The sequence below is a fragment of the Ornatilinea apprima genome (assembly GCF_001306115.1).
Lineage (GTDB): Bacteria > Chloroflexota > Anaerolineae > Anaerolineales > Anaerolineaceae > Ornatilinea > Ornatilinea apprima.
In genome coordinates, this window is the sequence record NZ_LGCL01000040.1 from 1 (window position 1) to 228,460 (window position 228,460).

Here is a 228,460-nt window from a genome sequence, read left to right on the forward strand (position 1 = left end):
GGTTCCTCCTGGCTTCGTTTCCGTATGCCAGTAGGTTAATCGATTTTGACCATGTCTGAAAGTGGCGTAGTGTTGCTGAAGATCTCTGGTACATCGTTGCTGAATATCTGTGGCGTAGTGTTGGTGAATATCGCTGGTACATCTTTGCTGAATGTCACTGGTACATTATAGGGCGTTCAATGACACTTGTACTGGTACCGCTCCCGTTGGTTCGACGGCGAGCTGGCCCATTTTGTTCAAGCGGATAGCTTAATTCCTGACCCGGGAGATCCGCTGGCATGGGATCGGTATGCTTACTCTTTGAATAACCCGATTAGATATAACGATCCATCGGGGCATTGCGCAATATCCGCATCGTCCATAGTGTCTCCATTTGGAATATTTGGATTATATGGAAGTTGTGTCCAAAATGTCGTTGATGCATACAACGCATATCAGTCAGGAGAGACAAGGCCTGGTGTTCTATATTTGGAGGCAACAGGGATAAAGGATGCAATCGTTTCCCTAGCAGAAGATGTTCACCAGATGAATAGTGACGCAAGTACAGTCTTTTCTTATGCCCCTTTGGAAGAGAGAATCCTTCCATCTATTCGAGTAGGCACATTTGCTGTAGGTACAGCCGCAAATATTGTTGGAGGAGTTCAAGCAGCGAGAGGGATCCTAGCATTTTCTCGAAGTGGTACAGGTAGTTCCCAATATTATGTGGAAGGCACAACAAGGATGGAAACATTTGGTCCAGGCGATGAACTTTACAGGGTATATGGAGGGAAATCACCACAGCAGGGACAATTCGCTTTTACCAAAAATCCTGGTAACCAGATAACAGCAATCAGAAATGGGGCATTGCCCCCAACAAATACAACAACTTCGATAACTCGTATTTCATTTTCTGGCCCAGTTGATGCAGAAGTAAGTAAAGTGGCATCAATGTTTGGTCAACCAGGTGGATTTACGCAGGTCAAATTGCCTAGATCACCCTTCACAACCTTTTCCGCCGGTAGGCCATTACCACTTGGATTTATGCCGTTCGTACCGACTAGTTATGATGCTCAGTGAGAATTGGAGTGACTTTGACATGACCCCGACAAATACATACGAAATAGTAAATGGTGAATTACGGATCAGTTCGCAAGTGACCGGAAAAGTTTTGTGGGAAGGAAAACCTAAAGGGTATGATGTAACAGCGGTATTACCCATAGAGGGTCTGAATGATTATATAGTTCTGTTGGAATGGTTAAAATCGGGCTTGGAAAACCAGAAAAACCTAGTAAGACTTGATCCATATGGAAATATCGTTTGGGAAGTAGGAGATCCCCCGAGAGATGTATTTGTTGGACTGGAACGGGGACAAGAGCCAGAGTCATACACGCAAATTATGATTGAAAATTCCCAATTGATAGCCTCCTCTTATTCTGGATTTGCAGATTATATTAATATTGAAACAGGTTTTATTTTTAAAACGGAATTTGTAAAGTAGAACTGGTTATGGACTGTTAAAAGAGGCAATATAAACCTAACGCCAGGAGGCAAACGTTCCTACGTTGGAAAAGATCTTCGGTTTTCCCGTACCTTACCTTACTTCGGTTTCAACCTGCTGGGCGGCAGCCTAAAAGTCTTCGTGCCCAAGGGGAGCTTTTCGAGATCGGCCCCGATCCCAAAGCGGTCCAATTAGTTCCTCGTAAACTGCAAAACGCTCTGCTTGCCCGGCAGGTTTCGCACCTTAACAGCATAGACCAGCTTGAACAGGCTGCAGGCCACGTCGCGCGGGTCGTTGTGCTTGTCGACCACTTCCCGTTGTAGTACGTGCCAGATGATGATCAAGAGCTTTCTAGAAATTGCTCCGCAGGCCACCCCGACGCTGACCACCACCACCACCCCGGAGACCGGGCAAGCCAGCTACCTCTACGACGGCGACGGCAACCTGGCGCGCGGCATCGTCAACGGCGTGGTGACCTTCTACCCCGGACGGCACTACAACCGTGAAGTGGACGACGCAAATGGTACGGTCAAGAAGTTTTACACCCTGGGCCGCGCCACCGTCGCCGTGCGTTAGTAGGTTCGCTCCTGCTGAAAAGCGGTGCGGCATGCTCCGATCAGCCGAAACAACTCCTGCTATAAGGCTGGATTCCCCGAATTTTTTATGTTACGATCGTGTAGAAGAGAGGCCTTTCTTCCTGGAGCTTGTTTTTGCAAACTTACTCCAGGCTAAAAGATCTCTCTTTTCGTTTTGCCTTTTTAAAAGGAGTGAACTTCAGTATCGTAGTCTTTTCCGTTTAGAACGCAACCCCCGCGACCAGGATAACATTGGCATATGGTTTGCATTCACCGGTGCGCACCACGGCCCGCGCGTCAGCAGACCGGCGTTTGAGCTCCTCGTGCGAGACGTATTCCACCTTCACACCGGGGAGCAGCGCGCGAACGTCCTGTTCAAACTGCGGGTTATTCTGGGTGGTTTCGCTTGCCAGAATCACATACTCCACTTGCAGTTCAGAGAGGACGGCTCGCAGGGTTTCGATGGCGCCGGGCACCCCGCGCACCAAAGCCAGGTCAATGCGCTCGGTGCTGGCAGGGATGGGCAGCCCCGCGTCGCCAATCACCAGTGTATCGAAGTGACCCATGGTGGAAATGAGGTAGGAAAGGTCTGAGTTCAGCAAGGTGGTTTTTTTCATGCGTTTTGCTCCTTTAAGAATTTTTCAACTTCGGAACGAATGGGCAGGGATGGCTGCGCCCCCGGACGCGTAACGGAGATGGCGGCAGCGGCACTGGCAAAGCGGGCAGCCTGCGGCAGCGGTTGGCCCTGGGTGAGCGCCACGGCCAGCGCGCCAACAAAGGAGTCGCCGGCGGCTGTGGTATCCACAGGGGTTACTTTGAAGGCGGGGATATGCTGGCGCTCTCGGGCGGAAACCAGCAGCGCGCCGTCTTCACCGAGGGTAACGACCAGTTGTTTGACGCCCAGACCCAACAAGGCTTGAATGGCGGATTCCATATCGGGTTGATTGCTGATGAGCAGCAGTTCGTGCTGGTTGGGAATGAGAATGTCCACCTGGCGCAGAATCTCTATCGGGATCTGCTGGGCGGGGGCCGGATTCAAGAGCACAGGAATATTTTTCTGATGGGCGAGTTCAACGGCGCGCTGGTTGACCGGCATGGGGACTTCCAATTGCAGCACCAGGGCGGCGGCTTCATCAAAGGCGGATTCAGCGGCGTCCAGGTCAGATGTGGTCAGGCAGGTATTCGCGCCGGATATGACCACAATCGTGTTTTGACCGTCATCACTCACGGTGATCAGGGCGAGGCCGGTTGGCTGCCCGCTGACCGCCTCAATCCACTGGGCGTCGATGCCTTCCTGCGCGGCAATCTCCAGCAGCTGCTGGCCGAAACCATCCGCTCCAACCCTTCCGATCATGGTAACGGGCGCGCCGATCCGCGCGGCGGCGACGGCCTGATTGGCCCCTTTTCCGCCGGGGAAGGTGTGGAATTGACTGCCAAAAATCGTTTCGCCTACTTTGGGGTGGCGCGGCGCCTGCACAACCAGGTCCATATTCAAACTGCCAACAACCAGGATCTTCTTCATGGTTTCTCCTCATGAGTGGTTTTTCGAATGATCAAAGTGGTGGGTAAGATTTCGCGGCGCGCCGGCAGCCAACCATCGGCAATGCGTTCCAGCAGCAACCGCACAGCGGTCTCTCCGATTTGTGCTTTGGGTTGGGCAACCGTGGTCAGCGGGGGGTGCGTATAGGATGCCAGCTCGATATCATCAAAGCCGATCACTTCCAGTTCTTGGGGAACCATTACGCCCAACTCCGCCGCCGCGCGCAGAACGCCGATGGCCATCATGTCGTTACAGCAGAAGATGGCATTCGGGCGTTGGGCGGCTTTGAGCCAGTGGAGTGCAGCCTGGTACCCTGAGTGGGGATGGAAATCGCCGCGCAAGACCCATTCTTCGCGAAGCTCGATACCGGCTTCGTGCAGCGCTTGCTGGAACCCGACGAGCCGTTGGGCGCTGGGCGTGAGGTTGGACGGCCCAGTGATGCAGGCCGCCCGCAGATTGGGGATTTGCGCCAGATGGCTGCCCGCTTGTCTGCCCCCCGAAAGGTTATCCGTGATCACCGTATCCAGCTCGAGCTGGCTGCAATCGCGGTCAATGACCACCACCGGAAGGCCGCGCGTGGCGATCTCTTGCAGCGCGTCCGGCTGGTCTCCGGCGGCAACGAAGATCAGGCCGTCTACCTGCTTGTTCTGCAGCACTTCGGTGTAGACGCGTTCTTTGGCCTGATCGCCTTCGGTGTTGCACAGGATAACGCTGTATTGGCTGCGAAAGGCGGCATTTTCAATTGCCCGGCCTACTTCGGCGAAGAAGGGGTTGGCGCTGTCTGGCAAAATCAGGCCAATCGTTTTGGTTTCTCCGCTCCGCAGCGAGCGCGCCAGGGCGTTGGGCCGGTAGCCCAACTCTTGCATGGCTGCCAGCACGCGCTCGCGCACCGGGGTGGAGACGCGGCGGGTGTTGTTGATGACGTGCGAAACGGTGGTATAAGAAACGCCAGCTTTTTGGGCAACTTCACGAATGGTGGGCATGGGATGGGCACCTTCGGTTGAAAACATATCGCGCAAACGGTTGCGCAAACGTTTGCTTAACCATAGCAATTTTTAATGGCAGAGTCAATAGAATCATCCTTTCTCTTCGCGTAATTCAGATACAGGGATGCGCATCTATGCTGGTATTTTCGCGTTGGAAAAATAGCGGCTTTATTCCTTAATGCCGAATATAATAGACCAATTGGAATACAAACATGGACTAGTTTCAGCGATCAACAGATTGTGAACCGCCCATGTCATTTTATAGGAGGAAGCAATGAAGCCTTTGTATCGCTGGATCCTCAGCCTGACGTTATTGGTAGCCATGATAGGGGGATTGACAGCCTGTGATGAGAATCTGGACTATGAAGAGTGGGAATACGAACCAGCCGCCGGGGAAGTTCAGGATGAAGAAGACTACAGTCAAGACGAGCAGGCGGAAGCAGATCAGCGGGTTGGTGCTGCTCTGGAACCCGCCGGTGACGGTTCCTGGCTGGTCATGCTGTATCAGGACGCTGATGATGAAACCCTGGAAGAAGATATCTTTACTGACCTGAATGAGGCGGAACGGGTGGGGTCGAGTGACATGGTGCAGATTGTAGCCCAGATCGACCGGTATGAGGATGGCTTCGATGGCGATGGAGACTGGAGCGAAACGCGCCGGTATTACCTGACCGCCGATGAAGACCTGAGTTCGATCCAGTCGGAAGAAGTGGAGAATCTGGGCGAAGTGAACATGGCAGATGGTGAGGTGCTCAAAGATTTTGTGTTGTGGGCGATGAGTGAGTACCCGGCGGACCATTACGCTCTGATCCTTTCCGACCACGGCACGGGCTGGCCGGGCGGGTGGAGTGACCCGGAGCCGGCGAACGATCCTGACGCCATGCTGGTCGATGGGTTTGACGACATGCTCTACCTGAACGAGATCACCGCCGTGCTTGCGGAGGTTCAGGCGCAAACGGGTTTAGAAAAATTTGACCTGATCGGCATGGATGCCTGTTTAATGGGCAGCCTGGAGGTGTTCAGCGCGCTGGCCCCTTACGCGGAGTATGCCGTGGCTTCTCAAGAGACGGAGCCGGCCATGGGCTGGGCGTATACGGCCGTGTTGGAAGGTCTGAATGAGAACCCGGCAATGGGCGGCAGCGGGCTGGCCGAATTGATTGTGGACACCTACATTGACAGCGACTCGATGATCATTGACCCGGACATGCGCGCCATTTACCTGGAGCGCGCCTACGATACCGATGAAGATATATCGCCTGCTGCGCTGGCGCGCGAAGAGAAAAAGTCCGTCACCCTGACGGCGGTAGACCTGGCGCGTGTGGCAGATTTGAACGCGTCTGTCGATGAGATGGCGCGCATTTTGAGTGACGGCATTAACCAAAAAGTAGTGGCGCGGGCGCGCTCGCACGCCCAGTCATTTGAATCGGTCTTCGGGGATGATGAGCCATCTCCTTATATTGACCTGGGCCACTTTGTGAAGTTATTAAAGAAGGAAAGCACTTCCGAGCGCGTGGCGGCCGCGGCAGATGCCATTCGGGCGGCAATTGATGATGCCGTGCTGGCCGAAAAACATGGGGATGAAAAGAAAGGCGCGACAGGAATTTCGATTTACTTCCCCAATTCCGGATTGTTTGAGATGGAAGGCTCAGACTATCAGACCTATGTGCATGTCGCCGGGGATTTTACCAACGCATCTCTGTGGGATGAATTTTTGGTTTACCACTACACCGGCGAGCCGCTCAGCGAGAGCGCTGCACCGGAAAAGCAAGTCACCGCGCCGGGCGCTGAAGTCGTGGAAATGACGGAAATGGAAGTCTCCGGCGATACGGCCAGCGTTGGCGAGCCGGTCACGATCAGCACGACAGTGATGGGCGAGCGGGTGGGCTATCTATATGTGTTCACCGGCATTCTGGGTGATGAAACGGGCAATGTCTACATTCTGGATATTGATTACCTGGATTCAGACACGACCAAGGAAGAAGACGGTGTGATCTACCCTGATTGGGGTGATGAAGGCGAAATAGAAATTGAGTTTGATTGGGAGCCGGTTCAATTTGCCATCACCGATGGAGAGACGTATATCCCCGCTCTGCTTGAGCCCGATGCCTACGGCGCTTCCCTGGAAGAGACTTCGTACACGGTGGATGGGTATTACACTTTCAATGGCGGCGACACGCGCTATGCCCGCCTGTATTTCAGCGGTGAAGGCTTTTTGTATCAGGTGATGGTCTTCAGCGGAATGGAGGATCGCGGCGCGATGGCCGAAGTGATCCCGGATGAGGGCGACACCTTCACTGTGTTTGAGCAGTGGATTGAATCGGGTGAAGACGGAGAAGTAACCTACTGGTACGCCGAGTCCGACTCGCTGACCTTTGGGGAAGAGCCCATTACCTGGGACTTTATCGAAGCGCCCGTCGGGGACTATGTGGTTGGGCTGCTGGTGGAGGACCTGGACGGCAACCAGTATGAACAATATGTAACCGTATCGGTGGAGTAAAAAGCTGCCGAAGATGAACTGAAGAAAAACCGCCGGATCAGAAAGAGAATGATCCGGTGGTTTCATGAATTTTATAGGGATTAAGCGTGTGCGGGCAGGGTCAGCGTAAACACGGCCCCGCCAGCGGGTGCATTGGCGGCGGTCAGGCTGCCGCCGTGCATCTGGGCTAATTGGCGGGCAATCGCCAGGCCCAGGCCGGTTCCGCCTTCCTGGCGGCTGCGCGATTTATCGGCGCGATAAAACCGCTCGAAAATATAAGGAAGGCTTTCCTCAGGAATGCCCGCCCCGCTGTCTGCGATGGTGATCACCGCCGCGGACTGCCCCTGAGTGCCAAGCTCAATGCGAATGGCTCCATTTTCGGGGGTGTAGCGCAGGGCATTCGAGACCAGATTATTGAGAATCTGGTTGATGCGGTCTGGGTCAACCTGAAATATCGCTTCTTCCTGAGGCAGACGGGTTTGGATGGTAATGTTGAGTGATTCGGCGCGGCTCTGGAAGCGGGCTGCCAGACGCTGAATCAGGTCTTTCAGGTCTGTTGGGCGGATTTGCATGCGCAGCTCGCCGGCATCGGCCAGGGCCAGGGTGCGCAGGTCTTCCACCAGATGGGCCAGCGTGTGGTTTTGTTCCATCACCGGGGCCAGGTTTTCCAGCGTGAGTGGGTAAATGCCGTCTTGAATGGCTTCCAGGTGGGCGCGTTGGATGGCCAGAGGGGTGCGCAGCTCATGCGCGATGTCAGCGGTCATGGCGCGGCGGTTGTCTTCAGAGCGTTCCAGCGACTCAGCCATCTGGTTAAAGGCGGAGCCGAGCCGTGAAAGTTCGTCCCGGCCGCGCACATCCACCCGCTGGTTCAAATCTCCACTGGAGAGGAACGACACGGCTTTGGTTAACTGTTGCACCGGGCGGCTGACGGCGTAGGCCAGCCCGACCGATAAGACCAGCGCGACCACACCGGAAATCAGCGCGGCAGTCAGCAATCCACGGTTGAGGCTTTCGATCAGAGCGGTTTCTCCCAATTCACTCGGAAACGCCATTCCTGCCTGCGGCAACAAATACCCAATCACTTTCCCCTCCAGTTGCAAGGTATAAGCGTCCTTTGATAGATCGGCGGGATTGAGAGAGACTTGGGAATTTTGATTCAATGTGTCAACAACGATTACGCCATTTTCATCGGCGATGCGCAGCGCGTCGGAAGGACGGTTTCCCTGCCCCATGCCCCTGCGGCCTCTTTCCATCATGCCAGACATCAAGATTTGATGGCCTAAAATCTCTTCAGCGCCGCTCCAGGAACGATTGGTTGCATAATAATCCTCTAGCTGTGTAATCAACTCACTGGGCGCGATTCTTCCTCCGCGCAGCACATACGATTTTACTTCCTGCTCCAGGTTATGGCGCACGAAGAGCGCGATTGTGGCTGCCGTGATGAGGATAATGATGCAGAATGCCAGGAAGAGTCGCCAACGCATGGACATGCTAACCGCTCCGTGAAAAACGATATCCCACGCCAAACACGGTCTCAACGTATTGAGGTTCTTTGGGGTTGATTTCTAACTTGGCGCGCAAGTTTTTAATATGCGCGTCAACCGTGCGCTCATATCCCTCATACGCAGTTCCCTGTGTGGCTTCCAGCAATTGCAGGCGGCTGAACACGCGGCCTGGATAACCCGCCAGGGTAACCAGCAGGTTAAATTCAGTGGGGGTAAGGTCAATGATTTCGCCGTTGCGCGAGACCAGATGCGCATCCAGGTCAATGGAAAGATCACCGGTCTGCAGGAAATTGGCTCTCTTTTGTATGGAAGAGGCGCGTCGCAAAACGGCCTTGACACGGGCAACTACCTCACGCGGGGAGTAAGGTTTGGTGATGTAATCGTCTGCGCCTAACTCCAGGCCAATCAGGCGGTCAATTTCTTCCACACGGGCCGTAACCATGATGATCGGCGTGTTGGCCTGCTTGCGAATTTCTCTGGCCACGTCAAGTCCATCCATGCCAGGCAGGTTCAAATCGAGCAGAACCAGATCGGGTTGGATGGCGCGCCACATGTCCAGGCCGGTGTCGCCGCGCCCGGCAGTTTCTACCTGGAAGGCGGCCTGCTCCAGATAGGAGCGTAAAATCCGCACCAGGGCGGGTTCATCTTCAATCATCAAAATCGTTGTCATGAATCGATTATAACGGCTTTTATATCTCGCCGAGGCTTTCTTCATCAAAGAATGAGAAATTCTTCACGCCCTCTTCATATCTACAAATTAAGATCAACTTGAAATTGAATGTTGAGAGGAGCTTGTATGAAAAGTTTGCAGGTATCTGAAAAAACGCGTAAATTTTGGACGGTTGACGCGCTTTTGGGCATCAGCGCAATCGTTGCCACGGTAAGCGGAGTGTACTTCCTGTTCTTTCCGCTGGGATACCGGGGCGGGCGCAATCCGTTGTATTCAACCATTGTTCTTTTTGACCGCACCACCTGGGACCTTTTGCATACCTGGTTTGGTTTGCTGATGGTGGTAATTGCCGCCATCCACTTGATTCTTCATTGGGATTGGGTGGCGAAGATGACCCAAAAAATGCTGATCTTAATCCGGGGAAAAGCGTGCGGCTTAACCGCTTACGGCCAGTTTAACATGTGGCTGGATTTTGTGTTGGCGTTTAGTTTCATGCTGACGGCGGTTTCGGGGGTGGCTCTGCTGGCAATTACCGGCATCCCTGTTCCTGAGATTGCTTCCGGGATTCTGTTGAGTCAAACGGCCTGGGATATGATCCACACCTGGGCGGGAATTGTGATGGTGATCACCACCATTGTGCACCTGGCTATTCACTGGCGCTGGGTAGTCAATGTGAGCCGGAAGATTTTTTTCAGGAGTGGGTCAATGCGCCAGGCCGAGGCCCAGACCTGTTCTGAGAAAAACAGCCGTGAAGCAGTTGCATAAGTGAGGTGGAGGAACCATGATTAAAAAAGGTATCTTGATTGGATTGTTGGTGTTGGTGAGCGGTTTTCTGGTTTTGGGCGGGATTAACCGCACACTGGCAAAAACGCGGGGAATTACCCTGTTCCATTTTATTCCGGGCATGGCCGTGGCGGATGAACCTTCACAGGGAAATGGCGTCCGACTCAACTTGAGCGAAAGCAGGGAAGGATCATCCAGTTCAGATTGGGTAACACTGGAAGGCCTTGTTACTTCGGTCAACGAATTGGCCATTCAAGTGAAGATGCCTGACGGCAGTTCAATTGTCCTGGAAGACCGCGCCTGGGAATACGCGCAGTTGCAGGGTTTTGGGGCGAATGCGGGTGATACGCTGGAGCTAACCGGATTCTATGAAGATGACGATTTTGAGACCGCAATCCTTTCCAATTTGAGCAGCGGAGAGAAGCTTTGGCTGCGAAACAATTCGGGGCGGCCCATGTGGGCAGGCAAAGGCAAATAATGCCATCAAAGAAAAGAAGCCGCTGGAACCTCCGGCGGCTTCTTTGATAATCCCTTTGAAATCTCAATTTCTCGTTTTTTCAACCAGCGAATAGCTTTTTGGCATCGCCATCACAAGCGGACACGCGCCTTTTGATGAGCAAAAAGCGCAGCCGCCCGGATTCTCTCCGGGATGACAAGATGCGGCGTCATTTTGCAGCTTTCCCATGCTCACCAACGTTTCCAACATTCCTTCCAGGGCAGAAGGCGAAATTTCCATGCTCCGGCTCAATTGCGCCAGGCTGATGGAACCGTTATGATCTTGAATTTCTTTAAGAATTTGACTGAGCATAGTTTTTCTTTACCCCAATCCCAATAATATTCCGCCCTGAAATACCAGGAAACTGGCAAGCCAGGCCAGGCCGGCCTGCCCAAGGGTGGTGAACCACATCCATTTGCTGCCCAGTTCCTGTTTTTCGGCTGCCAGGGCTACCACGCAGGGTGTGTAGAGCAGTACAAAGATTAAGAAGGAGAACGCAGCCAGTTTACCGTGCCCGTTGCTGGATCGATCAAAACTGTTTTCAATCGTATTCATTAAACTGGTCGACTCTTGCGTTGCCTCTCCTTGCCCAATCTGGATGCCAAAGATGCCAGGAATGGCGCGCAGCGTATCGCCGGTGGCTTCCACGAAAGAGACAAGGATGCCGCCAATATCTCTGCCGATGTACAATTGGGCGGTTTCTTCCTCCCCTGCTGCTGTCTGACTTTCGCCGTATGCCTGCGCCAGCGTGGTGATAATCACTTCTTTACCCGTCAGGCCAGAAACCAGAGCGCCGCTGATTTGCCATTCTCCAAACCCCAAGGGCTTTAAGATCGGAGCGATCAAACTGCTCATTTTTCCAAACGCGCTATTTTCGGGCGTAACCCTGGCAAAGTTTTCACTTCCACTCACCGGGATGGATAGCAAGAGCCAGATGACCACACTGGCAACCATGATGACGGTGGACGCCTTTTTAAGGAAAGAAGAAGTGCGCTCCCAGGTGTGAATCCAGATGGCTTTGAGGGTTGGCATACGGTAAGAGGGAAGTTCCATCACGAATGGAGAGGGCTCTTTGCCCTGGAAAATGAATTTCCGCAGCAAGATACCCGCCAGGATCGCCAGCAATACACCGATGAGATACAGCCAGAAGACAACGACCCCCGGATTTTCTGGGAAGAAGATGGTCGCGAATAAAACATACACGGGCAGACGCGCGCCGCAGCTCATAAAGGGGACAAGCAGTCCGGTCAGTATGCGGTCTTTGCGGCTTTCGAGGGTGCGGGTGGCATACATGGCGGGCACGGTGCAGCCGAACCCAATCACCAGAGGCACAAAACTTTTCCCGTGCAGGCCAAAGACGTGCATCAAGTTGTCCATCACAAAAGCCCCGCGCGCCATATAGCCGGAGTCTTCCAGAACGGCCAGCGCCAGATAAAGTGCGATGAGAACCGGCACAAAGGTGAGAATTCCACCCACACCGGCGATAATGCCATCCACCAGCAAAGATTCCACCCAGGTGCCGCCAGCGCCGGCCGCTCCCAGCAGAGCCACCATCCAGCGCGTCAGTGGGCCATTAATAGCGCCGTCAATCCAATCAATATAAGGGGTGGATACATTTGTGGTGAACATGAACACTACCCACATCATCAGCAGGAAGAGCGGCACTCCAATGTACTGGTTGGTGACAAATTGATCGACACGGTCGGAAAAAGTGATTTTGTCTGGGCGGGTGTACTTCACCGATTCTCGCACCAGTCCATTGATCCACCCGTAACGCCGGTCAGCCATAATGGTGTCGGCGTCGTCACCGAAGACAATGTGCAAATGGCCGTGAGACTTTTGCGCCTCATTAAAAATCTCCATTCCGCCTTCCAGCTTTTGCAGTTTCTTGTAAACGTCTTCATCCTGCTCCAGCAGTTTAATCGCCAGCCAGCGGGTAGGATAGCGCTCGCTCACAGTGGGGTAGTCTTCGATGATTTGCTGTAAGCGTACAATTTCTTCTTCAACTTCGCGTCCATAATCGATGGAAAAGCCGGTGCGCCGGGTATAAGCAAGAGAGTGTTCGCTTCTCATTGTGCTTTGCTCCTCGCCGCGCAAACGGCTGCTTCGATCAATTCTTTAACGCCCTTCCCATCCCGGGCGATGGTGCGAATAACCGGACATTGTAAGGCTTGACCGATTTTCTCCTCGTCGATGCGGATCCCGGCAGCTTCGGTAACATCCACCATGTTTAATGCCAAAACAATGGGGAAGCCCAGCTCCAGAACCTGAACGGTGAGATATAAATTGCGTTCCAGGTTGGCCGCGTCGACCACGCAAATAACCACGTCTGGCTTTTCATCCAGCAAAAAATCTCTGGCGATAACTTCTTCCAGAGAATAGGCGGCCAGGCTGTAGGTGCCTGGCAGGTCGATCAATTCCACCTCACCGTTGCCATAAATGCAATCCGCCCGGGAAACTTCCACCGTTTTTCCGGGCCAATTACCCACATGCTGTCGCGATCCGGTGAGTGAATTAAATATGGATGACTTTCCACAATTAGGGTTGCCCATCAGAGCAACACGAACCTTGTTTGCCATGCAAGCTCCAAAACTAAAAAAATACCTGTAACGATTATGCCGAAAGCGGCTCGACCAGGATGCGGTTGGCCATTCCCCAGCCCAGGGCCAGGCGTGATTCCTTGACCGCAATGATCATTGGTCCGCCGCTGGCTTTCTTCAAAACCCGAATGCTCATACCGATATTCAGCCCTAAATCGGCCAGACGCTGTTTCATTTTAAGCCCACCCTGGATCGCTACTAATTTCACTTCTTGATTTTGATTTACCATGCTGAGTGGCATCATGCAATCTCCCATAAAGCAATTGATCTGTCGAGCGGGTTATTTTGTCTCGCTGACTTTGACCAGGATAGAATCGGCAATGGATCGTTCAAGTTTGACCACTTTCTCATTGGTGTCTTTAACCACGATATTTTGGGGTCCCACCGCCGCCACCTGCAATTTTGATCCAGGCCCCACGCCTTCACTGACAAGAAAAGAGCGCATAGCCGGTTCCGTGCGGATTTGAATGATGGAAATCGTTTCTCCGGGATCAATCGCAGAGAGGGTGACCCAGTTTTCACCCAGATTGATTTCATTCACTTCTGGGACGGGGTTGCCAAAAGAATCAAAACGTGGGTGGCCGAGAAATTCGGAAAGCTGGGATGAAATGTGATCGGGCGTGATATGTTCCATGCGGCAGGCCAGTGCTTCAGCTTCTGAGAAGGGCAGCCCAAGTTTTTCCACCAGGAAAATCTCCCACAAGCGGCGGTGCCGGAGGATTCTGCGAACGGTTGTTTTCCCAGAATGAGTCAGCTCAACCCCTTTGTAGGGAATATATTCAACCAGGCCTTCATCGGCCATTTTGCGGATCATCTGATTTGCCGAAACTGGCAGGATTTCCATTTCCCGCGCCAGAGTGGAAAGCGGGATAGGCGAAGAGGTCCCATCCTCGATGAGCCGCGCAATGGTCACCAGGTACATCTCTTCGCTTTCACTCATGACCTCGGAATTGATATCCATCCAACAAATCCTTATTAATTTCTTATGTTCTACCTTAAAATTTACCACCTAATTCTTTATTTCACAATAACAAAATCGTAATGATTAACGCGTGACATAAATCATGATCAGCTTGTCAGAATTAAACTTTAGAAAAAAACAGCCGATAATCAATTTGAGGATATAATACTTTTGACCAAGTAAGATCGGTTATGAGTATTTTTCAGAAGTCTCGTTTTTTGGCCAGACAATCCTTTTCCTTGCCCAGGCATTCTTAATGACACTACGCCCACAAGCGAAAATTCCGGCGATATCAATGTTGCTTTACGCAGTCTATTGTGCCGCCTGGGTATTCCTCTTTTCTCAAATTCCGTTTTATATGGAAAGCGCAATACTATTGCTGGCACTGCCGGTCGTTCTGTTGATTGCCTGGCAGCCGTTGAAGGTTGTGGCCGCGGGTATCGGGTTGTTCTTCGCCAGCCTGGCAATTACCTTTGTATGGGTGGTTCCGATTTCCATGCAGGCGGTGGGAAGAATCGGCCTGGTCGTCTTTTCGGTGTGTCTGCTTTGGGCGGTTCAGTATTTACGGATGGCGCGAAAAGGCCCTCTCTTCTTTCAGGAGAGCAAGGTTACTACTCTGAAACAAATCGCCCAGCATGAAACGATCTTGGGCATGATCGAAAATTTGGTGCAGTGGTTGCTGAAATCGGGGGATTGGCATACCGGCATTGAAGAAGTTCTATCCACCGTAGGTCAGGTGACCCACGCAGGGCGGGTTTATGTTTTTGAAAACTACCTGGACCCAAACCGCGGACTTTTGGCGCGCTGGAAGTATGAGTGGACAGCGCCGGCAGGTTCTGCGCGGATCGATGAGCCGCTGTTGCAGAATTACTCATTCCAAGAAAATGAGCTTTCCCATTGGGCGACTCTGCTCAGCCAGAATCATCTGGTCAATACTCAGACACGCGATCTGGCGGAATTGCCGCGCAAGCGTTTTGCTAAACATAGCATTTCCTCAGTCCTCATTGTTCCCATTTTTGTTAATGGTCAATGGTGGGGAGGGATTGGGCTGGATGAATGTGAGAACGAACGAACCTGGAATGCCTCTGAGGTGCATATTCTGCGGATTGCTGCCAATTTGCTGGGCGCGGTGATTGAACGGCAGGAAAGCGAGCGGCTGGTAAAAAACTTGCTCCAGCAAGAGCGGCACTTGCGCGAAGTATTTCAAACGTTAAGCGAAGTGGGGGCATCCATTCTGGCGACACATGAATTGGAGCCTTTACTGGATATGCTGCTGGAGCAAATGCGGCGCGTCATTGAATATGACTCGGCCAGCATCATGCTGCGCTACGGCGATAAGGTGAGAATCTCACGTTCTGCAGGCCGCCCGGGAAAGAAATTCTGTCCTGTTTCCATGAAGACCGAACTGGAATTTGATATCACGTCCACGCGCAATCTGCGTGAGATGTTTGAATCGAAAAAACCGTTGATTATTCCCGATACGCAAGAGTACGATTGGCTGTTTGTGGAAGGCGTTGAGTACATTCGTTCCTTCGCGGGCGCCCCCATCCTCGTTCAGGGTGAGGTAGTGGCGTTTCTCACCCTGGATAAAGCTGAACCGAATTATTACCAGCCAGAATACCTTGAGCTGCTGTCCATCTTTTCCAGTTACGCGGGGCTGGCGCTGCAAAACGCCCGATACCTCGAATCCGCGTCCCGGCGGGTGGAAGAAGCGGAGACCTTGCGCAAGGCCTCCTCATTGGTGGCCTCTGAATTGGATTTGGAACAGGTTCTGAAGGAAATCCTGATTCAGCTTGAGAAGGTTGTGCCGTATGACAGCGCTTCGGTCTTCTTGGCAACGCATGAGGGATTGAAAATTATGGCCGGACGCTACCTGCCGAATGATAATGCGATCATCGGCCAGACCTTGCCCATCGAAGATAAACTGTTCCAGGAAATCTCCAGTACCCATTCAGCGCTGATCCTTGAAGACGCACAGCAAGATAACCGTTTCTTGAAATTTGGGGATACGGATTATATCCGCGGCTGGATGGGGCTGCCCATGTTCCTGCGAGGGCAGATTATTGGCTATCTTTCGATTGATAATAAAACCCCTGGGGCCTATTCGCTGGAGTCGGCCAATCTGGTGCAGGCATTTGCCAATGAAGCGGCTGTCGCAATTGAGAACGCGCGCCTTTTCCAGCAAGTGCAGCTGCTGGCAATCACTGATCCCCTGACCGGTATTTTCAACCGCAGATACTTTTTTGAGATCGGTGGGAGAGAGTTTCGGCGCTCGGTGCGGCATCATCACTCTCTGGCCCTGGTGCTGATCGATATCGATCATTTCAAGCAGTTTAATGATCTGTACGGACATCTGGCTGGAGATATGGTGCTGCGCGAAATCGGCAAGGAATCGCAAAAACACCTGCGCGAGTCAGACATCTTCGCGCGATTTGGCGGAGAAGAGTTTGTGCTTCTGCTGCCAGAGACGACCGCCCAGGACGCGTTTCCCATTGCGGAACGCCTGCGCACCATCATTAATGAGCTGCGGGTGGATGTGGGCGGCGAAAAGGTATTTGTCTCTGTCAGTATGGGGGTGGCAGAACGCAGTTCCGACACAAACAACCTCAATGATCTGTTTGAAAACGCAGACCGGGCATTGTACGCCGCGAAAGAGCAGGGCCGGGGCCGCGTAACGATTTGGGATTCAAAAAATCCAATCCATTTCTCCTCTAAATAAAGAGAAGAAAAATCCCTCTTTTATCCTGCCAGCGTACGTGATATAATTATTTACAGCGCTGTATACAGCGCTGTAAAGAGAGTGCCCAAATGCCTTCTAAAACCAATAAAGTTACACTTCAAGATGTGGCTGATCTGGCCGGGGTCTCATTAAAAACAGCCTCCAATGTAAAAAATGAATGGCCCTATGTCAGCGATCAGGTGCGCGCCAGGGTGAAGTCGGCTATGGAAACGCTGGGATACCGTCCTTCCCACATCGCGCGCAGCCTGGCCACCGGCAAATCCGACACCATTGGGGTGATTGTTCCTGATATTTCCAATCCTTTCTTCAGCTCGGCCTTTCGGGGTTGTGAGGACACCTTATCGGCGCAGGGTTACAGCGCGTATTTGTGTAACATTGATGAAGATGTTGAAAAAGAAAAATATTACATCAACCTGTTGGTGGAACAGGGTGTTGATGGATTATTGTTGTGGGGTTCGCAGTTAGAGGCAGAGGAGATCGAAAAGGTGTTGACCAACGCGGTTCCCACCGTTTCGATCGACGGTGTTGCTGAAAGCGGACCAGCCAACTTAAGCCTGATCCAGGTTGAAAACTATCAAGGCGCCCGCCAGGCGGTTGCCCACCTGATTGAAAAAGGCTATCGCACCGTCGCGCACATCGCCGGAACGCGGCAGCGACTGCCTGCCCGCCAGCGGCTCGCGGCCTACCGCGATGTATTGGCTGAGAATGCAATTGATTATCGCCCCGAGCTGGTGGTCGAAGCATGGCCATCCATCGGCGGCGGCTATTTCGCTGGCCTGGAACTTTTGGAAAATCAGAAGCCCGATGCAGTTTTCTGTTATAACGATCTGACGGCAATTGGCTTGCTGACTGTGGCTGAGGAGAGGGGGCTGGTAGTCCCTGATGATCTGGCGATTGTGGGATTCGATGATATTTTACCGGCCGCGCTGGTCTCTCCCATGCTGACCACCGTTTCCATCAATCAATACGAACTTGGATGTTTCGCGGCCAACCAGGTGTTAAGCCAAATTGCCAGTCCTTCTCAGGCATCGAGGCAGCTCGCTTTTCCAGCAGAGCTGGTTATTCGTGAATCCAGCCAAAAGCAGCGCTTTTCCATAGAAGAGCGCCGCGCGCTGCTGAAGAAGATCGCCTCATCACCCAGTGCCAACCTGACAGCACGCAAAAAATCGTGAACAAATTGCGCATCATCTTGAACGAGAGGAGTTATCGAACATTTTGAATCCCTCCATACCCGAACCATTCAATCCCAGCGAACACCCTCACCGACGCTTTAATCCCCTGACGGGGAATTATGTTCTGGTATCTCCGCATCGCATGAAGCGGCCGTGGTTGGGGCAGGTAGAATCGCCGGCGCGAGTCCAATTACCCGAACACGACCCTGCTTGTTATTTATGCCCGGGAAACGCGCGGGCGAATGGCGAAAGCATGCCGGAGTACACATCTACGCACGTTTTCACCAATGATTTTTCGGCGCTGCTGCCTGGACCGGTTTCCTTGGCTGACTCGGACTCGGAATTAATGGTTACCCAACCAGTTAAGGGCACCTGCCGGGTGATTTGTTTTTCTCCGCGCCACGATCTGACCCTGCCAGAGATGGGATTGCAAGAGATCGGAAATGTGATCCAAACCTGGGCGGAGCAGTACACCGATTTAGGGAAAGAGTACGCCTGGGTGCAGGTTTTTGAAAACAAGGGAGCGATCATGGGCTGCTCCAACCCTCACCCGCACGGGCAAGTCTGGGCGCAAGATACGCTGCCTACGGAAGTGGCCAAAGAAGACCAGAACCAGGTGGATTACTTCCGCCGCCGCCAGTCTGTGATGCTGATGGATTACCTGCGCATGGAGGAAGAAAGCGGCGAGCGGCTGGTTGCCAGCAACCGCTCGTGGGTTGGTTTGGTGCCTTTTTGGGCTGTTTGGCCTTTTGAACTGCTGCTGCTTCCCCGCCGGCATGTTCTCCGCTTTACCGACCTGACCCCCACGGAAAAAGAAGATCTGGCGGATATTCTCAAACGCCTGCTGACGCGTTACGACAATTTATTCCAGACATCGTTTCCATATTCAATGGGCTGGCACGGCGCGCCGTTCCTGCCGGGTGATTTCACTCACTGGCAGCTGCACGCCCATTTTTACCCACCGTTATTGAGGTCCGCGGCCGTGAAGAAATTCATGGTCGGTTATGAGATGATGGCTGAGCCGCAGCGAGACCTGACCGCCGAACAGGCGGCAGAATGGCTGCGCAGGGTATCGGAAGTGCACTACAAACAGGTGAATGCTACACCCCAATACTAAGGATATGAATAACCGCGATGCAAAATCAATCTCCCTTTGAATCGGTAAAAACGGCATTTGAACGGATATATGTTGAGAAACCAGCTTTTGTTGTGCGGGCCCCTGGCCGTGTGAATTTAGTCGGTGAGCACACAGATTATAACGATGGATTTGTGTTTCCGATGGCAATTGACAGTGGTGTGTGGATCGCCCTGCGGCCGCGCGTGGATCGCAAGGTGGTTATTCAATCGTTGGATTTTAATGAAACCATTGCATTTGATCTGCTTCAACTCGAAGCCGAAAAGCCGGTTAAGCCAGCGGAGTATATGAAAGGGGTTGCCTGGGCTTTGACGCAGGCGGGGTATGACTTGACTGGTTTTGAAGGCTGCATGCAGGGGAATGTGCCCATCGGCGCGGGGCTTTCATCTTCCGCCGCGCTGGAAGTGGCAACCGCGCGCGCTTTCGCTGTGGTTTCAGGATTTTCCTGGGATGCCGCGCGCATGGCTCAACTCAGCCAGAAAGCTGAAAACGAATGGGTGGGTATGAACTGCGGCATTATGGATCAGATGATTTCCGCCGCGGGCAAGGCTGGCAGCGCGTTATTAATCGACTGCCGAACTTTGGAATTTGAAGTGGCCCCAATTCCTTCCAACGCTGTTGTGGTTGTGCTGGATACCAGCACTCGGCGCGGACTGGTCGATTCGGCCTACAACGAGCGGCGCGCGCAATGTGAGGCCGCGGCGCGTTACTTTGACGTAAAGGCTTTGAGAGACGTCAGCGTTGAGCGCCTGCTGGCTGAAGGCTCCGGGCTGGACCAGGTAACCTTTCGCCGGGCGCGGCACATTGTTACCGAAAACGCGCGCACGCTGGAAGCCAAGCAGGCCATGCAAGCGGATGACGCGGCCTGGCTGGGGCGTTTAATGAAAGCCAGCCATGCCAGTTTGCGCGATGATTTTGAAGTTTCCAGCCCGGCTCTGGATACCATGGTTGACCTTGCGAATGATTTCAGGGGCTGCTTTGGCGCGCGGATGACGGGTGCGGGCTTTGGAGGTTGCGCGGTGGCATTGGTGGATCGCAATAAGGCTGAGCGGTTTGTCAATTACATCTCCCCGGCGTACCGGCACGCCACTGGAAACAGCCCACAAATCTATGTCACCCAGCCCGCTGAAGGGGCTTCGGTGGTCGAGGAGCGCGGATAATCCGCCTAATGACAGGGATCTAATTAACAATCCCGCCCAGCCGGACAGATGAGGTTCAGGCTGGGCGGGAAAAAAATTACAGAAAACCGGAAATTATTCGATGTCACCGGCCATAAAGGCCAGGCTGATAGTGCCGGGGCCAACGTGCGCGCCCACGACCGGGCTGACGAAGGTAAGAATGCTCTCAACAGGATTGAAGTGTTTGTCCACGCGTTTTTTGAAATTGCTGGCGATTTCGGGGATGCCAGCGTGAAAAACCGATAGGCGGACCGGCTTCCGGCCGCCGATTCTGGATTCAACCAGCTGCACCAGACGGTCCATGGCTTTGCGCTGCGAAATTACGCTGCCCACCGCTTCAATTTTTCCGTCTCGAATTTCCAGAATGGGTTTAAGATTGAGAGCGGTGCCCATCAGGCGTTTGGCGGTGTTAATGCGCCCACCGCGATGCAAGAATTCCAGCGTGTCGACTGAAAAATAAACTCCAATGTGGTCGTAAGCCTTCTTCGCGATGGTTTTGCATTCGGCCAGACTGGCTCCAGCCTGAGCGGCGCGCGCCACGGTGAGCACCTGGAATCCCAACGCCATCGAGACCAGACGGGTTTCCATCACCTCTACCCGATCGGTTTTCAGGTTGATCTTCGCCTGCCGGGCAGATTCAACACTGGCCGAAAGACCGCCGGAGATGGGCAAAACCAGAACGTCCTGACCGGCATCCAGCAGGCGGCGGTAGGCTTCTTCATATTCGTGGACGGATGTCTGGCTGGTTGATGGTAGCGTGTCGGAATGAGCCAGTTTCTCATAGAAGGTGTCGGCTTTGATGTCGACTCCGTCGCGGTAGACGGCGTCGCCCCACAAGAGCGTCAGGGGGATGACGTCGATGGGGTGTTGGTCGACAAGTTCCTGGGGAAGGTAGGCACTGCTATCGGTTAAGATGGTTACATTGGATGACATAAAATAACTCCTGATAGGATTTTACCAACAAGCGTTCATCATGAAGATGATGAAAGATAGCAAAAGGTTATACAGATTGGTCATCGGGTCTGAAGCCCCTTATAAACCCGTGAAAAAGGGTAAAACGTTGCAGAAGGTCAGCTGCGTTTCTTGGGGGGCAGCCGTTTAATGCTACCGGCGTCCATTTCAACAGGAAGGCCCTGGTATGAGCTGAGCATTTTCAATAAGATTTTGACGCGCTGTGTGCCGGGAATGCGCGTGTCAAAAATTGCCTCGTAGCCTTTGAATGGCCCGCTCTCCACGCGGACGGGATCCCCGGAGGATAAGCCGTCAAACAACTCGCCGCCCGCCGCTTCGATTTCGCTCACACGCTGGCGAATGGCCGCGATCAGGTTATCGGGAATGACGGCTGGTTCGCCCCCAAATGAAACCAAACCGCTGCCGTAGGGCATGAAGTTTAATTCTGAAAGGCCGGTTTCTTCAATGTCCGCGCAGATAAACAAATACCCAGGGAAATAAGGGCGAATCTTGCGGGCGCGTGGGTTTACCGGTTGAACGCGAATTCGGGGGTAAAATGCTTCGTGCTCTTTTCGGAGCAGTTGTTGATAAAGCGCGTCTTCCTTATGCGGGTGACTGCGCATAGCATACCAATGTTTCATAAGCCTTGATTACCTGATGTCTCTGTCTCGTGTGAGGTTATCATTCTAACATAATTGAAGAAAAACAATCGACATGAATCATGGGTGAAAATTACCCACTTCAAGATGAAAATCCGCTGCTCATTTTCCAATTATAATTGGAAGATACATTGGCAATCCGGTTAAAAACGACCATGACAGTTCAGAAAGCAAAGCAACCCATTCTAACCCCTCCATGCCTGGCAGGCTTCTTCTTTTTGTCTGCTATTGAAAGCCTGGTTTGTGGGTGGGCGCTGCTTCAAATTCCAGGGGACTCGGACAACGCGGTCTTCGCGGGCTTATCTCTGCCGCGCTTGCTGGTCTTGCTGGTGTTGGCTGCCGGTTTTCTCATCACCCTCTGGCTGGCTTTTCTTTCCGTGAAGCGCGGGTCGTTTTCGAACGCCTTTTTCCAATTTCTGCAAAACAACAACCGCTCCTTGTGGGCCTTTTTAGGGCTTTTCACCCTGCTGATGTGGCTGGCGGTGTTCATGCCGGGTTATCGAGCAGGAGATTACTTTGCTTATTTTGAACGCTTGAAACCTTTGTTCACCTGGCTCTTTCTGGTATCGCTGCAGTTTCTGTTGATCTTGAGTTTGCAGAGCCTTCGCGCCACAGGCGCGGATCGTCTGCCCATTGGCGCGGGCAGGTTTTTTCGATTATCTCTGGTGTTTATTTCCGGCTTTTTGGCTGTCTATATTCTGATCGCGGTAACGCGCTGGGGGATTTCGCCGATTGTGCAGTTTTGGGAGAAAGCCGGGGTTCCCATTTTGCCCGGGCAGGTCTGGTTTGCCTGGCTGGCCGCGATTGGATTCTTATGGCTGGCGAATATCAGCGAGATGAAGGGATGGAAGTTTGCGGCAAAGAATCCGTGGGTAGATCTGACCCTCTTCCTTTTGATTTGGGCAGCAAGCGCGTTTCTTTGGGTCAGCGAGCCGATGCAGTTCAATCACTTCAACCCGGGGCCTTTCCCGCCCAACAACCAATACTATCCCAACTCGGATGCCGAGACCTATGACCTGGCCGCTCAAAAAGCCTTGATTGGAGTCAATCCCGGCTATGTGGATAAGCCGCTGTATTCCACTCTGCTGTTGGGGCTGCACCTGATCGCCGATCAGGATGCCAAACTCATTCTGGATCTTCAAACCGCGCTGCTGGCGGTTTTCCCGGCGGTTTTGTATTTGATTGGGACCCGTTTTCATAACCGATCGGCCGGCTTGCTGGCCGCGCTGCTGGCCAATTTCAAAGAGATCAACGCCATTCAGGCGCAAATGCTTATCTGGAAAACTGCCACGCCCAAACTGATGATGAGTGAGTTTACCAACACGGTTCTGCTGGCTTTGCTGGTTCTATTCTTGTGGCAGTGGTTCACTGGGAAACAGAAGGTGAGTCTCTCCGCGCTGGCAGTTGGCGGAGTGCTGGGATTGGCCGTGCTCATCCGGCATAACAACTGGCTGTTTTTACCACTGGTGATTGTTTTTTCTCTGGTTGTTTTTTGGAAACAGAAGAAGAGATGGCTGGTCAACGCGGCCTTGTTTACGGCCATGTTGTTTGGCACGGTGGCACCCTGGATGGTCTACTCTTACCAGAACTATGGACAGGCGCTGCCGTTTATGACCGCGCTGCGCGGGGCTGTATTGGAGGAACGCATCAATCCGCTGCTTGATCAGGCCACGCCCACGCCTGCACCAGAGCCGACCTCTCTGAACAGTGCAGATGTACATGGAAAACTGGCCGCGCTGGTGCCCGCGCAAGACACTACCGGAGACGCGAATGAAAACCCAACGGCTGTGATTCTTCACCCGGTGATTGACGCAATTGTGCGACACTTTTTCCATAACTTGATCAGCACCGCCTTCACTCTGCCGGTAACACCGGTGATGGATGATCTTGAAACCACATTCCGCTCCAGCGCGGTTGCTTCCTTATGGGATGTGGAATGGTCCGGCCGGCTGACGATGGTTCAAGTTGGGCTGTTGATGGCCAATCTGGTAATTGTCTGCGCGGGCATCGCGTGGTCTTTCCAGCGCTGGCGATGGGCGGGCTTGATTCCGCTGGTGATCAATCTGGCGTATAACTTTGCCACGGCGTTCGCGACCACATCGGGGGGGCGTTACCTTGTGCCGGTGGACTGGGTGTTTTACCTCTACTTCGCCTTTGGGATGGTTGTTTTGCTGGCCTTCCTGTTTGATGCATTGCTGGGCGCGAAAATGGTGCAGTTGGAGGCGGAAACCCCAACCCAGACCAGCGCCCCGGCTCGTCGCGGGTATTGGGCGCATGGTTTGCTGGCGCTGCTGTTCTTGCTGGTGGGGGCAACCCCGGCCCTGGGAATGTCTGGATTTTCCCAACGCTACCCGGTTCTGACGCAAGCTGAGATTGTGGACCGCATTCTCCTCGCGAACTCCAGCCTCAACATGCAGCCACTGCAGCCTTTTGTCTCTGCGCTTGAGCAGGGAGAATTAGAGGTCCGTTATGGGCGGCTGTTGTACCCAAAATACCTGGATTATCAGGATGACCACTCGAACGAACCGGATATTGCGGGCTGGAAAGAAAACAAGCCGTCGCTGGTTTTCAATCTCATCGGCAGCCAGGAAGATTTTCGCTGGGGGCGGCTGGTGCTGCCGCAGCCCCCGGAACCCATTCCCGGCGGGCCAGACGCCGTGATTTTTACCTGCCCGAATCTGGAGGTCCACGCCCTGGTCATCCTGGATGAACAGCCTCCGAGAGTGATTGTTAGGCCGGACTGGCCGGACATTGATTGTGATTCATAATCATGATGAAGCTGATTAGCCAGATCAAAATCTTCTTTCGAGACCATCCTCGCTTGTTGAACGGGTTGGTGGTTTTGGCTTTTCTTCTTTACGGCATCCAGTCAGTTTACTTCGCATACACGCTCGACGTAACCATGGATGAAGGCACCTACCTGATGAAAGGGGTGTTGTTCTGGCGGGGCGATTACACTCCCTTCCAGGATTATGGTCCCTGGATGAATAAGATGCCGCTGGCGTTTCTTGTACCTGGGGCGGCTCAGATGATCTTTCACCCGGGGCTGCTAACCGGCCGGCTGTTTTCTGTCTGTTTGAACGTGTGGATGCTGCTGGGTTTATGGCTGGTTACGCGCCGGCTGGCCGGAAAGGGCTGGGCGGCGCTTATGGTTTGGGCGTTGGCGCTCAATTCTGGCGGAATCGCGGTCTATTCCACGGCTACCTCTCAGGTGCAGGTGGCGGCTTTGCTGGCCTGGTCTTTGGCGGCCGGGCTGGGAAAAGACCGCAAGTTGTGGCAAATTCTGGCTGGCGCGGCGCTTGCCTGTCTGGTAGTTTTGATTCGCCAGAATATGCTGCCGCTGATCCCCATTTTCATTCTGTATGCTTTTTGGCAGCAAGGCAAAAAGCCAGGTTGGCTTTCGCTGCTGGTCTCTATTGTGATCTTTGGCGGGGTTCATCTGTATTACTGGCCGAACATTATGCGGATTTGGGCCCCGTGGATGCCGGCTGGGTTGACCCGCTTGATTCTGGGAGAAGAATTTTTAATTGGCGCGGTCTCGCAAAACGTGCACCCGGTGGATTTTGGATTTTGGACGCGGGCTTACGCGTTTTTTGAGAGCTACCGTATCCATGCCTTTTTGCTGGTTGGGCTGCTGATCGCGGCGGTGTATTGGCCGAAACGCAGCCAATGGAAGGATGACGTGCGGTATAAAGACGCTGTCTTTCTGGGCGTTTTCTTTGGGATAACATGGGCCGCTCACCTGTGGGCTTCTGTGCTGCAAGATGCCTGTGTTTTTTGTTATTCTGGTTACATCTCGTTTTTTAGCCCGGCCGGGTTGCTATTCGTTGCGCTGGTATTCGATTCCGCGCCGCGCAAAGCTCCGCGTTGGAAAGAAGCCCTGGGCTGGTTGGCAATGGCGTTTGTGTTCGCCGGTTTTGGTTACGCAGGATACCGCGATTTATTCCATTGGGTGCCCCATCTTCAGGTACCAAGGATGCGCGATTTACGCTTTTTACCCGGTACGCTGGAGCTGTGGCGGCTGCTCTCCAATAAGTATAATTGGAGTTTCGACCTGCTGGAACGGCTTCTTCCGGCGCTATGGATGTTAGGGATTGGCCTGATTGTGTTGGGACTGTCAGCAGTGATCTACCATGTGTATCGAAAGAAGACTGGTGAATCTTCGCTAACCTGGCTGTTCAGCGTGTTGAGCCTGATTTTGCTGGTGATCCTGTCTATTTTTCCCATCCCTGGCGGTGGCAGAAATCAGGTCGTGTGTGGCGAGAATGTCATTGCCAGTCATGAACAGGTTGGGCGCTATCTGGCTGAGCGGGTGGAACCGGGGTCGCTGGTCTATTGGGAAAACGATGTCTCTCCACTGCCACTGCTATCCATACCAGGGGTGAGGATTTTCCCGGCGCAGCTCGACCACGACTTTAACCGCCTGAAAGGCGGGAATACTGACCTGCTGCACCGGTATGGGTACTGGAATGATGAGCTGGCCTGGCAATGGAGCCAGCAGGCCGATTACCTGCTGGTGGCTGACCGGATGCTGGGCGCGCTGGAGGACAATGGGCAAATTACCGCGGAGTTTCGTCAAATTGGAATCACACCAAAGGTGGCAAACTGCCGCCCCAATTCCTCTATTCACATCTTTGCCAGGGTAGACCAGCCTTAGCGCAATTCAACTAACCACCATTTGGAAGCCATGTACTTATGAGCAAAAAAACTGACCTTCGCACTTTCGTTGAACAGCGCCCGTGGATATCCACACTGGCTGCCACATTGGGCATGGTTGTCTTTCTGGTTCAGGCGCTGTATTACGCTCATTTTTTTGACGTTACCATGGATGAAGGCACTTACTTAATCAAGGGCCTGTTATTCTTGCGCGGCGATTACCGACCGTTCGAGGATTATGGACCCTGGACGAATAAAATGCCGCTGGCTTTTCTGATCCCCGGTGCGGCGCAGATGATTTTTGGCGCGGGTTTACGAACAGGCCGGTATTTTTCGATCTTCTTAAGCATGCTCATGCTGGTTGGCACCTGGCTGGCCGCGCGCCGGCTGGCGGGGCGCGGGTGGGCGGCGCTGGTGGTGGGAGTGATGGCGGTCAGCTCGGGCGCGATTGTCTATTACTCTCAGGCGATCAGCCAGGTGATTTCGGCCTGCCTGCTGGCGTGGATGATGGTGCTGGTCTTGGGAGGCGACCGGCCTTTGTGGCAGGTTCTCCTGGGCGCGGCTCTGGGCACGCTGACGGTGATGACCCGCCAGAATCTATTGCCGGTGGTGCCTATTTTACTTCTGTACATATTCTGGCAGTATGGCAGGCGAACAGGCTGGCTGGCTGTGGGCGTCTCTGCTGTGTTGCTGGGCGGGTTTCACGCTCTGTACTGGCCGGACATTATCAAAATCTGGCTGCCCTGGACACCGAAATTCATTGTTGAATGGTTTAATCTAAGCCGTTTTTCGATTGGCGGTTTGAAGAGCATCGCGGCGGTCAATTTGAGTTTCTGGACGCGCTTTCAGGTGTTCTGGGAAGGCTTTCGCATTTATTTTGCCATGCTGACCGGTGTGGTGATTGGGCTGTTGAATTGGCCGCGCCGCCAGGATTGGAAAAGCCCGGCCGCGTTTAAGTCTGCATTGCTGCTGCTGGTTCTGTTTGCCGTGCTGTTTGCTTCGCACCTGTGGGCCGCCTTGATGAATGACTACTGTGTTTATTGTTACAGTGGCTATATCGCTTTCTTCGCGCCCATTGGCCTGATCCTGGTGATTCTGCTGGCCAGCCAGCCGCGCCAGCGGCGGCCGGGGTGGATGGCTCACCTGCTTACGCTCGGCTCTCTGGTGATCATCGCGGGCGGGACGGGATTGAACGCTTACAAGATGTTCGGTGATTGGCTGATGAAGATGCAGGTTCCGCGCGTTCGCGGTTTGACCATCCAGGCGGGCACAATCGAGTTATGGAAATTGTTTGAGAATAAATTCGGCTGGAGCTATGAGTTTCTGGAACGGCTGCTGCCCGGTTTGTTTGTCGGCGGGGCGACGCTGATCTTCATCATTCTGTTTGCCCTGGTATATTTTTCCTGGCTCCGGCGCAAAACCAACGCCGCTTTCGCGACCCTGGTTTCCGTCGTGTTGATCGCGGCGGGCAGTCTCTTTTCACTGTTCCCCATGCCGGGCGGCGCGAAAAGCGAGCTAAACTGCCAGGAGGACGTGATCGCGGCGCATGAGAAAGTGGGCGCTTATCTGCGCGAGGCCATCCCGCAGGGCGCGCTGGTTTATTGGGAAAATGATGTCTCTCCGCTGCCGTTGTTGTATATGGGCAAGGTGCGCCTTTTCCCGGCGCAGTTGAATCACGAGCACAACCGCCGCAATGGAGGAGACCCCGACAAGCTGGCGCGCCTGGGCTATTGGAACGACGAATTGGCCCTCGAATGGTCAGGGCAGGCGGAATATTTGTTGATTGCTGACTTAATGGTGGAAGACCTGCGCCAAAAAGGGATCATCCAGGCGGGGATGGATGAACAACAACCCACTCCGCAACTGATGCGGTGCCGCCGACAGTCGATTATCCACATTTTTCAGAATCCCCGGCCTTGAGCCAGGCGGAGAAGGACGTGGGATGATACTTATTGGTGCCCGCAATTGGAGGCAAGGCAAGTCCGGACGCTGGCTGCGGCTGGTCGTGATTGGGGCTGCAGTTCTGATCTTTTTTGCACAGGCCTTTTTCATGGCGCGCTATTTTGATGTAACCATGGATGAAGGCACTTATTTGTTAAAGGGATTTCTCTTTCTCAAGGGAGATTACCAGCCTTTTGAAGATTACGGTTTGTGGACCAATAAAATGCCGCTGGCGTTTTATATTCCTGGTCTGGCCCAGTATCTTTTTATGCCCGGCCTTCAAACGGGGCGGTATTTTTCCATTTTTCTCAGTGCGTTGATGCTGATAGGGTTGTGGCTCACGGTGAGGCGCAACGCTGGCAAGAACTGGGCAGCAGTGGCGCTGCTCGTTTTCGCTTTGAATACCGGGACGGCTTACTATTACATGCAGGCGATTACCCAGGTGATCACGGCTGCGCTATTGGCCTGGGCGTTGTATTTCTTGCTGGGTGAGGGGAGAACCCGCCTGGAACTGGGCTTGGGAGCGCTGCTGATGGTGATGGTGGTTTTCACTCGCCAAAATCTGCTGCCGGTGCTGCCATTAGCGTGTTTGTTTGTTTTCTGGCAGCATGGCTGGCGGCGCGGATGGCCGGCGATAATCGGAGCGGTGGTTGTCTTTGCCGGTCTGCATTTGCCATACTGGCCTAATATCGCTCGCACCTGGTTGGAGTGGCTGCCCGGTTCTGTGAAAAGATGGATTGGTTACTCAACCCTCTTTCCTTCCGCGGGGTTAACACCGATCGCCCGGCAGAAAATGTCCTTCTGGAGCCGGTTCTTTGTGTTCTGGGAAACTTACCGCATCTTTTTCGCGCTGCAGGCTGGCGCTCTTTTAGCGGTTTTGGCCTGGCCACGGAAAGGGCACTGGAAAAGCAGCGCTGATTTCAAGTCGGCGGTCTTTTGCGGAGTTAACTTCCTGGTTTTACTGGTCATCCATTTTTGGGCGTCGCTGTTGCGAGATGAGTGCGTGTATTGTTACCCCGGCTATCTCGCCTTCTTTTTGCCGTTTGGAATCATATTTGTGGTACTGTGCCTGAAGTCCGCGCGCCGGCGGCTTTTGCCTGTTGCCCAGGGCGCGGGCGCCCTTTTGCTGCTGGTTTCGGTGGCGGGGCTGGGGTACAGCGCCTATAAACCGCTCCAATGGGTCGTCGATTTGCAAGTGCCGCGTGTTCGAGACTTGCGGATTCAACCCGGAACAATTGAACTCTGGCGGCTGCTCTCCAATAAATTTGGCTGGGCTTATGACGTGCTGGAACGGATGCTGCCGGCGGTTTTCGGATTGGCTTGCGGTGGGCTGATTTTGCTTGCGGTCTGGGCGATCTCACGCTGGGGGCGCCGGAAATATGAATGGAAGCACACTGCATGGTACGCGGCGCTGGCCATTCTCTTCGCGGGGAATGTTATTTTATCCATCCCTTATCCGGGTGGCGCGAAGAGTGAATTGAACTGCGAATCCGATATCCTGGCCAGCCACGAGCAGGTTGGGCAGTATCTGAAAAGCGTGGTGCCGGCCGGGTCGCTGGTCTATTGGGAGAATGATGTTACCCCGCTGCCACTGATCTATATTCCAGACGTGCGCGTTTTCCCTGGCCAGCTCAACCATCAATTCAGCAAGGTGGTTGGCGGCGATCTGGATATTGTGGCGCGCAAAGGATTTTGGAACGACGAGTTGGCCGCCCGCTGGGCGCTGGAAGCCGATTACCTGTTGATTGCCGATTCACAGGTGGAACGCCTGATGGATCAAGGGATCTTGACCAGGGAAATGGATGAAATTGGTGAAAGCCCCATCACTACCGGCTGCCGGGAAAAGTCGACCATTCATGTTTATAAAGCCAGGTAATACCCGCACCGGGTGCTATTTAACCGTGAACAATCCCCACAAATCGGATTCCGCGATTTTTTCCAGATAAGCCGCGTCCTGGGGCGGGTACGTGTCCGATAAATACACCAGCATATAGTCGATCTGCTGCGCCTTAACCCAGCCCCGGTCACTGATCTTCTCTGGGGGATACACTGGTATCAGCGTCCGCTCAAAGCGCGGACCAAAGAAGACGTAATCCGGGTAGTAATCTTTTTGGCTGGCAATCCCCAGTGTCGCGTCAGAGGGCACTTTTTTCTCCACCATCTTAAGCGTATCGATGAAATAGTAATTTTGCAGGGTCATCATCCCGCCGCGATCCAGGCGCCAGATCGAGCGGTGACCTTCCAGGGGTTTGGCCGGGTTGAGCAGGACGCAGCTGATCAGGGTGGAGACAGCCACCGCGCTGACCAGCCAGCCCACCCATACAGAGGCGCGTTTGTGCCCTAACCAGTCCGCGGCGAGGGGGGCAGCCAGAGCTGCTGCGGGCATGAAGTAACGCCCCTGGTAAGGGTCCCAGCCTGGGCGGAAAAGAATATCAAAAATGAGAAATGAAGCAAAAAACAGGAAAGCGCTGATGCGGTAAAGGTTTTTTTGCCGCAGGCCGTGAATGAATTCCACCAGCAGCCAGGGGACAAGCAGTAGAAAGCCCAAAGGACCATACCAGGCTTCATCTTCTTGCAGCAAGTAACGTCGGAGCAGCTCAAAGTGATGGCCCGGGTAGGAACTCTTTTCTGATTCCACGTCGATATTCAAAGCCGAAAACACCGGTTTCATCAGGGCGGCTTTGGCCTTAATCCCATATCCCCACAGCGGATCGGGCAGCCCGGCGAGGTCGGCCATTTGATACAGCAGGCGCGAACCGTTAATCAGGCTGCTTTCGACCAGACTGTCCGAACGTAAGATGCCGGTGGACTGCTCCACGGCGGCTTTTGAACCCAGGGGGTTGCCAAAGTGAATCTGGTTGCTGATAAAGATTTGTGATCCAATCAGCCCGAAGGCTGTCAGTGAGGCGGCGGCCCACACCAGCAGGTGTTTGAATGGGATTTGTTTGAAAACCAGCCAGGCCAGCAGCGCGGCGAGCGCCAGTGCGGGCAGCAAGAAGAAAATGGTCTGTTTGGTGCCCACTCCCAAACCCAGGGCCAACCCAGAGAGCAGCACGGATGAAAGGGTTTTCTCTTGCAGGGCGAGAAAAAAGAAATAGATCGCAACGCTGAAAAGGGCGCAAATCACCAGATCATTCTGGGTGGTGGTGGATTGCAGCATAATGGCCGGCAGAGACAGGAAAACCAGCCCGGAAAAGACGGCCTGAGAGATGGTGGCTTTATTCAAGCGCGCCAACCCGACAACAGCCAGGGCAGCGGCTAGGGCGGCAAACCATTGGGTGAATCCAACCAGCCGGTCAGAGCGGGTGAAGAGCACACTCCAAAACATTTGCAGTTGAGCGTTGACCGGGTAGGTGATTTGCCAGATGCGCGGTGTAGACCAAGGGAAGTAACTGCCGCGCTGCAGCCAAAAACCAACCCGCGACAGGTGGGTGGAGAGGCTGTCTACCGTATTGGGGGGGACGTATAAGTTCAGAAAGGCATTGAAGAGATAACCCAGCCCGGCTGTCAGCGCCAGCAACGGGAGAAAGGCGTTTTGGAAAGTGATCTTCTGCGATCGGATTTGCCGCGCCCACCAAAGGATGCAGCGCCAAAGCGCGAATGGATCTGGCCGGCCCTTCTTGACCCAGAAGGCCAGCACCACCATCAAGAAGAGGGTGTGCAGGCCGAGGAGGATGATAGGTTGGTTCATTACACCCAACAGATTGGCGATGTGCAGGCTTAAGGCGATGTTGGTGAAGCAAAGCAGGTAAACAGCCAGAATTTGCGATACCAGCCCGCGCAGTGGCAGCAGAGAAACCAGCCATAAGGCCGTGAATAAAACCAGGGCAAAGGCCAGTGCGATCATGAACAATGCTCACCTGAGAACTTGAGTGGATAGGATCAGACCTCAGGATTATACCATTACCCGTCTTGTACCCACTTCAGTCCACAGACAGGAGGCAACCCCCTGCAAAGGTTTCTTCTCGAAGTTGCTATTTGAAAAAAAGAAGTAAATCCGTCATAATTTAAGTAGTTGCGCAAGTCGAATAAATGGTTGTATGATGTGATATACCTGCCTGTGCCAGAGGCAGCCGCACAGCAATGCTGGGCAAAGACATCCAGTTTTCATTGCTCCCCCTTTGCGCTGGAACCATTCTGATCAGAACCAATGAATGGATTTTTAGCCGCACTAATCCAAACCGGCCATTAAAGCTCATCAAAACCGCATCGAAGATCATCGCATCCTTCACTCATTGACCAAAGTGGAGATGTTTTGTGTTTCGATACCTGGCCCGCAGAGCTTTAGCGCTCCTTCCTGTTTTCTTTTTAATGACCATCATTGTATTTCTATTAATCCGCCTGGTCCCTGGCGATCCAGTGGATGTGATGTACGGCGGCGAAGGACTGAGTGAGGAGCAGCGCGCCGCGCTCGAGACTCAGTTGGGAATTGACCAACCGCTGGCGCTTCAATACTTGCGCTGGTTGGGGCGCGCGTTGACAGGCGACCTGGGGCGCTCTTACAAGGCGCAAATGCCGGTACTTGATCTGATCTTACAGCGTCTACCGGCGACCCTTTACCTATCGGTGGCAGCGCTGCTCTTTTCTGTAATTATCGCCATTCCCCTGGGCATTCTCTCGGCGGTTAAACGCAATACCTGGATTGACCTTTCCGCAATGATTTTCGCCATTTTTGGAATCTCCCTGCCGCAATTCTGGTCAGGGATATTGCTGGTATTAATCTTTGCCGTAGGGCTGCGCTGGCTGCCTTCGATCAATTATGTGCCGCCCACGGATAATTTTGGACTGTTTCTCCGTCACCTGCTGCTGCCCGCTGTTACTTTGGGATGGTCGCTGGCTGGAACCACCACGCGGCTCACACGCTCCAGCATTCTGGAAGAGTTAGGCAAAGATTATGTTCGCACAGCGCGTAGCAAGGGCATGCGCGAGCACGCGGTTCTGTGGGGGCATGTCTTACGCAATGCCCTCATCCCAACCGTCACCATGATTGGGCTACAGATGGCGTTTTTAATTGGCGGAGCGGTGGTAGTGGAATCGGTGTTTGCCTGGCCGGGAATTGGCTTGCTGGTGGTGGATAGCATTTTCGGTAGAGATTACCCTGTTGTGCAGGGTGTTATTCTGACCGTCGCGGTTTTGGTGGTGGTAGTCTCCTTGATTGTTGATGTCATCTATACGGTTCTCGATCCACGCATACGGTTTGATTAGTTGTTTGTGGTTAAAGGGCGGCATTGAAATCTCTCCGGCGCTGGAGAGGGCCCCTTAAGAGAAAGTCTGTTCACAATTACTGGAGGGTAAGATGAAGAAAAGAACGTTTGTTTGGCCGATAATGCTGGCGCTCATGGTTGCCGTTATTGTTCTGGCGGCGTGTGCCCCGGCCCCCGCGGAGACGGCCGTGCCCGCAGAGCAGCCGACTCAACCACCTGCGGCGGAACCCGCTCAACCCACACAGCCTGAGGCTGCTACCGAAGCCCCACCCGCAGAAGAAATGGGACCCAAAAGGGGAGGGACGCTGACCTTCGCGATGAAGGAAGATGTTACCTCAATGGATCCGTTGAAAGCCATCCAGTATGGCGATATCCGCCTGAATGTTTTAGTTGCGCAGCAATTGGTGGCACCCGACCGGGATGGCAAGTTTGTGGGTGTTCTGGCAGAGAGCTGGACCGCTTCAGAAGATGGCAAGGAATGGATTTTCAATTTGCGCAAGGGCGTCAAATTCCACAACGGCGCTGAGATGAAGGCTGATGATGTGAAATGGGTCTTCGACCGCATTATGGCCGAGGACTCGGGCGCGGCGATGCGCGGCACTTTCACTGGAATTGGCCTGGTGGTGGAAGTGGTGGATGACTACACGGTAAAGATGACGATTGAAAGCGGCCAGGGACCATTCTTGAGTTACCTGGCGCTGCTTAACCGGTCGGCAATTGTGCATAAGGATACCTATGCGGAAGATGGTACCGTTCCGGCGATCATCGGCACCGGCCCATTCAAAATGGTTGAATCAAAACCGGGCGAGCTGTACCGGCTGGCTAAATTCGAGGATTACTGGAAGGAAGGTGAGCCTTACCTGGATGAAGTGGTGCTGCGAGTGATCACGGATCCCAGTGTGCGCTTGAACGCCATGCGCACCGGCGAAGTGGATATGGCCGAAGAGCTGCCCATCGCGGATGTGAAAGCTCTGGTGGATAACCCTGACCCCAATTTCACCGTGCAGGTGTATTACTTTAACTCGGGCGCCCGTTTTGTCTTGAATCACACACGCCCGCCGTTCAACAATCTGGAAGCCCGCAAAGCGGTGCAGTATGCCTTTGACCGCGAAGCGTATAACGAGGCGGTGTATTTCGGATTGGGGCAGGTTCACAACCAGCCCTTTGTGCCCAATGACGGCTGGTATCTGGATGTGCCGATGGTGATGCCCGACCTGACCAAAGCCCAGGAGGCTTTTGCTGCCAGCGGCCTGCCGCAGGGAACAGAAATCACCATGCTGTTGATGGCCAACCAGAAAGACGCGGCTGAGATCATTGACGCGATGCTTTCTCAGGTGGGATTCAAGGTTAAATTTGAAATTGTCGACTCGGCGGCCTGGACGGCGCGTGGGCAGAAGCTGGACTACGATCTGCTGATGGGCACGATGACCGGCATCTTTGACCCCGACCGGCCATACGGCTATCTGCAGAGCACATCGGGTGGCAACTGGCTGGTGGGCGGCTATAACAACCCAGACATGGATGCCCTGGTGATTGCCGGTCGCGGCGAGTCCGACATTGAAAAACGCAAAGAGATCTACAGGCAGGTGTTGACGCTTAACCAGGAAGATGTGGCTACCATGTATGTGGTCGGCCTGCCGTGGGTGGAAGCCTGGCAAAATTATGTCAAAGGTTACCAACCGGGAACGTCACCGGTGTTGATGATGATGGATGCTTCGGATGGTTTGAACACAACCTGGTTGGACAAGTAATTCGGTTGATTCCCTTCCCCAGCCCTCAGAAAGAGGGCTGGGGATCAAAACCAACGCAAACAGGATTCACATGGCTCAATTTGATAAAAGTGTTACCGCGCAATTTGACCGGGCAGTGCAAGGAAGCCGGAAGAAGGACACCCTGTTCGCCCGCCTGTTGAGAAACCGTCTGGCATTGATCGGGATGATCATCACCTTCATTGTGGTGATAACGGCCATCTTTGCGCCGCTGATTGCCCCCTATGACCCGTTAAAGATTACGCTGGCTGACCGTCTGCAGCCGCCCAGTGAAAAATATTGGCTGGGTACTGATCATCTGGGGCGCGACGTTTTCTCGCGGGTGGTTTATGGCGCGCGTATATCGCTGCAGGTCGGGATCGTCTCTGTGTTTTTGGGGACCATTGTGGGGCTGATCGCCGGAGCGGCCGCCGGGTACATTGGCAACGGCGTGGATACGGTGATTATGAGCATTATGGACGCCATCTATGCCTTCCCTGCCATTCTGCTGGCCCTGGCTCTGGTGGCGGCTTTTGAGCCGGGGCTGGTAACGGTGATGACGGCTATCGCGATTGTGCGTATCCCCATTTTTGCGCGCACGGTGCGCTCTTCGGTGCTGGCTGAAAGGGAAAAGGAATACATCGAAGCGGCGCGCTGCATTGGGTTGAACGGCTTTGGCATTCTGACCCGGCATATCCTGCCGAATATCACCGCGCCGCTGATTGTGGTTACCACCACCTACTTTGCCGCGGCGATTGTAGTGGAAGCTTCGCTGAGCTTTTTAGGCCTGGGCGTGCCTCCTCCGCAGGCCAGTTGGGGGGTGATGTTGAATGATGGCCGGAAATACATGGAAGCCATGCCGCATGTTGTCCTTTACCCCGGTATTGCGATATCATTAACCGTGCTGGGTTTTAACCTGTTAGGAGATGGGCTGCGGGATGTGCTTGATCCGCGGTTGAGGAATATTTCATGAGCATCGAAAAACTGCAAGGCGCGGCGGCTGAAGAATTCATTCAATTTTGCCAGACCTTGGTGAAGATCCCCGGATGTACAGGGGAAGAACGGGCGGTGGCAGAAGCAGTCACCGCTCAGTGTTTAAGCATGCCGTTTGACCGCGTGCAGACAGACGCGTTGGGTAATGTAATCGCGGTGCGAAAAGGCGCAGCAGACGGACCGCTTGTTCTATTTGACGGGCACATGGACGTTGTGCCGGTGGAAAGCGCGGAAGAATGGCAGCATGATCCGCATGGAGCGGAGATCGCGGAGGGGAAACTGTGGGGGCGCGGGGCAGCCGACACGCGCGCCTCGCTGGCGGGGATGATCTGGGCGGCTGGCAGCCTGTCAAAGTCGGATTTTCGCGGCACGCTGGTAATGGCGGCCACGGTATGCGAAGAGAATGTAACTGGGGCGGCGCTTTCTGCGGTGCTAGATACCGTGCAGCCGGATGTGGTGGTTACCGGCGAGCCGACAGCCTTGCGGCTGGGGGTGGCGCAGAAAGGGCGCATGACCCTTTTTCTGGATGCACAGGGACGCAGCGCGCATACTTCCACGCCCGAGGCGGGGGAGAACGCGGTTGACAAAATGCTGGATGCTCTGCAGCGCCTGCGCCAGATGGAATTACCCTCGGACGCGGATTTGGGCCGCTCGCTGCTGGTGCTGACAGAAATCATTTCTGACCCCTACCCCAATGGTTTCAGTGTGCCGCACGGCTGCCACGCGCGCCTGATTGGCCGCACGCTGCCGGGTGAGAGCCGGGATCAGGTGCTGGGGCGCGTTCAAGCCGCGTTGCAGGGAATGAATGGCGTCCATTTCCACATGGGCCAATTGGAGCAGCGGACGTACACCGGGCATGTTTTGCGTGTGGAAGATTTTTTGCCGGGCTGGCGCAATCCACCCGGTGATGCCTGGCAGACGAAAATCCGGGCAGCCCTGCAGGCTGCCGGCCTGCCTGGCGATCTCTACCACGCTCCATGCGGAACCAACGCGTCCGCCAGCGCACGGCGCGGGGTCAGTAGCTTCATTTTTGGTCCGGGGGAGTTAAGTCAGGCGCATACCGTCGATGAAGGGGTGCTGGTCGAGGATGTTCTTCTCGGTGAACTGGGTTTTCGCGCTATCCTGGCGGCCTGCTTGGGGTTTTAATTTTTCTGAAAAGCTCAATCCATTTGATCCGCGAGGCATTCCAGACGCCTCAGCAGTTTTTGAACATATCCCTTTTCAATCATGGCGCCCCAATGTCCGTCGCAAAACCGCTCGCCGCGCGCGCAGTAGGTGAGCATGGTTTTCACCTGGTCGATGGATGCGGATTGGATACTCGTGTCATCCTGCAGCATTTCCCAGGCCTGGGCAGGCTGGTAGTCGTAGTCGCACCACCAGACCTGTGAAGCGACCTGGTAGAACTGCGCAACCGCCGGGTTGTAGACCGGCCAGGCGGCGGTGACGGGATGGGGCGAATCACAGGGTGACTGCGCCCAGTGTTCAACGGGGCTGAATCCCTCGGCTTCAAATACGGGGAGAAAAGCCAGCAATTCTTCAATTTCCTGCGGGGTGGGGTTCCTGGTCTGCAAGTTGGCCTCCAAAGCGTTGACACCATTTCCCATTATGCCACAACATAAGGCAAGCGCGGTAAAGACGCGCCGCTTATCTCGAAACGCGGGGCGCATTTTTGGGTTAAACACAACAGTACAGCCGCCTCAAATGGCATCCCTTTCTGCGAGGAAGAATTATGAATACTGTTATCCATCCGCAAAACCACCTCTCATCGCTTTTTACGGATACCGGCCTGAGCTGGCAGGGACCGGTGCAAACTGCCGCGACCCAGCCAGATGAAATGCGGGCAGCGCTGCGCCGGGCAGATCAGATTGTTTTTGTGTTTTCTGATCAGGGCAGGCTAGCCATGAGTGACCAGGGGGGGGGCGTGAGCGGCTCCGATTATCCCTTGCTGGCTGTGCTGCCACCCATACCGGCGCAGTCCCTGGGCAGCCAGCGCTTCAAAGAGACCTACGGAACGCGATACGCGCTGTACGGCGGGGCGATGGCCAACGCGATTTCGTCCGAAGACATGGTGATCGAGATGGGGCGCGCCGGGATGATGGCGTCGTTTGGCGCGGGTGGATTGCTGCCCGCGCGCATTGAAGAGGCCATTATCAAGATCAAAAGCGCGCTGCCCAACGGCCCTTATCTGTTCAACATGTTGAACAGCCCCTTTGAACCCCTGATGGAGCAGCGCGCTGTGGACCTGTACCTGCAGCACGGCATTCGAGCGATCGAAGCCTCAGCTTACCTGGGAATGACGCGCGGGTTGGTGCGCTACCGCGCCAGCGGATTGTCTCTTGACCAGCAGGGTGGGGTGGTGATTGGCAACCGCATCATCGCGAAAGTATCCCGCAAAGAGGTGGCGCGCCATTTTCTCTCACCCGCCCCGGAAGACATGCTGCGCAAGCTGGTGGAAGATGGGGAAATCTCAGAACAGCAAGCGCAGCTGGCGCGCCGGGTGCCGGTGGCGGATGACATCACCGTGGAAGCGGATTCAGGAGGGCACACCGATAACCGCCCGCTGGTTGCGCTGCTGCCGGTGATGCTGGCCTACCGCGCCAGCCTGCAAGAAAAATATCACTACGCCGAACCCGTGCGCATTGGCGCGGGTGGGGGCATCAGCACGCCCGCTGCGGCGCTGGCCGCCTTTATGATGGGGGCGGATTATCTGGTTACGGGGTCCATTAACCAGGCTTGCGTGGAATCGGGCGCGTCAGATGAGGTGCGGGCTATGCTGGCCCAGGCTGAGATGACGGATGTAATCATGGCGCCGGCCTCAGACATGTTCGAGATGGGCGTTAAAGTGCAGGTGTTGAAACGCGGCACGCTGTTCCCTATGCGGGCGGGCAAGCTGTATGAACTCTATAGCCGGTATAACTCAATTGAAGAACTGCCGGCCAGCGAGCGCGAAAATCTGGAATCGGAAATTTTCCAGCGCAGTCTGGAAGAGGTGTGGGTAGAAACGGTGGCCTTCTTCAAAGAGCGCGACCCGCGCCAGATTGAGAAAGCCGCGCAAGACGCACATTACAAGATGGCGCTGATTTTCCGTTGGTATTTGGGTTTATCCTCACGCTGGGCGGCCCGCGCCGAAGCCAGCCGCAAGATGGATTATCAGGTGTGGTGCGGCCCATCGATGGGGGCGTTCAATGATTGGGCGCGCGGCACGCGCTTTGAAGCAATTGAAAACCGTAAAGTGGTGGACGTCAACCGGACGCTGCTGGAGGAATGTGCCTATCTATCGCGGGTACAAATGCTGCGCATGCAAGGAATTGAATTACCGTTTTCATAGATTTTGTGAAAAACTTTAACCACTCCTCCAGGTTGGCAAAACTTTGGGTTCCGAATACGCATAAAACCATCGGTTACACCTATACGCGATACACGAAATATCTTATCCCCAACCAGGACCCCTTGACGATTGGGGCGACACTGTCCGGATCAACCGTCAAGTTTCCCTTCAAGGGTGTGATGACCAATATTCAATACTTTAATAAAGAAATCAATATGGACGATATTGGAAAAATGGAGAATTATGGGATTTGCGTCCCAGCCATTGAACCCTGAGGCGCGGGCAGCAGGATTGAATACATGGGAAGGAGGATATGCATACAAGCCATTCGCTCATCTCTTTCCCTTCCACCCTTGATCAAACACCCTGGTTCTCCGCGCTGCTAAGCTTGCTGCCTTTCGTCGCGGCCGGTTCGCTGCGGATCATGGTGAGTTTTCAACCGGGTTGGTCGCCAAAAGAAGGATCGCTGTTGTATTCGGTGTACCTTCTACTCTGTACGCTTGCGCTCACCAGCGGGTTGGTGCTGGGCGCGGTTAAGAAATCTCCACGCTGGTTATACCCCTACCCGGTTTTATTGGCTTTCTCATCGTATATCCTAAGGCTGTATCTGGGGTATCTTTTGCCGGTGAAGATCAACCTGCAAAGCAGTTTCTTTTTGTCTCTGTTAATCATTCTGATCTTCTTGTGGCTGCCGCCATTCCACGCGTTCTATCAAAACATTCGCCAGGATTGGACGCTGGCTTCCTATGGCCTTTATGGACTGGTCCTGTATTTGTTTTCGGCGGTCGATTTTGACCAAACGCCAAAGCTGAACTGGTTGGTGCTGCTGCCCTCCATTCTTGCCATCTGCGCTGCGCTGGCGCATTTGCGCATTCGTTCCGCGCATGGCAGGATCGCCGCATTACTGATGGGGACGTATACCGGTTTATTCTTCTGGTTGATTCCATCTTATGTGAGCATGGTTTCGGTTTGGATCAGTGTTGTGATGGGGGTGTTCTTGCTGCTGGTGTATGGAATTACTCTGACGGTGATTTTGTTGTCACCGGGGCTGGTGGTACTGGCGCGCCAAGCCAGGAAAGGGTTACGGGACAACCCAAAACAGGACCACCGACCGCGATAGTGATCACGAAATTGTCCAATATGCGCCAATGTCCCTGCCAATGCCAGCCCATCGGGGCGGAGATTCCAAACCCGCGCAATCCATCTATGACTGGAGAGTCATCAGCCAGAATCTCAATCTCGCGTGTGTCCACACGCAGGCCGGTCTGCAGCGCTTTCAGGACGGCCTCTTTGGCGCTCCAGATGAGCGTGCTGACCAGAGCCCGATCTTTTTCCTTTGCAGATGATACCCATTTCAATTCTGATGGTGTGAAATAGGTCTCCAAAAAACTTGGCGCGCGCGGGGTGATGGCTTCCAGGTCAATGCCGATGCGTATGGATGAATCAGAAGTGTAAACGGCCGCGGCTGCATCCCCGGAATGGCTGATAGACAGCACCCCCGGCAGTTCCCGGTCGTTGACCAGCGCGTAGGGCGCGCCGCTTTCGTGGTTATCAATGCTCATCTGTGCTGTGGAGCATCCACGCAATTCTGGCACACAATCCATCAATACGTGTTTGGCCACGCGCCGGCCGGCGATGAAGGACTTTCGCCGCAGTTCGAATTTCATGGCTTCGAAGCGGCAGGCTTCGCTGCTACTGAAAAGACCTTCCAGGCCGGAAGGGTCACTCCCGGCTTGGGGATCAACATACCAATAGATCGGCGCCGGAGTATTGCTCAAGCCGCTTCTCCGTTCAACACCTTCAACGGCTGCACCAGTTCCTCTTCGGCCGAATAGGGCAGGGGCGCGGTGCGGTAATCGCGGATTTCCAGGTAGCGGTTACCATTGACATCGATCACGCTGGCGTCGAAGCAGTACTGCCCATCGACGGTTTTATGCGGGCGCACTTCGGCATATAATTCGGCCGATTCCAGCGGTTTTTGGTAAAGGGTCAGGCTGCCGATGGCGCTGGGTAAGGCCAGCACACCGGTCTCGCCCACCTCGTACACACCGGCGGTCTGCAGGCACAGTTCCACCAGTTGCGGCAGGCTGAGAAATTCCTGTTTCTCGGCGGTGATCTGCGGCAGCCCGCTGTGCATTTTTCCGAGCACGTGCTCCCCGTCGCGGCTGACGCCTTCCAACACCTGGAAAGCCGGACCGTGGAAGTAGAGTTTGTAAATGTCCTCTCTGGATACCACCAGTTGGTCCTGCCATTGAGGAACCGTTGAATGATCTGGCTGCAGCGCGTCCTGGCTGGCCGCCAGATAGACCTTGCCGCTGAAGTGCTGGATTTTTTCTTCTTCAGCCTGGCCGCGCCGCGCGCGCTGCGACTCCAGCCGCACCTGAGCCACCACCCCGCGCTCTTTGCGGAACACGTTGGCCTTCCAGGTGACGCGGCGTGGTTCGTTGCGGTAGAACTTGAAGGGAGCCAGGAAGTGAATATCTTCGATGCGTGCCACCTGATAACTGCCTTCTTTGGCGGCCAGAATGGAGGCGATATGCCGGGCGGCCACCGAGAAGCCCTCAATGCCCATCACCCCGGGCAAAACCGGAATCCCGTTGAGGGCATGATCATATAAGAAGGGCTGCTCTTGTGGGTCCAGGTCGGCTTCCAGGATGATGCCTTCTTCCAGGCTTAACCCGGTGATCCGGCTCAACATCACATGGATGGGTTTCCCGGAAGTGAGCGCCTGATTGGCTTTCTCCACCATCAAGCTGGCTTGCAGATCGGGGCTTTGTGCCAGCACACCCAGCGACCCGGCCAAAATGACTTCTCCACGGCTGCCGGCGCTCATCTCCTTGAAGACCTGTGGAGCGGCTTCCTGCGGGGAGAGCATATCAATGCCGGCCATCTTCATGATTCTGGGGATCGAGCCGCGGCTGGCCATGCCTACTTCCGCCCAGGCGCTCCAATCTAGGGTCAGGGTACGGACTTCGGGGTGCAGGGTTTGAATGGCGTTGAGCGATTTGGCCAGCAGATCGTTGGCGGCGGCGTAGTCGGTCTGCCCGGCGTTGCCGAAGCGCCCCGCCACAGAAGAGAACCCAACGATGGCTTTGGGGAATCTACCCAGCGCTTTGAAACTCTGGTAGAAGTGGAGCAGCCCGCCGGCTTTCACCGCGATGGTTTGCAGAAATTCCTCTCTCGATTTGCTCTCAATGCGGCGGCTGATTTCCACCCCGGCAGCGTGGATCAGCACATCCACCTGTCCCTGGTCGTCAAAAATCTTTTGCACGGCGGCGCGAACTGAATCAGGGTCGGTTACATCACAAACCAGATAGTGGGCTTCAGCACCGAGTTTTTGCAGCTTGTGAAGCGTGCGCCAGGTAGCCGCGCTTCTTTCCAGGTGAGATATTTCTTTTTCCACCATGGCGGGGGTGGCTTTTTGGTGGATTTCTTTCAATTTTGTCATCAGATGTTTTTGCAGCGCCCCGCGATCTTGAGCAAGTAAGGTCAATTCCGTGGACGTCTCTTCCGGAAGTTCGCTGCGCGCCAGCAGATAGTACTTCCCGCCAAGGCGTGTGGCCAGGTCGAGCAGCACCGGGGAAACGACCCCCGCCGTGCCGCCGCTGACCACGAACACGCTGTTCTGCTCAAAAGTAATTGCATTCGCCTGGGCTACAAGTGGTTCTTCTACAGCGGCGATGGCAAAACGCTGCGCCTGCTCAATGCCAATTTCCACAATGCTCGGATCAGACAGGGTTTCATTTAGCAGTGTCGCGGCGATCTGGCTTTTGGATGCCTGAATTTCAAAATCGACCACTTTGACCAGCATGGATGGGCGTTCTTTGGCGAGGGCTTTGGCAAACCCGCTCACCAGCCCGCCCAACGGAGCGCCATGCGCGCTGCCGGAGAAGCCGTGCAGCCCGCCCAGGCGCGTGGCGCAGACCAAAAACTTGAGATCAGGCAGGGCGCGCACCAGGGAAAAGAGCGGCATTCCCCGGCGCTCGCTTTCTGACTGCCATTCTTCCAAGGAGATTTGATCATAATCGGTTTCCAGGTCCAGCGCCGGCAGGTAGTAAATCCCGTCGATGCTTCCGCTTTCGGCAGCTTGCTTTATTTTCTCCAGGTCACTGCCATCCACCACCTGCACGGCAGTCTTTTTTGCGCGCAGCAATTTGCTCAGGCTTGCATGCGTGCCGCCGCGGTCTTTGACAATCAAAATTTTTGTGTGGCTGTTGATGTCAACGCCGGTCAGGTTGCACAGGTCAAGGCGCGGGCGCAGCACCGGTACCGGGACGCGCCGTTTCAAGACAGGCTCAAAGGTAGTCCCTTCCTCGGTTTGCTCATCCACTTGCACGGAAGTCTGCGCGGGTTCTGACACCTCCACCTGTTGAGAAGCCAAAGACTCTTCGATGAATCCAACCACCTTGGCGAGGGTGTTGTAATCGGCCAGGATCAGGTCTTCGCGGCGCGGGATGCCGTAGTGCTCGCGCATGGTGGCGAATAATTCCGCCTGTTTGACGGTGTCGATGCCCAGATCGGCTTCCAAATCAAGCTCCATATTCAGCAATTCTACGGGATAGCCGGTTTTATCGCTGACCAGTCCCAGTAACACTGCTTGGATCTGCTTGGGTTGGGGTTGACCTTCACTTTTCCCGGCGATAGCGATGGGTTTCTCCGGCTCGACAACAGGTATTTCATCTTGGGCTGCGACAGGCGTGGGCGGTGCTTCCACAGCGATGGGCGCGCTGCCTGGCTGCCAGGCGGGCTGCGCGGGGTCGTACTGCGGGGGGGTGCTGTGGGTGAAGCGCAGGGTGCGCTGCACCACTTCCACGCTGGCTTCGGGCTGCCCGGAGACGGAAGCCAGCCAGTTCTGGTACTCAGCTGGATGGACGCGCTTCTCGCCCACTTTCGCCACCTGGCGCAGCAGGGTCATGGCAATTTGCGAACCAAATCCGGCGCCCAGGCGCAGCGCGTAGCGAACGGGGTACTGCCCGCCGCGTGAGAGATTCAGATCACCCAGGTCGGGATCGGCTTCGAAGGCTTCATCGAAATGCGCAATTGGAGGAACTACCCCCGTTTCCAGGGCTTTGACCGCGATCACGTCCTCGATGCCCACGCCCATGGTGTGGCCGGTAAAGCCTTTGGTGTTGGCGATAATCACCTGGTTGGCCTTTTCGCCAAAAGTGTCGCGCAGGGCGCGGATCTCGGCGCTGGCGCTGCCGCCGCGCGCCGGGGTGTACGTTTCGTGCGAGACGAACATGGTCTGATGGGCAATTTCTTCACGCTTAAGACTAAAGCGCTGCTCAGCCTGGGCAACCAGGCGCTGCATGATCCGGCTGACGTGCTCCACATCCAGGCGGGTGCCGTGGAAGGCGCTGTTGGCAAACTGGCTGGCCACGATTTCGCAAATGGGTGTCATTCCTCGCTCTTTCACCGCGTCGGGACTTTCCACCACCAGCGCGGCTGCGCCCATGCCAGGAATCATGCCATTGCGGCGGCGGTCGAAGGGCAAAGCAGCCTGTCGCAGATCGCCTTCAACGGTTGTCGCGCCGGTAGCCAGCAAGCCGGTGACCACCCAGTTTGCCAGGCTGCCATCGGTAACATCATCACCGGCGATCACTACCACACGGCGGCAGCGCCCGGCGCGGATCCAGTCATCCGCCAGACATACCGCCTGGGTGGTACTGGCGCAAGCCGCGTTGATTTGGGTGTTGGGTCCTTTGGCGCCGATGTATTCGGCAAATTGAGAATGGCCCATGGCCAGAATGCGGAAGATAAAGCGCCGGTCAAAATGGTAGGTGTTTTCTTCCAGCCGCGCTGTCAGCTCAGCCAGTTTCTTTTCCACAGAAGGGATGGGGGTTGAACCCGCCTCCGTTTTAATTTGCTGCAGAAGGTCAACCTCGGCGCGCAGCTGCTGGTACTCATAAAAGCGCTCCATTTCACCGGTCAGTTGCTCCAGACCAGGGAAGGCTGAGGCAAAAATCACACCGGTTTCATCCGCCAGGGCGGGGGGAAGCATCCAGCGGTTGGGCAGCAGGGTGCCTTTGCTGGTCTGTTTGAAGTGCATCATCAAGGGGATGCCAGCGTCACGCAGGGCTTCCATGCCCGCGCCGATTGCCAGCTGGGTGGCTATATCGAAAGCGTCCACGCGTTCAGGTGGCACGCCAAAATCCGCGGTCAGGTCAAAGCTGCCGCGCTGACCGGCCAGTTTCAGGGTTTGCTCCAGGCTGTCAATCTCCTGCATCACCGCTCCCGATTCGCTTTTCACCACGCGGGTCAGGCGTTTTTCGAGCATGCGCTTGCGCGATGATTCTGGCAGCGGCTCAATGGAATTTTCACCTTTCAACAGGCGATGGATGTTTTCATCGTCAAAAACGGAGTGCTCACGGCCCGGAAGGCCCAGCCCCGCGCCGGAAATCACAGTCGCGCTCGCTGGGACAGGTTGGTGATTCACCAATACTGCTTCTTGAACGGGAGAAATTTCCAGGGGACGGATCTCAACGGGCTGCTCCCCATCGGTTTCTGGATAAATACCGGCGGCGAACAGCGCGCATAAGGCTTCATTGATGGAGACGGGGCCTCCTTTGCGGGGGTGATTGGTGGCGGCTATGGTTAGGTGGCTGGCCTGCCCGGAGAGAATATCGGTCACCAGCGAGCTGAGCACCCGTTTGGGGCCAGCTTCGATAAATACGCGCGCGCCAGACGCATACAGGTTCTGAACGCCCTGAATAAACCGCACCGGGGAAGATACCTGCTGCGCCAGCATATCCAGAATTTGTTCGCGGTCTTTTGGGTAAACTTCGCCGGTCACGTTGGCCATGATGGGCAGGCGCGGGGATTGAACATTCATGCGCGCGATGACGCTGCGCAGCGGGCCGCTGGCGGGGGCGACAATTTGGGTATGAAAGGCGTGCGATACCGGGATTTTGACTGCCTGGAAACCGGCTTGATTGAAGGCCGCCAGGGCATTGTCAATGCCGGCGGTGGAACCGCCGATCACGGATTGGATAGGGCTGTTGTAATTGGCCAGCACTACATACCCTTCCACCTGCCGCAGAATGCGCTCCACTTCAGCGATGGGCGCGGATACAGCCGCCATACAGCCATTGTCATCCATACTGACTTTACTCATCTCCCGTCCGCGAGCGCTGACCACTTCCAGGGCTTCGCGGAAAGTCAGCACGCTGGAGGCGACCAGCGCGCCGTACTCGCCCAGGCTGTGGCCGATGACCATGTCGGGCGAGAAGCCGTAATGCTGCAGCAAGCGAAGCAGGGCAACATTGACGGTCAACACGGCGGGTTGGGTAATGGTGGTGTCTTTCAAGGCCGCTTCCGTTTTTGCCAGTTCTTCCTCACTGCCTTCGCAGAAGATATATGCGGTTAGCGGTTTGCCTAATAAGGGCGTCATCACCTTGTCTGCTTCACGGAAGGTTTCGGCGATCACCGGCTCATGATCGAGCAGGTCTTTGAGCATATTGGCATACTGCGATCCCTGCCCGGGGAAGAGAAAGGCCACTTTGCCAGCCGCGCCGCTGCCGCGGTAAACCCCCTGGCCGGATAAGGCTTTCCAGGCATTGTCGCCGCTGCTGTCGAAGGCTTTTAACGCGCGTTCGATGCGTTTGAGCAGGTCTTCGCGGTTGTCGTAATCAATTGCGATGCGGTCCGCCAGCGCGCAGCCCTGCGGGGTGGGCAGCGTCTCTTGAAGATTTAGACCGGCTTTGATTTGCTGTGAAAGAGAAACCAGCCTGGCCTTAAGCTGTTCGGCTGTGTCCGCGCTGGCGAAGAACAGTCCGCGGTAAGCCGGCAGGTGAAGCGAAGATTGTGTCTCCCTTTGCTTGGTTTGAACAACTGGATATGCTGGTTCTGTCACCTTACCCTGAGGCGCGCCGCTGTCCTGAGCCGTCAGCACGAACTGCACCACTTTTTCAAGGGTGTTATAGTCGGCCAGGATCAGGTCTTCGCGGCGCGGAATGCCGTACTGCTCGCGCACGGCGGCGAAAAGTTCCGCCTGCTTGACGGTGTCTACACCCAGGTCGGCTTCCAGGTCCAGCTCCAGGTCCAACATTTCCACCGGGTAGCCGGTCTTTTCACTGACCAGGCCGAGCAGAAAAGGAACGACCTCCTCACGCGAAGGTCCCGAAGCCGGGTTGGCAGGCAGAACTTCCGGGTTGGATGCCGCGGCTGGGTTGGCGTTTTGGTCTGCCTTGGCGCTGGAGGCGGGCTGTGAGTCTTGAATAAACTGCACCACTTTGGCGATGGTATTGTAATCGGCCAGCACCAGGTCCTCTTTGCGCGGGATGCCGTACTGCTCGCGGATTTCGGCAAACAGTTCGGCCTGCTTGACCGTGTCCACTCCCAGGTCGGCTTCCAGGTCCAGTTCGGGGTCGAGCATTTCTTGCGGGTAACCAGTCTTTTCGCTGATTTTGGTCAGCACCATCTGCAGGATTTCCGTGGAATTAAACACGGATTGAGGGGCGGCGCATTCGGCAGGGGAGGTAGCCGCAGTTGGGCTGGCGGCTGCGGGTTGCACGGAAGAAAATACCGCTTTCTCCGTAACGCCCATGCCGGGCACGTATTCATCCACAACCAGGTGGAAGTTGGTGCCGCCAAAACCAAAGGCGCTGACCCCGGCGCGGCGAATTTCTCCGGCCTGGCGCGGCCATTCCTTGAGTTCTGTGTTGACATAAAAAGGGATGGATGCGAAATCGATCTTGGGATTGGGGCGGTCGAAATTGGCGGTGGGGGGCAGCACTTTCTCGTCCAGGGCCAGCACCGTTTTCAACAGACCCAGTGCGCCGGCCGCGCTTTTCAGGTGGCCGATATTCGATTTAACCGAGCCGATAGCGATCTGTCCAGCTTTTAGTCCATACCCGGCAAACACTTTAACCAGGCTGTCCACTTCCACCACGTCCCCAACACGGGTAGAGGTGCCATGCCCTTCAATCAACCCGGCTGTGGTGGGGTTGACCCCGGCATTCTGCCATGCACGTTCCACTGCTTGAATCTGCCCGGTCGGATTGGGCGCGGTGATGCCTTTTCCCTTGCCGTCGCTGGAGCTGCCGATCCCGCGAATGACGGCATAAATGCGGTCTCCATCCCGCTCCGCGTCTTCCAAACGTTTCAGCAAAAAGACCGCTCCGCCTTCGCCCATCACAAATCCGTTGGCGTCTGCCGTATAAGGGCGCGATCCGTCCGCGCTGAGCGCGCCGATTTTGGAAAACTTGACAAACGATTCCACGCCCATGTTGCGGTCCACACCGCCGGTCAGGGCGGCATCGAACTGGTAGCTGCATAATCCGTCTACCGCGGTCTGAATGGCCGCCAGCGAAGAGGCGCAGGCCGCATCGGTGGTGAAATTGGGACCCCGGAGGTTAAACACATTGGCCACCCGCCCGGCGATGATGTTGGATAATTCGCCCGGCATGGTGTCTTCGGTGATTTCAGGGATGGCTTGCCAGATGCCGGCCTGAACGCCGCTGAGCAAGCTATTTTGCACTTCTGCCGGGAGTTGTTGGAAACTGGGCAGCGAAGCGAGAATTTTCGTGTACTCTGGCAGGTGAATACGCAGGCTGCTCTTGTAGTGTTTTTCGCCAGCCATGGCATTGCCCAAAATGACCGCCACGCGTTCGGTGGGCAGGCTGCGCTGTGGATAGCCGTAATCGGCCAGCGCCTGGCGCGCGGCTTCAATGGCCCACTGCTGGGTCTCGTCCATAATTTCCAACACCTTCGGCGGGATGGGAATGCCCCATTGCATGGGGTTGAAGGTGAAATCCTTCACCCATCCGCCGATTTTCGTGTACGTCCGGTCAATGGCCCGCGGGTCAGAGTCGTAATACAGGTTCGCGTCCCAGCGGTTGGCTGGAACTTCTGAGATGGAATACACAGAATTCTTGATGTTTTCCCAAAATTGTTTCACATTGATGGCGTCGGGAGCGATGGCTCCCATGCCCACAATTGCTACGGGTTGTTTTTTCATGTTTTTGTCACCTGGTTAAGGATTTTTTTCGGTTGTGTCTATTGGGCGCCAGCGGGTGAGTCGAATTTCACCAGTAGATCGCCTTTTTCCACGCGCTGACCAACCTGAACAGGAATGGATGTCACAGCCGCCGGAATAGGAGAGCGCAGCTGCATTTGCATTTTCATGGATTCCAAAATCACCAGCACCTGGCCTTTCTCGACCTGGTCGCCCGGCTGGCATTGGATTTCAATCACCAGACCTGGCATGGGAGCCAGAACCGCATTTTCTTCCGCGCGAGCCTTTTGGCTTTTGTGCCGGTTGGAAGGGTTGATCACCTGAGCAATGAGACGCTGCCCTTTCAGCGACACCTCCAACTGGTCATCGCTTTGTTCATTGAGCACCAGTTCGATATTTTCCTGGCCTTGCAGCAGCAAATGCAGCCCGGATTCATTGAGCTGCTTTAGCGCGGCCTGGGCGGGTTTGCCATTGATCAGGATGTTTTCCCCATTGACCGAGATGGTGAAATCCTGGCCTTCGATGGTTACAAGATAATCTGGCATGCTCAGCCGCTCCTAGCCGATTCCTCGCATTTGGTCTCTCCATGCGGCCTGCTGCCACTTGTTGTTGTAGGCAGGCAGCGGAATGTGAGTTTTGGGCGCGTTCAAACGCTGGTGTTTGTATAGAGCCGCCGCGATGGCCAATGCTTCGCGCATGCCATCGGCAAATGAAGCTGGGGTAGGGGCGAAGCTGTCCAGATAGGTGGTGGTTACTTTGGCTTTTTGGAAGGAATCGCTCTGGATGATTTGTAGGATGAACTCCACATCGGTGGCAATGCCGCTGACAGCGAATTCGGTCAGCGCGCGCTGCAAGCGGGCAAGGGCAGAGGCGCGGTCTTCGCCCGAGGCGATTACTTTGGCAATCAGCGAGTCGTAATTCGCGCTGACTTCCATGCCCTGATACAGGGCGCTGTCCACGCGGATGCCCGGCCCGCCCGGTTCTCTGACGTAGCTGATCACGCCCGTGGAAGGCATAAAATTCTGGGCGCTGTCTTCGGCCAGGATGCGCGCCTCAATGGCGGCGCCTTTCACCACAATGTCTTTCTGGGTAAGAGTCAAAGGATGGCCTGCCGCCAGCAGCAGTTGTTGTTTGACCAGATCCAACCCCAGAACGGCTTCACTGACCGGGTGTTCCACCTGAATGCGAGGATTGACTTCGATAAAAAAGAATTCTTCTTCTTGCGTGACCAGGAATTCCACGGTGCCCAGGGAGCGGTAATGCAGCAAACTGCCCAGGCGCACCGCGGCTTCGCACAAATCTTTGCGAAGCCGTTTGCTTAACCCGGGGGCGGGGGCTTCTTCAATTAGTTTCTGGCGGCGGCGTTGGATGGAACACTCGCGGTCTCCCAGGCAGAGCACTTTTCCCTGACCATCACCCAGAATTTGTACTTCAATGTGACGCGCGTCCTGTACCAGCGATTCAAGGTAAACGGTATCATCCCCAAAGGCGGCTTTGGCTTCTTTGCGCGCGGCGGCGATGACGTCGGGCAGCTCCTCACGCGAAGTGGCCAGGCGGATGCCCCGCCCGCCGCCGCCGGCGGTGGCTTTCACCAGCACCGGGAAGGTTACGTTGTCCATCATCTCCAGAGGAATTTCGCGTGGCAGGGGACCATTGCTGCCGGGAAGGACAGGCAGGCTGGCCTGTTCTGCCGCTTTGCGCGAGGATAATTTGTCGCCCAGCAGGGCGATGGTTTCTGATCGGGGTCCGATGAACACCAGCCCAGCCTCTTCCACTTTTTGGGCAAAGGCGGCGTTTTCGGACAGGAATCCGTATCCGGGATGGATGGCGTCCGCGCCGCTTTGGATGGCAGCTTGAATGACCGCGTCCGCGTCCAGATAGGCTTGCGCAGGTCCAATACAAACCGCTTCGTCAGCCAGCCAGACGTGCATGCTTTCTTGATCTGGTTCGGTGTAGACCGCCACAGTTCTCAGTCCCATTTCTTGGCAGGTGCGAATAATCCGCACGGCAATCTCATTTCGATTGGCAACCAGCACTTTCATGGAATACCTCCATTCAACGTTTTCAAGCAGGGTGATCATAGCCAGATAGGATTAGAGTGGAATATTGCCGTGTTTGCGGCTGGGAGCGCTGCGGCGTTTGTCACGCAGGGCTTCTAATCCTTGAATCAATCTCAAGCGCGTCTCAGCAGGGTCAATGACGTCATCAATGTACCCATGTGAAGCGGCGATGTAGGGATTGGAAAATTCTTCACGATAAGCGCGGGTGAGTTCTTCGCGGGTTTGGGCTGGGTTGTCGCTGTTGGTGATCTCTTTGCGGTAAATGATGTTGACTGCGCCTTCAGGCCCCATCACGGCAATTTCAGCGTTGGGCCAGGCCAGGTTCAGGTCTCCTTCCAGGTGCTTGGAACTCATCACGATATACGCGCCGCCGTAGGCTTTGCGCAGAATGAGCGATAATTTGGGCACGGTGGCTTCCGCGTAGGCGTAGATCAGTTTGGCCCCATGGCGGATGACTCCGCCGTACTCCTGATCTTTTCCGGGTAAAAAGCCGGGGGTGTCAATGAATGTAATCAGGGGAATGTGAAAGGCGTCGCAAAAGCGGATGAAGCGCGCGCCTTTGTCGGAGGCGTTGATATCCAGCACACCGGCCAGGTAATCAGCCTGGTTGGCTACAATCCCCACGGTAGCTTTGTTGAGCCGCGCAAATCCAACGACCAGGTTGGGGGCGTATTCCGCCTGAACTTCCAGAAACTCACCGTTATCCACGATGGCTTCGATGACCTGATGCACATCATACGGCACCTGTGGGTTGAAGGGCACAATGGTTTCCAGTTCATGGGTGAGGCGAGTCGGTTCATCGAGCGATGGCGGTTCAGGAGCGGGGGAGAGGTTGTTGGCGGGGATGAAAGATAACAGCCAACGCACTTGCTCGAAAATAGTTTTCTCATCGGGTGCGCTGAAATGCGCCACCCCGGATCGCTTGCCGTGCACGCCCGTTCCGCCCAATTCTTCGGCAGAAATCTTTTCGTGAGTGACGGCTTCGATCACGTCGGGGCCGGTAATGAACATGTGTGTAATATTTTCCACCATGAAGACAAAATCGGTAATGGCCGGAGAATATACCGCGCCGCCCGCGCAGGGGCCGAGAATGATCGTGATCTGCGGTATGACGCCAGAATTGCGTACGTTTCTCAGGAAAATATCGCCGTAGCCAGCCAGCGCGTCAACGCCTTCCTGAATCCGGGCGCCGCCGGAATCATTGATGCCGATTAACGGCGCGCCGGATTGGTAAGCCATGTCCATAATGCGCGCGATCTTTTTCCCGTGGGCTTCTCCCACCGAACCGCCCATCACGGTGAAATCCTGCGCGTAGAGGTACACCAGGCGATCATTGATCTTTCCCCAGCCGGTGATCACCCCGTCGCCGAGCGGGTGGCTGGCATCCATCCCCAGGCTGGCGGCACGGTGTGTGATGAACATGCCGGTTTCCACGAAGGTGCCGGGGTCGAGGAGCTGTTCAATTCGCTCGCGGGCGGTCAGTTTTCCCTTTGCGTGCTGGGCAGAAACTCGCTGTTCTCCTCCCATTGCGAGGGCTTCTCGACGTTTCTGATCCAGTTTTTTTTGCAGCGTCTTTTCATTCATGTCGATCTCTATACATGGATTATGGAATGCGGCAACACGAATCCATCACCTCTGCAAAGAGGCGCGGTTGGAAATGGATATTGTGATTTCAGGAAAGAATGGAGTAAGGACGAACCAGCCTGTGCCGGTTCTGACTGCGAGGTTGCCGGGTTCCTTTTTGTTTTACGCGATCAATACAAAAAACACCGCGTTCTAAAAAAGGTTACACTTCACCTGAAAAAAACAAGCAAAAATCCTTATTATTAATCGAAAAATGGGTTGGGCAAGAATATTTCAGACCAACTTGACTTTTCGCTTTCTGTACTATACAATTTGTATCGTGAAAATAATCACGATACACGATTGGAAACGATTCGGTCATGAATAATATGGGGATCCCTATTCCAAGTTTACGGCGGCTGCTGGCATATTACCGGCACTTGAAGAGCGCCTCGCAAAAGGGGCTTGAATTTCTCTCTTCCGGTGATCTGGCTCTTGCCGCTGGCACCACGCCTGAACAGGTGCGGAAAGATTTCAGCTTTTTGCCCAGCCAGGGGCGCAGCCGGGTGGGATATCCAACGCAAAAATTTGCTGAGATTATTGAAGATTATCTGGGACTGATGAATGACAAAGAAGCCGTGCTGGTAGGCGCAGGCAACCTGGGGCGCGCGCTGGCGCTCTACCCCGGCTTTGAGCAGGTCGGTTTACGTATTGTGGTGCTGTTCGACAATGACCCGGAAAAAATTGGCAATAAGGTGGGAGATTTGCAGGTGCTGCCCGTGGACGCACTGCCAAGCCTGGTAGAGCGCATGCTGATCCGGATTGGAATCATCACCACCACTGCCGATGCGGCCCAGGCTGTGGCCGACGCGATGGTGGCGGGCGGGATTAAGGCGATCTGGAATTTCTCCACGCTGCGCCCGAAGGTTCCGGATGATGTGATGGTGCGAAATATGGACCTGTCATCCGAGCTGATTGTCCTGTCACATTACATCCGCAGCCTGGGGGCACAAGAGCCTCCCAAGTCTTTGGATGATGACCTGGATCGTCTTGAACAGGCCAGCTAGAAAACAGACGAGCAGCGGTGCAGTTTCCCCGCACGCCTTACAATATCGATCAGATCAGCCTGCAGGAGAGTTGAAGCATACTCTCCTGGTTTTCAATTTTGATATTTTTTTTAACCCCGCCAGGGGTGTTTTTTTTCAGTTTTGGGGATACAATTTTCTTACCCCTATATCCACAATCCTCAAGGAGAGCTAGAACGGTGAGCGACTCGATCCAATTCACACGCAACTATCAGGATAAAAGCACCAACCAGGGATTTCAATTTGAATTTTTCTGCGATCGCTGCGGAAATGGTTACCGCACGCGCTTCCGCCCGTTCGCGGCGGGGATGGTGTCTGACGCGTTGGATACCGCCAGCGGCCTGTTGGGCGGTCTCTTCAGCCGCGCGGCTAATGTGGGAAACAGCGTCAGCTCGTCCGCTTATGAAAGGGCGCATGACGCAGCCTTCCAAGAGGCAGCGCAAGAGCTGAAACCGCAATTTGTGCAGTGCCCGCGCTGTTCTTCGTGGGTGTGTAAAGACCGCTGCTGGAATGAAAAACGCGGTTTGTGCAAAGACTGCAGCCCCGATTTGGGCGTGGAGATGAGCGCGGCGCAAAGCTCGCGGTCAGTGGAAGAAGTGTGGGCACACGCTAAGATGGCCGAAGAGGACAAGAAACTGGCCGAGGGCAACTGGCGCGAGACAATCCGCGCTTCCTGCCCAGAATGCGGCGCGCCGCAAGCTGTCAATGCCAAATTCTGCCCGGAATGCGGCGCTAAGCTAAAAGCAAACGCGCACTGCCCGGAATGCGGCGCGAAACTGCAGCCGGGCGCGAAGTTCTGCACAGAGTGTGGAAAGAAAGTAGATTAAGGTTTGCGCTGCTGGCTGACCATTTGAAGAATGACGGGCAGACCCTGATGGAGGGTCTGTTCGATTTCATTGGCTGTTTGGCGAAAGACTTCGATCGGTTGTCCCACCGGGTCGGCGATCGGGGTCTTTTGATTCACGAGTTCTTTCAGCATCAATACACGCTCGCGGGTTTCGGGGAACTCCACACGGATGGCTTCTTTATGCCCAGATTCCATGGTAAGAATGAGATCAAATTCGGACAGATCCACGTCTTCGATAGATTGTGAAGTGTGATTTGAAATGTCGATGCCGCGCTCGGCCATCACCTGAACACTGAAAGGAGCCGCCAGCAGACCGGGACGCGTCCAGGTGCCGGCGGATTCGATCCGCCAGAAGTACCCACCTTCAACCTGGCGCGCTACAAGGGCTTTGAGCAGGCCTTCCGCGATGGGCGAGCGGCAGATATTGGCCGTACAGACCAGCAGAACTGCGGGGGGGTGATTTTCCATCAGGTAGATTATAGCGGATTCAAGTAGGAAATGGAAAACCAGGCGGGGGGAATCGCCGCCTGGTTGTTAACTGTGCGTCTTATGACTGGTGGTTGGTTATGGTGTGAATGGACTGGTAAAGCGGGTAAAGGCGGCTGTACATCTTCAGATACACCGATTTGTATAGATCATCATACACCGCGTGAGTTTTGGGGCTGGGCTCAAAGGTCTTCCCGGTGCGCGTCATTTCCTTGACCGCCGTTTCGAAATTGGGGTGAATGCCGCTGCCCACAGCCGCGTCAATGGCCGCGCCCAGGCCGGACGCTTCGTAGGTGTGAGGCCGGGCGGCAGGCAGGTTGAAAATGTCAGCGGTGAGCTGCATGGCCGCGTCGCTCTGGCTGCCCCCGCCGGAGACGCGCAGCTCGGTGATGGGCACGCCGCTGCGTCTGGTGGTGCGCTCGCTGCCCTCTCGCAGCGCGTAGGCCAGGCCTTCCAAAATGGCGCGGTAGAGATGGGCGCGGGTGTGCACGTCGCTAAAGCCGATGATGGCTCCGCGCGCTTCGGGGCCTGGGTACTTCAGGCCGGGCGACCAGAAAGGCTGCAAAACCAGGCCGTTCGAGCCGGGGGCTACCGAATTGACTAACCCGTCGAATAGGTCTTCGGGCTGCACGCCGCGCTCTTCTGAGAGAATGCGCTCGACCAATCCAAATTCCTGCTTAAACCATTTGACCATCCAATACCCCCGGTAGATTTGAATCTCCAGGCTGTAATAACCAGGCACGGCGGCAGGGTAGGGTGGAATAAGCGGGATGACCTCAATATAGCGTTTGTGGGTGGTGTTAATGGTAGCAGTGGTGCCGAAACTCAGGCTGGCAATCGAGGGATCCAGGCAGCCAGAGCCGATCACTTCACAGGCTTTGTCGGCGGCCGCGGCGATGAGCGGCGTACCGGCCGGGATACCGGTGGCTTGTGCCGCCGCCTGGCTGATCTCTCCCAGCGGGCTGGCAACGGGGATCAGGCGCGGCAGGTATTCCTGGGGCACGGGCACGGCTTCCCATTTCCAATCGTACCAGCGCGCCCATTGCTGGCGTTTGTAATCAAAGGGCAAGTAACTTACCTGGCTGCCGACCGAATCGACAAATTCACCGACCAGTTTGTAGGTGAGATACCCGGACAGCAACAGATATTTATGCGTTTTCTTCCAAATTTCAGGTTCATGGGTGCGCAGCCAGTTCGCCTCCGCTTCGGCTTGCAGATATTTCACCGTTTCTGTCGCCCCGGCTAACCAGAACCCCAGGCCCCATAAACCGCCCACCGGCTTTAGCCCTTCTGTGCGGCGCTGGTCGAGCCAGACGATGGCCGGACGCAGGGGATTGCCCTGTTCGTCAACGTTGACCAGTGTGGAGCGCTGGGTGGTCAGCGAAACGGCTGCGATGGATTCTTTATCCACGCCGGGTTCGTTCCATAAGCCCTGGCATGCTTCGCATAAGGCGCGCCAGAAAAGATCCGGGTCCTGTTCCGCCAGGCCGGGGGCTTTGGAGTAATACGGCTCAATGGGAATCTGTGATTTGGCAATCAGGTTTCCGGCCGGGTCGAACAAAATGGCTCTTACGCTTTGGGTTCCGTTATCAATCGCCAGCAAATTTTCTGCTGCCATCCTCACTCCTTGTTTAGCGGCGTAGTAACCATTTTAATCCCAATGAGTAAATTACGGGTTCGATTCAACGCATTCCCCAGCGTTTGGCTTTCTGTTCTTCCGATAAATCCAGGCCCAGGGTGCCGCCCGGGTTGAGTATGTAGTCGGGATCAAAATGATTTTTCAGGCAGCGGATGACATCCATACAGGCGGTGCCAATCTGGGCTTCGAGCCAGGGCGAAGTCTGTTTGCCCACACCGTGGTGGTGGCTCATCGCAGCCCCATTTTGTTGGATGGCTTCGAGGATGGCATATTGCAGGTTCAAATATTCATTAATCGCTTCGATGCGGGCGATGAAGATGAAGTACAGGTTGGCTCCCTGAGGATACATGTGCGAAATGTGGGTCATGCAAATCGTATTCGGACGCTGCTTGACTACATCGCGCACTTTTTGATGCACCTGTTTTAGCTGCGACCAGGTAACACTGCATTCCAGGGTATCGATCAAAATTCCAAAATCTTGCAAGTCTTCGCGCAGATAGGGATCGCGGAAGCGGCTTTTTTCCCAGGCCTGGGTAACATGGAATGGCGTGAGGGTGAACGCCCCGAAGCGCTTGCAGACGGCGTGGATTTTCTTTTGGAGCGTTCTGGTAAATTCAGCGCTGCCGTCCACAGTGCCCAATAAGAGGCATTTTTGCATGGGCTGGTAACCAAAAGCTTTCAGCAGCGTATCGGCGGGGGTGCCCTCCACGCCGTACAGGCGCATGGCTACATCTGTTTCTTCTGGATCGGAGAGGCGAAAGACAGACGGATAGCCGGTCTCTGACTGCATGATCTCTCTCACCGCGCAGACGGCGTCATCCCAGTTTTTGAACATATAGCTGTACCGCCGGGTGTTCTTGGGCATGTGGCGGAATACGCGCAGGGTTACTTCGGTCAGGATGCCAAATGTGCCCTCACTGCCCATCATCACCTGGTCAAAGTCGGGGCCGGTGGCTTCACGGGCGTAGTAGGGCGTTTTCAAAATACCGCGCGGGGTGTTATATTCCTGCGAAACAACCATGTCCTCGATTTTGCCGTAATACGTAGAGTTCTGGCCGGCACCACGGGTGACGACCCAGCCGCCCACGCTGGAGTATTCAAAGGATTGGGGGAAATGCCCGCAGGTGTAGCCCCGCTGCGCGTTGAACCGCTGCGGCGCTTCATTCAGTATTTTTTCCAGCATGGGGCCCGACATACCAGCCTCAACGGTAATGGTCTGGTCGACTTCGTTGAAGGCGATCACGTTGTTGTAGTGTACGCTCAGGTCAATGGAGACCCCGCCATTAACCGCCTCCATCCCGCGAGTGACGGTGGATCCGCCGCCAAAAATGTAGAGAGGAATGCGCTCGCGCAGGCAGAAGGCCAAAATTTGCTGAATCTCCTGCTTGTTGCGCGGGGCCAGCACCACGTCTGCCAGGTTTTCAACGATCTTGTCCCGCAGGCGCAGCGCGTCTAACATGCCCTTGCCGTAGCTGGCGCGGATGCGCGTGTACGTGTCCGTTTTCAGGTTTTCACGCCCTACGATGCGCTCCAGTTCCTGCACCAGTTCCGGGCGCATGTGAATGGGAAAATCAATGTCCACGTCTTGCAGCCCAAGGTCTTTGGGCTGGGTAAAATCGGCGTCGCTGAGATGAAAAACCTGCTTCATCAGCCGATACAGGCCGTGATTGGGATGTTTGAAACCCTGTGGATCGCCCCATTTGAACAGGGAGCGATAAGATCGCTTCGGCGTTTCGCCTTCAAACCAGGCCGGGGTGAACGTTTTCTCTTTACCAGACATTGCAGTTCTCCTGTGAATGGGATTATCCCAAAGGGTGAGGGCTGTAACTGCGCTCCCAGATGGCGCGATAGGCGTTGACTTCACTTTGCCATCGCGCTTCATTCCATTCCAGTTCAGGCTGGATGATCTTCTTGATCGTATCCATCATATCCAGCGCGCCGTTGGGCAGGAGCATTCCAATGCGGACGCGGCGCAGCAGCAGGTCATCCAGATGGATAATCCCATCAGAGCGGGCCGCCCAGCGCAGCTCTGCCCAGCGATTGGGCAAAAGGCCAATATGATCCAATTCTCCGGGTTGGGCGCAGACGCAAATTTCCAGGGTCTCAAAGCCATATCTGCCCGCAAGGTAAGCCCACGATTCAATATCAAGCCCGCAATCAACGGAGTCGGGGATTTCGCCAATCAACCGCTTGCGAGTGGGGAAGGGTTTCGCGTTGGGCAGGAAGGGCCGGGCGTGGTTGAGCACTTCGGCGGCCATGATGCGGAAGGTGGTGTATTTTCCGCCTGCGATGGTCAACAATCCTTCCTCTTCCCAGACGGCATGCCCGCGGCTCTCGTCCGAGGGGTTGGCTTTGCCGGTGCTGATGATGGGGCGCAGCCCGGCAAAAGAGGAGATCATGTCATCTGCGGATATCTCGAGGCCGGGGAAGGTGGTGTGCAGGGCTTCGATGATATATTCTATTTCCTCGGGACTGGCGCAGGGTTCGTCCTGGCTCTTTTCCAGATAGGCGGGATGATCCAGGTCGGTGGTGCCAATCAGGGTGGTTCCTTCCCAGGGGATGGCGAACATGGCGCGATTGTCTTTGGGGTGGGCCAGGGTGATGGCATAAGAAAGAGGAAATTTGGAAAACGGAAAGATCAGATGGCTACCCCGCGCTTTGCGTAAATGAGGCGGTTTCTGGATAAAGGAGCGAATATCGTCACTCCAGGGACCGGCGGCGTTGATCACTACTTTTGCCCGGGCGGAGATCTCTCTTCCTTTGGGCTCAGAACGGTCTTTGATCGTTACGCCGCACACACGCCCGTCACGCGTGCGCAACAGGCCGGTCACTTTGGCGTAATTCAGAGCAAAACCGCCATCCTCAACAGCCTCTTTCAGAATGCGCACCACCATGCGGGCGTCATCCATTTGGGCGTCGCCGTAGCGGTAAGCGCCAGACAGGCGGTTGGCGTTCAAAAAGGGAACTTGCTCCAGTACGGCCAGTGCGTCGAGATGCTCGTGATCCCACTTGTGGCCGTATAAATCGTAAAGAGTTACGCCGAGCAAAAGCTGCCAGCGGGGCGTTTTGCTGGATTTATAGTCGGGCAAGATGAAGTTGAGCGGGGTAACCAGGTTTTGGGCTTCTTTTAAGAGCCATTCGCGTTCTCTCACTGACTCTCGGGTAACATCATACTGCTTGTTGCGCAGGTAACGAAAGCCGCCGTGGATCAGTTTTGAGGAGCGGCTGGAGGTGCCGAAAGAAAAATCATTGGCCTCCAGCAGCAGAGATTTGTAACCGGCGTTGACAGCTTCGCGCAGAACACCTGCCCCGGTGATCCCCCCGCCGATGATAATCACATCCCATTCCTGATCGATGATGCCCCAAATGGAATCGCGCCATCCCGTAGTCCACATTTCGACCTCCTAAAAAAAAGTGCAATGAACAAAAAAATTAAGAATTACTTGCTGCCCTTTCCGTATCCAGCCAGAATCTCAGGCTTTGTTCCATTACCTGGCGGGTCAGGGTTTCGGCTTCTTGTGGCAGCTGGCTGCGGGCGCAAGCCAATAACTGCGTGTAAAAATTCCTGGAGACCGCGCATGCTTCTGGATTTGAAAAGTAAACCTCTCCCACCAGTGCGTACAGGTCTTTGAATCCGTTGAGAATCAGGGTGAAGACCGGGTTGCCAGAAAAACGGGTGCATTGAAAGTGAAGCTGCCAATCGGCGCGCGTGAAGGACGGGGCATCCTGAATCGTCACTAATATTTCCGTCAGCAGGCTTTCAACCTGAACCGGTTCGCGTTCGATGGCAAGGCGGATATAGGTAGGCGCAAGTAAAATTCGCACCTGCAACAAGTCGCGGACGAAGTGTTGGGGCAGGTGTTCGGAGTGCCCGGCAACCGCCGCCAGCACACTCAGGTTGCCTTCCTGCCAGTAGTCGCGCACGCGGGTTGGTTTTCCGTGCCGGATTTCCAGCCAGCCATCCCGGCTCAGACGCTGCAGAGCCTCGCGCAAGGTGGGGCGGGTGGTGCCCAATTGAACGGCCAGCACTCTCTCAGAAGGCAGGTTGGAATTGATGGGAAAAACATCATCCAGAATGGCTTGGATAAGACGGGCTTCGGTCAGCTCAGCCGGTTTTTGAGGAGGTTGCCACTGCTGCATACGGTCTCCTGATTGGTAAGAGGTCATACCAGTTTATTATGATCATAGCAAATTTCACCTGCTCTGTCTACTATCCAATTTTCCTGCATTGATCAACCAATGCTATACTGGTAGCAGACAGACGCAAACCGGTAGGAGAAAATGCGTACCAGGGTCCTTCTTCTTTGTTTTGTTCTCATATTACTTATGATGGCTGCCTGTTCGACCACCGGCTTGGTGCAGCAAGGCCAGGGTGGAAAGGGCGGGCTCAACGAATTTCGACTGGCCTTTCTGGACACAAAAACGGCTACTCCATTTCTGCCGCAAACCTTCACGCCCACCCCAAGCCTGACGCCCACACCCACTGCTACTTCAACCCCAACACACACTCCCACCGCTACACCTACGCAAACTCCTACGCCGACCAACACTCCCACGCCAACACCGGTTCCTGTTGTGCTTGCTGGCGCGGCAGATATTTCGATCTGCGGGCAGGATGGTGATGACCGCACGGCTGAACTGCTGGATCAGATTCCCGGAGCGGTTTTCACCGCTGGTGATAATTCCAATGAATATGGGACCATGCGCGAATATCTTGAGTGCTTCGATCCAACCTGGGGGCGGCAAAAAGACCGCATGCACCCCAGCCCGGGCAATCATGATTATTTAACGGAGCGCGCGGCCGATTATTATGCCTATTTCGGCGCGGCTGCCGGGGAGATTGACAAGGGGTATTACAGTTACGACTTGGGCGATTGGCACATTGTTGCGTTAAACAGCAACTGCGGTTGGGTTGGCTGCGGGGTCGATTCGGAGCAAGTCGCCTGGCTGGCGGAAGATCTGGCTTTATCCAATAAAAAATGCACCCTGGCTTACTGGCATCATCCCCGCTGGAGTTCGGGCGTGCACGGCGGATCGCCCTGGCTGGATCCTTTCTGGCAGGTGTTATACCAATACGGGGCGGAAATTGTGGTTTCCGGCCATGATCACCATTTTGAACGTTTTGCGCCAATGAATCCGCAAGGTCAGATTGATGAGCAAAGGGGAATTCGCCAATTCATTGTGGGAACAGGGGGGGCATCGCAGCGTGGATTTGGCGACGAGATTGAAGGCAGTGAAGTTCGCCATCGCGGAGATTATGGCGTGATTAAGTTCAATTTGTATCCGAATTATTACGAGTGGGAGTTTATTTCAATTGAAAAAGATGGTTTTTCCGATAAAGGCAGGGGAGAATGCCATTGAACGTTGAAAAACCACCCTCAGAATGTAAAAAACATGCAAAATTGAAGATTAAAAGATTTAATTGACGCGGATTTTTCAACGTGCTATACTGAAATGGGATGGTTAGTGTTATATAGACAACTTAAAAAATCCTTGAAGTAAATCGTACATTGGAGAAGTGGCCTGCTACAGCGGGGGAAGCCACGATCATCATGTACAATGAAACCAGCGCTCAGGGTGGTTTTATAGCGATTTCTTCGGGGATTTTTTGGTTTTAATGAGTTGCTTCGACCGGTTGCAGCCAGTCGAAGCAGTTGACTCGGGGCACGGTCAAGCACCCTCTGTACGCATTTAATTATACTAGTGAAACCCTATGCCCCAAACTGAGGTGTCAACCTTTTAAGATTGTTCACAAGAAAAGGGGACAAAAATGCTTTCGAATCGAGAAGCCGTGGGGCTAAAATGGTTAGCCAATTGGAATTCACCATCCTTGCGGATCGTGTTGGGTTGTGTTCTGATTGCCACGTTGATTGCATGCCTGGTCATTCTTCTGATTCCGCCAACCTATAAATCAAGCACCCTTTTATTAATCGAACCCTCGCCAGGATTGGTGACGGATGATTACAGCAGCATCATCGCCGGGGAGCAGCTAGCGTTCACCTACAGCCAGTTGATGGTGGAAAAGCAGATTTTGGAGACTGCCATCCGCCGGCTGGAACTGGATCTGGAGCCGGAGGACCTGGCGCGCCGGGTTTCCGCTGAACCGGTGAGTAATACCCAATTGATCCGCCTGAGCGTGCGCGATTCTTCTCCACAAAACGCCGCTTTATTGGCAGAGACTATCGCAGACGAATTTGTGCAGCATGTGCGCTTGCTGGAGCGAGAGAAATTTGGGGAGTCGATCAGCGGCCTGCAGGCGGAAATGGAGAGCCAGACGACTCTTATCAGCGCGAATCAAGCCAGGGTAGATAGCCTCAGCTCTCAAAGCATTGCACACGGGTCAAAAATGGTTCACTTACAAAGCCAGATTGACCTTGACCGGGGTGACTATCAGTTCCTGCAGCAAAGCTATTTTGTGGCTCAATCTCAAGCGGATCAGATCGCAGAGAAAATCCAGATCGTTGAAGATGCTGTGGTTAAAGAAGCAGCCGGTTCCCGAGGATTTTCAGCGTATTTGACGCTTCTGGTTGATCCTTCGTTGATTATTGGCCAGGGGACGTATTCAACAGTTACAAACAGCGCCCGGGTGGCCTCGGCGTATGGAGAAATCTGGACCGGCGAGTCGTATATGCAGGCGGTAATTGATGAGTTGGGGTTGGATCGGGATGCTGATGACCTCGCCAACGATGTTTATTTCGAGCCGATCCCCAGCACTCAGCTCGTGCGCCTGCGGGTGGATGACCCCTCTGCTGCCCAGGCAAAGACGCTGGTTGAAGTGATTGGTAGAAACATCGTTCAAACCACGCAAACGCAGCTTGCCAGACCATACACCGACCGTATGCAGGCCCTTCAAAAGCAAATGGATGAGCTTTCGGCGCAGATTGAATCGGCTCAGGCCGAAATCATGACCATTTCGGCCCAAAAGGCGCAAATCGAGGCAGACCTGATCAAAGAGGAATCCGCGAAAACGAAGCTTTCGCAGGATTATCAGGTGTTGTACGACCAAATGGAGCAATTGCGAAAAAATGCCAACCAGGCTTCCAACTCAGTGATGGTTGTTGCTCAACCTTCCATACCAGACAGGCCCACACAAGACAGGTTGTTATATGTGCTTTTGGCGGCCCTGCTGGGTGGTACGGTGGGAATCGGAGCGGCTTTTGTGCTTGACCAGCTTGATGAAACGGTGAGAATTCGCCAAGATGTGACCAGCAAGATGGGACTGAATCTCCTGGGTTGTATTGACGCTCAAAAAAACGGCGATTCAGGCCTGGAAATGGATGTCCATCCCCGCTCCAAAGTGGCAGAAGATTTTCGTACTCTGGCAATAAATCTCTGCTCCGTAAATGCGCAAAACCCCATCCGCACGCTGCTCATATCCAGTCCGGGCATGGCCGAAGGAAAATCCGTTGTTACAGCCAACTTGGCGCTGGCTTTGGCGCGCCTGGGTTTGAAAATTCTGGTGGTTGACGCGGATTTGCGCCTGCCCAGTTTGCACCGTATATTTGGCGTAGATCAGGAAAATGGGCTGAGCGAGGCGCTGGTTTCTGGAAAAGGAACGGATCACTTGAAAACGACCAAAGAAGCCGGGGTCAAGATTATGACCAGCGGCAGCCTGCCCCCCAATCCCTCAGAATTGTTGAACTCGAAGAAATTGACCATCCTGCTGGAAAAATTATCGCAGCAGGCGGACCTGGTTCTGGTCGACAGCCCACCCATCCTTTCAGTCGCGGACTCAATAATTTTGGCCGGGGAGTTGGATGGGACGATGCTTGTTGCCCGCTCGGGTATGACCACCCGAAAAATGTTGAGAGAAGCAGAGGAGAATTTGCGTCAGGTGAGAGGCAATTTAATTGGGGTGGTTCTGAATGGTGTGCCGCGTGACCAGCATTCAGCATATCGCTATGAAAGTGGAGAGGAGGAGCGCCCGTCAGCCCAGCGATGGTTTGATGTTCTTCAGTATTGGGTAAAAACGCCATGGTTCAAGAAAAAATGAGGGAGGAGTCACCGCTCTGGAAAGCAACCATTTTGTTAGGAATGGCGACCCTGCTGACACGCGCCACCAACTTTCTAACTCAAATGGTGATCGCCCATCATTTTGGTGTCAATCTGGACGCTGATGCTTACTTTTTGGTTGAGAATGGGATGTTAATTGCGGGTAGTTTTTTGATTACCAGTTTTTCCGTGGCTTTCATCCCCATCTGGACGAATTCCCATATCCATGAGGGGCCTCGCGCGGCGAACCGCTTTCATTATGGATTTGTGGTCCTGGCGATGGCTGCATCACTGGGGTTGTCTGTTGTCGTGGGATTGGTCGGTTTTGCTTTCAGCTCATTGCTTTTGCAGAGCGGTGTTGACCCGCTCTTGCAAGCGACGGGCCGTCTGATGCTGGTGGCGTCTCCGGCGGTTGCTTTGATGGGCTTTACCGTAGGGTGCACCAGCATTCTGCAGGCAAACCGTCATTTTCTGATACCAGAATTGGGCAACATTTCTTACAACCTGGTTTTACTGGTTGCCGCGTTGTTTTTCGCGGCCCGGCTGGGAATGATCAGCCTGGCCTGGGCGACGGTTTTGGCGGCTGTTGTGCGGCTGCTGGTGCAGGTCCCTGCCAGTCGGAAAATCAGTTCCTTTCAGACTGGTAAAGGCGATCAGTCAGCCGGTCTTGGTCTGGTTCAAAAACGAGTACTGCCCATTTTCGCGGCGTACGCAGGCACGCAGGTTACCTTGCTGCTTGGCAACCTTATGGCTTCCAACCTGCCCGCCGGGTCTGTATCCGCACTGGTGTATGCCAGCCGGGTGATGTTGCTGCCGGTGGGTATTCTGGTGCTGCCGCTGCAGACCACAATTTTACCTACCCTGTCGCAGCAGGTGGCGCACAAAGACTTGCGGTTGCTGGGAAAAACCATGTTGGATACCTTTCGCATGCTGGTTTTGGTTGGAATTCCAATCAGTGTTGGGATTGTGTTCTTGAGGCTGCCGTTGGTTCAGTTGCTGTACCAAAGAGGCGCGTTTGATGCAGCGGCTTCGGCGCTGACGGCTGATCTACTCGCCTTTTTCGCGCTGGGCCTGCCGGCGGTGGCGTTGTTAATGTTGATTAATAGTGTGTATTGCGCGATGGGCGACATGCAGGCGCTGGTTTTGGTGAATGGTTTTCATTGGGCCGCGACTGCGCTTCTGGGCGCGGTGTTGGTGCGGGTGGCTGGCGCAAGCGGCGCGGCGATGTCTATTTCAATATCCACCACACTGGCTTGTGTTCTAGGTTTAGCGCGGCTGAAGAAAAGCATTCCCACCTTCAAGCTGAATGGGTTGGTGGAGGTGGTGGCTAAATCCGCTATCGCGTCTGGGGTTATGTTCTTGCTTTTGACGGGCGCGAATCTTTTGATGACCCAGGGATTGAAACTGCAGTTGACCTGGCAGTGGACGGAGGCGGTCTTACAAATTGTTCTGGCTGTTTTGCTCGGCGGTTCCAGTTTTACGATAGCTGCCTGGTTATTGAAAATTGATGAGTTTCAGGTATGGCGCGAAAGAATGAGTTTTTCCAAATCGTCCCTGCGAATCCGCGCGCGATGAAAAGGAGCCTGTCTGGTGATCAGACAATTCGTCTCTGGCAGTAAGAAATGGATGACCTGGTTTGCCATTGCGGCGATGCTGGCCAGTGGATTCCTGGCAGTTTTTTCTCAATGGATCATCGCCGTGATAGAGCAGAGCGGCTACCCGGCTTGGTTCAGTCTGGCGTTTCTGACAGGCTGTATATTATTGGTGGGAGTGGGCTTTACTGCGTATGAGGTGTTGGTCTGGTTGTGCTTTTCACTGATCGGCTTTGTTCGCATTGAGCCGGCGCCTTTTGATTATTTGTTGCTGGTGGTAATGGCCATCGGCTGGGCGCGGGGAAAGTTGGAATTATTCAATGTCCGGCAGAATGTATTGGTGCTATCGGGATTGTGGATTTTTATTTTGGCCAACCTGGTCTCCATGGTAGGGGTGGCCGCCCAGCCGGCGAGCTGGCGGTTCATGCTGATCACCTTCTATTTGCTGGTTCTCTTTCTGTTTGTGCGTTTGTATGGGCATGATGAAAAGGCGATCCATATTCTTCTGGCCGGCTATCTGGTCAGCGCGACGGTCAACGCGGTGCTGGTCATCTTGGGGCTATTAGGTCTAGGGTTTGCTTCGTCAATGGTCGGCTGGTCGATTCGAGGGGTGGGGTTCTTTAAGGACCCGAACGTTTTTGGTGCGTATATGGCATCAGCTGCCATGATCGCGATGGACAGGATTGTTCACTCCAAGGGGCGCTGGTATCGGATTGTTGGGTATGGGGTTTTGACGTTCCTGTTGGGATTTACGGCGGTTTACTCTCTCTCGCGAGCGGTGTGGGTCAGCCTGGTTCTCAGTATTGGGGTTTATGCATGGATGTTGGCAAAAGAAGCTCCCCGTTCAGCCGTGATTGTTTTATCAGTGCTGCTTGCATTGGCAATTACAGCGGTGTTCTTTTTACAGTCTTCGCAAATGGCGGCCTTTGTGTCTGCGCACATGCGCCTGCAAGATTACGACATGGCCCGTTTCGGAAACCAGTACCAGGGGTTGATTGCTGGGCTTACTCAACCGCTTGGTGTGGGTCCGGCTGGCTGGCCGAACGCGCACAGTCTATATGTAAAAACCCTGGCCGAGCACGGGTTGTTGGGTCTGGTGTCGTTGGGAATGGTGATCGTTGGTTCCATTTGGCCGCTGATTCGCAGAGTTGCAGTTATGGATGGTTCACGCAGGGCACTATCCGCACAGGTGCTGCTGGCGATTCTGATTGGCCAATTGGTTAACAGCGTGGTCATTGATTCGATCCATTGGAGGCATCTATGGGTGCTGCTGGGGATCGCCTGGGCTTTTTCGGATGGGCCGGTCACAAAGCAAGGAGAAGAGAATGGCTAAGGTCTTCACCCTGCTGATTGCGCTGGCCGGATTGGTCATCATTGCCTTTGGCGGCTGCGTACGCCCCGCTGCTCCGCTGCAACAGATTTCACCGATTGAACCCGCCATAATGAGCGCGAACCCGATAGGTAGTGCTTCTGCCACCAACTCATGCACGCCGTTTTTGCCTCGCTCGCCAACGCCAACCGCGACTTTCACGCCCATTCTATCCCCCACTGCAACGCCAACATCCGCGCCGATTCCTGCCTCGCCCGCATCTCCGCGGCCGGTGAGAACAAGCCCTGCGCCGCCATCCACCTTGCCAGAGGATCAAGAATCCCAACCCCATCCAACCGATGATCAGGGCAGCCTGCATCCTCATCCATTTTATGGAATGGAGTTTGTGCCCACGAAGGATTTTGAAACGGTGCGCGGCTTGGGTATTGAAGTGATTGGCCAGACTTTCGCGCATGACGGCTCGCCCGCCAGCTGGAAAGCCCAACTTGACCTGGCAGAAGATGCCGGTTTGCGCGTGATCGCCTGGTTGTGGCCGCAGGGTTGGACCTGGGAAGGAGACCAGTGGGTGATTGATGAACAGGCGCGTTCTTTTTTGGAAACGGTGGCTGGGAACGAGGCGCTGTTTGCTGTGTATGTTTTCAACGAACCCTACTGGCAGGAGTGCTGGGGCTGCGGTTACACCACTTCTCAGCAGCAAAAGTTGTATTCGCAGATCAAAGCGATTCGAAACGTGCCCATCTTCTCAGCCGTGGACAGCATGCGGTTTTGGACGGATTACTCGCCTGAGACGGCTTTCGCGGACGGTATTTGTGATTATTGCGCCACCTGGTATTACCCCGTGACTCAGGATGGATTTGATCAGGACGAATTGCGGGCGCGCATCGCTGCCGATCTTTCTACCGCCCGGCAGCGCGCGCCGAAGAGCAAAATTGTGTGGTATATGCAGGCTTTTGCCGGCGCCGAGTCCGGTTACCGTGTGCCAACCGCGAATGAAATGGAAGAAATAGCCCGGATTGTATACGAAGCAGGGGTTGACGGCGCGATGTGGTATGTATGGTCATTTAATTCCCTATACAATGATACGCTGTGCCGTCATCCGGAACTGTTTGCAACGGTTCGTAAGATTTACGAAGAGACGGTACTACTGCATTAGGCGCCCGACCAGCCAGGAGGTGCGGATGAGAAAGACGCTTCAGATTACCGGCGATTCACCGTATGGAGGGGCAGGGTATTTGATTCTGCGCTGGTGTCAATTCCTCGTTGTCAACGGCTGGCAGGTGGATGTGCTGGCAACCAACCCCCAATGGGTTGCCATGCTGAAGGAGATTCCGGGGCTGAAGGTGATAGAAGATATTCTCATTCCGCGCGATATTTCTCCGCTTAAAGATGCGCAGGCTTTCTCCAAGTTAATCAAACTGCTGAGGCGCACCCGCTATGATGTTGTTCATACCTACACAGCCACACCTGGTTTTGTGGGCAGGCTGGCCGCGCGGGCGGCGGGTGTACCCGTGATTGTGCATCACCAGGCCGGTTGGACGGTAACAGAGTTCTCTACACCGCTGCAAAGGATCATCTATACTCCCCTCGAATACCTGGCAGTCGCGGCTTCCACCTGTTCCATCTGCGTCAGCCACGCCGTGGAGCGCCAGGCGTATGACTTGCACATTGCCCCGCCGAAGAAGCTGGTGGTGATCTGTAATGGAATCAATCCGCAGCCCTTTTTCGAGGCCTGCCAAAATGGCGCCAGAGAAATGTTTCGCGGGAGGCTTGGAATCCCAGATGGACACCTGCTGATTGGGAATACGGGCAGGCTGGCACCGCAAAAAGATAACCAGACATTGATTGAAGCGATGAAGATTTTTCAAACACTCCAACCCGAAACCCCGTTCACGCTGCTGATCGCGGGCGAGGGACAGGAGCGGGCTGAATTGGAGCGGCTGGTGGATTCGCTGGGGCTGGCAGGACGGGTAAAACTGTTGGGCTTTGTGGAAGATATTCCCACCTTTCTGGCAGGTGTAGATATGTTCATCAGTCCTTCGTTATGGGAAGGGCTGTCAATTTCTCTGTTGGAGGCCATGGCGGCTGCCAAACCGATTATTACCACCACTATCCTGCCCAACGCAGAACTGATTGAGCATGAAGTCAACGGATTGTTGGTGTCCCCAAGGCGGCCAGATCAGATTGCTGAGGCCGTCCAGCGCCTGTGGCAAGACCGCGCCCTGGCAGTCCGCTGTGGGGAAGCGGCCCGGCAGCGTGTCGTAGATCACTATTCGATTGAGCGCATGTTTAACGAGACCCTTGAACTTTATCAGGTTCAGAAGTGAGGTGGCGCTATGAATGAGGAAAATTTTGCTGAGTGGCTGCGCCGGCAGGGTTATCAGGTCATCCGGAGCGAGAGCGGCGCCTGGTACAATGCCGGTCCGCGAGTTTTTCAGGCGTTTCCTTATGGCGAGGTGATTCAACCCTCCGAGGCGGAATTGCGCCGCTTGATGCTGGGGCGGGGCATCGCGGCATTGCGCTATTCCACACCGCTCAGCGCGCCGCAGGGCATGGTCAGCTACCATGTGATTCTTAACGGACCCTATTTACTGGAAAACTTAACCCACCAGAGCCGCACCAATATCCAACGCGGACTGTGCGCTTGCCATGTAGAGCCGATTCCGTTGACCCGTCTGGCTGAAGAGGGTTGGCTTCTGCAATACGACACGCTTAAGCGCCAGGGCCGCCTGCGAAGCATGAGCCAGGCGCAGTGGCGGCGCATCTGCCTTTCCGCGCAGGGTTTGCCCGGCTTTGAAGCGTGGGGGGCGATGGTCGATGGTGAGTTGGCTGCTTCTCTGCTGACCGTGCGGGTGGGGGATACGTTTTACGTGCCCTACGCGCAGAGCCTTCACAAATATATGGATAGGCATGTCAACCACGCTTTGTTTTATATTTCTGCCAGCGCAATGATTTCCAGCAGCGGCATCCGGCGCGTGTTTTTCTCGCTGCATTCACTGGATGCGCCAGAAAGCGTCAACACGTTCAAATTCCGCATGGGTTTTTCGGCCTTACCTGTCCGCCAGCGGGTCGTTTTTCACCCATTGCTCGTTCCGTTCGCCAATGAAGCCAGCCATCAGATTCTTCAAAAGCTAGTGAAGCGCTACCCGGAAAGTCACATTGTTTCCAAAACGGAAGGGATGCTGCATTTTTATCTGAGCGGCCGGCACCCCATCGAAAAACAAGATTGGCCAACATGCCTGGAAGGTTGGAAGGTAAGCAATTTCCAGGCCGCAGGCAACCCGGATCACCTCCAAAAAAGGCCGGCTGATGTGCTGGCAAAGGAGTGATTAAAAATGCCCATTGATTCGATCACAGATTGTCAATTAGATAGTTTGCCACGGATGTCGGAAGGCCAGGTAAAGGGGGACCCATTGTCGCTCAAGAATTGGATCAAACGCAGCTTAGCCAAACCATGGAATTACGTTGTAAAAAAGCGGCTCAAGCGCATGTCGGCTGCCCTGTTTGGAGACACCGGCGTGCCGACCTCTGTTGGTAAGCAGGCTCCGGCCTTGGCTGTGTCTCTGGCTGCTGGGGATTGGGTGCGTGTACGCTCGCGAGAAGAAATTGAGGCGACCCTGGATCGTTGGCATGAGTTAAGGGGCTGCGCGTTTTTGGAAAATATGTGGCAGTACTGCGGAACAACGCAGCGCGTTTTAACGTCCATGCAGCGATTCTTGGACGAGCGGGATTATAAGGTAAAAAAATGCCGGGGAATTGTACTGCTAGAAAATATTCACTGCGAAGGCACCCCCGTATTTGGCCGTTGCGACCGCCGCTGTTATTTGTTCTGGCGCGAGGAATGGTTGGATAAGATATCCGAATGAAATTTTTCGTGTAGCCGAGAGGTCTTCTTATGCCCGTTTCTTCCATCCTAGACGTGATTGGCAACGTGCCGATGGTCATCCTGCGGCGAATGTCTTCGGGAAAAGTGTTCGCGAAAGCGGAATTTCTTAACCCGGGGGGCAGCATTAAGGACCGTGTGGCGAAATTTATCCTGGATAAAGCCGTTGAAGAGGGGCGGCTCCGGCCAGGAATGGTGGTGATCGAAGCCACATCTGGAAACACCGGCATTGGACTGTGCCTGGCTGGCGTGCAAAGTGGGTTTGCGGTGGTCTGCGTAATGCCAGACAATGTCAGCGAAGAACGTAAGCGAATCATTGAGGCACTGGGAGGAGAGACCATTCTGATTCCAGCCAAAGAAAATCTGTCGGGCTGCGTGAAAAAGATGCAGGAAATGGCGAAGCTTGAGCCAGATAAATACTTTGTCGTCAACCAGTTTCAAAATCCAGATAACACCCGGGCGCATTATTTGCAAACTGGGCCGGAAATCTGGCAAGACACAGGCGGCGAGATCGATATCTTTGTAGCCGGCATTGGCAGCGGTGGCACCCTGCAAGGGGTTGGTCAATATTTGAAAGACCAAAAACCGGAGATCAAAATTGCCGCGGTGGAGCCGCGCAATGCCACTTCACTGCTGGGCCGAGAACCTGGACTGCACCAGATTCAGGGCATTGGAGATGGTTTCGTGCCCGAGGTGCTGGATGTGGGCTTGATTGATATGGTGTTCTCTGTCTCGGATAAAGACGCTATTGACACTACCCGACGGTTGGCGCGGGAAGAAGGCCTGTTGGTTGGAACATCATCAGGAGCGAATATTTTTGCCGCGCTGCAAATGGATAACGGCAAGAACCGGATTGTAACGGTGCTGCCAGACCGCGCAGAACGGTATTTTAGCACCGCATTGTTATAAGAACGACCGATGGTTGGGATCGAATGGCCGTTAATACTCGCTCAAAGAATCGCTTCATAATTACCTCAAGCGCGGGCTTGTTTGTGAAGGACGTGTTTGATGTCTTCTGCGCGTTGCTTGGAATGCTCGTTTTGCTTCCCTTTTTCGGGATTCTGGCCTTCCTGATTTTGCATGATTCGCCCGGCCCGGTCTTTTATTGGTGTCCTCGGATTGGTTTAGGAGGGCGGCCTTTTCGCATGTTGAAATTCCGTACAATGTACGAGCGTCCCAGCAGTTACGCGGGCCCGCGCCTGACCTGCAAAGAAGATCCGCGTATTACCCCGTTCGGACGCTGGCTGCGCGATACAAAAATTAATGAGCTACCGCAGATTTGGAATGTGCTCAAGGGAGAGATGAGCCTGGTCGGTCCGCGTCCGGAAGACCCGGAAATCGTGCAAAACTGGCCGCGCGAGTCTAAAGAAATCATCCTCTCGGTGAAGCCTGGAATTACCAGCCCGGCAAGCATTCTTTACCACAATGAGGAGGAACTGCTTTCATCCGATTCCCTGATGCAGGATTATTACAACACAATCTTGCCAGACAAGATGCGCCTTGACCGCTTGTACGTCCGCAATCGCACCTTTTGGTCGGATCTGGACGTGCTGTTCTGGACGTTCGCGATTATCCTTCCCAAGATTGTCAAAACCAAGGTGCCTGAAGAATACCTGTTTGCCGGCTTGATTTCACGCGTCATCAAACGTTATTTATCCTGGTTTTTTATCGATTTGCTGACATCACTGGTGGTGGTTGGTGGTGTGGCGTGGCTTTGGAGGGATCAGGGTTATGCGGCCTTTGACCTGATCCATGTCGGCGGGCTGGCGGTGGTGCTTTCGCTTTTGTTCAGCGGGATTAATGCCCTGTCAGGTTTGAACCGCACGGGCTGGTCGACGGCCACCTTTGAGGATGGAGTGAGTTTGGTGTTGGCTGGCGCTGCAACGATGGTATTTACGCTCTTCTTAAGCGGGCTGCATTCTCTTTTGAAGTGGCCTCCCTTTCCCTCTATTCCATCCGCCATGCTGCTTACAATCGGAATTCTCGAACAGGTTGGTTTTGTGGCAGCACGATATCGCTGGCGCATGATCACTTTCGCGGCGAACTGCTGGTTATCTTTACGCGGGCGCGCCGCCGCGATGGGAGAAAGGGTCTTAATCGTGGGGGCGGGGGAAGGCATGGAATCGGCGACTTGGCTGCTGCGCCGCAAGCGCCTTGACTTTGCCTTCACCATTGTGGGAATAGTGGATGATGACCGGTTGAATCAATTGGGCATGCGCGTAAAAGGCTGCCCACTGATCGGCCGCGTTCAAGATGTTCCAGAACTGGTACGCAAGCATGATATTGGACTCATTCTGGTAACCTGGCCTGAATCCAGGGCCGAAATCCATACCCTGAGAATGTTAATTAGGGAATTTCCGGCGGTGAGGATTGTGTTTGTGGAGAAGTTAATCCGCCTGATCCACCAGCAATTATTGGATGGCGGTCAGAATGTGGATGCGCGGCAGGCAAGCATCGCACCGGTCACCTTTTTCGAACCCTGCACGGGGCTGGCTAATAAACAGCTTTTTGAGGATCGCTTGAATCATTCGTTGGCGGTTTCGAAGCGTGCGCATACCGGCCTGGCGGTATTGCATATTGATCTGGATGGCAGCAAGGCAAAGCGCGACCCGAATTTTGAAGAAAGGGAGCAGACCATTCTTCAGGAATCGGCGGCGCGGTTGGCTCACAGCCTGCGCGAGAGTGATACTCTCGCCTGCCTGGGTAAACACGAGTTTGCGATCATTTTAGAGAATATTGAAGATCAAAAGAGCGTGCGCTCAGTGATGCGGCGAATTAACAAAACGCTGGATGAGCCATTTCAGATAGGAGGAAATCAACTTCACGTGCGGGCACGGATGAATGCGCGTTTGGTCAAAAACCAGTTATAGGCAGCCGAGGAGAAGAAAAGATCGGCTGGAAGGACAGGTCTACCAATGCAAGTCTCGTCTGAAGAGCAGCAATTTTTTGAAGGAAAAAAAATCCTGGTAACCGGTGGGGGAGGGTTTATCGGCAGCCATCTGATTGAAACACTGGTTAAAGCTGGAGCACAGGTGCGCGCTTTTGTGCGCTATAACTCCCGCGCCGATCCCGGTTTGCTGGCTTTTTTGCCGCAGCAAACGTCCAAAGAGGTGGAAATCCTGAGCGGCGATCTGCGTGATTATGACGCCGTCCGCCAGGCCATGCGTGGCGTGAGCATTCTCTTTCACCTGGGTGCGCTGATTTCGATCCCCTATTCCTACCTTCACCCGGTGGAGGTGGTGGAAACCAACGTGATGGGCGCGCTCAATATCTTAATGGCGGCACGGGAGAATGGCATCGAGCGGATTGTGCATACCTCTTCCAGCGAGGTGTATGGCACGGCGATTACCGTGCCAATTGCAGAGAGCCACCCCTTGCAGGGCCAATCGCCCTATTCTGCCAGCAAAATTGGCGCCGATAAACTGGCTGAAAGTTTTTATTGCGCTTATCAGGTCCCAGTGGTGATTCTGCGCCCATTTAATACCTACGGCCCGCGCCAGTCTGCCCGGGCGGTGATTCCAACCATCATTTGTCAGGCGCTGACGCGCGATTATCTGCAATTGGGAAACCTGGAAGCGCGCCGGGATTTCACTTATGTGTCTGATACGGTGAGCGGCTTTCTGCGCGCCGCCAGTATTCCCGGAATTGAGGGACAAACCTTTAACCTCGGTGTGGGCAGTGATGTCAGCATTGGAAATCTGGCGCGGGAAATCATTCAATTAATTGGCAGGCCAGTTGAAATCCGTTTAGACCAGCAGCGCCTGCGGCCAGAAAAGTCGGAAGTGATGCGCTTGATCTCGGACAACCGTCTGGCCAGAGAGCGAATGGGCTGGTCGCCGGTGGTGGATTTACAAACAGGTCTGCAGCACACGATTGGATGGATTGAGCAGCACCTGAATCGCTACCGGCCTGATCTTTATCAGGTATGACATGAAAAGGAGGTTCGCATGAAGGCTGTGGTTTTAGCTGGTGGAAAAGGAACCCGTCTGGCGCCGTTTACGAAAATTCTTCCCAAGCCGCTGATTCCCATTGGGGATATGCCCATTTTGGAAGTGCTGTTGCGCCAGATGGAACGTTACGACGTGGATGAGGTGGTGCTGACGGTGGGTCATCTGGCAGAATTGCTGTGCGCATTCTTTCAGGATGGCAAGCGATTCGGATTGAATATTCGTTACAGCCTCGAAGACCACCCGCTGGGAACGGCGGGGCCGCTTTCCTTGATTAAAGGCCTGGATGAGACCTTTTTGGTGACCAACGGGGATGTACTTACCAATCTGTGTTTTGGTGATTTGATTGAATATCACCACAGCAAAGGCGCCATCGCGACCATCGCGGCACATTCTCGCGATGTGCGGGTGGACCTGGGGGTGATTATCTCCAATTCCGATTTTGATATCACCGACTATATTGAAAAGCCGGTTTATCACTTTTATGTGAGCATGGGCATCTATGTGTTCGAGCCGCGTATCATGGACTATATTCCCTATAACCAATATCTCGATCTGCCTGACCTGGTTTTGAAATGCATCCGCGCCGGTGAAAAAGTAGCCAGTTTTCCCTTCGATGGGTATTGGATGGATTTGGGACGGATCGATGATTATGAACGCGCTGTCGAAGACTTTGAGAAGCTGAAACCTGAAATTCTGGGAGAAAAATACTGCCACGCCGAAAAACCACTTGGATCATCTGCGCTGCTGCAAAATTACAAGATGGATTGAGGGAATTGGTGAAGACAATGGAATTAAAGATCCCGCTTGCTGATATTGATTTTAATCAAGAGGAAGAGGAAGCTGTGCTGCGCGTGCTGCGAAGCCGCTGGCTGACCATGGGCGCGGTAACCCAGGAATTTGAACAGGCATTTGCCCAATATGTGGGCGCCAAACACGCCCTGGCGGTCTCCAATTGCACGCAGGCGCTGCACCTGGCCTGCCTCGCGTTGGGAATTGGCGAACACGACGAGGTGATCTTACCATCGTTGTCTTTTGTGGCCACGGCGAACTGCGTGCTATACTGCGGGGCGAATCCCGTCTTTGCCGATATTTTCGGGAACCACGACTTAACAATTTCCCCGCAGGAGATTGAAAAAAAGATCACCGCGAAAACCCGCGCCATCATCATGATGCATTATGGCGGGTATGCCTGCCAGATCGAAGAGATTCTGGAGATTGCGCGCAAGAACCGGCTGGCTGTGATTGAAGACGCCGCTCACGCGCCCGGCGCGGTATTCGCCAACCGCCATGTAGGTACCTGGGGAGACGTAGGTTGTTACAGCTTTTTCTCGAATAAAAACCTGGTGACCGGCGAAGGAGGGATGCTTGTAACTGACCGGGATGACGTGGCGGAGCGGGTGAAACAGTTGCGCTCGCACGGCATGACCAGCCTGACCTGGGACCGCCACCGCGGGCACGCCTACACCTACGATGTGATGGCGCTGGGCTACAACTACCGTATTGATGAAATCCGCTCGGCGCTGGGGCTGGCGCAGCTGCGTAAGCTGGAGGGTAACAATGCGCGGCGGCGCTACCTTACCGATATTTACCGCCAAAGATTATCGGAAGGAGAATTCTTTGGCATTGAAACGCCCTTCCTTTCCAATGCTTGCCTACCGGCGTGCCATCTGTTTCCCATTCTGCTGCCAGCGGCCGCCGACCGTCAGGAATTAATCACCGGTTTGCGGAAACGGGGCATCCAGACCAGTATTCACTACCCGCCCATCCATTTATTCAGTTATTACCAACAGCGCTTTCCGGGAATCCAGCTGCCGCAAACAGAACAAGTGGCCGCTAGAGAGCTGACATTGCCGCTTTACCCCATGATGAGTGAGGCAGACGTGGGATATGTGCTGGATGGCGTTTGCGAAGAAATGAGGCAAGCTGTGCATTAGGGACAATTGGCGCTTTCAATGAAAGTGTGCGCAGGCCGTTTGTACAATCAAGCGGCCTGCGGCGTTAATTGGGACGCCGTTGGATTTGATCCCATGAGCCATATTGATCGAAAAGAAAAAATGGCAATTTACCCCGGCAATTCAAGCTACAATGGAACCAGATAAGGAGGTGGTCTCATGGCAGCCAACATTTACCTCGCTTTTCGATTTCACGGCAATTTTTACCATTCCTACCGGGGTGACACGCCCGATGAGCTTGGTTTTGGGAAAGACATTCGCGTCATTCGCCATATTCTTTCCGTGCTGGATGATTTCAACCAGAAGGGTGTGCCGGTCTCAGGCACGTGGGACTTTGAGAATTATTTCTCATTCGAGAAGATCATGCCCGCGCACTGCCCAGACATTGTTGAATCGATCCAGCGCCGGGTGAAAGAGGGACGCGACGAAGTTCAGTTGATGTCTTACAACAACGGTCTGATCAACGCCCACACCCCGCGCGAATTTGAGGCGGCGATGCGCCGCGCGCTGACCAACCCGGCCGGTTCCGGCGTGCGCGACCTGTTCGGTGAGGGCGTTTACCCCATGGTGCGCCCGCAGGAGATGATGTATACCCCCATTCATTTGAAGCTGTATAAAGGGTTGGGGATCGATTCTATCAGCCTGTATTATTCCTGTGTTCCCTTCAATGGTTTCAGCAATTTTGTTCCGCTGCTGTCCATCCGCGAGCGTTACAACCCGCTGACGCTCACTTATCCGGGTATTGACGAGACCTTGACCTTGCTGCCAGCCTACAACGTGGGTGACCTGGCCGATCATCTCACCTTGCGGCGCTGGGTGAAGGCCATGCGCAGCGCGCAGCTGCGCATGGAAGAGCCGTGTGACCTGCTGCTCTTGCTGGATCAGGACGCGGACGACGCCTTCTGGTATGGGTTTGACGCGCCGGGGTGGTTGAAAAAGCGATTCTCGTCTCTTCGCGGTCTTTCCGGGCTGCTGGAAGATGTGCTTGACCTGGACTATGTGCGCTTCACCACACCGGGCCGTTATCTGCAAGATCATCCTCCCGTGAACAGCATATCGATTGGACAGGATACCGCTGACGGCAGTTACGATGGGCTTTCCAGTTGGGCGGAGAAGTGGTCGAATCACCATTTATTTACTGGCCTGGAGCGCGCCCGTATTTTGGACTTGCAAACCCGCCGCCTGCTGGGAGAGCCGCTCCCCGCCGATCTTCAGGCCCGGCTGGATGACTCCTTTGAAGCGCGCCTGAAAGCCCTTTCGACCACGCATTTTGGCATGGCCGCCCCGGTGATGAATCTGACCCGCGAGCGCGGGGCGCGCGAACTGGTGCAGCAGGCCGTAGATACGGCAGCGGCGGCGTTTTCCCAGGCAGCCGGGCAGACCAAACCGGGGAGTTTCCGGTTATTGGATTACCCGCGCGGTGAATCAACCTCCCTCGTTACCATTCCGGCGAGGCCTTCACGCGCCCTAATCCGCCTGCCTTTACAGCCCGACGCCCCCGATGCCCTGATCCTGAAAACCGCCGTAGGATCAAAGGATGTGCCCTGCGTGGTGATTGACAGCCTGCGTGGGCGGGAACTTGTGTTTGTGGAGGGGTTTCGTCCCAGGGAAGAAAAGCAATATGTCCTACAATCCGGGCGGCACGATACCCCCGGCAATGTCAGCGTTACTGAAGACGGGGTAAGCAATGGCCTGATCCATCTCCGTTTTGACGCGGCCGGGCAGGTGAGTTCGGTCCAGGCGCAGGGCAGGGAATTTTCTACCGGGCGGTTTTTCTCCAGTGGGGTCACGTATGGCAGGCGCAGCTATTGGGTCGAGTCCTGGCAGGAAGAGTGCAGCTTATCGCTGGGCGTTGTGGGTCTCAGGCGCGCGCGCGGCACGATCACCTTGCCGGACGGGTATCCGGTGGAATTTGAGCGGGAAATTCTGCTGGCAGATGGCCTGCCGTATATTTATGTGGATATGCGGGTGGTCTACCCACGCACGCCTGATAAGGGATTTGACCGCGCCAAAGCGAAACGTTTGCAGCAGGGTTGGGATGAGGCATGGCGGGAAGTGTTGCCCTGCCAGATCAGCCCTGTGCTGGCAGGCCGTCCAGAAAGCCCGTTGCGCGTCTGGAAGCATAATTACTGCGATCATACCAGTACTTATAACCTGGATTATGGGCGCTTTTCGGCTAACCGGCAGCTGCCCAACGCCAATAATCAGATCACCCACGCCTGGCTGGCGGTAACGGATGGTGAGCTTGGGATGCTGATTGCGCAAACCGCTGATGTAAGTAGTAATGTCGCTTTTTGCCCGCTGCGCACCCACCGCCAGGGGCTTCTGCAGCGTGTGCTGTTGAATCCATTTGGCAGTTATGCCGGGCGGCAGTATCGCTATGCCACCGCCGAGACCAATCTGGGTAACCTGCTGGCAACCACCTTTTCCGCCGCAGATCAGTTGAAACCCTACGCGCCTTCTTATAACGGCCGGGTACAGGAGTTCAGCCTCATGCTGGCGCTCTACACCGGCGACTGCCCGGCTGAAGCGCTGCGCTGCGACGCGGAGGCCTTTGCCTACCCTTATGCGGTGCTCAACGATGGGGTGATGATCGCGAATCCCCCACACCGCGCCTGGGATGGGGGCGGTTTAGGGTCTCCGCCGCCAGGTTTATAACCAAGTTGTCCACGGTTGGATATACGCGGCAGGCGCGGAGAAATAATGAAAAAGAACTCCGCCTGTTGGGACGGAGTTCTTCTTGTTTTTTGTTGAAAATATTAGTAGCGGTTATTGCCGTAGCCGCCGCGGTTTCCGCCACCACGGTTGCCAGAGCCGAAGGAACGGCCACCTGCGGGGCGCTCTTCGCGCGGGCGGGCGGGGTTAACGGTCAGCTGGCGGCCGCCAACGTCTTTGCCATTGAACATGCTGATGGCTTTATTGGCATCTTCCTGGCTGCCCATCGCCACGAAGGCAAAGCCTTTGGGGCGACCGGTTTCGCGGTCTTTGATCACGTCCACTGACACAACAGTGCCGGCTTCTTCAAACATTGAGCGCAGTTGTTCTTCGGTGGTGCTATAGCTCATATTTCCAACATACAGTTTTACTTCCAAGGGTATCCTCACTTTTCAATTTTCCAGACGCGGCTTAACCAAAAACGCTCCCATCATTTTAATACTCGATGGCAGCATGTATCGTACGCAGATCTGAGTATAAGATGGCTTAAATATATCACGATATTGAAATAAAAGATAGTGCAATTTTCAAGTACAATATTTTCAATTGAGACTTCAGGGACTTTCTGAATTTATAATATCCCTGACAGCAAACTGCCAGTAGATGTGTTTTTTTCCTTAGTTGACCATTTGTCCGCTTTTTAATCGTCAAAAAATTTTGATGCTCTTAGATAAAGTTATCGTTTTTACCAGGTAAACGCCCAGGCAGCCAGGCCGCATCCAAAACACATGACCAAAATTGAAATCATCGCGAATCCTACTGCAATCCAAAATGACCGTGGTCTTTTTCTTGCTGATGGGAAAACTGGTTCTTGTTCCTGATCTGTCTGGATGTTGGTTAATGGAGGGGGTTGTGTGCCAGAAATTGTGTTTGCTTGCATTTCTTGATTGACGCCAGAGTCGATACGGTTTGAGGTATTCTGTGCGGGCCTAAAGAATTTTGAGAGAAGGTCTGCGCCCGATAAACTCGTGTAACTCACTATGGAAACCCGGTTTTCATTTTCACTATCTACCAAGAAGGTGAAATATTTACCAGCCATACCAATGCAAAGCATTTCTTCTGATGCAATGCATTCATTTTTAATCGTGTGTGTTTCAAGAAAAGCCACTCTTTCCATTTCAAGGAAGTCTCTTGAAATGGATAGGATCGCGTTTCCTGGTGTATAGCCCATTTGAAAGGGAACCAGCCAGCCTGCTTTTGCTAATCGCACAAAGCTGGTGTTAATTTCTTGAAGGGTCAGGGAAGTAGGAGGGGTTAGCATCGAAATCAAAAAAGCAAAACCTCGATTGGGTGATAGAGCGTTGCTATCAAAATAGGTTTCCTGTTCGTCTGATTCATTGAAACCTAAGCCAAGATGATCAAGAAAATCCGCTACTTTTTGGGCGCTTAACATTTGCTTGAATACCGTGGTTTCATTAGCTGCTGTTTGGAGGTATTCCATTCTTTGCATATCAATCAGCGTCGATAGCACAAGTGCATCGGAAGATGTAAGCGTGATGGTGTATTCAATTCTTGATTCAATGGGAACCTGGTGATTGAAAAAAGATTGGATAACAACATTTTTTAACGATGATTCCTCCAGGAATTGAATTTGGCCTTGTTCATCGATTTGCAGCCCTTGTGATTTTGGGTCTGGTGTGTAATACACCAGGTTGGACAATATTTGATCATCCGATTGCAGAAAAAAGATCTGGCTGACCCGGTTTGCGTTGGTGATTGTGCGAAGACATGAGTGGAGATAAGGCGCAATTTGACCTTCTGAATCAACTAATTTAGCGGAACGCAAGGATTCCATAGAGATATTCGTTTCTGTTGCCATTAGCAGAGGCGCAAGGTTAGCCAGAGGGGCGCGCGATGCTAATACCAATGAACCAAGAGCACGAAACTGCGGAATATCTATTGTGAATTGACTGGCATCGTTCATTGTAGATACCTTTAGTTGTCAGCAAGTCTCTGATTAATCAGATCAATTTCATTCTTCAGATGAATGATCTCCCGGCGTATTTCCGTCATTCTTTCGCCACTCAGGTTGATCAGGCTGTGAATATGAAGAATGATCTTGGAATCCTGAGAAGTATCGTGCATCGAAAATGCTCTATTTAAGACGGGGTCTAGCAGTGTTTGAGCCATAAACCCGACCGGATTGGTGGTTACGATGGTTCCGCCGATGACCGCTTTTTTACTCACAAATTTAAGCGCATTATTTTTGAACAACCTTACCAGTACCTGGCGGTCGTGAGTGAGATTATTGTAATCTGTGCGGTACTCCGATAATTGGTTTTGCATCATGGTGCGAATCGTTTGCAAATTTCCTCGTTCCTCATCTGTCAAACGAGGGCGAGAGGGTTGGGGAGCCTTTTGTGATGAAATCTCTGTTGATGACGCTGTATTCTGATTTTTGGGGGCTGTTTGTTTTGAAGGAGGGGTAATTTTGGCTGGTTTTACGGGCTGCATTCGCGTTGCCGCATATCCACCCGCGGCGACAGCGCCAGCTGCTCCGGCAGCTGCCGCAACCACACCCGCGGCAATTGCCGGAGTTCTAGTTGGATTGGTTGTTTCAGTCTGTTGATTCGCGTCTTGGTTGGGAGAAACTTCATTGTCTTTTTGATAAGCGGGGATGGTGATCCGTTTTTCATGAGCTGATGTGTCGGGGCAGGTATATTGCAAAATCAGCGTGGTCTCTTTTCCGTCCCAGGTAACCGAATTTGTCTGCACTCCATTGATATACCAAACATTGGATAAGGCGGCAACAGGGTTATTATTCTCATCCACAAACGACAAAGAAGGGGATAATATCTCACCTGGTTTCAAATTATTAATGTTTGAAATGACCGGTATGCAAAAGCTCCCTGGTGTTGGCGCCATCGTTGGTAATGGGCCCATTGATTCGAAAACTTCAGGATTGATTACAGGGATATCAATATAGATGGTGCCATCTCCGATCGCACTTAGTCGAACTGTTTTTCCGTCAACAAATAATGCGGTTACAACCAGCTTTGGATTCTCCGGGTCTTTTAGGGGTATCTTTCCATCTGGGCCACCTGAAAATATGCCTTTCAGTTCTGTCCTTCCGTATTGGCCAGGTGTGGAGTTGCCTTTACTGTCAATATCACAGTCAGGACCTTCAATGGTGATCGTGGCTTCTCCGTAGTTGGATCCTCCCGCAGCGCCCACATTCCACGCTTCAATGGTTATTTTTATGGGAATGTTGTTACAATTTTGGGAAAAAGTGGGCGGTATGTTTCCGTCATAAATTGCGATTACTTTCTGTGGCGCTGGTGGTTCGGGGGTTTGGGCGCTGGCCGTAGAAATGGTCGCAATGGAGAGTAAAATTGACAACCAGATGCAAATCCAGAAAGAAGTTCCTGTGCGCATTTTTAATCTCCAGAGAAAAGAGGATTGGTTTTTATCCCATATCTATAAAAATTATAGCGTGTTCAGAAGAAGAAAAATGTCGGCAAAACATACAATGATTTAAAAAAATATTTGCAACACCTGAATGGCAATCATCGATCGGTGATTCTACAAAAAAGCTGAAAGGGGTAATGGAAATTTTTAAAGTCATTCCATTTTCTGCAAAAAGAAGTTCATTGGGGATTTGAGAAATTGCATTCTGCCGTTTGAGAAGTTGAAAATGGTACAATATGGAACACTGCGATCCAGGACAAGAGACTCTACTTGCGTTGAAAACAGGGATGGATTCAATCTTTTTGGCGCTGGATGGGTGTCCACCAATTTCACCAGGGGCTTGTATGGCTTTATTTCAAAGCATATCCACACATTTTGTTGAATTCCTGGTTACACCCGACCAGAAGAAATTCAAATTGGCCAATCAAATTTTTATGGCCTTGCTTTTCTTTGGGGGCATTGCGGTTTGGGGTCTGTTTTTATATTGCCCGCAAAACACCTGTAATTACCATGACTGGCTGGACATTATCGCTCCCCGCCTGAACTTTTTGAAAGAGTCGGTGACAGTTGGCGCATGGCCGCTGCATGCTTCCACGCCCATGAAGCTCGGCGTATTTTATACGCAGCGTTACCTGGCCATTCCCGATGCATTTGTCTCTCCGCAATTCTTGCTGCTGCGCTTCTTGAATGTTTATCAGTTCATCGTTTTTGAGATGGTTTTGTTTTACACGCTTGGCTTTTGGGGGTTGCGCAGAATTGGCCAAAAACTCGGCTTTTCCAACCTGGTCTTCACTTTTGTTTTCATTCTGTTTAACTTCAACGGCCACATTGTGGCGCATATCAGTGTTGGTCATTTTACCTGGGTCGCTTATTTCTTGTTTCCCTGGTTTGCGCTGCTGGTTTTTCAACTGATTGACGGACAGTCTGGCTGGCGATGGATTGCCAAAATGGCTTCTTTGCTGTTTTTTACGCTGCTGCAGGGCGGGTATCACCATTTTGTGTGGATGTTGTTCTTCCTTGGATTTCTGGCCATTTTCATTCCCAGACATTTTTTTACCATCTTGAAAACAGCCGTCTTCTCGGTGTTATTGGGTATGTTTCGATTTCTGCCGCTGCTTGCCCTGTACAATTCCCTGAACGATAACCAGTTTATGGGGGGCTACCCTGATCTTCAATCCATTCTGGAGAACATGGTTATCATCCGCCAAGGGGGTGTTGAGATTCCGATCAACAACCTGACCCTCCCGCTAGGCACCTGGGAAATGACAGCGTATGTCGGGGTTATCGGCGCTTTTTTTATTCTGTTCTTTGGGTTGATCTATCCGATTTACAAATCCAACCCGGAATACCCATACCGCGTTCTTCTTTTTCCAACCATTGGGCTATTAATGCTTTCCTTTGACCGGGTATTTCATCTGCTTTTCACCCGTATCCCTCTTCCGATTTTCACCGGAGAGCGGGTGGTGACCCGCATTCTGGGTTTGGTGCTGGTCTTTGTATTGATTCAAGCCGGCAGCGAGTTTCAACACTGGCTCAATCATCACACGCTTTCCAGATTCTCTATGCTTTCCATTTTATCATTGGCGGTTGTGGCCGGGCACGACCTGGCGCGCAACTTCAGAGAGTGGATGCTGCTGGTTGCCTCTCACTATTTTCCCGGCGAAGCCAAAATTGAGCCGATTTGGTTGGTCGATAATAATTACACTGACCAACCCTATCTCAACTTGATTCTGATTGGCAGCGCCGTCATGCTGGTCAGTTATTCTGTTCTTATCGCGCTGTTGTGGTGGGAAAGAAAACAAGATCGAAAAACCAAAACCGCGCCATGATTTTCAGAATATTTCCAGGGCAGATTTTTTTGGCTGCCTGTAGCATTTCCTGATCATCACGGCGCGGGTGGTTCTTTTGCAAAAACTTTATGAAAGCTCGTACTGCCCGGTGTAGAGCTGGTAGTAACGGCCCTTCTGTTCCAGCAGATCGGTGTGGTCGCCGCGTTCGATGATCTCGCCGTTTTCCAGAACCAGAATGGCGCGCGCGTTGCGCACCGTAGAAAGACGGTGGGCGATGACAAAGACGGTGCGGTTTTCCATGAGGGCGTCCATGCCTTTTTCAATCAGGCGCTCGGTGCGGGTGTCGATGGAACTGGTGGCTTCGTCGAGGATCATCACCGGCGGATCGGCTATCGCCGCGCGGGTAATCGCCAGCAGCTGCCTTTGGCCTTGCGACAAGTTGGTGCCGTCAGCGGTAATCTGGGTGTGGTAGCCCTGCGGCAGGCGTTTGATAAACGAATGGGCGTTGACCTGCTTCGCCGCCCGAACGCATTCTTCATCGGTGGCATCCAAGCGACCATAGCGGATGTTGTCTAAAATGGTGCCGGAGAACAGGTGGGTATCTTGTAGCACCATGCCGAGCGACTGGCGTAAATCGTTTTTGCAGATACGCTTGATGTCGATGCCATCATAGGTGATACTGCCCTCTTCCACATCGTAAAAGCGGTTTAGCAGATTGGTGATGGTGGTTTTCCCCGCGCCGGTTGAGCCGACCAGAGCAATTTTCTGCCCGGGTTTGGCGTAAAGGGATAGCTGGCGCAGTACCGTTTTCCCTGGCTCATATCCAAAATTGACCTCGTGGAAGCGCACGTCTCCCTTGAGTTCCACATATTGCACAGAACCGTCCGCCTCGGGCACTTTCCAGGCCCAATGGCATGGGCGTTCACCATTGGTATTCACATTTAACGATCCATCTGCACTCTTGTTTACGCCAACCAGGGTTACGTCTCCATTGTCCACTTCCGCCGACTGGTCCATTACATTGAATACCCGTTCCGCGCCCGCCATGGCTGCCAAAAGGGTGTTAAATTGGTTGGTAATTTGAATCACCGGGAAACCCACCATGCGCGAGTATTGCAGGAAGGCCGCCAATGAGCCGATGTCGAAGCTGGAAAAGACGGTCAGAATGCCGCCAAACAGAGCGGTTGCGGCGTAGGCAATATTGTTGAGATTGCTCATCACTGGCATCACCACGCCGGCATAGAAGTTGGCTTCGGAGGCAGCCTGGCGGTAGGCTTCATTGCGTTTTTTGAACTCGCTGATGGCGTTCTCTTCATGGTTGAAGACTTTAATCACCTTCAGCCCATCCACCATTTCTTCAACATAGCCGTTGACATCCCCCAGGTTTTGTTGCTGCGCCTTAAAGTATTTGCTGCTTTTTCCGGCAAGTTTACCAGAAAGGAAGAACATGAGCGCCAGCACCAAAAAGGTAACCAGGAAGAGCAGCGGGCTGAGCACCAGCATCATTATCACCGCGCCTACAAACGTCAGCGCGCTGGAAGCAAGCTGGACAAGGCTTTGCTCCATCGCCATCTGAACGTTATCCAGGTCATTGGTAAAGCGGCTCATCAGGTCGCCGTGGGTGTGGGTGTCAAAGTATTTGAGCGGCAGGCTCTGCATTTTGACAAACAGGTCGCGGCGCATCAGATTGGTGGTCTTCTGGGCTACCTGAACCATAATGCGGCTTTGCAGGTAGGAAGCGATGACCCCCAGCAGGTATATGCCGCCCAGACCCATCAGGGCGTTGAGCAGCCCGCTGAAGTTGCCCGGCAGAATATAGTCATTAATGAGTGGTTTGAGGAAGTAATTCCCCGCCAGCCCGCTGAAAGCGCTGATCAGCATCAGGATGAAAACCAGCACCAGCAGCAGCCAGCGGTTTTTCAGGTAGGACAGCAGCCGCCCCAAAGTTTTGCGGGCGTCTTTTGGGCGTTCGAAGCCAACGGGCATACCGGGGCCGCGAGGAGCGCGCGGCTGCATTTCACGTTGGTTGGTTTTTTTGGGGCTATCCATGAATATAGGCTCCTTCTTGCTGGGAGGAGTAAATCTCCTGGTAAATCGGATTGTTGTTGATCAGTTCCTCATGCGTTCCCATGCAGGCGATATGACCGTCGTCCAGAACCAGAATTTGATCCGCTTCCTGGACGGAGCTGATGCGTTGGGCAATGATCAGCACTGTGGTGTTGGCCAGGTTATTATAGAACGCGGCACGGATTTTGGCCTCTGTGCCGGTATCCACCGCGCTGGTGCTGTCATCGAGAATGAGGATGGCCGGTTTTTTGAGGATGGCGCGCGCGATGCACAAGCGCTGCTTTTGCCCGCCAGACACATTGACCCCGCCTTGACCCAATTGGGTGTCGTAGCCATTGGGAAAGGACATGATGAAGTCGTGGGCCTGCGCATCTTTACTGGCTGTGATCATCTCTTCTTCGCTGGCGTTGGGGTTACCCCATAATAAGTTTTCGCGAATGGTGCCAGAGAAGAGGGTGTTCTTCTGCAAGACCACTCCAATTTTGGCGCGCAGCGATTCCAGCGAATAGTCACGCACATCCACATCGTCTACCAGCACCGCACCTTCGGTTGCGTCATACAATCGCGGGATCAGGTGCACAAGCGTGGTTTTGCCGGTGCCCGTTCCGCCGACGATTCCGATCACCTGGCCGGGCAGAGCGGTAAACGAGATGTTGGACAGCACGTTTTCTCCGCTGCCTGTGAGTTGGTATTTAAAGGATACATCTCTGAACTCCACTTTCCCTGTCTTTTGGAGCGGTAATCTTTCCGAAGGTTGAAGCTGTTCAGCGATGACCGGCTGGGCGGGTTCCACAATGTCGGCCTGGGTATCGAGCACTTCCAGAATGCGCTTGCCGCTGGCTTCAGCGCGCGCGCTCATCAAAATGACCATAGAGATCATCATCACGCTCATCAAAATTTGAAAAACGTAGCTGATGAAGCTGATCAGCTCGCCTGCGCCCAGCGTGCCCACATACACCATGCGGCCGCCCATCCAGATGATGGCCAAGGTGGCGCCGTTCATTACCAGCATCATAACCGGCATATTCAAAATTGCGATGCTGACCGCCCGGATGGCGGCGTTGGTCAGGTTGTCGTTCGATAGAGTAAATTTTTGAATTTCATGGTCCGCGCGGACGTAAGACTTGACCACGCGAATACCGATCAGATTTTCCTGCAGAGTGTTGTTGAGCGCATCAATTTTTTCCTGCACAACCGAAAAGCGCGAGACCGCGGTTCTCATGATCAGAAACACACCGATGGAAAGCAGGGGGATGGCCACAGCCAGCACAACCGAAAGGCGCGGGTTGATGCCATAAGCCAGGATGAACGAGATAACCAGCATCATCGGGGCGCGCATTAAAATCCGCAGCCCCATCATCACGGTAACTTGTAGATTGTTGACATCATTCGTCAACCGGGTGATTAGCGAAGCAGTGCTGAAATGGTCAATGTTGTTGAAAGAAAACCCCTGTACTTTTTCAAACAGCGCGTCACGCAGGTTGGCGCCAAACCCCATGCTGGCTCTGGTGGAATAGCGCATATTCAGAACGCCAAATCCGATTGCCGCCAGGGCTAACATGATCATGAATATTCCGATACGTGTGATAAAAGCGACATCTTTTCCGGGGATGCCGATGTCGATGACTCTTGCCATGAGCAAGGGCATGCTCAATTCACACAGCACGTCGAGAAGCACAAGAAAAGGGATTAGAAGCAAATATTTCTTGTACTTGCCCAGGTATGGATAAAATTTTTGAATCAAATTGTGCCTCCAAAACAAGCGATTTCACTGACGCGGTATCGGCAGCGTGCGGCGATGCTTTACCGTCGATTACAGGTCTGGTTGGATTTCGGGTGGGCCGGCTGGCTGCTCAAGCAGGTTGGCGTAGACTTTGTTCAGCAGTTTGATCAACATATCCTTCTCATCAGGTGAGAGGTCAGTCAACAATATCTGGTCAATTTGCTGAAAAGCGTTCTTAATCTGGCGAATTACGGTCCAGCTTTCCTCTTCCAGAAATACACGGGAAATCCTCTCATCCGCCGGGTCTGGCCGGCGTTGGAGGTAATGAAGCGCTTCCATGCGTTTGATCACCTTGGTGGCGGCCGCGGGGGAGATCTCCAGCTTTTCCGCGATTTCCGAGTGCGTTAAGCCATCCTGGTGAGAAAGGAGCATTAATAGAATGGCCTGCCCGCGGAACAGCCCGATCGCTTCCAATGACTGATCGGCGCGCGTCGCGTGCAGGCGGCTGATATTGCCCATCAGCAAGCCTATTCTCTTTTCTCCAGCGGTAATCCCGAATTTACCCATTTGTTTACCCGTATATAATTAACCGGTTAATAAAATGAATATACCACAAGCCAATGTAGATATGGTTAAGATTTTGATAAGTCCCTTTTAACTTTTTTTCTATGGAATTTCTTACCCCGCCGCGGCTTTGACCTGTTGGCTGGCTTTGCCAAACACTAACGGCAGCAGGGGGAAGACCAGGATGTTGATCGCGGTAAAGGCAATGAATGTCCAGCGGAAACCAACGGTGTCGGCCATGAAGCCGGTCAGCCCCATGCCAGCCCCTTGGGCCACATTGCTGACCGCCATTAAAATGGAGAACATTGAGGCGGCAATGCGTGAGTCAGTGTAGTTCATTGCCAGGGCAAAGTAAACGGTCTGGTAAGTGCCGTAAGCAATGCCAAACAGAGCAACCACAAACCAGGCGATCTGCGGATTGGGCGTGGCAGCCAGCAGCAGGGTGGAGATGGCAGAAACAACCACAGAGGCGATTACGCCGTTGCGGCTGCCAATTTTGCTGATCAGCCAGCCGCCGGTCACACCGCCCAGCACCACACCGATTCCCCAAACAGTGGTGTAGAACCCGGCTTGGCTGAGAGAAATACCGAAGTCTTGTTCCAGAAAGGGATTGACCAACTGATTAACCCCGGCGATGATCATGAAGAATACAAAGCCAATCCCGGCCAAGCCGATGATGGATGCTTGTTTGAAAGCGCTAAAAGCAGACCAATCGAATTTACGCTCAACCGTCCGCTCGCCTTCCCGAATGCCCAGCACGAAGGGCAGCGGGAGGAGCGTTAGCCCGGCCAGCAGCCAGAAAACGGCCAGCCATGAAACTGCTTCAGCCATGATGCCAACCGCCGAAGCGGTGATGACCACGCCCAGCGCGCGCCCGCCGACCATGATGCCTTGAATGACGCCGTGCTCTTCTTCAGTAGTGGTGTCCAGCGCCAGGCCGTCGGTGCAGGTGTCATACAGCGCCATGCCAAGCTGCAAGATGAAAGCCAGGCCAACGAACCCCCAATAACTTTTGGCCGGGTCAATGAAGGGGACAATAACCAGGGCGACAAATTGAACCGTCAGACCGATGATTATATAGGGCTTGCGATGCCCCATTCCAAACAGGTTGACTCGGTCGCTCCACATGCCCAGGAAGATCTTGATCACAAAAGGAATGAGCGCGATGGTGGCGAAAATGCCCACACTGGTCATGGATAGGCCCTTGGAGAGAAAATAGAGCGCGTTCAGGGCGGTGAAATAACTGAGAATGGTGCCCTGGGTGAAGTACAGCAGGCCGAACATGATTTTTCGGGTGATCGGTTGGCTCATGATGGTTTTGTCTCCTGGGAGGGCTGGATACAACCGAGTATAGGGTCAACTGCTCCATGTGTCAACCGGCTCTGAGGTCTATGATCGGTTTGCAGGTGAGCGTAACCACTGATCGATGATCTGCTGAGCCAGGGCAGGCGCCTCGGTTACCGTGTTGATTTGCAATTCTACGGCTTGCGGCCAGCGGGAGCGGGCTTGGGCAACCAGTTCCGGGCGGATCACCACCAGTGCCAGTTTGAACTGCCCTGAATCAAGCGCGCGCAGCCCTTCCAGCCAGCCCTGCTGTCGCTCAAACTCCAGCGGGCCCAGCTCGTCAACCATCAGCAGATCGCAGGGAACGGCGCTTTTCAGGATTTCATTTCCCCATTGCATATTGACCGGGTCAAACGCCCAGGCGTGGGTCTGGAGAGTGGTATTGGCCAGCGCGGTGCTGCGCGCCAGCAGACGGCGCTCATTACTGCGGATGGCTATGATTTCGATGCCGGTTTTCACGCTTTTTTCCAGCACCGGCAAAGAAATCACCCCGGCGACATCCCATCCACGCTGGCGGGCTTGCTCAACAACCATTTGACAAAGGCTGGTTTTTCCCGCACCGCGCCAGCCGGTAATTATGAGAACTGTGCCGGCTTCATTCATGTTTTTTATCCGCTCCATTGCGCCAGATGACCACACGCCGACCGGCCACTTCGTGCACTTCCACAGGGGTGTCATATGTTTCACTGAGCCGTTCGGAGGTGAACTGTTCCTGCAAGCTACCGGCGTGCTGCACTTTGCCATCGCGCATTAACACCAGCTGATCGGCCAACACTGCCGCCACTTCGGGTTCGTGCGTGGTAAAGACCACGGTTACACCGCTGTCTTTCAGATCGCGCAGCAGTTCCAATAAGTGGATCTTATTACCCAGGTCGAGGTGGTTGGTGGGCTCATCCAGCAGCAGCAGACGCGGTTGCTGCGCCAGGGCGCGCGCCACCAATACCAGTTGGCGCTCGCCGCCGCTTAACTCGGTTACAGGGCGGTCACTTATGCCCGCCAATCCCACGGTGGCCAGGGCGCGCTGCGCGGCGCGGCAGTCGGCTTCACCGGGCATTTCCAGGGGCATCAAATAGGGCGCTCGTCCTAAGAGCACATATTCCAGAATGGAATAATCGTAAGCGATGTGTTCGGTTTGCGGCACCAGGCCGATGCGCTGCCCCAGCTCGTTGCGCCGGTATGACAGCAGGTCCTTTCCATCCAGCAAGACCTGTCCGCTTTGCGGCCGCCGCCAGCCCAGCCCCAGGAGCAGCAGGGTGGTTTTCCCCACCCCGTTGGGTCCCAAAATGGCGGTGATGCTGGCGGGTTCGATTTGCAGAGACAGCTCGTTCAGCACCGTGTGATCCTGCGGCTGGTAGCGAAACACGACATTTTCAAAGGAAAGGATGGGTGTGCTCATTTTTCCACCCGTATGCCGCGCGAGATCATCAGCAGCATGAAGAACAACGCGCCAAACAGCGAGGTTATGATTCCCAATGGCACCTCGGCCACCATTAAGGTGCGAGCGAGATCGTCACACACCAGGGTGAAGATGCCGCCCAGCAGCATGGCGCCGGGCAGGGAATAGCGCGCGTCCGCCCCAAACAGGCGGCGCGAGATGTGAGGCACAATTAAACCCACCCAACTAACGATGCCGCTCACAGCGGTTACACTCGCCGCGGCAGCCACGGAGGCCGCCAGAACCAGCGCTCGCTCGCGCCCTGGCGCCAGTCCCAAAGAAAAGGCCACCTCATCTTCCAGCGATAGCAGATTCAAGCGCCAGCGCATCTGGAAAAGGATCAGCAAGCTGATCACCACCACGGGCAGCAGCACGCGCAGGTCTTGCCAGTTGATTTTATACAATCCGCCCAGCAGCCAGAATGTAATTTCAGGCAGCTCTTCCAGCGGGTCGGCGATGTACTTCAATATGCCCACCCCTGAGGAAAACAAGGCAGAGACGGCGATTCCCGCCAGCACCAGGCGCAGCACCCAGCCGCCAAAGCGCACTCGCCGCGAAAGAAAGTAAGACACGGCCAGCCCGCCAAACGCGAAAACGGCGGCTGATCCCTGGGTTATCCAGGGAGTTCCGCCAAGGAAGATAATCGCCAGGGCGGCGCCAAAGGTGGCGCCCTGTGACACACCCAAAAAGCCTGGCTCGACCAGCGGGTTGGAAAATATCATCTGAAAGACGCTGCCTGCCGCTCCCAGCGACATCCCCAACAAGACCGCCGCCAGAATGCGCGGGGCGCGCAGGTTAAGTAGAACGCGCCTGGCCAGTTCATCCGTGTTCAGGCGTTCCAGCGAGATGAATCCTGGTTGGGGGTACCGGCCCAGAAAAAGGGACAGCAGGCTGATTGCCAGCAAAAGCGCTGCTAGAATCAGAAGGAAGCCGGCGGGCTTGATGGCCCGCCCAGCTTTTTCGTGGGGTTTCTTCTCAGTAAGGTGTTTCGATGCCACGTTGCCTAATCCACATCACCACTGAGAATCGGGATGATCTTTTCCGCAAAGGCGGATTCATCCATCCCGTAGAGGGTCTGGAAAAACATCGCAGCCTCCTCTTTAATATCCAGATCAGCGAAGACTTCTGGTTGAGTTTTGCTGGCCAGCCACATTTGCCCCAGAATCCAGCGCGTATCGGGCTGGTCCCAAGAATAATAGTCGCCGGGGAAGCCAAAGAGCTGTCCCTGCTGAACAGCGCGCAGCGCCTGCCATTGGGTGTCCTCTTCTAATCCAGCGGTAACCTCCGCTACGTTGTCATTATAGGCGATTATGTAAATTTGGTCGGCATCCCAGGCGGCGATTTGCTCAAAATTGACCTTTGTCCAGCCGCCGCCCAGTTCCAGGTCCTGCCACACCGGTATACCGCCAGCATTTTCCACCAGGGTGGTTTGCAGCCAGGTCAGCGGCGGCACGCTCAGCGCCGTCTGGCCGTCTTGTGAGGAATAGTACAGCAGCAAAACGCGCGGTTTTTGCTCTTCAGACAGTGTTTCTGTTTGTGAGGTGACCCATTCAGATTTTTGCTGGTAGTACTGCTTCAATTCTTCGGCACGCTGCGGATTATTAAAGAGTTGTCCCAGGGTGGTCAAATCGCGCTGGAACTGCTCGGGGGTTTCAAGGTCGAGGTAAATTACCGGCACGCCCAGGTCCTGAATCTGTTTGCCGAAATCCTTGGCTAACATGCTTTTCATGATCACCACATCGGGGTTCATGGCAAGAATGGGCTCTGCGCCCGTATCGCGGCTTACCAGGGTTTTTTGCGCGAAGAAGGGGTCGATCACTTCACCGAAGTTACCAAGTCCCTGGGTAATTTCGGATAACGCAACCATGTTCTGCTGTGCTTCAGGGAAGGCGTAAATGGCGTCGACAATCATCAACCCCGCCCGGCCGGCTTGCACGATGCGTTGTGGGGGATTTTGAAATATTAATTTTTGTCCCAAAGCGTCTTCCACTTCGATTGGGGCAGCCTTCATTACTGTCTCAGTGGGGGATGGCTCGGATGTTGCTGTGGCCTGGGTGGGCGCGGGTGAAAGGGTATCGGCAGGCGCGGTTGGGGCGCAGGCAGACAAAATGACTGAAAGCCCAACGATCAATTCAATCCATACAATTCTTGTTCTGTTCATTGATCAATTCCTTTACCGTAAAAGATTGGAAGGAGGATACGTTTTTATGCACCTTCCGAATCGCAATGCAATATAAAGCGCTGGCATTGATCCAGCCAGGCAAGCATGGCGGCGATCTGCCCGCGGCGAAATTCAGAGATCAACCATTCAAAAGTGCCGGGTGAGTTGTCCCCGCGATCCATTTGCCAGAGCTGGCAGGTCTCGCGCTGCATCTCAATCAGCTTTTCGGCCGCGTTCTGGCTGATTTGGCGGGCAAAATAGAGTTTGACGATAAAATCCAGACGCATGTCGCGGCCGTGGGGTACCGGGGCGCTAGTCCATTGGAGAAAGGTTTGCCATCCGGTCTCGGTTAATGAAAACATTTTGCGAGGAGGGCGTGAATCCTGGGCTTCGAGCGCGGTGGTTACAAAGCCTTCCTGTTCCAGACGATTCAAAAGTGCGTATAGTTGGCTTTGCTTAACCTGCCAGACCTGCCCCAAGCCCTGCGGGTTCATCATTTGGCGGTGGATGTCGTAACCGTGCATCGCGCCGTTCAACAAAAAACCGAGCAAGGCATGTTCAATGGTCAGAGGGGTGCGGGTGAGTGGGCTCATGTTTTTTTATTTGAATATTCATTAAATGAGTATCAGCGTTCTGATTATAAACCGGGTTTTGAAAAATTCAAGGTTTATCTTCGCTATGATTTTGGGCAATGGACATGCAAGACAATGATTTTGGTTGACAGGCTCTCTTTTTGTTGTACCATAATCTGGAACCGGTTCCACAAGATTTCCACTCTGTTTCCGTGAGGGCATGATGAGCAGCTATTTCCTTGGTGTTGATCTGGGCACATCCAGTCTGAAAACCATATTGCTCGATGCAGAAAGCGGCAGTCTGCTCGCTCAGGTGGCTGCAGAGTACTCCATTCAAACCCCGCAGCCGGGTTGGGCGGAGCAAGACCCTCAGATATGGGTGGATGCATTCCTTTCAACTCTCCCGGTGGTTATGAGCCAGGCGCGGATAGACGCGAGCCAAATTGAAGGAATTAGCTTTTCCGGGCAGATGCACGGTTGCGTTTGTCTGGACGCGCAGGGAAATCCTTTGCGTCCGGCCATCATCTGGGCCGATCAGCGCAGCGCCAGGCAGGTGGAACAGGTGTACACTTGTCAGGGAATTGAAAAACTGGGTGCCGCCACCGGGAATCCCCTGGCGGCTGGCTTCATGCTTCCCACTTTGCTGTGGCTGCGCGAAAATGAGGCGGAGGTGTATACCCGCATTCATCAGGTTATGCTACCCAAAGACTATTTGCGGCTGGTCATCACCGGCGAATATGGCAGTGAACCGAGTGACGCTTCTTCCACTGGCCTGTTTGACCCTGCCCGTCAGGACTGGAACGAGGATTGGCTAACCGGACTGGCGATCCCGTTGCGTTTTCTCCCACCGGTTAAGCCCTCCCACGCGCCAGGGGGGAGTGTTTCTAAACCATTCGCGATTCTCTCCGGGCTGCGAGCCGGCACGCCGGTCTTTATGGGCGCCAGCGACCAGAGCGCGCAAGCGCTGGGCAACGGCATCATCCAACCCGGTGATGTCTCTTGTACCATTGGCACCGGCGGCCAAATTCTTGCACCCGTGCTGCAGCCGCGATATGATCCACAGCTGCGCCTGCACCTGTTTTGCCACGCGCTGCCCCAGGTCTGGCATCTGGAGTCGGCAACCTTGTCGGCTGGACTATCGCTCAAGTGGCTGCGCGATCACTTTTTTGAAGACCGCAGTTACCAGCAGCTGGTGGATGAAGCCGCACACGCGCCTGTAGGCGCAGAGGGTTTGCGTTACCTGCCTTATCTGGCCGGGGAACGCACGCCCATTATGGATCCACTGGCTACGGGCAGCTTTACCGGCCTGACCCTGCGCCACCATCGCCGTCATCTGGTGCGAGCCGTGCTGGAAGGGGTGGTCTTTTCGCTGCGACAGGGGCTGGATTTGATGCAAACCCTGGGAGCGCCTATTCAGCGCATTGTCGCTTCGGGAGGAGGCACCAGACACCCGCTGTGGCTTCAATTGCAGGCGGATATTTTTGCCCGCCCCATTTACCAGAGCAGCACTCCCGAGGCAGCAGCCCTGGGCGCGGCCCTGCTGGCGGCTGTGGGAAGCGGCTATTATGCCAGTTTTGAGCAAGCCTGCCAGCACATTGTCCATTGGAAGCCCGCAGCGATTGAACCAATTGAAAACAATGTACGTCTCTACGAGGAGATTTACCCTCATTACTGCTCGTTGTATCCAACTTTACGAGCAACTTTTAATAGAAAATCTGGAAACGAATAATGGGTGACGTTCAAATTTCTGGTTTGATAGCGAGTTTTCTGATTGCCCTTACTTTGTTGGTACTGCCTACCACAATACCTGATCACAAAAAGGATGCTTGAAAGGAATCACTCCTTTCCATCTCGGATATAATTTAACCGATGCAAAACGAACTCCCTTTAAGCGAACGTGAGATGGAAATTCTGCGCCTGGCGGCGACCGGGGCCAGCAATAAAGAAATTGCGCTCACATTGGGCATCAGCCCCAATACGGTCAAAGTGCACCTGCGCAATATTTTTGAGAAGATCGGCGCTGCTTCCCGCACCGAAGCGGCCGCGTATGCGATTCGCATGGGATGGGTGGAAATGGGCGATATACCCGCTGACCCGGAAGAAGCGGAACGCGCTGCGCCTGAACCGGTGAGCGTCCCGCAGAAAATTTCCCAAACACCCGGTATGCGGCTGTTGTTGATTGGCCTTGGAATCCTTCTGACGGTAATGTTCATTCGAAGAACAATGACCCCACCCGCAGAGATCAACTCTGCCGCGCTGACCCCGCTCCCGCCGGAAACGGGGTCTGAACAGTGGGAGGCGCTGTCCGAAATGCCCGCGGAGCGTTCGGGGATGGCGGGGGTAGTATTTGAGAACCGTTTTTACCTTCTGGGCGGTGAGGGCAAGCAGGGGCTGACCGCGCCAACCTGGGAATATACCCCTGAGACACAGACCTGGGCCAGCCTGGCTGATAAGCCAACCCCCGTGCGCTACGCGCCAGCGGCCGTTTTGGGCGGGCAGATTTATTTAGCTGGGGGAGAGCTGGCCGATGGAAAACCGGTCAACCATCTGGAGAGTTATAATCCGCGCGAAGACCGCTGGGAATCCCACGCACCCTTGCCTGAAAACCGCTCCCAAGCCGCGCTGGCAGCGTTTGAAGGGAAGCTGTATTTGTTTGGCGGTTGGAATGGCATGGCTTTCAGCGCGGACGTGTATCGCTATGACCCCACCGCGGACCAGTGGGAGCTGTTTGCCAGCCTGCCTTCCGCGCGCGGATTCGCTTCCGCCGTGGTAAGCGGGAATAAGGTTCTGTTGATCGGCGGGCGAAACAACACCACCCCGCTGGATGAAACCCTGGCTTTTCATCCCCAATGGGTGCTGGAAGGTGAAGATCCGTGGGAACAACTGGCTCCGCTGCCGCAAGGGCGCTTCGCGATGGGGACTGTTGAATTGGCGGGTAATGTCTACCTGGTGGGGGGGCAGAGCTACGGTCAGGTGCAATCCATTCTCACACCGCTGGTTCTGCATACGGCAGAGAACAAGTGGGCTGCGCTGGAAGCTCCGCCGCTTGAAGTTGGCCCTTACCTGGGGCTTCTTGCCTATGAAAACCGCCTGCACGTGTTGGGCGGGCAAACTTTAATGCAGGGGATGACCGCCTCTCACCAGACCTTCCAGGCGATTTATACGCGGCTGATTCCCTTAATCCCTTAATTTTTTCCCCGAGTTTTTAGGTTGATGGACATTTTTCTTGCGGTTTTTGGCGCAGTTGAGAACTTAACGCAAGGATTTTTTTGATGATTCTGAAAAGAGAATACATGATCCGGCATTGGAGATTTCTCATTGTTGTTGGGTTCCTAACCGGCCTGGGATGGTTGTTTGCCGGGGTTGGCGCGGCTGCCGGGCAGCCGGCAGAAAATTCTGTGCGGATGGTTGTTCTTTCTTCCCCGCAGAGTGAATACTATCCGCTGGCAGTCGACATCGCCCAAAAAGAATCAATTCCGCTGGCGGATTCCTGGGAGGATACGCTGGCCGGCAGCCCTGCTGTGGTGTATTGGGTGACATCTCCTGGTGAATTAAGTGATTCCCGGATGGCTGAGGTGGGTTTGATCCTGAAAAGCCACGGCTCGTTTCCATCTGTGGGTTTGATCACCGGCAGCACTCTGGAAGATGCCCGCCAGCTTTGGCTGCGGGGCAGGCAATTGCGGGAAGAGTGGGCGCAGCAGGAGCCGGATCGGTTCTACGCCGCGAATGGCGAGTTTCCAACCGCCGATATTGACCAGGCTCAACTGCTGAAATGGCAAAAGGACGGTTTTGAAATTTCAGCACTGAATAAGGTATCGCTTTCCGATGCACTTCAACAAGCCAACTATCTGACCTTCACCGGCCACGGAGCGGGAAGATACCTGCGTCTGGATGCGGAGACCGAATACACAGCTGGTGATTTGCCGTCATTGCCTCCGGTGGTGATTTCGGCGGCAAGCTGCCAGACTTTGCGCATTTGGAACCCCGATTCTATTGCTCTGGGATTTATTCGCCAGGGCGCGGCAGCGTATGTAGGTTTTGTGTTCAGTCCCATGGAAGGTTTTCTGATGGGAGAGTTTCAAGATTTGCCGTTCCGCTATACCTGGCCGGGTTTTCCGATTGGGCAGGTTGTCGCGCTTCACAACCGCGGTACGCTGCAGGGATTTGCCAACATACCTTTCTATTATCTGTTGGGAGACCCGCTGATCGCGTTCCGGGCAGCGCCACCCTATGAACTGGCCTCCGATGTTGAAGAGGACGGCAGACGAACGCTGGTTTACCAGGGCGCGCCGGCGGGGATCATTCCGGTGCGGGTGGCAGGGGGCGGAAGTTATTCTTATGTGGAGGTGGTGGGTGTGGGAGCCACCTCGTCCCATGATCCGGTATTCCATTCCCGTCTGCAAGCGACCAGCCTGAACGGTGACCAGTATATTCTCTTCCAGCACAAAGGGGGAGACTTCACCATCCGGTTAGCGGAAACTCCACCCTGGGGTTGGGGACCCGCTCACCTGCTTCTTTTCGCGCTGGATGAAATTACACTTTTTACGCCATTGAACGGTGGTGATTGGATCATCTTCATTTTGGGCTGCCTGGGCACAGCGGCTGCCGCGCTGCGATTCTTGGCGCTGCGCCGCCAGAACGCCGCGCCAGCGCGACAGGTCGGGTTGAACTGTTTGGTGATCGCATTCGGAACCGCGTTGGCGCTGGGAGTATACGCGAAGCTGCGTGAGCCATATTTTGCGGGCAATTCCAAGCCGGTTCCTTTTGAGCTGAACTGGCTCTGGATGGGCGGCGTTTTTTTGCTGGCCTGCAGCGGAAGCGGCCTGTATATGATGGCTCGAAAATGGATCGGTAAATTTGCCGCTCTGCTGGTGATCACCGCCCCGGCCCTTTTCCCGGTTGTGTTTGGCCTGGTGGTGGTGGAAGTGACCAACCTGCTCATTCGCCAGCAAGTCGGGATATCGATTTACACCAGCCATCTTTACGCAATCTCCGGCGCGGCTGGCGGATTGTGGCTGCTGATTGCATTGGCCCTCCTTTTGTGGCTGAGGCGGCGTGTAACAAGGCCGATATAAACCTGTTTGCCGCCAATCATTGGCTGGCATTGGTTCTTCCAACAATAAACTGAAGGAGGCTTTTCAAGTGGGGTGGTGCATTTGGCCCCAAATGAAAAGCCTCCCGTTGTATGGATGGGACGAAGGGTTACTTCAGCGGCACGTTATTGACAGCCCCCGCTACGGTAACAACCCGATCCGGAAAATCTTTGCTGCGGGCTTCAAAGCTGAAGGTGCCGGTCAGCGTTCCTGTTGCCGGATCGACCTCAAAGTTGTATTCTCCGCTTTCCGCGATATAGAGGAATGCGTTGATGTAAATCGCTGCGGTGTTGCCTTTGGCCGCTTTGGTCTGGTCGTAAGGGATCATTTGTACCTTACCGATTTTCAGGTCATCCTTGGGAATGAACAGCGACACGATATAACGCTGCGTGCCGCTCATAAATCCGACCACATAGGCATTGTCTGTCGATTGGTACTGGACATCCGCGCCCATGATGACGTCATTTTCGTATCCGCTGACGTCATAGGCAAACGCGCCCGGGTCAAGCTCACTGGTCTGGTAGGGGGATGTTGATGCCGAAGTGCTGGGTGGGTTTGGACTGCTTCCGGGAGAGGTCGCGCTAACGGCGCCGCCTTGCGGAAGGCCGATCAACTCCACGGCATCAATTTCATTCCAGCCCAGGCCTAACACGCTTTGATCCAGGAAAATTTTCACGCGGTCTACATAGATTTCTTTGGTCAGTTCCAGGGAAATTTGGTAGACATCCGGGCAAAATTCGACATATTCGGGGTAGGTTTCAACAACTGTGTATGCATTGCCATCGGTGTCGATGATCTGTATCTCGGTGATTTGCGATGGGTTGTAATTCATGTGGATGTTGATCTCGGTGGGGAAGACCGGCATGGCGTAGGTCAATTCGATCCATTCTTTCGTGGTCGCGCCAACCGAAGCCCAGGCATTGACGGAATCCTCGCAGTTCTCAACATTGGGCGCGCCGGTTGCCTGCATGGCCGACCAACTGTCGCTGCCGTATTCTGAACTGGCTGTTGCGTATACCGCGTACTGGCTGAATGGTCCCTCTATGATGGAATCCGCCGGTTGAGGTTGGTCAGGCGCGGGTTCGTCCATTGTGCTTTGCATGGGGTCTTCCCCGGGGCAGCCTGCGCCAGGCACCGGGGTGATGAATTTAATGCTCTTCAGCACATCATCAAAATACGGTTCTACTTCTTCATCCCATCTGTTTTCAGGCGCCATGGCCATCATGGTGAACTGGCGTTTGGCAGTCAGCATGGAAGTGACCACCAGCGATTTGACCGTTATATCTCCCTGGGTGCTGGTCATCTCGGCTTGAAGGGCGGGGAAACCGCCAACTTTCACTTTCTTGGGTTTGCCAATCTCTGCGGCAGTGCTTTCGTTTTTAAATTTGTCAAAGGCTTCATCGGTAGTCATCTCATCTGGATTATCCCCTGTCATGATCAGGAATGCAGGCCCATACATGGTGTCAGCGCTCGGAGCTGCCATCTGAATGATTCCAATCGAACAGTTCACCTGCCAACCTTGAATGGGTGTGAATTGGAACCCCCCTTCATCAAACACATAATCTCCCGATGATTCAGACGTGCTGGATTGGCTGCTGGCTGGTTCATCCGCAGCCGGCTCACTCTGAGCGGGGTTGTTATTGTTACCTAACGCCCCGGTAATTTTGCTGCCAATTTGCGAGAATGTTGAGCAGCAGAAACTCATCAAAGCGAGTAAGGTGAAGGAAGCCATCATCCGAAACATTCTTGTGCTCATTTTGGTTGCCTTTCTTGTTCTAAAAATGGTCTATTCGCAAGGATTGATTCTTTCGGTTCGCGCCAGTTGGGTGGTAAACTGGTCGTTGGAATTTCGTCAGTATTTGTTGCTTATCGACTTCCTAGCCAGATCTCAACAATCGCCGTCCCCAGGTTTACCATCAGGTCTAATGATGTGCGGTCCAGCATCTGTTCGGTAGGAATTCTGATCTCGAGACCGGCAGGGGTTAACTTAATCACAACCCGATGTCGATCGGCAAGTGCAAGCATCAGTTTTTCAATCCCAGGCTGCAGAACGCGGATGGCGTCTTCTTTTTCGCTGGCCAGGCATAGATATTTTTGCCTGAATTGATCGCTGCCCGCATTGACCAAAGCAAGATCAGCGGCCCAATCGGCATCTTCACCCAACAAACCATGAATCACTTTTGAAAACATTGCGCCGCCCATGGATGCCAACATTTGCGCGTCGCCAGGGTTGTTGACCGGACCGAAGACCAATCCTCTATCGGCTAATGCCACATCTTTTGTCCACCACCGCGTACTGAGTCCCACCTCGGAAGACCCCGGTCCGGCGTCACGCGGGCTGGCCTCAGCCAGGCTTTCGATTGTCCATTCGCAAGCAGTATTCCTGCCCCGCACGCGATAACCTGAAAGAAGAGGCTGTTGAATTCGCTCCACTTCCCACCCTTTTTCTTTCGCCATTTGTATAAATTGCGCATCTTTCTGCTTTTTTCTGTTTTGAAGGAAAATGAAGAGAAGCAGGCCTAAAGCAGCAAAGACAACGAGCACGATCAAATTGAGCAAGATATCATTCATATTCTTCTCCTGGTAGAGTCATTTTTTCTTCTTTACTCACCGAATAATTGTTTCCAGGTCAGCGGACCGACAATGCCATCGATCACCAGGCCATTGTCTTGCTGATATTGGCGCACGGCCTGGTCTGTTTTGGGCCCAAAAATGCCGTCCGGGATCCCGATTTGCGTGTAGCCAAGTTGAACTAATCGCTTTTGAAGCTGTAGCACATCATTACCCGTCAGCATGGGGTCAGACAATGCCAGCGGACGGTAATATGCAACTTGTGTAGGAGTCGGCGTTGGTGTTACCGGTGTTGGCGTAGCGGTGGGCGTAACCGGGGTGGAGGTGAGGGGCGGTGAAGAGGCTTTGCAGGCAAGAGATAGCAATTCGCCGGTGGGTAATGCCGATGCGCCAGCCTGGCCCCACAACCGCACGCTGCCATCCTCTGCCTGGCTCATCAACAAACGACCATCTTGGCTGAAGGACAAATTATTGATCCTTCCAGCGTGAGCGGCCCAATTTGAAAGCAGCTTTCGGTTCTTTGCGTCGATCAGGTATAGATTACCGTTGTTATCTCCGGCAGCCAGCAGGCACCCGGAAGGGTCAAACGCAATCTGGTTGATGGTTGCCTCTGCGGTAACCTGGGTAATGATGGTATTGGTATTCACATCCATTACGGAAATGGTGTTAGTCTGCGCGACAGCCAGCGCGCTGCTGTCTGGATTGAGCGCAATCGCCGTGATATAGGTGTTGTTCGCGGGGAGTTCAAAATCGCGGATCCATTCCAGGGTGTTGAAGTTCCAAAGACTGACCTTATCCAGCCTTTCTGTTGCCAGCCAATTCCCATCCAGACTGATGGAAAGATGAGCAATCCAACTATCCATGATTGGCCGGGATTTTCCAGTATAAAAATCAACCAGCATCAGGCGTGAATCGAGTAGGGTATTTTTTTGGTCAAATGTCTCCTGGCTCATGGCCAACACCCCGGCGAATGGGTTAGCGAGAAAATCACTGCGATGATCGAATGCCTCGACGTGGAAAGGCTCAACGGAGTCAAGACGCCACCATTTCGCGCTTCCAGCTCCAGTGGTGATCAGGGTATTTCCATCGGCTCCCAGAGCAACATTACCTACTTTTCCTTCATGCGCTGCCTCAATTGTTTGAAGAATATCGCCGCTGGCTGGATTGACCATCATGACCGAACCGTCTGATAATCCAACCGCAAGAACGGGCTGGTTATTCAGCGTTCCCATAGACGCGCTGGTAACCTGCCGGAGATCAAGGATTGCTCTGGTCATTTCAGTTTGGTCGGCGCTGTTCCACAGGATCACCTTACCTTCATGGGATATGGCGATCACTTCTCCATTGGTTCCGGGTTTCACCGCCGTAATGGGTTTGCGGCAGGTTGAGCACATGGAAGATTTGAACCAATTGGAAATCGTCTGGTTTGTTGGAACGCTTTTATCCATTTTTCCGGCAGTCGCATTCCAATATTCCAGCGATTCCAGCGTGAACAAGATAATCACGTCGTTTTCTGGGACAAGTGCCACATCCAGGTAAGCGGTTTCATCCTTAATAACCAGATTTCTCTTGCGTTGCAGGCGGTTGGCATCCCATAAGCCGACTTCATAGCGGCCTTTCGCGGTTGGCTCGCAGCCGGGGGTGTTCTCGATACATGGCGGGTCCATATAAGCAATTTCGCACATAACCGCGAAAGAGTTCCCGGTTGTGTGATCGGCCTGGCAAAAACCAGAGCTTAATCGCTCGCGCGTGTAAGGGTTGACCGAAGTGTTGATCAATTGTCCTGAGTTGATATTCCACGAGCGAACGTCCCCGAGCGCGTTAACCGTTTGCACGGTTTTTCCATCCGGGCTGAAATATAAGCCAATCGTGTCTGGAAAGAAGCTTACCCAATCCGAGATGGTATAGGATGAAACCGAATCGCGGATCATTTTTCCAGATTGGACGTCGAAAAGGCGCAGAAAAACCTGAATAGGGCCGGGGTATCCATCGGCGCTGTATTGCTGGATATCTTCCACGGCAGCCAGTATTTTCCCATCCGGGCTGATGGCGGAAAGATGGCCGGTGTTGGAGATCATCTTGCTGGAACCATCAGCAAGGTTCCATATCTGGGTTTGATAGGTAATGGCGTTCGTGGCAACCAGCAACTGGTTATTTGCGCTGAAAGAAACGTAGCTGTTTCTTCCTGACACCTGAAATTCACCGTTGATCTCCAGGGTTTCCCCATCCAGCATCAGGATGCCCGCCGGCCCGAGAACAGCCAGGTTTTTGCCATCCGGTGACCAGGCGATATCCACTACGTCTCCCACTTTAGAGAGCTTCATCTCATATAGGTTCTCGATCAGAGAGGCCGTATCAGCCGTAATGGCCCAATCACCGCTGGGAGGAAGGGGAATGGCTGTCGCCGAGGGCATCGGGCTGGGAGTTCGCGTTGTGGTGGATGGCTGTGTGTTGGTAGGCTGGCTGCTAGAGGGTTGGGCCTGAGACTCTATCTGATTCGCCGTTGGCTGCGAAGATGCTTCATTGATGATCTTAGGAGAACCGCCGCATGCAGAGAGCAGGGTGGAGAGGAGCAAAAGGATCAGTACCATTCCAGCTTGCCAGTGTAAATGTTTTCTTCTAAGCGGCATCTTTTCCCTCCTCGTTACACTCAACGTGTCAATCTTGTGCAAATAAATCTTCAACTGGTGGTTATGCTCATCAGTTGAGTGAAACCAACAAATAAGCAACCAGGCCAATTCCAATAAAGAAAAGCGGCATTCCAATGACCAAAAAAGCAATTACATAGGGTAGAGCTTTACTCATGCGCTGCCGCGATTGGCGGGTTCCATCCACCTGTGGCTGGAGAACTTTCTGCGGAGCGGGTTGGTTTTCTGCGGCATGGGCAAGGTTGGTTAGCGAATCCAGCCAAATTTGCAGGGCGGATGGATCGATCAGGCTGCTGGCAATTTTATGCGACCGGTGCAGGTACAGCATCACTTCGCCCGGTTGAATTTCCAGGCGGCGGATGACGGCCCACTCTGCCCCCGCGCGCATCAGGGTCTGTATGCTCCCAACCACGCCAGGGTCGTTCAGAAAATTCAGCGTCCAGGTTTCTTCTTCCGGGTAAATTGCGAAGGATTCAAGGCCAGAATCAGTGGTTGTCAGAGGTGACTTTCCGAAGGCATCGGCCGCGCTGGTTGAGATGGACTCTTTTGGATTGATCAGCACGCGCGTTTGAGCGGAACTTTGCAGCCGCACTTCCACGGTTGGGCCGCGGTAAATATAAATATCCACGCTGCGGTCCTGGTGGTTTCCCTGGTAATGGCGCCCATACAGCATGTACGCTTTGCCGGTAAAGCCCAGCGGGTTGAATATCGCATCCATTGTGCGCGCGCGGCGCAGGATGGTCATCACCGCGATTGCAACTGGCACGCCAATCAGCCCGGCCAGCAAGAGCAAGCCGATAACCAGCAGCCAGATGGGCATGGAGGAACTGCCGCCGCCCGCGGCAGAAGAGTCCAGGCCGGGTAGAACCACGGTGAATAAAACCAGCAAACAGCAGCCCATTGTTGGAACCCCCACCAGCAGGGTAAGGCATCCGATCAACAATCGGCGTTTACTTTCACCCACCACAGTACCAAAAATCTCTTTCATCTTTATCCCCTAGAAATACCCGCGTGATCAGGTTAACCGGTTTCTTTCGCGTTTTCTGCGCTGCCTTCCGCATCTTCTTTTTCCAGATTTCTCAAGTAATCCAAACAGTCTTTAACCGACTGAAAATACACGGTTTCATGGGTGGAGGGCACCTCAAGCGACGCGTGCCAGGCGGGCGGTTCGCCGGCGGAGGCTTTCCATATTCTGATCATGAAGGAAAAGTACGAGGAAGTCATGGGACTCCTCTTTCATTTGAGAATGAATTCGATTGCTTAATGGTAATTGTAGAAACTCGCCGTCATAAAATCGTCAAAAAAAGCATCTCCTGAGTTCTTTTTTCGGGAGATGCTGAGTATTGGAGTTATTTGTCTCTGATACTGGGTGCCGCAATCACCACCAGGCCATCAACGCGGCTGCGCCGCCGATTTCGTATAGGCGTCTATGGACTGCGCCTGCGGCTAAGGGTTCAGTTGCCGTTTGAATTGGTATGCACTCCCGTTTGTTCATTAAAAACTTTGGGACAATTCGATGCGGTCATGTTCAATGCTGCTCAGGTAGGATAGGAAGAGAAGACTAAAGGCAGCAGCGATAATGATTATGATCACGCCGGCATGATCAACCCCAAAGGCATGGCCCAGCACGACCACATCGGGAAGGACCGCCAGCCAGGCCGCGCAGCAGGCAGCAAAGATGCACGGCCACCTGTTGGCGAGAAGTCTGTTGAATCCCGTGATTGTCCTGCTTAGGCGAACTGCGGCAGGAATACGGGTTGCGGCTGCTCCAATCAAAAAGCCAAGCAGGGGAGGGAAGATGCCTCCGCCAAATAACAACATGGGAATGGCCAGCAGCATCAGCACCCATCCGCCGCGCTGGCGGTGCGCGCCAAAAATGGACCATGCGGCAAACACCAGGGAAAAGAAAACCGCTAGAAGGCCGGTGTAAAGCAAGTTTGGCAGAACGGTTAGCGCCGGTTCACCGCTCAGGTTTTGAAACAACGCGGAATCCGGCCAGGATTGAATCATGATTCCATCCGGTGCTTGATTGCCCTGCAAGATTTCTCCGATGCCGTGTTCAATGCCCGCCAAACCCATCCAGGCGCCCATCACAGAGACCCATAAGCGCGTGGCTTTCATGCTTCCCTCCTCGCGTGTGCGACGGGTGATTCAGTTTGCGTGGCGAAGAGAGACGGCAAACTGTGCGCCCAATCGCGGATCGCGTTCCAATCGCGCAAATCGCTTGGCTCTGACTGTTTAAGCGCGGGAATTAGGTTATAAGGAAAGCGCAGCAAGTCTGGGTCAAACCTTCCGCCTACCAGCAGCAGGCTGGACGGCGTTAGCCAGGGAAATTTAGCCAGTTCCGCAGTCATTTGCCGTTGAACTTCCTGCCGATCTTCCTCGGTGTTGGATACATACAGGCCGCCGGCAAAGAGGGCAACCGGCATAGCGCGCAACGCCTTTTGATGGCGGGACAGAAAACGCAGCGCGTCCTTGTGCAGGTGAAACATGTAGAGCGGCGTTCCCAAAACGACCGCGCTGAATGCGTTCAGATTTTTGACCATTCGGCAGGGTTGAATTTCAGCGGCATAGCTCTGCTGCTGCAATTCTGTCAACACAAACTCGGCAATCTCCTGCGAGGAACCACTCATCGTGGCATACGTTACAAGAATTTTGTTTTCTTTCATTTCAAATCCTTTATATTTGAAGCAATTAATCATCTGAAGGCATCTTATCGCGGACACGGTTTTTCTGCATCTATCGGAAGTTAGATTCCAGGTTATAAAGTTTAAGAAGGGTAGGTGTAGAATTAATAAGTCCATGAAACCCTCAAAAAACTCTCTCATATTCACCAAACTGCAGGTTCCGGCCCGCCGCGCCAGGCTTGTTCAACGCGCGTGCCTGGTGCAAAAGATGGCTGTTGAACCCGGAATTGACCTGTTGCTGGTCTGCGCGCCGGCGGGGTATGGAAAAACCACCTTGCTGATCGAGTGGGCTCACCAGCTTGAGGCGGCGGGTGTGGCTGTCGCCTGGTACGCACTGGATGAGAGCGATAATTCTCCAGTAACCTTTGGCACGTATCTGGTCGCGAGCCTTGAGCGGATTCTGGAGCCAACACTTGGCCTGGAAACCATCAGCCAGATGCTGCGCTCCTCCCCGGAAATTGATTTGCTCCAGCTGCTCCCGGCAGTGATCAACGCGCTGTTTTCAAGCGGGCGCAGCATGGTTCTGGTGCTGGATGATTACCACCTGATTTCATCTCCACAAATCCACGAGGCCATTGAGTTTCTCGTAACCCACCTACCCGAGCATGTTCACATTGCGATTGGCAGCCGAATGAATCCGCCGCTGCCGCTGGCCCGCTGGCGCGCGAAAGGAAAGCTGATTGAAATACGCGCGGCAGACCTGCGCTTCAGTGAAGAGGAAACGGGCCAATTCCTGCAAAAAACAATGGGCGTTGATCTGCCCGGTGACCTTGCGAAACAGCTCGCGGTGAAAGTAGAAGGATGGGCAGCCGGTTTGCAGCTGGCGGCGCTGTCTTTGTCCAACCGGTCTGATCCGCATGCTCTGATTTCTTCCTTCACTGGCAGGCAAAAGCACCTGGCTGATTACTTGTTGGATGAAGTAGCGAACCAACTACCTGAGGAAGCGCAGTCTTTTCTTTTGTATACTTCGATTCTGGAACGCATGTCTGCCCCCTTATGTGATGCCGTTCTGGAAGTGGATGGCAGCGCGCGGTGGTTGAGGGAACTGGAAGAAAACAATCTGTTTGTTGCCGCCCTGGATGAAGAGGGAATCTGGTACCGCTATCACCATCTGTTTCGCGATTTTTTGCAAACCTGGCTGAATCGCACGCAACCGGACCGCGCCAGCGCTTTGCACCGCGCGGCCAGTGATTGGTTTTCTCGTCACGGTTTGCTGCGAGAGGCGGCTCACCACGCTTTCCAATCCGGCGATGAAGTCTTTGCGGCCAATTTTGTGGAACAGCACAGCTTTAGCTTGATCATCCAGAGCGAGATTGCAACGATCTACGATTGGTGCTCCCGATTTCCAGAAGTCTTCATGCAAACCCGACCCAAGCTGTGCATTCTACAGAGTATGGCGCTGGCCTATCAGTTTCGGGCGAGAAACCGTGCCCGGGTTGAAGCAAGATTGCGGCAGGCGGAAGAGGGAGCGGCGGCTATTGAGGATGCAGAGCAGTCGCTTGAAGTGGACCAGTTGGCGGCTGTGGTGCGTACCTTTCTGTCCATGATCCCTGATCCGGGTGTCGATGTGCGAGAGCTGCTCAACCTCGCGAAAACCCATCTGGCAAATCATCCGCCGGATGATGCGGCGTGCTTTCCCTGGCTGCTCATTTCCGGTTATGCTTTGTTGGCACTGCATCAGGTGGAGGAAGCGGAAAAAGTCTTCAATACGGCCTTGCCCTTCGCCACGCGCCTGGGGTTGTTTTTTGGCGCAGTGGAAATTAGCTTTCACCTTGCCCGGCTTGCTTACAGCCAAGGGAAACTGGCCGATTCCTTAAGCATTAGTCGTGAGGGACTGGCCAACCTGGCTGCTGCCCTGAATCAATCGCCAGTGGATTTGCCCGCGCTCGGCTGCCTGGATGTGGCCATTGGCAGCATTCTTCTGGAACAGGACCGCCTGGAAGAGGCTGAGCGGTCTTTAACGCAGGGCATGGATCGAATGGGTTGGGGGATGAACCCGTATTACTTGATGACGGGTTGTTTGGCGCGGTTTCGCCTCTATTCGGCTCAAAGGCGGTTGAACGCGGCTAACACCTGCCTGGATCAATTGGAAATGATGTGGCCAGATATTCAATTCTTGACCGAAGGGTTAAGGATTCAGGCGGAACTGCGCATTCAGCCATCGCAGGCGGCGGTGGAAAGGGCTTGCGCCTGGCTGCAATGGCATCCTTCCTCTTCAGGCGATCATCTTCATCTGGCTGGCCTGGGCCCAATTGGCTCGGCGGAGGTGATTTATCAGGCTAACCTTGTTTGGGTGTGGTTGAATATCGCCACGGGAAATATTAATGCGGTCTGGCCATATCTGAAAAGGCAAACAGAGATTGAAGAAGAATACCAAATAACAGGAAGGGTGATTGAGCTGACCTTGCTGGAAGCTCAGGCTTACCAAAAGAAGGGAGAGCAGGCATTGGCGCTGGCTTCATTGGAGAAGGCGCTGCGGCTGGCGGGCAGAGAGGGATACATCCGCGTGTTTGACCAGAGCGAACTTTTGGATGATCTCATCCACATGGCAGCACAGAAAGGATTACAGCCGGAGAAAGTTGATCCAATTCTCGCAGCGATTCGCTCCGCAAAACGGTTGGGAATCAAAACGGAGGTGGAATCGCTTCCCTGCGAAGATGGTCAACGCCAACCCTTACAAGACCTGCCGGAACCGCTCAGTGAGCGCGAGCTGGAGGTGTTGCGCCTGATGGCTGAGGGAGCGACCAATCAGGGGATTGCTTCACGGCTTGTCATCACCATTGGTACCGTGAAAAGTCATATCAACCACATTCTGTCCAAGTTGAATGCCGCTAACCGGACAGAAGCGGTGGCCAAAGCGCGTGATCTGGGGCTTTTGGGGTAGTGAGAGGAACATTATTAAAACAGACGACTGAACCACAAGAAAGATTTTGGACCAGGGCATGGCAGACAAAAAGAACAAAGAAATCAGAACCAGCGTTTTGCTCAGAAAACTGTTCAACGCTCCGGATTTGGAGACATTTATCGAAGTGAATGCCACAGAGTTGGACGTTCCACCTTTCTACGTTTATCTATCAGACCTGTGTAAAGCAGCGGGGCAGGTGCCTGAGCAAGTCATCAGGCAGGCAGCCATCGAACGCACGTATGGGCACCAGCTTTTTAATGGAACGCGCAAACCATCCAGAGATAAGGTCATTCAACTGGCCTTTGGATTGGGTTTGAATTTGGAAGACACGCAGAAACTCTTGCAGATCGCCCAAAAAAGTCTTTTGTATCCCAAAATAAAACGTGATGCCGCGATTCTCTATTGTTTGAATCATCATAAGGATGTCTTGGAAACACAAAGCGTCCTTCAATCGCTTGGTTTGAGCCTGCTGGGTGGTGAATAAAGCATGACCGAAGCCTTCATTGCCAATTTTCTAACAGAATTTGACGACAGCCGGTTCCCAGAAGCATTTCTGCAAAGGTATGAAGCATTGGAGTGCCTTTCGGAGAGTGCGCTTGGCGAGACTCTCTTGGTCAAAGATCGCCCGTCCGGAGAACTCTATGTGGCAAAGTGCTACTCTGATCAAACTCTGTTTTCACACCCCGTTGAAAACGAGTTATTAAAAAAATTGGATCATGAGGGACTGCCGCGCTTAGTGGGAGAATATGAGAATCACGGTATGCGCTGCGTGGTGCGGACCTTTGCGCGTGGAATGACGCTGGACGAATTTGTCAAAGTGAACCGGCTGACGCTCCAACAAGCTGTTGATATAACCGTACAGCTCTGCGATATTCTGAGTTATTTGCATGGGCAAATGCCGCCTATCATTCACAGGGATATTAAACCGCAAAATATTGTCATCGATGATCAAGGAAAGATCACGCTGATCGATTTCGGTATTTCCCGCGCGTACAAAGAAGATTTACGAGAAGACACTCTTTGTTTCGGCACGCGGTATTTCGCCGCGCCTGAACAATATGGCTTTTCACAAACCGATCGCCGCGCCGATATTTTTTCGTTGGGCGTCTTGCTTTGTTGGCTGTTAACGGGCAATGTGGACGCTCAACAAGCCGGCAAGACTATTCCAAATGCGCGGCTTGCCGGTGTCATTGCAAAATGCACAGCCTTTGCTCCGAAAGACCGCTATCAAAGCACGGCGCAGGTTAAAGATGCATTGACCGGCCGCGCACTGCGCCGCAAAGGATTGATTTTTTTCAGCGTGGCTCTCTTTCTGATTCTGGCGGTTTTTTCTTTGGGAAAATCAATTACATTCCCAGTCCTGGGGTCTGTTGGGGGGCTCACATTCAAGGAGCCACTGATTGAAGAGGCGGTTCGGATGACGTTGGGGAAAAGTGCAGCCGATGAAATATCTGAACAAGACCTGTTATTCGTCACTGAACTTTTTGTTTTCGGAGACCAACCGGCCAAAGACGAGGAAGCATTCAAAGTATCCGCCGACCATTTTGTGAATAATGACGGGACGGTTTTGAGAGGGAGCATTCAATCGTTGGATGACCTGACCAGGTTGAGAAATCTGCGCCGGGTTTCGCTGGTCTATCAAAACATCACCGACCTGACACCTTTGGCGCAGCTTCCCTATTTGGAATGGGTGGAATTGCACCATAACCCGCTTGAAGATGTTTCCCCGCTTTCACAAGTGCCGTCATTGGTGAATTTGGGGCTTTTTGATACACAAGTTTCAAGTCTGACGGCGCTGAGCAGCTGCCCGCATTTGTCCGTTGTGGATGTGGGATTCACGCATGTCACATCTACGGCTGCCTTAGATGGCCTGGATGCGCTGCAAAAAATAGCCATTCGTAAGGCACCGCTCCAGTCCCTTGCGCACATTGAGACTCATCCGATGCTGGAGGAAATCTATCTGTCAGAGACGCAGCTGCTGGATCTTTCGCCACTTCTCCAACTGCCTCGCTTGCAAGTGGTAGAAGTGAGTGAAAACATGCGTTCCGCTGCTGAGATGGTGGAAGAACAAGCCCCATTCGAAATCGTTTTCCGCTGACTTCGAATATAAATTTAACATTAAAAATCCGGTTTGTGTGCAGCCTGCACACCTTTACTCAACCCCAGTTCGTTAAAATCCTCATATCACCAATAAATGACCATTATGGTTTGAATCCTGGAGAAATGATCACCCAAGCCGGGACGCATTGCATGAAATGCGGGCGCCAACCACCGCTGGGAAACCTGGTTCTGTATGGTGATGGCATTGATCACCGCTGTTTTAGTTGTCGTCGATACGTTGTGGATGGGGGGGCGAACTTGCGCTGGGGATCGTAGGGATGCTGTTTGGGAGATTGGGCGGAAAAGGTGCAATTTTGCTTCTACGAACGAATATGAAAGGAGTGATGGTTGTTTTGCTTTCGTTCATTGTTGCTGTTTGTGGTTAATGGTGAAGAAAGCAGAAACTGAACCGTGCTTGTTTTGCTGCTGGCATGATTTTCGCACTTCAAAACCTTGCGATCGAAAAAGAGTAGATTAATGAAAGTCTGTGAGATGAAAAATTTTTTGGAGAAGGCACAGCTTTACGCTATTATTTTGGGAGTGATCGGATTCATCATGGGGATCGTGAATATCGTTAAAGGGAGAACAGAATTCATCCTTCCCAGCTTTGCGCTCTTTGGAGTGGGCGCTCTTGCGGTGGTGATCCCAACCGCAATTTCCAAATTCTCCGATCAGAATGCCAACCGAAACCCACACTCGCAACACCCAGTCATCGCCAATATCCCTGCTGAAAAGCCGATCACGGTGTTAGGTATGGTTGTGCTTCTGGAACGTCCGCTGCGGTTTGCGAATGATGAGGAAGCCTTAATCAAATCGATCTTTGATCAGCAACGTCTGGAATTGAAGCGAGCGATTGCGCCTTCAGCCCAGGTGAAAATGATTGTGGCCGGCTCCAGCCTGGATGATGATGCTTATATTTATGGAATCTGCCGGAGCACGTTTGATAGCCTGGATTCTTATGCGGACAATGATGAGTTTTTAAGCCGCGTTGCAACCGGATCGTTTGTTGCCAGTGACGGAAACAGGGGAAAGCATTTTGCTTTTTTGAATCGACGCATTTAGCTAGAAGTGTTTGTCTGTTTTCAACCATTATCCAATGATCATCAGGAGTAAGGTCTCCATCATTGCAATCCAGTGAAAGGTGCATCATGAAGCGAATCCCACTTTCAAATTTCTTGCTTTTGGTGGCATTATCTTTGTTGTTCAGCAGCTGCAGCCCGGCGGCATCCTCAGAGACGCCGGAAGTGGCTGAACAACCAGCTGATGCTGTTCAACCTACCCTGGCACAACCCGTTGAAACTGCAACGCTTGAGCCTTCGCCGACCCCGGTCCCTACTGAGACCCCCCCAATTCCCTGTGCGATCGCCTTTGATACGGACCGCGATGGCAACCGCGAAGTCTACATCATGGGGCCAGATGGCAAAGATCCGATTAACCTGACCAACAATGGGGGGGATGATACGAATGCGGCATGGTCTCCGGATGCAACTCAGATCGCTTTTGTGTCTAATCGCGAGAATGGCAGGGAAGGCGGTCAGTTTATCTATGTGATGGATGCCGATGGCAACAATGTACGCCAACTCTCGCATGAAAATGAAAGCAACTGGCCGGATTGGTCCAACGACGGCAGCCGCATCACCTACACCCATCAGGGGGATATTTATGTCATCAATGCGGATGGCAGCGGGCAATCCATCAACCTGACCAACAGTCCAGATCAGCAAGATGAGCGATCCGTATGGTCGCCAGACAGCAAGTGGATCGCCTGGTTATCGGGCGGTGATAATCAATGGAACATTTTCGTGATGGACGCTGACGGTGGCAATGTACGGCAGCTATCCGATGACGGCAAAGTCACGGATGTTTCGTGGACAGTGGACGGGCAGTTGTTTCTTAATTGGGATAATCGGGAGGCAGGCTGCTTCAATTGTGTAATGGATGCCGATGGGTCCAATATTAAAGACGCTGGCGGCAAGGGCACGATCCAGGAGTACCTGCCTTTCTGGACTGAGGATGGAAATCGGGTTGAATGTGTGAGCGCGAATTTCAATACGCCGGACAATGAAATTTACCTGGTGGGCGAGATTTTTCCGGATATCTTTTTCAACCTCACGAACAACCCTGCGGATGACCGTAATCCTGATTGGCCAGCCAACTGCGGGCCAACTTCAGCCGCGGCGGTCAGCAGTACGGCACCCGCGCAAGAAGAGGTGAAAACTACTTCCCAGGGAATGGTCATTGGTTACACCGGCGATCAGAATTCAATGCCTCAGCATCAAGTCGATGAACTGAAACGCGCTTGTGAGGAGTTGCAAATTCAATGCGTGCAAGGGGATAGCATACCGGGGTTGGTTGAACAGGGCGTCAGCGCCATGTTGGTCTTTTCCAATCGCTGGCATGTCATGGCGGCTTTTCCGGAAATCTACGATGCGGCCGAAGCGAAGAAAATTCCTGTTTTTGTTTTGAATGCGGAGACAGATGTTGCTGGCGCGTATAACTTATCTGTTGAGTACGATGCAACCCGCACCAGCCTGACGTGGATGTTCAAAGAAATGGGGGGAGAAGGGGAATTCGCTTACTTCAATGTTGGCAATAATGATTTTTACCAATCCATCATTGATGAAGTATTAAAAGTATTTCCTGGGATTATCGCAAACAGTATGCCGGCTGATTATGAAAGTAACCGAATAACCGAACAAAAAATCACCGAGCTTGCCAGGTCGAACCCAAACCTTGAAGCAATTTGGAGCACTGACCAAATCAATGATCTTTTCTGGGGATTGAAAAACGGCCAGGTTGAAGCGCCTCCTGCGATTCTCTGCGATCCCAGACAAGACATGTTCCAGTTCTGGAAAGACTGGACGAAGGAAAGTACCTTCCGCTGCATTTCTACGGTCAGGCCGGGCGGCACGGCTTATGAAGGCGTTTATGCTGCCTATTACCTCCTGAGCGGCGAAAAAATTGACCCGGCCGCCCTGGGCGGGAGAGCTGGGAACACCTTCCGTTACGATTATCCGGTGATTACCAATGATAATCTGGATGGATGGCTGGAAAAAAGCGCCACATTGCAAAAAGGCGAGTGGGATACTTTGACACTGCCGCCCATGACGCCTGAAGAGATCAAGGAAAAATGGTTTCTTGAGTAAGTAGATTGTAGAAAAATAGATATCTGGGGGGAAGAACGCAGAAACGGTCGAGAACGGCCGTTTCTGCCTGTTTATGGACTGAGAAATAGCGTTGGATATCGTATGTTGTTTTTTGTGGATGATGAAACTATTCAATTCTGGAAAATTCTATCCAATCAATTTGCATGCCTGGCTTAACAAAATCAAGGACAAGTTCATAAAAACCTTTTTCAAGCTCAATTTTTACCAATTTTTGTTGGATCCATTTTCCATCGGTTCCGTGGGTTTGGATGGAGGTTACGAATTGGTTGTTCAAAGACACATTACATGTGGTTTGTGCCAGGTTTGAAGCGGCCGACATAATTCTTACAATGACGCGATAAACACCCGCTTCAGGCACATTGAAAACCGTCGTCGTTTCATGCGCGGGTTTGATTTTTGGATTGAGAAGAATATCTTGGGCATGTTGTGCAGAGGAGTTTTGATGGGCGGTGAATTTGTGGATTGGTTGCTTAAATTCCTTCTTCTGGAAGAATGCAGTTGTATGCATTAAAAAGTCGCAAATATTCATTGCGCAGCGTTGAAGTTCGCTTCGCTCTAAAGATCCATTCTCCAAAGATTCAATGGTGTTGTCATTGGCGGAATTGATTTCAGCCCCGTAATTATTCACCACCATATACAAATCGTTTTGAGACCTGATCATATAGTTTGTGAATCTTGTGTCAGCAGGCCCACCGTGAATGGGGTCGTTCATTTTAGCCCACCAATCAGTCATCACAATTCCCTTAAATCCCCATTCCTTCCTCAAGAGGGTGGTATTCAAGTCGTAGTTTGAGGCAGCCCAATGCCCGTTGATGGGATTATAGGCAGACATAACTGCTTTAGCCCCACCTTCTTTAACAGCGATTTCAAAGCCCTTTAAGTAGATTTCTCGTAAAGCTCGTTCAGATACGATGGCGTCCACAAAAAAGCGAGATGTTTCCTGATTATTACAGGCGAAGTGCTTAAGAGTAGCAATGGCGCCGCCTTTCGAAATACCTCGTGTTGTGGCTGCGGCAAAGCAACCGGTGATGAAAGGGTCTTCCGAATAATATTCGAAGTTGCGTCCATTCAAAGGACTGCGTTTTATATTCATCCCTGGCCCCAGCAATACATCAATGTGGTTGCTTTTTAGCTCCTTGCCTTCCAGCGTATAAAGGTCTTCGATTAATTCAACATTCCAAGTTGCCGCGATCAAAGTGCCAATGGGTAATTGGGTTGCGTGTAATCCGCTTTCCATACGGATGCCAGAAGGACCGTCGGCGGCGCAGGCAACTGGAATTCCATATCCAGACAAGCTGTCGCTAACACCGCCAAAAGCAGATGCGGTTCCCGGGGTTACCAGCGGACTGCTCATTCCTTCGCCTCTAACGATGGTAGCAAGCTCCTCATCAGTCAATTGCGCTATAAAAGTGTCCAGGCTGATCTTTTCTTCGTGCACATCTTTAAGCGTATATCCCTGATTTCCAGTTTGTTGTATTTCTTTGGGAATATTTGCAAGAATGCGATCTGCTACATTGAATTTTCTTTGAGGCACATCTTCATAGGCAACTTCATAAGTACCGTCTTCTTTTTGAATACCGGGTTTGATCCTTGAAAAATTTTGAACCGGAGCCAAAGCCTGGCTTAGTTTTTCAACAACAATCAGGTGATCGACTTGGAAACTGGATTTGCCTTCAATATCAACTCTAATCGCGTTTCTAACACTGTCTCCAACATAAAAAATGTAATCCCCTTCTTCCAAAACATAAGCTGATGGATGGCCTGTTACGCCGCTATCATCATAAGAAGCCAGTCGACTGATTGGAAAACTCAGCTCAAGCGTTTGCGATTCACCGGGCTGCAACGTGTTCGTCTTGCCAAATGCAACCAAAACTTTATGGGGTTTCCCCAATTTACCTTGTGGGGCTTTGCAATATACCTGAATTACTTCCTTTCCGCCATAGTTGGTCCCCTTATTCTTGACGATTACTTCCACACTGAAAAACGGGCTGCCGTTATTCATTCCGATTTGAATTTCCTGGGGCTGAATAGAAAACTCAGTATAGGAGAGGCCAAAGCCAAATTCAAACTGAACCTTGTTCGGGCAGAAGGTCTCAAAATAGCGGTACCCAATGTAAATATCTTCCTGGTAAAAATTTCTTGACTCATGGCCATAATTGCTTGTGGATGGGTAATCAGCGATGGAATACGCAATCGTATCCGGCAATTTCCCGCTTGGAGTGATATCTCCTGCCAAAACATCGGCAGCAGCATTTCCACCCTCCATCCCTCCATGCCAGACATACATCACGCTTTTAATGCTGTGTTTCAGGTTTTCATCATTCATCCAGCTCATATCAATGATATTCGACACATTCAGAACAACTGCCACTTGATCGAAATACTTGCATACGAGTTGGAGCATTGAAAATTCTTCTTCGGTGAGCCGAATACTCCCAGGCACATCCGAATTATCCTTGTCTTCTCCTGCTGTTCGTCCAATGACGACGATGGCTTTGTCTGAATTTTTTCGGGCGTCGGAAACGATGATGTCGGATAAGGGCATTTCTTTTTGATGCCAGGGTTCAGCCGCCCAGCCACCTCCTCCGTTGTCGAAGGGGTTCAACTTTATCCATTCCATGTATATGGTGGCTAAATCTTCATTGATGCGGATTTTTTTTCTTCTAAATCCATCCAATAAGTTGGTGGAATATTCAACATTGACAGCTCCCCCCGACCCCGTTCCGCTTCGGTAATAATTGATCTGAGACCTGCCAAATATCGAAACTCGTTCACCGCTTCGAATGGGGAGATTATTTGCCTCGTTTTTTAATAGAATGGCGCCTTCAGCGGCTACCTTTCTAGAAAACTCGGCAAATCCTTTCAATGGAACACCAATTTTTTGGGCCATTCTTTTCTCTTTCTCTAAATTCGCACCGGATGAAGGTGTCGAATGGTATTGGCAAGGGGCTCTATTTATGTCAATAAGGCTTTCATTGAAAGCCAGTTCCTGATCATGATCATCGTCGCGATCATGCGGTAAGAAGACCAAGTTTTGCAACAAGCCCGCTAAATACTTGTGGCATTCCCGGATTGCAATCTGAAATAAACCCCTTTTTTCGCCATCAATTCTTTATGATTGCCAATTTCCACAATATTTCCTTGATCCAGAACCACAATCCGATCAGCATTTTGGATGGTCGAAAGTCGATGAGCCACAATGAAGGTTGTTCGATCTTTCATTAACCTGCTCAACGATTCCTGAATCAATTTTTCAGATTCTATGTCAAGTGCTGAAGTGGCTTCATCCAGGATTAAGACTTTGGGGTTGCGAATCAGCGCGCGTGCTATTGATAAACGTTGCTTTTCTCCACCGGAGAGTTTTGCCCCATGCTCACCAATCGGGGTATCAATGCCTTCTGGCAGCTGTTGAACAAACTCCCACGCGTTGGCATCCCGGAGGGCAGTCTCTACATCTTTTTCACTTATCGCGCCAATCCCGTAACAGATATTTTCTCGAATAGTATCTTCAAAGAGGATTGATTCTTGTGGAACCACGGATATAAATCTTCGATAAGTACGCAGATCTATCTCATTCATGTCGTGACCATCGATCAGGATTCGACCATTGTCTGGGCGAATAAATCCAATGATCAGGTTAATGATTGTTGACTTTCCCGCTCCCGAATGACCAACCAGGGCAATACTTTCTCCTGCGTTGACGGATAGTGAAAAATTCCGGATGGCTGGAAATCGAGCCTCAGGATAGATGAAATTGATGCGGTCAAAGATGAAATCTCCATTGACCTTTTCGATTTTTAATTTTCCATCATTTTTTTCCAGTTCTTCGGATTGCAAAATCTCTTCGATGGATTGGATTGATTCAAACCCCTTACTAATATTGGGGATCAAGTTCACAAGACTCATTACAGCGTTGGTTAGGCTGGTAAAGTATCCGGTTAGCATGACTACATCGCCAGCAGTAATAGGAATAATCTTGTAGTAAGAGAGCGCTACGGCTGAGATCAGACAGATAACATTGAAGATATTATATATGACCCAAGAAAGTGACCCAAAAATTGCGTTCGTGTTATCCAACTCCAAGCCGGCAACTTTTACCTTTGCTAAAGTCGACTCCATGAATTCCAATTCATTCGTTTCCAGTCCATGAGCGCGTGTGATTGGCAGAAGATGCGTCATTTCATTTACGCGGGCAGACATTTTCTCAATTTCCTTGCGAAATCGTGAATTGTGTGCAAAAAGACGCTTTCGCATCGATGAAATCAAGGCAGCTGAAATGGGAACCATGATTAAAAAGAATGGCAGAAACTTGGGTACCCGAATCGCTGTAATCACAACTGCGCCCAGCAGGTTGAATATTGCGCTTAAGCCGCCGTCAAACATCTGGCGTACCATCTCCACAATGGATTCCACATCACGGACCACTTTATTTTGCAAAATCCCCGCACTTGCACGGGTGTAGAACCCCATCGACAACTTTTGAAACTGATTTGAGAGAGCGAAACGCAACCGGGTTTCCATTCGTCGAAGCGCTATGCTCAGTTGCTTCATATAGGCTACATGCATTGGAATGTTTTGCGCCAGCAGCAACGCCAGAATTACCGCATTCCACCACAATTCAGAGATGCGCTGGTGAGTAACCACTAAATCGATCACATTTGCAGTAAGCAGTGGCATCAACCAAACAGGGCTGTGCTTGATAAAGAAAATCCCAATCGCAGCCAAAATATGCCAACGATCTTTTTCAAATAAAGACCAGAGCGAATAAAATTCCGTTTTCTTTTTATCCGATATTCTTTTCGGAATAGACATAGTTGATACTGGCTTTCTATGTGAAATGGTCGATCCCATGACGATCTTGAAATCTCGACTGGCAGAAATTGCGTGAGAGCAGTGTTTCTCTTCGAGCGGCTATTTAGATGTCTGCCAGAAGGCAGGTCTTTTCGGACCTATCTGGAAAAACCAGGTGGTTATGGAATGCTAGTGATCTACCTTGGCCATGAACCCGTAGAATATTAAACCACATCTTCTGTTGCTGGCAAATCCTTATCTTCTTGCCCTATTTCGTCCACGTTCTTCTCCTTGGCAGGTATATCAGGCTGGTGTGATTGGCCTGATGGATTGATGAAGGCAAATAGCCCGGAAATAATTCTTACATAAATATGTCATAATATATTGATATAAGAAAGAACACGCAAGTTGTGCCCATTCGAATGAATAGATCATGTCCACTATGAAAACCCTGATTCGCAATAAACCAACTATTGGAGTGTTGGCCGGCTGGCAATTTTACCGCACGGCGACCAATTTAAGTTATCTTGCCCCTGTATTTCGAGGAATTATCAGGGCGTCTCAGGATTTTGGATGCAACCTGTTATTAGGTTGTGGAATGGGCCCTTCAGCCAGCCCCACCGACCCGATCCGTCCAGCCTGGTCGGAGAAAACGAATGAATCCGATTTTGTTCCGATTGGACCTTGGAATACGGACGGTATGATTATTGCCAATCCTTTACAATCTGAATCTCGTTCTCGTTACATAAGAAATGTAATCGATCAAGGCCATCCAATTGTTTTTGTTGGGTCTGGGGAATTGGGACCAACGATTGTCGCGGATAACCAGGGTGGAATCAAAACAGCGATGAGTCATTTAGTCGCTCACAGCCATCAACGAATTGCGTTTATTGCTGGAACTCGCGAGGATTCGAAAGGAGATAGCGGAGAAAGACTTCGCGCGTATCAAAGCGCAATTCGATCTTTTCAGCTGAACTTGGATCCTAAGTTAATCACCTATGGCAGGCACACCTTTAATGGTGGTTACACTGCGATGAAGGAATTGTTAAGTAAAAAAATTGACTTCAGTGCGGTTTTAGCCAGTAACGATGAGTCCGCGCTGGGAGCCATCAAGGCGATGAATGAAGCAGGCATAAGGGTTCCAGATGATGTGGCGGTGATTGGATTTGATAATCGCTTTGAGGGTGCGGTTCACTCCCCAAGCCTGAGTAGTATTCACGTGCCCCTATTTGAAATTGGATACAAATCAGTAGAGGTGATGGTTAATTACCTGACCAGGCAGGAAGAATTGCCAGAGCTTGTAACCATGAATACCAAACTAATTACCCGCGATTCTTGTGGGTGTGGCGCACTGCGAAGTGCTATTTTGAATAGGGAAAATTTGACTGCCAGCCAATTAACGGAAGCCATTTCCACGATTGTTTTGGATCAGTCGCACAGCCTCACAAAAAAAGAAAGCGATTCATTATGCGCGCAGTTGGTGAGTACTTTTACCAATGCGATCACCAGTAATGAAAAGGGAGAGTTTGAGGAGAAGCTAAGCGAAATTCTTCAACATACCATCGATAAAAATGAAGCCTCCAATATCTGGCAAGACGCCTTGACCTTATTGGAGAATAATCAATGGGGAGAGACTGTATCAAGAGAGAGATTACAAGAAGTTCTCAATCATGCCCGACTGCTGATTGGAAGAGTAACCGCCAATCAACACAATCAATATTTATTAAATGAAAGGTGGATTTCCAGCCGTCTTAGCCTCTTATCTGCCAAACTGCAGACTTCACTTGATGAAGATCAAATATACCAGACCTTAAATAATTATCTTTCAGACCTTGAATTGGACCTTGCGCGGCTCTCTCTGTTTGAGCCGGCTGATGAGTTGAGTCACCAAAGCTGCATGATGCGGGATTTGCTCAATATTGATGCTGAACCAATTTCTTTTAACTGCCAGAATTTTCCACCTGCTGATTGTTTTCCACAAGATAAACCATTCTTCTTGACGCTTATTCCAGTCATGGATCCCAAAAAACAATTAGGGTTCATGGTATTTGGTACGGATTATTTGGAGATTTTTGGATTCATTGTTCAGCAGGTTGGGGGTGCGCTGAATACTGCCAGTTTGTACCGGCAGGCAACCGAAGGTCGTCGATTGGCAGAGGAAGCCAACCGAATTAAAAATCGATTTCTTTCGACAATAAGCCACGACCTAAGGACACCCATTAACTTGATTCTCGGGTTGACTGATGTCCTTCTTGAAGAAAATGATTGGGGGCAATCTGCTCTACCAATTTCTGTGCAAATGGATATTGAACGAATCAATGCTTACGCACAACATCTGGGCGGAATGATTGGTGATGTATTAGACCTGGCAACGAATAGTGCTGGTCAATTACGGCTCCAAATGGGATTGGTAAATCTTGGAGAAGCCTTACAAATGGTCGCCGAAAGTGGGCTGCAATTAGCCACTGATAAGGGATTAGGATGGAAAGCGGTGGTTCCCAAGAACGGCCCCTGGGTGAGAGGCGATATTACCCGCCTACGGCAAGTGGTCTTGAATCTGGTGAATAATGCGATTAAGTTCACAACCAAAGGTGAGGTCGCTTTGATTGTTGAAGTGGATGATGAAAATGTACGGGTTTCTATCAAGGATACCGGCTTGGGTATTCCCGTGGATGAGCAAGAAACCATATTTAATGAATTCCATAGATCAGAACGCAGCATTTTGCAAGGTTTTTCTGGATTAGGGTTAGGCTTATCCATTTGTAAAACATTGGTTGAAATGCAAAATGGCACCATAGGGGTGGATTCATCTGGTGTTGAAGGTGAAGGGTCAACCTTTTTTTTCACATTGCCGGTTGTCGATCATATTGACGAGCAACAGCCAACTTTGAATGAATCATGGGAACAAGAAAAAACGTTCCTGATCGTCCATTCAGGGGGTGAAAATCATGAGCGGTTGCGAAATTTATTGAAAGACTATGGGGTTAAAGTAGCCGCAATCGGTATAGATCAATTTGAGGATTGGCGAAAGCGATTTTCCGATTCATTTCCTGATGCCATCGTTTTGGATATGAGTTCTCATACTGAAAAGGGTTGGAGAATCTTAAGAAATCTGAAAACAAATAAGGTAACCCGAAATGTCCCCATTATGCTTTATACCCACTCACAAGATGGGGAAACCCTGATTAACTTAGATTACCTCACCAAACCCATTGAGCTTGATGAGCTCAATATCACCATTGACCAGTATCTATTGACTGAAGACGCCATCGATTCTAAGCGCACATTTCTGATTGTGGATGATGACATAAATACTTTGGAAATGAATGCGCGAATCATTCAATCGCAATATGAAAATAATAGGCTTTTTAAAGCCAATAATGGGGAAGAAGCTTTAAAGATTCTAGGTAAAGAAAAAATTGATCTTGTGTTGTTGGATTTAAATATGCCTGTTATGGATGGATTTGCGGTGCTTGAATCTATGCGAGTGAACCCAAAAATGCGCGAGATACCCGTCATTATTTTAACAGGCAGGGAATTATCCATTGAGGAAATGAACTGCCTTAACCAGGGTGTTGCAACTGTATTGAAAAAGGGAATATTCAGTATGGAGGAGACACTATCGCATGTTAACGCTGCATTGGAGCGAAAACGCCGGCTAAGCACTAACGCGCAGAAACTTGTCCGGCAGGCAATGGTTTTCATTCAAGACCATTATACCGATCCAATCTCCAGGGCGGATGTGGCCAAGCATGTCAATATAGCGGAAGATTATTTAACGTATTGCTTTCGACAAGAATTGGGCACCACTCCCATTAAATATCTACAGCGATTTCGAATTAATCAGGCGAAGAACTTATTAAAGAATAGTGATAAATCGATTACGGAAATTGCGGTTGAAACAGGGTTTTCGGATAGTGGTTATTTTAGCCGGTTATTCCATCGAGAAACCGGAATGTCTCCGGAGGCATTCAAACTTTCTTTAATGAACATCTAAAGCAAATCCGTCACAATTCATATAATTGATCCTCATCCTTCGCGAAAATTGGTTTGCTCCAATCAGCAATAGTGCGAAGGATTTCTTTTTAACCCACAACGAATACGACTGGTTTGTCAAAAGAAAAACCCAAAAAAAGGTTTGCAACTGAGAATGAAAGTTTGTGCATTAACAAATTTTTAAGAATTTCTATGAATTGTCCATCTGAATAACTCTTTTATCCATGACCCCTTATGGAGAAATTTCTAAAATGAAAATGATCATTATTTCTTGGGATGATTTCCTGGAAAAAATATGTCCATCACATTAAAGAAGATCGCGAAATTGGCTGGGTATTCACTTACCACCGCGTCACGGGTTGCAAATGGGGACCCTAATGTTAGTGAGGAGGCGCGTGAACGGATTTTATCGGTGATGAGGGAAAATGGTTATAAGCCCAACATGGCAGCGCGTTCTTTGGCTCTCCAAAAAGGAAAAAGAGAAGATCGAAATTGTGGTTAAGGGATATAAACCAATGAGCCCCCACAATAACTTCATGTAAAGAATTGGAAGCGCTTTCATACAGACAGAATGGCTTCAATATTTCGCGTAGTCATTATTCTTGTGAATTGTGATGATTTGACTATTCAGGAGGTGAGCATTAGAAAAGTGTAAATTTACGCAATGGTGTGATTGCTGTCCATCTGTTAAACCGATCAAGAAATTGAGGAGGATTTCTAATGATGCCTAAGAAGTTGAATTTCGTCTTGGTTATTTTTGTTGCCGTGGCAATGATCTTGACTGCCTGCGCTCCATCTGCTCCCGCTGCTCCAGCCGCTTCTGAGAATCAACCGGCTGAAGCTGGCCAACCCGCGCAGCCTGCAGAAAAAGTGACCTTGCGCGTCCTGGTTCACCAAAATCCGCCGATGGTTGAATTCATGGAAAATTTCAATGCGCAGTTCACGGAAAAATATCCCAACATCACTGTGGATATGTCTGTGGTGAACGCGAATGATCTGGCCACCGTAACTCAAACTCGTCTGACCGCCAATGACGTCGATGTGATCGATATTTTCGGTTTCGCCAATGGTGTTCAGCCCTACATGAAGAACGTTGATAAACCAAACTGGCAGCAGTTAATTGAAGCGGGTCTTTTGTTGGATATCTCTGATCAGCCGTTCCTCAAGAACTACGACGAATCGGCCAATATGGATGCAGGCTCTTTCGACGGCAAGGTTTACGCGATCAATCTTGGCCGCGTATCTTACAGTGGTATCTATTACAACAAAGACTTATTTGCCGCGAACAATGTGACTGTTCCCACCACTTGGTCTGAGCTGGTAACTGCCTGTGAAACCTTCAAAGCCGCTGGGATTCCCTGCATGACTGCTGGTGGTAAAGATGGCTGGCCGATCTTCGTTGGCGCTTATGGTTTGATTGGTTCCATTTATCCTGACCAGGCTGCCTTGGTGGAAGGATTGTGGAACGGCTCCATCAAATGGAATGACGAGAAATCCATGGTCATGTGGGAGCGCATGAAAGTATACGCTCAGGAAATGATGGAAGAAGGCGCGAGTGGTATCGCTGGTGATGCCGCCCCCGGTCGTTTCGCTTCGGGCGCCGTTGCCATGTTCTCTGGTGGAACCTGGTATGCTTCCGCTATCGAAGCCGCTGAACCGGCTTTTGAATGGGGTTATATTCCCTTCCCCGGCAGCGACAATCCTGAAGACAATAAGTACCTGTTTGGTAAATATGATCAAGGCTGGGCGGTTGCGGCCAATACGCCTAACAAAGACGCTTCTCTCCTGTATTTGACCGAATTCTCTGATCCGGCGAATTATCAGGCGTTCGTTGATGCAGTCGGTTTCATCCCGACCCAACCGACCGCCACTCTGAATACCCAGATTGGCCAAGAAGTAGCTCCTTATCTGCAAAACTTCAAAGTTGGGTACGAACAATACTGGGTGAACGTAAAGGGCGCTGGCCAGTTCGCGAATCCGTGGGCTTCTTACTTTGTGCCTTTCGGTACATATGATGACGCGAAAGAACTCGCGGATAAAGTGCAAGCTGACCTGCAATCTGGTCTCGATGCAGCGAAATAGTTGATATGGTGTTGTTGGCTTCCCGCCTTCCCGGCGGGAAGCCAATTCTGATTTCAGTCAATGATGGGAGGGATGAGAGAATGAACTATCATTTTGGGCGTGGAAGGTCCAGGATTCTACCTTATCTGCTTCTTTTGCCGGGGTTGTTGTTTTATTTTGTGATCGCTCTCGGACCATCTCTAGCTACGACGGTTTTTTCTTTCACCGATGCAACCGGCATTAAAGGCTCCAAGGTTAATTGGGTGGGATTGGACAACTATAAAGAGTTCCTCTTTATGGGGCAAGCATCCATTGATAATCTGGAAGCAGTGGGCAGAACCTTGATTTTTTGTCTATTAGTGACATCCATTCAATTTTCATTGGGTTTGTTGGTCGCGATCATTCTCAATCAGAAGATTAAAGGCAGAATCATTTTTAGAACGATCTACTTCATGCCAGTCATCCTTGGCGCGGTGATCCAGGGGTTGATCTGGTCTCTGTTCCTCTTCCCATTGGGCGGACCCATGGCTAAATTCATTGGATTATTTGGTTTACGTTCAGAATTTCTGGGGGGGCCGCCAGAGGTTGCCTTTGGTTGGGTTACGGCTATCCAGATTTGGGCCAATATGGGCACCACAATGATCATTTTCCTTGCTGGTCTTCAAACAATTCCTGCGGAGATGTATGAAGCAGCCGAAATCGATGGCGCCAGTCCCTGGCAGGTTTTTACAAATGTTACCTGGCCATTGCTCACGCCGAGCGTTAACACAAATCTCACCTTAAATATCATTGGTAGCCTACAGGCCTGGCAGCTGTTCCTGATTTTGATCGGATACCGAAATAAGACACAAGTTCTTGGCTATCTAATTTATGCTGTGGGCTTTGGTCAAACATCCGGATCGGTTACTGCAAGTTTTCGGCAGGGATATGCTGCTGCGGCTTCGATCGTGTTGTTTGTGATCGTCCTTGTTTTGGGTATGAGTGCTAACTATTTCCTGCAGCGCAGAGAAACGAGGATACTGGGATGAGTACATTAACCGGTGTTAAAAGAATGGAAAGAAAGCCAATCAAGTGGGGAAAAATATTATCCTACATCGTATTATTCATCTTTGCGGTGATTTATATTGGCCCTCTCTTCTTTCTGGTGAATACTTCCTTAAAAACAATGCCTGAGTTCATGAAGAATGCAACGGCATTGACATCGCAGCTGAATTTTGAGAATTTTGCAGAGGCCTGGGAAAAAGCCAATTTCCCGCAGTATTTGCTGAACTCACTGATTTACACCGTTTCCGCAACATCCATTTATATTCTCACCGCGATTTTTGTTGCCTTTCCCATTGCGCGGGGGTATGTAAAGCATTCAGGATTAATCCTTACACTTTACGTGATCGCGTTGTTTCTCCCACCCGCATTGATCCCTCAATTTCAATTAATTCTGAATTTGGGGCTTTACAACAATCCCGTGGGGTATATCATGCTGTTTTTGGTGAACCCTATTGGAATCGTAATTCTGGTGAATTACGTGAAAACAATCCCAAAGGAATTGGATGAAGCTGCAGCACTGGATGGTTGTGGGTATTTCCAGTTTGTGACTCAGATAGTTCTGCCATTGATCCAACCGGCCATCGCGACCGTGATCGTGCTGCATGCGATTGGTATCTGGAATGAGATTATCGCGCCAACAATTTACCTGACCAACAAAGATTATTACCCCATTACAAGAGGGCTGATTAACTTTCAGGGAGTCTATGGAAGTAATTGGCCTACCCTTGCAGCCGCGGTACTCATGCTGACATTTCCGATGCTTATCCTTTTCCTTTTCCTCCAACGTTACATCATTTCAGGCCTGACTTCAGGCGCAGTAAAAGGGTAAGAAGACTGCATCATACCTCCTTTACTGGTCTGGCCGAGACTGGAAAGGCCAGTAAAGGAGTTCACGAATATTCCATAAAGGCGGATTCAGAGTTGATTTGAAACCGGTGGTTGGTCATCGCGTTTTGAAGATTTCTGGCTGTCTATTGAGGTTGCTGATGGGTAAGAATTATTTAATCCGGCGCTCTTTTTTAATTTTCTTGTTCTCACTCAATTTTGGATTACTCTCCGGTTGTCAGCTGGCAGATGGAAGGCAAGCTATTGCAGTTGATACCACTCCAATCATCCCACCAGAGGGATGGGAGCTTGTTTGGCATGACGAATTTGACGACCCTGCCATTAACCCAGAGAACTGGACATTTGACCTTGGCGGTGGCGGCTGGGGAAATGGGGAAATGCAAATCTACACAAACAAATCCGATAACGCCCGGGTTGAGGATGGAAATCTGGTGATTGAGGCTCGAAAAGAGCCAAATGAAAATGGGGGATTTTCATTTACTTCTGCCCGCTTGAAAACTCAAGGTCTCCAAACCTTCCAATATGGACGGATAGAAGCGCGGATTAAAGTGCCGGCTGGAGCCGGTTTTTGGCCTGCTTTCTGGATGCTCGGTTCCAATTTCCCTGAAGTGGGCTGGCCTGATTGTGGGGAAATTGACATTATGGAATATGTTGGAAAGGATCCAACGAATATCTTGGGCACGATGCACGGTCCGGGATATTCTGGCGCTTTAGGTTTAAGTGGTTGGAAGCGCCAAACAGAAAACATTGCTGATGATTTCCATGTTTATGCAATTGAATGGGACACTGATGAAATCAAATGGTTTTTTGATGGCGAACAATACAGTGCTTATACACGCGAAGATGTTGGCAATCGTGAATGGGTTTTTGACCAGCCTTTCTTTATGATCCTCAACCTGGCAGTGGGAGGGACTCTGGGAGGATTGGTTTCTCCGGAAACAGTATTCCCGTCTCAAGTGTTGGTTGATTATGTTCGTGTTTACCAGGTATCCAATTAATCAATGGAGTCTTTCATCAATGACAGAGAATTTTATTGCTTATGATAAAGTCGTTTTTTTTGATGATTTTATCGGTAACGAACTGGACCGAACCAAATGGAATGTAGAAATAACAGGAGAAATCTATAACAAGGAACAACAAGCCTATATCGATTCTGAAAAAACGATTTATTTTTTGCCCGAATATGAATCATCACAGGGTGTCTTGGTCATTCATCCTCGATATCATAAGGGATTTGAGACAACGCAAAAACAGAAATTGGATTTTCTGTCTGGACGGATTAATACCCGGTCAAAATTTGAATTTCAAGAAGGGTGTGTATCAGCTCGGATCAAGGTTCCTCGCGGTGAAGGATTATGGCCGGCATTCTGGGCTTTGGGTTCCTCTGGTAAATGGCCTGGCTGTGGTGAGATCGACATTATGGAGTATGTTGGTGAATCGGATTGGACCTGCGCCTCAGTTCACGGACCAGGTTATTCTGGCGAAGCGGGACTGACCAATCGAAAATTCATGCCAGCTGAAAATGATGCAACCCATTGGCATGTGTATTCGATGATTTTTACTAAGGACCTGATTTTATTTGAAATTGATGGGGAAACAATTTACCGGGTTACTCGGCCAATGGTTGAGTTTTTTGGAGAATGGGTTTTTGATAACCAGAAATTCCTAATCCTCAATTTTGCCCTTGGCGGTGTTTTTCCCTACAAAACCAACGGGATTAATTCACCCTACTATGGAATCCCTCAAGCAACGGTTGAAGCCATTCAGCGAGATGAGATTAAGTTGTTGGTCGATTGGGTCAAAGTAACGATAACCAAGTAAGAATTACTTTATGGGAGTTCAACTATGGCACAAAATACTGGAACGATATTGATTGGAAGCACACCAATAAAAGGGGTTCAGAAGGAAGCCGCTGGGAGATATCTGAACCTTTTGGGTGAGCAATATTACCAGATACAGAACTTTGATGCCATTCCGCCATTTTTCATGAGTCTTGTTAGCAGTTCGGATCACTGGTTTTTCATCTCCTCTAGTGGTGGGCTGTCTGCGGGTCGGGTAAATATCGAACGAGCTCTATTTCCGTATTACACCGAAGACAAACTGACTGAAAACAGTGAAAATACGGGCAGTAAAACAATTTTCTTGGTCACACGCGGGGAAACCACCTGGGTATGGGAACCATTCTCCAATTGTCAGGCCGGTGTTTATTCGTCGCAACGGAATCTGTATAAAAATATTGCTGGAACAACGCTCATTTTTGAAGAGATCAACCATGATCTGAAGTTAACGTTTCGGTATGCCTGGCGCACAAGTGAGGAATTTGGTTTTGTTAAAACATGCTGGCTATCCAATGATGAGTCTTCAGCATGCCAGGTTGAACTGCTTGACGGTATTCAGAACATCTTACCCGCGAATGTGAGCTCATCCATTCAGATCAATTACAGCTGCCTGCAAGACGCGTATAAACGCAGCGAGCTTGAAAAAGAAACCGGACTCGGAATTTTTGTGCTGAATTCCATCTTGTCTGATCGGGCGGAGCCGAGTGAGTCTTTTTTAGCGACAACAGTATTTCAAACAGGTCTACAAGGGTACCATTATTTGCTTTCCTCTCTTCAATTGAATCAGTTTCGAAAAGCCCAGAAAATCATCTCAGAAACTGAAATTCGAGGGCAGCGGTCCGCATATTTTGTTCATGCAAAGCTGGATTTTTCAGATTCAAGAGAATTCACCTGGCATATTGTCGCGGATGTTTGCCAGGATGGAGCGAACGTTGTTAAGACGATCAATTTGTTAAAGAGAGATCACGCAAACCTTTACAACGAAATTGAGGAAGATACCTTCAAAAACACTTCTCAAATTAACGAGATTGTAGCCAGTTCAGACGGTATCCAATTCTCTGCCGATCAGCTTTGTGTCTCACATCATTTTTCAAATACTTTGTTCAATGTCATGCGGGGCGGAATTTTTTCTGAGCAGTATTGGGTGGATAAGCAGGACTTGTTTGATTTTGTCTTCACCCACTCAAAGAAAACGGCTCAAACCTGCGAGAATTTTTTTATTGACTTGCCAGATCGGATAAACATCCTGGACCTTTATCAATTGGCAGAGAAAAATGGATCTCTGGAGCTTGTCCGGTTGTGTCAGAATTATTTGCCGCTTACTTTTAGCCGTCGGCATGGTGATCCGAGCCGACCTTGGAATCGGTTTGAGATCAATATAAAAAAGGATGACGGTTCAAAGAAGCTGGACTATGCTGGCAACTGGCGTGATATATTCCAAAACTGGGAAGCGTTGGCCTATTCATATCCAGATTTTATCGAAGGAATGATTTCAACATTTCTGTGCGCGACAACCGCGGATGGATACAATCCCTATCGGATTATGCGTACAGGTGTGGACTGGGAGGTCATTGAACCCGACAATCCATGGTCCAACATCGGATATTGGAATGATCATCAAATTATTTATTTGTTGAAATTAATGGAATTAAGTGCGGAGTTCCATCCCAGAAAATTAAGCAATGGATTGGATCGACGCGTCTATTGTTATTCGAATATCCCTTATCGCATCAAGCCCTATGAGGATTTGGTAAAAGATCCTCATAATACGATTGATTTTGACGACGAACTCGAAAGAAAGATAGAGAAGCTGGTCAGTATCGAAGGTTCAGATGCGAAATTAATCCACAGCTCAGATGGAAATATCATCTACTGCTCTTTGGCGGAAAAATTACTCAACTTGCTCTTGGCAAAATTGGTGAATTTTGTTCCCGAAGGCGGTATCTGGTTGAATACGCAGCGACCTGAATGGAATGATGCCAATAACGCCCTGGTTGGGAAGGGCTTGTCAGTTGTCACGTTAGGGTACTTACGCCGCTATATTGTTTTTGTTCAGCAATTGATTGCAGAATCCCCTGTAATCAATTTGCATTTCAGTGCTGAATTGAAAGACTTGTTCTTAAGGATTTGGAAGGCGTTTGAGCATTACCAGTCGAGTGTTAATAATTCATTCAGCGACCAACAGCGAAAAGCTATCCTGGACGAGTTAGGAAAAGCTGGAAGCGATTTTCGATGGAATTTATATCAAAGCGGGTTTTCTGGTGAGCTGCAATCAATCTCAAGAGCTGACTTGATCCAGTTTTTGAATTTGACTCAGTCCTATCTTGAGCAATCACTGCGCGCCAACAAGCGCGATGATGGCCTATACCATGCCTATAACATCTTGCATTTTGAGAAAGATTCTGCAGTCATCGGAAGAATGTATGAAATGCTGGAAGGACAAGTTTCGATCCTTTCTTCTGGTCTGCTTTCAGCCGAAGAATCCGTCGCGTTATTGCAGAGTCTGAGAGATGGCCCACTTTATTGTCCTGAGCGGCACACCTACATTTTGTACCCTGACAGGATTTTACCGAGTTTCCTTGAAAAAAATCGGTTTACTGAAAACCAAATACAAGGTTTACGATTGCCAGAGGCGCTATCGAAAGCGCAGGACAAGACACTGATAATCCGAGATGTCGATGGCGCTTACCATTTCAGCGGTAATATCCGCAATGGAAAAGATGTTCAAACGGCATTGAAAGGATTAGCAAGCCAACCCCAATTTGCGCATTTGATTTCCGAAGAAGGGCAAAAGATTGCTGATTTGTTTGAAAGCATATTCAAACACAGCGAGTTCACTGGACGATCGGGTACATTCTTCGCGTATGAAGGCTTGGGCAGCGTATACTGGCATATGGTCTCAAAGTTTTTGCTGGCTGCGCAGGAGACCGCGTTGAAATTTCAAGCTTCACCGATGGCTTCCAGTCTGCGTGATAAATATTATGATATTCGCGCGGGGCTGGGATTTAATAAATCCCCAGCCAAATTCGGCGCTTTTCCCACCGATCCTTATTCACACACACCCAAAGGTCAGGGCGCCCGCCAACCCGGTATGACCGGGGTGGTAAAAGAAGAATTGCTGGCCCGGTGGGCCGAAGTTGGATTGATGATTAAGGACGGCTGCCTATTCTTTAATCCCTTCCTTGTAAATACGAAGGAATTCATTACAGAAGTTTCCAGGTTTGAATACTATGATATTCATAAGGAGCAAAAGCAGATTGGTTTACCGGTTGGATCGCTTGCTTTCACCATTTGTCAGGTGCCTGTTGTTGTGAAGCTGGCTGATCATGATCAGATTGTTGTGCAATTTCGTGATGGAAGTCAGGAATCGGTATACACCAACAAGCTTGATGTAAAATTAAGTTCGCACATATTCAATCGAGACGGAGTTGTTACTCAATTAACTGTATTTTTGCAGAAACCGTAATTCTGAATATCCAGCTTTATTCAATAGAACTGGAGCAGTCGGGTTTCAAAAACCGCCTGCTTCAGTTTCTGTTTGGCGATGACTAAGCAGTTTGACGATTCATCGCGAAAAGACTCGTTCAACGAGGGGAGTGAAAGCCATTCCCAGGTTTGGCATCGAAATGCTGGAAATTTGGGCGGTTTCTTAAGCGATTCAACGAATTGACCGCTTCAACTGTTCTAATGACTTCTTGTATAATTCAATCTAATGAATATTCGCCTGCTTTCCACGAAATTTCATACTCCAGCCGGGCGAGAGACGGGGGTGCCCCGGCAGCGGCTTTTGGAACGGCTCAATCATGGGCTGGCCGAGCAGCGCAAGCTCAGCCTGGTTTCGGCCCCGGTAGGATATGGCAAAACCACGCTGGTCAGCGATTGGTGCCGCTCACTGGGCGATACGGTTTCCTTTGGTTGGGTGACTCTTGATGACAAGGAAAACGACCCCGAACGGTTCTTGTGCTATTGGCTGGCGTTATTTCAGCAAATGGATGAGGCGACCCGCGAGCCAATTCAGATACTTTTTACCCTGCCGCAGTTTCCACCCATGACTATCGTCATGGACGATTTGCTCAATATCCTTGCAGATCTGCCAACCAGGCTGGTTGTAGTGCTGGATGACTACCATTTGATTCATAATCCTCAAATTCATGACGCACTGGATTATTTTCTTGACCATCTACCCTCACAGGTGCACCTGGTGGTCATCACCCGCCAGGATCCGCCATTATCCCTGGCGCGCATGCGCGCCCGTGGACAGATGACCGAAATCCGCGCGCATGACTTGCGCTTTTCAACTGAGGAAGCACAGCGCTTCTTTGCGCAATCATTGAAGTTACACTTGTCTGCTGACGTGTTGGAAACGCTGGAAGAGCGCACTGAAGGATGGGCGGCTGGTTTGCAATTGGCGGGTTTGGCCCTTCAGAATCAGGCTGATCCGCAACGATTCATCGAAACCTTTCGCGGCAGCCACCGTTATGTGCTGGATTTTTTGGCGGAAGAAGTCATCCGGCAGCAGAAAGAAGATATACGTGTTTTTCTGGCTCAGACCAGCGTGCTGGAGCGATTCAACGCTGCGTCTTGTGCGGCTTTAACTGGGCGAATGGATGCCCAGGAAGTGCTTAACCATCTGGAACAGGCGAATTTGTTTCTCATTGCTCTGGATGATGAGCGAATCTGGTATCGCTATCACCCATTGTTTTCTGATTACCTGCGGACTATGCTTGCCAAACCCGAATGGGTGGAGTTGAATCAAAAAGCATCAGCCTGGCACGAAGCCAATGATCTGATCGTGGAAGCGGTGCAGTATGCGCTTGCCAGCGGCGACCTGGTGTTTTCCGCTGAGGCGATTGAGCGAGCGATGCAGGAGGAATCTGTTTGGTCGGCTGGCAATCTCAGCCTGCTGACCGGATGGTTGGACGCGCTGCCGGTTTCTATTTTGCAAAGCCGCCCGCAGTTAAACCTGGATGCCGCGCATCTCTTTTACCTTGCAGGGCGGTTTGAGCAAGCCGAGAGCCGGATTGCTGAGGCTGAGCAAGCGCTGCAAGCCGGTCCGACCACGCAGCAGGGCGAGCAGCAGCTTGCGCTCGCGTCACTGTACCGTGGTTGTATTGCCTCGGTGCGGGGAGAGGTGTCTCAGGCGCTTGAGTTGATCACCCACGCAAAAGGTCGCATCTCGCCGGATCATCACATGGCGCACGCGCGCGCCTTGTTTAATCTGGGGTTGGTTTATGAGATTACCGAGCAGTTGGATCAGGCTGTTCAGCATTATTTAGGGTCGGTGGTGGAAGCAAAATTGGCTGGAGTGCGATATTTTGCGGTTCACGGGTTATGCGCCGCAGCCCAGGTGCAAGTGATGCAAGGGCAGCTCACCACTGCTGAGCAGTCTTGCCAGGAGGCAGTTCAACTGCTGGCGGGAGATCAAGATCCTTCTTTGGGGCTGGCGTATTCGATATTGGGAGCGATCGCGCTCGAAAAAGACCAATTGGACTGCTGTGAAGAATATCTTGAAAAGGGGCTGGCGCTCTCCAGAAAGGGTGGGCTGCTGGATGACATGATTTATGCGCTTGCTCAATCCATTAAACTGCGCGTAGCCAATCGGCAATACGAGGAAGCGAAAGCGTTCGTCCAGGAAATTCAATCTCAAATGAAACCGCTTGGTATTCCGCGGATAACTGTGATGAGCGAAGCCATCCTGGCTCGCATTCAATTGACTTCTGGCGACATGCAGGCTGCTTTCCAGTGGGCGGAACAGTACCTGGCTTCTCGCGAAACCAGTTCCCACGAATTTGCGGAATTAACACTCGCGCGCATTTTGCTGGCAAAGAAGCAATGGGGCTTGCTCGAAGAGATTCTCAATCCCTTGCTGGAGAAAGCTGAAAAATCGGGGCGTTTGCTGGCGCAGATTGAAATCCTTATGCTGATCGGGCGGTATCACCAGGCACGAGGGGATCAAGAACAATCTCTTGCTTTTTTGAAAAAGGCTTTGGATCTTGCGCGTCCGCAAGGGCTCATCAGGGTTTTTCTGGATGAAGGCCAGCCAATGCTTGCGTTGTTATCCAAACTCCCTGGACTTCCAGATGAAATCAGTAAAAGAACGCGAACTACTCCAAAGCGACCGGAGAACCAGCAAGACGCTCTGGTTGAGCCGCTGAGCGACCAGGAGCTTCGCATTTTGCGCTTGGTGGTTGCTGGAAAGACCAATCAAGAAATCGCGGCTGTATTGTATATTAGTGTTGGCACAGCAAAATGGCATGTTCATAATATCTTTCAAAAAATGGGCGTGAATAACCGCGCTCAGGCCATTGCTCGTTCTAGAGAATTGAACCTCTTCTAAAAGATGACCCATCAATTTCTTAAGCCGTCGGAGGACGGCTTTTTTTGTTTAACCTATCTCACCGACCTATCCAGAGATAGGGGAAGTTTGTTGTGAGTCTGAATAAACTATAGAGGTATTTACGGAGTGTTGAAACGAAAAGGAGTCTTCTCAAAATGCAGCCAAAACTTTCATGGAAAAAGGATTTCTTCACCGTCTGGAGCGGCCAAGCGCTTTCGATATTGGGCAGCCAATTAGTGCAGTTTGCTCTTATTTGGTTTCTGACTGTGAAAACAGGTTCAGCCACTGTGCTGGCGACCGCCTCGTTGGCGGGAATGCTGCCGGGGGTCGTCTTGGGCCCGTTTGTTGGAACTCTGGTGGATCGCTGGAATCGCCGCAAGATAATGATCATTGCCGATAGTATTGTCGCGGCAGCTTCAATTGTTCTCGCATTGCTGTTTATGCTCGGCGTGGCTGAAAACTGGCACATCTTCCTGGTCATGTTCATTCGCTCGCTGGCGGGATGCTTTCACAGCAACGCCATGTCTGCCTCCACTTCGCTGATGGTGCCCAACCAACATCTGACGCGCATTCAGGGAGTCAATCAGATGCTCAATGGTGGTCTGAATATCGTTTCCGCGCCGCTGGGGGCATTGTTACTGGGCGCGATACCAGTAGAGGGCATCCTCGCCATTGATGTGGTCACTGCTGCAACCGCGGTTTTGCCGCTGTTCTTTATCCCAATTCCGCAACCGGAGCGCACCCATCCTTCCCTGACGGAAATGGAAACAAAGGTGACCATCTGGCAGGATTTCAACGCGGGAATCCGTTATATGATCGGCTGGCCAGGCTTATTGATCGCCAGCCTGGGCACGGTGATGATCAATTTCACCATCATCCCGGCTTTTTCTTTGCTGCCCTTAATGGTGAAAAACTTCTTTGGCGGCAGCGCGATCCAGTTGGGGTATGTGGAATCGGCGATGGGCATTGGGACGATTGTCGGTGGCGCTTTGTTGGGAGTGTGGGGCGGATTTCCCCGAAAGATTGTTACGGCTATGGTGGGTTTGATGGGGATGGGGATTGGAACCTTGCTGCTGGCGCTGGCGCCTTCCTTCTCCCTGGTTTTGGCGATCTGCGGCGCGTTTGTGGTGGGTTTGATGAGCCCGATCACTATGGGACCCTTCTTCGCGATTATTCAATCGTCGGTTGAGCCCGAAATGCAAGCCCGTATCTTCTCTTTGCTGGGCAGTATTGGCGGCGGCATGGCGCCAATCGGGTTGATGGTAGCCGGGCCGGTGGCCGATCAGGCTGGCATTCAGGCCTGGTTCTTCCTGGGTGGCGGATTATGTGTCGTGATGGCGGTAGCGGCGTTTTTTGTGCCGGTGATTATGAATATAGAGAACGGGCGTGGAAGTCAAGCGCCGGTTCGTTCAGCAGAAATCGAACCTGCTTTCAGCAAGTAAGCGTCGAGTCCTCATTGAAATTAGTGGATCTGCTCGATGCAATAATAGGATCGACTTATCAGTAAACTGGAGTGTTTTATGGCAACTGATGGTATCTACCGCTATGAAATTCGGGTCAAGGGAGAAATGCAGGAGTATTGGTTAAGCCGGTTTTCCGGGTTGGATTTTTCGCTGGATACAGAGGGAAACACCTGTATGCTTGGGAGTATGGATCAGGCAACCCTGTTTGGGATTCTTAACCTGATCTGCGATATTGGGATGCGATTGGATTGGGTAATGCGCCACGAGATGGAATAAACCCGGATGTATGACTTTACTCCAGCACCGGGTAGTTGATCACAATCACCCGGTGGGTGTTGTTGGTGGGCGGCCAGCAGGAGATGAGCGTTAGGCGCGGGGCGTATGTTTGCTTGAAATAAGCGGCGTACGCCTCGCTTTCTTCTTGTTCATTCTGTGCGGAAAGAATTTTCACCGCGTCCACCTGGTAAGTCCAGGTGGCTTCTCCAGTTTGGAGTTGGATGCGGTCACCGCTTTTCAGCTCGGCCAGATCGCGGAACACTGAAGAATGAATGTTGTTATGCCCATACAGGATCACGTTGCCGGTTTGCTCATCGGGCAGGGCGCTGTTGGAAGCCCAGCCCACCAGGGCGTCTGGCGACTGCCATTCGGCGGCTTCCCAACCCATTGCCGCTGCCGGGGCGCGCAGGTTGAGCGCGGGGATTTCCACCCATTCAATCAGGCGATTCCCGTACTGTTGCTGTGCCAGCTCTTGGAAGGTTGCGCCGGGCTCTGGCTCAACCGGACCGGGCAGGCTGGTAGCGGTTGGCGCAGCAGCAGAAGTTGGCGCGGGTTGCTGTGTCTGCACATGCGAGACAGGTGCGGGCAAGGTCTGTGGCGAGGCAGGGGGGGCGCAGGCAGCCGCGCTCAGGAAAATGAGCACCAGAAACGCGAGGAGAATTATTCGCGCCGCTGCCAATAGAAGCCTCCATAAATTAGTAGAGCCACTAACAGAATTGCCCAGGTTTTCATGGGTTGTAGGTGTTGCCCGGTTTCCGGCAGGCGCTGGGGTGCCGGGGAGGCCAGCACTCCGTAGATTCCGTCGGTGATGATGGGGGTCAGAATGCGCCCGGAATCGGTCTGTGCCAGGGTGCCCAGCTTCATCCACCCTTCACCGGTCAGCCGTGCCAGAAAGAGATTGCCCGGGTCTCCACCAGCTCGCATCAGGTCGCTGGCATTGTAAGCATAGCAAAGCAAGGGAGTGGGGTTAAAAGGCGAGGCTGGCATGGGGTCAAAACTGAGTTGGGCGTACTGGCCCAGGTCAACGGCGCTGGTTTCGGTATTCACATCCCCCCGCAATTCCAGTGTGATGGTTGTATCCTCGCTCAACAAACCAGCAGGAACGTCCAAACAAAATGGCGCAAATTCGTAGAATCCGCCAGTTGGCCCGCTTTGCGTGGAATAGAGGCAGCCTTTCGCCGAGCGGGACGATTGCGTAGGATCGTAGGGCACAAAGATAATGCTGTCTCCGGGTTGGACGCTGTTCGCCTGGTTGTAGCTGGCCTGCGCGCCGTCCTGGCCCTGGTTGAATTCCAGACCAATCGTAGCCGAAGCGCCGTCGCTGGCACTGCCCTCTAAAGCCAGATAATTGAAGATAATTTCACCGCTGCTTTCCTGCACGATCACCTGAAACGTGAGCGCAGAGGCGCTTGGCGCGGAAGCCAGGGGCACATCCTGCCACTCAACCACCCATTCGCGGTTGGGCGCGCTGCCGATCAGGGCGGCATACACACCGCCGGCCAGGTGCGGAGCCAGATCGTCCCAGAAGGGCGCGATCATCACATCCGGGCGGTCATAAGGTGCGGCGCTGTCTTGGGTTGGAATGGGGTCGTTGCGCCCTTCAATTTCGGCAAACAGGGTGGAATAGGGGCCGTCAAACCCCAGCCAGCCATCAGCATTGACCGTTAACTGCGTGTAGTCAATTCCGGCATATCGAATCTCAAAACCGGCCGGCAGACTTAGAGTACTGTACGAGTCAGTGAACAATAGTTTTCCGTATCCCTGGGCTGGGCTATACGCTGTTTCTACATGAGGAATTTCACGCCACTGCATGCTGATGTTCTCACAGCGGGACGAGCGCAGCACATCATATTCCACAACGGTAGCAGGCGGGGTGGGCGGCTCAATTCCGCTGGGGTCGAAAGCCAGGGCGGCGTCAACCCGCAGCAGACCGTATCCCAGAAAGTCATCCCGCGCCGGATATTGGCTGGCAGATTGCGTGAGGGCGGCATAGATGCGATCGGGGGTGGTGAAGCCGTCGCGCCCGGCCAACAAAGCCGCAGTTCCCGCCGCCAATGGCGCTGCCATGGACGTACCGGTCTCATAATAATAGCTGCCTGCCAAACCCGTGGAGTATATTCCAACACCCGGCGCCACCAGGTCCAACTGCGGGCCGTAATTAGAGGAAGACCAACGCTGGTCCAAATCATTGGTCGCGCCAACGGCCAGCACCCATGGGTACGCCGCCGGGTACGATACCGGCCCATTGAAATTTCCAGAGGAAGCGATTAAAGAAATTCCTTTTTGATAGGCATAGTAGGTTGAATATTCCAATAAACTGCTGTTTACACTGGTCCCCAGGCTCAAGTTAATGACATCGGCTTGATGATCAATCGCATATAAAATGCCTTTCGCAAAATTGACTGTGGTGCCGCTGCCGAAGTTATTCAAAATGCGAACAGGCAGGATGCGCGACTGCCAGTCAATGCCCGCGATACCCTGGTTGTTATTGCCGGTTGCCGCAGCAATTCCCGTTACATGGGTGCCGTGGCCATCACCATCTTGAGGGGTTGTGTCGTTATCCACAAAATCATACCCCGGCAAAAGCCGCCCTGCGAACTCGGGGTGAGAAAGGTCAATTCCCGAGTCCAGGATGGCCAGGACCACATCTCGACTGCCGGTGGTAACATCCCATGCGGCGGGCGCGTTAACGTGTGCGGGAGCGTATTGATCTGACCACTGGCTGTCGTTGGGTATGAAATCAGCCTGCAAAAGATAGTTGGGTTCCGCGAACAACACATCTGCCTGGCGCTGGATGGTCAGAGCTGTTTCCCACTCTTTGCCCGGCGGAACATGGATGACAATGATGTTCAGTTCAGCCAGGCCGGATGAGGCGGATGAGTCTGCGCTCATTCTGGGGCCGAGCTGCACATCTGCCAGCGTTGCGCCTTCAGCCAGGGCTACCACCACCTGCCCAGGGACAAAATCGCCAGGGGAATCTGGCAGCGGGCTGGCCGCCGCATGGATGAATCCACTGCCGATCTGGAAAAAGAGGAGAAAGGCAATACATGCAGCGCGTAAGAATGGTTGGAATAAATGCTTCATGAAGGCAACAAATCAGGGTAAGGATAGTATGATTGTATTCAAAATGAAGGAGCGGTTCAACAGGAGCGCCAGAAGCGATATAATTCTGACAAGGTTTTTTTGCGATAAAGGAGAACAACATGCAAGACTTTGATGCCCAACACGGCTTCAGCACTCTGGTAAACCATGTGGGGGAAGGAAACCACCCCTATAACGCGCATATCATGCCCCTGGTGCAGTCTTCAACCTTTGGCTTTCCGGATGTGGATACGGGAGCGGCGCGGTTCAAGGGCGAAGCGCCGGGGTATATCTACTCGCGGTTAAGCAACCCGAACCTCGACCAGACGGCCCGCAAGATTGCCATTCTGGAAGGGATTGACTTGCTGCGCGCCCAGCCAGACCGCTCGGATCACGAAATGGTGGCCGGGATGATGTTTGCTTCGGGTATGGCGGCAGTTACTTCGGCGCTGCAGGCCTGCACCCAGCCCGGCGACACGATCATCGTTCAAGAAGCGATCTATTCTGCCACGCATGTGTATCTCGCCCAAATCGCCCCGCGCCATCAGATTGAAGTGGTGTGGGTGAAAGACCCCAGTCCGGAGAATTGGTCGCGCGCTTTTGAGCAGCATCCCACCGCGCGGCTGGCTTATGTGGAGACGCCCTCAAACCCAACCATGGCGGTAACCGATATCGAACGAGTGGCGGAGATCGCGCATCAATACGGGGCGTGGGTTATGGTCGATAACACTTTTGCTTCTCCGTGGTGCCAGCGCCCGCTCAGCCTGGGCGCGGACGTGGTGGTGCATTCTACGACCAAATACCTGTGCGGGCATGGCCTGGTCATTGGGGGTGTGGTGGTCTCCCGGCATGTGGATTTCATCAAAAAAGATCTGGCGTTCGTGATGAAGATTCAAGGCGCGAACAGTAATCCTTTTGACGCCTGGCTTACGCATCTGGGGCTGAAAACTTTTGAGCTGCGCATGAAGGCGCACTGTGATAATGCTATGGCAGTAGCGCGTTTTCTGGATTCGCACCCTAAGGTTGGTAAAGTCCATTACCCCGGCCTGGAAAGCCACCCCGATCATGAGCTGGCCACGCAGCAGATGTTTGCGTATGGCGGTATGCTTTCGTTTGAGTTGGCCGGCGGCATGCAGGCGGGCATCAAACTGATGGAGAGTATTCGCGTGTGCACCCTGGCGGTGAGCCTGGGCAACACCGACACCCTGGTGGAGCACCCGGCCAGTATGTCGCATTCCAACGTCTCCGCGGAAGAGCGCGCCAAAGTAGGCCTGACGGATGGCCTGGTGCGGCTTTCGGTTGGAATTGAGAATGTGGAAGATTTGATTCGAGATCTGGATCAGGCGCTTGCCATGGTCTAAGTCGCTGTGTTAACAACAATGCACCCCAAAAGAAATCAATTCTCGGGGTGCATTGTTTTCTGCGCTAACTGAACCCATTCCCGCTTAACGATCCGTGCAGGAACAACAGGGATCAATGGATGCCTGGATGAGCGGAATATCTGCCAGATACTGGCCTTTGACCATGGCTTTAATCGAGGGGATATTGACAAAAGACGGGGTACGAATTTTCACCCGCGCGGGGGTGTCGCTGCCGTCCGAAGCCACATAATAGAATACTTCACCGCGCGGCGCTTCGGATCGGACAGCCGCTTCACCGGCTGGAATGGTAAGCGGAATATCGTCCAGACGGTATGCACCGGATGGCAAGTTCTTTAAGGCCTCCTCAATCAAGCGTACTGATTCGATCATTTCCAGCGCGCGCACAATCACTCTGGCTTGCACATCGCAGCTTTCCTGCACCACTTTTTTGAACCCCAATTCGGTATAAGCGGCGTAAGGCACGCTCTCGCGTATATCTTCGGCGATGCCAGAGGCACGCGCCAACGGTCCCACCGCGCCATAGGCCAATGCGTCTTGCCGGGTGAGAATGCCAATGCCTTTTGTGCGCGCGATGATGGTCGCGTCGTGGGTGAAAATAGGGATCACGACTTGTTCGAGGGCGACTTTTACTTCCTTGACCACATTCAGAATTGCTTGCGGATCCTGAATGTCTCGCGCTACGCCGCCCAGGGTAATCATGCCGTAGTTGACGCGGTTTCCAGAAATCGTTTCCAGAATGTCCATCACCCGCTCGCGCAGCATATAGATCTCCATAAACATGCTGTGATAACCAATATCTTCAGATCCGATACCTGCCCAGAGTAAATGGGAATGCAAGCGCTCCAGTTCGGACATGATGGTGCGGATATAGCGCGCCCGCGCGGGTATCTCGATCCCAGCAATCTTCTCAACGGCCATGGCGAAGGTGCTGGCATGCACATTGGAACAGATGCCGCACACATGTTCCACCAGTACCAGGTCGCGGATGTAATTACGTCGCTGTGCCAATAGCTCAATGGAGCGCAGAATAAAGCCCACTTCTACCTGAACGTCTTGCACTACTTCACCTTTGCAGGTCAGGGTCAATTTATACGGCTCTTCATAAGCCGGGTGCAGCGGACCTATGGGAATTTTATAAGGCATTTTATTTTGCCTCTCTTTCTTTGAGGATTGCATCCGCGATGGCCTTTCGGAAGAATCCTTCCGGCAACTCTTTGGGTCGCAAGAGCGGGCGTGGGTCGGGGTGACCATCAAACTGAACCGCGTACAGGTCACGGATTTCACGCTCGATCCAGTTCGCGGAGGGCAAAAAGGCAGCCAGCGATTCCAGGTGCTGCCCGCGTGATTGAATACGCACATGCAGTAAAGACGCATTGTTAATGAAGTGGTAAATCACATCCGTTTCGCCTTCAGGGCGTTCTACGGCGGTCATGGTTGACAGGCGAAAGCCTTCGCGAAGCGAAAATTCGGCCAGACTCTGCATGGAAATTTCTCCGGCCATAATCCAGACACCGTCTGAACGCACCTGGGCTTGTTCTTCTCCCACCAGCTTGGCGACTTGTTGAATTAATTCATTCATCACGATTTCACCGTTCATTCTTTGTTCCGCTGATGCTGGATTTAAGTGCCTGACTGTGAATCCGATTGCGGCAGCGTTCACATAATTTGTATACCTTTACAGTAGGTTGCCTGTCTGCTTCCACGTGGTATAGATGCTGAATTGTTTTCACCGGCAGGGGAATCATCATCTCCCCACAGCGCGGGCAGCGCTGGTATTCAATCTCATTATGGGTTATCTCACTGGTGCGACTGGCCACGATGGGAGCCGAATGGTTGGCGAAAGACAGGGCTTCGGTTGGGCAGTATTCTACACAGCGCCCGCAGAATGTGCAGCGTCCGCCATCATACGCCCATGTCCCTCTGGATTCACCGCGCTCTATGGTGATCGCCGCTGGCGAGCAGACGTAAACACAGCTTCCACATAGAGTACACTGTAATGGATCATGCAGCAGCTCACCACGGAAGTCACGCGGAAAGGCCACTTTATTCTCGGGTGTTTGGGACCTGGATGGCTTGGTCAAGTTCCGAAAGAGAATGTTCAAAATGTTCATAATTTTCCTCGCCTCTCACAGCGCCAGCGAGGCGCAAAAGACCAGCACGGCGGCCAGAATTCCCCAGCTCCAATAAAAACGAAAAGCGTGCTGGACTTTGAGCCGGGCTGTACTGGCCGCAATCCCATTTGCCAGGAAGACTACCACTACCGCTGCCAGGAGCAAGACCACTACCTTTAACCAAACTGGGCTAACCGCTCCCAGGAATAGGGAGCCAATTAACCCAACCAGGGTGGCTGCTTCGAGAGCGTGCGTCAGCTCGAATAAAGCCAGGGGTAGGCCGTTATACTCCACGTGGATCCCTGCCACGATTTCCTGCTCAGCGTTAGGAATGGAAAAGGGATTGATTTTCAATTGCGCCAGCAGGGCCAACAGCAGCGCCGCAGCCGTCAGAATGGTGACCAGCGAGACTGGCGCGGCTGCAAATGCCGCGAGTTGAAAAGTTTTCAACTGCAATCCGAGGGCAATTAGCGCGCTCAAGAAAGGTAAGTTGTACGCCAGGATCAACACCGCCTCGCGCGCGGAACCAACCTGAGCATACACGGAGCGGGTAACATAACCGGCCAGGATATCCATTAAGGCAGGCATTTCCAGCAGGTAAATGAGCAGCACCAGGTCACCTTCAAAGGAGATTGCGCTTCCGCCAGGCACAGGAAGTAAAGCGAGAGCCGCTGTAACAGACAGCAGTGAAATCACCGGCAGGGTATAGAAAACAAAAGGGGATACACCCGCCGGAATAACCGTTTTCTTTCCAATCAGTTTCCAGAAATCAAAAAAGGGCTGGAAGAAAGGGGGACCCTGACGTCCTTGCAGGCGCGCGGTGATCTTGCGCCCAAACCATAATAACATCCACCCCAACACTGTTCCTGAGAGCAGCCCTGGCCAAATGAGTAAATTGATGAGTACCCGCAGCCATCCGTCAATCATGTTGATCCTCCTCTTGTTGCGAGTGGGTTTCGCCATTTTCCAGTAAGTGCGCGGCTTTCTGGATGGCCTCCAAGATGGCTTGCGGTCGCGGCGGGCAGCCGGGCACATATAAATCCACGGGAATCAGTGATTCTAAATTCCCGATGATGGTGGGGCTGCCACTGAAAACATTACCGCTCGCCGGGCATGAGCCTAAAGCGATGACCGCTTTTGGCGCGGGCACCTGTTCATAGATTTCCTTAACCATGTCACGGGTTCGTAACGTAACTGGACCGGAAATTAACAGGATATCGGCGTGTTTGGGGCTGCCTTGCAAGAGCGCGCCGATCTGCTCGCCATCATAGCGAGGGCTAAAACACGGCGCAACTTCGATATCACAGCCATTGCATGAGCCAGCATTGATCCGGTAAATCCAGGGAGAACGTCTTCGAGAAATCTTGATCAAGTGTTGAAATAAACCGATCATCCTTACCTCCCGCCCAGCACCGCGAAAATCGTCGGGGAAAAGCCGCCGATCACCAGCAGAAAGATGAACCCGATTAGAATGCCTTCCAGCGCTCGAAAGCGCTTTGGCGCAGTAACAGGCCCTTCTGTGATTTGTCCCAGCCAGACTTTATGGATTATGCGCACATAATACAACAGCGCTAGTGTGGTTGCTGAGGCCATTAGCACGGCCAGCCAAACACCCCCCATTTCCATGCCGCCCAGGTATAAGCGCCATCGGCCGATAAACCCGAGCAAAGGTGGCACGCCAACCATTCCCAGGGATCCTGCGATGAAGGCCGCGCTGGCTGCCGGTTGGCGGTTGGAGACCCCACGGTCGGAAGTTGTGAGGGGATGCCCCAGGTCATGTTCAGCAATTCCGAGCGCGCCAAATAACAGGAACTTGCAAAGCGCATGTGACAGTGCTCCGACCAGCGCGCCCATCACGCCACCCGCGGACCCGGCTGCCAGACCCAAAATCAGGTACCCCATGTCGTCAATGGTGGAATAGGCCAGCATGCGCCGGACGTTGGTTTGCGCCAGAGCCAGCAGCGCTCCACCCAGCATGCACAATACATCCAGGCCAATCCACACTCCCAGCGTTTGCTCAAACATCCAGGGCACTTCCACACGCAGCGCAGCCAGTTCTCCAAATTCAGCCATGTCTAAAAGGGAAACCACCAGTACCGCGCTCATCACTGAGCAATTCTCACTGATAGATACCAGCCAGAGTGAAAATGGCAATAAGGCCAGTTTAACCGCGTAGCCAATGAAAACCAGACATACAACCACTTTGCTGATTATGCCAGCAGGCTCAATCAACGCTCCGGAAAACATTCCACTCAACGCCAATCCGCCCGCTACCAGCAGCGATCCGGTGGCAGACGCAGCCAAAAACCAACGGCCTGCCAGTTGATTCTGCGGCCAGATCAGGCATACCAGCAATAGACCGGCAGCACTCAATAAAATAATGCGAACCAGTTCTGAAGGCATCCACACACCGGTGAGGATGAGTCCCGCAGATATCAGGCTGATCACACCAAAGCGCTTGCCCTGCGGTATTAATTTCGCGTAGTACTCAGCCGCGGCAAGAATGACAACGCTGACGGCTGAAAAAGCGATTCTCCAATCAAATCCTGTCGATTCCAATAAGGTCATTTTCAGCCTCCTTCTACAGCCACAAGACCAACGCCGAAATCAGCATCGCTGCCCCAATCGACAAGAGTAAAGGCTGTTTTTCCAACTGCTCCATCCCTTTTCTCGCCAGGCGCGCGGTGTTGAAAACCATTTTCCAGATGAAAAAGTAGGCTGGGTCTGGGTTCAGCCAGCGGCCGGCTGGCGCAAAGGTGCTTTCAGCGAATTCCGAAAAATCCACCGGGGTGAGACCGTTGCCATCCGGAAGCGGATCCCCGCCGGTAAAGACCGGGCTGCTTGATTGAGCAGGGCGGCGCAGCGCGAACAGGAGGGCGATGATCAATAAAGCAGAAATTGCCAGCAGCGCGCCAGCGGTGATGGGGGCTCCTTGGGAGGTTGCCTGTAATCCCAGGAAAGAAATTCGGTTCTGCGTTGGGAAATTTAACGCCGCCGCGGCGGGATTGGCAATCCACTTCACCAGGGCTTGCGGGACAATGCCGAAGAGCAGGCTGACCGCAGCCAGCACTCCCATGCCGGCCAGCATGCGCGGAGAGGCATCCTCAACTTTATCCAGATGCAGGGCGGGAGAAGGCTCGCCAAAGAAAACGCCAATTGTGGCCTTTAACATATAAAACGCGGTGAAAGAAGACACCAACCAGGCGATCAGGATCACCATCCAAGCGCCCGATTCGAGCGCGGCGTCATACAACAACCATTTCGCCACAAACCCGTTGGTGAGCGGTACACCAATGATGGCAGCCGTGGCGACCAGCCAAATCACAGCAGTTCCCGGCATTTTTTTGGCCAGGCCACCCAGCTCGCGCAGATCGCGCGTGCCGGCGGCGTGTTGGATCGCGCCTGCACATAGAAACAACGTGCCCTTAAAGAGTCCATGGCTGAAGACGTAAAATAAACCAGCTAAAATCCCCAACGGCGTCCCCAGACCAAACGCGGTCATTATGTATCCCAACTGGCTGATGGTGGAATAGGCCAGCATGCGCTTGAGATCCGTTTGTAACAGGGCAAATAGCGCGCCCATCAGCATGGTCAGGCAGCCAACTACCAGCAGCACGGTGTTCCAGGCAGGCTGCCAGGGAATAATTGAATATACACGCGCCACCAGGTAAACCCCCGCTTTCACATAACAAGCTGAGTGTAGCAGGGCCGATACCGGTGTGGGCGCGTTCATCGCCTCTGGGATCCAGGTATTGAGCGGGAACATCACAGATTTGGCCATGGCGGCGATCAGAATCAGAAAGAAAATGCCGGAATGAAAGGCGGCCGCGACAGCCGGGTCTGTCCATAAGAAGGTCCCTGAACTCTGAAAAAGCAACAAAATGGCAATCAACAGGGCGTATCCGGGGATGTGGGTCATCACCAGGACCTTTCGCGCTCCATTGACTGCCGCAGTCTGGCGGTACCAGAAGCCAACCAGAAAATAGGAACAAAGGCCGATGACCTCCCAGCAGAAATAGGCCATCAGGAGATTTTGGGAAGAAACCAGGCCAACCAAACCGGCAATGAAGGTCAGCATCAGTGCATAAAAGCGGGTGGTGCTGGTTTCGTGCTGCATATAATCAATACAATAAAAAAGGATCGCGCTGCCGATCCCGGTAGCCATCAAAGCGAAGACCCAACTTAATCCATCAAAATATAGGCGGAAAGCAGATGTTGCCTGCCAGGGGAACAGATTGGCTTCGATGTGTTTCCCATCGAGAATCGCGGGCGCGAAATGCAGTATCGCAGCAAATGCCGCAGCCCCCGATAAGAATGCCAGCCATCCCTTTACGCGCGATGAGAGAGACTTCCCCAAAAATTGAATTGCCACTCCCCCCAAAAGAAATACCATTGAAAGTCCTGCTAACGCATCCACTACGCACTCCCCAAATTACCGGCGTTAACGCTGATAACCTGTCTTCTGTAGTTTACCCACCCGCCAGGGGTGGAAACAACGAAATGACATCGTTTTGCTGCAAAACTGTTTTTAACCCGTTCAAACTACGGTAGTCCTGTCCGTTCACGAGGAAGATACTCAAGCTTCCGTATCCACCATCTTCACAGGAAACCCACTTTTGAAATTCATGCCCGTATTTTGCACATAAGCCACGAATGAGCTCTTCCAAGGTGCAGGCTGTCGCAGGCCAGGTTTCTTCTCTCACGCTGGTGACCTCGCGGAGGGTAGCAAAATACCGAATTTCCATGATCCTGGTTCCCAGTAAATGATGTGCTCCGTCTCCCCGCGAGGGTGTTCAACGGGGAGACGGAAGTTGGATATTATGATCGATCAGGCTAAAGACAACTCTTTCAATTTTTCGGGGGTTGGAACCCCCTCGGCATCCCAGCCGCGCAGTTGATAATACTCTGGCAGCATTTCGTCCATGTGGCTGACTTCGCCCTTTGATGGCCCGGTTTGAATGGGTTCTTTCATCATCCGCTCGGGAAGCCGATCATCTTTTCCGCTGATGGCCGATTTGAGGCCAAAGAGGCGTTCCAGATTCCAGATGCGGTCGCCAGCTTTCATAAAGTCCTCCACGGAATAGCTGACGCCGGTAACAGCGGAAAGCAAAGCGGCCAGCTCCTCGGCGCCAATGCCAAACGTGGTGAAAAGGCATGAACCTGTTGAATCTAAAGCTGCGGTCAGATTCTGGAACGTGATGACCAGTTCAGGTTTGCCTGTGGTGGCATGTTGGTCTACCTTAAACGGTACGCCCAACACCTCAGGTGAAATGGTATAACCGCGCACGTGGCAGCCACCCCGATTGCTGGTGGCGTAGTGCAAACCAATCCCTTGAACGCCGCGCGGATCGTAGGCAGGCATCTCTTGCATCTTCGCGCTCATCGAGAATTCAGGATGCCCATAGCGAGTGGCCAGGCGGTAAGAGCCTTCTGCAAGCTGATCGCCGATGCCTTCGCGATGGGCAATCATCTCTACCATTTTGACCATGTTCTCAGCGTTCCCGAAATTGAGTGCCATGCCGCCAGTATCTTTGGCAGTGATATGGCCGCTTTCATACAAGTCCATGGCGCAGGCGATGGTGGCTGCGCAGGTGATGGTGTCTAAACCCAATTCGTTGCATAAGTAATTGGCCTTGGTGATGGCGTCCATATTATCGATGCCGCAGTCAGAGCCAAATCCCCAGGCTGATTCATATTCTGGGCCTTCACCTTCACCCGCAAATTTCGGATTGGTTACTTTGGTTACGCGGCCGCAGGAAATCACACAGGAGAAGCAGCCTTTTGGGCGCACCAAATATTTGGCGGTCATTGTTTCTCCGCCGAATTTGTCGGCGTTGGGGAAGTAGCCATCATGGAAATTACGGGTGGGTAGCGAACCGACACTGTTGAGAATGTTGACCAAAACGTCGGTGCCGTACACACGCAACCCCGTGCCGCCCACCGGGTGCTCGGTAATTTTCTGGCGGGCGACCATGACCGCTTTTTCAAAGGCTTCTGGATCTGCAACCTGAATGGATTTGGTTCCAACGACTGCGATGGCTTTTAGCATTTTGGAACCCATCACCGCGCCTACTCCAGACCGACCGGCAGCGCGGTGCATTTCATTCATAATGCTGGCAAACAGTACTTTCTTCTCTCCTGCTGGGCCAATACAGGCAACTTTCGCATCTTCATCTGTCGCTGCGCGCAGCTCATCGGTGGTATCGGGAACCGTTTTACCCCACAGGGCAGAAGCATCGCGAATCTCAACCTGATCATCCGAAATCCACAGATACACAGGCTTCTTGGCCGCGCCTTCGATAATGATCATATCGTAACCGGCGAACTTGACCTCGGGACCGAAAGAACCGCCAGAATTCGAAGCAGCGATCAGATTGGTCAGCGGAGCTTTGCAGACCACATCATAGCGTCCCATTGAGGGTGCCATAGTGCCTGATAACGGACCAGGGGCAAAGATCAGCTTGTTTTCTGGGCTGAGTGGATCAATTTTGGGATCAATTTCATCACAAAGAATTTTGCTAGCCAAACCGCGCGCGCCAATATACAATTTGGCATCCTGCAGATTGGTGGGCTCTTTTTTAATTTCACCCGTTGTCAGGTTAACACGTAAAATTACACCAGTCCAACCGAACATTATGCCACCTCCTGAAATGCGTCTTTGAATTTCTTGGCAAAAGCTTTCTTGCGTGACCGTGTGGAGATGTTTTCTTCGATATACTCAATGGCGTTGACCGGGCAGGCAGCAACACATGCGGGATTGTCGTTACAGGTATCACACTTAAGAATCGCGTCGGTGACACTATCGTAAACGGCATTGCCAAATGGGCAGGCTTGCACGCACATGCGGCAGCGAATACATTTGGACGCATCATATTCAATGAGGCTGGAGCCCGATACGCGGTGCATAGCGCCTGTTGGGCAAACACTCACGCATGGGGCATCACTGCACTGCTGGCACATCATTGGCACAGAAATCCCTTCCCGTTCCCAGGTGTATACATGGATGCGGGCTGCCGCGGGTCGAAATTGTTTCTCTTTTTCGAAGCTGCAGGCAATTACGCAGTTCTTACAACCCGTACATTTATCCGGGTGGATCATAATAAACTTTCCCATCAAAATTCCTCCTTCAGATTTTTTGGGTTGATACCAGACAAAGTTTACGAGCAAACAAAAAAAGACCAGCCATTTTTTTGACCAGTCTTTTCCTCGTCCGGAGGAGGGAGCTAGAAAGAAAATCCTAGACTTTCGGACAGGTTAAGAGACGTCTGGAGGTTGAATAGCATCCATCAGCGCAGCAAGTTTGGCAGGCATTTCACCCTGATACAAATAATCATCTGCCCCGGCATACAGAACAGGAAATAGATCTTCTTGCAAATTACCAGTCACGATAATGGTGGGTTCTGATGGTAATTTGTGTAGAGCTGAGATTATCACTCCTTTGACTTGATTAAGAGAAGGTGATCCGGATGTTTTGTGCCAATGCCCCGTTACACTGAACTTTTCAAAATCGGGCAAGTCCCAAGACATCAGGATTAATTCGGGTTGGCATAGCGACGCGTCTCGTAGCAGCTCGCCAGCGCGGCTGACTTCACACACAACGCTTACGCAGGGGTATGCCTGCAGGTACATTCGCAAGGCCAGGCGAATTGAATTCTCCTGGTGAGCGATCATCACACGCAGCATCAGTATGCCTGCCTTTGACTATGTGCGAGTTACCAGGTGATGTTTAATGGCCATCGATATTGCTTCTCCCCTGCTGCGCACGTTCATTTTGGTTAGAATATTAGATACGTGAAACTTGGTGGTCGACAGGCTTAGTGTCAGCGCATCAGAAATTTCCTGATTATTGCATCCAGCCACCATCAATTCGAGCACTTCTTTTTCACGGGATGTGAAATTAATAGCAACCATTTCACTGGTCCCCGCGCTGACACGGCTAAGCATTTGGGCTGCTTCCGGCGAAAAGATCGTGTTCCCCGCATGCACCGCACGGATGGCGTTAGCCAATTCATTGGCGGTTGCATTTTTGAAGAGGTATCCTTTGACACCGGCTTCAAGGGCGTCATGGATTAGCTGCGCCTCCGAAAAACTAGTAAGCGCGATGATTTTGATTTCAGGATGATTCTTGAGTATCTCTCGCGAAGCGTAGATTCCGTCCATGCCAGGCATAATCAAATCCATCAGCACAACGTCGGGGTTTAATTGATCCACCAAGGATATCGCTTCAAATCCATTCGACGCTTCTCCAGCCAGAACCAGATCGTCAAAGACGATCAGAAACATCCTTAATCCGCTGCGAACCATTGCATGGTCATCAACAATTAAAATTCGGATGGGTTCTGCTAGATTCATAGCTGCTCCTGTCGGTTTGCCTTCCACACCAATACGATTTGCGTGCCGCAATTTACCTGGCTCTTGATGGTTAACTCAGCACCCAACGCCTGAGCCCTTTCCTTCATGATAGAGAATCCCAGGTGGCTGGCTTTTTCGTCCATTTTTCTGAATCCGCAACCATCATCTTCAATGGAGAGTTGTACCCAATCACAGGTGCCGTCCATCTTACTCTCACCATAGTTGAGTGAAATCTGAACACAATTGGCTGCTGCGTGCTTGATGATATTGTTGAGCGCTTCCTGGGTAACGCGGTAAAAGGTCAGCCGAACATCCATCGGAAGCATAGCTTGTCCGCTTACAGAAAAGTGGACTGGCTTGCGCAGCCTTCCCGAAGCAGATTCGCTGAGCTGGCGAATTAAAATATCCAGTTGCACATCTTCCATTGCATGTGGGCGAAGCTCTAACAGTAGCGAGCGCATCTCAGCCAGCGCCCCACGGGTAAGCAGGCATAGTTCATTCAATCCTTCCAACGTTTTTTCTGGATCACGCGCGATGAGTTTAGGGAGCGTTTCCGCGATCAGGCTGGCAGAAAATAGATTCTGGGTAACGGAATCATGAAGCTCGCGCGCAAGACGATTGCGTTCTTCAACAATTGCGTCTTGCTGCACGCGCATGCGCAAGCGAGCGTTGTCAATGGCCAGGGCAGCCTGAATCGAAAAATCTTTTGCCAGGGCGATCTCTTCATCAGAAATGTCGTGGTTCTCTTTATAATACAAGGTCAGGGATCCGTAATTTTCATCGCGGATTTCGATGGGAACCGATAGAATTGATTTGAATTTTCGAGTTAAGATTTCAATCGCGTCACGCAAATTGGGATCGACATTATCCTGAAGAAGCTGCTTTGTGTCCGCGAAATAGATCGGCTGGCGCGATAACGCTGCTTTCCCCGTAGCCAGTTTTCCAAGCGGGATATTCGCATACTGCACATAATCGCTGGAAAGCCCTACGAGGGCTTGGGTGGTCAGCACACCGTTGAGCTGGAGATGGTAAATGGCAGCCGCATCTGCGTTGAGCAGCGGACAAGCCTGGTTGACTATGTAATTGAGTAATTTTTCCAGGGATAAGTTTGAGTTAAGCACGGCCAGCGTCCCACGCAGGCTGTCTGCCACCAACCGCCGCCGCTCAAGCTCGGCCATTTCCTCAAAAGTAAAAGTTTGCTCATTGTGATTCATGGATGCCAACAAACCAGTCAGGGAGAAGGTGGATACAACCAATAACAGCCCTATTCTACACCCAAAAGAAAAATTGCACGCCAGATCCAAAGCAAACCCACTCAACAGACGGCAAAGCGGAGCCAGCAGCGATGGGCCCCGCCTTTTATTTTCGACGCACAATCCCTTGCTGCCATGCGTAGACCGCGGCCTGGGTGCGGTCTTCCAGGTGGAGCTTTTTTAACAGGTTGCTGATATGCGTTTTCACTGTGCTTTCGCCGATCACCAGCGTGTTGGCAATTTCAGCGTTGGATTTCCCAGCGGCAATCAGTCGCAAAACTTCAAATTCACGTTCTGATAGTTCGGTGAAAGGATTGACTTCGTCTTGACGCAAGCCTTGCAATTCAAGGATGATCCGTGAGGCTACCCTTGAGTCCAGCACGGCTTCACCGCTTGCCGCCTTGCGAATAGCATCCGCCAGTTCATCGGGTTCAACATCTTTTAGAAGATAAGAGACAGCTCCGGCGCGCACCGCCGGGAAGATATATTCGTCCTGGTGGTGTGATGTAACGACAATCACCTGGGTTGCTGGGTGTTGTTTGCGAATTTGCCGCGTGGTGCTGATTCCATCCAATTCACCGGGCATTTCCAAATCCATTAAGACAACATCGGGGTGATGCTGGTCAACGGCCAGAAGCGCCGCCGCTCCAGAATCGGCTTCCGCGATTACTTCGATGTCTGCCAGGGTGCATAAGTAAGCGCGCACACCCTGGCGCACAATTTTATGGTCATCTACTAACAATACTTTGATTGGCATGTTTTATTCTCAACCTGAATTGCTCAAAGATACATATTAACAAAGAGCGTTTTTTAGACTTAAGACAACTCCACCATAGCAATGATTGTGGTGCCAACTGACAATGTTGATTCAATCGTAAGTGTTCCGCCAATTTCAGCCATGCGTTGCCTCATCCCATTCAAGCCAAGAGAATGAGGGGAGACCGCCGTTGGCTCAAAACCACGGCCATTGTCTTTGATGGTGATGGTTACCACTTTGTCTGTATGTTGGAGGGAGAGGAGCACTATATCCGCCTCGGCATGCCGGGCGACATTGGAGAGCGATTCCTGGAAAACGCGGTAAAGCGCCTGTTCGATATTGGCTGGCAAGTTCGGTTCGCCGTTGAAGGTGGTTTCCACTTTAATTCCGGTGTGTTCCTGCCAGCGATCCGCATAATCTTTCATCGCCAGGGCCAGTCCGCGCCCTTGCAGCGCAGCCGGACGAAGTTCGTCGATAATGAGCTTCAAGTCTTGCTGGGTTTCGCGGTTGAGCTGCAGCGCCGCGTCGAGATGCTCCACTGCACTGGATGGGTCGTTGGTCAGCAGGTTCTTGGCCGCAGAAATCTGCATGCGAGAAGCGTAGGTCTGTTGCTTGACCGTGTCGTGCAGGTCTCGCGCCAGGCGGTTTCGCTCTTCCATGCGGGCCAGGTCATCGCGGGTATGCAACAGCGATTGTAACTGCCCGGCCATGTTGACAAGATCGCGGGTTAATTCCCCCACTTCATCGGGGGATTGATCGTAGGGAGCGGGTGTAAAATCGCCCTGGCTCCAGGCTTTCGCGGCTTCCGAGAGATTGGCGAGACGCTGGCGCAAACCGCGAGAAGCCAGCCATCCAAAGATGGCCCCGACCGGTATGGCGATCGCAAACATCACCAGGAGAGTAATGATGAAGACCGTGGTGTAGTTGTAAATCACCTGGCTGGACGGCACGGCAAGAACAGGCGGTTTGAGCGTGTAAACCACAATGGCTGCCAATGGGTCATTTTCGCTTTTTCGCAGTGGGAAAGCCGCGATGTACTGGCCATCAGGTAGGGTAAAGCTCTGAGCAGTATAATTTTTGTCGCCAACGAGAGCCGCGCTTAAAATGGATTCCAATCCAACGCCATTCTCAAGGCGTGCTGTAAAGGGCTTTCCGATTTTTGCCGGGTCCACTGCTGGCGCCGCAGCAAGCAGATTCAATTGCGGGTCGAGGATGTAAATTGGCTCCGATTCCGTTATAAGCGTGTTGGCATAATCCAGTGTTTCATCCACTGTGTAAGATTGAAAATCGGTCCAGATGAAACCCTGTGCCTGAATTCGCTCCACCCATTTTTGAAGGGCAGGCGGGTCATTGACCAGATAGGGAATATTGTCTTGGAATGCGGTTTTTGTCCAGTAAAAACTATTGAAGACTCGGGTTTGAACTTTACTTTCTGTATAAAGAGCAATCCCAACACTTAACGCAGCCAAAACAATGATTGTTGCGGAGGTCACCACCGCGTAGGAAAGAGTCAGCTTCCATTGAAGGCGTTTTAAGATTTTGGTCATAGTAAGAACCATGAAATCGAAAATGGGTATTTGACGTCTGGGAGTATACCATAGCCAGGGCATACTCCCAGACCAACGATAGGATCACTTTGGACTTGCGTGTAGCAAAGTTATTTTCTCTCCACCAGCCCTTCGTTCACTCCAGGGGTGATCAGCAATGGCATGAGGGATAGAAGAGCAAATAAGAGTAGCGGCAAAAAAACGATCAGAAAGGTCATGCACTCATCTCCAAATTCAGGGAAGCTGGCTCTACTTTTCGAAGGATAATCAGACCGTAAATGAAGAGCGGCAGCGTAATCAGGATGCTCACCACGGCGCTTTCAATCGACATCACCGGCACTTCGGTTCGTAAACCTCCGCCGATAGAAATTTCTCGCAACGTTGCTGCCCAGTCCACTGCGGCGTGCAGCACGATCATGGGCCAGATTGTGCGATTGCGTAATATGCAAGCCGCAAAGATGACCCCAAAGAAAATGCAGAAGATAACCTGTGTCACATTGTTCAGCAGCGGCTTGCGGCCAGCCAGGAAGTTTGTCAGGTGCGCCAATCCGAATAGCACGCTTGCGACCAGCACAGACAGGTAGATGCCTTTGCGGCTGCTGCCCCATTTCTTTAGCAGGGCGGTTACAACCACACCACGGCAAAGCACTTCTTCTACCCAGCCGGTGGAAAGTGCCGTTAGCAGATGAAGCACGATCAACAATGGCTTGGAGGTATCAATAACAATGCCTTCTTCCACATTGATCAAGGTAAACAGCAGCAACGGCCAGCCAAGCCAGAGGGATTTCCATTTTTTGAATGGGGTAAACCCGGCGGTATCCAGCCAGTTGAAGCGTTTGATTAACCAGAAAAACAGCAAACCGGTTAGGCCTTGTTCCAGAATAAGGGTAACGTAATGAGCGATCTGATCACCGGTATAGGGAGACAAAAGAGTCTTGAGGGGGATCTCCGTGAGCACAACCCCCAGGACAAGCGCCAGCAGTGAAAAGAGAACGGGTTTGTTTTTTGCAAATTCGTGTATTTTTTGCATCGGTTTATTTCCTTTCAGTCTTGGTAGTTCGATAGCCCCAAGTATAGAAGCAGAACCGCTTCCACGGCTCACCCGCCAGATGGATTATGGCTCCGTCTGGCGGGGGATTTGTTGACCTGTTAGACATACTTATTCAGGCAGCCGAATAAAAAATGGAGCCGTTATTCACGGCTCCATGGAGGAGGTTTTTGAATGAGCGCTGGTTATAGATGGCGTGCGTTTAGCATCTACAACAAAAGCTCAAGGTTGGTAGAAAAAATATCCCCTACATCGCAAACAGAAGATAGATGCCTGCAAATGCCACCATCGCGCCTACGATGGCGCGCACACTGATCTTCTCTTTCCGCAGGGCGGCCATGGGCAGCACAAACAGCGGACTGGTGGAGAGCAGGGTTTGCACAATCCCGGCAGGAGCCAGGTCGAGCGAGATTTGCTGCAGCCATAGGCACATGTAGGTGCCGAAAAAGGCCGCGCCAAAAATCCAGCCCCACAGTTTACGGGCTTCATTTTTCTTCATCCATTTTCCGGGCGGTTGGTGCGAGATCAACAACCAGACAAGGATGAAAGCAGCCCCAGCCACCAGGCGCAGAACGGCGCTTTGCAGCGAGCTGATTTCCGTTTGGGTCAGCACGGCCCGCGACATCACTACCCCCGTTGCCTGGCCGATGGCTGAAAGAAGCCCAAAAATGATTCCGCGCCAGCGATATTTAGGATTAGCTTGCGCGGACCCGTTTTCATTTTCCTCGGTGACTACCCAGATGATCCCGCCCACGGCCAGGAAGATACCCACCCAGGCCCACACCGATAAGGATTCGTTGAGAAAGATGAGGGCGATAATGGCCGCGATGGGCGGAGCAAGGCTCATCAATAGCAAAGCCAGCCGCGCGCCCAGGTCTTTTAATGCCTGGAAATAAGCCGTATCGCCGATGCCAATGCCAATCACGCCGCTGACCAGCAAAATCAACAACCCCTGGGGGTGGATCGCGGAAAGCGGCTCACTGAGCAGGAACGAGGTGCCGCCTAACAAGAGGATGGCCAAAAGTCCCTTGACCAGGTTTAATTCCATGGCAGAGATATGTTCGCGGATGCGTAAGAATAAAAAGGAGACTGCCGCCCACAAAAAGGCCGCAGTCAGAGCCGCGATTTGCCCGCCGTATACCAATAATCCATTTTCCATCTGGTCCGCCTTGATAGGATCGTGTGATAAACAACCGGTCTATTCTACCCTACTTCGCGGCGCAAATGATGGGAATTAAGTTCGTCTTATCAGCAGTAAACAATTTTTTCACCATTAATCTATGTAGCGGTTCAGAGCTTCCGGAGGGAATGCCAACGCCTGCATGAAATTCTGCACTGGTTTAACCACAAAATCTCCATTTTCATAACTTGTTCCCGGATCAAAATATAATGAGCAGGTGGTTTCATCTGCAAAGCGCAATATGTAAGTCTCGGTTCCACCGCCATCGGGCGGATCGGTTGGTTCGATGCGCTTGATATTTGCACAATCTACGTTCTTAAGAGCACTAAATAACGCTTGAAGTGTTTTTTCGTCAGTTTGCACATTCCAGGTTCCCGCATTTACCTTTGTATCAGGGGTTTTTCCATTGCGAAGGAAGGTAACAGCATCCTCGTTGACGATGATTTCTTCATGCCATTGAAGCTCAGGGAGAATGCTTCCGGCATCTGATGTGTAGGTGACTTCAATCAGCTCATTCATCCCCGTCTCCGTTTTTTGTAGAGGTGAACACCCGCCAGCCAGGGTGAACGTAAAGAAGGTGAACCAGCATAAATATAGTTTTCTCATTGTTCTTCCCATCGATAGGCTGTCAAAAACCCGTTTTCACAGATGAAGACAAAGCGACCATCCCCTGTTACAGCAATGCCGACAGGGAGTTGAAATGTTCCTTCGCTCCAGTCGCTGCCGTCGTAGTTAAGATGACCAAAGCGGCCGATTAAGGTGCCCTGTGGATTGAGCACATAAACCGCGCTGTCATCGGGACTGGTGCTCATGAGCACATAGAAGTTGCCATGATCATCGATTGCCAGGTCAGACACGGATGACGGCGCAAGTTCAAGATATCCGATTGTATCGAGTATTGCCCCAGTCATCGGTTCAATTCTAAGTAATCCGCCTTCAATCTGGTCACTGATATACAAATAAGCATCGGGGTCAAAAGCCAATCCCTTATAGCCATCTATTCCCCTGGGTTCCAGGTAAATATCTCGAACCCAATCCCCCGTGTCACTGGTATACACACGAATCCGCGATGTTTCTTCAGATTCATCCAGCAGATAAACATTGCCGTCATAAGGGCTAATCGCTACTGCTTTGGGGTAATTCCAGGCAAAGTCTTCACCTCCCGCAACGACCTGTGTTCCATCAAACAACATGGATATGTACCACTGATACACGTTATCGGTTACAACAATCATTCCGAAGCGATCGGCTGCGACGTCTCGTAAATTCGATTCGGACGGCACGCTATAGGTTTTGAGTAAGTTGCCTTCCACATCGTAGCGGTATAGGCCGTTGCGTCCATTGGCCAGAAACAACGAGTTCTCCAGCGGGTCAACGGCAATTCCACCGGGGAATTGGCTGTCCGCATCGGAAAGCGAATCGGCAGGTATGGGTATGCGCCAGAAAACTGGCAGGTCAACAAAGCCGGTCAGGTTCCCAACCAGCTCTACCGCGTCGATTTGCATTGGCTGATCAGTGTTGGAGAAAGTGAGAATCACGGTATCGACACTCAGATTTTCAGAAACGGGAATGGTGAATATTCCCGGGCAAGCGCCATCTGTATCAGCATTTCCGTTAAAGATCTCTCTGCCTAAACCTGATGAAGAATCCAAGACCTCTACTCTCATTCGGCCACCGGGGTTTCCGCTGATAACCACATTTACTTCCGTCATACTCACCCTGTAAGGGTAGGTTAGCTGGAGGAAGTATTCCGATGGGCTGGTTTCTGGATTCAGATTCGTCCAGGCAGCGAAGGCGTCTCCACACATGTCTACATCCGGAGAACCCAAAACCATATCCGTTTCCGAATACATCAGATCAGAAACGGCTTCTACTGCCCATAACCGCCTCTGATTGTCGTCAATTTTTGCTTGCTGGCTTGATGGCGGGAGGATAACAGCGGTTGAAGTGGGGGGCGGAGTTGGCGATAAATCCCGCGGCGCTGGGGTGAGCGTTGGCAAAAGGGTCGGCTCTGGCCTGTCTTGGATTGGGGCGCCACACGCAATTGCTGAGCAAATCAAGATTCCAGCCAGCCATATCCACGGTTTTTTCATCCTCAATCCCTCCATCATTGTTCACAAGGAAACACGAATTGCTCTTCAAAAACTGAATGCGAATAACAAAATTACAAAACCAATAACGGATAAAATAGATATTGTATGGGTTAGCTTTATTGTATTCGCGCACCGTCATAAGACCGTCAAAGAACCACATTCATCTTTCACCAGGTACACAAGGCAGTGATTATGGCCAGATTGCAAATCCGGTGTTTAGGCGATTTTCAGGTGAAATACGATGGAGCGGTTGTCTCTGGTTTTGAGACAGAAAAAGCCCGGGCATTGGTCGCTTACCTGGCTGTCGAGATCGGCAGACCGATTAAGCGTTCGCATTTGGCTGGTTTATTGTGGACGGATGAGACAGAAGAGCGCGCGCTGCATAACCTTCGACAGACCTTGACCAGCCTCAGAAAAGTTTTCAATCATCAGCAAAACGCAACTGAATACCTTCTATCGGATCGAGATTCCATCCAACTGAATCCAGAAGCGGATATCTGGATTGATGTTGGTGAATTTAAGAAGGCTCTGAAAAAAGCGTACCAACATGTAGAATGGAAGAACGGTCACGGTTTGATCAATATTCGCTGGCTCTTCAAAGCGGCAGATCTTTTTGAGGGCCAATTTTTACGGGATTTCTATCTCAGCAGATCCGCCTTGTTTGAAGAATGGGCGTCTCTCACACGCGAAAATATCGCCTTGCAGGCGATACGCGCGCTGACATCGATTGCCAATTACCACGAGAAGCGGGGAGAATACCATCTCGCCATTCAATCTTCCATGCGGATTGTTGAACTCTCTCCCTGGGATGAATCTGCCCGCATAAGGGTAATTCGTATGTTAGGGGTAGAAGGACAATGGAGCGCAGCGCAGAGTCAGTATTTTGCATTACAAACCTTCCTCAAAGAGCAGTTAGGGGTGGTTCCATCTGCGGATGTTATTACCTTAATGGATAAAATTCGTTCCGCATCTGCTGGAAAGGATGTCATTCATCCCCACTACCCAGTCATCAGGAATCATTTGCCCAGGGCCATTTCCAGTTTCATTGGTCGAAAGGCTGAACTGGATGATGTGATGGATTTGATCGTATGCAGCGAAAACCGCCTGATTACGATCTTGGGAACGGGCGGTGTTGGAAAAACGAGATTAGCCATTGAAATTGCGCAGCAGTTGGTTGGTATTTTTTCAGATGGCGTATATTTTGTGCCTGTAATAACTGCGAACCATCCTTTGCAGGTGGTTCAACTGATTGGAGAAGCGATTGGGTTGGTTTACTCGGAGCAAATTGACCAAAGAAAACAGATGTTGGATCATTTGCGAGATCGAGAAATCCTCCTGGTCTTGGACAACTTTGAGCATCTTCTTGTCGATCCAGAAAGCGCTCAATTACTGGACGAGATCCTTTGCCAGTCATCTCGTATGCGAATACTGATCACTTCTCGTGAAAAAGTTAATCTGATTCAGGAATGTGTTTATCTGCTGCACGGATTGAGCTTTCCGACTGATGGGGGAGTAGCGCTTGAAGAAATTCAATCTTACGACGCGCTGGATTTGTTCTTCAGAAGATCAATTCAGATGCAGCGCGGTTTCAAATTCGATGATGCAAACTTCAATGCTGTCATCCAGATCTGCCGCGCTGTAGATGGGCTGCCTCTTGGGATTGAGTTAGCCGTGGCCGCCATTCAAGAAGTTGGCTTTGAAACTGTTGCGCAAAGAATAGATGTAGACCTGAATGTGCTGACTTCGAACATGGCCAACACTCAACCGCGCCACCGCAGCTTGAAGGCGGCTTTTGAGGTTTCCTGGAGCCTTTTATCTGGTCTTGAGCAAGAAGCTTTATGTCGTTTATCCATTTTCCGAGATGGTTTTGACCGGCAAGCCGCCCAGGCGGTTGCTTCTGCCTCTGCTTTCATTCTTTCAAGTCTGGCGGCAAAATCATTGCTGCGCGAAGAAGACCATTATCGCTGTACTCTTCACGAAGCAATCCGGCAGTACGCGCAGGAAAAATTGGCCGATCGAGGGGATTTACAAGTTACCCGAGAAAAACATGCTGGTTATTATTCATTGTTTTTGGCTGAAAAATCTGCGCATCTATTGGGGCGCGATCAATCGACAGCATTGGCTGATCTACACCGGGACTTTGGAAATGTGAGCCTGGCATGGGAATGGATTTGCGATAATAAGCGTATCGCGGATATGGAAGCCTGTGTAGACAGCCTGCATCAGTTTTTCTCCATCCGCAGTCTTTTCTACGAGGGCATTCAATGGTTTCAGAAAGCCATACAAAGTATCGAATATGAGAAGGGTAATGAGCGCGCGATGGGTATGTTGCTATCCCGTTTGGGATCTCTTGCCTATACTATCCGCGAAAACGATCTGGCAAGCCAATCTCTATTAAACGGTGAAGCAGTTCTGAATAAGGTTGCAGATCAGAAGGAACTGGCCTATTGCCGGGTTCATCTCGGCTGGTTTTATCAGAGAGAGAAAAACTTCCTTTTGGCACAGCAGTACGCGAAACTGGCGTCCGATTTTTTTGAGCTGGCTCAAGATCATCTTGGCATATCGTCCGCTCTCTCTTTAATGGGCTCCATCTGGAACCGGCAAGGGAATAACCGCGAAGCCAAATTTGCGTTTGAACGCGCTCTAATTTCCTGTCGGCAAGGTGGCAACCCCCGCCAGCTGATGATTGTGCTCAATCGACTGGGCGACCTGGCCTGCTATGAAGGCGATTACCAGCACGCCATTAACCTGTTCAATGAGTGTTATGAGATCAGCGTGAATTTGGATGACCGGTACAATCAAGCGATCATGCTCAATAACCTTGGAACAATCTTTCATCTTCAGGAAGAATTTGAGCGGGCAAGAGAGCATTATCTGCGCAGCCTTCAAATCTGTGAAGAAATTGGCGACCAGGACGGCATCGCATTGGCCTATAGCAATCTTGGTGAGCTGGCTACCGTTCAAGAAGATTTCCAGGCCGCGCTTAAATATTCTGAAAGCGCCTTGCGAATTGCGGAACGACTTCAGGAACATTGGACAGTGATCGTGTGCCTCAACAGCCTGGGAGAAATCTACTGTGCACTGAACAGGCTGGATAAGAGCCAGGAATACTATCTGCGCGCGATTCGCCTGGCGCTGGATATCAACGGAATTGACCTGGTGGCGCGGGTGAGCGTGAATTATTCCAGAGTATTGCAGTTGAAACAAGAGTTTTCCACTGCAACCGCATTGCTCCAAGCCGCGCTGGCTCATTCATCCACTGAGCCCGACGCGCGGGAAAAAGCTGTACAATGGTTAACAGAGATGAATGCGAACCCGAATGTGAGCAACAATGATCAGTTGATTGAGGCCATCGTCCGGAAAGCCATTCGCCATTCATGATTCTTCCTCTACTTTCATCTCTTAACGCATATTGACCAGTTTTGAGGTGATGTTAAATGAAGAAACTGATCGTTGATCTGAGTGAACTTGAATTCGCATTTGAGTCCAGCAGCCCCTTGAATATCTTCTATCTGGATACGGAAACTGGAAAAATCATCCCCATTGGCGAGGATGGTCAGTTTTTATATCAGCAGATGAATGATATGTACTATCGCTCCGAACTTGAGAGAATTGACTGGGAAGCGGCTTTCGCATCGGGGCGGGTTCAGGATTGGCAGAGAGAGTTGCTTCTGGAAATAGATCAGATTGAGACCGATGTGGAAGGCCGTTTTGAGCGCGTGCCGATTGAAACATCCAGCGGCGCTTACGCGGACATGCAGACCTTTATCGATACGATTGCCGACCCGTCCTTGCAGATCCGCCTGAGAGACGCCACAAGCGGGCGCGGCGCGTTCCGGGCGTTTAAGAACATCCTGCTTGATTATCCAGAAGAAAGGGAGCGCTGGTTTCAGTACAAACATGAACTGCTTGTAGAGCGAATGCGCAACTGGCTGGAATCGATTGAAATTGAAGTAGAAGAATAATGCCGGCAAGAGCCGGCATCAAATCTCAAATCACCACGGCCTGGTTTTTCTCGTTGGATGGTTGACGGCGAATTCCAACCAGACAAACCAGCAGCCCCAAGAGCAGGGAAACCGCGCCGCTGAAAAACGGATAGACAAGATTCAGATCATACAGGTAGCCCGCCCACAGCGGGCCAACGATGCGCCCCAGGCTGGTTGCGGCGCTGTTCATACCCATCACGGTCCCCTGGCGCTCACCCGCGAAACGGGAGATGTACCCATTCAACGCCGGGCCAACCAGCGCCAATGATAGGGAGAAGAATCCCAGCGCCAGTAGAATGGTCAGGAATTGTCCAGCCAGAGCGAAGAATAGAAAGCCAAGCGCTCCGCCAAAAAGGCCAACACGGATGAGAGGCAGTTCGCCAAAGCGGCGGCACAGCGGCCCGGTCAGCAGCCCTTGCACGAGAACCAGCACTCCTCCCATCACCATCCAGACGATACCAACCTGTTGGGTGTTAAATTGGAAGCGGTCAACCACATACAGGCCGGTGATGCCCTGAAAGCTGGTCAGGCCAAAACTCATGATGAAAATGGGCAGCAGCAGAATAGCTGCCGGGCTGGTGAATACCTGGCGTAGCTCCAGACGGTTTACACGCGGTTTACGGCCGGATGGCGCCTGGGGAGCCTGTGATTCTGGCAAGATGAAAATTACCAGCAAAAAGGCCAGGAACGCCATGCCTGCGCCTATAAAAAAGGGCAACGCCAATGAGTCGGAAGAAAGCAATCCGCCCAGCAGTGGGCCGGCCACAACGCCTATGCCCATCGCCGCGCTGAGCTGCCCCATACTCTGGCTGCGTTCTTCCTTAGGCGCGTGGTCGCCTATGTAGGCCATGGCAGTTGGCATGGTGGCCGAAGAAAGGATGCCTGAGAGCGAGCGCGCCAGAAAGAGCATCCACAATTGATCGGCCAGCCCAAACAAGAATAGGGTGATGGCATAGCCCAGAACGCCAATGGTCAGCACCGGTTTGCGCCCGATGCGATCCGAGAGCATTCCCCAGGCCGGGGCGCAGATCAACTGCATCAGCGAGTAGCTGGCCATCAGCCAACCCAATTCGCGTCCGCCAGCGCCCAGCTTTTCAATGTAGAAGGGCATGATTGGCATGACCATGCCGTAGCCGGTCATAACCACCAGTAAAGTAAAACTCAAAATCGTTGCAGGTTTTTTCATGTTCATCTTTGATCTCGTTTTGGCGCGCGTCGAAGCAGACCGCGAGCCTGGCATGCGGCGCGCGCCTCAGTCATTCTATTTTCTTTGGTTCGCGGGACGGGTGAGCTACTCCTCCAGCGTTACGGTTCCGGCTGCGCCATCTACCGTGATCAGGCTTCCGGTTTGAATGGTGCGTGTCGCCGAGCGCACGGCCATGACAGCCGGAATACCATACTCGCGGGCCACAATGCTGCTGTGGCTGAGTGGACCACCGATGTCGGTAATCACGGCGGATGCCAGGCCAAAGAGCGGTGTCCAGGCCGGGGTAGTGGTTACAGCGACCAACACATCTCCGGGGCGAAGTTTATCAAAATCTTCGGGACTGTAGACCACGCAGGCCCTGGCTGTAACGGTTCCGCTGCTGGTGCCCACACCTTTCAGAACCGTTTTCCCGTTACGGGTTTCAGCCTCACCGCCGCCGATTAACTTGCGCCAGCCAGATTTTTCGGGCAGCATCACTGGCGGCATGGCCTTAAGGTACGTTTGCCATTTCTGCTTGCGCTCCGGAATGCGCTCGGAAAGATTCTCGACCGCCTGGTTTTGATCGACCGCGTGCACCAACTGCATGACTTCGTTTTCTTCCAGCCAGTAGATATCTTCAATTTTGTCCATCGCGCCGCGGGCAACAAAGCGGCTGCCCAACTCCGCGAACATGCGCCGCAGCAGCGGGTGGGCCATGCCCATGTCGAAAATGCTGTCTTCTCGCATGGGGTTGGTTTCTTGCGCCCAGCGCAGCAAGCCTGTGAACCAGCCTTTCAATGGCCAGCCAGTGCGCGCCAGGACCGCGGCTGTGGCTTTCTCGCGTTTTTCGATGGCTTCTTGCTGGCGCTGGTAAGGATTACTGCCTTTTCCGCTCAGGAAGGATTTGAGGGCATCCAGCGTGGGGCCGGGTGTTTCCATCGGGGTGGAATTGGCGAAATCGAACTCATAAGCCGTGCGCCCATAATGATTAATGTGCTGTTGGAAGCGCTGTTTCCATTCTTCCCAAGCCGGGGCATCCACTCCAGCAGGCTCGGCTGGCTGGCTCATTTTTGCGAGCAGCTCTGCTGTGGCGGTATTGGTGATCATTTCGGCCAGCACAGGCGTTTGCTTCAGCCATTCGGCCAAATCGAACAGCGATTTCTCGGCGCGCAGCGAGGTGGTGTCTGAACCAACCAGAAAAACGGTTGCTTCCGGGTCAGTCTTGCGGCGAATCAGGCTGTTATAAAAGCGCGTGAAGAGCACTTCGCTGCTGGAAGCGGCTGGCAGGGTGGACTGGATATCGGTGAAGTAGACGCAGGACGCCCGGAAAATGGTGCGGATGGCATCCATTAACTCAGCGCAGGTCAGTTTTTTCAATTCCGCGTTTTCCCATTCGTCAACGATGGCAGCAAATTTCTGCCGGGCGGCCTGCCAGCGCGGCACGCTTCCGTGAAAAATAGGTCCGATTTGCGAAATGGACATTTTGGCGATGGTGAAAAAATCTTTCCCGCCCATGCGGATGCCGCCAAACACATAGCCGTTGAGCGGCACATAGAAGCCGTCTGTTCCGACCAGGTTGCGGGCGTTTTTCCCGATGACTCGGTCCCACATTTCGAAGGTAGCTTCATTGGCCAGATGCAAGCCAAGGGTGGCAAACAGGGGCGTTACCGGGCTGGGTGTGTGCTCGGCCAGGCTGCCACGCGCGTAGACGGCTTTTGGGTCGGGGGCTTTCCATTCCAGCGGTAAAACAGTGATCGGCCGCGCCTGGACGATGGCAAAGGTGTTCCCGGCCAGCGCCCATTCCACATCCATTGGCATTCCATAGAACTGCTCAATTCTCACTGCCAGTTGCGTCAGGTCAGCGATTTGTTGCGGATTCAAGACCGCTTTATTCTGCTTTGCTTGGGGGACCGGTTGTTCTTCTGTCCCAGACGAAGTGCGCACCGTCATAACCTGCTTCTCGGCAATCTCACGCCGCACTACTTTACCGGACTGCTTGTTAATGGTCAGCGTGTCGGGGGTTACCGCGCCAGAGACCACCGCTTCGCCCAATCCCCAGGCGGCGTTGATCAGCAGCTCGTCGCGCTTGCCGTTGATGGGGTTGGCGGTAAAGAGGATGCCGGCCGCGTCAGCAAAGATCAGTTCCTGCACGACCACCGCCAGGGCGACGGAATCCTGGTCAATGTTGTTATTGATGCGGTAACCGATTGCGCGCGGCGTCCACAGTGAGGCCCAGCATTTCTTTACCGCTTCCAGCACGGCGGCGGTGCCGCGGATATTCAAATAAGTTTCCTGCTGGCCTGCAAAAGAGGCGTCGGGCAGGTCTTCGGCGGTGGCAGAGGATCGCACTGCGACCGGGGCATCGTTCAGGGCGGCGTACGCCTGGCGAATAGCGTCTGCGATTTCCTGAGGCATGTGCCCGTCAATGAAGCGTTGGTTGATTTCTTGCGAGACCAGCTCCAACGAAGAGGGATCGGCCGCGTTTGCCTTTTGCAAAGCAGCCAGGATCGGAGCCTGTAGTTGGTTGGCGCTTACAAAATCGCGGTAAGCCTGTGTGGTTACATGAAAGCCGCCCGGCACTGGCAGACCGGCGTTGATCATGCGGGTGAGCGAACTGCCCTTACCGCCAGTGGTTTCAAGGTCGGCGCGGGCATCATTGAGTGAGAGAATGAGTGGTTTCATATTCCTGTTCCTTCTTAGAGCGAATGATAGTCGCTCTTATCTATAAAAAAAATTAAGCCTGAATACCCTTTAGAATGATATCCATGGAGACATCCAGCATTTCTTCGGGCGTGCCGGTGGGGCGGGTGGTGAAAGCCACCGGGGTCATGGTGCCCAGAATGATGCGCATGGCCAATACCGGATCGATGGGGCGGAAGCTGCCTTCCTGGATGCCTTTTTCAATCATGCGGCAGATCAGATCCTGGTAGGCGTGGCGACTGGCCGCCATGCGCTGCTGGCTTTCCAGACCCAGGCGTTGGGCTTCGATGGTCAGGCGCATGTAGAGCTGTTTGTTTTCCAACAGGTAAGCCAGGTGCTTTTGCATCACGCGGCGCAATTTTTCAAAGGCGGTGATGGGCAGTTGGTCAATTTCCTGAGCGCTTTGAGTGATCGTCTGGATCTCATCTTCAAAATAGGAGATCAGGATGTCGTCTTTTGTGGCGAAGTAATCATACAGCGTGGACTTACCAGTACCGGCGGCTTCGGCAATCTCGCGCATGGAAGTCTCGTTAAATCCTTTTTTTAAGATGAGCTGAATGGCCACCTGGGCAATTTCCTTGCGGCGGCGGGCCTGTTCTTCTTCGGTCAGTGGTATTCCTTTTGGCATTTTTTTGTCCTTGAATTATTAGCGAACGTTGGTTGCTTATTATTATAGCGACTATTGGTCGCTTGTCAAGAGGCAATTTTGACTCAATTCCATGATTCTTAAGAACCAATCCGCACAGACGCGAGGTTGTTGATTTGATGTTTGATTATGATCAATGCCACCAACAAGGTGGGGCGTGCGATGGGAATCATATATAATATCTAAGGAAATACTGAGTACAGATTGGGATGCGTGATTGAAATCACTCCACATTATCGATCATTTCTGCTTGGGGGGCGCACAGCGCATTGTTAAAGGCATTATCGATGTGATTCCTTCTGCGCAGCTGTTGCCGCTGCACAAAAAAGGTGGTGATCACAAACAGTTTTCCGTCCCAGCCCATCGCTATCTCTCCAAGCCAACGAACAACCTGCTTCTCCAGTTATTTCACTTGTTACAGGTTCCCCATCAGATCCGCAAAAACCAAATCCAAATTATCCACTGCCATCTGCATTACAGTTGGATGTTTGGTTTATGGCTCTTTTTTGTGCTCAGAAGCAAAACTGACCTCACGCTGTTTTTCCATGAGCACGATTCCATTCTGCTAACCCGCTGGTATTATCCCTTTCTGGTGCGCTGGCTTAACCGGTACGGACGCTTTATCGCCGTATCAAAGTTTATTCAGGACAGGATCAATGCCTGCGGTGTGCCAATAGAGAAAGTCCATCTGGTTCGCAATTATGTCGATTTGAGCTGTTTTCAACCCGCAGAGCGAGAGGCCGGAGCCGTGTTTGGGATCGAATCGCGCTGGCTGGAAAACCGCAAACGCATTGGGTTTGCTGGAAGGTTGGTGGGGTACAAAGGCTGGCGAACCGTTCTCGACCTGGCTGGCAGGCTGCCGGAGGCTTGTTTTTTGGTCGCCGGCGACGGTACAGATGCCCCCACAGTAGCCAGAGAAATTCGCCAAAGGGGGCTGCAGGAGCGCGTTTTTTTGTTGGGATATATCTCCAACATGGATGTGTTTTATCATCAGGTGGATGTGCTTATCATCCCTTCTATCCGGGAGGCGTTTGGCCTGGTGCAGTTGGAGGCGCAGGCCTGCGGTGTGCCGGTGGTGATCTTCGACAGTGAGGCAGCCCAAGAGATTCACGGGGATCAGTCTTCCATTCTGGTGCCCCAGGGCGACGTGGAAATGCTGGCCGGAAAAGTGCAAGCGCTATTGGAGCAGTCGGATTTATATGCGAAATATGTGGAAAAGGGGCTGGCCAATGCCCGTTTATATGATCTTGATGATTATTCGGAGCAGCTTAACCACATTTACCAGGCTGCTCTCAAGCCCTAGGGTGAAAACTTGATGAAGCGCCTGGCAATTTGTGGAGAAATATACAGCGCCAACGTGGGGGACCGCGCCATCCATGACAGTCTGCACTACCTGTTGAAGCGGCTGGACCCAAGTATTGAAATCATCCCCATCGATTTAAGCGGGCGAATCTCATCGAGCGGTGCAACGGAACGCGTTGGCCTGAACCAGCGTGTAGCGCTTCTGGCTGCGCTACCCATTTTCTACCCTGCATTAATGATGCTCAATATCGCCTCTCAACAGGTGAAAAGATTGCGCGGACAGCGCTCCCAATGGCGGCAAAGGCTTGAGACTGCGGATCTGCTGGTTGTGGGTGGTGGTCAATTATTGATGGATGATGCTTTAAATTTCCCATTAAAAATCTCCTCCCTAATACATGTTGCGCAATCCCTCAACTTGCCGTTCTCCTTCAGCGCCTGTGGAGTGGGTTCTAACCACACCTGGCTGGGTAGAAGACTGCTGTGCGATGCGCTGGTTGGGGCGCAGTCGATCAGCTTGCGCGACCACCTTTCTCAGAATCGATTAAAAATGTTATGCCCTGGGCTGGCCAGCCAGGTTACCATGGACCCGGCAATTTGGGCAGGAGATGTTTATCCCTTCGCACCAGCCGGGCGGAATACCGGCTGTATCGGGTTAGGGGTTATCAACCGGAATGAAGCCAACCTGCACCTGCCGCGCGAACAGCGCTTTTCTAAACACGCTTGGGACCAATTATGGATCGATTTAGTCGGCGAGTTGGCCGCAAATAACCGGCAGGTGGAATTATTTACCACTGGCAGCCCGGTTGATGATCTCTTCGCGCAAGCGCTGTTCGCGCACGCTCAGGGGCGGGGCTGGGCGCAGGTGAGCCTGGCGACGCGTCCTGTAAATCCCCAGCAGCTGCTGACATCGCTGCGGGATTATTCGGTGGTGGTCGCTGCCCGGCTTCATGCGGCCATCCTGGCGAACGCCATCGGAATCTCGACCATCGGCCTGAGCTGGGACACTAAGGTACAGACCTATTACTCTGAAAGCGACCGGCCAGAGCTGTGCTTTGATTTGAACCAACTCTCTATTCAGCAAGTCAGCCAGGCTGTTCTGGAAACGAGGGGACAACCTTTTCCTCGCGAAAAGCTGGAAGAATTGAAACAACGCGCGCTGACAAACGCGCACCTTATTCTTGGGTGATGAGGAAATGCGGATCACATCCCGGGTGGTAAGAAATCGGGGTTAAAAAGGTCTTGCTGGTAAGGGAATTTTTGTGCCTTGAGGAACTTGAATAACCAGCGGGGTATCCGTCTGTAAATCCAATTGCGAATTCTTCCTTTAATATGTGCCACTTGTAAAGGAAAGATGTATTGGTGTTTTGCCTGCGAGCGGGCAAACTGAATTGTCTGCAGCACCCACACTTCTCCAAATTCATAATGGGGCGTCCAGCGGAAAATATCATGTATTCCAAAAGGCTGTTTGAAGGTCTTAAAGGCCGGTAAAGTGCCACAAATTTCCAACATGGTCATGGTGCGAATGCACTTCTCACATTTAGAACAATTATTAACTGCGAAACGATACTTCTCATCCACGCAAACGCGCAAAAATTGTTGAGCAGGTTCCCAGTTGGAAATGGCTGCCACTTTCTCCACTCGTGAAGAAGTCGCGCCATGATGAATAATCTTCAGGGTTTCTGTTGAAAGCAGGTGATCAACCATTGGGGAAATCCCCCTGGGGATTAATTCATCGAGCGAATAAGAAGAAGGCACCACCAGATTGGCTATCCATCCGTCCAGCGCCAGACCGGCCCCGAAGATCACCCCCGCGTGAGCAATGCCCCATTTCAGCAACCCGGAAGAAAAATAATGAAGGTTGGTAGCACACGAGATCAGCTCAATCCCCAATGGAGTGAGGTGTCTCTCAAAAATCTGCAGACTCTCCAGATAGCTGGCCTGGTTCTGAAAGGGAATATCGAGGCCGTGGATGAACAGCGCGCCACGAACCTGGTATGCCAGGTCTGTCTGATACTCTGGAAGGTGAGACACCAGGGAATGGGAAGAATCGACCCCACCTGAAAAAAGGGTTACCAGATTTTTCCCTGCCCGCTGTGCTGGTAAAGGTTGCAGGTCGTTGGCAATGATATTCACCAAACGCATTTGGTTTGGAATCCAGTATGCCATCACCTGCTGATACTCTCGCATGCCGTTCAAGAGGCGCGGCGAAAGAGAGCCTTGAATGGTAAGGTCTTCACCCAGGACCTGCGCCAGTGGAAGCAGGCTCACCGCGAATGGGTCCGCGCGCCCGCTGACGAACGGCGCGTATTTTTCCGGAAAGCTGAACCAGGCGATGTCCGGTTTATTCAAGGGGCGATGATCATAGCTGATACGCGCCGAAACAATTACCCGGCCATCATTCGTGTGGATTTCTGGTGTTGAAATAATCATTCTGCCAGGTTCTCCGGAATGTCAGGATTCTGAACGAACGTATTTTCAGGGTCATTTTCATCGGTCACGCAAAAAACCGATTTCTTTATCCAGTTAGGTGAATATTTGCGAGCCAGGCGGAGCGGAGTGCCCACCAATATGCCCAGCAAGATGCCGGGGAGCAGCTCTTTACGCTGCTTCCAGGCATACTCAAGGTAATCTTTTTCCCCCCGAAACCCAATTTCCATCTGGCTGCCCCACAGGATAAGGTCTTTGAACTTGAAGGGGGATTTCAATGTAGTGAATTTCTCCAGTCGGCCGATGACATTTAAGTCCATGCGGGTGCGTAAGCACTTGCTGCAGTAGCAACAATTCATATCCGTGTCATCATGCCAATCCAAACACACTCGCAAATTGTTTTGCGCAGGTTTCCAATCGGAGATGGCTTGTGTTTTCGCAAAACGAGTGAAAGCGCCGCCATGTGTAATCACTTCAAAAGATTCTGTGGCAACCAAGTAAGTCGTCATGGGGCCGGCAGCCGCGTCTTTGTAACGTTCATACATCCTGCCAGATGGGATTACCATACCGGCCAGAATCGGGCTTATCCCCAGCGCCGCTCCGACCAAAGGCGCCTCAAGAAGCAGATTGAATGGAATTCGATTTGCCGCAAAGCGCATCAGATTCGTACGCACGGGAATCCATTCTAAATTGAGCTCTTGCGCCAATGTGGCATATCTTTCTGCCAGATATTCAAATTTTCGCTGATATGCAAGGGGTAGATCAGGCGACCCTTGCAAAAACAGAGCGTATTTCAGCGGCCACTGCGGGCTTTTCAAGGAAGGGGTCAACATCTGTTGAATGGTAAAGAACGAATTGACTCCACCTGAGAAAGTGGTTGCATAACCTGCACTGAACTGGTTTGCAGGCGGTGGGGTTAGATTCTCTGCATGGATGCCTACTTTTTGGAGCAACTGCGGCTGCCAATGGTAAAAAACCCGTTGATATTCACTCAAATTGTAGATTAATCGCGGTGACGCCTCTCCCCGGCATTCCACGTCCTCACCCAGGGCCATTGCCACCAGCACCAACGCTGCTAGAGGACTGTCAGCGCGGGTGGAGAGGGCATGCGCGTAGGCTTGTGGGTAACTGAACCAGATAGAATCGGGAAATCCTGGATTCGGTGCGCGGGTCTCCACGCGCGCTTGCATGCGAACTTCTGAACCAGCAGGGACAATTTCGGGTTGGTGAATGATCATACGCCTAATCCATGGGTTGGTCAGCTTTTTTTGAGGCAGTGGATTTGTGGAAAACCAGGCGGCTCTGGCGCAACAGGCCCGGGATGATCTCTCGCCAGGCTTTTTCCAGTTCGCCTCTTTGGGGAAGGAAAACCACCATTAACAGCAGGATCAAACCCATTGCTGCCACCCGCCAAGCCAAATGCGGAATGGCCAGCGCGGCGGTGAACCCGGCGCCCAGCAGCCCACCCGATTTGATTAACATCGTCCAACTGGCACGGTCGGGGCGAAACAGCATTCTTCGATGGTGATAGATCAAACTCAAACCGGTCAGCAGCAGATTGACAATCAAACTGGCGACCACCACCGTATATACCCCCAACTGGGGTAGCAAAAGCGCGGCCAGCAGAATCATGCCTCCCGCGTACAGGCTGCTGTCCAGAACAAGGTATTTCAGGCGCTGGGCGGGTACCAGATCGATATTCATGCAGCGGCGGACGACCAGGAAGAAATCACCCAGGAACTGCCAGACCAGAATTCCCTGAGCAGCCAGGAATGCCCGGCTGTAGAGCAAGGGAATCCAAATTTCTCGCGTCGCCAGCAGCGTAACAAGGAAAGGAGTGATGATCAATAAACTGAAACGCAGGCCGTCATTCTGCGTTTGGCGCGCCGCTTGCGGCTGCGCAGACAGGGTTGAGGCAATTTTGGGGAGGATGAACGAGAATAAAATCGCCAATATCAGCCCCATGTAGGCGTCTGAAATGCCAGTTGACACCTGGATGATGCCGTTGTCTTCCAGCCCTAATTGTTGAATGACCAGGCTGCGGGTGACCAGATTGCTCAAGGTAAGCAGAATTTGAGTGATCACCAGTGGTCCAATATGCCCAAGCAACATGCGAAAATCCTTGTGAGTAGGGAGAAAGTTCCAAAAGTCCACTGTGTGGCGCGGAAAGATCTTGAACCGGAAAAAGGATACCGCAACCAGAAAACTGGCCGCCTGCGAAATCAGCAGCGCCCAAATGCCGCCGTCGATATGAAAAAAACCGATCAGGGTAACCGTGATGAACAGACTTGCCCCTGTACCTAAAATGGATACCAGTGTGTAGGTTTTCCATTCCAGCAGCCCGCGAAACAGATTCTGAAAGAAAAGCGTCTGGAAAACAAAGAACGCGGTGAAAACGCAAATCAGAACGTAATTTGCGTAATCGGGGGTGTTGAATACCCACTCGCTGATCGAGCGGGAAAATAAACCCGTCAGCACGATACCCACCAGACCAGTGATGCTGCCGAGCAAGTACATGCCAGACGCAATGCGATTACGCGCCTGCGCGGCTTGCTCGCTCGCGTTTTCTGCGATCAGTTTGACAAAACCGCTGCCCAAACCGGCGCTCAAAATCACCTGAAAGGCCAGCACCAGAGAAGTGGCCTGGGCAATCAGGCCGTACCCGCCTGCGCCGGTAAAGGTGGCCAGGGCTTTAGAACGCGCCAGACTGAAAGCAACCACGGCCGTTTGTTGGATCAAGAAATAGAGAAAAACTTTGGATAACTCAAACATAATCGCGGCAAATGATGAAGACTAATTGATTTGATTATAAAGCACGAACGAATCTGTCAGAAAAGTCCATCCCCTCCGGTCTGAATCTCAGGCGGGAGGGGTTGAATTTGCGGTAATAAACTGACTTCACTGAGCAGGATCAACGCTGTAGATATATGTGTTATTGATTTCCGTTTCTTCACGCGCTGTCGAGAGATCCAGCGGGCGTGACAAGGGGTGATGCGCGGCCACGCTTTCCAGCGATTGGTCTTCATACGGGTTGACCAGCACGAAGGCGCGGTTATATTCACGCTCTTCCAATTCCCGAAAGGCATCTAAAGAAAGGCCGGCGCGGCGGGCGTAATACAACACCTGGGCGTCGAGCGGGAAGTCTACCAGAGCCACATCCTCCGGCCCCATGCGACCCTTGAGCCATACCGCGATCTGCTCATGCGCGCCGGTAGCGCCTTCGGTCAGGTAGGGAAGGTTGGGCTGGGCTTGCACAACACAAGCGGCGGCCACCATCAGGGTCAGAACGGCCAGCAGGGGGGATTCGAGGTTTTGTTTGAAAAACCGTTGGACAACGGCCACCCAACCCGCCGCGGCCCACACCGCCAGCAGGGGCAGGCTGAAGAAAAACAGCTTGGAGAGCATCTCGGGGCGTTGGAGCGGCATGGCAACCGCGAAGAAGACCAGCGCCGAGGCGAGCACAGGAATTTTATGACGGGTTATCTGGCGGTGCAGGGCCAGCGAAAAAATCAATCCCAATCCAATGAGAAGAATGGCTGCCAACGGCATGGCCTGGGTAAAGCGCATCCAGATATCGTTGAGGAAGAAAGGCAGGCGGTCAACAAACTCTGACCAGGTGAAAGACTGCACGAACTTATTGCCCAACAGAGCGTCTGGGCCGGAGGCAAACAGCACCGGCAAATACAAAATGCCAGCCAACCCGAGCGCGGCGGCTCCGCTTGTAACCATCCAGGCGAAAAAATGGCCTGGTTTATAAGCCGGGAGGGGTTCTTTCACCAGCAGCGAGAACAACAACCAGGTGTACAGCACGCCGATGGCGTAAGCCATAACCGGCACGGTGAACAGCCCGAACGCCGATAGCAGCGCGATCCACGCCCAGGCCGCCGGGCTGCGGCGTTTGAGAGCAACCCCCGCCAGAGTGAAGATCAGCAGGCTGAAAAATCCTAAGAGAGAGTAGCCGCGGGCGTTGGCAGAATAGAATACCATCTGCGGCCACCAGGCCGCCAGCGCAGCCGCCAGCCATCCAACGGTCCGGCTGTATTGGGATTTCCCCAACAGGTAGGCTGCCGGGATGCACATCATTCCGGCCAGGAAAGCGGGCAGGCGCACGATCCAAGGGGCGTCACCAAACAGGCGGTAAGCGATGTGCACCAGCAGGGTATGAAAAACATGATTGTTGGGCAGGGAGTAGTCGCTGATAGCGGCCCAGAATGTGCGGCTGGCAAAGTCGTTGAAGGTGACGGCCTCGTCGTACTGCATGGGTGCGGGGAGAAGCGCCAGACGCGTGAACATGCCGGCAGCAATGACCAGCCCCAACAGGGCAATTTCCCACCCCTTTGGCAGGGCATCCGCGAGGTCCGCCAGCAAGCGGCGATTGTCTTGCCCGAGTTCTCTGATATGCTCGCGGCCCCATTGGATTGCCGCCGCTGCGCGCGCCGGTTGGGTCAGCACAGCTGCGCCAGCCAGTAAAATAAGAAAACCGATCCCGGCCAGGCCTGCCCGGGCAACGGCGATTTGCGGCAGGTCCAGGGCTTCCATCTGGTTGTCGGCTGAAAGCGGATCGAAAAGGAGATGCAGCGCAGAAAGCGGGGCCAGGCCAGGCAGCATCAGCAGTATGCCGGTCGCGATGAGCAAGATTTCCAGATTTTTAAGCGGTTGGGTGGATTGTTTCATAATTCAAGAAGATTGACCAGGATGGGTTGTAGAAGATGATATGGTTAATTTTATCGGAATATGAAAATAGAATAGCGAAATAAAGGCGCCAAAGATACCGTCAGCAAGGAACTTTAATCCAGCAATCTGACACCATAAGAAACAAAAATCTGCCCTGGTGGGCAGATTTGAATCATTGGATTAATGGTCAGGATTGTTTTTCAGACAGCCGAAAATCGTAAATGCCATTGGCAACCGGGAAGCGCAGCCCGCATTGACTGCAAACCAGTTGAGGCGGCGTGTCTTCCAGTGGCGCGCCGCAAGATGGGCACTTGAAGAATTGTCCCGCTTGCGCGGCGGGAGTATCTCCAATCGCTTTGGTGCGCAGGAATATGCTGGGGGAAAGCTGCCACCACTCTCCGGTGAGCTGCAGCACCTGATCCATCCACACCAGCAGCTTCAGGGGTACGATCTTTTTCAGGAATCCGACGCGGAAATGCGAAACCGTCAGCGTGCGCTGAATGGCGAACTTGCTCAATCCTAACCAGGCGCGCACTGTGAGTGGATGAAAATCAAAATTCAGGTCGGCAAATTCAATCGGTTCGGGAGAAAATGGATTCCAGGCCTGCCGGTGGAAGGTGTAGCGCAGGATCGACTTGAGATTGCGCTTGTTGGCATATTCCAAAATAAAAATGGCGCCCGTTTGTAACACGGAGCGAACCTGGTCCAGGGCAGCGCGCGCGTCGGCCATGTGATGGAGGGTGCGGATCATGGTCGCGCCGTCAAACAAGCCGGAGACAAACGGCAGATGATAAATATCAGCGGCGATATATTTATATTTTGGGCTGTCGCCCAGCCGCTCGCGGGCTTGTTGGAGCTGTGTGGTGGAATAGTCCAGCAGCACAATTTGTTCATACCCTTCATAGCGGTGCGTGTTGCGGCCTGCGCCAGCGCCCAATTCCAGCATTCTCGCCCCGCCCTTTGGCAGCAGGCGGCGTAAAGCTATTGCTTCAACGGCATCTTCATAAGCGCGACCGCCTTTTTCCCAGAAGCTTTGCTGGTAATCGGATCCTTCGTAATTACAGACCGGGGGGGTATCTACATTCATCCATCATTCTCGTTTAATAAAATAGTCCGGGCAGGTATCCCGGCGGCGCCCAGAGTTGCCTCCTTACCGTTGCTTCCTCTCGGACCTGGCGGGGTTCGGTGGTTTCTGCCGCGCCGGTCCCACCCGGACGTGGCTTAAGGATACCGCGAGCGGGGCAAGGTGTCAATCATTTCCATAGCCGGATTGAGAAATTGTGTCACCTGGCTATAGATTTTTATGGACTGGGAAGCTTCGCGAGGTAATAATTCAGGTCTTTTTCGGAATAATCTACCACTGGCTGCCCATTGGGGTGAATAAAACCAATTTCAACTTGCTCAGAATTGTACCTGACCCAAAGAGCCGCGTCTTGCTCTGTGTCCCCGAAGCCCGCGGCCAGCATGGTTAAATCGACATCCGGGTGTTTCTGGTAATAGGGAGAGAAATTTCCGCCCCAGGCGCCCACATCACCGGCGACGAGGTAAACTGGTTTCTGGCGGGCAGCGGGGACGAGGGTTTCATTCAAGATTGAATCAAAATTAGGGTCTCCATAATTTTCTTTGGCATTGGGTGCGGCGGCAGCAACCCCGCTTTCAAATAGGGCGGTGATTGTTTCAGCAGGGATAAAAAGCACTTTGTGCATCATTACAAAAAAGAATTTAACTTGAGGGTCAGATAATGCCGCTTCAATGGCCTGCTCGAAAAACGCTTTTTGGGATTCGGTGATTTTCCCTGGGTCTATTTCCGTATCCAGAATGATGAAGGCCGCCGGCCCGTGCTGGAAGGTGTAATAGGTAGGCCCGTAGCGTTGCTCGTAAAAGGCGCGATCGCGCACATCGTGGTTGCCCACAGCGTTATAGACAGGCATCTCCAGACGGTCCAACACACTCGATTCGAGTTGCTCCAGGTAGACCATGCTGGGATTAGGAACCGTGTCGCCCAACAAAAAAAGCATATCCAAATCCATGGCATTAATGGTTGGAACCATCTCAACAAATGTGGAAGCCGGGTGCGGGTGTTCTTCTCCAGGCCGCCCATAGACGTGCCCGGCTGCCAGAAACGCGTACTCACCGGCTGGTCTGCTCATCAAATCCACCTGGTTCAGGCTGACCCGGTTGGGGTTGATGGTCAGCGCCTGGCGAATGGATTCTTGATCTGGCTGCTGCGTGGGTTCGGGTGCCTCCGTGGGCGCGGCAACTGGCTGCGATGCAGAAGTGAATGCCAGCGCCAGCCTTAGTTTGGAAAGTCCGCCGCTTTTTTGAAAAACTATTCCGGCCAGAAAACTGCCCGCCAGCATTAACAAGAGCAAGGTGATGCAGGCCAGATGGGATAAACTTCGAGATGATCGATTCTTCATTAACGGTCTTTCCAGGGCTTTCAAAGAACAGACCGGCGGTTATTGGAAAATCCAGCCGGCTAGTTCAACATACTTGGAATAGGCTTCAACAGGCAGGGGAAATTCAGCCAGCACATCTGCCAGGTCGCGGGCTAATTCTGGGGCGGCTTTGAATTCGATGATCAGCAGGTCGCGGGTGGGGATTGGAAAAGAGGTGTTCGGCCGCGGACTGGCGCTTTGGTCAAACGCGGTCAGATCATAATCCAGGGTCAGACGGATCATTCCATCGGCGGAGATGAAATACTGGCGCTGGTAGTTATTGATCAGTATGGGGCGGCTGATGACCAAGGCCTCGCTGAAAACGCCGGTTGCTTCACTCTGCAAATCTGCATAAATCTCCTGCCAGCCGCACCGGGCGAAATCCAACGATTTCAAGATCATTTGCGAGTCCTTCCAGCCAATCATTCCCTGTTTGTGTTTCAGCTCCAACTGCCCAAAGGCAGGAGAAAAGTTTTCTCCGTACCAGCGGAAGCGCAGTTTGCGGCGCTCGAACGTCCCCGCGATATGATCATTGAACATGTCTTGTGAATGGGTGTCAAAATACAGGTTGTTGACGCGCCTGGTCGGGAATGCGGTACGAAAAGCGCGAGAATGCAGCCGCACCCAGCTCTCAACCGCGAAACGGTGGGAATTTTCAAAGACCATTTTGATCTCATACCGTTGTGAATCAATATCCATATTGAACATGGGCTAATTCCCCAATAGCTGTTCGCTGTACAGGCGGTCCACATCCATATCAACCGTTTGAACCGCATTCCCACGCAGCAGAATGGTGCTGCCGGTCTGCGCGATGGCTTCCGTTTCGGTGTTGGTGATGATAATATCGGGCGCTTCAATCAAAGCCGGTCCGTATACCGGTTTTTTGATATAAGCGGCCAACGCGGCAAAATGGGCGTTGTTGATGGTCGTGCCAAGAATCGTGGTTTTTGACAAATCTTTGCTGGAAACACCAATATTGACGTCTTCCATCACCACTCCCTGAAGGGTGACTGTGGACTGCTCGCCCACCGATACGCCCTTGTCTTGAATGCGCACCATGCGCGCGCCATCGATCACAACCGTGGTTCCGCTGACGTCCACCGCGTCGCCGGGGATGTCGTGAAAGGAGCAGTTGGTTATTGTGCCTTCAGAAAAGTCGGAATCGAAAGCGTCCGCTTGCGTAAAGGCGAATTCAGAATCGACAAAGTTGAATTTTCCGTGCACTACGTTGATGGCATCTTCGGTAAAATTGTGCCCTATAAAGACATGTTTAAGGTTGACATCGCTTTGGAAAAAGGTGATGCCGCCGGTTAAAATCCAACCCCCACGCTCAATTCCCGCGGTGCGTTCGACAATCGCGTATTCCCAATTAGATGAATGCGGCGCATTCGAGACTACAATCCCGCCCCAGCCCCGTACTTCATCTTGGGCGGTCAGCACGACCGGTTGTGACTCCACTCCCTTGATGTGCAGCGATCCGCTCAGATAGAGGATCGCTCCAGGCTCAAAGCGCAGCGTGACGCCCGGGGGGATGATCAAGTCGGTGTCGATGGGAAGGATCAGGTCACCACGCACGGCCCAATTACCCTGAGAGATGATCAGGCGGCTGGCTTCATCCGGAATGCGCTTGAGGAAGAGGTGGGCGTCAAGCACCTCTTGCAAAGTGGGCTGCACGGGCGCGGCTCCCACTTGCATCGATTCAGGCAACTGCGCTCCCGATAGTGCCACGGGGATTTCTTCCTCCAGACCTACCAGGCGGGTGAAAACAACCACTTCCGGCAGCTCTCCGGTGGTCAATTCAATGTCATACAAGTTGATCGATATTTGCACCGGAAAGAATTTGTCTTCTGATGGGTCGTTGACCATGGGGAGAATTTGCGGTAGGGTGCTGCTGCCCACTTCCTTGCCATTGATTTCCACGCGTGTAACTTCCACCGGCAAAATCATCAAGTTGATCAAATTCAATTGCAGGGAGGGCGGCTGGCTGGATTCGAGCCCCACACCCTGCAAGGTATACGAGCCGCGTACAGTGGCTGGCGGGTTAATTTCCTGCGTCAGTGTCACGGCGCGATTGTTGAGTTTCGTCCAATCAACCAGGATATCTTCATGGGGAAATTCAATTTTCAACGCGGCACTCAACGCGTCGTGCCGTTCCTGCAAATCGGACTGAAGTTGGGCAACATATTCAGGACGAGCCACCCGGGCAAGCTCCGCGGCGTAGGCGGCACGGATGGCCGGATCATCGAACAGGCTTTTATTAATGAAACTGCTCACGATGGTGTGATTCTGGTCGCACCATTGAAAAGGCTCATTATCGTAGCCAACCGGTTCGAGCAGGGCTGTGATTGGATTGTAATAAAACCGAATATTGTGCCAGAAGGTGCCGTGGCAGGCCGACCACAAATCGCTCAGAGCAAAAAACCGCCCCATCAGTGGAAGGTCGAAGACCTGTTCGGCAGGCAGCTCACCCGTCTGGTAAGCGCGCAGCAGATTTTGGGCGGTTTGTGCTTCGGCGGAAAGCACCGGATCTTGCGCGATTTTGGAAGCCATAAAGGGGCTAATCGCGGCGCTGGCGGCTTCGGTGGTGAGAAAGGTGCCTTTGCCGGTCAGCCCGCTGGACCAGAAATTGGCCGTATTCTGCCAGAATAATTCCTCATCAAAGCGGATGATCACCCCGGCGCGCCGCCCCTGCGACTCCATTAACTCGGTTGCAAAGCTTTCTTCAAAGGCATAAACTCCCAATAGCTTTCCGTTGAGCATGACGTTAACAAACTCATAGCGGGTCGTCAGCACGCCTTCGCGCATGAGGTTTTGGTGAAACGCCCATTCGCGCAGGTATTCGCGCGTTGCCGGTGACTGAATGGAAAACTTGCGCGTGTGCAAGATTTCGCCGTCTTCTTTCAGTTCAATCCGAAACGACCATTTATCTCCCTGTAGATGGTCGGTCCAATCCCCCTTCAATCGTATGTCGGCATCCAATTTTTGACCATCCTGTAGCTGCACGGTGGCAGGCACAAAGTCTTCATCGGAAGTAAAGAGGATGCCCAGCTTTACCGCTTCATCCCGTTTTACCAGAAGCTGCTGATAGCTCTCAAACGGCATATCGATATAGAGCGTGGGTAGGCCGTTGTTCTGGTACATGCGCACTTCATCCACAACGCTTTCGATAGCCTCGTCAATTGGGCTGACAAACAACTGCGCCGCGCCGCCTTGTGTTATAAAATGCTTGAGTTGGGTATAAACCGGACGCAGAATCCCGCTGCGGAATACCAGCATTCCCGCAAGGAAGGCGGCGACCAGCATGGTAACCTGAAACAGCCAGTTACTGCGAATTTTGGATAGCCCTGCGCGCGTTATTGGTTGCGGCGCGGGGGCGTCTTTAGGAGCGGTTATTTTCACCGAATTTACCCTCCCAAAAGGTTGTTTTGCTCAATTAAGCTCACGGAGCTTTCGGGGTAGGCTGTTTTCAATGAATCCATAATGCGCACCAGTGTATCCTGGTCTTGTATATTGAGATAATAGGTGATCTGCAGGTTCCCGTTGGATTGGTCCAGTCGGCGCAGGTCCAGTTCCTTGAGCTCCTTAGCCAGGAGCTGGTTTACCTGGGAGAACGTGGCAGGTTCACCGCCAGCCGTGTTTAACTGGATATTGAGGTAGAGGCTGTGAGATGCATTGTGTTTGCGTGTGATCAGGGCGCGAACCAGCAGGTAGAGTAAAATCACCGTGGCTGATACCACCGTGGGGATGCGCTGGTCGGCGCCCAGGCCCAGACCAATGGCAATGGCAAAGAACAGGAAGATCAGTTCCTCGGGGTCTTTAATCGCCGTGCGAAAGCGGACAATCGAAAGCGCGCCCACCAGGCCCAGTGAAAGCGCCAGTGATGATTTAACGATAGTGATGGTGAGCAGCGTGATTAAGGTCAAAATCGGCAGGATGGGCGCAAACTTGGAGCGGTTGGAAAGCGAATTGCCAAATTTGACATAATACCAGGAGACAACCAGGGAAAGACCGACCCCGATCGCTAAATTGAGTAACAGCGCTGGAAGAGACAATGGAGGAGTGACCGTTGTATCCATAAATAATGATTCCTTTATCCCGATTGATCAGACAATTGCTCTTATTAATCCTCTGAATTATATAGGATTTTGCAGAAAAGAAGTAGGCGGCTGGCCTATGATCTACAGATGAGATATGGGCATCAGCGAAAAATTCAACAATTATGGTGAAAAGGCAGGGCCGATCGCCCTGCCGCTCACTGCATCTTTTTTTGTTTTTCAGTTCCGCAGTCGCGCTCAGGACGGCAGTTGGTGCGGATTTTCCCGAATCGGCTCAGAATGGTAAAAGTACAACGCGCCGTGATGGGCTGGCAGTGTCACCGATACCTGCCGGCAGGCTGATTGGCTGCCTGACCGCTGTTCCCAATCATACAGGTATACCGGTTCATCAATCCCCAAACCCTCCAGCCAATAGGTGCGCTCAAGCGGATGATCTGCTGTATTCAAGAAGAAAAGTGCGCCCATGGATCCAGCGCGCGGCGGCTTGCGCACCTGCACAAAAACCGGGTCTTCCAATCGCGGCACGGCGTGGGTGGCGCGCGAGTTGGCCTCTGCCGGCAGGCGTTCATACGACACCGCGGATTGGCCCAGGAATGGATAATCGCAGGTAGCGCGCCCGGCCGGCTGGATGAGCCGCCAAAGATCCATTCGCTGCGGAGACAGCTCGGCGAGCTGGTCGCTGGTGGTGATGACGCCTCCAGACATACCCGCATAGATGGCCAGCGATTGAATTTCACCGGCAGACAGGTGGCTGAAGCGCTCGCGCAGCAGCACGCAGTCCAGATCAGATTGCCAAAGGATGTGATTGGCAAAGTTGCGACAGGCCTGATTGAGCAGCAGGGTCTGCGCGGGCACATTTCCATTCCACTCTACACCCACATCCCGCCCAATCCGCACAGCATCCACCAGGCCCACGGAAGCCCAAAGGGGGCAGCCGCAGCCCAGCCATACGGCGTCACCAATTACCTCGCGGATCATTTCGCCCACCCGCCGCCAGATTTCGATGCGTGTCAGACCGGATTGGTGCCATACGGCGCGGTCCGGCCCGTATTCACTGCCAAACTGCATAAAATCGATTTTAAAATATTCACAGCCCCAATCCTGCCGCCAGGCGCGGAAGACACGCCTGAGGTATTCCATGGCCTGGGGGTGAGTGGCATCGAGAATATAATATTCTTCGCTGCGCTTGTGCCAGCGAAACTCTCCATAGAACTGCATGTGCGCCAGAGGCTCTCCGGTCAGGCGGTCTTTCACCACCCAATCGGGGTGCTGTTGAAACAACCGGCTGCGGTTGCCGACCATAAAGGGCGCGATCCATAATCCTGGAATAAAACCCGCGCTGCGGATATCGTCCAGCAGGGGCTTCATGCCGCGCGGGAATTGTGGTTTAACCTCCAGCCAATCGCCCATTTCCGGGGTAAAGCCGTCGTCAATTTGAAAAACGCGCATTGGCAGGTTCTCGCGGCGGGCTATTTGCGCGGTGGGGCGCAGGTGTTCGAGAATGTTGTCTTCGCTCAGATATGCGTATAGGTTATACCAGGAGCACCAACCGGTGATGGGCGGGCTGGAGAGGCGCGGGGGAATGCGAGAGGCATCCGCGACTTTTCGCGCCCACTCGCGCAGGCCGTTTTCGACTTCTTTGTGGGGAAAGATGAGCAGGTTCTCCGATTCGCAGCGGTCTTGTTCGCCACGCGTTTTGCGATCCCACCAGGTCTGGATCGTCAGAGCGCAGGGCTGCAAGCGGGTATCAAAGGTGAAAGTTTGCTGGAAGCGGTCGTGCCGGTCGAAACCGAACACGGCGCAGCCCTGTCCCTGGAGGGGCAGGAGTTGGGTCAGGCTGTAACTGGTTTCAGGCCGGGGCTCATCTGGTTGAAAACCTGCCAGTTCCTCGGGTTGGACGTATTGGCTGCCGTCCCAACTGAAATACCCGCTGCGCAGGTACTGGCGCAGGTTCTCTACCCGCTCGAAACGCAAGCCGAAGGAATCCAGAACCACGTCAGACGAGAGATTTTCCACCCAGTATTTCAGACAGATCAGCCCATCCGCGTTGGGCAAGGTCAATTGTAATCCCAGCGCGCCAGCGCCCAGCGTGGGGGCGGTGTAGCGAAGCTCGAGCTTCTCGTCTTTGTGCGCAACAAATTTGCGGACGCAGTCTCGGAGCGCCTCGCCATTCAAAACGGGCACAATGCCAGAGAGGGTAATGCCATTGACTTCAATTTGCAGTTCGTTATCGATCGAAAGGGAAACACGGGTCACAGAGATACCTCTTGGTGAGTCTCGGCTGAACGGGTGGCGGCCAGCGCCATATCCAGCGAGCGGGCGCCTTCGCGCAGGGGGGTGCGCGTTTGACCGTCGCTGCGGATCGCGTTAAGCAAGTTTTTCAGCTCAGCCAGGTGAATATTCTTTTCGCTGGAGATGGTTTCGGTGCGCACCGGTGTTTCAGCGGTGTAATGGAATTGCGCGTTGTTCGCGTTGGTAAATTCGGCGGTGATTTTCTGGGAGACCACGCGGTAGTCGTTGATCCACTTTCCCGGAATTGCGCCATTGGTGGCGTAAATTACACCCAGCGCGCCGCTCTGAAACCCAAATACGGTCGCGCTCACATCTTCCACAGTGTAATCGGGAACGTCCTGGTGGAACAGGTTCTCCTGGCGGCTGTACACGCTGACCGGCTCGCCCAGCAAATAACGCATCAGATCGACCATGTGAATGATTTGTTCCACCAATTGGCCGCCCGATTTGTCGCGCATGCGCCACCAGGGGGCGTGCAGCGAATTGCAGAAATAGCGCGCGCTCATTAAACCCATTGTCCCGATCTCGCGCGAAACGGCCATCTGTTGGAGGCGTTCAATCGCTTCTCCGAAGCGAAACATGAATCCCACCTGGGTTTTTATCCCGGCGGCTTCGGCGGCTTCGACCATGCGCCAGGCGTGTTCCGAAGAGAGAGCAATCGGTTTTTCCATCAGCAAGTGAACGCCGTTCTGCGCGGCCAGTTCCACTTCATTGGAGTGCGCAAATGGCGGCAGGCATACAATCGCCAGGTCAAGTTTTTCTTTGGCAAACATGTGCCGATGATCGGTGTAAATGTTGCCTTTGCCCTGATTGTATTTGGCTGAGAATTCGCGCGCGTTGGCTTCCTGAATATCGCAGAATGCGGTCAGTTCAATTTCTTCCGGCAGGGTGAGGATGTTGGCGGCATGGCGGTTGGCAAATCCACCGCAGCCGAGGATGGCTGTGCGTAGGGGTTTCATGCGGGGAATCCTTTCTCGTCGATATCTGCGTTATTCGTTGGAAAAGTCGAGCACAATTTGCAGCGCCTGGTCGGGTGTTTCGTCCAGAATCTGGAATCCTTGCGCGGCCTGTTGGAAGGGAATCACATGAGTGATTACCGGCCGTAAGTTCAAAACACCCGCTGCCTGCAAATCCATAATGGTGTGGATCAGGCGCAGCCGGTCCCAGCGGTGGCTCAAAGCCGGATTAACGTTTCCAATCTGCGAGCAAATCAGTTGGATTCGATTATGGTGAAACTCTTCACCAAGATACAACCCCTGCGCTTCGCCCTGGAAAAATCCCAGCGCCACCACGCGCGCCGCATAGGCGGCAGCACGAATGGCTTCATTTAATGCGCGCGAGCTGCCCGATACTTCAATGCACACATCCGCGCCGCGTGAATGCGTCAATTCTTTAATCTTCTCGGCAGCCGACTCGCTGCGCGGATTAATCACATAATCAGCGCCCAGGTTTTTTGCCAGTTCAAGCCGGTTTTCGATGAGATCGATGCCGATTACTTGCGCGCCAGAGCGTTTGGCCAGTTGGGCGATCACCTGGCCCAGCACGCCTAACCCAAAAACGGCTACCGTTTCACCAATATGAATGTTGGCATCCAGGATGCCGTTAAGGGCAATGGGACCGATATGCGAGTAGATGGCTAGAACGGGGTCCAGGTTTAGAGGTTTGATGCGCTGGCTGGCATAGTCTTCTTTCAAGACGGTATGCGTCCGGTGCCCCCAGGTGCCGTAAACAATGTCGCCAACTTTCAGCGCGGTTACATCGGGGCTAGTTTCGATCACTTCGCCCACTTCTTCATAACCCCAACCCGTTTGCGGGTACGTCAAACTGGGAGCGTCCGCGGGGAGAAACAAGCGCACGTTGGCATTCCATTGTTTGTGCAAAAAGGGGCTGCTGCCGCGATAGGTAGCCATTTCGGTGCCGGCGCTGATGCCAGAATAGAGCGTGCGCACACGCACTTCTTTTTCGTTCAACCCCCGATCTTCGATGGTTTCAAATCCAAGCTGACGAGGCTGAGTGATGGTCAGGACTTTGCTCATAACGGATTTCCTTGTGAGGTATTTGACGGGATATTTATCTGCTGACGGCTTTAAGCCAACAGCATTGGTACGGCGCGAGATGGATTTCCAGGCAGTCGTCCATGGGTGTATGCGTTTGATTGCTGATCAGATCAAGCCAAACTGGCTCACGCAGCAGAGAGTGACTGGAATGTTTCAATCGAAGTTGTTTGGGATGAGTGGTAACGTTTACCAGGCAAAAAATGGTTTGGCTGCGATCCGGTGACTGCCGGAAGAGGGCAAAAACCTCCGGATCGGCGTCCCATACTTCCTGCGCGCCGGATGGGTGGAAAGCGGGTTCCTGGCCGCGCAGGGCGAGCAGGCGCAGGTAGCGGCGCAAGACTTGTGCCGGGCGGCTCTGCGGATTTTCCAATTGGGCTGCCAGCGCGGGGTAATCAAATTTCTGCCGGTTGATCGAACGCGCTTCACCGGTTGCCTCCAGGCAGGCCAGGCAGTTGCTCGAGCCAAACAAGCTGTGGAAGTAAATTCCGGGAACGCCGCGCAGTGAGAGCATGAGGACCTGTGAGGCAATGAAGCGGTCAGAATCCAGTTGGGGATTCGGGCGCGCGGGGTCATTGAGCAGATCATACAGCGTAATATTGAGCTCGTACGGGCTGCGCGACCCATCCGGATTGGATTTGTAGGAAACTTTACCGCCATGCCGCAGGGTCTGATCGACCAGCGCCTGGATTTCCTGCTCGGTGAGGATGCCTTTGGCGGGCATGATTCCAATGCCGTCATGCGAGGCGATAAAGTTAAAAAAGAGACTCTGGTTGTCGAGTGACGCGGCCCATGCTGACAATATTCGCGCGTTGCCAGTGCGGAAGGCGTGCAGCGTCAGCGTGGCGAGCGGGAACTGGTACACCAACTGCGCTTCATCAGTTCGTCCTGTCTCAACGAGGTAATCTCCAAAGTAGCTGATATTCTCCTGGTGGGGAACATTGGTTTCGGTGATCAGAAACACGTCTGGCGCGGCCTGGTCCAGCACGGCGCGCATCAGTTTAATCACCGCGTGGGTTTGTGGAAGGTGAATGCAGGACGTGCCGGGTTCTTTCCACAAATAGGCAATCGCGTCCAGGCGCAGGAATTCGGCTCCCTTTTGCACATAGAACAGCATCAGGTCAATACCTTCCATGAGGACGAGCGGGTTAGCAAAATTCAAATCAATCTGGTCGTCGCTGAAGGTTGTCCAGACTTTGCGCGGCCCCGAGGAGGTGTTGACCTCGCTAAGCAGTGGAAGGGTGCGCGGGCGTACAACGTGGGACAGGTCCCATGCCTCTTGCGCGGTAATGAAATAATCACGATAAGGGGCTTCATCCCGCAGATAAGCCTGGAACCAGGCGCTTTTGCGGGAAATGTGGTTAATCACCATATCAAACATCAGGCGGTGATGGCGCCCGATGGAGGTCACGTTTTCCCACTCTCCAACCTCCGGGTTGACCTGACGGTAATCCACAACAGAAAAGCCGTCGTCAGACGAGTAAGGGTAAAACGGCAAAATGTGCACCGCGCTGACAGCCTGCCCTAGCTGTTCCTGGATGAAAAGGTTGAGGGTTTCGAGTGGAGAGCGTTCGGGGGAGCGGAAGCTGTCTGCGTAGGTGATTAAGATCGCGTCTTTCTCACTCAGGCTGCCGCGCCGTGGGGTCTTAAGCCGGGGATTACGCAGGAATGAATCGATGGACGCCTGAATGCGCCCGTAGATCCATTCCACGTTTCCCTCCCCATACAGGAAGGCAATACTATTACGAATTCGTTTTTCTATCGTCATAAAAAACCAGCTATCGTTAATATGTTACCCTTTTACGCCACCGGAGACCAGTCCCTGTTCCAGATAGCGTTCCATCGCCAGGAACAAAACGATAATGGGCAGGGTCATGATGGTAGAGGCGGCCATGACTACATGCGGGCGAGGTGTGGGGTCGCCAAAGATCGCGCTAATCTTAATCGGAATCGTGAATAAGTCGTTGCTGTTCAAGAAAATAAAGGCATACAGGAATTCATTCCAGGCAATCATGAAGGTGTAAATGAAAACAGACACCAAAGCCGGAATAGCCAGCGGCAGGGTAATTTTCCAAATCACCTGCAAACGGCTGCAACCATCAATCAGGCCGGCCTGTTCAATTTCGCTGGGGATGGTGCGGAAATAATTGGCCAGCATGTAGAGGCCAACCGGCAGCGTCTGGGCGAGGTAGGTCAAGATCAACACACTCAAATTATCCTGCACATCAAAGCCTAATTGAGTGCTGACTTGAGCCAGCATGGCAAATAAAGGAATAATGAGCAGCACACCCGGAAATAGATAAATCAACAGGATGCCATTGACCATGAGATTCTTTCCGCGGAAGTTTAAGCGCGCAACCGCGTAGGCGCCCAGGGTAGAAAGAATCACGGTCAAGATGGCCGCAGGAACTGATACTTTCACGCTGTTCATGATGTTGGTGCCAAAATTCTGAAAGCTCTTGTGGGCCGGGTCAAACAGTTCTTTGTAAGCGTCCAGGCGCAAAGCGGAAGGCACATAAACGGGATTTCGCCCGCCAATTTCCGCGTACGATTTAAAGGAAGAACTGACCATCCAATAGAATGGAAACAGCACACCGGTGATAAAAAAGGTGAAAATCAACGCAAAAATGATGCGCGACAGGTTCATTTGGTGCGCCAGGTGGTCGAACAGATTCCGGCGTTGATCGGGAGAATAAGGTCGGGATGAATGGTGACTCATGGTAATCGCTGCCTTTCGCTCAAGACTCTTCGCCGCCGCGCATAACCGTTTGCGCATAGACCAGAATGAAAACAACCAGGATAGCTAACAAAATCATTGCGCTTGCAGACCCTCTGCCAAAGTCATGCAGCCGGAAGCTGAACTCATACGTAAGAACCGGCAGCACCTTGGTGCCAAAGCCGCCCCCGGTGAGCAGGTAAATGTCGTCAAATTTGTTGAATGTCCACATCAGACGCAGCAGGAAAAGCGCCCCTAACACGTAGCGCAGTTCGGGCACGGTGATAAATAAAAATTTCTGCCAGTTGCTGGCGCCGTCCACATCGGCTGCCTCGTAGAGTGTGTTATCAATCGCTTGCAGTCTGGCCAAGATCATCAGCATTGCAAAAGGAAAATACCGCCAGCCCTGGAAGGCGATGACCAGGATAAGCGCCAGCCCAGGTGAAGCCAGGTAGGCTTTTGGGATCTGGATCAGGTCCAGGCGCATCAAAATGTCATTGAGCACGCCGGCTGGTGTGGGATCTAAAATCCACCGCCAGACAAAAGCGACGCTAACCACGGGAGCGATATAGGGGAAGAGAAAGAGCGCTCTGGCCAGGCCGCGCCCGCGAAAAGGCCGGTTCAACAGCAATGCGGCGCCCAGGCCAATTAACATGGTAACAATGGTGGCAGTGAACGAGTACACGATGCTGGTGAGGGCAGCACCCCAATTTCGCCAGCTCTGGGCTTTGAAAGCGAAATCGTCAAACACTTTGACATAGTTTTCAAAACCCACAAACGGCGCGTGGAATACATCATTCAGATTGGTCAGCCCGACTTCTCGAAAGCTGATCCAGATGCTGAAAATGGCGGGGAAGAGCACCAACCCCAAAACGATCAGAGCCGTTGGGAGAATGAGTAACCACGCCAAACGGGCTTCCTGAGAAGGCAGGGAATTCCATCTTCTCCCCAAGGCCCTCTTGAGAGAAGAGGAAGAAATGTTGCTCATAGATGCTCTCCTTTTCGGTGAACACGGTGGGAATCTTAGGCCGGGTGGTTTGCCCGGCCCAAGATCGAAAGAGAATAGTGAGTGATTATTGACGATCGGCCAGCAAGGCTTCGACCTGTTCCTGCAGCCAGGCGGCGGCAGTTTCGGGGGTCATCGTGCCTTCCAGAGCGATATTGCTGATAGCGGTGGGGATCAACAAGCGGCCTTCGATGTCGCCAATCACGGCGCGCTCAGTGGCGTCATAGTCGCCGCGGAACAGCCAGCGCTGCATCACATCGTAACCGTTGGCAATCTGTTCGAGGGTCTCGGGCGGATACTTCTCGAAGTAGGGGCTGAGGGTTTTCCAGTCCTCAACAGCGGTCTTCAACACCGGGATTTTGCCCCACGGCGACAGCGCCAGAATTTCCTGGTAGCCTTCGGTCATGAAGTATTCCGCAACCAATTGCGCTTCGGGATCCGCATCCTTCATCACACCCACAACAGCCAGTTGGCCAAACGAAGCCGAACCATTGGGGCCTTCCATGCTGGGGGCGAAACCGGTCTTGGCGGCCAGGTCGGCCACAGCCAGATCGGTGTAGGTGCCATCTTCATTATCCGAGCCGTCTACCAGGTCGTCCATAATGTAGGTGGAGTAGATCAGCATCGAGGACTGATCTAATTCGTACGCCTGGCGAGCGCCGAGCCAATGTTGGGGGCCAGGGATAGCGCAGCGCTGCAGATCGGTGTAGAACTTCAGGGCGGCGATCATCTCGGGGGTGTTCATGGTCACATTGCCCTCTTCGTCAATCGGCCAGGCATTGTTGGAAATGGCAACCTGTTCGAAAAGCTGGTGTCCGTAGTTCTCGCCAGGATTGGTGCCCAAGCCAATGGCGTAGAGCATATTGCCGGTGCCGGGGATAGAATCGCAGGCAGCATTGATGGCGTCCCAGGTAACCGGGGCCTCTAAACCGGCTTCTTCGAATACATCGGAGCGGTACCAAATTGCCTGAAGCCAACCGTCATAGGGGATCGAGTTGTATTTGCCGGTAGCCGGGTCGGTAACCATGGTCAAGGGGCCGGTGCGGAAATCGTCGAGGCCGACCTTTTCGATCACAGCCGTGGCGGCGTCCAGATCGAGCAGGCCATCGGCGGCAAAGGTGGCGGCGTCTTGCACGCCCATGCGGACGAGATCAGGCAGGCGGTTCGCGGCCATCGCGGTAGCGATGCGCTGCGCCTGGCCGGCTTCTTCAATGGGAACGATGCGAACATCGATTTCGGGATGCTCTTCCATGAAGCGGGCGGCGATTTCTTCATAAGCTCGCACGCGCGGCTCTTCCGGTTCGTCCATCCAGAACTCGACGACAACTTTATCCACCGGTTCGGCCGGAACTTCGACCACCTGGGTTACAACTACTTCTTCCTTCACCACAATCGTTTCCGGTGTGGGGGCGGCTTCTGGAGCGGCGGGCGCGCAAGCCCCAAGGATCAGGGCTGCAATCATCACAATGACAAATGGCAAAGCTTTATTTTTCATCTTTTCCTCTCAGATTTAGAAACTACATTACAAGCGAGTATTCATCAGGAAAGCCAAAATGGACGATTCTTGCCGAAGAGTTGCCTCCTTTCTTTCCGCAGGAAAAGTATTTATTAGGAAATTTGCAAAAGCTATGAAATTCGCACAACTAAGCCATTGGGGCTGGGCCACACGATTGCCGGACAATCAGCGAAGGTGTCAATAGGATCTGTTCCACCTCCGTTGTTTCTCCGCGGATGCGGCGAATCAGCATTTCGCAAACGGTCGTGCCGATTTGATAAATGGGTTGATTCACTGTGGTGAGAGGGGGATGGGAGTATTCCGACATCGGAATGTTGTCGAAACCAGTGATCGAAACATCGCTGCCGACAACCAGGCCGCGCTCCTGAGCGGCGCTCATGGCGCCAAAGGCCATCAGGTCGTTGCAGGCGATGATGGCTGTAGGGAAGCGCGGCTGGTCCAACAATTGATTGGTGATTTCGTAACCGCTGCGCTGTGTCAGGTCTCCCTCTAAAATGGAAATATCATGAGCAGCGATTCCCAATTCTGCCGCTTTGTCCCAAATCCCTTTTAACCGATAGCGAGAAAATTCCAGGTTGCTGGGCGGAGAGATGACCCCAAAACGCTTGTGCCCAAGTTTAGCCAGGTATTCCATCACCAGCTTCATACCTTGCTCGCCGTCTTCATCAACGAAAGAAAAATCCAGTTCGCAGTTGGCACGCCCGAAAGAGGTAAAGGGGAAGCCGCTTTTTCTTAGAATGTTGATGCGCTCATCTTCGTGACGGGTACGCACAATGATGAATCCGTCCACGCGGTGGCTGCGGATGTGTTGGCGGTATGTCTCCAACTCCAGGTCGCCAGGCGCGCGCGTAGAAACCAGCAGATCATATCCTCTGCGGCTGGCGGTGTTACCGATACCGGCGATAAATTCACTGAAAAATGGGTCGGAGAAACGCGGTCCAGAAGTGGGCACGATCAGGCCGATGGTGTCCGTCTGGCGTTTCTGCAAACGCTGCGCCATGGTGTTAGGAATGTAGCCCAGCTCGGCGGCTGCCTTGCGCACCAATTCCTTGGTTTCTTCGCTGATGTCGTCATAATCATTCAGCGCTCTGGAAACCGTGGTGGTTGTCTTGCCAATTTTCTTTGCGATATCTTTGATCGTTGCGGCCATGTTTTCCCCACACTGTTCACTTAAACGTTTATGTCATTATAGGCTTAAACGATTAAGCTGTCAATAACCATTTTTAACCCAATTTTAATCATAGAGAGGAAGAATCCAGAGCAACAAGAAGATGCGGCATTATCTTTTTTGGGGGGAGAGCATGGCTACAAGCGCTATGCAGGGAAAAAGCCTGTTAGAATGAAAAAGAAATGACTGCAAGCCTGGCGGGGCGGGGTCCCGCGGTGGGCTTGCAGTCAGGTTTTGGGATGGATTTATTAATAACGTGAGTTTCCGATCCGGTTGGTTCCCATCATAGGTGAAAACGGAAATTATTCTCTCAGATGCGGATCAGGATTGCTGTTTCCTCCCGGTGAGAGCCACGGCTAAGATAATGATCGCGCCGCGGATGATCATTTGCTGACTGGCGTCCAGGCCCATTAGGATCAAACCGTTGTTGATCAAGCCAATCAAGATGGCGCCAATGATCGTGCCAATGACGGAACCTTTGCCGCCAAACAGACTGGTGCCGCCCAACACGACCGCCGCGATCACGCTCAATTCATCACCTTCACCCCATTGGAAACGTCCCGAATGCAAGCGGCCTGCGTATAGCATACCAGCCAGGGCAGCCACAGTGCTCATCAGAATAAAGGTATAGAACTTGATATTTTTGGTATTGATACCGCTGTAGCGCGCTGCCGTCTCATTGCCGCCGGTCGCCAGAACCTGGCGGCCAAAGGGGGTGTGACGGAACACAATATGACCAATGACAAGGGCGAGTAAAGTCCACACAATCAAAGAGGGAACTGGGCCAAAGTTGCCCGATCCAAAAAAGTGTGTGTAGGTTTTATTGGCAATCGGGATCGGGGCGGTGTCGGTGATCCACATGGCTGTGCCGGTGGCAATTCCTTGCATGCCCAGCGTAACCAAAAAGGAAGGAATCCCTACCCGAGTAATGAGCGCGCCATTCAGAATGCCAATCAATGCGCCGGTGATCAGGCCGGCGACAATTCCGGCGAACAATCCGAATCGCCCAATAATAATCGCGGTAATGACCGAGGCCAGACCGGCCACCGCGCCGACGGAAAGGTCAATCTCAGCCGAGGCGAGTACAAACGTCATTGCCACGGCCATCACTGAAATGGTTGCCGTTTGCCGCATGATATTCAATAGGTTGTTGCTGCTCAAGAATCCATCATCAAAAAGCGAGATGGAAAAAGTGACAAAAATAATGATAAATGTGATGTAGACGACGTAGTCGCGCCAGTAAAATCGTTTCAAGAAGTCGGAAACATTTTCCGAAAACCTGTTTTTTGTTGCTTGGGTTGCGGATTGGTCACTCACAGCATCACGCTCCTTGTAAAATCTGATGTAATCGTTCTTCGCTGCTTATTTCTTTGCGATGAAGTTCTTGCTCAATTTTGCCTTGTTTGATTACCAAAATCCGATCACATACCGCTAAAAGTTCTTGTAACTCAGACGAGATAAAAATGACCCCTTTGCCTTCTCTTGCCAGCTGCCTGATCATCTCAATAATTTCACTTTTTGTGCCAATATCCACACCGGCGGTTGGCTCATCCATCAGCAAAATATCTGGTTCGGTACAGAGCCATTTCGAGATTACCACCTTCTGTTGGTTCCCACCAGACAGCAGCCCCACAATTTTATTGATCGAATCAGACCGAATTTTGAGTTTTTCAAGATAATATTGCGATAATTGATTCCCTTTTTGATCATCAACTATCAATTTTCTGCGCGTCAACCGATTCAATTGAATCATGGGAAGCACGAAATTATCTTTAATACTATGCATCAAGATCAGTCCTTGCAAGCGCCGGTCTTCAGGGATTAAGGCAATGCGAGCCCGCATGGCGCCCTCTGGACTTTCAATGTTTTCTTTGCGCCCGTTGACATGAACCTCCCCGGATTTGGCCGGGTTCATACCAAAAATGGCCTGCACTAATTCTGTTCTACCGCTGCCCATCAGGCCCGCCAACCCCAAAACTTCGCCTTTATACAAAGAAAAGCTGACGTCATTCACTCCGCGGTTGCAAGATAGATTTTTTACATTCAGGAGTATTTTGGGGTTTTCAACCTGGGCTGATTCCTCCCACTGTAACGTCTTCTCAGCTTTACGCCCAAGAATGTGTTCAATCACTTCCTGGATGGTCAGTTTGCTCACTTCATCGGTAATAATGTTATGCCCATCCCGCAGCACGGTGATTCGATCAGCAATCTGAAAAATCTCTTCCATGCGGTGAGAAATATAGATTATGGAAATCCCCTTTTCCTTGAGGCGGCGGATCAGTTTGAACAATGCCAGGGTTTCAGTGTGGGCTAGCGATGCGGTTGGCTCATCCAGAATCAGGATGCGCGCTTCTTGTGAAAGGGCGGTGGCAATTTCGGTTAATTGGCGGAAACCTGTGCTGAGTGTTTCAACCGTGGCGCGGGGATCGATCGCCACTTCCATATCGTCGAAAAGCAGCTTTGAACGCCGTTCGCATTCTCTATCATCCAACAGTCCAAACTTGCCCCGCGCTTCTCGCGTGAGAAAAATATTCTGAGCAACGGTCAGAGTGGGTATCAGGCTGAATTCTTGAAACACCATTGAAATCCCGCTGGCGCGTGCATCTTTGGAAGAATGGAATTGTACTGGTTGACCTTGAATAACGATTTCGCCTGCATCCGCCTCATAAACCCCGCGGAGAATCTTCATCAGGGTAGATTTTCCGGCTCCATTCTCTCCCAGAAGCGCATGAACTTCACCTGTAAGCAGTTCAAAGTTCACCTGGTTCAATACAGGAATATTATTGAAGGATTTAGTGATCCCCTGCATCTGAACGATTGCTGAACTCATAATCTGTGCCTTTCGACTTGCAATACGTATCCTGTTATATTTCAGTATCATCAACTCTTATCCAACTTTGATTGAAATGACCACTTGATCTATTTTGATAAGAGTTGATCGATTTTCAACTGCCTGGTTGCGGGTATATGGTTTGGCTCTCTGAGCATGAGACAAATAAGAAAGATGTGTGCTCAGAGAGCCAGGGTTTGCCTTCTACCTGGCTGTTTCCAACCAGGTAGAGGAAGACAGTTTACTCACCCATTGCACTGGTCAGCGCTTCAGGGGCTGCCTGGTGATAGACCATGTCCCAGGCTTCCAAGACGTTCTCGGGGGTTACCGGCAAGGCGCTCAAGGCAACATAGGCGGGAGCGGGTTTGCCGAGCAGACCATAACCAGCCAGGATCGCTTCGGTTACACCCTGATCGAAGGGACGCTGCGCGCCCAGGCCTTTGACGGGGCCGCCGCTGGCGATATCCACCGCCACATTCAGACCCAGATCGATGGTGGTGATGACCAGATCTTCACGACCCATGGCGCGCGAGGCAGCCAGAATACCTTCGGCTGGCACATCCCACACACCCCAAATACCAGCCAGATCAGCATATTTGGTCAGCATGGCTGAGGCGGCTTTTTCACCGTCGCCGGCGAAATCGGGGCCTGCAATCCCTTGTTCAACTACGATCTCGATTTCCGGGTAATTCTCTTCAATGGTTTTCTTGAAGGCTTCATAGCGCTGGCGGGTTACAAAGAAGTCAGCTTCGTGGTATACGATACCAATTTTGCCCTTGCCCCCGATGTATTTTGCCATCAGGTGCGCGGAAGCCACGCCGTTGCCGTAGTTATCTGCAGAAACCACACTGACGTAATCTTCCCCTTGAACTAAGTCGGCAGCCACGTTATCCATGAACACCAATTGCACGCCTTGTTCAGCGGCCTGCAGGTAGGCGTTTGAGGTCGCTACCGGGTCCGTGGGGATGGAGACGATGATGTCGGGTTGTTTGGCTAAAACGGTTTCCAGGTCGGCCACCTGCTTTTCGGTTTTGAAACCAGCATCGGTAACGGCCACGACTTCGATACCCATTTTCTCGAACTGGTATTTGAGGCCCTCGATCTGGGCGTTGGACCAGTCGTTGCCGGCATAGTGGAGCACAATGGCGGCAGTGGCATTCATGTCTTTAATCTGAGCCAGTTCTTCGTCTGTCAGGGTGATTTCGCTGGCAGCCGTGGGGGTTTCTCCATTCGGGCCGGTAGAGAACACCTGGCCTTCGAGGCTCGCCAAAGCGGCTTCAAAATCGACCGCGGGGGCGGCTTCTTCGGCCGCAGGCTCGGCGGCAGCCGGGACTGCGGTGGGTTCCACAGCGGCGGGGGCTTCGGTTGGCGCGGCAGCGGCATCACCAGCCGGTTCAGCTGGCGCGTTGGATACGGCCGGCTGGCTGCTGCAGCCCGTCAGTACCAGGCTGCTGATCAAAAGTAGACCGATGACAATTTGCAAGACTTTCGTTTTCATACCTTTTTCTCCTCTTATTTTTTGTAAGTGGTTTTTACCACATTACTTCTAGAAAGATTGACGAGATTGGCATTTCTGGGCTGGAGTGGAATTTGCCTGACGTTCGGGTGTTGTTCCACTCCAGCTAGATCCTGTATATCGCTTGCAGCTTTCTGAATGTCTCATTGAACCGGCTTGTTTCCGGATCTGGCCGGGCAATTTATCCCAGAAGTTTTGCCAGCGATTTCGGCATCGGGTCCACCAGCAGGTTGCCTTTGAGGGCGGCTGCTTTCAACGCTGCCAGTTTTTCATCGGAGGCAATGAATGCTTTTGCATCCGCCAGGTCGATGAAGACGCCCAGCGAGCAGGTGGAGTAGGTCTTGCTGACCCAATCGACGATCTCTTCCGCGCAGGCTTTCATGCCTTTGGTGTTTGTTAACTCGGTCGGGTCGAGGGTGGTGAGGTTGGTGATCCTTTTCTGATCATCAAAACTCATCACCAGGCTGCCCCAAAGGTCATCACCGTCGAAAACCGCCAGGACCATCGAAGTATTCACTGATACAAAATTCTCGACCGCGGTCTGCACGTCTTCGTATTTCGCTCCGAATTTCCACTGTAAACCAAGGTTCGTGCGCGCCGAGCCTGGATAGGTAACGATGCCATCCGGGTACGCGTCCAGCAGAGCGAACATGCGGTGCACATACACGTCCAGGTCTTCGGTGGCGCTCCAGGCGTCCTGTACCTGGTAAAAGTAGCGGTCAGCCGCGTTGCGTTCCACCACAAAGACAAAATCTGCCAGGCCAGGGTTGTCTTCATAGACTTTTTTAGCGACCATTTGGGGATCATCCACTCTTGTAACGCTTTTAACAATTTCTGCGCGCTCGGAATGAACAAATTTCAACAGTTCGCCATTCTCATGGATGAGGACGATGCGGCGCTTGCCTTTGGCAGATTGGAGCAGTAAAGCCTGCATATTCCGCCAGTGGTTGACATCAATATTTGCCATCAATGGGTTTTCATGTAACATGGTCTGTTTCCTCCAATCTTAAAGACTGCACTCGTAGATCTTGATCGTGTAGGGAGGAATCTCATCGCTCCACGAATTTCCATCCACACCCACTGGCTGCTCGGCCCAAATCTCTTTGACCGCTTTGACAGCCATGTTCAGGCCCACTTTTGCTGAAATCGCATCGGCGGTTGGGTTGGCCACAAACACTACCAGGCTCTGGTCGCTGTCGGCGCTGCGGTGCACAACCACGTCCAGGCGACTGTCGCTCTTGTTGGCCTTAATGACACTCTGCGCTTCAAAGATGGCTGCCAATACCGCGTTGGGATCGGATGTGTCTGTCAGGTGAATAAATTCTCCGCCGCCCACTACATAAGCTTTGCCAATTTCGCCGTTTTTGGCGGTCACTGACCGGACAGAGGCGGCATTGAGTTCTTTCAGAATGGTCTCGTCTGCAAACATCTTCTCGTCCAGCGTGGGGATGCGCGGGCCGAGGACCACTCTTCCACCGGCTTTCACAAAGGCGACCAGCTTGCGCTGCAGTTCGCTGTTCATGAATTCAAAGGAACTGATCATGATCGTGTTGTATTTTTGCATGCGCTCGAGCGGCAAAGCTGTATCGCCCAGCAGGAACTGGTAACCCGTGTCGGTCAACCCGTTATAGAACTTCATAAACCACTTGGATTTCTCCATCTGCACCGGTTCAGCAAAGCCCAGGGGTTTTTCTGACACGCTCATAAAGTTGGGGTATTCCGAGAAGCCCATCAGCGGCTCCAGGAAATCACCCGGGAAGGACACCAGCACGCTGGCGGCTTCGAGGCGGTCATAGTCGCGGTTGGCCATCAGCAAAACATCGACCTTGCGCTCCATCTCGGGGAAGCGGTGTTGGTTAGCCATGCGGTTGACGTGCCGGTGAACTTCGTAGTTCGCTTCGCGGATGCGCCCGTCCAGGCGAACTGGTGAGGCCAGCCAGCGATTGCGTTCCACGATCATGTAGCGGCTGTAGCCTTTAATACCGTGCATGAGGGCCGCTTTGGTTACAAACTCTTCATCTTCTGATCCGCCCGGGTTGAGGTACCAGGGCCACACACCGGCGATAAATTCGGGAATGAAGGGGTATCGGCTGGTGCCGACCACATAAGAGACCACAGTTTTGACATGATCGTAAAGTTCTTTGCGGGAGTAGATATCGAAACCGACAAAGTCCAGTTTCTCTTCCAGCGCCAACAGGTTGAAGGGAGTGGTGATTCCGCTCACCGACCCACCGGGGCCAAGCGGGTGCGGATAGTTGTGGAAGAGAGGGATATCTTGCAGGCCGCGCTCGCGCAGCATTTTGCCCAGGCGGTCCATCGAATCCACAAGGTAGCGTTCGCGGTACTCAATCCAATCGGTGTAGAAAGGAATGTCTTCTTTTTTATCTCCGTTGAACCGGCGCGGGGCGTCAACTTCGTCAAACGAGGTGAACTTGCTGCGGTAGACGCTGTTTAACTTCTCGACTGTTTCATATTTTTTGGCCAGGAAGGCGCGGTATCCCTTGATCGCTGATGGGCTGAAATCGCACTCGTATGGGTTGATATGGAAGAAGAAGGCCATTTCATTATCGACCTGGCAAGCTACCAGATTGCCTTTGGGGTAGGCATGTTTGGCCAGGATGGCACAAATCGCGTCGTACCAGAGGGCCGTTTCTTCAAAGAATTTATCGGAAGTGTAGCTGATGGCCGGGATGGGGCGCGGGACCTGGGTAAGCACAGCCTTGGATCCCTGAGAGGTCAGCGCCTGCATTTCAGGATCATCCAGAATGCGCACCGGGTAGCCAAACCAGGTCAATTCCGAGTTGATTTGGGGGCCTGGCCGGACGATGGTGTACAGACCTTTTTCCTCACACAATGTCAGAAAGGCGTCGATATCATTGCTGGGGTTGATCTGCCCAAAGTCGAATTCACCGCGTTTGATTTCATGGGCTTCCCAAGGAATATAAGTCTCGACAACTTTGAACCCCATTCCAATGACTTTGTCCAGAATATCACTCCATTTATCGCGGTCCAGCCGCCAGTAGTGGACGGCGCCGCCATAAACGGATTTTACTTCTCCATTAATCAAAAACTTGTGGTTGCCCACCTTCAAAGCTTGTGGCAGACGATCATCGGCGCTTGAAGACATAAAAGACCTCCTAAAGATTTTTTTCGATTCAATACGGTATTGCAGAAGGCATGATCAAGAATCTGATTGTTAAGCGCTCCTTTCTCGACGGTTCTCCAGCCGAATGACCGATCAACAGTAGAAATTTGGTTCATAGACGCGCTGAATACACCGCCCGGGAATCTGGTTTTCTCCGGTCGAAAACGAAACATTAATATTTGGTTAATGGAGATTTATGGAATTAATATAACAATCCGATTCAGCTTGAGAAATAGCTGTTTTCCCTTTTCTGAATGGGAGAAATCCCCTATTTCGATGGGGAAAGGTAGGGGGGTGTAATCGCCTTTCCAAGATGGTAAAATGTACCCAATGAAGAAAATCCGCGTTCTAATTGCTGACGATCATGACCTGATCCGCAAAGGTATCCGCGGTGTGTTAGAGGAATTTCAAGACTTTGAGATTGTGGGGGAAGCTGGCGATGGTCCGACGCTGTTTCAACTAATTCCTCGAACGCGGCCAGATTGTGTTTTAATCGATGTGGCCATGCCCGATTTTGAGCCCATATCGGCCATTCAGAAAATTCACCAGGAATTTCCCGAAATCCGGCTGCTGGTCGTCAGCGCGTATGACGACAATATTTATGTGCAGGGACTGCTTGCAGCAGGGGTTAGCGGTTATCACCTCAAAGGACAATCATTGAACGATCTTGTTTTAGCCATCCGGCGAATATTGCGGGGGGAAAGATGGCTTTCAGGCCCACTGGTCGAGAAATTGATCGACCAAAGGGTATCAAAATCTTCCCATAACCGGTTAACGGAGCGGCAGACCGAATTGCTATCCTTGCTGCAGCAAGGGTTGGACAACAAGTCTATCGCTCAACAATTGCAAATCAGTGTGAAAACGGTTGAAAACAGCCTGACACGCTTGTATTTTGTTTTGAATGTTCAGAGCCGCCTGGAAGCTGTCAGGTATGCCAACGAACATCCGGATTTATTCCCATCCCATTCAAACATTGAAACACAAAAAACTGTTGTACCCGAGTTAGCCCCACCCATGCCATCCACCAGTTCTTCTATATCTATTTTGCTCATTGATGATAACAATCATTATCGGAATCAGTTTTGTAAAACTGTGAAGATTGCAAATCCACATGCGGTGGTATTTGAAGCAGACAATATTGAATCGGCTGTGGATTTGGTTCAAAACCGCGATATCCAGCTGGCTTTTGTGGATATGATCCTCGGTAGAGAAAGCGGCATTATCTGCACCCAGCGGATCAAAGAGATCTCTCCACAATCGCGGATTATCCTGATGAGCGCGTATCCTGACCGGGAATTTCGTCGCCAGGGGTTGGCGGCCGGGGCGTTGGTGTTTGTGGATAAAAAAGATATTGATCTATCCACACTGCGCCAGATCATCCAAGACGTGAATCCATAATTCTGACCTATGCAACCGCTTCTCTCTGTTGACCGGCTGTCCAAATCATTTAATACACTGCCTGTGATTCAAAACGTCAGTTTTGATTTGTATCCAGGGCAGGTCTTGGGTATTGCCGGAACAAGCGGCTCGGGGAAAACGACACTGGCAAATTTGCTTTCCGGGATCGAAGTTCCCAACGAAGGACACATGATTTTTGATGGCCAGCGCTGCGCCTGGCCGTTCATTGCCCAAAAGCTCGGAATTGAAGTCATTCACCAGATTCCGCAGCTGGTGAATGATATGGATATTTGCGGCAACATCTTCATGGGGAACGAGATTAGCTTGCCCATTTGGAGAGGTACCAGGCTGATCCTACCTCAAAAACGGATGGATGAAATCGCCGCGAAGCTGCTTGCGGACCTTGGAATTCAATTCCCAACCATGCGGCTGAAAGTAAAAAATTTGACCGGCGAGCAGCGTCAAATGGTTGCGGTTGCGCGGGCGCTGGTGAAACCAGCTAAAATGGTGATCGTCGATGACGCCTCGGCGTTGCTTACCTATCCAAATCAGCAGAAAATTCTCAATCTGATCCAGCAGTGGCAAAAAAAGGGAGTGGCGGTTATTTTTTTCAGCAATCACCTGGACCATCTTTTTGCGGTTACCGATGAAATTTTGGTCATACGTGACAGCCAGAAAGTGGCGCATTTTCATACCGATGAAACCAACCGGGAAGAGGTGGTGGCGGCATTGGTTGGGACAAAAGATCACCAGCAGATTACCCCCTTTATTTGGGCTTTGGATAATTATTATCGCGCGCGTGAGCGAGCCGAGGAATTGAAGCAAAACCAGATATTGCTGGAACGAGACCTCGCGGCGCAGGACAGCCTCAACAAACAATTAATCAACCAGCTAAACAATCAAGTGATTGCGTTGGATAAGTCCAACCAGGCGCTGCAAGACGCGCACCGGCGGTTGCTCAAAGCCAGGGAGCAAGACCTGAAGCGGTTAGCGCGGGAGCTGCACGACCAGTCCATTCAGGATTTATTGTCGATTAACCATGAAATTGAGGTGTTTGATAATACCAGGGAAGTGGATCTTGAAGTCTCCGATTTTCTAACGGAGATGCGGCAGAATATTCGCAGCATCATTGAGGAATTGCGCAACACCTGTGGCAGCCTGCGGCCTCCCACTATCGATAGTTTGGGTGTGGGCGCGGCTATTATTTCTTTTGCCAATGATTGGGAAGCCAAAACAGGCATACACATCAGCGTGGATATTGACCCTCAACTCATTCGCCTGCCCGAAGCCACCGAACTCTCACTTTACCGCATCGTTCAAGAAGTTTTACGCAATGTTCGCAAGCATTCCAAAGCAACCGAGGTGTTGATTCAGCTCAAGCATACTTCGCCCAGATCCATTCTTCTCACCGTCAGTGACAATGGGGTAGGGCTGCCCAAAGATTTTGATCTCTCCATGTTGGCTGGGAAAGGCCATTTTGGATTATTGGGTATCAGTGAGCGCGTCGCGCTGTTGGGGGGCAACCTGAGCTTCCATAACAATCTGGATGGCGGTCTGTTCCTGCAGGCCGAGATTCCACATCCCCGCGTGAGCAAAGCGGAATAAGAAAGCCGTTTCGCGCTGGTTTTGCAGGCTGCGAAACGGCTTTTTCAAATCGTGTATGTATTCTTACTTTGCTGAGATGGCGGCCATAGTGATGTAATTGTATGGCTTATTGAAATGCGGCAGGAAGAAGATATCCGTCAGCGCCAGTTTTTCAATGGTTACTTTCTCCTGAATGGCCAATGAAAACAGGTGAATGCCCATCGAGATGTCGTACGTGGATGCCATTTGGGCGCCCAGAATCACCCGCGAGTCCGCGTCGTAAACAATTCGGATTTTGACGGGAGGGTTCTCACTCTTCATAAACTCCGGTTTTTGCAAGTCCTCGAAATCTGTTGCCAGCGCGTTGATGCCAAGAGATCGGGCTTTTTTGAGGGTCAATCCGGTGGAAACCATTTTCAGGTCGTAGATATTAATCCCATTGGAACCCTGCACACCCACCGATTCGATCTCGGTTCCGCACGCGTTGTGCGCGGCCACAATCCCTGAGCGGACGGCGTTGGTTGCCAGGGCAATATAATTGGGCGCATTCACGGAATTATCATACACCGTAGCGCAGTCTCCAATGGCAAATACATCCTTTACGCTGGTTTCCTGTTTCTTGTTCACCAGATACGCGCCGTTCTTGAACCTTTCCACTTTCTCTCCGCCTAGGTTAGTGTTGGGTCTGAAGCCAATGCACAGCACCACCATATCGGCGGGGTACGCGCCCTTGTCGGTGACCACTTCTTCTACCTTGCCACTTCCGCGGATTTCAACAACTCTCTCTCCAAAAGCCAGATGGATACCGTGATCCTGAAGATTCTGGTTCATCAGGCTGGTGAATTCATCATCGTAATACACGGGAAGGCAGGTCTTTTCGATATCAATTAGGGTGGTGTTTTTCCCGTGTCGTTGGAACGCTTCGGCCAATTCCACGCCAATATACCCGGCGCCAACGACGACCACGTTCTTAATGTCGGGGGATTTAATTTTTTCAATGACATCCCCAGCGTGCTGGTATAACTTGACCAACTGTACATTTTCCAGATCTTTGCCGGGAATATTGGGGACGATGGGCCAGGAGCCGGTCGCCAGAATCAACTTGTCATAGTTCTCTTCGAGCGCGGAACCATCTTTGGCGCGGGCGAAGATTTTCTTTTGCTCAAAATTGATATCTTCCACTTTTGATTCCATGTGGATCACAGCGCCCATCGACTCAAGCTGCTCCTTACTGGAATAAAAAAGACCTTCGGGGCCATCGATTTGCGCTCCGATCCACAAAGCCATTCCGCATCCCAAGAAGCTGATATTGGAATTGGAATCATAGACAGATACCTGGTGGCCGGGGTGGTTGGATAGAATGGTTTTAATGGCGGCGGTGCCTGCGTGATTGGCGCCTACAACAACAATCTTGCTCATGGATCGACTTCCTTTCATATTGGACAGAACCCTGATGGTTCTGATGTGAATAATTTCACCAAATCCTATTTTACTAATATAGATGTTATTTGTCAAAATAATATTATATAAAAGATGATATTTCTCTTGATTTGGAGCGAGGGGATATGAATAGATGTCTGCAGTGCCTAAAGGTTTAACTGATGCAAAAACTGCGCATAGCCATTAAATAAAAGCAACAACATTCAATTCAAACCTTAACAAACATAATTCAGGCGCGCGTAGACCAGCTTCGATTATAATCATCCCAAGAGGGAGACGAAACTCAACGTGTGCGGACTGACGGGTTTTGCAGATTGGTTTGGACGCCAATCATCTGAAGAGTATCCCGCTATCATCACGCGCATGACGGATACCATCCGCCATCGCGGCCCGGATGACAGTGGTTTCTGGATCCAACCCGAGGCGGGGGTGGTGCTGGGCGCGCGCCGCCTGGCAATTGTTGATTTAAGTCCTACCGGCCACCAGCCAATGTCTTCCCCCGACGGGCGGTACACCATCGCGTACAATGGCGAGGTGTATAACTTCCAATCTTTGCGAAAAGAACTGGAAAGCTGTGGACACACTTTTCGCGGAACGTCTGACACCGAAGTCATGCTGGCCGCGATCAATGAATGGGGGGTGGAGCAGGCTGTGCGCCGGTTCAACGGCATGTTTGCTTTCGCGTTGTGGGATGAGAAAGAAAAAACCTTAACCCTGGCTCGTGACCGCATCGGGGTTAAACCACTTTATTACGGTTGGTCCGGTGGCGTGTTCCTTTTTGGCTCCGAGTTGAAGACCCTGCGCAGTCACCCAGCCTTCCAAAGCGAGATTAACCGCGAGGTGCTGCCGCTTTTTTTGCGATATTTATATATACCCGCGCCGTTCAGTATTTATGAAGGGATCCACAAACTCCAACCCGGCACGTTATTACGAATAAGGCAAGGGGAAAGGGAGTTTTTCACCTATTCCTATTGGTCTGCCAGAGAAGCCGTTCTTGCGGCTCAAAATTCCTTGTTCTCAGGCGATGAGCAGGAAGCAGTGAGTGAGTTACAAGGTTTACTCTTCGAATCGGTGCGCGAGCGGATGATCGCGGATGTTCCGCTGGGGGCCTTTCTTTCCGGCGGGGTCGACTCTTCCGCGATGGTTGCCATCATGCAGGCGCAGAGCAGCATTCCGGTGAAAACGTTTACCATCGGTTTCGAGGAGCAGGCTTTCAATGAGGCGCATCACGCCCGGGCCGTCGCGCAGATTTTGGGGACGGAGCACACTGAACTGACCGCCACATACGATCAAGCCCTGGCGCTGATTCCGCGCCTGCCGGTTCACTATGACGAACCCTTCGCGGACGTTTCCCAAATTCCTACGATGCTGGTTTCCGAGCTCACCCGGCGTCATGTTACCGTCAGCCTATCAGGGGACGGCGGCGATGAACTCTTTGGCGGGTATACGCGTTACACCTGGGCCCCGCGCCTATGGAATCGCCTGCGCGGTATGCCATTGGGGCTGCGTCGGTCTGCAGCCAGTTTGTTGGGAAATCTGCCGCCGGCGCAGATCGAAAGCGTAATGCGCATTCTGCACCCGCTTCTGCCAGCGGATTCCCGGCAAACACTCTATGCCGACAAGGTCAAAAAACTGGCCGAGGTGCTTCCAGCCTCAAATCCATTGGACATTTATTGGAATTTGATCTCCACCTGGAAAGATCCAGGCGAGGTGACGAACCACGCGTCAGAGCCGTTGCCCCTGGTCAGAGACACAGCACAGTGGCCGGAGCTGGAGGATTTCACCCGCCAGATGATGTACCTGGACCTGGTAACGTACCTGCCAGATGACATCCTGACGAAAGTCGACCGCGCCAGCATGGCCGCCAGCCTCGAAGCGCGCGTGCCTTATTTGGACGATCACCGTGTGGTGGAATTTGCCTGGAGCCTGCCACAATCGCTGAAACTGCGCGGCACAACTTCAAAATGGATCCTGCGCCAGGTGTTGGGACGGTTCGTTCCCCCGGAATTGTTTGAGCGCCCCAAGGCTGGTTTCGCGGTGCCCATCGATTCCTGGCTGCGCGGGCCATTGCGCGCCTGGGCAGAAGATTTGCTGTCGGAACAGCGTTTGCAACAGGAAGGCTACTTCCGCGCCCAACCGGTCCGCGAAAAATGGAATGAGCATCTGGCGGGCAGCCGCAATAATCAATATGAGTTGTGGGCGGTATTGATGTTTGAAGCCTGGCTGGCACAGCAGGGGGGGCGTAGATGAAGATTGTTTTATTCTCGAATACAGCCTGGTACCTTTACAACTTCCGCCTACCGCTGGCGAAAGCGCTGCGCCAGCGGGGCGATGAGGTCATCTTTCTCTCTCCGCCGTCCGAAGAAGGCGATTATGACCAGCGCCTGCTCAATGCCGGGTTTCGCTGGATGCCGTTTGAATTTTCGCGCAAGGGCATGAACCCTTTGCAAGATGGGATGTCCATCTTTCGCCTGGCGCGCCTGTACCTCGGCTTACAGCCCGATCTGGTGCACCAGTTCACCATTAAACCGGTGCTGTATGGTTCAATTGCCGCCAGGATGGCGCGCATCCCCCATGTGGTCAATTCGATTACCGGGCTGGGATACATTTTTGCCGATTCCAGTCTTAAAGTGAAGATTGTGCGCCAATTGGTTAAGCTGCTGTATAAATTTGGCACTCGCGGCGCGTTGATGATCTTCCAGAATCCAGAAGATCAGGAGCTGTTTGTCAGTAAAGGATGGACGTCTCCGCGGCGGTCAGTGCTGATTCGCGGTTCGGGAGCGGACACCGCAAGATTTCAACCATCTTCCATTCCAACCGGTGTGCCAGTTGTGGTCATGGCCGCGCGATTGATCTATGATAAAGGGGTAACGGACTTTATCGAAGCAGCTGCTCTGCTCAAGCAACGCGGCGTGCAGGCGCGCTTTCAATTAGTAGGCACACCTGATCTGGATAATCCCAACTCGGTCAGGCCTGATGAAATTCAGGCGTGGGAGCAGGCCGGTCTAGTGGAATACCTGGGCTGGCAGGAGGACATGGCGCCGATTTACCAATCGGCAACCATTATTTGCCAGCCCTCCGCATACCGGGAAGGCGTACCCAAGACCCTGCTGGAAGCGGCTGCCAGCGCCAGACCCTTGGTGGCTACAGACATCCCGGGGTGCCGCGAAATTGTGCGGCAGGGAGAAAATGGCTTTTTAGTCCCGGTACACGACGCCCCTGCGCTGGCAAACGCGCTGCAAGCGTTGATCGAAAGCCCGGAGCTGTGTGCTCAGATGGGCTTAAAGGGCAGAGAGATTGTTGAACATGAGTTTTCGCAAGACATTAATATCTCGCAAACCATCGAGGTTTACCGGGCTCTCACGGCTGCCTGAATTCTTTTCCAGGGGGGATTGAATGGAATTCTCATTGAAGCTGTTTCTCAATATCCTTCAGGTGTTGTTCATCTCGGTAGTGATCAGCCTGGCGACGAGTTTTTTCAGCCTGAAGACCACGCCCCGGCTTGGATTGATGGACATTCCAGGATCCGCGCCCCACAAGCAGCATTCCCGCCCAACCCCGCTGGGCGGCGGCATTTCGTTAGTGATGGCACTGGTGATCACGGCTTTTTTGTTCGGTTTTTGGCGGCAATCTGAATTAAGGTCGCTTTTGTTACCCGCCCTGATCATTTTTGCGTTCGCCCTCTGGGACGATAAAAGCGGGTTAGGCGCTCTTCCGAAATTGGTTGGCCAGATTGCCGCATCCATCTGCATGATTTGGTTGGGCACGCGCGTCAGAGTGCTGGAATACAGCGGTTTCTTTTGGGGGGACTTCTTCTCCTTGAAAGTCGCCCTCGATTGGGGTATCACGATTTTCTGGATGGTGGGGATCACCAATGCCTTCAACCTGGTGGACAGCATGGATGGTCTGGTGGTGGGTCTCTCCAGTTGGGCGGCCGGATTCTTTCTATTGGTGTTGATCAGCAGCGGGCAGACCGAATTGGCCTTGTTCACTGCCGCGCTGTTTGGCTGCCTGATCGCGCTCACTTTTTTCAACTCGGCGCCAGCGAAAATGTTTCTGGGCGATTCAGGGGCGCAAACCATCGGATTTCTGATGGCGGGTATAGCGATTCTCTATACGCCGCAGGGCGCTTTCCAGGAGTCTTCCTGGTTCACACCCATTATGTTTCTGGCGGTGCCCATCTTCGATACCGCATTAGTTACCTTTTCCCGCATTCGCCGAGGGGATAAATTCTATATTTCACACCTGGACCATACCTATCACCGGTTGATTAAGCTGGGGTTGGACTCAAATCAGGGGGTGATGCTGATGCACCTGACAGGGCTGATCTTGCAGGCGGTGGCGATCACTGCGTTATTCCTGCAGCCACTGTACGCAAACCTGATTTTCCTTCTGGTGCTTATCGTGGGCGCGGTACTGATTCTGGTCTTGGACCGTTATTCTTTTTGGCCCAGAATCAATCCACCAGATTAAAGGCATCGCGGTAGAGATTTTGGTGCCGTTCCGCAGATACGGAAATGGAATAATGGTCAGCGATAATCTGGCGGGCTTGGTATCCCAGAGCGCGGCGTTCGCTGGCGGGCAGGCTTAACATCGCATACCAGGCATCCGCCAGGGCCTGCGGGTCGCGCGGGGGAACCACCCGACCGGTAGTCCCAATAATCATTTTCGAATCACCCACGTCGGTGGCCACGCAGGGCACTTCACAGCTCATCGCTTCCCCAATCACCAATGGAAAGGCCTCGCCGTAGGCGGAACTGACCGTCGCCAAATCCAGCGCCGCAGTGAGGCGCGGCGTATCATCGCGACGGCCAAGCAAATAGATCATTCCCTGCATTTTTGATTGATCAAGCCATTGGGCCAACACCGCATTTTCGTTTTGAATTCCCATTCCCGCCAGAAGAAAGCGAACTTCCGGCATTCGTTGGTTTAAGAGGGCAGCCGCCTGGATGAAATTATTGAGGTCTTTTTGCGGGTCAAAGCGCGCCATAAAACCAACCAGCGGCGTTTCAGGAGACAGGCCAAGTTCGGCGCGCACGCTCAGGCGGGCATCGGCGTTGGGCTGAAAAACATCCAGGTCAAAGCCATTGGGGATGAATACCATTTTTTCAGCCTTATAACCCAGCTGAATGTGTAAATCACGCGAGACGGTGGAACAGTAGGTAATTTTTTGAGGCACGAAATGAGAAAGCCAGGCGCACAGCCGCACCACCCGTAAAGTTCTACGCTTGCTGGAGGTTGAATCCAGCGTGCTGTTATGCAGCGCCCAAACCACAGGGATATTGCCGGCCAGCCGGGCAGCCAGGCCGCCCAACAGGTCCGCGTGATAAAGCCAGGTATGAATCCCGTCGGGTTTGAGCTGACGCAGCAGCTTTACCAGCGTAAAAAACAAAAGGGGATTGGGGCTTTGCGGGTCAAAGCCCAGGACCGATACCGGAATACCCTCCGCTCGCAGCATCTCACCGATTTTTCCATCGCCGGTCAGCGAGATAACATGGAATCGAATATCGCCGCTTTTTAACACGGCCAACAAACGGGCCAGCATGGTCTCGGCACCGCCTGGTTTAAGGTCGGTGATGATATGAACAATTTGCTGTGCCGCTTTCAAAGTTGCCATTCCTTTGGATCATTCATTATGGTTGATTTTATCAAAGAATGCACGCATATAGCTTGCGCGGTTTGCAATCTGCTTACAGCCAGGCGCTTAATCCATAAGGATTATTGACACAATTGTGGGTGGCGCATATCGTTAATTTTGCAGGTAAATTTGATGGTTTGTTTTGTAGAGGAGTATCTTTATGAAAAGAATGACTGGAATCTTATTCATCGCATTCCTGGCCGGACTGGTTTTCAGTCCAATCCAGCCGGCGAAAGCCTCTCCCACCCACACGTCGATCTGGTCTTCCAGCATTGTCGTTTACAACCCCAGCGACACGGATACCACCGAATATAATATTGTGTATTACGGCAGCGATGACCCCAACAACGTCATTCCCAGCTCGCTGCGAACGCTCATCCCGCATGAATCGGTTTCGATTCTGGTGGGGAGCACCATTTTGGATGAAAACTTCAAAGGCGGCGCGGTGATCAGCTCGGACCGCGAGGTGATCGCTATTTACCGCCAATCCACCCCGGAAACCAGCATGATCGTCTATTCATCATTCACGATTGATGATGCCGGGGTCGGCAAATTCTACATTCCGGTCGCGCGCCGCAACGCTGACGGCTATTCATCCCGCATCAGCGTGCAGAACCTGCACACGGCTCCTGCCTCTGTCAGTTTTCAATTTTTCAGCAATTCCGGGACGTACAGCCAGACCATCACACCCGCCGCTAATCAGGTATACAGCAATGCGTCCCTGGTGTTTGACCTGGCCAGTACTGACTTCAACGCGCTAGGCGACAATTTCATTGGCTCGGTGGTGATCACTACTGGCGGCAGTGAAAAAATCATCGCCGCCGTGCAAGATTTTGCGGGTGACAGCTCGCAAACCTACGCTTATCAAGGAGAAGCGGCTGGAGACAACGAGGTCTTTATCCCCAACGCGGCTTGCAATTTTGGACGGTCACAGCTTTCTACGGAGCTGCTGGTTCAAAACACAGGCAGCGGCACGTTAAGCAGTTTCAGCATCGAATACTTCGACGCCAACGGCACGCTGAGCGGGGCGCATTCCAACCTTAGCGGGTTGAACCTGGCGCCGGGTGACTCCATTTCAGTAGATAGCTGCAGCGCCATCGCCGCGGGAAGTAACTACTCGGCGCTGGTAACCTCATCTCAACAGCCGGTATCGGTTGTGGTGCGCACCACCGACAATTCGGGGTTCGCGGCGACCATTAACGGCTTCTCCCAACCCGGCTCCGAGTGGCTGGGCAGCGACAACAAATACCGCATGGTGCTGCCCTACGGCGAATGGACACGCAGCGACAACAGCTATCAGACCTATATCGCGGTGATGAACGCCAGCGACTCGGCTGCCACCGAAGTGAACGCGGTGTACTTCTATGAAAACGGTACGCGCGCGGTTACCCATACCCTGGCTTCTGCCTCCAACCCGCTGCCGGTAAAAGCAAAACGGACCACCAACGCCAACGCCGCACCTGGGCTGCTCAATCCGCAAGACCAATACTTCAAAGGCGCGGTGGTGATTGAAAGTAATGTTCCGATCGTCGCTGTAGCGCGCGTGCAGCGCACACTCAACAACCCAGCTGGTGGTCTCATTACTGAAGGCGATGATTATGGCGCGATACCCTATGCCAAACCCGCGGACTAAGGCGCAGCTGCGAAAGCCCATCTGGCTCTTGGTGTTGGTTCTCCTGGTTCTGTCGGCCTGTTCGCCCCCGCCCGTGGAGAAAGCAGCGCCCGCCCCACAGCCAGGGAAATGTGTTGTCAGCGGGCGCGTGACCAATATACAAGATTTTTGGCAGGAAACAAGCCTGTCGGTGTATCTGGCAGACTATTATGAAAATGACTCTGGAAAGGGATTTTTCACCCTGGATGCGTATGCCGAACCCGCTGGCCAGGTGGATGAGGACGGATGGTTTGTTTTAGCCGATCTCGCCCCTGGCAATTATGTGCTCGTCGTTGGCCCATCGCCAGCTGACCAATCTCTGGATTTGGGTGAAATCCGCTTGAAATAAGCGCTTTGAAATAAGGCAGGTGATTTTAATGAAAGCTTTCAAACATCATCAGGTATCGAAGACCCTGACAGTATTCCTTCTTGCGACCATGTTGATGGGCATGGCGCCAACAAGTCCCGTTCTGGCTGGGCCGGAACCCCCGGTTACCCCGCGCGGATTTGACCAGGCTCACCCCAACCTGGTACAGCATTCAGCCACCGGAAAGGTGAGCTTTCTCAGCGTGGATGCCAGTACTCCGATTTCCACCGGGGCAGGGTTAAGAGCTTTCGACGCGAATGGATATGAAAATTCCGCGCGGTCGTTTTTAAGCGAGCAGGGTGATTTATTTGGCCTGCGCGACCAGCGGGAAGAACTACAAATGGCGCGCCAATCTTCCCTGGAAAACGGGCGGCAGTTTGTGCGCTTCCAACAAACGTACAACGGCGTACCGGTGATGGCCGGCGAATTAAACGTGCAAATGGATGCCGACGGCAATGTGATTACCGTCAATGGCGAAATTCTGCCCGACTTGACACTATCCACAGACCCGCAGTTATCGGCAGATGAAATCGCCAGCCAGGCGCGCCAGCTTGCCGCGGACTACCTCGGCATGGAAGCGGACTTGGTCTCGGTCAGCGAGCCGGAATTGGTGATTTACAGCCCGCAGCTGCTTGAATCGCGTGACGGTGAAGCGCGGCTGGCCTGGCAGTTGTCCGCGACGGTGGAAGGGCTGCCGGTGGGCTACCGCATGGTGCTGGACGCCAATACAGGCGATTCTCTGATGGCTTACGAAGAAAGCTGGAACGCCCTGAGCGTGCGCATCTACGACGACGGCAATGCGGGCACTTATTTCCTTGGATCGCTGGTCTGCGAGAACGCTGACTGCAGTAGTTCGTCCGATATTGATGTGAAGAACGCGTACCTGCACCTGACCGATTCATATAATTACTTCAAGACTCATCTCAATCGCGACAGCTACGATGGGTATGGAACCACGCTGGCTGCCGAAGTGAATTTTGGCACCGGTTTCACGTCCTTCTGGAGCGGAGCGAACTTCTACTTTGGTGATGGCTACCCGGCCGCCGATGACATTGTGGGGCATGAATACGGTCACGCGGTGATTGATACCACCGCCGGTGGTCTCTACCCCTGGTACCAATCCGGCGCCATTGCCGAATCGCTTGCCGATATGTGGGGCGAGTTTATTGACCAGACCAACGCGCGCGGCACCGACACCGAAGCCGTTAAATGGCAGATCGGTGAAGACGCGCCGGGCGGCTATGTTCGCAGCATGAAGACCCCCACCCTCAAAAATCATCCCGACATGATGACCAGCCCGTATTTCCTCTTCACCACCGCTGATAACGGCGGCGTCCACACCAACAACGGGGTCAATAACAAAGCGGTTTACCTGTTGACAGATGGCGGAACCTTTAACGGTCAAACCATTGCAGCCCTGGGCAAAGACAGAGTAGCCGCCATTTATTACCAGGCGCAGCAGAACTTCATCCTGTCCGGCTCGGACTACGCCGACCTGGCCGACCAGCTTTACCAGGCTTGCCAGGCGCAGATCAACCTCACCATTCCCAACAGCGCCGATAAAGTAACCTACGCCAACTGCCTGGAAGTGAAAAAGGCCACCCTGGCCGTGCAAATGAAGACCGATAACACCACCGCACCGACCCCACCCGAATCACCGGCGGCCTATTGCCCTTCAGGCACCCCGGCAGCGGCCTACCCAAAACCCGTTGACGTCACCTTCGAGGACGATTTCGAACTGGGCGAGACCAACTGGACCAAGACCGGCTCAGCCTGGATGTGGGACGGAACGGTTGGCGACCTGGGCAGAAACGCCAAATCGGGGCTGCACTTTATGTACGCGGCCAATTACCTGCCCAGCGTGGACTCTTCCCTGCGAACCAGCAGCGCTTATCTCATTCCAGCCGGGGCCTACCTGCACTTTGCCCACAGCTTCTCATTGGAAGATGGCGTTGACGGCGGCGTAGTGGAATATTCCACCAACGGCACCACCTGGGTGGACATGAGCACTCTGACCACGGTCAACGGCTACAATGGCACCATCAGCGCCGCGGGTGGCATTCCCGGTTTTACCGGCAGCAGCTATGGCTACACGGCCACGCGTTACGATCTTTCGACACTGGCTGGAGAGACGGTATACTTCCGCTGGCGCATCATCACCGATGCCAATTACGACCCTGATGACACGCAAGACCAGGGTTGGTGGCTGGATGATGTCATTGTATACACCTGCGCCACACCCAATAATATTGAGATTGAAATTGGCGGCGTCCTGCGCGGAAGCTACTTCATTCCCGTGAATGGCCGCCAGACCCCGCGCTATTGGGAAAGCGGCGGATATACCGGCCCCGGTCTGCAAAACGGACCGGTCAAGGTCTCTTCCACCAACGGCGACCTGTTCTTCACCAGCGAGCGCGTGCACTTCACCGGCATTGATTCAACCAAGTGGACGGCCTTTAATGAAGTGATGGGCTACCCCACCGAGCGTCTCTCCACCGAGTATTACTTCCCCTGGTACGACAACCTGACCATGTACACCTGGGTTCTGATTGGCAACCCCAGCACTACCGAAACGGCTGAGGTGGATGTATACGTTGGCGGTGTGCTGCGCGGGTCATACTCAGTGGGCCCCCGCCAGCGTGTTACCCCGCGTTACTGGCAGAATGGCGGCTATACCGGTCCCGGCTTGCAAGACGGCCCGGTGCGCGTGATCAGTACCAATGGTGTCAAGATTTTCACAAGCGAACGAACGCACTTTCCGAATACACCCTGGACTGGCTTTAACGAGGTGATGGGCTACCCGGTGGAAGAGTTGGATACGGAATACTGGTTCCCCTGGTACGACAACCAGAACATGCTCACCTGGGTGCTGGTGGGCAACCCCAGCGCCACCGAAACGGCTGAGGTGGATATTTATATTGGTGGCGTCAAGCGCGGGGAATTTGACATCGCTCCGGGCGGTAGAGTTACTCCACGGTATTGGGCCAACGGCGGCTACACCGGGCCTGGACTGGAAGCCGGACCGGTACGCGTGGTGTGCACCAATGACGTAAAGATATTCGCGACCGAGCGCGTGCACTACCCGGCCGGAACCTGGAAAGATTTCAACCAGGTGATGGGCATGGCGCTCAGCCGCATCAGCACCAGCTACGTCTTCCCCTGGTACGACAATAAAACAATGCTAACCAATATCATGATCGCTAATCCCAGCACCTCGCAAATCGCGGAGGTGGAAATCATGATCGCCGGTGAAATCCTGGATCACTTCAGCCTGGCCGCTGGCCAAACGGTTTCCAAGCGATACTATGAAAATGGCGCCACCTCTGGCACAGGGCTGCAGAATGGTCCAATCAAGGTGGTCAGCACCAATGATATTCCGATTGTGACCAGCACACGGGTGCAGTACAAGAACCCCACCGCTACCGCCTACACTGGCTTCAATGAGCTGATGGGCTACCCGGAAAGCGACTTGAGCAACGAGTATTGGTTCACCTGGTACGATAACCAGACCATGGTCAACTGGGTGCTGATCGGCCGGTAAAACGTCGATCTAGCAAACAAGGCCTGCCTTCTGCCAGAGGGAGGCAGGCTTTGATTTTCGTATGCTTTCCAGAGGATAAATGTCAGAAAATGCCATGATATTTATTTTTTTCTGTATAATTGATTTGACAATCAGATTTACGGGGGGGGATTTACCAAAATCAATTGTTACTGATTGCGGCAAAAAACCCGAATTTCATTGTATTCCTTCCTAGCAAAAATTTCAGGGTGAGGGCATGATCACAAATAGAATGCATAAGATGCTTCGCATCGTATCGGGCATTGTCCTGGCGGGTTCATTCCTCCTGTCTGCGGCCGATGTGCAGGCCGCTCCAGGCGCGCAAGAACCGCCGCCGCCACAACCGCAGGCCTTTGATCAGGAGAAACTGGAAATCTCGCTGCATGAGCAAACCGGCAAGGTGCGTTTTCTGGCAGCCTCGCCCGAAGAGCCTATTCTGGTGGATGCTGTTTCGGCCTCTGGTGGTGAAATTACCGCCGAAGACGCCGCGCGCGCTTTTTTGGGCGAACACGGCGATTTGTTCGGCCTTAGAGACGCCTTCGGTGAGCTGAACCTGATGGCAGAAGTCAGCGATGAGACCCAGCGCAGCTTTGAGCGCTTTCAGCAGGTCTACCAGGGCGTGCCGGTGCTGGGCGGCGAGCTGATGGTGCAGTTAGACGAAGGCAAAAACATCGTCTCGGTCAATGGCGAGATCCTGCCCGATCTGGGAGACGAGATTCTGGAGCAGCAAATCGCGCCTGAAACAGCAGTGGAAAGCGCGCTGAACCTGGTAGCAAAAACGTATGAGTTGGATATCACCTCGCTGGTACCTTCTGAACCGGTGCTATGGATTTTCAGTCCGAAACTGTTCGCCTCGATGGACGGACCCACCCAACTGGTCTGGCGGGTGGATGTAACCACCAATGAAGAAGCCTCACAAGTTAAAGAAATGGTCTTGATTGGCGCCCAACGCGGTGAAGTGGTGCTGAACTTTAACCAGCAGCCGGATGCCAAGGTGATCAAAGTCTACGACGCACAGCATACCACTACGCTTGAAAAGTCGACCGCCTGCACAAAAAGCAACTGCTCGGACGGCGACGCGGACGAGCAGGCAGCCTGGCGCTTCGCCAACCAGACCTACGATTTCTACAAAAACTATCACAACCGCGACAGCTACAACAACGCCGGCGCGACCATCAAGAACACCGTTCATTACGGCACAAATTACGAAAATGCGTTTTGGAACGGCCAATACATGGTGTTTGGCGACAACATGGTGGCCGATGATGTTTACGCGCACGAGTTCACCCACGCGGTGACAGAGAACTCCTCCCAGCTCTTCTATTACGCCCAATCCGGCGCGGTGAATGAAGCCTTTTCGGATTTATGGGGCGAGTTTATGGACCAGACCAACGGCATGGGCAGCGATGCCTCTGACGCGCGCTGGTTGATCGGCGAAGACCTGAGCATGGGCACGCTACGCAGCATGGCAAACCCCACTATCTACGGCGACCCGGATAAAATGACCAGTTCCTATTACTATCTGGGACTCACTGATAATGCCGGCGTGCATTGGAACGCCGGTGTGGGCAATAAGGCCGTCTACCTGCTTACCGATGGCGGCTCCTTCAACGGTTACACCGTCACCGGGCTGGGGATTGGGAAGGTAGCAGCTATTTACTACGATGTGCAAACCAAATATCTGGTTTCCGGCTCAGATTATCAAGACCTGGGCGACGCGCTGTATTTTGCCTGCCGCAATATGATCGGGCGCACCCCCTATAACAGCACCGTTATCACCAACAGCGACTGCCAGCAGGTCTACAACGCCACTCACGCGGTAGAAATGCATAAACCCGCGCGCAGCGATGTAGCCGACGCGCCATACTGCGACAATGGGGTAACCACACCGGTGGATGTACGCTTCAATGAGACGTTTGACGGCGGACTAACCAACTGGGTGGCTACCAGCTCTGCATGGGGTTGGGACTCGTATATCAGTCTCTGGGGGCGAAATGCCCATTCTGGTTTGCATTACGCCTACGGCGATGATGCTGCCCTGGGCACCAATTCCGCGCTGCAAATGAAAAACGCCATTACCCTGCCCGCCAACGCGTACCTGCATTTTTACCACTCGTATGATCTGGAGAATGGTTGGGACGGCGGGGTGGTGGAATACTCCACCAACGGCGGCGTCACCTGGACTGACGCTTCCAGCCTGTTTGTCAATAACGGCTACACCGGCTATGTCAACTCCATGTCGCGCAACGGCTTCACTGGTTCCAATTATGGTTACCACGCCTCGCGCCTCGACCTCAGCTCGCTGGCCGGCCAGGCCGTGCGCTTCCGATGGCGCTTGCAAACCGATACGATCAGCAATTACCGTTGGGGTTGGTGGCTGGATGACGTGAAGATTTACACCTGCACACCGCCCAACGTGGAAGTGCGCATCAATGATTTACTGCGCGGCAGCTACATCGTCCCCACCGATGGGCGCGTTACCCCGCGTTACTGGGAGAACGGTGGCACCACCGGCCCCGGTTTGCAGGCCGGCCCGGTGAAAGTCTCCAGCCCCACCGGTGAAGACTTCTTCGCCAGCGAACGGGTGCACTTCCCCGGCACCGACTCTTCCAAGTGGACGGCCTTCAACGAGGTGATGGGCCTGCCCACCGAGCGCCTCTCCACCGAGTATTACTTCACCTGGTACGACAACCTGACCATGTATACCTGGGTGCTGGTCGGCAACCCCAGCACATCCCAAACCGCCGAAGTGGACATCTACATTGGCGGCACGCTGCGCGGGCATTACAGCATTCAGCCCGGCCAGCGCGTTACCCCGCGCTACTGGGAGAACGGCGGCACCACCGGCCCCGGCTTGCAAGCCGGACCGGTGCGCGTGGTCTCCACCAACGGCGTGAAGATCTTCGCCAGCGAGCGCACCCACTTCACCACCCCCCCCTGGACCGGGTTCAACGAGGTGTTGGGCTACCCGGTGGAGGACCTGGACAGCGAGTACTGGTTCCCCTGGTACGACAACGACTCCATGCTCACCTGGGTGCTGGTCGGCAACCCGGACGCGGATCGAATAGCGCTGGTCGACATTTATATCGGCAACGAACTGCGCGGCCAATACAGCATCAACCCCGGTCAAAAGATTACCCCACGCTATTGGGCCAATGGCGGCTACACCGGCCCCGGCCTGGTGGCCGGACCGGTGCGCGTGGTGTGCACCAACGGCGTGAACATCTTCGCCAGCGAGCGTGTGCACTTCCCGGCCGGAACATGGAAAGACTTCAACGAAGTGATGGGCGTGCCGCTCAAGCGCGTTGGGACTAACTACATGTTCACCTGGTACGACAACAAAACCATGCAGGCCAGCGTGATGGTCACCAACACCAGCGCGTTTGAGACGGCCAGTGTGCGCATCTCCATTGCCGGGGTGGACAAAGAGACCTTCAATCTCGGCCCCCGGCAGACAGTCACCAAAACCTACGCGGACGTGCAAAACGGACCGGTCAAGGTAGTCAGCACCAACCTGGTACCGATCATCACCAGTGAGCGGGTGAAGTACAAAAATTCCACCGCCGCCAGCTACACCGGCTTCAACGAGCTGATGGGCTTCCCCGAAAGCGACCTGAGCGACGAGTACTGGTTCACCTGGTACGACAACAGCACCATGGTGAACTGGGTGCTGGTCGGCAAGTAACCGAATAACCAATAAAATGATCCTTTAAGAAACCGATCTGTTGTTCTAGTAGATCGGTTTCTTATTTCTTAAAAAATTCATAATAATTTCCATCCATTGATCAATCATAAATTATAAATTTGTTATTCTGAACATAATTTATAAAGAGAAGTAGACACATAATAGCCAGAAGGAAGGTAAACATAATTTTCGTTAAGGAAATTTATTAGGTTGGACGCGTATTCTTGAAATTTATACTTACCCCAGACGACAGCCTCTTGATCAACAACAATTATTACATTTTTTTGATTTGAAAGTTCTTTTATTACCAAAGATTGATATAGCTCCGCATTCCATGGCAACAAAAATATTTGACTCGAAGCAGGTTCTAATCCACTCCAAAAGTATACTTGCGGATTTAGGGGGTAGCTTAGTATTTTAACATCTTCAGCCCCACACGTTAGTGCGATAAACTGAGAGGACGAATTAATAGGATTTGAAAAATTGTAATTGTAAGTGAATTTTTCTGAATTATTAATAATAAATTGACAGCTTCTAAAATTTAGCCATAGAAATAGCAGAAAAACTAATGAAGAAGCTACTAGGCGAACGATTTGAATCAACTTATTATGAATTGTTTTATTGGAAAAATTGCCGTGATTAAGATAACCTTTTCGAAATACTTGCATTAAGTATCCTAATACCATAAATGTAGTAAAAATGGCCAATAACACAAAAGACGAAGAGTGGAATAACCTATTAGCACGCATAAGGTTAGTGGCAGCATACATATACAAAATTAATCCCGCAAGAAAATTTTTATTACTTATCAGAAATAACACTAATGTCAATATTGAAAATCGATATAGAAAACCTGTATAGATTGAAAAATCCAATTCTAGAAAATTATCCATTCGAATTAATGGTGAGACGTTCTTGGACCATGCTCTATTAAAAATATCAAGCAAACTAAAGAATTGTTTGAATAAATTTTTAACTTCGAAAGAACCAGCATATTTACTATAGGTATGATAATTAAATAGAACTGCATCCTTAAAAAAATTATCAAATGACGATGTCGCTAGCAAATAAACTAAAAAGAAAATGCCAACTAGGGAAAAGCTAAAGACTAGGATTAATAACTTGTAAACGAGTTGCTGAGGGTACAATTTCTTATAAGGATTGGTTTTCAAAATATAAACAAAAAGACCTATAAACAATACAATAAATGGAAATGCTTTTGTTGGATCAGAAAATACTGAAAGCGAAGATGTAATTCCAATAAAGAAGTATCTCCCCAATGAATCTTTGATATTGCTTGTAAGAATGGCTATTGTCACGACAATCGCGGCAGTGTTGAATATTGCACTTAAACTATCATATAAGACCATATTACCCAAATACAAATAAGAAAGCAGACTCCAACTTACTGATGTCAAACCAATTACAATATAATACTTACTTAATCGCATAGCAATGTAAAAAATCAGAACTCTCAAAATTAGAATTGATAATCGAGCAACTTGTATTGAGCTCCCAAAGAGTTTTATTATTATTGAAGTCCAAATATAAGGTAAGGGAAAGTGATGAGAAAAATAATCATTATATAAAATATAACCTTTTGAAATTAAACTACCTAATGTCAAAACATCACTTTCGTCGGCTGCATTATATAAAGTAACATAGATAGTAAAAAATCCTATTATGAAGGATAAGATAATTAGGAAAGAACCTGATTTCTCTTCATTTATCGAATCTATTTTTACCAATAATCTTTTTAAAAAACCTGATACCTTCTTTGGTTGGATTTGGAAAATTGGTTGTGTCTTATTCATAATTCGACCTGATCTTTCATATTGATTTCCAGAAATGTGAAAATCTTCTTCCACATATTCGGGTTAGCAATTATTTCTCCAACAAGAAATATGAATCGAAATATTCAAAGCAACCCCAAATCATTTCTTTATGGCTCCGATAATTGTATGCAAAAAGGCATTACAAATTGATTGAAGATTTTCTATCCCGATTAATTCTCTTTAAAGCCGCCTGGTGTTGGGCTTTTACCATTTTCCAGCGGATTGATTCAACCAGATATCCAATCCCGTTCTGGCGCAGGCGGCCTGCCAGATTTTTTACCCGGCCAAACCGGGAGGTGGGTGCTTCCACGCCCTGGGGTGCGGCAGGCTGTTTCTGATCAGCCGGGGCCGCCATGGGAATGGGCTGTTCCTCCAACACATGGCGAATCTGGGCCAGCCATTCACCGGCAAAAGCCTCCCGCGGGTAGGTGTTTTGCGCGTCCTGCAGGGCTGAGGCCTGAATCGAGCGGCGCAGTTCCGGGTTTTCGATCAGGGTGCGGATGGCCTGATGCCAGGCGGCGGCGGTGTTTTCCACCAGCAGGCCCGTCTGTTCGTGACGCACCGATTGCTGGTAGAGGGTGGTTTTGGAGTAAATTCCGGCGATACCGCAGGCAGCAAACTCGCGGTATTTGTTATTCGTTTTGCACTGATGGAAGAGGTCATCTTTAAGCGGGGCCAGGCCGATGTCGAAGCCTTCCTGGTAAAAACGCCGCAGGTACTGCTCGTAATCCAGATCAAATTTCCAATGCCGCACCTGGCGAAAGGCTTTCAACTCGCGCGGAACCGGCGCGCCCAGAAAGTAAATCTCCACCCCGCGCGGGTGGTCTTTTAAGATCTGCTGAATGGCTGGAACGAAGATCTCCGCCAGGTCGTCAGCGCTGCCGCGGCTGGTGGGGTAGACCATCTTCAAACCGCGGCCAGACTTTCGGGTCAGGCCGTCCAGCACGCCCCAATCGATGGGCGGCTGCACCAGGCGGGTGTTGGCATTGAGCGGCGCGACCACTTCTCGCAGGGCGGGAGAATACACCCGTACCAGTGCCGCGCCGCGCAGGTAACCTTTGAGCGTCTCAATCACATCGGGGCGGTTGGCATACTGGCCCAAGGGGGTGGAAGCCGGAATCGCGAATAGATTGTCATCCAGATCGTATATATAGGGAATGCACTTCTCCACGCAAAAACCTGACCAGTCATAGGCGGGGTTGTTATTGCGGCAGAAAACCACCAGGTCGGCCTGGTTCACCTCCTCTGTTGTGGTCAGCCAATCCAGGGTGACGCGCGCGTGGATCTGCCCGGCTTGCTGCAACTGCTTGAGCGGGGTAACCACATCCATTAAAGTGGACGGAGCCAGGCCGGGTAGAACAGCAAGGATGAAGGGGCGCTCTTTCATACTGTCAGGCCTCTTCACCATTCGTTTCTTCTTTCGTTTCTTCTATGGTCACTTCTTCAAAAAATTCGCCGTACACTGCTTCGGTTTGCTCCCAGTCCATCAGGTCGAGGATGCTTTTCTTGCCTGAGAGGGTAACCACAATATCGCGCGCTTTATAAACAGCGTCTTGCACAGCCGTAAAACGAAATTCCACTTCTTTCGTGTCGGAGAAGAACTGGTTGATCGGCGCGCGCAGCGGGCGGCCGTGCTGGCGGGTTTGAATTTCCAATTTCAGCACGCCGTAGACGGGCAGGCGGCTGTGGAAGCGAAGCCCAGACCACACATTCTGCTCCAGGCGCAGCGGGATTTCCATTTTGGCGTTCCACTCGGTTTTGGTTTTACCCAATACGGTCCGCAAATCTTCGCGCCAAGTTTGAACAACCTCTTTTTGATTATAGTCGCGTTCCACAACCTGGCGCGCGTTCACCTGAATCTGCTGGCGCAGGGTGGGGTTGAGAATCAACTTCTCAATCGCGTCCTGCCAGGCTTCCTGCGTGTTCCGCACCAGCAGGCCGGTGACGCCATCTTCCACACTGTCCACATACGGGCCAATGTTGGAATAGACACCCGCCACACCACTCGCGCCATACTCGCGGAATTTATTGTTGGTCTTGGAAACACTGAAGGGATTATCGACCAGAGGAGCCAGGCCAATTTCAAAACCCATTCGCGAAAAGCGCCGCAAAAAACGATTGTAATCCAGGATTTTGGGGTGCGCTTTTACGGCTGGCAACCCTTGCAGCTCTGCCGGAATGCTGCCCCAAAGATGAAACTCCACCTGATGACTGTATTGATCCAAAATATTCTTGACCGCGTGAATGAAAACACTATAGAGATCATCTTCAATACGGCTGGTGGGGTAGGCGATACGAATTTTGCCCGGCTTGCGGTAAATACCCGGCCAGGGAGGCAGGAGGCGAAAATCCACCCCCGCTTTGACCATCTTCACATTGGGGTTGAGTTTCTCCACTCTGGCATAGATATGCGGATTGTAAACGCGCACCAGGTCGGCGCAGGCAATATACTTTTCCAACTGGTGAATCCGCTCTGGCGCGCGGTGATACTTGCCCAACTCAAGCTGTTGGGGCACTTCCCAGAGGTTGTCATCCAGTTCAAAAATGGTTGGGATCTGGTTGAGCAGAATGCCTTCCAGCACAAAATCAAACAGCGGTTCGGTGTTGCGCCCAAAAACCACCACATCCGGCCAATTCAAATGCCAGGGCTTGACGTGGTTTTCAGTGAAAACGCGCAGATTAATCTGGCCTTGATTGCGCAAGACTTCCAGCGGTTTTACAATGCCAATCATGGTGGACGGCATTTTCTTGGCCAGAACAGCCATCACCCTGGGTCGGGATCGAAAACCGGGAATCATGCTCAATCGAATCCTCAAGGTATCACTCAAACAAATAACCAGCGAAGGGCTGGGTAACGACATGGCGCAGACCAAAGAGCGGGTAGTGCTGCAGCTCCAGCACGCGCACCGGCAGATCCACGTTGCGGGCAAACACGCGCAGTTCCAACGGCCCCGCGCCCGAAGCCGCTTGCGGCGCAAACGAGAAAGGCACCGGCCGGTCATCCCGCACCAACGCTGCCGCTACGCTCACCTGGGTCAAAATCTGCCCGGCTGCCGACACCAGCTCGATCCCCAGCTCGCCCGTCTCCGGCGGAAAGTCGAACACAAAGGCCAGCAGCACACCCTTCAGCCCCGC

At 52.6% G+C, this 228,460-nt stretch carries 169 protein-coding genes, 1 other RNA gene and 1 pseudogene; 71 read left to right on the top strand and 100 right to left on the bottom strand.

All coding sequences use genetic code 11. The annotated features are described in order from the left end of the window. Positions 1 to 186: 186 nt before the first annotated feature. The 4 genes and pseudogenes from ADN00_RS20615 to ADN00_RS16030 form a co-directional block, all read left to right on the top strand. Positions 187 to 327: pseudogene (locus tag ADN00_RS20615) on the top strand (RHS repeat-associated core domain-containing protein); the annotation flags it as partial. A 198-nt stretch (positions 328 to 525) separates the two neighbouring features. Next, positions 526 to 1,056 (top strand): TNT domain-containing protein, encoded by a 531-nt coding sequence (locus tag ADN00_RS20335; protein WP_236691530.1) that lies wholly within the window; start codon positions 526 to 528, stop codon positions 1,054 to 1,056. A gap of 19 nt (positions 1,057 to 1,075) precedes the next feature. Continuing rightward, the gene (locus ADN00_RS16025; RefSeq protein ID WP_075064021.1) at positions 1,076 to 1,477 is read left to right on the top strand and encodes a hypothetical protein; all 402 of its coding nucleotides are present in this window, start codon (positions 1,076 to 1,078) and stop codon (positions 1,475 to 1,477) included. Positions 1,478 to 1,810: 333 nt separating this feature from the next. Then, positions 1,811 to 2,053, top strand: coding sequence for a hypothetical protein (locus ADN00_RS16030; RefSeq protein ID WP_075064022.1), 243 nt, complete (start codon positions 1,811 to 1,813; stop codon positions 2,051 to 2,053). A gap of 220 nt (positions 2,054 to 2,273) precedes the next feature. Here the strand turns inward: ADN00_RS16030 and rbsD are convergent, their stop codons facing one another. The 3 genes from rbsD to ADN00_RS16045 are packed head-to-tail and all read right to left on the bottom strand — an operon-like array spanning position 2,274 to position 4,575. Beyond that, complete coding sequence (gene rbsD / locus ADN00_RS16035) at positions 2,274 to 2,669, bottom strand: D-ribose pyranase (RefSeq protein ID WP_075064023.1); 396 nt, start codon at positions 2,667 to 2,669, stop codon at positions 2,274 to 2,276. Next, positions 2,666 to 3,574: a ribokinase gene (gene rbsK / locus ADN00_RS16040; RefSeq protein WP_075064024.1), complete on the bottom strand. Its 909-nt coding sequence runs from the start codon at positions 3,572 to 3,574 to the stop codon at positions 2,666 to 2,668. The genes rbsD and rbsK overlap by 4 nt, the downstream gene beginning before the upstream one ends. After that, the gene (locus ADN00_RS16045; protein ID WP_075064175.1) at positions 3,571 to 4,575 is read right to left on the bottom strand and encodes a LacI family DNA-binding transcriptional regulator; all 1,005 of its coding nucleotides are present in this window, start codon (positions 4,573 to 4,575) and stop codon (positions 3,571 to 3,573) included. Before ADN00_RS16045 ends, rbsK begins: the two co-directional genes overlap by 4 nt. A 277-nt stretch (positions 4,576 to 4,852) precedes the next feature. Between ADN00_RS16045 and ADN00_RS16050 the strand changes: the two genes are divergently transcribed. After that, entirely contained in the window at positions 4,853 to 7,075 is a 2,223-nt protein-coding gene (locus tag ADN00_RS16050; protein ID WP_075064025.1) for a clostripain-related cysteine peptidase, read from the top strand. 80 nt (positions 7,076 to 7,155) lie between these two features. On the opposite strand, the gene ADN00_RS16055 is transcribed toward ADN00_RS16050, so the two are convergent. After that, the gene (locus tag ADN00_RS16055; protein WP_075064026.1) at positions 7,156 to 8,544 is read right to left on the bottom strand and encodes an ATP-binding protein; all 1,389 of its coding nucleotides are present in this window, start codon (positions 8,542 to 8,544) and stop codon (positions 7,156 to 7,158) included. 1 nt (position 8,545) lies between these two features. Next, the gene (locus ADN00_RS16060) at positions 8,546 to 9,229 is read right to left on the bottom strand and encodes a response regulator transcription factor (protein WP_075064027.1); all 684 of its coding nucleotides are present in this window, start codon (positions 9,227 to 9,229) and stop codon (positions 8,546 to 8,548) included. Positions 9,230 to 9,355: 126 nt separating this feature from the next. Here ADN00_RS16060 and ADN00_RS16065 point away from each other — a divergent pair, with 126 nt between their 5' ends. Both ADN00_RS16065 and ADN00_RS16070 read left to right on the top strand, forming a co-directional pair. Then, a complete protein-coding gene (locus tag ADN00_RS16065; protein WP_075064028.1) occupies positions 9,356 to 9,994 on the top strand; it encodes a DUF4405 domain-containing protein in 639 nt (212 codons plus the stop codon). 16 nt (positions 9,995 to 10,010) lie between these two features. Further along, positions 10,011 to 10,490 carry a hypothetical protein gene (locus tag ADN00_RS16070; protein ID WP_075064029.1) on the top strand — a complete coding sequence of 160 codons (480 nt, stop codon included), beginning with the start codon at positions 10,011 to 10,013 and terminating at the stop codon, positions 10,488 to 10,490. A gap of 63 nt (positions 10,491 to 10,553) precedes the next feature. Here the strand turns inward: ADN00_RS16070 and ADN00_RS16075 are convergent, their stop codons facing one another. The 5 genes from ADN00_RS16075 to ADN00_RS16095 are packed head-to-tail and all read right to left on the bottom strand — an operon-like array spanning position 10,554 to position 14,069. After that, on the bottom strand, positions 10,554 to 10,820 hold the full coding sequence (locus ADN00_RS16075) for a FeoC-like transcriptional regulator (protein ID WP_075064030.1): 267 nt from the start codon (positions 10,818 to 10,820) through the stop codon (positions 10,554 to 10,556). A 9-nt stretch (positions 10,821 to 10,829) separates the two neighbouring features. Then, positions 10,830 to 12,581 carry a ferrous iron transport protein B gene (gene feoB, locus ADN00_RS16080; RefSeq protein WP_082390249.1) on the bottom strand — a complete coding sequence of 584 codons (1,752 nt, stop codon included), beginning with the start codon at positions 12,579 to 12,581 and terminating at the stop codon, positions 10,830 to 10,832. Then, positions 12,578 to 13,087, bottom strand: a complete 510-nt coding sequence (locus ADN00_RS16085; RefSeq protein WP_075064031.1) for a FeoB small GTPase domain-containing protein — start codon at positions 13,085 to 13,087, stop codon at positions 12,578 to 12,580. The genes feoB and ADN00_RS16085 overlap by 4 nt, the downstream gene beginning before the upstream one ends. A gap of 34 nt (positions 13,088 to 13,121) precedes the next feature. Continuing rightward, positions 13,122 to 13,352: a FeoA family protein gene (locus tag ADN00_RS16090; protein ID WP_082390251.1), complete on the bottom strand. Its 231-nt coding sequence runs from the start codon at positions 13,350 to 13,352 to the stop codon at positions 13,122 to 13,124. A gap of 36 nt (positions 13,353 to 13,388) precedes the next feature. Continuing rightward, complete coding sequence (locus ADN00_RS16095; RefSeq protein WP_075064033.1) at positions 13,389 to 14,069, bottom strand: metal-dependent transcriptional regulator; 681 nt, start codon at positions 14,067 to 14,069, stop codon at positions 13,389 to 13,391. Positions 14,070 to 14,364: 295 nt separating this feature from the next. Between ADN00_RS16095 and ADN00_RS16100 the strand changes: the two genes are divergently transcribed. The 4 genes from ADN00_RS16100 to galK all read left to right on the top strand — a co-directional run bounded on the left by ADN00_RS16100 (position 14,365) and on the right by galK (position 20,276). Beyond that, positions 14,365 to 16,788: a sensor domain-containing diguanylate cyclase gene (locus tag ADN00_RS16100; RefSeq protein ID WP_075064034.1), complete on the top strand. Its 2,424-nt coding sequence runs from the start codon at positions 14,365 to 14,367 to the stop codon at positions 16,786 to 16,788. Between the two features lie 89 nt (positions 16,789 to 16,877). After that, positions 16,878 to 17,981 carry a LacI family DNA-binding transcriptional regulator gene (locus tag ADN00_RS16105; RefSeq protein WP_075064035.1) on the top strand — a complete coding sequence of 368 codons (1,104 nt, stop codon included), beginning with the start codon at positions 16,878 to 16,880 and terminating at the stop codon, positions 17,979 to 17,981. A gap of 43 nt (positions 17,982 to 18,024) precedes the next feature. Further along, a complete protein-coding gene (locus ADN00_RS16110; protein WP_201781214.1) occupies positions 18,025 to 19,098 on the top strand; it encodes a UDP-glucose--hexose-1-phosphate uridylyltransferase in 1,074 nt (357 codons plus the stop codon). Positions 19,099 to 19,115: 17 nt separating this feature from the next. Continuing rightward, positions 19,116 to 20,276 carry a galactokinase gene (gene galK, locus ADN00_RS16115; RefSeq protein ID WP_075064036.1) on the top strand — a complete coding sequence of 387 codons (1,161 nt, stop codon included), beginning with the start codon at positions 19,116 to 19,118 and terminating at the stop codon, positions 20,274 to 20,276. A gap of 93 nt (positions 20,277 to 20,369) precedes the next feature. Here the strand turns inward: galK and ADN00_RS16120 are convergent, their stop codons facing one another. Next, positions 20,370 to 21,227 (bottom strand): DegV family protein, encoded by an 858-nt coding sequence (locus ADN00_RS16120; protein ID WP_075064037.1) that lies wholly within the window; start codon positions 21,225 to 21,227, stop codon positions 20,370 to 20,372. Positions 21,228 to 21,364: 137 nt separating this feature from the next. Next, positions 21,365 to 21,886, bottom strand: a complete 522-nt coding sequence (gene nusG, locus ADN00_RS16125; protein ID WP_082390256.1) for a transcription termination/antitermination protein NusG — start codon at positions 21,884 to 21,886, stop codon at positions 21,365 to 21,367. A 173-nt stretch (positions 21,887 to 22,059) separates the two neighbouring features. Here nusG and ADN00_RS16130 point away from each other — a divergent pair, with 173 nt between their 5' ends. The 4 genes from ADN00_RS16130 to ADN00_RS16145 are packed head-to-tail and all read left to right on the top strand — an operon-like array spanning position 22,060 to position 30,377. After that, a complete protein-coding gene (locus tag ADN00_RS16130; RefSeq protein WP_075064039.1) occupies positions 22,060 to 24,672 on the top strand; it encodes a hypothetical protein in 2,613 nt (870 codons plus the stop codon). 2 nt (positions 24,673 to 24,674) lie between these two features. Continuing rightward, positions 24,675 to 26,561 carry a hypothetical protein gene (locus tag ADN00_RS16135; RefSeq protein WP_075064040.1) on the top strand — a complete coding sequence of 629 codons (1,887 nt, stop codon included), beginning with the start codon at positions 24,675 to 24,677 and terminating at the stop codon, positions 26,559 to 26,561. 38 nt (positions 26,562 to 26,599) lie between these two features. Next, complete coding sequence (locus ADN00_RS16140; protein WP_075064041.1) at positions 26,600 to 28,480, top strand: ArnT family glycosyltransferase; 1,881 nt, start codon at positions 26,600 to 26,602, stop codon at positions 28,478 to 28,480. 22 nt (positions 28,481 to 28,502) lie between these two features. After that, positions 28,503 to 30,377, top strand: coding sequence for a glycosyltransferase family 39 protein (locus ADN00_RS16145; RefSeq protein WP_075064042.1), 1,875 nt, complete (start codon positions 28,503 to 28,505; stop codon positions 30,375 to 30,377). A gap of 15 nt (positions 30,378 to 30,392) precedes the next feature. On the opposite strand, the gene ADN00_RS16150 is transcribed toward ADN00_RS16145, so the two are convergent. Next, the gene (locus tag ADN00_RS16150) at positions 30,393 to 32,348 is read right to left on the bottom strand and encodes a glycosyltransferase family 39 protein (RefSeq protein WP_075064043.1); all 1,956 of its coding nucleotides are present in this window, start codon (positions 32,346 to 32,348) and stop codon (positions 30,393 to 30,395) included. A gap of 410 nt (positions 32,349 to 32,758) precedes the next feature. Here ADN00_RS16150 and nikB point away from each other — a divergent pair, with 410 nt between their 5' ends. From nikB to ADN00_RS16170, 4 genes are all read left to right on the top strand, one after another. Continuing rightward, positions 32,759 to 33,706 (top strand): nickel ABC transporter permease, encoded by a 948-nt coding sequence (gene nikB / locus ADN00_RS16155; RefSeq protein WP_075064044.1) that lies wholly within the window; start codon positions 32,759 to 32,761, stop codon positions 33,704 to 33,706. Positions 33,707 to 33,797: 91 nt separating this feature from the next. Then, positions 33,798 to 35,456, top strand: a complete 1,659-nt coding sequence (locus ADN00_RS16160; protein ID WP_075064045.1) for an ABC transporter substrate-binding protein — start codon at positions 33,798 to 33,800, stop codon at positions 35,454 to 35,456. A 70-nt stretch (positions 35,457 to 35,526) separates the two neighbouring features. Continuing rightward, the gene (locus tag ADN00_RS16165; protein ID WP_075064046.1) at positions 35,527 to 36,426 is read left to right on the top strand and encodes an ABC transporter permease; all 900 of its coding nucleotides are present in this window, start codon (positions 35,527 to 35,529) and stop codon (positions 36,424 to 36,426) included. Next, positions 36,423 to 37,592 (top strand): M20/M25/M40 family metallo-hydrolase, encoded by a 1,170-nt coding sequence (locus ADN00_RS16170; RefSeq protein ID WP_075064047.1) that lies wholly within the window; start codon positions 36,423 to 36,425, stop codon positions 37,590 to 37,592. Before ADN00_RS16165 ends, ADN00_RS16170 begins: the two co-directional genes overlap by 4 nt. Positions 37,593 to 37,606: 14 nt before the next feature. Here ADN00_RS16170 and ADN00_RS16175 read toward each other — a convergent pair whose 3' ends face one another. Then, the gene (locus tag ADN00_RS16175) at positions 37,607 to 38,017 is read right to left on the bottom strand and encodes a DUF6508 domain-containing protein (RefSeq protein WP_152966393.1); all 411 of its coding nucleotides are present in this window, start codon (positions 38,015 to 38,017) and stop codon (positions 37,607 to 37,609) included. A gap of 158 nt (positions 38,018 to 38,175) precedes the next feature. Between ADN00_RS16175 and ADN00_RS16180 the strand changes: the two genes are divergently transcribed. Next, positions 38,176 to 39,774 (top strand): PfaD family polyunsaturated fatty acid/polyketide biosynthesis protein, encoded by a 1,599-nt coding sequence (locus ADN00_RS16180; protein WP_075064049.1) that lies wholly within the window; start codon positions 38,176 to 38,178, stop codon positions 39,772 to 39,774. A 313-nt stretch (positions 39,775 to 40,087) separates the two neighbouring features. After that, positions 40,088 to 40,894, top strand: a complete 807-nt coding sequence (locus ADN00_RS16190) for a hypothetical protein (RefSeq protein WP_075064051.1) — start codon at positions 40,088 to 40,090, stop codon at positions 40,892 to 40,894. On the opposite strand, the gene ADN00_RS16195 is transcribed toward ADN00_RS16190, so the two are convergent. From ADN00_RS16195 to ADN00_RS16215, 5 genes are read right to left on the bottom strand one after another with little or no spacing between them, the layout of a single operon-like run. Further along, complete coding sequence (locus tag ADN00_RS16195; RefSeq protein ID WP_075064052.1) at positions 40,791 to 41,552, bottom strand: 4'-phosphopantetheinyl transferase family protein; 762 nt, start codon at positions 41,550 to 41,552, stop codon at positions 40,791 to 40,793. The two genes, ADN00_RS16190 and ADN00_RS16195, sit on opposite strands and share 104 nt — an antisense overlap. Beyond that, the gene (locus tag ADN00_RS16200; protein ID WP_075064053.1) at positions 41,549 to 49,732 is read right to left on the bottom strand and encodes a type I polyketide synthase; all 8,184 of its coding nucleotides are present in this window, start codon (positions 49,730 to 49,732) and stop codon (positions 41,549 to 41,551) included. The genes ADN00_RS16195 and ADN00_RS16200 overlap by 4 nt, the downstream gene beginning before the upstream one ends. A 38-nt stretch (positions 49,733 to 49,770) precedes the next feature. Beyond that, on the bottom strand, positions 49,771 to 50,274 hold the full coding sequence (locus tag ADN00_RS16205; RefSeq protein ID WP_075064054.1) for an acetyl-CoA carboxylase biotin carboxyl carrier protein subunit: 504 nt from the start codon (positions 50,272 to 50,274) through the stop codon (positions 49,771 to 49,773). A 12-nt stretch (positions 50,275 to 50,286) separates the two neighbouring features. After that, positions 50,287 to 51,771 carry an acetyl-CoA carboxylase biotin carboxylase subunit gene (locus ADN00_RS16210; protein ID WP_075064055.1) on the bottom strand — a complete coding sequence of 495 codons (1,485 nt, stop codon included), beginning with the start codon at positions 51,769 to 51,771 and terminating at the stop codon, positions 50,287 to 50,289. A gap of 51 nt (positions 51,772 to 51,822) precedes the next feature. After that, positions 51,823 to 53,373 carry an acyl-CoA carboxylase subunit beta gene (locus ADN00_RS16215; RefSeq protein WP_075064056.1) on the bottom strand — a complete coding sequence of 517 codons (1,551 nt, stop codon included), beginning with the start codon at positions 53,371 to 53,373 and terminating at the stop codon, positions 51,823 to 51,825. Positions 53,374 to 53,732: 359 nt separating this feature from the next. Here ADN00_RS16215 and ADN00_RS16220 point away from each other — a divergent pair, with 359 nt between their 5' ends. Both ADN00_RS16220 and ADN00_RS16225 read left to right on the top strand, forming a co-directional pair. Next, the gene (locus tag ADN00_RS16220; protein WP_075064057.1) at positions 53,733 to 54,419 is read left to right on the top strand and encodes a redox-sensing transcriptional repressor Rex; all 687 of its coding nucleotides are present in this window, start codon (positions 53,733 to 53,735) and stop codon (positions 54,417 to 54,419) included. A 197-nt stretch (positions 54,420 to 54,616) separates the two neighbouring features. Next, positions 54,617 to 55,264 carry a zinc ribbon domain-containing protein gene (locus tag ADN00_RS16225; protein WP_075064058.1) on the top strand — a complete coding sequence of 216 codons (648 nt, stop codon included), beginning with the start codon at positions 54,617 to 54,619 and terminating at the stop codon, positions 55,262 to 55,264. Here the strand turns inward: ADN00_RS16225 and ADN00_RS16230 are convergent. The 5 genes from ADN00_RS16230 to fadR all read right to left on the bottom strand — a co-directional run bounded on the left by ADN00_RS16230 (position 55,261) and on the right by fadR (position 61,549). After that, on the bottom strand, positions 55,261 to 55,752 hold the full coding sequence (locus tag ADN00_RS16230) for an arsenate reductase/protein-tyrosine-phosphatase family protein (protein WP_075064059.1): 492 nt from the start codon (positions 55,750 to 55,752) through the stop codon (positions 55,261 to 55,263). The genes ADN00_RS16225 and ADN00_RS16230 overlap by 4 nt on opposite strands. 79 nt (positions 55,753 to 55,831) lie before the next feature. Then, positions 55,832 to 57,388 carry an FGGY-family carbohydrate kinase gene (locus ADN00_RS16235; protein ID WP_075064060.1) on the bottom strand — a complete coding sequence of 519 codons (1,557 nt, stop codon included), beginning with the start codon at positions 57,386 to 57,388 and terminating at the stop codon, positions 55,832 to 55,834. A gap of 64 nt (positions 57,389 to 57,452) precedes the next feature. Next, positions 57,453 to 59,189 carry an FAD-binding oxidoreductase gene (locus ADN00_RS16240; RefSeq protein ID WP_075064061.1) on the bottom strand — a complete coding sequence of 579 codons (1,737 nt, stop codon included), beginning with the start codon at positions 59,187 to 59,189 and terminating at the stop codon, positions 57,453 to 57,455. 22 nt (positions 59,190 to 59,211) lie between these two features. Next, positions 59,212 to 60,804, bottom strand: a complete 1,593-nt coding sequence (locus tag ADN00_RS16245) for a glycerol-3-phosphate dehydrogenase/oxidase (protein ID WP_075064062.1) — start codon at positions 60,802 to 60,804, stop codon at positions 59,212 to 59,214. 37 nt (positions 60,805 to 60,841) lie between these two features. Further along, a complete protein-coding gene (gene fadR, locus ADN00_RS16250) occupies positions 60,842 to 61,549 on the bottom strand; it encodes a fatty acid metabolism transcriptional regulator FadR (protein WP_075064063.1) in 708 nt (235 codons plus the stop codon). A 141-nt stretch (positions 61,550 to 61,690) separates the two neighbouring features. Between fadR and ADN00_RS16255 the strand changes: the two genes are divergently transcribed. The 14 genes from ADN00_RS16255 to ADN00_RS16320 all read left to right on the top strand — a co-directional run bounded on the left by ADN00_RS16255 (position 61,691) and on the right by ADN00_RS16320 (position 80,763). Beyond that, positions 61,691 to 62,770 carry a metallophosphoesterase family protein gene (locus tag ADN00_RS16255; RefSeq protein WP_160317551.1) on the top strand — a complete coding sequence of 360 codons (1,080 nt, stop codon included), beginning with the start codon at positions 61,691 to 61,693 and terminating at the stop codon, positions 62,768 to 62,770. Positions 62,771 to 63,179: 409 nt separating this feature from the next. Continuing rightward, positions 63,180 to 65,402, top strand: a complete 2,223-nt coding sequence (locus tag ADN00_RS16260; RefSeq protein ID WP_075064065.1) for a polysaccharide biosynthesis tyrosine autokinase — start codon at positions 63,180 to 63,182, stop codon at positions 65,400 to 65,402. After that, the gene (gene murJ, locus ADN00_RS16265) at positions 65,384 to 66,976 is read left to right on the top strand and encodes a murein biosynthesis integral membrane protein MurJ (protein ID WP_082390264.1); all 1,593 of its coding nucleotides are present in this window, start codon (positions 65,384 to 65,386) and stop codon (positions 66,974 to 66,976) included. The genes ADN00_RS16260 and murJ overlap by 19 nt, the downstream gene beginning before the upstream one ends. Before the next feature lie 15 nt (positions 66,977 to 66,991). Next, positions 66,992 to 68,326, top strand: coding sequence for an O-antigen ligase family protein (locus ADN00_RS16270; protein WP_152966394.1), 1,335 nt, complete (start codon positions 66,992 to 66,994; stop codon positions 68,324 to 68,326). Further along, on the top strand, positions 68,319 to 69,476 hold the full coding sequence (locus tag ADN00_RS16275; RefSeq protein ID WP_075064068.1) for a hypothetical protein: 1,158 nt from the start codon (positions 68,319 to 68,321) through the stop codon (positions 69,474 to 69,476). The genes ADN00_RS16270 and ADN00_RS16275 overlap by 8 nt, the downstream gene beginning before the upstream one ends. A 25-nt stretch (positions 69,477 to 69,501) precedes the next feature. Then, a complete protein-coding gene (locus ADN00_RS16280) occupies positions 69,502 to 70,647 on the top strand; it encodes a glycosyltransferase family 4 protein (RefSeq protein WP_075064069.1) in 1,146 nt (381 codons plus the stop codon). 9 nt (positions 70,648 to 70,656) lie between these two features. Then, positions 70,657 to 71,649, top strand: a complete 993-nt coding sequence (locus ADN00_RS16285) for a hypothetical protein (protein WP_075064070.1) — start codon at positions 70,657 to 70,659, stop codon at positions 71,647 to 71,649. 6 nt (positions 71,650 to 71,655) lie between these two features. Further along, a complete protein-coding gene (locus ADN00_RS16290) occupies positions 71,656 to 72,186 on the top strand; it encodes a hypothetical protein (protein WP_075064071.1) in 531 nt (176 codons plus the stop codon). Positions 72,187 to 72,215: 29 nt separating this feature from the next. Beyond that, entirely contained in the window at positions 72,216 to 73,112 is an 897-nt protein-coding gene (gene cysK, locus ADN00_RS16295) for a cysteine synthase A (RefSeq protein ID WP_075064072.1), read from the top strand. Between the two features lie 23 nt (positions 73,113 to 73,135). Beyond that, positions 73,136 to 75,073: a sugar transferase gene (locus ADN00_RS16300; protein ID WP_075064073.1), complete on the top strand. Its 1,938-nt coding sequence runs from the start codon at positions 73,136 to 73,138 to the stop codon at positions 75,071 to 75,073. Between the two features lie 45 nt (positions 75,074 to 75,118). Then, a complete protein-coding gene (locus ADN00_RS16305; RefSeq protein ID WP_075064074.1) occupies positions 75,119 to 76,132 on the top strand; it encodes an SDR family NAD(P)-dependent oxidoreductase in 1,014 nt (337 codons plus the stop codon). 18 nt (positions 76,133 to 76,150) lie between these two features. Next, positions 76,151 to 76,921 (top strand): sugar phosphate nucleotidyltransferase, encoded by a 771-nt coding sequence (locus ADN00_RS16310; RefSeq protein WP_075064075.1) that lies wholly within the window; start codon positions 76,151 to 76,153, stop codon positions 76,919 to 76,921. 17 nt (positions 76,922 to 76,938) lie between these two features. After that, positions 76,939 to 78,087 (top strand): DegT/DnrJ/EryC1/StrS family aminotransferase, encoded by a 1,149-nt coding sequence (locus ADN00_RS16315; RefSeq protein WP_075064076.1) that lies wholly within the window; start codon positions 76,939 to 76,941, stop codon positions 78,085 to 78,087. Between the two features lie 177 nt (positions 78,088 to 78,264). After that, positions 78,265 to 80,763 carry a hypothetical protein gene (locus tag ADN00_RS16320; RefSeq protein ID WP_075064077.1) on the top strand — a complete coding sequence of 833 codons (2,499 nt, stop codon included), beginning with the start codon at positions 78,265 to 78,267 and terminating at the stop codon, positions 80,761 to 80,763. A 101-nt stretch (positions 80,764 to 80,864) separates the two neighbouring features. Here ADN00_RS16320 and ADN00_RS16325 read toward each other — a convergent pair whose 3' ends face one another. The 3 genes from ADN00_RS16325 to ADN00_RS16335 form a co-directional block, all read right to left on the bottom strand. Then, entirely contained in the window at positions 80,865 to 81,209 is a 345-nt protein-coding gene (locus ADN00_RS16325; protein ID WP_269083473.1) for an RNA recognition motif domain-containing protein, read from the bottom strand. A 296-nt stretch (positions 81,210 to 81,505) separates the two neighbouring features. Next, positions 81,506 to 82,744: a hypothetical protein gene (locus tag ADN00_RS16330; protein WP_152966395.1), complete on the bottom strand. Its 1,239-nt coding sequence runs from the start codon at positions 82,742 to 82,744 to the stop codon at positions 81,506 to 81,508. 11 nt (positions 82,745 to 82,755) lie between these two features. Beyond that, on the bottom strand, positions 82,756 to 84,195 hold the full coding sequence (locus tag ADN00_RS16335; protein ID WP_075064080.1) for a hypothetical protein: 1,440 nt from the start codon (positions 84,193 to 84,195) through the stop codon (positions 82,756 to 82,758). Positions 84,196 to 84,572: 377 nt separating this feature from the next. Here ADN00_RS16335 and ADN00_RS16340 point away from each other — a divergent pair, with 377 nt between their 5' ends. Next, positions 84,573 to 86,057, top strand: coding sequence for a hypothetical protein (locus tag ADN00_RS16340; protein WP_075064081.1), 1,485 nt, complete (start codon positions 84,573 to 84,575; stop codon positions 86,055 to 86,057). Between the two features lie 87 nt (positions 86,058 to 86,144). Here ADN00_RS16340 and ADN00_RS16345 read toward each other — a convergent pair whose 3' ends face one another. From ADN00_RS16345 to ADN00_RS16385, 9 genes are all read right to left on the bottom strand, one after another. Next, positions 86,145 to 88,004 carry an ABC transporter ATP-binding protein gene (locus tag ADN00_RS16345; protein WP_075064178.1) on the bottom strand — a complete coding sequence of 620 codons (1,860 nt, stop codon included), beginning with the start codon at positions 88,002 to 88,004 and terminating at the stop codon, positions 86,145 to 86,147. 55 nt (positions 88,005 to 88,059) lie between these two features. Next, positions 88,060 to 89,829 carry an ABC transporter ATP-binding protein gene (locus ADN00_RS16350; protein WP_075064082.1) on the bottom strand — a complete coding sequence of 590 codons (1,770 nt, stop codon included), beginning with the start codon at positions 89,827 to 89,829 and terminating at the stop codon, positions 88,060 to 88,062. Between the two features lie 69 nt (positions 89,830 to 89,898). After that, a complete protein-coding gene (locus ADN00_RS16355) occupies positions 89,899 to 90,375 on the bottom strand; it encodes a MarR family winged helix-turn-helix transcriptional regulator (protein WP_082390269.1) in 477 nt (158 codons plus the stop codon). Positions 90,376 to 90,486: 111 nt separating this feature from the next. After that, complete coding sequence (locus ADN00_RS16360) at positions 90,487 to 91,683, bottom strand: MFS transporter (RefSeq protein ID WP_075064084.1); 1,197 nt, start codon at positions 91,681 to 91,683, stop codon at positions 90,487 to 90,489. 78 nt (positions 91,684 to 91,761) lie between these two features. Continuing rightward, complete coding sequence (locus ADN00_RS16365) at positions 91,762 to 92,319, bottom strand: nucleoside-triphosphatase (RefSeq protein WP_075064085.1); 558 nt, start codon at positions 92,317 to 92,319, stop codon at positions 91,762 to 91,764. Beyond that, positions 92,312 to 93,112, bottom strand: a complete 801-nt coding sequence (locus tag ADN00_RS16370) for an ABC transporter ATP-binding protein (RefSeq protein ID WP_075064086.1) — start codon at positions 93,110 to 93,112, stop codon at positions 92,312 to 92,314. The genes ADN00_RS16365 and ADN00_RS16370 overlap by 8 nt, the downstream gene beginning before the upstream one ends. Beyond that, positions 93,109 to 94,149 carry a FecCD family ABC transporter permease gene (locus ADN00_RS16375; protein WP_201781216.1) on the bottom strand — a complete coding sequence of 347 codons (1,041 nt, stop codon included), beginning with the start codon at positions 94,147 to 94,149 and terminating at the stop codon, positions 93,109 to 93,111. Before ADN00_RS16375 ends, ADN00_RS16370 begins: the two co-directional genes overlap by 4 nt. A gap of 5 nt (positions 94,150 to 94,154) precedes the next feature. After that, complete coding sequence (locus ADN00_RS16380; protein ID WP_082390274.1) at positions 94,155 to 95,312, bottom strand: ABC transporter substrate-binding protein; 1,158 nt, start codon at positions 95,310 to 95,312, stop codon at positions 94,155 to 94,157. Between the two features lie 44 nt (positions 95,313 to 95,356). Further along, a complete protein-coding gene (locus tag ADN00_RS16385) occupies positions 95,357 to 95,905 on the bottom strand; it encodes a PadR family transcriptional regulator (RefSeq protein WP_075064088.1) in 549 nt (182 codons plus the stop codon). 202 nt (positions 95,906 to 96,107) lie between these two features. Between ADN00_RS16385 and xylB the strand changes: the two genes are divergently transcribed. The 3 genes from xylB to ADN00_RS16400 all read left to right on the top strand — a co-directional run bounded on the left by xylB (position 96,108) and on the right by ADN00_RS16400 (position 100,959). Next, the gene (xylB, locus tag ADN00_RS16390) at positions 96,108 to 97,613 is read left to right on the top strand and encodes a xylulokinase (protein WP_075064089.1); all 1,506 of its coding nucleotides are present in this window, start codon (positions 96,108 to 96,110) and stop codon (positions 97,611 to 97,613) included. 140 nt (positions 97,614 to 97,753) lie between these two features. Next, a complete protein-coding gene (locus ADN00_RS16395) occupies positions 97,754 to 99,073 on the top strand; it encodes a helix-turn-helix domain-containing protein (protein WP_075064090.1) in 1,320 nt (439 codons plus the stop codon). 83 nt (positions 99,074 to 99,156) lie between these two features. Then, positions 99,157 to 100,959, top strand: coding sequence for a hypothetical protein (locus tag ADN00_RS16400; protein WP_075064091.1), 1,803 nt, complete (start codon positions 99,157 to 99,159; stop codon positions 100,957 to 100,959). A gap of 127 nt (positions 100,960 to 101,086) precedes the next feature. On the opposite strand, the gene ADN00_RS16405 is transcribed toward ADN00_RS16400, so the two are convergent. The 7 genes from ADN00_RS16405 to ADN00_RS16435 all read right to left on the bottom strand — a co-directional run bounded on the left by ADN00_RS16405 (position 101,087) and on the right by ADN00_RS16435 (position 108,865). Next, positions 101,087 to 102,733, bottom strand: coding sequence for a hypothetical protein (locus ADN00_RS16405; RefSeq protein WP_152966397.1), 1,647 nt, complete (start codon positions 102,731 to 102,733; stop codon positions 101,087 to 101,089). 110 nt (positions 102,734 to 102,843) lie between these two features. Further along, complete coding sequence (locus ADN00_RS16410; RefSeq protein ID WP_075064093.1) at positions 102,844 to 103,548, bottom strand: hypothetical protein; 705 nt, start codon at positions 103,546 to 103,548, stop codon at positions 102,844 to 102,846. Positions 103,549 to 103,580: 32 nt separating this feature from the next. Beyond that, on the bottom strand, positions 103,581 to 106,178 hold the full coding sequence (locus tag ADN00_RS16415) for a peptidoglycan-binding protein (protein WP_082390279.1): 2,598 nt from the start codon (positions 106,176 to 106,178) through the stop codon (positions 103,581 to 103,583). A 70-nt stretch (positions 106,179 to 106,248) separates the two neighbouring features. Next, complete coding sequence (locus tag ADN00_RS16420; RefSeq protein ID WP_075064095.1) at positions 106,249 to 107,184, bottom strand: hypothetical protein; 936 nt, start codon at positions 107,182 to 107,184, stop codon at positions 106,249 to 106,251. A 32-nt stretch (positions 107,185 to 107,216) separates the two neighbouring features. After that, complete coding sequence (locus ADN00_RS16425) at positions 107,217 to 107,420, bottom strand: hypothetical protein (RefSeq protein WP_075064096.1); 204 nt, start codon at positions 107,418 to 107,420, stop codon at positions 107,217 to 107,219. 270 nt (positions 107,421 to 107,690) lie between these two features. After that, a complete protein-coding gene (locus ADN00_RS16430; protein ID WP_075064097.1) occupies positions 107,691 to 108,317 on the bottom strand; it encodes a hypothetical protein in 627 nt (208 codons plus the stop codon). Then, positions 108,314 to 108,865: a flavodoxin domain-containing protein gene (locus tag ADN00_RS16435; RefSeq protein WP_075064180.1), complete on the bottom strand. Its 552-nt coding sequence runs from the start codon at positions 108,863 to 108,865 to the stop codon at positions 108,314 to 108,316. Before ADN00_RS16435 ends, ADN00_RS16430 begins: the two co-directional genes overlap by 4 nt. A gap of 226 nt (positions 108,866 to 109,091) precedes the next feature. On the opposite strand from ADN00_RS16435, the gene ADN00_RS16440 reads away from it, so the two are divergent. The 5 genes from ADN00_RS16440 (at position 109,092) to ADN00_RS16460 (ending at position 117,034) form a co-directional block, all read left to right on the top strand. Continuing rightward, the gene (locus ADN00_RS16440; RefSeq protein ID WP_160317552.1) at positions 109,092 to 111,767 is read left to right on the top strand and encodes a LuxR C-terminal-related transcriptional regulator; all 2,676 of its coding nucleotides are present in this window, start codon (positions 109,092 to 109,094) and stop codon (positions 111,765 to 111,767) included. A gap of 58 nt (positions 111,768 to 111,825) precedes the next feature. After that, positions 111,826 to 112,272, top strand: a complete 447-nt coding sequence (locus tag ADN00_RS16445; RefSeq protein WP_152966398.1) for a hypothetical protein — start codon at positions 111,826 to 111,828, stop codon at positions 112,270 to 112,272. 3 nt (positions 112,273 to 112,275) lie between these two features. After that, positions 112,276 to 113,886, top strand: a complete 1,611-nt coding sequence (locus tag ADN00_RS16450) for a protein kinase domain-containing protein (protein WP_075064100.1) — start codon at positions 112,276 to 112,278, stop codon at positions 113,884 to 113,886. A gap of 479 nt (positions 113,887 to 114,365) precedes the next feature. Beyond that, positions 114,366 to 114,950 carry a hypothetical protein gene (locus ADN00_RS16455; RefSeq protein WP_152966399.1) on the top strand — a complete coding sequence of 195 codons (585 nt, stop codon included), beginning with the start codon at positions 114,366 to 114,368 and terminating at the stop codon, positions 114,948 to 114,950. 86 nt (positions 114,951 to 115,036) lie between these two features. Continuing rightward, on the top strand, positions 115,037 to 117,034 hold the full coding sequence (locus ADN00_RS16460) for a substrate-binding domain-containing protein (RefSeq protein WP_075064102.1): 1,998 nt from the start codon (positions 115,037 to 115,039) through the stop codon (positions 117,032 to 117,034). Between the two features lie 127 nt (positions 117,035 to 117,161). Here the strand turns inward: ADN00_RS16460 and ADN00_RS16465 are convergent, their stop codons facing one another. Both ADN00_RS16465 and ADN00_RS16470 read right to left on the bottom strand, forming a co-directional pair. Further along, positions 117,162 to 119,945 carry a glycoside hydrolase family 3 C-terminal domain-containing protein gene (locus ADN00_RS16465; protein ID WP_075064103.1) on the bottom strand — a complete coding sequence of 928 codons (2,784 nt, stop codon included), beginning with the start codon at positions 119,943 to 119,945 and terminating at the stop codon, positions 117,162 to 117,164. 158 nt (positions 119,946 to 120,103) lie between these two features. Further along, the gene (locus ADN00_RS16470) at positions 120,104 to 121,867 is read right to left on the bottom strand and encodes an ABC transporter ATP-binding protein (protein ID WP_075064104.1); all 1,764 of its coding nucleotides are present in this window, start codon (positions 121,865 to 121,867) and stop codon (positions 120,104 to 120,106) included. Positions 121,868 to 122,279: 412 nt separating this feature from the next. Between ADN00_RS16470 and ADN00_RS16475 the strand changes: the two genes are divergently transcribed. The 11 genes from ADN00_RS16475 (at position 122,280) to ADN00_RS16525 (ending at position 139,707) form a co-directional block, all read left to right on the top strand. Beyond that, entirely contained in the window at positions 122,280 to 125,843 is a 3,564-nt protein-coding gene (locus tag ADN00_RS16475; protein WP_082390285.1) for a substrate-binding domain-containing protein, read from the top strand. 294 nt (positions 125,844 to 126,137) lie between these two features. Next, the gene (locus tag ADN00_RS16480) at positions 126,138 to 126,344 is read left to right on the top strand and encodes a LacI family DNA-binding transcriptional regulator (RefSeq protein ID WP_075064105.1); all 207 of its coding nucleotides are present in this window, start codon (positions 126,138 to 126,140) and stop codon (positions 126,342 to 126,344) included. Between the two features lie 218 nt (positions 126,345 to 126,562). Continuing rightward, positions 126,563 to 127,924, top strand: a complete 1,362-nt coding sequence (locus ADN00_RS16485) for an ABC transporter substrate-binding protein (RefSeq protein ID WP_075064106.1) — start codon at positions 126,563 to 126,565, stop codon at positions 127,922 to 127,924. An 80-nt stretch (positions 127,925 to 128,004) separates the two neighbouring features. Next, on the top strand, positions 128,005 to 128,931 hold the full coding sequence (locus tag ADN00_RS16490; protein WP_075064107.1) for a carbohydrate ABC transporter permease: 927 nt from the start codon (positions 128,005 to 128,007) through the stop codon (positions 128,929 to 128,931). Continuing rightward, a complete protein-coding gene (locus tag ADN00_RS16495) occupies positions 128,928 to 129,776 on the top strand; it encodes a carbohydrate ABC transporter permease (RefSeq protein ID WP_082390291.1) in 849 nt (282 codons plus the stop codon). The genes ADN00_RS16490 and ADN00_RS16495 overlap by 4 nt, the downstream gene beginning before the upstream one ends. A 157-nt stretch (positions 129,777 to 129,933) precedes the next feature. Next, the gene (locus ADN00_RS16500) at positions 129,934 to 130,791 is read left to right on the top strand and encodes a glycoside hydrolase family 16 protein (RefSeq protein WP_082390294.1); all 858 of its coding nucleotides are present in this window, start codon (positions 129,934 to 129,936) and stop codon (positions 130,789 to 130,791) included. Between the two features lie 19 nt (positions 130,792 to 130,810). Then, complete coding sequence (locus ADN00_RS16505) at positions 130,811 to 131,614, top strand: glycoside hydrolase family 16 protein (RefSeq protein ID WP_075064109.1); 804 nt, start codon at positions 130,811 to 130,813, stop codon at positions 131,612 to 131,614. Positions 131,615 to 131,638: 24 nt separating this feature from the next. Then, a complete protein-coding gene (locus ADN00_RS16510) occupies positions 131,639 to 135,097 on the top strand; it encodes a hypothetical protein (protein WP_075064110.1) in 3,459 nt (1,152 codons plus the stop codon). 246 nt (positions 135,098 to 135,343) lie between these two features. After that, the gene (locus ADN00_RS16515; protein WP_082390302.1) at positions 135,344 to 137,968 is read left to right on the top strand and encodes a LuxR C-terminal-related transcriptional regulator; all 2,625 of its coding nucleotides are present in this window, start codon (positions 135,344 to 135,346) and stop codon (positions 137,966 to 137,968) included. A gap of 155 nt (positions 137,969 to 138,123) precedes the next feature. Continuing rightward, a complete protein-coding gene (locus ADN00_RS16520; protein ID WP_075064112.1) occupies positions 138,124 to 139,410 on the top strand; it encodes an MFS transporter in 1,287 nt (428 codons plus the stop codon). A gap of 78 nt (positions 139,411 to 139,488) precedes the next feature. Continuing rightward, positions 139,489 to 139,707, top strand: a complete 219-nt coding sequence (locus ADN00_RS16525) for a hypothetical protein (protein ID WP_075064113.1) — start codon at positions 139,489 to 139,491, stop codon at positions 139,705 to 139,707. Between the two features lie 16 nt (positions 139,708 to 139,723). Here ADN00_RS16525 and ADN00_RS16530 read toward each other — a convergent pair whose 3' ends face one another. Together ADN00_RS16530 and ADN00_RS16535 are read right to left on the bottom strand one after the other, a co-directional pair. Then, positions 139,724 to 140,386 (bottom strand): sortase, encoded by a 663-nt coding sequence (locus ADN00_RS16530; protein ID WP_075064114.1) that lies wholly within the window; start codon positions 140,384 to 140,386, stop codon positions 139,724 to 139,726. After that, positions 140,368 to 142,791 (bottom strand): S8 family serine peptidase, encoded by a 2,424-nt coding sequence (locus ADN00_RS16535; protein WP_075064115.1) that lies wholly within the window; start codon positions 142,789 to 142,791, stop codon positions 140,368 to 140,370. Before ADN00_RS16535 ends, ADN00_RS16530 begins: the two co-directional genes overlap by 19 nt. 119 nt (positions 142,792 to 142,910) lie before the next feature. Between ADN00_RS16535 and ADN00_RS16540 the strand changes: the two genes are divergently transcribed. After that, positions 142,911 to 144,149, top strand: coding sequence for a trans-sulfuration enzyme family protein (locus ADN00_RS16540; protein WP_075064116.1), 1,239 nt, complete (start codon positions 142,911 to 142,913; stop codon positions 144,147 to 144,149). Positions 144,150 to 144,233: 84 nt separating this feature from the next. Here the strand turns inward: ADN00_RS16540 and ADN00_RS16545 are convergent, their stop codons facing one another. The 20 genes from ADN00_RS16545 to ADN00_RS16640 all read right to left on the bottom strand — a co-directional run bounded on the left by ADN00_RS16545 (position 144,234) and on the right by ADN00_RS16640 (position 162,671). Next, the gene (locus tag ADN00_RS16545) at positions 144,234 to 145,313 is read right to left on the bottom strand and encodes a hydrogenase large subunit (RefSeq protein ID WP_075064117.1); all 1,080 of its coding nucleotides are present in this window, start codon (positions 145,311 to 145,313) and stop codon (positions 144,234 to 144,236) included. Position 145,314: 1 nt separating this feature from the next. After that, positions 145,315 to 145,767 (bottom strand): NADH-quinone oxidoreductase subunit C, encoded by a 453-nt coding sequence (locus tag ADN00_RS16550; protein WP_075064118.1) that lies wholly within the window; start codon positions 145,765 to 145,767, stop codon positions 145,315 to 145,317. Beyond that, positions 145,757 to 146,281: a 4Fe-4S dicluster domain-containing protein gene (locus tag ADN00_RS16555; protein WP_075064119.1), complete on the bottom strand. Its 525-nt coding sequence runs from the start codon at positions 146,279 to 146,281 to the stop codon at positions 145,757 to 145,759. The genes ADN00_RS16550 and ADN00_RS16555 overlap by 11 nt, the downstream gene beginning before the upstream one ends. 15 nt (positions 146,282 to 146,296) lie before the next feature. After that, on the bottom strand, positions 146,297 to 147,208 hold the full coding sequence (locus tag ADN00_RS16560) for an NADH-quinone oxidoreductase subunit H (protein ID WP_075064120.1): 912 nt from the start codon (positions 147,206 to 147,208) through the stop codon (positions 146,297 to 146,299). Further along, the gene (locus ADN00_RS16565; RefSeq protein ID WP_201781217.1) at positions 147,201 to 147,674 is read right to left on the bottom strand and encodes an NADH-quinone oxidoreductase subunit B family protein; all 474 of its coding nucleotides are present in this window, start codon (positions 147,672 to 147,674) and stop codon (positions 147,201 to 147,203) included. The genes ADN00_RS16560 and ADN00_RS16565 overlap by 8 nt, the downstream gene beginning before the upstream one ends. A gap of 2 nt (positions 147,675 to 147,676) precedes the next feature. Further along, complete coding sequence (locus ADN00_RS16570) at positions 147,677 to 148,849, bottom strand: proton-conducting transporter transmembrane domain-containing protein (RefSeq protein ID WP_075064121.1); 1,173 nt, start codon at positions 148,847 to 148,849, stop codon at positions 147,677 to 147,679. Positions 148,850 to 148,862: 13 nt separating this feature from the next. Beyond that, positions 148,863 to 150,674 carry an NADH-quinone oxidoreductase subunit 5 family protein gene (locus tag ADN00_RS16575; protein WP_075064122.1) on the bottom strand — a complete coding sequence of 604 codons (1,812 nt, stop codon included), beginning with the start codon at positions 150,672 to 150,674 and terminating at the stop codon, positions 148,863 to 148,865. Positions 150,675 to 150,750: 76 nt separating this feature from the next. Next, on the bottom strand, positions 150,751 to 151,026 hold the full coding sequence (locus ADN00_RS16580; RefSeq protein ID WP_075064123.1) for a MoaD/ThiS family protein: 276 nt from the start codon (positions 151,024 to 151,026) through the stop codon (positions 150,751 to 150,753). A gap of 83 nt (positions 151,027 to 151,109) precedes the next feature. Then, complete coding sequence (locus tag ADN00_RS16585) at positions 151,110 to 152,915, bottom strand: aldehyde ferredoxin oxidoreductase family protein (RefSeq protein ID WP_075064124.1); 1,806 nt, start codon at positions 152,913 to 152,915, stop codon at positions 151,110 to 151,112. Next, entirely contained in the window at positions 152,915 to 153,394 is a 480-nt protein-coding gene (locus ADN00_RS16590) for a 4Fe-4S dicluster domain-containing protein (RefSeq protein ID WP_075064125.1), read from the bottom strand. The genes ADN00_RS16585 and ADN00_RS16590 overlap by 1 nt, the downstream gene beginning before the upstream one ends. Positions 153,395 to 153,535: 141 nt before the next feature. After that, positions 153,536 to 153,964: a response regulator gene (locus ADN00_RS16595; protein WP_075064126.1), complete on the bottom strand. Its 429-nt coding sequence runs from the start codon at positions 153,962 to 153,964 to the stop codon at positions 153,536 to 153,538. Between the two features lie 18 nt (positions 153,965 to 153,982). Beyond that, positions 153,983 to 154,633 carry a response regulator gene (locus ADN00_RS16600; RefSeq protein ID WP_075064127.1) on the bottom strand — a complete coding sequence of 217 codons (651 nt, stop codon included), beginning with the start codon at positions 154,631 to 154,633 and terminating at the stop codon, positions 153,983 to 153,985. Further along, the gene (locus tag ADN00_RS16605) at positions 154,630 to 155,847 is read right to left on the bottom strand and encodes a GAF domain-containing sensor histidine kinase (protein ID WP_075064128.1); all 1,218 of its coding nucleotides are present in this window, start codon (positions 155,845 to 155,847) and stop codon (positions 154,630 to 154,632) included. The genes ADN00_RS16600 and ADN00_RS16605 overlap by 4 nt, the downstream gene beginning before the upstream one ends. 145 nt (positions 155,848 to 155,992) lie before the next feature. Continuing rightward, positions 155,993 to 156,643, bottom strand: coding sequence for a response regulator (locus tag ADN00_RS16610; RefSeq protein ID WP_075064129.1), 651 nt, complete (start codon positions 156,641 to 156,643; stop codon positions 155,993 to 155,995). A gap of 59 nt (positions 156,644 to 156,702) precedes the next feature. Further along, positions 156,703 to 158,190: a sensor histidine kinase gene (locus tag ADN00_RS16615; protein ID WP_075064130.1), complete on the bottom strand. Its 1,488-nt coding sequence runs from the start codon at positions 158,188 to 158,190 to the stop codon at positions 156,703 to 156,705. A 214-nt stretch (positions 158,191 to 158,404) separates the two neighbouring features. Next, complete coding sequence (locus ADN00_RS16620) at positions 158,405 to 159,220, bottom strand: CPBP family intramembrane glutamic endopeptidase (protein WP_075064131.1); 816 nt, start codon at positions 159,218 to 159,220, stop codon at positions 158,405 to 158,407. Positions 159,221 to 159,485: 265 nt separating this feature from the next. Beyond that, a complete protein-coding gene (locus tag ADN00_RS16625) occupies positions 159,486 to 160,397 on the bottom strand; it encodes a DMT family transporter (RefSeq protein ID WP_075064132.1) in 912 nt (303 codons plus the stop codon). 114 nt (positions 160,398 to 160,511) lie between these two features. Further along, positions 160,512 to 160,937, bottom strand: a complete 426-nt coding sequence (locus tag ADN00_RS16630) for a hypothetical protein (protein WP_075064133.1) — start codon at positions 160,935 to 160,937, stop codon at positions 160,512 to 160,514. 83 nt (positions 160,938 to 161,020) lie between these two features. Beyond that, positions 161,021 to 162,130, bottom strand: a complete 1,110-nt coding sequence (locus ADN00_RS16635; RefSeq protein ID WP_152966400.1) for an NHL repeat-containing protein — start codon at positions 162,128 to 162,130, stop codon at positions 161,021 to 161,023. A 187-nt stretch (positions 162,131 to 162,317) separates the two neighbouring features. Then, positions 162,318 to 162,671 carry a hypothetical protein gene (locus ADN00_RS16640; RefSeq protein WP_075064135.1) on the bottom strand — a complete coding sequence of 118 codons (354 nt, stop codon included), beginning with the start codon at positions 162,669 to 162,671 and terminating at the stop codon, positions 162,318 to 162,320. A gap of 125 nt (positions 162,672 to 162,796) precedes the next feature. Here ADN00_RS16640 and ADN00_RS16645 point away from each other — a divergent pair, with 125 nt between their 5' ends. Continuing rightward, positions 162,797 to 165,892, top strand: a complete 3,096-nt coding sequence (locus ADN00_RS16645) for a tetratricopeptide repeat protein (RefSeq protein ID WP_160317553.1) — start codon at positions 162,797 to 162,799, stop codon at positions 165,890 to 165,892. A gap of 56 nt (positions 165,893 to 165,948) precedes the next feature. Further along, entirely contained in the window at positions 165,949 to 166,476 is a 528-nt protein-coding gene (locus ADN00_RS16650) for a UPF0158 family protein (protein ID WP_075064137.1), read from the top strand. 25 nt (positions 166,477 to 166,501) lie between these two features. Here ADN00_RS16650 and ADN00_RS16655 read toward each other — a convergent pair whose 3' ends face one another. From ADN00_RS16655 to ADN00_RS20340, 4 genes are all read right to left on the bottom strand, one after another. Continuing rightward, positions 166,502 to 167,737 (bottom strand): MFS transporter, encoded by a 1,236-nt coding sequence (locus tag ADN00_RS16655; protein ID WP_075064138.1) that lies wholly within the window; start codon positions 167,735 to 167,737, stop codon positions 166,502 to 166,504. Positions 167,738 to 167,788: 51 nt separating this feature from the next. Next, positions 167,789 to 170,365, bottom strand: coding sequence for a PEP/pyruvate-binding domain-containing protein (locus ADN00_RS16660; protein WP_075064139.1), 2,577 nt, complete (start codon positions 170,363 to 170,365; stop codon positions 167,789 to 167,791). A 52-nt stretch (positions 170,366 to 170,417) separates the two neighbouring features. Next, positions 170,418 to 171,011 carry a TetR/AcrR family transcriptional regulator gene (locus ADN00_RS16665; protein WP_075064140.1) on the bottom strand — a complete coding sequence of 198 codons (594 nt, stop codon included), beginning with the start codon at positions 171,009 to 171,011 and terminating at the stop codon, positions 170,418 to 170,420. A gap of 241 nt (positions 171,012 to 171,252) precedes the next feature. Continuing rightward, entirely contained in the window at positions 171,253 to 171,393 is a 141-nt protein-coding gene (locus ADN00_RS20340) for a hypothetical protein (RefSeq protein WP_236691535.1), read from the bottom strand. On the opposite strand from ADN00_RS20340, the gene ADN00_RS16670 reads away from it, so the two are divergent. Continuing rightward, the gene (locus ADN00_RS16670) at positions 171,340 to 172,332 is read left to right on the top strand and encodes a glycosyltransferase (protein ID WP_269083474.1); all 993 of its coding nucleotides are present in this window, start codon (positions 171,340 to 171,342) and stop codon (positions 172,330 to 172,332) included. The genes ADN00_RS20340 and ADN00_RS16670 overlap by 54 nt on opposite strands. A 12-nt stretch (positions 172,333 to 172,344) precedes the next feature. After that, positions 172,345 to 173,517, top strand: a complete 1,173-nt coding sequence (locus tag ADN00_RS16675) for a polysaccharide pyruvyl transferase family protein (protein ID WP_075064142.1) — start codon at positions 172,345 to 172,347, stop codon at positions 173,515 to 173,517. 14 nt (positions 173,518 to 173,531) lie between these two features. On the opposite strand, the gene ADN00_RS16680 is transcribed toward ADN00_RS16675, so the two are convergent. The 23 genes from ADN00_RS16680 to ADN00_RS16790 form a co-directional block, all read right to left on the bottom strand. Then, positions 173,532 to 174,761, bottom strand: a complete 1,230-nt coding sequence (locus tag ADN00_RS16680) for a hypothetical protein (RefSeq protein WP_075064143.1) — start codon at positions 174,759 to 174,761, stop codon at positions 173,532 to 173,534. Continuing rightward, positions 174,758 to 175,996 (bottom strand): hypothetical protein, encoded by a 1,239-nt coding sequence (locus tag ADN00_RS16685; protein WP_075064144.1) that lies wholly within the window; start codon positions 175,994 to 175,996, stop codon positions 174,758 to 174,760. The genes ADN00_RS16680 and ADN00_RS16685 overlap by 4 nt, the downstream gene beginning before the upstream one ends. 4 nt (positions 175,997 to 176,000) lie before the next feature. Beyond that, on the bottom strand, positions 176,001 to 177,530 hold the full coding sequence (locus tag ADN00_RS16690) for an oligosaccharide flippase family protein (protein WP_075064145.1): 1,530 nt from the start codon (positions 177,528 to 177,530) through the stop codon (positions 176,001 to 176,003). Between the two features lie 126 nt (positions 177,531 to 177,656). Continuing rightward, positions 177,657 to 179,432: a glycosyltransferase family 39 protein gene (locus tag ADN00_RS16695; protein WP_075064146.1), complete on the bottom strand. Its 1,776-nt coding sequence runs from the start codon at positions 179,430 to 179,432 to the stop codon at positions 177,657 to 177,659. A gap of 187 nt (positions 179,433 to 179,619) precedes the next feature. Further along, positions 179,620 to 180,519, bottom strand: coding sequence for a methyltransferase domain-containing protein (locus tag ADN00_RS16700; protein WP_075064147.1), 900 nt, complete (start codon positions 180,517 to 180,519; stop codon positions 179,620 to 179,622). A gap of 25 nt (positions 180,520 to 180,544) precedes the next feature. Further along, positions 180,545 to 180,644, bottom strand: an RNA gene (ffs, locus tag ADN00_RS16705) — signal recognition particle sRNA small type. 89 nt (positions 180,645 to 180,733) lie between these two features. After that, entirely contained in the window at positions 180,734 to 181,852 is a 1,119-nt protein-coding gene (locus tag ADN00_RS16710; protein ID WP_075064148.1) for a metallophosphoesterase family protein, read from the bottom strand. Between the two features lie 39 nt (positions 181,853 to 181,891). Beyond that, a complete protein-coding gene (locus tag ADN00_RS16715; RefSeq protein ID WP_075064149.1) occupies positions 181,892 to 182,578 on the bottom strand; it encodes a polyphosphate polymerase domain-containing protein in 687 nt (228 codons plus the stop codon). A gap of 3 nt (positions 182,579 to 182,581) precedes the next feature. After that, positions 182,582 to 185,269: a CotH kinase family protein gene (locus ADN00_RS16720; RefSeq protein WP_075064150.1), complete on the bottom strand. Its 2,688-nt coding sequence runs from the start codon at positions 185,267 to 185,269 to the stop codon at positions 182,582 to 182,584. Between the two features lie 5 nt (positions 185,270 to 185,274). Further along, positions 185,275 to 185,946: a DUF4956 domain-containing protein gene (locus ADN00_RS16725; RefSeq protein ID WP_075064151.1), complete on the bottom strand. Its 672-nt coding sequence runs from the start codon at positions 185,944 to 185,946 to the stop codon at positions 185,275 to 185,277. A gap of 216 nt (positions 185,947 to 186,162) precedes the next feature. Further along, positions 186,163 to 188,181, bottom strand: coding sequence for a glycoside hydrolase family 36 protein (locus ADN00_RS16730; protein ID WP_075064152.1), 2,019 nt, complete (start codon positions 188,179 to 188,181; stop codon positions 186,163 to 186,165). Next, the gene (locus ADN00_RS16735; RefSeq protein ID WP_075064153.1) at positions 188,178 to 189,176 is read right to left on the bottom strand and encodes a Gfo/Idh/MocA family protein; all 999 of its coding nucleotides are present in this window, start codon (positions 189,174 to 189,176) and stop codon (positions 188,178 to 188,180) included. The genes ADN00_RS16730 and ADN00_RS16735 overlap by 4 nt, the downstream gene beginning before the upstream one ends. A gap of 30 nt (positions 189,177 to 189,206) precedes the next feature. Further along, positions 189,207 to 190,253, bottom strand: a complete 1,047-nt coding sequence (locus ADN00_RS16740) for a zinc-dependent alcohol dehydrogenase (RefSeq protein WP_075064154.1) — start codon at positions 190,251 to 190,253, stop codon at positions 189,207 to 189,209. A gap of 34 nt (positions 190,254 to 190,287) precedes the next feature. After that, positions 190,288 to 191,982 (bottom strand): alpha-amylase family glycosyl hydrolase, encoded by a 1,695-nt coding sequence (locus tag ADN00_RS16745; RefSeq protein ID WP_160317555.1) that lies wholly within the window; start codon positions 191,980 to 191,982, stop codon positions 190,288 to 190,290. Positions 191,983 to 192,063: 81 nt separating this feature from the next. Then, positions 192,064 to 192,990 carry a carbohydrate ABC transporter permease gene (locus tag ADN00_RS16750; protein WP_201781218.1) on the bottom strand — a complete coding sequence of 309 codons (927 nt, stop codon included), beginning with the start codon at positions 192,988 to 192,990 and terminating at the stop codon, positions 192,064 to 192,066. A gap of 19 nt (positions 192,991 to 193,009) precedes the next feature. Beyond that, positions 193,010 to 193,897, bottom strand: coding sequence for a carbohydrate ABC transporter permease (locus ADN00_RS16755; RefSeq protein ID WP_160317556.1), 888 nt, complete (start codon positions 193,895 to 193,897; stop codon positions 193,010 to 193,012). A 163-nt stretch (positions 193,898 to 194,060) separates the two neighbouring features. Beyond that, positions 194,061 to 195,488, bottom strand: a complete 1,428-nt coding sequence (locus tag ADN00_RS16760; protein WP_075064157.1) for an ABC transporter substrate-binding protein — start codon at positions 195,486 to 195,488, stop codon at positions 194,061 to 194,063. 148 nt (positions 195,489 to 195,636) lie between these two features. Further along, positions 195,637 to 196,659: a LacI family DNA-binding transcriptional regulator gene (locus ADN00_RS16765; RefSeq protein WP_075064158.1), complete on the bottom strand. Its 1,023-nt coding sequence runs from the start codon at positions 196,657 to 196,659 to the stop codon at positions 195,637 to 195,639. A gap of 339 nt (positions 196,660 to 196,998) precedes the next feature. Beyond that, the gene (locus tag ADN00_RS16770) at positions 196,999 to 197,931 is read right to left on the bottom strand and encodes an ABC transporter permease (protein ID WP_075064185.1); all 933 of its coding nucleotides are present in this window, start codon (positions 197,929 to 197,931) and stop codon (positions 196,999 to 197,001) included. Between the two features lie 67 nt (positions 197,932 to 197,998). Continuing rightward, positions 197,999 to 199,507 carry a sugar ABC transporter ATP-binding protein gene (locus ADN00_RS16775; RefSeq protein ID WP_075064159.1) on the bottom strand — a complete coding sequence of 503 codons (1,509 nt, stop codon included), beginning with the start codon at positions 199,505 to 199,507 and terminating at the stop codon, positions 197,999 to 198,001. 241 nt (positions 199,508 to 199,748) lie between these two features. Further along, positions 199,749 to 201,005: a substrate-binding domain-containing protein gene (locus ADN00_RS16780; RefSeq protein ID WP_082390317.1), complete on the bottom strand. Its 1,257-nt coding sequence runs from the start codon at positions 201,003 to 201,005 to the stop codon at positions 199,749 to 199,751. Between the two features lie 199 nt (positions 201,006 to 201,204). Beyond that, positions 201,205 to 202,011 (bottom strand): hypothetical protein, encoded by an 807-nt coding sequence (locus ADN00_RS16785; protein ID WP_075064160.1) that lies wholly within the window; start codon positions 202,009 to 202,011, stop codon positions 201,205 to 201,207. An 18-nt stretch (positions 202,012 to 202,029) separates the two neighbouring features. Further along, a complete protein-coding gene (locus ADN00_RS16790; protein ID WP_075064161.1) occupies positions 202,030 to 204,150 on the bottom strand; it encodes a beta-galactosidase in 2,121 nt (706 codons plus the stop codon). A gap of 339 nt (positions 204,151 to 204,489) precedes the next feature. Here ADN00_RS16790 and ADN00_RS16795 point away from each other — a divergent pair, with 339 nt between their 5' ends. Together ADN00_RS16795 and ADN00_RS16800 are read left to right on the top strand one after the other, a co-directional pair. Then, entirely contained in the window at positions 204,490 to 205,566 is a 1,077-nt protein-coding gene (locus tag ADN00_RS16795; RefSeq protein ID WP_236691531.1) for a response regulator transcription factor, read from the top strand. Positions 205,567 to 205,575: 9 nt separating this feature from the next. Further along, a complete protein-coding gene (locus tag ADN00_RS16800) occupies positions 205,576 to 207,171 on the top strand; it encodes an ATP-binding cassette domain-containing protein (protein WP_075064163.1) in 1,596 nt (531 codons plus the stop codon). Between the two features lie 63 nt (positions 207,172 to 207,234). On the opposite strand, the gene nox is transcribed toward ADN00_RS16800, so the two are convergent. Then, positions 207,235 to 208,569, bottom strand: coding sequence for a H2O-forming NADH oxidase (gene nox / locus ADN00_RS16805; RefSeq protein WP_075064164.1), 1,335 nt, complete (start codon positions 208,567 to 208,569; stop codon positions 207,235 to 207,237). 309 nt (positions 208,570 to 208,878) lie between these two features. Between nox and asnB the strand changes: the two genes are divergently transcribed. Genes asnB through ADN00_RS16820 form a run of 3 tightly spaced genes read left to right on the top strand, consistent with a single transcriptional unit; the run spans position 208,879 to position 213,063 of the window. Further along, positions 208,879 to 210,840 carry an asparagine synthase (glutamine-hydrolyzing) gene (asnB, locus tag ADN00_RS16810; protein WP_082390319.1) on the top strand — a complete coding sequence of 654 codons (1,962 nt, stop codon included), beginning with the start codon at positions 208,879 to 208,881 and terminating at the stop codon, positions 210,838 to 210,840. Continuing rightward, complete coding sequence (locus ADN00_RS16815; RefSeq protein ID WP_075064165.1) at positions 210,837 to 211,964, top strand: glycosyltransferase family 4 protein; 1,128 nt, start codon at positions 210,837 to 210,839, stop codon at positions 211,962 to 211,964. The genes asnB and ADN00_RS16815 overlap by 4 nt, the downstream gene beginning before the upstream one ends. 22 nt (positions 211,965 to 211,986) lie before the next feature. Continuing rightward, positions 211,987 to 213,063 (top strand): MraY family glycosyltransferase, encoded by a 1,077-nt coding sequence (locus ADN00_RS16820; protein WP_075064166.1) that lies wholly within the window; start codon positions 211,987 to 211,989, stop codon positions 213,061 to 213,063. Here the strand turns inward: ADN00_RS16820 and ADN00_RS16825 are convergent. Beyond that, positions 213,047 to 214,207, bottom strand: coding sequence for a glycosyltransferase family 4 protein (locus ADN00_RS16825; RefSeq protein WP_075064167.1), 1,161 nt, complete (start codon positions 214,205 to 214,207; stop codon positions 213,047 to 213,049). The two genes, ADN00_RS16820 and ADN00_RS16825, sit on opposite strands and share 17 nt — an antisense overlap. A 181-nt stretch (positions 214,208 to 214,388) precedes the next feature. On the opposite strand from ADN00_RS16825, the gene ADN00_RS20065 reads away from it, so the two are divergent. The 4 genes from ADN00_RS20065 (at position 214,389) to ADN00_RS16845 (ending at position 223,490) form a co-directional block, all read left to right on the top strand. Beyond that, positions 214,389 to 215,861, top strand: a complete 1,473-nt coding sequence (locus ADN00_RS20065; RefSeq protein WP_075064168.1) for a hypothetical protein — start codon at positions 214,389 to 214,391, stop codon at positions 215,859 to 215,861. 127 nt (positions 215,862 to 215,988) lie between these two features. Further along, positions 215,989 to 216,228 (top strand): hypothetical protein, encoded by a 240-nt coding sequence (locus ADN00_RS19890; RefSeq protein ID WP_152966401.1) that lies wholly within the window; start codon positions 215,989 to 215,991, stop codon positions 216,226 to 216,228. A gap of 28 nt (positions 216,229 to 216,256) precedes the next feature. Next, positions 216,257 to 219,787 (top strand): M4 family metallopeptidase, encoded by a 3,531-nt coding sequence (locus ADN00_RS16840; RefSeq protein ID WP_075064170.1) that lies wholly within the window; start codon positions 216,257 to 216,259, stop codon positions 219,785 to 219,787. A gap of 259 nt (positions 219,788 to 220,046) precedes the next feature. Beyond that, complete coding sequence (locus tag ADN00_RS16845) at positions 220,047 to 223,490, top strand: M4 family metallopeptidase (protein ID WP_075064171.1); 3,444 nt, start codon at positions 220,047 to 220,049, stop codon at positions 223,488 to 223,490. A gap of 122 nt (positions 223,491 to 223,612) precedes the next feature. Here ADN00_RS16845 and ADN00_RS16850 read toward each other — a convergent pair whose 3' ends face one another. The 4 genes from ADN00_RS16850 to ADN00_RS20070 all read right to left on the bottom strand — a co-directional run. After that, the gene (locus tag ADN00_RS16850; RefSeq protein WP_075064172.1) at positions 223,613 to 225,304 is read right to left on the bottom strand and encodes a hypothetical protein; all 1,692 of its coding nucleotides are present in this window, start codon (positions 225,302 to 225,304) and stop codon (positions 223,613 to 223,615) included. 160 nt (positions 225,305 to 225,464) lie between these two features. Continuing rightward, positions 225,465 to 226,712 carry a glycosyltransferase gene (locus ADN00_RS16855; protein ID WP_075064173.1) on the bottom strand — a complete coding sequence of 416 codons (1,248 nt, stop codon included), beginning with the start codon at positions 226,710 to 226,712 and terminating at the stop codon, positions 225,465 to 225,467. Positions 226,713 to 226,716: 4 nt separating this feature from the next. Continuing rightward, positions 226,717 to 228,123, bottom strand: coding sequence for a glycosyltransferase (locus tag ADN00_RS16860; RefSeq protein ID WP_236691534.1), 1,407 nt, complete (start codon positions 228,121 to 228,123; stop codon positions 226,717 to 226,719). 22 nt (positions 228,124 to 228,145) lie between these two features. Then, on the bottom strand, positions 228,146 to 228,460 hold a 315-nt coding region (locus ADN00_RS20070), incomplete at its 5' end, for a hypothetical protein (protein ID WP_160317558.1).

Excerpts from the sequence above, each read along its gene's own strand:
- ADN00_RS16300 (WP_075064073.1), top strand. The coding sequence starts at position 73,136 with ATGGCCGTTAATACTCGCTCAAAGAATCGCTTCATAATTACCTCAAGC.
- ADN00_RS16495 (WP_082390291.1), top strand. The coding sequence starts at position 128,928 with ATGAGTACATTAACCGGTGTTAAAAGAATGGAAAGAAAGCCAATCAAG.
- ADN00_RS16655 (WP_075064138.1), bottom strand. The coding sequence starts at position 167,737 with ATGCCAGGCTCGCGGTCTGCTTCGACGCGCGCCAAAACGAGATCAAAG.
- nusG (WP_082390256.1), bottom strand. The coding sequence starts at position 21,886 with ATGAAACATTGGTATGCTATGCGCAGTCACCCGCATAAGGAAGACGCG.
- ADN00_RS20065 (WP_075064168.1), top strand. The coding sequence starts at position 214,389 with ATGAAAAGAATGACTGGAATCTTATTCATCGCATTCCTGGCCGGACTG.
- ADN00_RS16525 (WP_075064113.1), top strand. The coding sequence starts at position 139,489 with ATGGCAACTGATGGTATCTACCGCTATGAAATTCGGGTCAAGGGAGAA.
- rbsD (WP_075064023.1), bottom strand. The coding sequence starts at position 2,669 with ATGAAAAAAACCACCTTGCTGAACTCAGACCTTTCCTACCTCATTTCC.
- ADN00_RS16685 (WP_075064144.1), bottom strand. The coding sequence starts at position 175,996 with ATGATCATTCACCAACCCGAAATTGTCCCTGCTGGTTCAGAAGTTCGC.
- ADN00_RS16405 (WP_152966397.1), bottom strand. The coding sequence starts at position 102,733 with ATGAGCACAAGAATGTTTCGGATGATGGCTTCCTTCACCTTACTCGCT.
- ADN00_RS16735 (WP_075064153.1), bottom strand. The coding sequence starts at position 189,176 with ATGAAACCCCTACGCACAGCCATCCTCGGCTGCGGTGGATTTGCCAAC.
- ADN00_RS16510 (WP_075064110.1), top strand. The coding sequence starts at position 131,639 with ATGGCACAAAATACTGGAACGATATTGATTGGAAGCACACCAATAAAA.
- ADN00_RS16395 (WP_075064090.1), top strand. The coding sequence starts at position 97,754 with ATGCAAAACGAACTCCCTTTAAGCGAACGTGAGATGGAAATTCTGCGC.
- ADN00_RS16675 (WP_075064142.1), top strand. The coding sequence starts at position 172,345 with ATGAAGCGCCTGGCAATTTGTGGAGAAATATACAGCGCCAACGTGGGG.
- ADN00_RS16360 (WP_075064084.1), bottom strand. The coding sequence starts at position 91,683 with ATGAGCCAACCGATCACCCGAAAAATCATGTTCGGCCTGCTGTACTTC.
- ADN00_RS16540 (WP_075064116.1), top strand. The coding sequence starts at position 142,911 with ATGCAAGACTTTGATGCCCAACACGGCTTCAGCACTCTGGTAAACCAT.
- ADN00_RS16630 (WP_075064133.1), bottom strand. The coding sequence starts at position 160,937 with ATGAATGAGCTGATTGAAGTCACCTACACATCAGATGCCGGAAGCATT.
- ADN00_RS16610 (WP_075064129.1), bottom strand. The coding sequence starts at position 156,643 with ATGCCAATCAAAGTATTGTTAGTAGATGACCATAAAATTGTGCGCCAG.
- ADN00_RS16460 (WP_075064102.1), top strand. The coding sequence starts at position 115,037 with ATGAAGCGAATCCCACTTTCAAATTTCTTGCTTTTGGTGGCATTATCT.
- ADN00_RS16170 (WP_075064047.1), top strand. The coding sequence starts at position 36,423 with ATGAGCATCGAAAAACTGCAAGGCGCGGCGGCTGAAGAATTCATTCAA.
- ADN00_RS16785 (WP_075064160.1), bottom strand. The coding sequence starts at position 202,011 with ATGTTACATGAAAACCCATTGATGGCAAATATTGATGTCAACCACTGG.
- ADN00_RS16055 (WP_075064026.1), bottom strand. The coding sequence starts at position 8,544 with ATGTCCATGCGTTGGCGACTCTTCCTGGCATTCTGCATCATTATCCTC.
- ADN00_RS16615 (WP_075064130.1), bottom strand. The coding sequence starts at position 158,190 with ATGACCAAAATCTTAAAACGCCTTCAATGGAAGCTGACTCTTTCCTAC.
- ADN00_RS16180 (WP_075064049.1), top strand. The coding sequence starts at position 38,176 with ATGAATACTGTTATCCATCCGCAAAACCACCTCTCATCGCTTTTTACG.
- ADN00_RS16725 (WP_075064151.1), bottom strand. The coding sequence starts at position 185,946 with ATGGATACAACGGTCACTCCTCCATTGTCTCTTCCAGCGCTGTTACTC.
- ADN00_RS16365 (WP_075064085.1), bottom strand. The coding sequence starts at position 92,319 with ATGAATGAAGCCGGCACAGTTCTCATAATTACCGGCTGGCGCGGTGCG.
- ADN00_RS16560 (WP_075064120.1), bottom strand. The coding sequence starts at position 147,208 with ATGATTGACGGATGGCTGCGGGTACTCATCAATTTACTCATTTGGCCA.
- ADN00_RS16580 (WP_075064123.1), bottom strand. The coding sequence starts at position 151,026 with ATGGAAATTCGGTATTTTGCTACCCTCCGCGAGGTCACCAGCGTGAGA.
- galK (WP_075064036.1), top strand. The coding sequence starts at position 19,116 with ATGCAAAATCAATCTCCCTTTGAATCGGTAAAAACGGCATTTGAACGG.
- ADN00_RS16690 (WP_075064145.1), bottom strand. The coding sequence starts at position 177,530 with ATGTTTGAGTTATCCAAAGTTTTTCTCTATTTCTTGATCCAACAAACG.
- ADN00_RS16505 (WP_075064109.1), top strand. The coding sequence starts at position 130,811 with ATGACAGAGAATTTTATTGCTTATGATAAAGTCGTTTTTTTTGATGAT.
- ADN00_RS16470 (WP_075064104.1), bottom strand. The coding sequence starts at position 121,867 with ATGTCTATTCCGAAAAGAATATCGGATAAAAAGAAAACGGAATTTTAT.
- ADN00_RS16490 (WP_075064107.1), top strand. The coding sequence starts at position 128,005 with ATGAACTATCATTTTGGGCGTGGAAGGTCCAGGATTCTACCTTATCTG.
- ADN00_RS16240 (WP_075064061.1), bottom strand. The coding sequence starts at position 59,189 with ATGTCTGGTAAAGAGAAAACGTTCACCCCGGCCTGGTTTGAAGGCGAA.
- ADN00_RS16160 (WP_075064045.1), top strand. The coding sequence starts at position 33,798 with ATGAAGAAAAGAACGTTTGTTTGGCCGATAATGCTGGCGCTCATGGTT.
- ADN00_RS16415 (WP_082390279.1), bottom strand. The coding sequence starts at position 106,178 with ATGCCGCTTAGAAGAAAACATTTACACTGGCAAGCTGGAATGGTACTG.
- ADN00_RS16315 (WP_075064076.1), top strand. The coding sequence starts at position 76,939 with ATGGAATTAAAGATCCCGCTTGCTGATATTGATTTTAATCAAGAGGAA.
- ADN00_RS16030 (WP_075064022.1), top strand. The coding sequence starts at position 1,811 with ATGATGATCAAGAGCTTTCTAGAAATTGCTCCGCAGGCCACCCCGACG.
- ADN00_RS16535 (WP_075064115.1), bottom strand. The coding sequence starts at position 142,791 with ATGAAGCATTTATTCCAACCATTCTTACGCGCTGCATGTATTGCCTTT.
- ADN00_RS16070 (WP_075064029.1), top strand. The coding sequence starts at position 10,011 with ATGATTAAAAAAGGTATCTTGATTGGATTGTTGGTGTTGGTGAGCGGT.
- murJ (WP_082390264.1), top strand. The coding sequence starts at position 65,384 with ATGGTTCAAGAAAAAATGAGGGAGGAGTCACCGCTCTGGAAAGCAACC.
- ADN00_RS16795 (WP_236691531.1), top strand. The coding sequence starts at position 204,490 with ATGTACCCAATGAAGAAAATCCGCGTTCTAATTGCTGACGATCATGAC.
- ADN00_RS16660 (WP_075064139.1), bottom strand. The coding sequence starts at position 170,365 with ATGAAACCACTCATTCTCTCACTCAATGATGCCCGCGCCGACCTTGAA.
- ADN00_RS16060 (WP_075064027.1), bottom strand. The coding sequence starts at position 9,229 with ATGACAACGATTTTGATGATTGAAGATGAACCCGCCCTGGTGCGGATT.
- feoB (WP_082390249.1), bottom strand. The coding sequence starts at position 12,581 with ATGAGAAGCGAACACTCTCTTGCTTATACCCGGCGCACCGGCTTTTCC.
- ADN00_RS16105 (WP_075064035.1), top strand. The coding sequence starts at position 16,878 with ATGCCTTCTAAAACCAATAAAGTTACACTTCAAGATGTGGCTGATCTG.
- ADN00_RS16145 (WP_075064042.1), top strand. The coding sequence starts at position 28,503 with ATGATACTTATTGGTGCCCGCAATTGGAGGCAAGGCAAGTCCGGACGC.
- ADN00_RS16840 (WP_075064170.1), top strand. The coding sequence starts at position 216,257 with ATGAAAGCTTTCAAACATCATCAGGTATCGAAGACCCTGACAGTATTC.
- ADN00_RS16320 (WP_075064077.1), top strand. The coding sequence starts at position 78,265 with ATGGCAGCCAACATTTACCTCGCTTTTCGATTTCACGGCAATTTTTAC.
- ADN00_RS16665 (WP_075064140.1), bottom strand. The coding sequence starts at position 171,011 with ATGCCAAAAGGAATACCACTGACCGAAGAAGAACAGGCCCGCCGCCGC.
- ADN00_RS16475 (WP_082390285.1), top strand. The coding sequence starts at position 122,280 with ATGTCCACTATGAAAACCCTGATTCGCAATAAACCAACTATTGGAGTG.
- ADN00_RS16650 (WP_075064137.1), top strand. The coding sequence starts at position 165,949 with ATGAAGAAACTGATCGTTGATCTGAGTGAACTTGAATTCGCATTTGAG.
- ADN00_RS16330 (WP_152966395.1), bottom strand. The coding sequence starts at position 82,744 with ATGAACGATGCCAGTCAATTCACAATAGATATTCCGCAGTTTCGTGCT.
- ADN00_RS16385 (WP_075064088.1), bottom strand. The coding sequence starts at position 95,905 with ATGAGCCCACTCACCCGCACCCCTCTGACCATTGAACATGCCTTGCTC.
- ADN00_RS20340 (WP_236691535.1), bottom strand. The coding sequence starts at position 171,393 with ATGGGCTGGGACGGAAAACTGTTTGTGATCACCACCTTTTTTGTGCAG.
- ADN00_RS16355 (WP_082390269.1), bottom strand. The coding sequence starts at position 90,375 with ATGGGTAAATTCGGGATTACCGCTGGAGAAAAGAGAATAGGCTTGCTG.
- ADN00_RS16130 (WP_075064039.1), top strand. The coding sequence starts at position 22,060 with ATGACAGTTCAGAAAGCAAAGCAACCCATTCTAACCCCTCCATGCCTG.
- ADN00_RS16760 (WP_075064157.1), bottom strand. The coding sequence starts at position 195,488 with ATGAAAAATAAAGCTTTGCCATTTGTCATTGTGATGATTGCAGCCCTG.
- nox (WP_075064164.1), bottom strand. The coding sequence starts at position 208,569 with ATGAGCAAGATTGTTGTTGTAGGCGCCAATCACGCAGGCACCGCCGCC.
- ADN00_RS16435 (WP_075064180.1), bottom strand. The coding sequence starts at position 108,865 with ATGAAAGAAAACAAAATTCTTGTAACGTATGCCACGATGAGTGGTTCC.
- ADN00_RS16245 (WP_075064062.1), bottom strand. The coding sequence starts at position 60,804 with ATGTGGACTACGGGATGGCGCGATTCCATTTGGGGCATCATCGATCAG.
- ADN00_RS16585 (WP_075064124.1), bottom strand. The coding sequence starts at position 152,915 with ATGTTCGGTTGGACTGGTGTAATTTTACGTGTTAACCTGACAACGGGT.
- ADN00_RS20335 (WP_236691530.1), top strand. The coding sequence starts at position 526 with ATGAATAGTGACGCAAGTACAGTCTTTTCTTATGCCCCTTTGGAAGAG.
- ADN00_RS16600 (WP_075064127.1), bottom strand. The coding sequence starts at position 154,633 with ATGAATCTAGCAGAACCCATCCGAATTTTAATTGTTGATGACCATGCA.
- ADN00_RS16750 (WP_201781218.1), bottom strand. The coding sequence starts at position 192,990 with ATGAGTCACCATTCATCCCGACCTTATTCTCCCGATCAACGCCGGAAT.
- ADN00_RS16095 (WP_075064033.1), bottom strand. The coding sequence starts at position 14,069 with ATGGATATCAATTCCGAGGTCATGAGTGAAAGCGAAGAGATGTACCTG.
- ADN00_RS16075 (WP_075064030.1), bottom strand. The coding sequence starts at position 10,820 with ATGCTCAGTCAAATTCTTAAAGAAATTCAAGATCATAACGGTTCCATC.
- xylB (WP_075064089.1), top strand. The coding sequence starts at position 96,108 with ATGAGCAGCTATTTCCTTGGTGTTGATCTGGGCACATCCAGTCTGAAA.
- ADN00_RS16275 (WP_075064068.1), top strand. The coding sequence starts at position 68,319 with ATGGCTAAGGTCTTCACCCTGCTGATTGCGCTGGCCGGATTGGTCATC.
- ADN00_RS16230 (WP_075064059.1), bottom strand. The coding sequence starts at position 55,752 with ATGGAAAATCACCCCCCCGCAGTTCTGCTGGTCTGTACGGCCAATATC.
- ADN00_RS16190 (WP_075064051.1), top strand. The coding sequence starts at position 40,088 with ATGCATACAAGCCATTCGCTCATCTCTTTCCCTTCCACCCTTGATCAA.
- ADN00_RS16220 (WP_075064057.1), top strand. The coding sequence starts at position 53,733 with ATGAATAATATGGGGATCCCTATTCCAAGTTTACGGCGGCTGCTGGCA.
- ADN00_RS16575 (WP_075064122.1), bottom strand. The coding sequence starts at position 150,674 with ATGGTATTTCTTTTGGGGGGAGTGGCAATTCAATTTTTGGGGAAGTCT.
- ADN00_RS16780 (WP_082390317.1), bottom strand. The coding sequence starts at position 201,005 with ATGAAAACGAAAGTCTTGCAAATTGTCATCGGTCTACTTTTGATCAGC.
- ADN00_RS16640 (WP_075064135.1), bottom strand. The coding sequence starts at position 162,671 with ATGTGGTTCTTTGACGGTCTTATGACGGTGCGCGAATACAATAAAGCT.
- rbsK (WP_075064024.1), bottom strand. The coding sequence starts at position 3,574 with ATGAAGAAGATCCTGGTTGTTGGCAGTTTGAATATGGACCTGGTTGTG.
- ADN00_RS16850 (WP_075064172.1), bottom strand. The coding sequence starts at position 225,304 with ATGAATAAGACACAACCAATTTTCCAAATCCAACCAAAGAAGGTATCA.
- ADN00_RS16450 (WP_075064100.1), top strand. The coding sequence starts at position 112,276 with ATGACCGAAGCCTTCATTGCCAATTTTCTAACAGAATTTGACGACAGC.
- ADN00_RS16500 (WP_082390294.1), top strand. The coding sequence starts at position 129,934 with ATGGGTAAGAATTATTTAATCCGGCGCTCTTTTTTAATTTTCTTGTTC.
- ADN00_RS16860 (WP_236691534.1), bottom strand. The coding sequence starts at position 228,123 with ATGATTCCCGGTTTTCGATCCCGACCCAGGGTGATGGCTGTTCTGGCC.
- ADN00_RS16420 (WP_075064095.1), bottom strand. The coding sequence starts at position 107,184 with ATGAAAGAGATTTTTGGTACTGTGGTGGGTGAAAGTAAACGCCGATTG.
- ADN00_RS16120 (WP_075064037.1), bottom strand. The coding sequence starts at position 21,227 with ATGTCATCCAATGTAACCATCTTAACCGATAGCAGTGCCTACCTTCCC.
- ADN00_RS16285 (WP_075064070.1), top strand. The coding sequence starts at position 70,657 with ATGAATGAGGAAAATTTTGCTGAGTGGCTGCGCCGGCAGGGTTATCAG.
- ADN00_RS16050 (WP_075064025.1), top strand. The coding sequence starts at position 4,853 with ATGAAGCCTTTGTATCGCTGGATCCTCAGCCTGACGTTATTGGTAGCC.
- ADN00_RS16140 (WP_075064041.1), top strand. The coding sequence starts at position 26,600 with ATGAGCAAAAAAACTGACCTTCGCACTTTCGTTGAACAGCGCCCGTGG.
- ADN00_RS16715 (WP_075064149.1), bottom strand. The coding sequence starts at position 182,578 with ATGTTCAATATGGATATTGATTCACAACGGTATGAGATCAAAATGGTC.
- ADN00_RS16100 (WP_075064034.1), top strand. The coding sequence starts at position 14,365 with ATGTTGCTTTACGCAGTCTATTGTGCCGCCTGGGTATTCCTCTTTTCT.
- ADN00_RS16380 (WP_082390274.1), bottom strand. The coding sequence starts at position 95,312 with ATGAACAGAACAAGAATTGTATGGATTGAATTGATCGTTGGGCTTTCA.
- ADN00_RS16480 (WP_075064105.1), top strand. The coding sequence starts at position 126,138 with ATGTCCATCACATTAAAGAAGATCGCGAAATTGGCTGGGTATTCACTT.
- ADN00_RS16825 (WP_075064167.1), bottom strand. The coding sequence starts at position 214,207 with ATGGCAACTTTGAAAGCGGCACAGCAAATTGTTCATATCATCACCGAC.
- ADN00_RS16680 (WP_075064143.1), bottom strand. The coding sequence starts at position 174,761 with ATGATTATTTCAACACCAGAAATCCACACGAATGATGGCCGGGTAATT.
- ADN00_RS16065 (WP_075064028.1), top strand. The coding sequence starts at position 9,356 with ATGAAAAGTTTGCAGGTATCTGAAAAAACGCGTAAATTTTGGACGGTT.
- ADN00_RS16625 (WP_075064132.1), bottom strand. The coding sequence starts at position 160,397 with ATGGAAAATGGATTATTGGTATACGGCGGGCAAATCGCGGCTCTGACT.
- ADN00_RS16310 (WP_075064075.1), top strand. The coding sequence starts at position 76,151 with ATGAAGGCTGTGGTTTTAGCTGGTGGAAAAGGAACCCGTCTGGCGCCG.
- ADN00_RS16635 (WP_152966400.1), bottom strand. The coding sequence starts at position 162,130 with ATGACGGAAGTAAATGTGGTTATCAGCGGAAACCCCGGTGGCCGAATG.
- ADN00_RS16200 (WP_075064053.1), bottom strand. The coding sequence starts at position 49,732 with ATGAAAAAACAACCCGTAGCAATTGTGGGCATGGGAGCCATCGCTCCC.
- ADN00_RS16700 (WP_075064147.1), bottom strand. The coding sequence starts at position 180,519 with ATGAATGTAGATACCCCCCCGGTCTGTAATTACGAAGGATCCGATTAC.
- ADN00_RS16085 (WP_075064031.1), bottom strand. The coding sequence starts at position 13,087 with ATGGCAAACAAGGTTCGTGTTGCTCTGATGGGCAACCCTAATTGTGGA.
- ADN00_RS16740 (WP_075064154.1), bottom strand. The coding sequence starts at position 190,253 with ATGAGCAAAGTCCTGACCATCACTCAGCCTCGTCAGCTTGGATTTGAA.
- ADN00_RS16370 (WP_075064086.1), bottom strand. The coding sequence starts at position 93,112 with ATGAGCACACCCATCCTTTCCTTTGAAAATGTCGTGTTTCGCTACCAG.
- ADN00_RS16465 (WP_075064103.1), bottom strand. The coding sequence starts at position 119,945 with ATGGCCCAAAAAATTGGTGTTCCATTGAAAGGATTTGCCGAGTTTTCT.
- ADN00_RS16410 (WP_075064093.1), bottom strand. The coding sequence starts at position 103,548 with ATGAATGATATCTTGCTCAATTTGATCGTGCTCGTTGTCTTTGCTGCT.
- ADN00_RS16520 (WP_075064112.1), top strand. The coding sequence starts at position 138,124 with ATGCAGCCAAAACTTTCATGGAAAAAGGATTTCTTCACCGTCTGGAGC.
- ADN00_RS16550 (WP_075064118.1), bottom strand. The coding sequence starts at position 145,767 with ATGAACGGTGAAATCGTGATGAATGAATTAATTCAACAAGTCGCCAAG.
- ADN00_RS16335 (WP_075064080.1), bottom strand. The coding sequence starts at position 84,195 with ATGCGCACAGGAACTTCTTTCTGGATTTGCATCTGGTTGTCAATTTTA.
- ADN00_RS16775 (WP_075064159.1), bottom strand. The coding sequence starts at position 199,507 with ATGAGTTCAGCAATCGTTCAGATGCAGGGGATCACTAAATCCTTCAAT.
- ADN00_RS16695 (WP_075064146.1), bottom strand. The coding sequence starts at position 179,432 with ATGAAACAATCCACCCAACCGCTTAAAAATCTGGAAATCTTGCTCATC.
- ADN00_RS16790 (WP_075064161.1), bottom strand. The coding sequence starts at position 204,150 with ATGTCTTCAAGCGCCGATGATCGTCTGCCACAAGCTTTGAAGGTGGGC.
- ADN00_RS16595 (WP_075064126.1), bottom strand. The coding sequence starts at position 153,964 with ATGCTGCGTGTGATGATCGCTCACCAGGAGAATTCAATTCGCCTGGCC.
- ADN00_RS16440 (WP_160317552.1), top strand. The coding sequence starts at position 109,092 with ATGGCTGTTGAACCCGGAATTGACCTGTTGCTGGTCTGCGCGCCGGCG.
- ADN00_RS16815 (WP_075064165.1), top strand. The coding sequence starts at position 210,837 with ATGAAGATTGTTTTATTCTCGAATACAGCCTGGTACCTTTACAACTTC.
- ADN00_RS16345 (WP_075064178.1), bottom strand. The coding sequence starts at position 88,004 with ATGCCCGTTGGCTTCGAACGCCCAAAAGACGCCCGCAAAACTTTGGGG.
- ADN00_RS16765 (WP_075064158.1), bottom strand. The coding sequence starts at position 196,659 with ATGGCCGCAACGATCAAAGATATCGCAAAGAAAATTGGCAAGACAACC.
- ADN00_RS16710 (WP_075064148.1), bottom strand. The coding sequence starts at position 181,852 with ATGAAGAATCGATCATCTCGAAGTTTATCCCATCTGGCCTGCATCACC.
- ADN00_RS16045 (WP_075064175.1), bottom strand. The coding sequence starts at position 4,575 with ATGCCCACCATTCGTGAAGTTGCCCAAAAAGCTGGCGTTTCTTATACC.
- cysK (WP_075064072.1), top strand. The coding sequence starts at position 72,216 with ATGCCCGTTTCTTCCATCCTAGACGTGATTGGCAACGTGCCGATGGTC.
- ADN00_RS16215 (WP_075064056.1), bottom strand. The coding sequence starts at position 53,373 with ATGAATGAAAAGACGCTGCAAAAAAAACTGGATCAGAAACGTCGAGAA.
- ADN00_RS16340 (WP_075064081.1), top strand. The coding sequence starts at position 84,573 with ATGGCTTTATTTCAAAGCATATCCACACATTTTGTTGAATTCCTGGTT.
- ADN00_RS16135 (WP_075064040.1), top strand. The coding sequence starts at position 24,675 with ATGATGAAGCTGATTAGCCAGATCAAAATCTTCTTTCGAGACCATCCT.
- ADN00_RS16430 (WP_075064097.1), bottom strand. The coding sequence starts at position 108,317 with ATGAAAGCCACGCGCTTATGGGTCTCTGTGATGGGCGCCTGGATGGGT.
- ADN00_RS16605 (WP_075064128.1), bottom strand. The coding sequence starts at position 155,847 with ATGAATCACAATGAGCAAACTTTTACTTTTGAGGAAATGGCCGAGCTT.
- ADN00_RS16620 (WP_075064131.1), bottom strand. The coding sequence starts at position 159,220 with ATGCAAAAAATACACGAATTTGCAAAAAACAAACCCGTTCTCTTTTCA.
- ADN00_RS16235 (WP_075064060.1), bottom strand. The coding sequence starts at position 57,388 with ATGGCAGCAGAAAATTTGCTGGCGATTGATAACGGAACCCAAAGCGTA.
- ADN00_RS16090 (WP_082390251.1), bottom strand. The coding sequence starts at position 13,352 with ATGATGCCACTCAGCATGGTAAATCAAAATCAAGAAGTGAAATTAGTA.
- ADN00_RS16305 (WP_075064074.1), top strand. The coding sequence starts at position 75,119 with ATGCAAGTCTCGTCTGAAGAGCAGCAATTTTTTGAAGGAAAAAAAATC.
- ADN00_RS16845 (WP_075064171.1), top strand. The coding sequence starts at position 220,047 with ATGCTTCGCATCGTATCGGGCATTGTCCTGGCGGGTTCATTCCTCCTG.
- ADN00_RS16485 (WP_075064106.1), top strand. The coding sequence starts at position 126,563 with ATGATGCCTAAGAAGTTGAATTTCGTCTTGGTTATTTTTGTTGCCGTG.
- ADN00_RS16205 (WP_075064054.1), bottom strand. The coding sequence starts at position 50,274 with ATGCCAGATTATCTTGTAACCATCGAAGGCCAGGATTTCACCATCTCG.
- ADN00_RS16400 (WP_075064091.1), top strand. The coding sequence starts at position 99,157 with ATGATTCTGAAAAGAGAATACATGATCCGGCATTGGAGATTTCTCATT.
- ADN00_RS16555 (WP_075064119.1), bottom strand. The coding sequence starts at position 146,281 with ATGAACATTTTGAACATTCTCTTTCGGAACTTGACCAAGCCATCCAGG.
- fadR (WP_075064063.1), bottom strand. The coding sequence starts at position 61,549 with ATGCAGCAGTGGCAACCTCCTCAAAAACCGGCTGAGCTGACCGAAGCC.
- ADN00_RS16260 (WP_075064065.1), top strand. The coding sequence starts at position 63,180 with ATGCTTTCGAATCGAGAAGCCGTGGGGCTAAAATGGTTAGCCAATTGG.
- ADN00_RS16150 (WP_075064043.1), bottom strand. The coding sequence starts at position 32,348 with ATGATCGCACTGGCCTTTGCCCTGGTTTTATTCACGGCCTTATGGCTG.
- ADN00_RS16445 (WP_152966398.1), top strand. The coding sequence starts at position 111,826 with ATGGCAGACAAAAAGAACAAAGAAATCAGAACCAGCGTTTTGCTCAGA.
- ADN00_RS16570 (WP_075064121.1), bottom strand. The coding sequence starts at position 148,849 with ATGACCTTATTGGAATCGACAGGATTTGATTGGAGAATCGCTTTTTCA.
- ADN00_RS16855 (WP_075064173.1), bottom strand. The coding sequence starts at position 226,712 with ATGAAAGAGCGCCCCTTCATCCTTGCTGTTCTACCCGGCCTGGCTCCG.
- ADN00_RS16210 (WP_075064055.1), bottom strand. The coding sequence starts at position 51,771 with ATGAAAGTGCTGGTTGCCAATCGAAATGAGATTGCCGTGCGGATTATT.
- ADN00_RS16800 (WP_075064163.1), top strand. The coding sequence starts at position 205,576 with ATGCAACCGCTTCTCTCTGTTGACCGGCTGTCCAAATCATTTAATACA.
- ADN00_RS16545 (WP_075064117.1), bottom strand. The coding sequence starts at position 145,313 with ATGCCTTATAAAATTCCCATAGGTCCGCTGCACCCGGCTTATGAAGAG.
- ADN00_RS16165 (WP_075064046.1), top strand. The coding sequence starts at position 35,527 with ATGGCTCAATTTGATAAAAGTGTTACCGCGCAATTTGACCGGGCAGTG.
- ADN00_RS16280 (WP_075064069.1), top strand. The coding sequence starts at position 69,502 with ATGAGAAAGACGCTTCAGATTACCGGCGATTCACCGTATGGAGGGGCA.
- ADN00_RS16425 (WP_075064096.1), bottom strand. The coding sequence starts at position 107,420 with ATGACTTCCTCGTACTTTTCCTTCATGATCAGAATATGGAAAGCCTCC.
- ADN00_RS16820 (WP_075064166.1), top strand. The coding sequence starts at position 211,987 with ATGGAATTCTCATTGAAGCTGTTTCTCAATATCCTTCAGGTGTTGTTC.
- ADN00_RS16290 (WP_075064071.1), top strand. The coding sequence starts at position 71,656 with ATGCCCATTGATTCGATCACAGATTGTCAATTAGATAGTTTGCCACGG.
- ADN00_RS16590 (WP_075064125.1), bottom strand. The coding sequence starts at position 153,394 with ATGGGAAAGTTTATTATGATCCACCCGGATAAATGTACGGGTTGTAAG.
- ADN00_RS16565 (WP_201781217.1), bottom strand. The coding sequence starts at position 147,674 with ATGATCGGTTTATTTCAACACTTGATCAAGATTTCTCGAAGACGTTCT.
- ADN00_RS16255 (WP_160317551.1), top strand. The coding sequence starts at position 61,691 with ATGCGTACCAGGGTCCTTCTTCTTTGTTTTGTTCTCATATTACTTATG.
- ADN00_RS16515 (WP_082390302.1), top strand. The coding sequence starts at position 135,344 with ATGAATATTCGCCTGCTTTCCACGAAATTTCATACTCCAGCCGGGCGA.
- ADN00_RS16025 (WP_075064021.1), top strand. The coding sequence starts at position 1,076 with ATGACCCCGACAAATACATACGAAATAGTAAATGGTGAATTACGGATC.
- ADN00_RS16455 (WP_152966399.1), top strand. The coding sequence starts at position 114,366 with ATGAAAGTCTGTGAGATGAAAAATTTTTTGGAGAAGGCACAGCTTTAC.